Source organism: Rhizobium sp. NZLR10, assembly GCF_019685125.1.
Classification (GTDB): domain Bacteria; phylum Pseudomonadota; class Alphaproteobacteria; order Rhizobiales; family Rhizobiaceae; genus Rhizobium.
The window spans coordinates 1-196910 of sequence record NZ_JABDWE010000014.1; the positions used below are offsets into that span (position 1 = coordinate 1).

176 protein-coding genes, 8 pseudogenes and 1 riboswitch are annotated in these 196910 nt (G+C 60.8%); of the genes and pseudogenes, 81 read left to right on the forward strand and 103 right to left on the reverse strand.

Annotated features, from left to right (window positions below):
- From HJB82_RS20470 to HJB82_RS20480, 3 genes and pseudogenes are all read left to right on the forward strand, one after another.
- A pseudogene (locus HJB82_RS20470) lies at nt 1–224 on the forward strand (MFS transporter); the annotation flags it as partial.
- 25 nt (nt 225–249) lie between these two features.
- Nucleotides 250–675, forward strand: a pseudogene (locus HJB82_RS32035) (Lrp/AsnC family transcriptional regulator); the annotation flags it as partial.
- 417 nt (nt 676–1092) lie between these two features.
- Nucleotides 1093–1761, forward strand: coding sequence for a hypothetical protein (locus HJB82_RS20480; protein WP_221116258.1), 669 nt, complete (start codon nt 1093–1095; stop codon nt 1759–1761).
- 273 nt (nt 1762–2034) lie between these two features.
- On the opposite strand, the gene HJB82_RS20485 is transcribed toward HJB82_RS20480, so the two are convergent.
- The gene (locus tag HJB82_RS20485) at nt 2035–3816 is read right to left on the reverse strand and encodes a hypothetical protein (protein ID WP_221141236.1); all 1782 of its coding nucleotides are present in this window, start codon (nt 3814–3816) and stop codon (nt 2035–2037) included.
- A 255-nt stretch (nt 3817–4071) separates the two neighbouring features.
- Here HJB82_RS20485 and HJB82_RS20490 point away from each other — a divergent pair, with 255 nt between their 5' ends.
- Nucleotides 4072–4533 (forward strand): hypothetical protein, encoded by a 462-nt coding sequence (locus tag HJB82_RS20490; protein ID WP_207585932.1) that lies wholly within the window; start codon nt 4072–4074, stop codon nt 4531–4533.
- 36 nt (nt 4534–4569) lie between these two features.
- Nucleotides 4570–5073, forward strand: coding sequence for a CYTH domain-containing protein (locus tag HJB82_RS20495; RefSeq protein ID WP_221131123.1), 504 nt, complete (start codon nt 4570–4572; stop codon nt 5071–5073).
- A gap of 96 nt (nt 5074–5169) precedes the next feature.
- Here HJB82_RS20495 and HJB82_RS20500 read toward each other — a convergent pair whose 3' ends face one another.
- From HJB82_RS20500 to HJB82_RS20510, 3 genes are read right to left on the reverse strand one after another with little or no spacing between them, the layout of a single operon-like run.
- Complete coding sequence (locus HJB82_RS20500) at nt 5170–6102, reverse strand: DUF2950 domain-containing protein (protein ID WP_221116257.1); 933 nt, start codon at nt 6100–6102, stop codon at nt 5170–5172.
- A 33-nt stretch (nt 6103–6135) separates the two neighbouring features.
- Nucleotides 6136–7548 (reverse strand): DUF3300 domain-containing protein, encoded by a 1413-nt coding sequence (locus tag HJB82_RS20505; RefSeq protein ID WP_207585767.1) that lies wholly within the window; start codon nt 7546–7548, stop codon nt 6136–6138.
- Between the two features lie 41 nt (nt 7549–7589).
- Nucleotides 7590–7901, reverse strand: coding sequence for a hypothetical protein (locus tag HJB82_RS20510; protein ID WP_207585768.1), 312 nt, complete (start codon nt 7899–7901; stop codon nt 7590–7592).
- A gap of 320 nt (nt 7902–8221) precedes the next feature.
- Between HJB82_RS20510 and HJB82_RS20515 the strand changes: the two genes are divergently transcribed.
- From HJB82_RS20515 to HJB82_RS20535, 5 genes are all read left to right on the forward strand, one after another.
- Complete coding sequence (locus HJB82_RS20515) at nt 8222–8563, forward strand: DUF3302 domain-containing protein (protein WP_207585769.1); 342 nt, start codon at nt 8222–8224, stop codon at nt 8561–8563.
- Nucleotides 8563–9720 (forward strand): HlyD family secretion protein, encoded by a 1158-nt coding sequence (locus HJB82_RS20520; RefSeq protein WP_207585770.1) that lies wholly within the window; start codon nt 8563–8565, stop codon nt 9718–9720. Before HJB82_RS20515 ends, HJB82_RS20520 begins: the two co-directional genes overlap by 1 nt.
- Before the next feature lie 120 nt (nt 9721–9840).
- Nucleotides 9841–11541, forward strand: coding sequence for a SulP family inorganic anion transporter (locus HJB82_RS20525; RefSeq protein WP_259673981.1), 1701 nt, complete (start codon nt 9841–9843; stop codon nt 11539–11541).
- Between the two features lie 17 nt (nt 11542–11558).
- The gene (ppk2, locus tag HJB82_RS20530; protein ID WP_221141240.1) at nt 11559–12401 is read left to right on the forward strand and encodes a polyphosphate kinase 2; all 843 of its coding nucleotides are present in this window, start codon (nt 11559–11561) and stop codon (nt 12399–12401) included.
- Nucleotides 12402–12433: 32 nt separating this feature from the next.
- The gene (locus HJB82_RS20535; RefSeq protein ID WP_221116264.1) at nt 12434–13543 is read left to right on the forward strand and encodes an AI-2E family transporter; all 1110 of its coding nucleotides are present in this window, start codon (nt 12434–12436) and stop codon (nt 13541–13543) included.
- A 93-nt stretch (nt 13544–13636) separates the two neighbouring features.
- On the opposite strand, the gene HJB82_RS20540 is transcribed toward HJB82_RS20535, so the two are convergent.
- From HJB82_RS20540 to HJB82_RS20580, 9 genes are all read right to left on the reverse strand, one after another.
- Nucleotides 13637–13873, reverse strand: coding sequence for a hypothetical protein (locus HJB82_RS20540; RefSeq protein WP_221116256.1), 237 nt, complete (start codon nt 13871–13873; stop codon nt 13637–13639).
- A gap of 218 nt (nt 13874–14091) precedes the next feature.
- Nucleotides 14092–14427, reverse strand: coding sequence for a potassium channel family protein (locus HJB82_RS20545; RefSeq protein ID WP_207585774.1), 336 nt, complete (start codon nt 14425–14427; stop codon nt 14092–14094).
- A 257-nt stretch (nt 14428–14684) separates the two neighbouring features.
- On the reverse strand, nt 14685–15779 hold the full coding sequence (cax, locus tag HJB82_RS20550; protein ID WP_207585775.1) for a calcium/proton exchanger: 1095 nt from the start codon (nt 15777–15779) through the stop codon (nt 14685–14687).
- Between the two features lie 22 nt (nt 15780–15801).
- Complete coding sequence (locus HJB82_RS20555) at nt 15802–16728, reverse strand: amino acid ABC transporter substrate-binding protein (RefSeq protein ID WP_221116255.1); 927 nt, start codon at nt 16726–16728, stop codon at nt 15802–15804.
- Between the two features lie 16 nt (nt 16729–16744).
- Nucleotides 16745–18103: a putrescine-ornithine antiporter gene (gene potE, locus HJB82_RS20560; protein WP_221141253.1), complete on the reverse strand. Its 1359-nt coding sequence runs from the start codon at nt 18101–18103 to the stop codon at nt 16745–16747.
- Nucleotides 18100–20487 (reverse strand): ornithine decarboxylase, encoded by a 2388-nt coding sequence (speC, locus tag HJB82_RS20565; RefSeq protein WP_221141263.1) that lies wholly within the window; start codon nt 20485–20487, stop codon nt 18100–18102. The genes potE and speC overlap by 4 nt, the downstream gene beginning before the upstream one ends.
- Complete coding sequence (locus HJB82_RS20570; RefSeq protein ID WP_221141265.1) at nt 20484–22745, reverse strand: arginine/lysine/ornithine decarboxylase; 2262 nt, start codon at nt 22743–22745, stop codon at nt 20484–20486. Before HJB82_RS20570 ends, speC begins: the two co-directional genes overlap by 4 nt.
- 162 nt (nt 22746–22907) lie before the next feature.
- A complete protein-coding gene (locus HJB82_RS20575; protein ID WP_221141327.1) occupies nt 22908–23834 on the reverse strand; it encodes a cation diffusion facilitator family transporter in 927 nt (308 codons plus the stop codon).
- Between the two features lie 487 nt (nt 23835–24321).
- Nucleotides 24322–24681 (reverse strand): hypothetical protein, encoded by a 360-nt coding sequence (locus HJB82_RS20580; protein ID WP_221141267.1) that lies wholly within the window; start codon nt 24679–24681, stop codon nt 24322–24324.
- A gap of 280 nt (nt 24682–24961) precedes the next feature.
- Here HJB82_RS20580 and HJB82_RS20585 point away from each other — a divergent pair, with 280 nt between their 5' ends.
- Nucleotides 24962–26317, forward strand: a complete 1356-nt coding sequence (locus HJB82_RS20585) for an amino acid permease (protein ID WP_221141269.1) — start codon at nt 24962–24964, stop codon at nt 26315–26317.
- 116 nt (nt 26318–26433) lie between these two features.
- Here HJB82_RS20585 and arcC read toward each other — a convergent pair whose 3' ends face one another.
- From arcC to HJB82_RS20605, 4 genes are all read right to left on the reverse strand, one after another.
- Nucleotides 26434–27369: a carbamate kinase gene (gene arcC, locus HJB82_RS20590; protein WP_207585782.1), complete on the reverse strand. Its 936-nt coding sequence runs from the start codon at nt 27367–27369 to the stop codon at nt 26434–26436.
- 1 nt (nt 27370) lies between these two features.
- Nucleotides 27371–28375, reverse strand: a complete 1005-nt coding sequence (locus HJB82_RS20595; protein WP_207585783.1) for an ornithine carbamoyltransferase — start codon at nt 28373–28375, stop codon at nt 27371–27373.
- Between the two features lie 37 nt (nt 28376–28412).
- Nucleotides 28413–29642, reverse strand: a complete 1230-nt coding sequence (gene arcA / locus HJB82_RS20600; protein ID WP_207585784.1) for an arginine deiminase — start codon at nt 29640–29642, stop codon at nt 28413–28415.
- A gap of 146 nt (nt 29643–29788) precedes the next feature.
- Nucleotides 29789–29995, reverse strand: coding sequence for a hypothetical protein (locus HJB82_RS20605; RefSeq protein WP_207585785.1), 207 nt, complete (start codon nt 29993–29995; stop codon nt 29789–29791).
- 498 nt (nt 29996–30493) lie between these two features.
- Here HJB82_RS20605 and HJB82_RS20610 point away from each other — a divergent pair, with 498 nt between their 5' ends.
- From HJB82_RS20610 to HJB82_RS20620, 3 genes are all read left to right on the forward strand, one after another.
- A complete protein-coding gene (locus tag HJB82_RS20610) occupies nt 30494–31741 on the forward strand; it encodes a sensor histidine kinase (RefSeq protein ID WP_207585786.1) in 1248 nt (415 codons plus the stop codon).
- Nucleotides 31707–32369, forward strand: coding sequence for a response regulator transcription factor (locus tag HJB82_RS20615; RefSeq protein WP_207585787.1), 663 nt, complete (start codon nt 31707–31709; stop codon nt 32367–32369). Before HJB82_RS20610 ends, HJB82_RS20615 begins: the two co-directional genes overlap by 35 nt.
- 62 nt (nt 32370–32431) lie before the next feature.
- Complete coding sequence (locus HJB82_RS20620) at nt 32432–34237, forward strand: hypothetical protein (protein ID WP_221141271.1); 1806 nt, start codon at nt 32432–32434, stop codon at nt 34235–34237.
- 66 nt (nt 34238–34303) lie between these two features.
- Here the strand turns inward: HJB82_RS20620 and HJB82_RS20625 are convergent, their stop codons facing one another.
- Nucleotides 34304–35269 (reverse strand): hypothetical protein, encoded by a 966-nt coding sequence (locus HJB82_RS20625; RefSeq protein ID WP_221131127.1) that lies wholly within the window; start codon nt 35267–35269, stop codon nt 34304–34306.
- Nucleotides 35270–35419: 150 nt separating this feature from the next.
- Here HJB82_RS20625 and HJB82_RS20630 point away from each other — a divergent pair, with 150 nt between their 5' ends.
- On the forward strand, nt 35420–36064 hold the full coding sequence (locus tag HJB82_RS20630; protein WP_207585790.1) for a helix-turn-helix domain-containing protein: 645 nt from the start codon (nt 35420–35422) through the stop codon (nt 36062–36064).
- Nucleotides 36065–36211: 147 nt separating this feature from the next.
- Nucleotides 36212–36562 carry a hypothetical protein gene (locus HJB82_RS20635; RefSeq protein ID WP_207585791.1) on the forward strand — a complete coding sequence of 117 codons (351 nt, stop codon included), beginning with the start codon at nt 36212–36214 and terminating at the stop codon, nt 36560–36562.
- A gap of 134 nt (nt 36563–36696) precedes the next feature.
- On the opposite strand, the gene HJB82_RS20640 is transcribed toward HJB82_RS20635, so the two are convergent.
- Both HJB82_RS20640 and HJB82_RS20645 read right to left on the reverse strand, forming a co-directional pair.
- Nucleotides 36697–38622 (reverse strand): mechanosensitive ion channel family protein, encoded by a 1926-nt coding sequence (locus HJB82_RS20640; RefSeq protein ID WP_207585792.1) that lies wholly within the window; start codon nt 38620–38622, stop codon nt 36697–36699.
- A gap of 11 nt (nt 38623–38633) precedes the next feature.
- Nucleotides 38634–39845 (reverse strand): alpha/beta hydrolase, encoded by a 1212-nt coding sequence (locus HJB82_RS20645; RefSeq protein ID WP_207585793.1) that lies wholly within the window; start codon nt 39843–39845, stop codon nt 38634–38636.
- Nucleotides 39846–40178: 333 nt separating this feature from the next.
- Between HJB82_RS20645 and HJB82_RS20650 the strand changes: the two genes are divergently transcribed.
- The 4 genes and pseudogenes from HJB82_RS20650 (at nt 40179) to HJB82_RS20660 (ending at nt 41571) form a co-directional block, all read left to right on the forward strand.
- Nucleotides 40179–40418 carry a hypothetical protein gene (locus tag HJB82_RS20650; protein WP_246762910.1) on the forward strand — a complete coding sequence of 80 codons (240 nt, stop codon included), beginning with the start codon at nt 40179–40181 and terminating at the stop codon, nt 40416–40418.
- Nucleotides 40419–40608: 190 nt separating this feature from the next.
- Complete coding sequence (locus HJB82_RS20655; protein ID WP_207585794.1) at nt 40609–41136, forward strand: sigma-70 family RNA polymerase sigma factor; 528 nt, start codon at nt 40609–40611, stop codon at nt 41134–41136.
- 16 nt (nt 41137–41152) lie between these two features.
- Nucleotides 41153–41276: pseudogene (locus HJB82_RS32040) on the forward strand (cytochrome C); the annotation flags it as partial.
- Between the two features lie 73 nt (nt 41277–41349).
- Complete coding sequence (locus tag HJB82_RS20660) at nt 41350–41571, forward strand: hypothetical protein (protein ID WP_221116248.1); 222 nt, start codon at nt 41350–41352, stop codon at nt 41569–41571.
- 91 nt (nt 41572–41662) lie between these two features.
- Here HJB82_RS20660 and HJB82_RS20665 read toward each other — a convergent pair whose 3' ends face one another.
- From HJB82_RS20665 to HJB82_RS20685, 5 genes are all read right to left on the reverse strand, one after another.
- A complete protein-coding gene (locus HJB82_RS20665; protein WP_207585796.1) occupies nt 41663–42046 on the reverse strand; it encodes a response regulator in 384 nt (127 codons plus the stop codon).
- Entirely contained in the window at nt 42039–46013 is a 3975-nt protein-coding gene (locus HJB82_RS20670) for a CheR family methyltransferase (protein ID WP_221141273.1), read from the reverse strand. Before HJB82_RS20670 ends, HJB82_RS20665 begins: the two co-directional genes overlap by 8 nt.
- 64 nt (nt 46014–46077) lie before the next feature.
- Nucleotides 46078–47100 carry a chemotaxis protein CheB gene (locus HJB82_RS20675; RefSeq protein WP_221141275.1) on the reverse strand — a complete coding sequence of 341 codons (1023 nt, stop codon included), beginning with the start codon at nt 47098–47100 and terminating at the stop codon, nt 46078–46080.
- A gap of 191 nt (nt 47101–47291) precedes the next feature.
- Nucleotides 47292–47687 (reverse strand): response regulator, encoded by a 396-nt coding sequence (locus HJB82_RS20680; protein WP_207585799.1) that lies wholly within the window; start codon nt 47685–47687, stop codon nt 47292–47294.
- Between the two features lie 191 nt (nt 47688–47878).
- Complete coding sequence (locus tag HJB82_RS20685) at nt 47879–49030, reverse strand: helix-turn-helix domain-containing protein (RefSeq protein ID WP_207585800.1); 1152 nt, start codon at nt 49028–49030, stop codon at nt 47879–47881.
- A 229-nt stretch (nt 49031–49259) separates the two neighbouring features.
- On the opposite strand from HJB82_RS20685, the pseudogene HJB82_RS20690 reads away from it, so the two are divergent.
- Nucleotides 49260–49538: pseudogene (locus HJB82_RS20690) on the forward strand (SDR family NAD(P)-dependent oxidoreductase); the annotation flags it as partial.
- A 115-nt stretch (nt 49539–49653) separates the two neighbouring features.
- Here HJB82_RS20690 and HJB82_RS20695 read toward each other — a convergent pair.
- Both HJB82_RS20695 and HJB82_RS20700 read right to left on the reverse strand, forming a co-directional pair.
- Nucleotides 49654–49917 (reverse strand): hypothetical protein, encoded by a 264-nt coding sequence (locus HJB82_RS20695; RefSeq protein ID WP_221141277.1) that lies wholly within the window; start codon nt 49915–49917, stop codon nt 49654–49656.
- A gap of 48 nt (nt 49918–49965) precedes the next feature.
- A complete protein-coding gene (locus tag HJB82_RS20700; RefSeq protein ID WP_221116245.1) occupies nt 49966–50211 on the reverse strand; it encodes a hypothetical protein in 246 nt (81 codons plus the stop codon).
- A gap of 182 nt (nt 50212–50393) precedes the next feature.
- Between HJB82_RS20700 and HJB82_RS20705 the strand changes: the two are divergent.
- Nucleotides 50394–51280 (forward strand): annotated as a pseudogene (locus HJB82_RS20705) (protein-L-isoaspartate(D-aspartate) O-methyltransferase); the annotation flags it as partial.
- A 3-nt stretch (nt 51281–51283) separates the two neighbouring features.
- A pseudogene (locus tag HJB82_RS31925) lies at nt 51284–51358 on the forward strand (DUF305 domain-containing protein); the annotation flags it as partial.
- Nucleotides 51359–51547: 189 nt separating this feature from the next.
- Here HJB82_RS31925 and HJB82_RS20710 read toward each other — a convergent pair.
- The 7 genes from HJB82_RS20710 to HJB82_RS20740 all read right to left on the reverse strand — a co-directional run bounded on the left by HJB82_RS20710 (nt 51548) and on the right by HJB82_RS20740 (nt 59078).
- Nucleotides 51548–52312: a FadR/GntR family transcriptional regulator gene (locus tag HJB82_RS20710; RefSeq protein WP_221116244.1), complete on the reverse strand. Its 765-nt coding sequence runs from the start codon at nt 52310–52312 to the stop codon at nt 51548–51550.
- Nucleotides 52313–52333: 21 nt separating this feature from the next.
- Nucleotides 52334–53398, reverse strand: a complete 1065-nt coding sequence (locus HJB82_RS20715; protein WP_221141287.1) for a four-carbon acid sugar kinase family protein — start codon at nt 53396–53398, stop codon at nt 52334–52336.
- Nucleotides 53395–54387: an ABC transporter ATP-binding protein gene (locus tag HJB82_RS20720; protein ID WP_221131133.1), complete on the reverse strand. Its 993-nt coding sequence runs from the start codon at nt 54385–54387 to the stop codon at nt 53395–53397. The genes HJB82_RS20715 and HJB82_RS20720 overlap by 4 nt, the downstream gene beginning before the upstream one ends.
- The gene (locus HJB82_RS20725) at nt 54387–55394 is read right to left on the reverse strand and encodes an ABC transporter ATP-binding protein (RefSeq protein WP_207585806.1); all 1008 of its coding nucleotides are present in this window, start codon (nt 55392–55394) and stop codon (nt 54387–54389) included. Before HJB82_RS20725 ends, HJB82_RS20720 begins: the two co-directional genes overlap by 1 nt.
- Nucleotides 55391–56350: an ABC transporter permease gene (locus HJB82_RS20730; RefSeq protein WP_207585807.1), complete on the reverse strand. Its 960-nt coding sequence runs from the start codon at nt 56348–56350 to the stop codon at nt 55391–55393. The genes HJB82_RS20725 and HJB82_RS20730 overlap by 4 nt, the downstream gene beginning before the upstream one ends.
- 2 nt (nt 56351–56352) lie before the next feature.
- On the reverse strand, nt 56353–57309 hold the full coding sequence (locus tag HJB82_RS20735; RefSeq protein WP_207585808.1) for an ABC transporter permease: 957 nt from the start codon (nt 57307–57309) through the stop codon (nt 56353–56355).
- Between the two features lie 131 nt (nt 57310–57440).
- Nucleotides 57441–59078, reverse strand: a complete 1638-nt coding sequence (locus HJB82_RS20740; RefSeq protein WP_221141289.1) for an ABC transporter substrate-binding protein — start codon at nt 59076–59078, stop codon at nt 57441–57443.
- Between the two features lie 326 nt (nt 59079–59404).
- Here HJB82_RS20740 and HJB82_RS20745 point away from each other — a divergent pair, with 326 nt between their 5' ends.
- The 4 genes from HJB82_RS20745 to pdxA all read left to right on the forward strand — a co-directional run bounded on the left by HJB82_RS20745 (nt 59405) and on the right by pdxA (nt 64027).
- On the forward strand, nt 59405–60310 hold the full coding sequence (locus HJB82_RS20745; protein WP_221141291.1) for a dihydrodipicolinate synthase family protein: 906 nt from the start codon (nt 59405–59407) through the stop codon (nt 60308–60310).
- Nucleotides 60311–60321: 11 nt separating this feature from the next.
- Complete coding sequence (locus tag HJB82_RS20750) at nt 60322–61509, forward strand: exo-alpha-sialidase (protein WP_221141293.1); 1188 nt, start codon at nt 60322–60324, stop codon at nt 61507–61509.
- A 356-nt stretch (nt 61510–61865) separates the two neighbouring features.
- The gene (locus HJB82_RS20755) at nt 61866–62999 is read left to right on the forward strand and encodes an iron-containing alcohol dehydrogenase (protein ID WP_207585812.1); all 1134 of its coding nucleotides are present in this window, start codon (nt 61866–61868) and stop codon (nt 62997–62999) included.
- Between the two features lie 14 nt (nt 63000–63013).
- Nucleotides 63014–64027 (forward strand): 4-hydroxythreonine-4-phosphate dehydrogenase PdxA, encoded by a 1014-nt coding sequence (gene pdxA, locus HJB82_RS20760; protein ID WP_207585918.1) that lies wholly within the window; start codon nt 63014–63016, stop codon nt 64025–64027.
- On the opposite strand, the gene HJB82_RS20765 is transcribed toward pdxA, so the two are convergent.
- The 5 genes from HJB82_RS20765 to HJB82_RS20785 all read right to left on the reverse strand — a co-directional run bounded on the left by HJB82_RS20765 (nt 63996) and on the right by HJB82_RS20785 (nt 69036).
- Nucleotides 63996–65087 (reverse strand): acyltransferase, encoded by a 1092-nt coding sequence (locus HJB82_RS20765; RefSeq protein WP_221141294.1) that lies wholly within the window; start codon nt 65085–65087, stop codon nt 63996–63998. The genes pdxA and HJB82_RS20765 overlap by 32 nt on opposite strands.
- Nucleotides 65088–65175: 88 nt before the next feature.
- Complete coding sequence (locus HJB82_RS20770; protein ID WP_207585814.1) at nt 65176–66702, reverse strand: lipopolysaccharide biosynthesis protein; 1527 nt, start codon at nt 66700–66702, stop codon at nt 65176–65178.
- A 20-nt stretch (nt 66703–66722) separates the two neighbouring features.
- Nucleotides 66723–67808: a polysaccharide pyruvyl transferase family protein gene (locus HJB82_RS20775; protein ID WP_207585919.1), complete on the reverse strand. Its 1086-nt coding sequence runs from the start codon at nt 67806–67808 to the stop codon at nt 66723–66725.
- Nucleotides 67809–68125: 317 nt separating this feature from the next.
- Nucleotides 68126–68608 (reverse strand): RES family NAD+ phosphorylase, encoded by a 483-nt coding sequence (locus tag HJB82_RS20780; RefSeq protein WP_221141297.1) that lies wholly within the window; start codon nt 68606–68608, stop codon nt 68126–68128.
- Nucleotides 68605–69036 carry an antitoxin Xre-like helix-turn-helix domain-containing protein gene (locus HJB82_RS20785; protein WP_207585816.1) on the reverse strand — a complete coding sequence of 144 codons (432 nt, stop codon included), beginning with the start codon at nt 69034–69036 and terminating at the stop codon, nt 68605–68607. Before HJB82_RS20785 ends, HJB82_RS20780 begins: the two co-directional genes overlap by 4 nt.
- Nucleotides 69037–69290: 254 nt before the next feature.
- On the opposite strand from HJB82_RS20785, the gene HJB82_RS20790 reads away from it, so the two are divergent.
- The 4 genes from HJB82_RS20790 to HJB82_RS20805 all read left to right on the forward strand — a co-directional run bounded on the left by HJB82_RS20790 (nt 69291) and on the right by HJB82_RS20805 (nt 73933).
- Complete coding sequence (locus HJB82_RS20790) at nt 69291–70304, forward strand: sugar ABC transporter substrate-binding protein (protein WP_207585817.1); 1014 nt, start codon at nt 69291–69293, stop codon at nt 70302–70304.
- A gap of 65 nt (nt 70305–70369) precedes the next feature.
- Nucleotides 70370–71920, forward strand: a complete 1551-nt coding sequence (locus HJB82_RS20795; RefSeq protein ID WP_221131137.1) for a sugar ABC transporter ATP-binding protein — start codon at nt 70370–70372, stop codon at nt 71918–71920.
- Nucleotides 71910–72929 carry an ABC transporter permease gene (locus HJB82_RS20800; RefSeq protein ID WP_164024508.1) on the forward strand — a complete coding sequence of 340 codons (1020 nt, stop codon included), beginning with the start codon at nt 71910–71912 and terminating at the stop codon, nt 72927–72929. Before HJB82_RS20795 ends, HJB82_RS20800 begins: the two co-directional genes overlap by 11 nt.
- 2 nt (nt 72930–72931) lie before the next feature.
- Nucleotides 72932–73933 (forward strand): ABC transporter permease, encoded by a 1002-nt coding sequence (locus HJB82_RS20805; protein WP_221141299.1) that lies wholly within the window; start codon nt 72932–72934, stop codon nt 73931–73933.
- Between the two features lie 36 nt (nt 73934–73969).
- Here HJB82_RS20805 and glpK read toward each other — a convergent pair whose 3' ends face one another.
- The 10 genes from glpK to HJB82_RS20855 all read right to left on the reverse strand — a co-directional run bounded on the left by glpK (nt 73970) and on the right by HJB82_RS20855 (nt 85151).
- Nucleotides 73970–75472 (reverse strand): glycerol kinase GlpK, encoded by a 1503-nt coding sequence (gene glpK / locus HJB82_RS20810; RefSeq protein ID WP_221141301.1) that lies wholly within the window; start codon nt 75470–75472, stop codon nt 73970–73972.
- A gap of 151 nt (nt 75473–75623) precedes the next feature.
- Nucleotides 75624–77348: an ABC transporter substrate-binding protein gene (locus HJB82_RS20815; RefSeq protein WP_207585822.1), complete on the reverse strand. Its 1725-nt coding sequence runs from the start codon at nt 77346–77348 to the stop codon at nt 75624–75626.
- 78 nt (nt 77349–77426) lie between these two features.
- Nucleotides 77427–77723 carry a DUF2160 domain-containing protein gene (locus HJB82_RS20820; protein WP_164011166.1) on the reverse strand — a complete coding sequence of 99 codons (297 nt, stop codon included), beginning with the start codon at nt 77721–77723 and terminating at the stop codon, nt 77427–77429.
- Nucleotides 77723–78634 (reverse strand): carbohydrate ABC transporter permease, encoded by a 912-nt coding sequence (locus tag HJB82_RS20825; RefSeq protein ID WP_207585823.1) that lies wholly within the window; start codon nt 78632–78634, stop codon nt 77723–77725. The genes HJB82_RS20820 and HJB82_RS20825 overlap by 1 nt, the downstream gene beginning before the upstream one ends.
- Nucleotide 78635: 1 nt before the next feature.
- Nucleotides 78636–79502, reverse strand: a complete 867-nt coding sequence (locus tag HJB82_RS20830; protein ID WP_007637179.1) for a carbohydrate ABC transporter permease — start codon at nt 79500–79502, stop codon at nt 78636–78638.
- Nucleotides 79503–79504: 2 nt separating this feature from the next.
- Complete coding sequence (locus HJB82_RS20835) at nt 79505–80575, reverse strand: ABC transporter ATP-binding protein (RefSeq protein WP_207585824.1); 1071 nt, start codon at nt 80573–80575, stop codon at nt 79505–79507.
- Nucleotides 80576–80584: 9 nt separating this feature from the next.
- A complete protein-coding gene (locus HJB82_RS20840) occupies nt 80585–81664 on the reverse strand; it encodes an ABC transporter ATP-binding protein (RefSeq protein WP_207585825.1) in 1080 nt (359 codons plus the stop codon).
- Nucleotides 81665–81707: 43 nt separating this feature from the next.
- Nucleotides 81708–83222, reverse strand: a complete 1515-nt coding sequence (gene glpD / locus HJB82_RS20845; RefSeq protein WP_221116235.1) for a glycerol-3-phosphate dehydrogenase — start codon at nt 83220–83222, stop codon at nt 81708–81710.
- Nucleotides 83223–83363: 141 nt separating this feature from the next.
- Nucleotides 83364–84137, reverse strand: coding sequence for a DeoR/GlpR family DNA-binding transcription regulator (locus tag HJB82_RS20850; RefSeq protein WP_207585826.1), 774 nt, complete (start codon nt 84135–84137; stop codon nt 83364–83366).
- Nucleotides 84138–84233: 96 nt separating this feature from the next.
- Nucleotides 84234–85151, reverse strand: a complete 918-nt coding sequence (locus HJB82_RS20855) for a DMT family transporter (protein WP_221116234.1) — start codon at nt 85149–85151, stop codon at nt 84234–84236.
- A gap of 72 nt (nt 85152–85223) precedes the next feature.
- On the opposite strand from HJB82_RS20855, the gene HJB82_RS20860 reads away from it, so the two are divergent.
- Nucleotides 85224–86153, forward strand: a complete 930-nt coding sequence (locus HJB82_RS20860) for a LysR family transcriptional regulator (protein ID WP_207585828.1) — start codon at nt 85224–85226, stop codon at nt 86151–86153.
- A gap of 293 nt (nt 86154–86446) precedes the next feature.
- The gene (locus tag HJB82_RS32045) at nt 86447–86875 is read left to right on the forward strand and encodes a dienelactone hydrolase family protein (RefSeq protein ID WP_409201851.1); all 429 of its coding nucleotides are present in this window, start codon (nt 86447–86449) and stop codon (nt 86873–86875) included.
- On the opposite strand, the gene HJB82_RS20870 is transcribed toward HJB82_RS32045, so the two are convergent.
- The 6 genes and pseudogenes from HJB82_RS20870 to HJB82_RS20895 form a co-directional block, all read right to left on the reverse strand.
- On the reverse strand, nt 86784–87251 hold the full coding sequence (locus HJB82_RS20870) for a GNAT family N-acetyltransferase (RefSeq protein WP_207585920.1): 468 nt from the start codon (nt 87249–87251) through the stop codon (nt 86784–86786). The genes HJB82_RS32045 and HJB82_RS20870 overlap by 92 nt on opposite strands.
- Before the next feature lie 92 nt (nt 87252–87343).
- A complete protein-coding gene (locus tag HJB82_RS20875) occupies nt 87344–87865 on the reverse strand; it encodes a DUF992 domain-containing protein (protein WP_221131145.1) in 522 nt (173 codons plus the stop codon).
- Nucleotides 87866–88274: 409 nt separating this feature from the next.
- Nucleotides 88275–88439 (reverse strand): DUF1328 domain-containing protein, encoded by a 165-nt coding sequence (locus HJB82_RS20880; RefSeq protein ID WP_003571841.1) that lies wholly within the window; start codon nt 88437–88439, stop codon nt 88275–88277.
- A 100-nt stretch (nt 88440–88539) separates the two neighbouring features.
- Nucleotides 88540–89128, reverse strand: a pseudogene (locus HJB82_RS20885) (hypothetical protein).
- A gap of 69 nt (nt 89129–89197) precedes the next feature.
- The gene (locus HJB82_RS20890; protein ID WP_221131146.1) at nt 89198–89590 is read right to left on the reverse strand and encodes a VOC family protein; all 393 of its coding nucleotides are present in this window, start codon (nt 89588–89590) and stop codon (nt 89198–89200) included.
- Between the two features lie 98 nt (nt 89591–89688).
- The gene (locus HJB82_RS20895) at nt 89689–91311 is read right to left on the reverse strand and encodes an ABC-F family ATP-binding cassette domain-containing protein (RefSeq protein WP_221141303.1); all 1623 of its coding nucleotides are present in this window, start codon (nt 91309–91311) and stop codon (nt 89689–89691) included.
- Between the two features lie 200 nt (nt 91312–91511).
- Here HJB82_RS20895 and HJB82_RS20900 point away from each other — a divergent pair.
- Nucleotides 91512–91840, forward strand: a pseudogene (locus tag HJB82_RS20900) (DUF6665 family protein).
- Nucleotides 91841–91940: 100 nt separating this feature from the next.
- A complete protein-coding gene (locus HJB82_RS20905; protein WP_207585833.1) occupies nt 91941–92810 on the forward strand; it encodes an aldose 1-epimerase family protein in 870 nt (289 codons plus the stop codon).
- A 61-nt stretch (nt 92811–92871) separates the two neighbouring features.
- Here HJB82_RS20905 and HJB82_RS20910 read toward each other — a convergent pair whose 3' ends face one another.
- Nucleotides 92872–94455, reverse strand: coding sequence for a DHA2 family efflux MFS transporter permease subunit (locus HJB82_RS20910; protein ID WP_207585834.1), 1584 nt, complete (start codon nt 94453–94455; stop codon nt 92872–92874).
- A gap of 24 nt (nt 94456–94479) precedes the next feature.
- Nucleotides 94480–95664 carry an HlyD family secretion protein gene (locus HJB82_RS20915; RefSeq protein WP_207585835.1) on the reverse strand — a complete coding sequence of 395 codons (1185 nt, stop codon included), beginning with the start codon at nt 95662–95664 and terminating at the stop codon, nt 94480–94482.
- 134 nt (nt 95665–95798) lie between these two features.
- Between HJB82_RS20915 and HJB82_RS20920 the strand changes: the two genes are divergently transcribed.
- Nucleotides 95799–96446: a TetR/AcrR family transcriptional regulator gene (locus HJB82_RS20920; RefSeq protein WP_207585836.1), complete on the forward strand. Its 648-nt coding sequence runs from the start codon at nt 95799–95801 to the stop codon at nt 96444–96446.
- Nucleotides 96447–96516: 70 nt separating this feature from the next.
- Here HJB82_RS20920 and uxuA read toward each other — a convergent pair whose 3' ends face one another.
- On the reverse strand, nt 96517–97704 hold the full coding sequence (gene uxuA / locus HJB82_RS20925; RefSeq protein ID WP_221116229.1) for a mannonate dehydratase: 1188 nt from the start codon (nt 97702–97704) through the stop codon (nt 96517–96519).
- 45 nt (nt 97705–97749) lie between these two features.
- Nucleotides 97750–98466 carry a GntR family transcriptional regulator gene (locus HJB82_RS20930; RefSeq protein WP_221131152.1) on the reverse strand — a complete coding sequence of 239 codons (717 nt, stop codon included), beginning with the start codon at nt 98464–98466 and terminating at the stop codon, nt 97750–97752.
- 201 nt (nt 98467–98667) lie between these two features.
- Between HJB82_RS20930 and HJB82_RS20935 the strand changes: the two genes are divergently transcribed.
- The 3 genes from HJB82_RS20935 (at nt 98668) to HJB82_RS20945 (ending at nt 101112) form a co-directional block, all read left to right on the forward strand.
- The gene (locus HJB82_RS20935) at nt 98668–99066 is read left to right on the forward strand and encodes a DUF2934 domain-containing protein (protein ID WP_221116227.1); all 399 of its coding nucleotides are present in this window, start codon (nt 98668–98670) and stop codon (nt 99064–99066) included.
- A 36-nt stretch (nt 99067–99102) separates the two neighbouring features.
- Nucleotides 99103–99354, forward strand: a complete 252-nt coding sequence (locus tag HJB82_RS20940) for a hypothetical protein (RefSeq protein WP_207585839.1) — start codon at nt 99103–99105, stop codon at nt 99352–99354.
- Between the two features lie 483 nt (nt 99355–99837).
- Nucleotides 99838–101112: an O-antigen ligase gene (locus tag HJB82_RS20945; RefSeq protein WP_207585840.1), complete on the forward strand. Its 1275-nt coding sequence runs from the start codon at nt 99838–99840 to the stop codon at nt 101110–101112.
- A gap of 64 nt (nt 101113–101176) precedes the next feature.
- Here the strand turns inward: HJB82_RS20945 and HJB82_RS20950 are convergent, their stop codons facing one another.
- From HJB82_RS20950 to HJB82_RS20985, 8 genes are all read right to left on the reverse strand, one after another.
- Entirely contained in the window at nt 101177–103198 is a 2022-nt protein-coding gene (locus HJB82_RS20950; RefSeq protein ID WP_221141306.1) for a nucleoside-diphosphate sugar epimerase/dehydratase, read from the reverse strand.
- A 123-nt stretch (nt 103199–103321) separates the two neighbouring features.
- Nucleotides 103322–103888 carry a sugar transferase gene (locus tag HJB82_RS20955; RefSeq protein WP_207585842.1) on the reverse strand — a complete coding sequence of 189 codons (567 nt, stop codon included), beginning with the start codon at nt 103886–103888 and terminating at the stop codon, nt 103322–103324.
- Nucleotides 103889–104168: 280 nt separating this feature from the next.
- On the reverse strand, nt 104169–105458 hold the full coding sequence (gene repC / locus HJB82_RS20960) for a plasmid replication protein RepC (RefSeq protein WP_221141308.1): 1290 nt from the start codon (nt 105456–105458) through the stop codon (nt 104169–104171).
- 149 nt (nt 105459–105607) lie between these two features.
- Nucleotides 105608–106660 (reverse strand): plasmid partitioning protein RepB, encoded by a 1053-nt coding sequence (gene repB / locus HJB82_RS20965; RefSeq protein WP_221141310.1) that lies wholly within the window; start codon nt 106658–106660, stop codon nt 105608–105610.
- Between the two features lie 42 nt (nt 106661–106702).
- Nucleotides 106703–107917: a plasmid partitioning protein RepA gene (repA, locus tag HJB82_RS20970; RefSeq protein WP_221131159.1), complete on the reverse strand. Its 1215-nt coding sequence runs from the start codon at nt 107915–107917 to the stop codon at nt 106703–106705.
- Nucleotides 107918–108229: 312 nt separating this feature from the next.
- The gene (locus tag HJB82_RS20975) at nt 108230–108472 is read right to left on the reverse strand and encodes a hypothetical protein (RefSeq protein WP_207585846.1); all 243 of its coding nucleotides are present in this window, start codon (nt 108470–108472) and stop codon (nt 108230–108232) included.
- A 129-nt stretch (nt 108473–108601) separates the two neighbouring features.
- Nucleotides 108602–110548 (reverse strand): SARP family transcriptional regulator, encoded by a 1947-nt coding sequence (locus HJB82_RS20980; protein ID WP_221131160.1) that lies wholly within the window; start codon nt 110546–110548, stop codon nt 108602–108604.
- A gap of 14 nt (nt 110549–110562) precedes the next feature.
- Entirely contained in the window at nt 110563–111021 is a 459-nt protein-coding gene (locus HJB82_RS20985; protein WP_221131161.1) for a helix-turn-helix transcriptional regulator, read from the reverse strand.
- A gap of 355 nt (nt 111022–111376) precedes the next feature.
- On the opposite strand from HJB82_RS20985, the gene HJB82_RS20990 reads away from it, so the two are divergent.
- The 5 genes from HJB82_RS20990 (at nt 111377) to HJB82_RS21010 (ending at nt 116213) form a co-directional block, all read left to right on the forward strand.
- Entirely contained in the window at nt 111377–112579 is a 1203-nt protein-coding gene (locus HJB82_RS20990; protein WP_221131162.1) for an MFS transporter, read from the forward strand.
- Nucleotides 112580–112772: 193 nt separating this feature from the next.
- On the forward strand, nt 112773–113333 hold the full coding sequence (msuE, locus tag HJB82_RS20995) for an FMN reductase (RefSeq protein WP_221141312.1): 561 nt from the start codon (nt 112773–112775) through the stop codon (nt 113331–113333).
- A 241-nt stretch (nt 113334–113574) separates the two neighbouring features.
- Complete coding sequence (locus HJB82_RS21000; protein WP_221141314.1) at nt 113575–114405, forward strand: MetQ/NlpA family lipoprotein; 831 nt, start codon at nt 113575–113577, stop codon at nt 114403–114405.
- 88 nt (nt 114406–114493) lie between these two features.
- A complete protein-coding gene (locus tag HJB82_RS21005; protein ID WP_207585852.1) occupies nt 114494–115579 on the forward strand; it encodes a methionine ABC transporter ATP-binding protein in 1086 nt (361 codons plus the stop codon).
- Nucleotides 115560–116213 carry a methionine ABC transporter permease gene (locus tag HJB82_RS21010; protein ID WP_207585853.1) on the forward strand — a complete coding sequence of 218 codons (654 nt, stop codon included), beginning with the start codon at nt 115560–115562 and terminating at the stop codon, nt 116211–116213. Before HJB82_RS21005 ends, HJB82_RS21010 begins: the two co-directional genes overlap by 20 nt.
- Nucleotide 116214: 1 nt before the next feature.
- Here HJB82_RS21010 and HJB82_RS21015 read toward each other — a convergent pair whose 3' ends face one another.
- A complete protein-coding gene (locus HJB82_RS21015; protein WP_207585854.1) occupies nt 116215–117573 on the reverse strand; it encodes an LLM class flavin-dependent oxidoreductase in 1359 nt (452 codons plus the stop codon).
- 97 nt (nt 117574–117670) lie between these two features.
- On the opposite strand from HJB82_RS21015, the gene scpA reads away from it, so the two are divergent.
- On the forward strand, nt 117671–119809 hold the full coding sequence (scpA, locus tag HJB82_RS21020; RefSeq protein WP_207585855.1) for a methylmalonyl-CoA mutase: 2139 nt from the start codon (nt 117671–117673) through the stop codon (nt 119807–119809).
- 62 nt (nt 119810–119871) lie between these two features.
- On the opposite strand, the gene HJB82_RS21025 is transcribed toward scpA, so the two are convergent.
- Together HJB82_RS21025 and HJB82_RS21030 are read right to left on the reverse strand one after the other, a co-directional pair.
- Nucleotides 119872–120699 (reverse strand): hypothetical protein, encoded by an 828-nt coding sequence (locus HJB82_RS21025; protein WP_259673983.1) that lies wholly within the window; start codon nt 120697–120699, stop codon nt 119872–119874.
- Nucleotides 120700–120703: 4 nt separating this feature from the next.
- Nucleotides 120704–121864 (reverse strand): fumarylacetoacetate hydrolase family protein, encoded by a 1161-nt coding sequence (locus HJB82_RS21030; RefSeq protein WP_207585857.1) that lies wholly within the window; start codon nt 121862–121864, stop codon nt 120704–120706.
- 369 nt (nt 121865–122233) lie between these two features.
- Here HJB82_RS21030 and HJB82_RS21035 point away from each other — a divergent pair, with 369 nt between their 5' ends.
- The 3 genes from HJB82_RS21035 (at nt 122234) to HJB82_RS21045 (ending at nt 124876) form a co-directional block, all read left to right on the forward strand.
- Entirely contained in the window at nt 122234–123244 is a 1011-nt protein-coding gene (locus HJB82_RS21035; RefSeq protein WP_207585858.1) for a Gfo/Idh/MocA family protein, read from the forward strand.
- A gap of 10 nt (nt 123245–123254) precedes the next feature.
- The gene (locus HJB82_RS21040; protein WP_221141316.1) at nt 123255–124349 is read left to right on the forward strand and encodes a Gfo/Idh/MocA family protein; all 1095 of its coding nucleotides are present in this window, start codon (nt 123255–123257) and stop codon (nt 124347–124349) included.
- Nucleotides 124350–124480: 131 nt separating this feature from the next.
- Nucleotides 124481–124876 carry a VOC family protein gene (locus tag HJB82_RS21045; protein WP_207585860.1) on the forward strand — a complete coding sequence of 132 codons (396 nt, stop codon included), beginning with the start codon at nt 124481–124483 and terminating at the stop codon, nt 124874–124876.
- Nucleotides 124877–124987: 111 nt separating this feature from the next.
- On the opposite strand, the gene atzF is transcribed toward HJB82_RS21045, so the two are convergent.
- From atzF to HJB82_RS21085, 8 genes are all read right to left on the reverse strand, one after another.
- On the reverse strand, nt 124988–126793 hold the full coding sequence (atzF, locus tag HJB82_RS21050) for an allophanate hydrolase (RefSeq protein ID WP_207585861.1): 1806 nt from the start codon (nt 126791–126793) through the stop codon (nt 124988–124990).
- Nucleotide 126794: 1 nt separating this feature from the next.
- Nucleotides 126795–130334, reverse strand: a complete 3540-nt coding sequence (gene uca / locus HJB82_RS21055) for an urea carboxylase (protein WP_207585862.1) — start codon at nt 130332–130334, stop codon at nt 126795–126797.
- 3 nt (nt 130335–130337) lie between these two features.
- Nucleotides 130338–130988, reverse strand: a complete 651-nt coding sequence (locus tag HJB82_RS21060) for an urea amidolyase associated protein UAAP2 (RefSeq protein WP_207585863.1) — start codon at nt 130986–130988, stop codon at nt 130338–130340.
- Nucleotides 130989–131000: 12 nt separating this feature from the next.
- Nucleotides 131001–131822 carry an urea amidolyase associated protein UAAP1 gene (locus tag HJB82_RS21065; protein ID WP_221116214.1) on the reverse strand — a complete coding sequence of 274 codons (822 nt, stop codon included), beginning with the start codon at nt 131820–131822 and terminating at the stop codon, nt 131001–131003.
- Nucleotides 131819–132649, reverse strand: a complete 831-nt coding sequence (locus HJB82_RS21070) for an ABC transporter ATP-binding protein (protein ID WP_207585865.1) — start codon at nt 132647–132649, stop codon at nt 131819–131821. Before HJB82_RS21070 ends, HJB82_RS21065 begins: the two co-directional genes overlap by 4 nt.
- Nucleotides 132646–133464, reverse strand: coding sequence for an ABC transporter permease (locus HJB82_RS21075; protein ID WP_207585866.1), 819 nt, complete (start codon nt 133462–133464; stop codon nt 132646–132648). Before HJB82_RS21075 ends, HJB82_RS21070 begins: the two co-directional genes overlap by 4 nt.
- A gap of 66 nt (nt 133465–133530) precedes the next feature.
- Nucleotides 133531–134604, reverse strand: coding sequence for a putative urea ABC transporter substrate-binding protein (locus HJB82_RS21080; RefSeq protein ID WP_207585867.1), 1074 nt, complete (start codon nt 134602–134604; stop codon nt 133531–133533).
- A 73-nt stretch (nt 134605–134677) separates the two neighbouring features.
- A riboswitch (guanidine-I (ykkC/yxkD leader) is annotated at nt 134678–134786 on the reverse strand.
- Nucleotides 134787–134927: 141 nt separating this feature from the next.
- Nucleotides 134928–135842, reverse strand: a complete 915-nt coding sequence (locus HJB82_RS21085; RefSeq protein ID WP_207585868.1) for a helix-turn-helix domain-containing protein — start codon at nt 135840–135842, stop codon at nt 134928–134930.
- An 86-nt stretch (nt 135843–135928) separates the two neighbouring features.
- Between HJB82_RS21085 and HJB82_RS21090 the strand changes: the two genes are divergently transcribed.
- From HJB82_RS21090 to HJB82_RS21110, 5 genes are all read left to right on the forward strand, one after another.
- Nucleotides 135929–137203, forward strand: a complete 1275-nt coding sequence (locus HJB82_RS21090) for an extracellular solute-binding protein (protein ID WP_207585869.1) — start codon at nt 135929–135931, stop codon at nt 137201–137203.
- A 66-nt stretch (nt 137204–137269) separates the two neighbouring features.
- The gene (locus HJB82_RS21095; protein WP_007637285.1) at nt 137270–138130 is read left to right on the forward strand and encodes a carbohydrate ABC transporter permease; all 861 of its coding nucleotides are present in this window, start codon (nt 137270–137272) and stop codon (nt 138128–138130) included.
- Nucleotides 138127–138963: a carbohydrate ABC transporter permease gene (locus tag HJB82_RS21100; protein ID WP_207585870.1), complete on the forward strand. Its 837-nt coding sequence runs from the start codon at nt 138127–138129 to the stop codon at nt 138961–138963. The genes HJB82_RS21095 and HJB82_RS21100 overlap by 4 nt, the downstream gene beginning before the upstream one ends.
- A gap of 12 nt (nt 138964–138975) precedes the next feature.
- Nucleotides 138976–140058, forward strand: coding sequence for an ABC transporter ATP-binding protein (locus HJB82_RS21105; protein ID WP_221141319.1), 1083 nt, complete (start codon nt 138976–138978; stop codon nt 140056–140058).
- A 37-nt stretch (nt 140059–140095) separates the two neighbouring features.
- Complete coding sequence (locus tag HJB82_RS21110) at nt 140096–142099, forward strand: aldo/keto reductase (protein WP_221141320.1); 2004 nt, start codon at nt 140096–140098, stop codon at nt 142097–142099.
- 42 nt (nt 142100–142141) lie between these two features.
- Here HJB82_RS21110 and cydX read toward each other — a convergent pair whose 3' ends face one another.
- From cydX to HJB82_RS21145, 7 genes are all read right to left on the reverse strand, one after another.
- Entirely contained in the window at nt 142142–142264 is a 123-nt protein-coding gene (gene cydX / locus HJB82_RS21115; protein WP_207585873.1) for a cytochrome bd-I oxidase subunit CydX, read from the reverse strand.
- A gap of 13 nt (nt 142265–142277) precedes the next feature.
- Nucleotides 142278–143432, reverse strand: coding sequence for a cytochrome d ubiquinol oxidase subunit II (cydB, locus tag HJB82_RS21120; RefSeq protein ID WP_207585874.1), 1155 nt, complete (start codon nt 143430–143432; stop codon nt 142278–142280).
- A 5-nt stretch (nt 143433–143437) separates the two neighbouring features.
- Nucleotides 143438–145018 (reverse strand): cytochrome ubiquinol oxidase subunit I, encoded by a 1581-nt coding sequence (locus tag HJB82_RS21125; RefSeq protein WP_207585875.1) that lies wholly within the window; start codon nt 145016–145018, stop codon nt 143438–143440.
- 76 nt (nt 145019–145094) lie between these two features.
- A complete protein-coding gene (locus HJB82_RS21130; RefSeq protein WP_221116210.1) occupies nt 145095–146783 on the reverse strand; it encodes an amino acid ABC transporter ATP-binding/permease protein in 1689 nt (562 codons plus the stop codon).
- Entirely contained in the window at nt 146780–148525 is a 1746-nt protein-coding gene (gene cydD / locus HJB82_RS21135; protein WP_221116209.1) for a thiol reductant ABC exporter subunit CydD, read from the reverse strand. Before cydD ends, HJB82_RS21130 begins: the two co-directional genes overlap by 4 nt.
- Nucleotides 148526–148529: 4 nt before the next feature.
- The gene (locus HJB82_RS21140) at nt 148530–149108 is read right to left on the reverse strand and encodes a GbsR/MarR family transcriptional regulator (protein ID WP_207585878.1); all 579 of its coding nucleotides are present in this window, start codon (nt 149106–149108) and stop codon (nt 148530–148532) included.
- Between the two features lie 277 nt (nt 149109–149385).
- Entirely contained in the window at nt 149386–149985 is a 600-nt protein-coding gene (locus HJB82_RS21145; RefSeq protein ID WP_221131182.1) for a HupE/UreJ family protein, read from the reverse strand.
- A gap of 270 nt (nt 149986–150255) precedes the next feature.
- Here HJB82_RS21145 and HJB82_RS21150 point away from each other — a divergent pair, with 270 nt between their 5' ends.
- Nucleotides 150256–151287 (forward strand): hydroxyacid dehydrogenase, encoded by a 1032-nt coding sequence (locus HJB82_RS21150; RefSeq protein WP_221116207.1) that lies wholly within the window; start codon nt 150256–150258, stop codon nt 151285–151287.
- Between the two features lie 18 nt (nt 151288–151305).
- Here HJB82_RS21150 and HJB82_RS21155 read toward each other — a convergent pair whose 3' ends face one another.
- Together HJB82_RS21155 and HJB82_RS21160 are read right to left on the reverse strand one after the other, a co-directional pair.
- The gene (locus HJB82_RS21155) at nt 151306–152313 is read right to left on the reverse strand and encodes a Tim44 domain-containing protein (protein ID WP_207585881.1); all 1008 of its coding nucleotides are present in this window, start codon (nt 152311–152313) and stop codon (nt 151306–151308) included.
- Nucleotides 152314–152397: 84 nt separating this feature from the next.
- Complete coding sequence (locus HJB82_RS21160; protein ID WP_221131183.1) at nt 152398–152856, reverse strand: YbaK/EbsC family protein; 459 nt, start codon at nt 152854–152856, stop codon at nt 152398–152400.
- A 346-nt stretch (nt 152857–153202) separates the two neighbouring features.
- Between HJB82_RS21160 and HJB82_RS21165 the strand changes: the two genes are divergently transcribed.
- From HJB82_RS21165 to HJB82_RS21195, 7 genes are read left to right on the forward strand one after another with little or no spacing between them, the layout of a single operon-like run.
- Nucleotides 153203–154549: an extracellular solute-binding protein gene (locus tag HJB82_RS21165; protein WP_221116204.1), complete on the forward strand. Its 1347-nt coding sequence runs from the start codon at nt 153203–153205 to the stop codon at nt 154547–154549.
- A gap of 58 nt (nt 154550–154607) precedes the next feature.
- Complete coding sequence (locus tag HJB82_RS21170; RefSeq protein ID WP_221116203.1) at nt 154608–155909, forward strand: carbohydrate ABC transporter permease; 1302 nt, start codon at nt 154608–154610, stop codon at nt 155907–155909.
- 2 nt (nt 155910–155911) lie between these two features.
- Nucleotides 155912–156754 (forward strand): carbohydrate ABC transporter permease, encoded by an 843-nt coding sequence (locus tag HJB82_RS21175; RefSeq protein ID WP_221116202.1) that lies wholly within the window; start codon nt 155912–155914, stop codon nt 156752–156754.
- Nucleotides 156754–157809, forward strand: coding sequence for an ABC transporter ATP-binding protein (locus tag HJB82_RS21180; RefSeq protein WP_221116201.1), 1056 nt, complete (start codon nt 156754–156756; stop codon nt 157807–157809). Before HJB82_RS21175 ends, HJB82_RS21180 begins: the two co-directional genes overlap by 1 nt.
- The gene (locus tag HJB82_RS21185; protein WP_207585887.1) at nt 157809–158588 is read left to right on the forward strand and encodes a glycerophosphodiester phosphodiesterase; all 780 of its coding nucleotides are present in this window, start codon (nt 157809–157811) and stop codon (nt 158586–158588) included. The genes HJB82_RS21180 and HJB82_RS21185 overlap by 1 nt, the downstream gene beginning before the upstream one ends.
- Entirely contained in the window at nt 158572–159576 is a 1005-nt protein-coding gene (locus HJB82_RS21190) for a LacI family DNA-binding transcriptional regulator (RefSeq protein ID WP_221116199.1), read from the forward strand. The genes HJB82_RS21185 and HJB82_RS21190 overlap by 17 nt, the downstream gene beginning before the upstream one ends.
- Nucleotides 159576–160397, forward strand: a complete 822-nt coding sequence (locus tag HJB82_RS21195; protein ID WP_207585889.1) for an inositol monophosphatase family protein — start codon at nt 159576–159578, stop codon at nt 160395–160397. The genes HJB82_RS21190 and HJB82_RS21195 overlap by 1 nt, the downstream gene beginning before the upstream one ends.
- On the opposite strand, the gene HJB82_RS21200 is transcribed toward HJB82_RS21195, so the two are convergent.
- The 10 genes from HJB82_RS21200 to HJB82_RS21245 all read right to left on the reverse strand — a co-directional run bounded on the left by HJB82_RS21200 (nt 160394) and on the right by HJB82_RS21245 (nt 171598).
- Complete coding sequence (locus HJB82_RS21200; protein WP_207585890.1) at nt 160394–161257, reverse strand: glycerophosphodiester phosphodiesterase family protein; 864 nt, start codon at nt 161255–161257, stop codon at nt 160394–160396. The genes HJB82_RS21195 and HJB82_RS21200 overlap by 4 nt on opposite strands.
- 70 nt (nt 161258–161327) lie before the next feature.
- A complete protein-coding gene (locus tag HJB82_RS21205) occupies nt 161328–162422 on the reverse strand; it encodes an alanine--glyoxylate aminotransferase family protein (protein WP_221131189.1) in 1095 nt (364 codons plus the stop codon).
- An 11-nt stretch (nt 162423–162433) separates the two neighbouring features.
- The gene (locus HJB82_RS21210; protein ID WP_207585892.1) at nt 162434–163216 is read right to left on the reverse strand and encodes an ABC transporter ATP-binding protein; all 783 of its coding nucleotides are present in this window, start codon (nt 163214–163216) and stop codon (nt 162434–162436) included.
- Nucleotides 163213–164007 carry an ABC transporter ATP-binding protein gene (locus HJB82_RS21215; protein ID WP_207585893.1) on the reverse strand — a complete coding sequence of 265 codons (795 nt, stop codon included), beginning with the start codon at nt 164005–164007 and terminating at the stop codon, nt 163213–163215. The genes HJB82_RS21210 and HJB82_RS21215 overlap by 4 nt, the downstream gene beginning before the upstream one ends.
- Nucleotides 164004–164837, reverse strand: a complete 834-nt coding sequence (locus tag HJB82_RS21220; RefSeq protein ID WP_207585894.1) for an ABC transporter permease — start codon at nt 164835–164837, stop codon at nt 164004–164006. Before HJB82_RS21220 ends, HJB82_RS21215 begins: the two co-directional genes overlap by 4 nt.
- Nucleotides 164834–165823 (reverse strand): ABC transporter permease, encoded by a 990-nt coding sequence (locus tag HJB82_RS21225; protein WP_207585895.1) that lies wholly within the window; start codon nt 165821–165823, stop codon nt 164834–164836. The genes HJB82_RS21220 and HJB82_RS21225 overlap by 4 nt, the downstream gene beginning before the upstream one ends.
- Before the next feature lie 40 nt (nt 165824–165863).
- Nucleotides 165864–167474 (reverse strand): ABC transporter substrate-binding protein, encoded by a 1611-nt coding sequence (locus HJB82_RS21230; RefSeq protein ID WP_207585896.1) that lies wholly within the window; start codon nt 167472–167474, stop codon nt 165864–165866.
- Nucleotides 167475–167648: 174 nt separating this feature from the next.
- Nucleotides 167649–169046, reverse strand: a complete 1398-nt coding sequence (locus tag HJB82_RS21235) for an LLM class flavin-dependent oxidoreductase (RefSeq protein WP_207585897.1) — start codon at nt 169044–169046, stop codon at nt 167649–167651.
- Nucleotides 169047–169064: 18 nt separating this feature from the next.
- Nucleotides 169065–170117: an ABC transporter permease gene (locus HJB82_RS21240; RefSeq protein WP_207585898.1), complete on the reverse strand. Its 1053-nt coding sequence runs from the start codon at nt 170115–170117 to the stop codon at nt 169065–169067.
- On the reverse strand, nt 170114–171598 hold the full coding sequence (locus tag HJB82_RS21245; protein ID WP_207585899.1) for a sugar ABC transporter ATP-binding protein: 1485 nt from the start codon (nt 171596–171598) through the stop codon (nt 170114–170116). The genes HJB82_RS21240 and HJB82_RS21245 overlap by 4 nt, the downstream gene beginning before the upstream one ends.
- A gap of 230 nt (nt 171599–171828) precedes the next feature.
- Between HJB82_RS21245 and HJB82_RS21250 the strand changes: the two genes are divergently transcribed.
- Both HJB82_RS21250 and HJB82_RS21255 read left to right on the forward strand, forming a co-directional pair.
- The gene (locus HJB82_RS21250) at nt 171829–172875 is read left to right on the forward strand and encodes a substrate-binding domain-containing protein (RefSeq protein WP_221141321.1); all 1047 of its coding nucleotides are present in this window, start codon (nt 171829–171831) and stop codon (nt 172873–172875) included.
- 79 nt (nt 172876–172954) lie between these two features.
- Complete coding sequence (locus HJB82_RS21255) at nt 172955–174163, forward strand: acyl-CoA dehydrogenase family protein (protein WP_207585901.1); 1209 nt, start codon at nt 172955–172957, stop codon at nt 174161–174163.
- Nucleotides 174164–174242: 79 nt separating this feature from the next.
- On the opposite strand, the gene HJB82_RS21260 is transcribed toward HJB82_RS21255, so the two are convergent.
- Nucleotides 174243–175460, reverse strand: a complete 1218-nt coding sequence (locus HJB82_RS21260; protein ID WP_221141322.1) for an SfnB family sulfur acquisition oxidoreductase — start codon at nt 175458–175460, stop codon at nt 174243–174245.
- Nucleotides 175461–175629: 169 nt separating this feature from the next.
- Between HJB82_RS21260 and HJB82_RS21265 the strand changes: the two genes are divergently transcribed.
- Nucleotides 175630–175773, forward strand: coding sequence for a hypothetical protein (locus tag HJB82_RS21265; RefSeq protein ID WP_221116194.1), 144 nt, complete (start codon nt 175630–175632; stop codon nt 175771–175773).
- An 8-nt stretch (nt 175774–175781) separates the two neighbouring features.
- Nucleotides 175782–177119, forward strand: a complete 1338-nt coding sequence (locus HJB82_RS21270) for an LLM class flavin-dependent oxidoreductase (RefSeq protein WP_207585903.1) — start codon at nt 175782–175784, stop codon at nt 177117–177119.
- 18 nt (nt 177120–177137) lie between these two features.
- Here HJB82_RS21270 and HJB82_RS21275 read toward each other — a convergent pair whose 3' ends face one another.
- The 3 genes from HJB82_RS21275 to HJB82_RS21285 form a co-directional block, all read right to left on the reverse strand.
- Nucleotides 177138–177569, reverse strand: coding sequence for a type II toxin-antitoxin system VapC family toxin (locus tag HJB82_RS21275; RefSeq protein WP_207585904.1), 432 nt, complete (start codon nt 177567–177569; stop codon nt 177138–177140).
- The gene (locus tag HJB82_RS21280; RefSeq protein WP_207585905.1) at nt 177569–177844 is read right to left on the reverse strand and encodes a type II toxin-antitoxin system Phd/YefM family antitoxin; all 276 of its coding nucleotides are present in this window, start codon (nt 177842–177844) and stop codon (nt 177569–177571) included. Before HJB82_RS21280 ends, HJB82_RS21275 begins: the two co-directional genes overlap by 1 nt.
- Before the next feature lie 85 nt (nt 177845–177929).
- The gene (locus HJB82_RS21285) at nt 177930–178973 is read right to left on the reverse strand and encodes a LacI family DNA-binding transcriptional regulator (RefSeq protein WP_207585906.1); all 1044 of its coding nucleotides are present in this window, start codon (nt 178971–178973) and stop codon (nt 177930–177932) included.
- A gap of 214 nt (nt 178974–179187) precedes the next feature.
- Between HJB82_RS21285 and HJB82_RS21290 the strand changes: the two genes are divergently transcribed.
- The 16 genes from HJB82_RS21290 (at nt 179188) to HJB82_RS21365 (ending at nt 194856) form a co-directional block, all read left to right on the forward strand.
- Nucleotides 179188–180222 carry a Gfo/Idh/MocA family protein gene (locus HJB82_RS21290; RefSeq protein WP_207585907.1) on the forward strand — a complete coding sequence of 345 codons (1035 nt, stop codon included), beginning with the start codon at nt 179188–179190 and terminating at the stop codon, nt 180220–180222.
- 11 nt (nt 180223–180233) lie between these two features.
- Nucleotides 180234–181136, forward strand: coding sequence for a sugar phosphate isomerase/epimerase (locus HJB82_RS21295; protein ID WP_221141323.1), 903 nt, complete (start codon nt 180234–180236; stop codon nt 181134–181136).
- A gap of 61 nt (nt 181137–181197) precedes the next feature.
- Entirely contained in the window at nt 181198–182430 is a 1233-nt protein-coding gene (locus tag HJB82_RS21300) for a sugar ABC transporter substrate-binding protein (RefSeq protein ID WP_221116191.1), read from the forward strand.
- Nucleotides 182431–182621: 191 nt separating this feature from the next.
- Complete coding sequence (locus HJB82_RS21305) at nt 182622–183524, forward strand: carbohydrate ABC transporter permease (protein ID WP_221116190.1); 903 nt, start codon at nt 182622–182624, stop codon at nt 183522–183524.
- Entirely contained in the window at nt 183521–184348 is an 828-nt protein-coding gene (locus HJB82_RS21310) for a carbohydrate ABC transporter permease (RefSeq protein WP_221116189.1), read from the forward strand. The genes HJB82_RS21305 and HJB82_RS21310 overlap by 4 nt, the downstream gene beginning before the upstream one ends.
- Nucleotides 184345–185415, forward strand: coding sequence for an ABC transporter ATP-binding protein (locus HJB82_RS21315; protein ID WP_221116188.1), 1071 nt, complete (start codon nt 184345–184347; stop codon nt 185413–185415). Before HJB82_RS21310 ends, HJB82_RS21315 begins: the two co-directional genes overlap by 4 nt.
- Nucleotides 185416–185669: 254 nt before the next feature.
- A complete protein-coding gene (locus HJB82_RS21320) occupies nt 185670–186692 on the forward strand; it encodes a LacI family DNA-binding transcriptional regulator (protein ID WP_221116187.1) in 1023 nt (340 codons plus the stop codon).
- A gap of 38 nt (nt 186693–186730) precedes the next feature.
- The gene (locus tag HJB82_RS21325; protein WP_221116186.1) at nt 186731–187684 is read left to right on the forward strand and encodes a substrate-binding domain-containing protein; all 954 of its coding nucleotides are present in this window, start codon (nt 186731–186733) and stop codon (nt 187682–187684) included.
- Nucleotides 187681–188502 (forward strand): ATP-binding cassette domain-containing protein, encoded by an 822-nt coding sequence (locus tag HJB82_RS21330; protein ID WP_221116185.1) that lies wholly within the window; start codon nt 187681–187683, stop codon nt 188500–188502. The genes HJB82_RS21325 and HJB82_RS21330 overlap by 4 nt, the downstream gene beginning before the upstream one ends.
- Nucleotides 188499–189503, forward strand: a complete 1005-nt coding sequence (locus HJB82_RS21335) for an ABC transporter permease (RefSeq protein WP_221141325.1) — start codon at nt 188499–188501, stop codon at nt 189501–189503. Before HJB82_RS21330 ends, HJB82_RS21335 begins: the two co-directional genes overlap by 4 nt.
- Before the next feature lie 4 nt (nt 189504–189507).
- On the forward strand, nt 189508–190587 hold the full coding sequence (locus HJB82_RS21340) for a phosphotriesterase (protein WP_221116183.1): 1080 nt from the start codon (nt 189508–189510) through the stop codon (nt 190585–190587).
- Between the two features lie 38 nt (nt 190588–190625).
- Nucleotides 190626–191399: a glutamine amidotransferase gene (locus HJB82_RS21345; protein ID WP_221116182.1), complete on the forward strand. Its 774-nt coding sequence runs from the start codon at nt 190626–190628 to the stop codon at nt 191397–191399.
- A gap of 35 nt (nt 191400–191434) precedes the next feature.
- Entirely contained in the window at nt 191435–192277 is an 843-nt protein-coding gene (locus HJB82_RS21350) for a BtpA/SgcQ family protein (protein ID WP_221116181.1), read from the forward strand.
- Nucleotides 192278–192279: 2 nt separating this feature from the next.
- Nucleotides 192280–192927 (forward strand): TenA family protein, encoded by a 648-nt coding sequence (locus HJB82_RS21355; protein WP_221116180.1) that lies wholly within the window; start codon nt 192280–192282, stop codon nt 192925–192927.
- Between the two features lie 24 nt (nt 192928–192951).
- Nucleotides 192952–193845 carry a ribokinase gene (locus HJB82_RS21360; protein ID WP_221116179.1) on the forward strand — a complete coding sequence of 298 codons (894 nt, stop codon included), beginning with the start codon at nt 192952–192954 and terminating at the stop codon, nt 193843–193845.
- Between the two features lie 177 nt (nt 193846–194022).
- Entirely contained in the window at nt 194023–194856 is an 834-nt protein-coding gene (locus tag HJB82_RS21365; RefSeq protein ID WP_221116178.1) for an inositol monophosphatase family protein, read from the forward strand.
- Nucleotide 194857: 1 nt separating this feature from the next.
- Here HJB82_RS21365 and HJB82_RS21370 read toward each other — a convergent pair whose 3' ends face one another.
- Both HJB82_RS21370 and HJB82_RS21375 read right to left on the reverse strand, forming a co-directional pair.
- Nucleotides 194858–195937: an ABC transporter ATP-binding protein gene (locus HJB82_RS21370; RefSeq protein ID WP_221116177.1), complete on the reverse strand. Its 1080-nt coding sequence runs from the start codon at nt 195935–195937 to the stop codon at nt 194858–194860.
- Nucleotides 195938–195965: 28 nt separating this feature from the next.
- Nucleotides 195966–196745, reverse strand: coding sequence for an ABC transporter permease (locus tag HJB82_RS21375; protein WP_221141331.1), 780 nt, complete (start codon nt 196743–196745; stop codon nt 195966–195968).
- Nucleotides 196746–196910: the final 165 nt, after the last annotated feature.

Here is a 196910-nt window from a genome sequence, read left to right on the forward strand (position 1 = left end):
CCTATGTCTCACATCGCGCCACGCCCCGCGTCGCGGTGACTGTCTTAGGCATCTGCACCGTGTTCCAAGGCATCGGCGGCACTACAGGGAACTTCTTTGGCGGCGTGATCAAGACATCGACGGAGAGTTTCAGCGGCATCTATCTCGCGGTTGCAGTCACGGCCGCCGCCGCCGCGGCGATGACGATCTCGCTGCCGAAGGACCAGAATGTGCAGGCCGTGTAAGCTCGAAGGAAGCTAGCGGCAACAGGACCAGGTTGACGCACGTATTCTGGCCGCGCTCGATTCGGATGCCCGCTTATCGATGAGCGAGCTTGCCCGCCTCATCGGCATGGCCGCGCCATGCGTTTCGGAGCGTGTTCGCAGGCTGGAGGCAACCGGAGTTATCCGGGATTTCACGGTCGATGTGGACACGCGCGCGATCGGCTATCAGATCCGGGCGATGGTGAGGATCAGGCCTCTCCCCGGCAAGCTTCATCTTGCCGAAAGACTCATTCAGGAGCGGCCGGAATTTATCGAATGCGACAAGATCACCGGTGACGATCCTTTCCTCGCCCGCTTGGTCGTCCATTCGATCGAGCAGATGGAAGATGTTCTTGAAGCTCTCTCTGAATACGCCGTCACCAGCACGGCTGTCATCAAGGGCACCTCCGTCAAACGCCGCCTGCCGCTCCTGCAGCCAAGGCCTGGTTCATGTCCAAATCCACCTCTCGCAAGAGTCGCGGCCATCACCGGGATCTCGCTCGGACGAAGAATGTGGTTCGAGTTGCAGCCGAGACAGACGAGGGCGATCCCTCCGAGCGCGTCCGACTAGTCGATTTGCCATAACCGCTAAATCGTTCGAGGCCCGATTATCGGGAGGTCCTTGAAAGCGAAGCCGCTCGATCTCATTTGAGATGCTGATTGATCGTTGGACCAACAGCTCATTGCCAAGGCTTCAACGGAACTGAGGTCGTCACGCTCGATGGAGAGCATTCCGGCGAAACCGAGTTCCCTATCATTTCAGTTCAAGGCAAACTGGAACGGAAAGTGCGGATTCCGTCAGCGTCTGCTGCTTGACGCAATTCACATCTCCTATTCAACGAGGTGACTATTGACGCAGTTCTTCGAAACCACTCAAGGGATCATGGCAATGGGAGCGTTCATAGGCGCTGGCAGTTTAGCTGCTGGTTCCTTGCTTCCGAACGTCATTCGACTTGTGAAGACGGGAATCAACCGGCGCCCAAAGGCCGAAACGAGAAACCTCGCGATGATGACGGTGCTGGCGCTAGATGACTTTGTCGGAGCCAGCTATGCTGCCGTTCACGACATGCCCGAATTCAATCCTATTGATGAAGGCGAATTCGTGTTCCACGTTCCAGATCCGACCCTTGTGCTACCAGCGAACGCCAATTGGAACATTTTCGATGCCGAGCTTTCGGACGAAATTCTGTGGCTGTCGAACCGCGTGAAAAACCTCTCATACGCCTTGGATAGTCTCGACCTTTCCAAGCCGAGATACGGTGGCTTCTTCGAGCGACGCCAAGAAGGTTATGCTAATCTCGCGGCTGAAGCGATGGACATCATTGAGCGTATGCTAAAAGAGTTCGACCTGACTCTGCCTGCCAAGCCCGACTATTATCGCCAGCGCGAAGGGCTCGTTTCAGCTATTCAAAAGGCTGGACAAAGCGGTTCGCGACGCCGAAAGCCAGGCACTCCAGCGTCCTCGAACGGGTCAAATGTGCTTGAACTGTTTCCCAGGGCGAACGAGGACGCCGAGTAAACCAAGCGACCGCGTTAGTTGGTAAGAGCCGAGCTGTTTTTTGCGGGCTGCGGTCGAACGCCGTGTACGTCTCATTCATGCTTGCCCTGGAAAGTCAGTTGGGATGTCTTCGCTTTGCTCAGACAGCACCCTGACCAGTGTGCGCTCGTCGAATCTTTATCGTGGAGAAGGAGTTTCGACCGGTGACGCACAACGATTGACCTCAGCCGAGGAGGCAGGCGCTCATCGGGCAACTTGGGCCATCCGCTCAGGCACGGCGGCTGATTGAATCCGTCATTCCTTCGGCGTCTTGTCGTTTGGCATGGACAGGCCGGCGGCCTCTATTCCTGCGAGAAACCGCTCTTGATCTTCGGTCCGCGCCAGCCGTGTGACGACTTCGGGCCTGACGTTCGAGATCAATGCAGGTGATTTGCTCTTGATCCATTCCAGTTGCTCTTGGGCCTCCTGTTTCTTTCCAAGCGCCCCGAGAATCGAAAGCAATACGAGACGATGCATCGGATTGTAGTTGAGGTCCGACATGTGCGACCATAGTTCGGCAGCTTGCAAATCGCCCCGCATGAAAGCGCACAGCGCCATTCCAACCTCGTAATATCCGCGCGGACCGGCATTTTTCCCGACAGCCTCGGAAATCAATCCGCAGCCTCTATCCCACTCCCCCGACATTGAAAGGCGCAAGCCATATTCACCGACCACTTCGGTATCGTTCGGGTTGCTGGCATAGGCAGCGGCGCCGGCATCTAAAGCCCCAGCCTGATCATTGCCGAAAAAGTCGGCAAGCATCAGCGCTTGATGCGCACGCGCATTCTTCGGATCGAGCCGCACCGCCAGTTGGGCAAGCGCCTTCGCGACGCCAAGCGTCGCAGCGGTCGGTTTCGTGTGAAGCTGGTATGAAAAGCGGAACTCGTCGAGATTTATCAGCGAAAGCAGCGCCGCAACATTGGAATCGGCAGGCGCTTTTTCCACCGCCGCTTGCAGGCAATGTTTTGCCACCTCAAGGGCCTGCACCGTCATTTCGCTACGGTAGCTGTAATAGGACAGAATGCATGAAAAAGAATCTGCGCTTCCGGCGATGGTTGCGGTATCGCTCTGGAACATCACCCCGAATGGGCGCGCGACCGCCGTGGCTATGTCCCCAGCGAGGCTTGCTTGGGCTTCTGGAATGCCTTGCACTTTCGTGTCCACATCATAGTTACTTGCCCAGATGACCGCCGCGTCCGCCCGCCGCACGAGCCTTACGATTGACCGCAGCCGGTTGCCTTCGAGCTCCACACTTCCCTGGAGGGCGTAGAGCGGCTGTGACGAAGGGACGCCGTTATTTCGCGGCATGGCGGTGACCACAATGATTTCATTGAAGCGGACCATCTTCTCGATGATGTCGTCGGTCATGCCCCGAGCGATATCGGTCGCGGGCGCCCCCCCGGACGACGCGTCAAGACGCTCGACGATAATGCTGGGGCGGGTATCGGCTCCCTGTGCGGCCCCATGATCCGAGCGCGGCGACCCCACTTGCTGAAATATGCCCACTGCCGCGGCGAAGACAATCACCGCGCCTGCTACGAGAAGCCAATGCCGCCTCGATACGTGTCGGCGCACCTCGCCGATCTCGTCTGCCGCCGCTTTGGCCTGCTCGCCGTCGTCGCCTGAGAACGCCGAGCGAAGAGGCTGCTCGACCGGCAACATCTCGATCAGTTCAGCATCGGGGTTGACTTCGAAGACTGGCGCGTATCCGCCCTTGGGAATTGTGATGATAACCCGATCAGCGCCGCCATCGGTCAGGTAATAGTGTTCCAGCTCGCGTCTCAGCCGCCCTGCTTCGATCCGGACACATGGATCCTGTTGGGCATCGAATTTCGCATCCCTGCCAAAAACGGCTTGTGCAACGGTAAACGCTTTCAGGTATTCGCGGCGGCCTGCAAGCGTTTCGATCACCACGAATTCGAGGAATCTTCTCGCCCGTTCCGGGAGGCGAAACTCCCGGCTGGCAAGAATACGCTCGAGTTGCTGATGCACCTCGTCTTGCGAAGCGATGCTCCTGTTAATGCCTGCACTCGTCATCAGGCCCCCCGGATTCCGATTTCCAACAACCTGCAGTATGCTGCCCAACACTAATCTCAGCCTGGCGTAACGGCAATCCCGACCCAACCGAGCAGCCCAATAATGGCCAAAGGGATTCGCGCAATAGTCAGATGAGGTATGACGTCACAGAAATCCCAGCGTAAGATACCGTATTCTACCACAGCCGACATGTATTTTACTGCCTTAATGCCCCAGCTCCCCCTATCATCACCGGATATTCTGGAGGAAGCTGCCATGACTGAGCCCTCGACCCCGCATCCCATGACAAGCGCGGAGGAATTGCGCAAACGTGCTCTGGAGCTTCAGCTTCTCGAGATGGACCGTAGCGACAAGATCAAGGCGCGTGAAGCAAAAAAACATGCGGATTTCGTCGAGGATTTTTTTCGAAAAAGTATCGGCGAAGCAGAACGCACCGTTATCAAGCGGCTGGTGATGAAAGCCGCCGCAGACGGCAAATACGAGGCGCTGATCTACAGTTTCCCGTCGACATTCTGCTCGGACAGCGGCCGCGCCATCAATAACAACCTACCCGGATGGCAGAAGACCCTGCAGGGGAAGGCAAAGGAACTCCTCGAACTCTTCGAGCAGGTTGCGAGGCCGCAGGGCTACGGGCTGAAGGCCATGATCATCAGCTTCCCGGACGGCATGCCTGGAGATGTCGGCTTCTTCCTCACTTGGGAGCCGCCTGTCGACTGACCGCAGGAGCCGCTGGTCGGGGCGGAGGAACATCACTTGAAAGCGACCGAGATCGAACGCAAGTTCCTGATCCGCGATAATAGTTGGCGCGACAGCGCCGGCAATTCGCATGTCCTGCAGCAGGCTTACCTGTCCCGCGACGAGAGTTCGATACGCGTCCGCCTGATCGACGGGCATTGTGCGTGCCTGACGATCAAGTTCCGCATAGCTGAGCTCTCAAAGGAGGAATACGAGTACGAGATCCCCGTTGAAGAGGCACGCGACCTGCTCCTCCATGCCACCGGCCACGTCATTGAAAAGACGCGTTACCAAGTCCTCCACCACGGAAGAAGCTGGACCATAGACGTCTTCGCTGGGCTGTATGAGGGATTGACGCTCGCCGAGATAGAAATGGCAAGCGAAGATGATCGGCCAGACCTGCCGAGCTGGCTTGGGCAAGAAGTCACAGGCATTAAGCGCTACTCCAACCGCGCCATGGCCGCTGCCCTGGACCTTCCCTCCCGGGCGCAAGGCGTCACCGCTAGAACAGGATTATTGTAGGCCGGGTCGGCCAAGTCTGAATCCTGTTTCCAATGAGAGGGCAAGGATGAAGTCGCGCGAAAATACTCACAGTTTTCGGGCGACACGCTCTTGGATCTACTCGCTGACAACCGTCCAGTTGGCGTCCGGATTGAATTCCTTGATCGCCGCGGCGCGCTGTTCCGTTTGCGGACCGAGGTCGCGCTGATAGATGACACTCGCCCCGTTGATGATAAATGTCTCCACGCCGGTCACCCGATATGCGACGGGCCAGGCGAGCAACGCAAAGCCGGCGGTCATATAGCCGTTGACGACGTAACTTTGTTTACCGCCCAGCACATTGTCACCCTGGGCGGTCAGGATGCGATAGCGGTATCCGAAATAACCTTCGCCGCGTTTGGCGGCGCCGAAGGCAGCCGTCTCGACCAAGGCGCTTGCCGGGCTTTCTTCGCCAAAGACGCTCGGGTCCCAATACAGGCCGTCCAGCTTGCCCGGACTGCTGATCAATTTTTTCGCGAACTCGTAAATGCCATCGCCATCTCGGTCCTCGGACGCATATTGATACTGAGCCGCGACATATTCGTGCATGGTGTCGATCGTCGCGAGTTCGTTTTCGCCGATCCGGCGATTGATGATCTCCTGAAGGCCGCCCTGGGTGTCAAAGGACCATTTCCCGTCCTTTTCCGTCAGCGGGAAGGGCAAAGGCCAAAGCCGGTCGCCGATCGCGACGAACTTCCGTCCACCGAGATCCTCCAGGATGATCTGCCGTGCAGCGCCTTCGCGGATCAGCCCATAGGTGATCATCGCCTCGTTGCTGGACCGCAGCTTGTCCGCCTTCAGGCCGAGAAGACCTGCGAACCCGTCGACATCGTTGTTAGCCAGCGCTGCCTTCAGCCGATCGAGAACCTCGGCCGGCGTGCCAAACGACGGCGTCGGACCTTCCGCCGCAAACTCGGTGAGATCAGTCTGCATCCGCGACACTGACGGGGTCGCGGAAACGCAGAGCGCGGTAGAAAGCATAAGCAGGATCAAGGGTGATTGAGTTCTCATCATATAACTCCGGCAATTTTGGAAGGAAGACATTTATCGCCGGCCGCCGCCGCCACGGCCACCGCCGCCACCACCACCACGGCCACCGCCACCACGGCCACCACCGTGGGATACTGGAGGGCGGGAGCGCTGTGGCGCGGCGCGCGGCGCAGAGCGCTGTTGGCCGCCCATGCTCTGCGCACCCCGCTTCGAAGAAACCGCTTCCCGGCGGCCGGATTGGACATTGCCAAGCGCACTCGGCTGCCGGTTGCGATTGTCGGACCTGGCGGCCATTTGCGGTTTTTTGGCTTTCTGCGCAGGCCTTGCGGCCGGCTTGTTCGGGCGATTGGCCGACTTCGCGGGGCGCGCGTCGGGGCGTGACGCCCCCGGACGATTGGCCGCGTTCGGCGCTCCGGGTCGCGGCTTTTCCTTCAGCCCCTGCACCGTTCCCTTCCGGATATCGTCGGCGCGGGCGCCGACATCACGCGTGCCCGTCCTCTGGCTTGCATTTATTTCGGACGCTCTGTTGCGCAACTGATTGCGATTGTCGGCCTGCAATCCGGATTTGATCGACGAACGGTCCAGCTTGGCAAGTTGGTCCTTGCCGATGCTCATTTTGCTGCGGTCGACATTCGACCAATCGACATCGTTAAACTTCATCTTCCCGTTGAAATTTCGACCGTTCAGGCAATTGTTGCAGTCGATGTCGACGTCACCACCGCCCCAGCGACCTCCCCACACACCCCAGTCGTCCCAGTTCACGATGGCGGCAAAGGCGACCCCGGTTACCGCGCCGGCAAAGAAAGCGGCTCCGGGATAGTAATAATTGTCGTACGGCTCCGGATAGTAGGAGATCGGTTCAGAAGCATAGCCCGGCTCGTAAAGCATCTCCGGCGGATATTGCGGGATATAGATTTTTTCCGGATCGGTCGGACGGATGATGACATTGTCGTTTTCCGTAACGACCGTCACCTTGTCATCCGTCTTGATGATGTTTTTTGCCACCGCTTCGTCGCGAAGTTGCTGAATGGCAATCAGCACATCCTTCTGCTGATTGGTGAGCGCATCGGCAAGCGATTGGGTCCAATCGAGATCCTCGCTCATCATCTTGACGATATCGGGGTAGTTGAGCAACGAGACGACGCTGCCGTCCCAGTCGCTTTTGGGCTTGAGGTCGGCATTCTTCTTTTTCGTATCCAGAAAACGCTGGGCTTCGATGATCTGCAAGGGAAACAGCGAGGCGGCCGAAATCGCCGCGACCAGTTCGTCCGGATAGAGCGCGATCCGCGCCACGAGCACTTCAAGTTCATCGTCTGAAAGGAGTGTCGCCGTGGACTGTTCTGCATCCGCCTGGTTGGGCGCCGCAGCTGGTGCAGGAGCCTGCGCTCTGACAGGAAGTGCCGGCTGCAACGCGATGATCGCCAAGGTCGACAACCCAACCAGCAGCTTGCGGGAAACTCTATTCATCGCACAAGGACCTCCCTTTAATCGTTGAATGGCAGAAGCGTTCACCGCAGTTTCGGACTAACTGGCGTCCGCCTGAGCATCACAATTTTCGATTGTGCTATCGCTTCCCTCATCTCTTTCAGCAATGCGTCGACCAAGCCTGCATATTCCAGCCGCCGCGCCTCCCTTACGGCGTCAGACAGCTGTTCGACATGCGCCAATGCCTGCGCCGCCGCAGCGAGATCCTCGCACATGCTGTGAAAGGCCTCGTTTACGTAGAAAAGTCGCTGCACGAGCCTTGCCTGGTCGGGAAAATGAGCTTCTGCCGCTTCGAGGGCGGACAAATATGTCGAACCACTTTCTCCCGACACCATCTCCGCCCCCGCCACCGAACTGCGCCAGCAGGTATGGAACTATATATCAGGCGAACCGCCTCAAGACGTAAAATACGCGATCTTACGCTAGCCGGCGCTCGAATCGATTTGCGCATTCGACAAACAAGCCGTGGAACGGGATGCACCCGCCGATCCGGCGTTTTTCCTTTCAATTCAGGCAATCCACTCAGGCGGATCGCCTGCGGATGTGTCGATAGAGATTACGCGATGCTACGGGTCTTTGCGCCGAAACGGGCCTACTATCCAATCTTCGCTTGCGATCAAAATGGCTCGGGCAGACCAAGCCGGAAGGGGGATTCGTGTTTCTCGACTATTTTGCCTTGGGCGTCTTGGTCTTCGTCGTGGTCACGCTCTTCTACGCCGTGATTGCAATTCACGACATTCCCCACCTGATGGCCAAGGCACGAAACCACCCCCATCAGGACGCCATACATGTTGCCGGATGGGTCAGCCTCTTCACGCTCCACGTGATCTGGCCGTTTCTGTTCATTTGGGCAACGCTTTACCGCGAAGACAGGGGCTGGGGCATCCGGCAGGACGGGAAGTTATCGGCGGAAGCTGAGGCGAATGCGGAAATTGCTCGTCTCCATGCAAGAATCGCCGAGCTCGAGACAAAGACGCCGGAGAAGGAGAACGCCTGATGGATCTGCTCCTCATACTCACCTACGCCGCGATCTGCTGGGCAGTCTTTAAAATATTCAGGATCCCTGTGAACCAGTGGACGCTCGCAACCGCGGTCCTTGGAGGGATCTTCCTCATTTCTACCCTGCTGCTGCTGATGAGCTACAACCATCCCTATTCAGGCGACGGTCGCATCTACTTCACCTCGGCCCCGGTCATTCCCGTCGTCGGAGGCCAGGTCGTCGAGGTCCCGGTGACAGCGAATGCGCCGTTGAAAAAAGGCGACATTCTTTTTCGCATAGATCCGAGGCCCTACCAGTTCACCGTCGATCAGAAGAATGCCGCGCTCGCCGAAGCCAAGCAGTCCGTCCTGCAATTGAAAGCGGCCATGGATGCAGCCAATTCAGGGGTCACGGGCGCAGAGGCCTCGAGGGACAGGTCGCAGCAGGCCTTTGAGAAATTCCAGCAGTCGAACGAGAATGCGAAGTCGAGCGGCAAGGGCGCCGTCTTTTCCGAACTTGAGGTCGAGAACCGGCGCGGCATCTACCTGACTTCGCAGGCTGCGGTCGACACGGCCATCGCCCAAGCAGTGCAGGCGAGACTTGCCTATGAGTCAGAGATCAACGGAACCAACCCGACAGTTGCAAGGCTGCAAGCGGAATTGAACAACGCCGAATACGAACTCGACCAGACGGTCGTGCGGGCTCCGACCGATGGCTACGTCACGCAGGTTTTCCTCCGCCCCGGAATGATGGCCAACCCTCTGCCCTTGCGGCCGGTCATGGTCTTCATCGACAGCCAGGACCGCATGCTGGCGGCAGCTTTCATCCAGAACTCGCTGCAGCGAGTGCGCGTCGGCGATGAAGCGGAGGTCTCCTTCAGAGCCGTGCCCGGCAAGATATTCAAGGCCCGGGTGCAGGGGGTCATCGATGTGATGGCACAGGGCCAACTCCAGCCGAGCGGTGCGCTGATCGATCCGCAATCGCCCGAGCGCATATCGCCCGGGCAAACGCTGGCTCAGATCGAGTTGCTCGAAAACACAGACGATTATCAACTACCGGGCGGCGTCGTCGCCGATGTCGCGGTCTACACCCACCATTGGCACCACGTCGCAGTCCTTCGCAAGGTCCTGTTGCGGATGAGCAGCTGGATGAACTTCGTGTTCCTCGAACACTAACGGCATGTCCCGCAGAAACCCTGCGTCGGTTTGCGCCGCAATACCAAGATCCGACGCGCGCCGAGCGGGCAAGGGCCAACGGCAAGGGATAAGGAGCCAGTGGTGATAGGAAGTCTTCCCATGTTGCGGGGCCTTGCCGGCTTCAACAGAGCCTGGCTCCGCAGTGACATTCCGGCCGGCCTGTCGATCGCAGCCGTTGGTTTGCCGAGCGCCATCGCCTACCCCGCCATCGCCGGTTTGCCCCCTGAGACGGGCATCTATGCCAGCATCGTCGCGCCGATCGCCTATGCGATCTTTGGACCTTCCCGGCTCTTGGTCGTCGGGCCCGACGCCGCGACCATGACCGTGCTGGCGGCCGCCATGGGTGCGATCATCGCAACTGGACCGGCGGCGACCGATACCGACAGGATCGCCATCGCGTCGGCCCTTGCCCTCGGTGTCGGTGTCTGCTGCATTGCTGCAAGGTTGTTGAGGCTCGGTGTTCTCGCGAGCTTTCTGTCGCGTCCCATTCTGGTGGGGTTCTTCGCCGGCGTGTCGCTGTCGATCCTTGTCGGACAAATCGGCCGCTTCACAGGGCTCAAGATTGAATCGGATGGGTTGATCCCGCCACTCGTCGAGCTCCTCGCCAAGAGCAGTCTGATCCATTGGCCTTCGCTCCTTCTCGGCCTCATCATGTTCGCGTTGTTATGGGTCGTCCGGGCCTTCCATTTCAGAGTTCCGGGCCCTGTTCTGGTGGTCGTCCTCTCGGTTGTTCTCTCTGCGATCTTCGACTTCCAAGGCCGGGGTATCGCGGTTGTCGGTGACATCCCGAGCGGGCTGCCGAGCCTGTCCCTGCCCGCATTGCATCGGATGCCTCTCGATAAGATCGTGCTCGGTTCAGCCGCCATCTTTCTCGTCAGCTTCGGCGCCGGCATCGTCGCGGCAAGAAGCTTCGCTTCGCGAACCGGAGAGGAGGTCGACGCCAATCAGGAATTGATCGGACTTGGTGCTGCCAATATTGCACCCGCCCTCTTCGGCTCGTTTCCGGTCAGCGTTTCGGATTCGCGAACCGCGATAAACCTGTCGACGGGCGGCGTCTCGCAGGCCGCGGGACTGGTATCGGCAGCGACCCTGATTGCCGCTCTTGTTTTCCTTCACAGTGCCTTGCGGATACTTCCGATTCCAGCACTCGCGGCAATCCTTGCAACGGCAGCGATCAGCCTCATCGATGTTCACGAACTGAAGAAAATCTGGCGCGTCAGCCGGATGGAATTTATCTTTGCGCTGATTGCCATGTGGGGTGCAATCAGCTTCGGGGTCCTCAACGGCGTGGTCGTCGCTGTTGCTGCGACTTTCGCCTATCTGCTGCGTCAGACGATGTTCCCGCGCGACGGTCTTCTCGGCCGCATCGAGGGACGGCATGGCTTCTTTGATCTTCGCCGGTTTCCGGAAGCCCGCTCGGTCGAGGGCGCGGCCGTCTTTGCCATTCAGGGCAGCATTCTGTTTTACAACGCCGACTACCTGCGCATGCGGCTGACATCGGTGGCAAAGGAGCTCGCTGTCGGGACCAGATGCCTCGTGCTGGATGCGAGCGCGATCACGCATATCGACAGCACCGGCGCAACGGCACTGGAGGCCGTGGCCGAGCTCCTTGCGCAGCGGAACATCATCTTCGCGATTGCTGACCTCAGCGAAGAGAGCCGCGGCATTCTCGAACGCGCCGGCGTCATCAAAGCGATCGGAGCCGAAAATCTTTTCAACGGCAGGGAGGAAGCCCTGCGAACGCTGATCGGCGATTTCGATCAGACCGGGACGGCTGCTTCGGCAGCCAAAGCACCTTGAGCACAGGAGGCAAAGCCATGGACGAGAATTACGAACCGAGCGAGATCGCTGTAAGAACAGACAGTGGCGTCAAGGACAAAAAGAAAAAGAAGTCGTGGGATTATGAAAAAGAAATCGGCCGCATGCAGGTGGAGCTTGCGCATCTGCAAGCCTGGGTGAAGAAATCCGGTGCGAGGATTGTCATCATCTTCGAAGGACGCGACGCCGCCGGCAAGGGCGGCATGATCAAGCGGATAACGGAAAAGGTCAGTCCGCGCGTTTTCCGCGTCGTGGCGCTGCCCGCTCCGACCGATCGCGAGAAATCACAGATCTATATGCAGCGATACATCGCCCATCTGCCGGCAGCCGGCGAGATCGTGATTTTCGACCGCAGCTGGTATAACCGTGCCGGCGTCGACCGCGTCATGGGTTTCTGCAGCGAAAAGAAGGCAGAGCGCTTTCTTGAATTAGCGCCTCGCTTCGAGGCTTCGATCGTCGAAAGCGGCGTTGTTCTGCTGAAATATTTCCTCACGGTCGGCGAGGAGGAACAGGAGCGTCGTTTCAAGCGTCGGATCGACGACCCGCTGCGGCAATGGAAGCTGAGCCCGATGGATGTCGAATCCTATCAGCGCTGGTGGGATTATACGCGCGCCTATGACGCGATGCTGCGGATGACCGATACAAATCACGCACCGTGGTGGATTGTGCCGTCGGACGACAAGAAACGTGCGCGGATCAACTGCATCTCGCACATCCTGCAATCCATCCCTTATGAACGCGTCAAGTTTAATGCGCCGGATCTCAAAAAACGCCAGAAGCGGCCGGCCGACTTCGTGGACGATCACAGCATCCGACATGTCGTGCCCGACGTCACGCCATAAACAAAACGAGCCTGGAACTGGCGGGCGCGATGATGGACAGATCAGCCGAGACGACGACGCAACGCAGCGAGGCCGGACAGGTTTCGATAGAGGCGAAAGTTAGCGATCTGGTTCGATTGGGCATCATCGGGCTTTTTACCTACTGGACCATGGTTCTCATCGCGCCCTTCGCACTCATCGTCATCTGGTCGGCCATTCTTGCGGTCGCACTGTTCCCGATGTTCGAAGCGCTCACGCGGCTGATCGGAAACAGACCGAGAATTGCGGCGACGGTCATTGTCGTCGGCTGTCTTGTCCTGATCATCGCACCGCTGGGCCTCGTTGCCGTCAATTTTGCCGATGCCGCGCAGGCGTTGATCGGCAAGTTGTGGACAGGAAACGTCACGCTCCCCTCCGCCCCGGCGGCGGTGCGGGAATGGCCGATCGTCGGCGAGCGAATCCATGACACATGGAACCAGATTGCCGGTGACCTGGCCTCCACCATCGTCAAGTTTCAGGCGCCCATTCGTGAGGTCATGGGCGTTGTTGTTGCAAAGCTCGCCTCGGTTGGCGGCGGCCTGTTGAGCTTTGTCGTATCGATCATGCTTTCCGGCCTGCTTCTGACAAGGGCGGCGCGCTTGGCGACAGCAATTCAGGCGCTGGCGAGCCGGGTCGGCGGGGACAGAGGTGTCGGCTTTGCCCGGCTGGCCGGAACGACCGTGCGAAACGTATCGCGCGGTGTCATCGGCGTTGCCTTTCTGCAGACCTTGCTTTGCGGTTTGTGTTTCGCCGTCTTTGGCATGCCGGCGCGCGGGGCGCTGACTTTTCTGGTCTTCATGCTCTGCGTGATGCAGCTCGGGCCTGGCCTGGTGCTCCTGCCCGCCATCATCTGGGCCTGGTTCTCCTGGTCTCCCGTCACCGCCTTCGTCTTTACCTGCATTGCGGTCCCCATCACGCTCATCGACAACATCTTGAAGCCGATCCTGATGTCTAGGGGCCTCTCGACTCCCATGCCGATCATACTAATCGGCGTGATAGGAGGCACCCTATCATACGGTCTGCTGGGGCTATTTTTGGGACCGATCGTCCTGAGTGTCTTCTATGAACTTCTGAGAGCCTGGGCATGGCCATCAGATGCACCAGACGGATCGAACGCGGCTTGAAATCAGTCGGCCCAAACAGATTCTGACGTCGTGCGACGGCTTAGATGAAATATCTCCGTCTGTTCGATGAACGCTCTCGGGTGTTCTCCGTGTTCAGTCTTTGGTGCGATAGACGACGACCTCTTGCTCTATTTCGCGGCAGACTTGTTCGTACTCGTTGATCAGCGTCTGTTGCCTTGGATGCTGCCTTCGGAAGCGGTCCAGAGCATTGGCGGCAAGATCATAAGCCTCAAAAATCTCGCCCAGCGCCTCACTGGCCTGATCGGCCAAATCAGGACGGAACTCGGGGAGCCTCAGCATCAATTTCCTCCGTCCACACTCTTTGCCCATCGATTAGCTCCGCACTCACGTCCGCAAGGTACCCGAACTGCATGAACATCAGATCGTTCCCGCGCAGATCCATGCAATTTCAAAATGGAAGGTTCGGCCGGGCCGCTTTGGGATCGACGCGTCGGCCGTCGAAGGGATGTACGGTGAACGCCGAGATGCAAGCACGAAAAAACCGTCCCTTTATTTGGCCCAACAGATAGCAGCCGCAGCCGCATCGGTCAGGGCTCATCTGGTTGGTATCTCCCATTCCGGCTGTCTTGATCGGTTGCGCTCAAGGCCTTCACGGTGACAGCCGCAACGACGCCGGTCAGCACGATTCCGGCAAAACCGATCACCAGGGCAAACATCCGAGCCGACAGATGTTTGGGCGTAAAATCACCATATCCGATGGTAAGTCCGGTCACAAAGGTGAAGTAGAGGGCTTCGTCGATCCTCCAATTCTCGATGCGCCATATTGCCAGGCCAGAAACGATCATTACCGACACGATGCCGGACAGGATTGGCCAAATGATACGAAGCTGCTGGGCGAGCGCAATGAAGAACAGACGTCTCATTTGCCTGGCGCCGGGCTCATCGCCTTTTCCCACTGGCACGATTTCCACCTTTCTGCAGTTCAGCCGCGTGTGAGCGGTTTCCGGAGGACATGATGCTATAACTATTAACGTAGAACAGGATTCAGGCCGACCTGACCTACAACCATCCTGTTCTAGAGCGTCGTTTGCGCGTCGGGAAAGATCCAAGGCGCAGTCGAGCATCGCGGAACCCTTATCGCACCGCATCGGGCTCGGGCATCATTCCACTGCAGCCGACGTCACTGCATTTGCGGGGGCAGGACATACAGCGTTATGGCGAAGATCGAATAGACCATCAGCACCAACACGCCGACAAACCATGCCGACCGTCCGCTATTCGTCACGAACATCGCCGTGATGGTCGCAAGGAGGACCATCACCACGACTCCCGGCCAGAACTGCAGGTTCATCGGCGACGGACCGATCACGTAACTCAGCAAAACCAGGACGGGTGCAACGAACAACGCAATCTGGGAAGCGCTTCCGAGCGCGATGCCGACGCTGAGATCGAGCCGGTTCTTACGAGCGCCTGAGAACGCCGAAGCCATTTCGGCGGCCCCGCCAACCAGTGCGACGACGATGAAACCGACGAAGGCTGGCGTCATTCCGAACGCTTCAGCTGCCTTTTGCACCGATTCGACGAAGATCTCGCTCACCAGCGCGACGAGGACGGTGACGCCAGCAAGCGTGGCAAGGGCGAGGCCGATCGGCCACGGCATCTCGTCGCTCTCCGCATGCTCTGCTGCGGCGAAAATCTCGCGGTGTGTCCTGAGGCTGAACAACAGCCCCAGTCCGTACCCGACAATGAGAAGAACCGACAGGCCGAGACTGAGTTTTTGGGTGACGGCCGACGCCGAGGTGGAGTCCATTTCAGCAACCGCCGAGGGCATCAGAAGCCCAACGGTGGCGAGAAAGAGAAGGCCGGCTTGAAGACGCGCACTGGCTCGGTTGAACTCCTGGAAGTGGTATTTAAGCCCGCCCAGGAGAAAAGAGGCGCCCAGCATGAACAGCGTGTTGGTGACGATCGCGCCGGCAATCGACGATTTTACCAACGTATACTCGCCGGCGCGCAGGGCAGCCAGCGCAATGACCAGCTCGGTGAGATTTCCGAGCGTCGCGTTAAGCAGCCCGCCTGCGGCGTCACCCGTCTTGGCGGCTACGGATTCGGTTGCGTGACTGAGCAACCCGGCCAACGGTACGATGGCAAGCACCGACAGGACAAAGAGCGCCGTGTGGGCCTCAGGCATCACCGCCGCAGCAATAAACACCACCGGCACTGCGACCAGCAACCACAGCATGGGGCTGTCGCGGATCTCTTTCAAAAGGAGGCTCAACCGTTCGCTCCCTTGGGTGGTGTTATTCCGGCAAAGCCGTCTGTTGGAAGAAGGTGACTGTCGCCTCATCCGGCGGACCGAACCATGTTGCAAACAATGTGCGGAAATCCTTCGCCGCATAGGCTTGGCTCAATGCTCGATCGACCGTTAGCCGGAAGTCCTCGTCTGTTCGCGCCAGTTCAAGACCGAGCGGCTCATAGGTAAAATGTCGTTTTAAAACAATCAGATCGCCAGAATTATCACTGCGCGCCGCGGCGTCCATCAGAAGCGGCATGTCTCCGAAAAAGACAGCTGATTGGCTGTCCAGGACGCGCTCGATCCCTTTCTGGAAGTTGTCGACGGATGTCGCCGTCGCGGCGAGCTGGAAGGTCTTGATCCTGTCCGACAGCCAACGCTCACTTGTCGTGCCCGTTACAGACGAGAACGTCTTATGCTCGAGTATCGTGCGCGCGGGCGAGCCTCGCCATACAGGCCGGTTCGTCGGTTCGCCATACTCCAACACCTCCCGCAAAGCCAGCGGCGCGCTGGCGCTGACCACGGCCCCGGTTCCGCTCGGAAAGATCGGGATGGAGAACGAGACCTTTTGCCTGCGGCTGAGCGTGACCGGCTCTGCCCCACAGACGAGATCCACGACGCCATCCGGGACAGCATTTGCCCGCGCGTCGGCGGTCAGAGGTACCCACTCCACATCGAGCCGCGACAGGTTCAGTTCGGCTTTCAGGCTGTCAGCAACCTTGTTGCAAAGGGCGACCGCATACCCATCGGGCGCTCCATTGTCCGTCTTGAACGAAAACGGCCTTGCATCGGGCTCGTAGCCCAGTTTCAACGAACTGCTGGCGCGGACACGGTCCAGCGTCTGAGCGTCAGCGGGCGCTAAACCCACAGACGACAGCGCCACGATGAAGATGGAGGCGCCCGTTGCGATCCATCGACCTTTGCTGATAGGCATGGTTTCTCCTCCCCCGCTACTCGGCAGGCACACGGTTCGCGCCGACGGCGAAGCGCGGTGCGATCAGGCCGTAGATAATGAAGCTGATCCCTGTCACCAGCATTCCCCCCATCACCGCATCCGTGCCGGAAGCATAGATTGCGAAGACGCTGTAAAGCATGCCGATCATGCAGATGACGGCGTTCAGCCGGTATTTCGCAGGCGGCACACGCGCCGCCTTCATGATGACGAACAGCGCCGACAGTGAGATGATATAGGGCAGCACATTGGTCACGACGGCGAGGTTGACCAGAGCGGAGAACTGCTCGCTGAGCGTCGGCGAAATGGTCATCAGAGCAAGGCATGTCTGCACTATGCCGAGGATGATCATCCCCTTCACCGGCGCGCCCATCTCGTTGACGTGGGAGAATATGGCGGGGAACATTCTCCCCTCGGCGGCGGTGCGCGCGGTCTGCGCGATCGTGAATTGCCAGCCCAAGAGCGAACCAAGACAGGCAAGGACTGCAAGGCCCATAATGATCGAACCGATCATCGGGTTGAACATTTTGGCATAGGCCAGCGCGAACGGCCCGGTCGAGGCTGCAAGTTCTGAGTTCGGCACGATGCCCTGGATGACTGTGGTCGACAGGATATAGATGACGGCGGCACCAAGCGTGCCGAACATGCAGGCAAGTGGCACGTCACGCTTCGGGTTTTCGACGGCGTCCGAATTCTGCGCTGCCGATTCCATGCCGAGGAAAGCCCAGAGCGTCAGCGAAATGCTCGATCCCATTCCCTGGCCGAGCGTCAGTCCCTTCGGGTTCCAGGCCTCGGCGAAGGTGCTCGAACTGAACCAGAACCATCCGATGATCGAAAGCAGCCCGACCGGAATGATGACGCCCCAAACCGTGATAGAGCCGATACGCCCGGTGATGCGAGGTCCGCCGAAATTTGCCGCTGTCGTCAGCCAGAGCAGAACGATCAACGCCAGACAGGTCATGATCGGCGCCGAGGTCAATATGGGAAAGAAGCCCGCGAGGTAGCCGACTGCAGAGATGCCGATCGCGACATTGCCGATGGCAAGCGACAGAAAATACAGGAAGAATACCAGGAAATAGCCGTCCTTCCCGTAGGCGTCCTCCGCATAAGCCGACATGCCCCCCGGCCGCTGATTGAAGATCCCGGCCTGGGCGAACCCGTAGGCGATAGCCATCGAGCCGATAGCGGTCACGAGCCAGGAAAGCAGTGAGATTGCGCCGACCTGCGCCATATTGGCAGGCAGCATGATGATGCCGGATCCCATCATGTTGACGGCGACGATGAACGTAAGCTGCATCAAGTTCATCTTTTTCTTGGAGGCGGCCTCGGTCGCAAGATGCATTGTGTTCTCGGTCATGATGAAATCCTCTCGCCCCCCTGCTCGCGCACGACGTAGGTGTAGAACTTGATCCGCCCATCGATCCGTTCCTGGAACACGCCCTGGACTTCGTAGTTGAAGCCTGGGAAGCGGTTGAAGGACTCCTCGAAAGCCATGAAATAGTCTCGCATTGGCCGCGCCCTGTCGTCCCAGCGCTCGCCGGGCACGATCACGCCGATACCTGGCGGATAGATCAGCGCCAGGGTTGCCGAGATGCGATTGGCAGCCTCCGTCAGCGGCACATAGTCGACATTGTTGGCCACCAGCGCTTCATAAGCCTGCTTCGGAGCAATTGCCGGTTCGGGGAAGCTCTCCGAGCGGAAGCACAGGCGTTGCAGGTCCTTGACGCCGGCGTCACGATAGAAGCTGTGCATTTCGCGGCAAATCTGCCGAACCGTGTAGCCGGCATAGCGCTGGCGATTGGCCGCAAACACCGTGGGCAGCACTTCCTGCAGCGGCGCGTCACGATCCCACAGGTTCTTGAACTTGACCAACTTGGCAACAAGCGTGTTCAGCTTGCTCTCGTCCTCGGCCGGCGTCAGCAGGAAGAGAAGACTGTTCAGGTCGCATTTTTCAGGCACGACCCGCTGCTCGCGCAGAAAGTTGGCGACAACGGTCGCCGGAATGCCGAATTCGCGATACTCGCCGGTCTGCCGATCGATGCCGGGCGTCAGCAGCGTAAGCTTGTTGGGATCAACCATCGTATAGCCGGGCGCATATCCGGCATAACCGTGCCACTTTGCCTGCGGATCGAACCGCCAGCATTGCTGCTCGCGCTTGAGCACGTCCGTTCCGACATCTTCCCAGCGCACGTCTTCGAGATCGCTTGTATGTTTTGAACCCGAAACACTGACCTTGTCCGGCACGAAGGGATCGAAGAACCACTGTTCCTCAGTGCCGGCGGCGTTGGACTCGTAGTACTGAACGAAGCCGCGCAGCTTCTTGCGCACCTCTATCCCCAGCTCGATGCAGCGGTCCCACAGCATCTCGCCGGCTTTGCCTTCATGAACCTTGGCGTTGACGTCTAGCGAGGCGAAGAGCGGATAGAACGGAGAGGTCGAAACGTGCATCAGCAGCGATTCGTTGAAACGCTTGTGCTCGACGAACCGCCGCTGGCCGCTGATATGTTCGTCCCGCTTGTGGATTTGCGAGGCCTGAGAGAAGCCCGCCCCCTGCTTGTGCACGGATTGGGTGGAAAACAGGCCCGGCATGTCCGCGCGAAGATCCTCGAGCCGCATCGGGCTGTGTCCCTCGAAGAGCGGATGAAAGGCATTGTAGCCGATCCAGGCTTCGTCCCAGAGCACGTAGTCGCAGAGGTGGCCGATCTTCTTCATCACCTCCCGCACGTTGTAGATCGTGCCGTCATAGGTCGCGAGCTGGATGCAGGCTAGCCGGAAGGGCCTTTCTGCTTTCGCTCGGCTTTTGTCGCTGACGAGAGGATGCTCCTCGATCTTTCGCCGGAGCCATTTCTCGTCCCAGGCGGCCCAGTCGACCGCCCCGATCATGCCGAAAGCATTGCGGGCCGTCGGCAGATAGATCGGGATCGCACCCGCCTGCACAAGAGCGCCCTGGTGGAGGGACTTGTGATTGTTGCGGTCGAAGAGCACGAGATCGCCGCTGCGCAGCACCGCATTGGCGACGACCTTGTTGGAGGTGCTGGTTCCGTTCAAGATGAAGTAGGTGCGGTCGGCGCCGAAGATGCGCGCCGCCTGCTTCTGGGCTTCCGCGGCGGGCCCCTCGTGGATCAAAAGGTCGCCCAGATCGACGTCCGCATTGCAGAGATCGTTGCGGAAAATGCTTTCGCCCAGATATTTGAAGAAGAGTTGCCCGGCAGGTGACTTTCGATAGAACTGGCCGCCTTGATGACCTGGGCAGTCGAAAGCGATATTGGCCTCGCCGTCATAGGCCATCATGCCGCCAAAAAACGGCGGCAGCAGCGTCTTGCCGTAGTTGACCGCGCTGGAAATGATCTGTTTGGCATAGAATGTCGGCGTCTGCTGGCCGAGATAGACGAAGCCCTCCACCTCGCCGGCCATTTCGACCACATCCATGTCGGCAACGGTCAGCGTATCCGCCATGGCCCAGATCGGCGTAGCGAAGCCGATATCCCTGACGGAGCGGAGGAAGCTGCGCGCGGCCGGCAGCCAGCCGCCCTCGACCGAACCGATATAGGCGCCGACGGCTGCATCTTCAGACACGTCGGCGGAGTAGCTGTCACGCAGTTCCACTTCGAAACCCTCGGCGGCAATCTGCGCCAGCAGCTCCACCGCCTGCGGATTATCGCGATCGACGACGGCCACGATCTTCAGCATTTTGTGAAACGGTATTGCGACCGTCGGAGACTTCACATCGCGCGGGATCATCCTTGCGCCCTCTCTGCAATGCAATCGACAAGGTAGCGGCGTCCGCCATCGCCCGGAGCGAAGCGAAGACCGTGGATATCCGTCTCGAAACCTGGGAACTTGCTGTCGAAATCCCGGGCATACAGCAGATAATCCTGAATGGACTTCGTGGACGGGGTGATCCGCTCGCCCGGCATGATCAGCGGGATTCCCGGCGGATAGGGAACGATCATCACGGCGAGAATGCGGTCCATGAGATCGTCGATCTCGATGCTCTCGATCGTCCCCTTGACCAGCCGGTCATAGGCATCGGCAGGACGCAACGCCATTTCCGGCAGGACCGTGTACATGTCGCGCTGCGCCTTCGGCACATCGTCCTTGCGATAGATCGCGTGGATCTTTTCGCAGAGATCTCTCAACCCCATGCCCGCATAGGCCTCCGGATGGGCTGCGGCGAGTGCCGGCAGAGCGCGCGTCAGCGGCGCGTTGGCGTCGTAGAGGTCCTTGAAATTGATGAGCTCAGTGACAAGCGTGCTCCATTTGCCGCGCGTAATCCCCATCGAGAAGAGAATGAGGAAGGAATAGAGTCCGGTCTTCTCGATCTCGATGCGACGCGAGGAGAGGAATTTGGTGATGACGGCGGCGGGAATGCCGTGCTCTTGCATCAAGCCGTTTGCCGACAAGCCCGGCGAAAGGATGGTGACTTTAATCGGGTCGACCATCACATGATTTTCGGCAAGGTCCGCAAACCCATGCCACGCCTCACCCGGCTTGAGAACCCAGTCGGCATGGATGTCGCTCGGCGTCGCGTCGGCAACCGTCGGCTGCCATACATCGAACCACCAGCTTGCTTCCGTCTGTTTTCGGGCAGCGTTCATCGCCCGACGGAAGCTGATCGCTTCGTCGATCATCTCCTGAACGAGCGCACGCCCTGCCGGCTGCTCCATCATCGCAGCCGCCACATCGCAGGAGGCAATGATGCCGTATTGCGGCGAGGTCGAGGTGTGCATCATGAAGGCTTCGTTGAAGCGCGTGACGTCGAGACGCTTGGTCTCGGCATGCTGGATATGGATCATCGATGCCTGCGAGAAAGCAGCCAGGAGCTTGTGCGTCGAGTGCGTGGCAAAGGTGATCGCGGTTTTGGATCGCGCCGGCTTCGTCGACGAGATGGCGTGAAACCCATCGTAGAATTCATGGAAATTGGCATAGGCATACCAGGCCTCGTCAAAGTGCAGCACCTCGACGGCGTCGCCGAGCGATTCCTTGATGGCATCGACGTTGTAGCAAAGCCCGTCATAGGTCGAGTTGGTGATCACCATCAGCCTAACCTTGCCGCTGGTCTGCCCGGCAAAGGGGCTCGCGGCAATCTTGCGGGCGATCGATTCCGGCTCGAACTGGTCCTTCGAGATCGGGCCGATGATACCGAGCCCATTGCGCGACGGCGTCAGATAGATGGGCGTCGCGCCCGTCATGATCAGAGAGTGCAAAATGGACTTGTGACAGTTGCGATCGCACAGCACGAGATCGCCGCGTCCCACCATCCCGTGCCATACGATCTTGTTGGCTGTCGACGTACCGCCGACGACAAACAGGGTCTCGTCGGTGCCAAAGATGCGTGCAGCATTGCGCTCACCCTCGGCGATCGGTCCGACGTGATCCAGAAGCGAACCGACGCTGCCGACCGATACGGAGATGTCGGATCTGAGCGTGTTTTCGCCGAAAAAGGTATAGAAGAGCTGGCCGACCGGGCTCTTGCGGAAAGCGACACCGCCCCCGTGGCCGGGCGTGTGCCAGGAATAGGCGCCTTCCAGCGTATAATTCATCAACGCCTTGAACATCGGCGGCGGCAGGCGATCGAGATAGTTGCGCGCGGCCTGAGCTATGGCCCGCGCCATGAATTCCGCCGAATCTTCGAACAGACGAAAGAACGCATTGGTGTGGCGCAGCACCGCAGCCGGGACGTCTTCCGCAGTCGTGCTGTCACCGAAGAGGAAGATCGGCAGGCGGTCGTTCCTCCGCCGCTTTGCAGCCAGGACCTCTTCCAGCACCTGCCAGCGCGTGGCCTTGTCCTCCGCGCCGTCGACCGATACGAGCCAGCAGGATTCGGTGTTGAAGATATGCACGAGACGCCGCGCATCCTCATAGGAAAGACCGGAGACGATCCGGAAGCCTTGTTTTTCGATGGCTGCCGCCAGATCGCGCATGCCTCGCCCGGCAGCGCTCTTGCCGTCGAAATCCTCGTCGATAACGGCTATCGGAAATGCCATCTGGAATTCCATGCATTCCTCCAGAAACCGGGGGTCAAAGGCCGTGGCCGCCATGCAGCCGCGTGCATCTCAGGTTGGAAGATCGTACATGACGGGTGATGCAGCGTCGTTGATTGCAATCAACGTGAAGCGAAGCATTCGATATCAGCAGGGAACGCACATGCCTTATAACGGCTACTCGGCCCATTCCGCATCGGCGGTGAAGGCGATCGTCAGCCATCGGTTGGCGCTCTCGTCCCCGATCGCCTCCCCTATCTCGTCTCTGAGAGCGTCCCATTCCTCCACGGTCTTCGGAGGAAGCCCTTCGGGTACGATGAAATAGAGCTCGATCTGCGTTGCCCGACCGACCCGGGCCACATAGGCGCGGTGAGAAAGGAAGCCGAGGCGGCCAACCATTTCGGCGGCGACCCGGTCGACATGCTGCTGGAGTTCGACCGGGGCAATCAGCAGAATTTCGCTCAGCGCCTTCCAGACGGTGCCGATCGGAAGCGGGATCATGACCAGGCAGACCAACGTCAGGACAAGCGGATCCATATAGCTGGCAAGCCAAGCGGCTTGCGTCTCCTGCACGGCAATGCCGACGAGGAACGCGAGAAGCAAGGCAAACGCAATGCCGCCCGACATGATCCAGGCCTTGATGTCGAGCGAGACGAAATCGGAGTTGATCCGGCGGTTCAGCCGGATGCCGAGGACGGCCATGATCACGCAGACAAGCAGGGTCGCCGCGGAATAGGCGACCGCCATGCCGAAGCGCAGTTCATGGCCGCCGCTCAAGATGCTGATGATGGCGCTGATCAGCGCATAGACCCCGACCGTCATCAGCAGGCAGCCATTGAGCATGAGGACTATCGGCTCCAGATGCCAGAAGCCCATGGTAAAACGGTTTCGAATCCTGCCGGACCGGGCGTCGCTCTTAGTCGATCTTATGATCAGGCTCGAAACCCAGAGCGCAAGCCCGGTCATGGCTGCATCGGCGAGTGAATAGACGCCATCGAAAGCGATCGAGAACGAGCCCGAAAGGATGCCGAAAACGACACCGAGTACGGCAACCACGATGGTCGCAGCGATCGAGATCCGCAAAAATCCCTGTTCGTTCGACATCGCCACCTCCCGCGCGGTCACCGGTCCGCCCATTCTAACGTCTCCGCGCTAATCTTGAAGGCATTCAGCATGGAAGATTCGGAACGATCGGCGACTTTGCATCGACCGAATTGCAGCGCCTAAAGCGCGTCGCATCAAACTTGATTCATGCGACGCGCTTTAGTCCTCTGTTTTTATGCATGTCGTTATCCCGGAACCGCTGCACCCTTCCGGGCGACATGCTTTAGTTTGGATGGAAATCTCGCTTGTGATGGCTATTTGCGAAAGCCAGGGCAGCGGTTAGACAGCCTCATCGCCCAATGGCAGAAGCCTGGCAGTCTCGGCCTACTCCGCTACCGTGGTGGGAGCACGGTGGGCCAGGCTTGCGTCTTCCGCTCGGTCGAGGTGAGCCGCTATACAAACTCGCGATCATCGTCTGGGAGATCATGGGAGGCGGTGCGACCCGCCTTGACCTGACATTCGTGGGGCACGTCAGCGCCGATAATCGTCATTTAGTATAAAAAGTCATGTTGCCGTTGCGTGCCCGTGACACCCACTCGATATCGTTCGGCCCGAGCTTTTTGGTCTTGAGCTGCGCCACGAGCCATTTGTTCGACCGAATTGCGGCTCTGATAGCTGAAACGTGTTCTTCACTCCCTGGTTGTGGGTGTGAACCGGTCTCCGAAAAACCTGCGACCCTGTAGCTCACGATCGTGAATCTTTTGCCGTGATAAGCCCGCACCGCGTCAGGCAAACTCTCACTCCAGTTCATTCTTCGAAATTCGCGTCGATCCTGCTGGGCTTGTACCGGAAGGGTACCGGCGAAAGCAGTCAACGCGGCAACTCCAATGATCACGGCCATCTTCATCTCTTTAACTCCTGAGAACAAAATGATCCTCGGCGCGAAAGATAGCCCATGCGCAGGAGCCGGGCATTGAGTTCGATCAATGGTGTCCAGGCGAGAGCATGATGAATGGAAAGAGGCCATTCCCGCATGGCCACGCACACTGTTCTAGCGGCAAAGTGGACGGTTGCAGACTACGCATTGAACCGGATTGCGGCGCCTATTGTTTGGGTGGAAGATCATGCCGAGGAACCGCTGTCCGAAAGCGCATCGGCACGGAAAGGAAGATTCTCGGGAGGTCTTCATGACAACGTCGCCAAACGGCAAGAGCCTGGGGCTTGCCGCCTGCACCGCCATCGTGGTCGGAAATATGGTCGGGTCCGGGTTTTATCTTTCCCCGGCTGCCGTCGCGCCCTATGGCAATCTGGCGATCATCGTGTGGATCCTTATGGGTGCCGGTGCGATCTGCCTCGGTCTCACCTTCGCGCGTCTTGCAAGCCTTGTGCCCGCCGTCGGAGGACCCTACGCCTATACGAGAATCGCCTACGGCGATTTCGCAGGCTTTTTGATCGCCTGGGGTTACTGGATCTCCATCTGGACATCGCTGCCCGTCATCGCCATTGCCTTTACCGGAGTGATGGTCGATCTCTTCCCTGCCCTTGGCAATCGCTTCGCCGCGACCGTGCTGACCCTCGGTGTGATCTGGGCGATCGTGCTCGTCAATCTTCGCGGCGTTCATGTAGCCGGCCTCTTCGCGCAGGTTACCACCTATGCCAAGCTGCTCCCGTTCGGTGCGGTCGCCATTATCGGTCTTCTCTATATCGATCCGTCGCATTTCTCCGAATTCAATCCGAGCGGCCAGCCGCTGCTGCAATCGGTCGCGACGCTGGCGCCACTGACGATGTTTGCCTATCTCGGGCTGGAATCGGCGACCGTTCCTGCCGGTGATGTCGAGAACGCCGAGCGCACCATTCCCCGGTCGACGGTGATCGGGATCTCGATCGCCGCCACTCTTTACGTGCTTGGCACCATCGTGGTGATGGGCCTCGTCCCGCGCGAGCAGCTTGTTCATTCGGTAGCACCCTTCTCCCAGGCCGCCGGGATCATGTGGGGGCGCACCGGCGAACTGGCGATCTCTATCGCGGTCCTGATCTCCTCGATCGGAGCGCTCAACGGCTGGACCCTGCTGATGGGCCAGGTTCCGATGGCGGCTGCCCGCGACGGGCTTTTTCCGCCGCTTTTCGCGCGGCTCTCGCCGCGCGGCGTGCCGGCATGGGGCATGGTCATTTCAGCCTCGTTTGCAACGCTTCTGGTGCTGGTTCAAGCGATCGGCTCAGAAGGCTTTGCCGCCGTCTATCGGCTGATGGTCGGGCTGAGCACGATGACCGCCGTCGTTCCCTACGCCTTCTGTTCGCTGGCCAGAACCCTTGTGGCAGGCGTGACGCACGGGCACATGCCAAAGGTCAGCACGATCGAGCTCATCGCCTTTCTCTTTGCGATCTTCACTCTCTATGGCTCCGGCGCCGAGCCGGTGCTTTATGGCCTGGTCCTGCTGATGCTCGGCATCCCCGTCTATGTCTGGCAAAGGCGAAATGCAGCTGGTGCGAGAGACAAAGAGACGGCTCCGAGTGCAGCAACGCACCCGGCGCTCTCGCGATAAGTTGTCATGAAAGATCAATGCATGTCGCCCGGAAGTGTGCAGCGGTTTCGGGATAATGACCATGCATAAGAACAAAAAGCTAAAGCGCGTATCAATCAGATTTGATGCGACGCGCTTCAGTGCCAGCTCAGGCAATCAAAGCCGCTATTGATGATCGTCCCGCGCTCGCCGCGCACCATTCCGGCAATATCGGCAAGCGAGCCAATTGCCGCCGTCCCGCCCGCTGTGCGCGCAAAATGGCAGGCGGCTTCGACCTTGGGACCCATCGATCCAGCCGGGAAGGAGAATTGCTTGAAATCATCGGGGCGGGCGCAATGGATCGCCTTCTCTGACGGTTTGCCCCAGTCGGTGCAGACGGCCTGAGCATCGGTCGCCATGATCAGAAGATCGGCGGAGAGCTCGCGCGCCAGAAGCTCCGAGCATAGATCCTTGTCGATCACCGCCTCGACACCGATCAGCTTCCGGTCACTCCCTTTTTCGTACATCGTCGGGATGCCGCCGCCGCCGGCGCAGATAACGATCGTGCGCTGTTCCAGCAGCCAGCGGACTGGACGAATTTCGAAGATGCGCATGGGCGCCGGCGAGGCAACGACACGCCGCCACTTTTCCCCATCCTGCTTGAAGACCCAGGCCTTTTCGGCGTGCAGCCGGTCCGCTTCCGCCTTCTCATAAACAGGACCGACGAATTTGGTCGGGTTCTGGAAGCCCGGATCGGCGGCATCGACTTCTACCATGGTCAGCAGCGTTGCCAGAGGCTGCTCGAACGGCAGCAGGTTGCCGAGTTCCTGCTCCAGCATGTAACCGATCATGCCCTCGGTTTCAGCGCCGAGAACATCGAGCGGATAGGCTTCCTCCGGCTTATAGGCCGCGCCCTGAAGCGCAAGTAGCCCCACCTGCGGGCCATTTCCGTGCGTTATGACGATCTCATGCTCGCCCGCCAACGGCGCAATCGCATGAGCCGCGGTCCGCGCATTCCGTCTCTGGGCATCGGCAGTCATGGGTTCCCCACGCCGGAGAAGCGCATTGCCGCCTAGCGCTATAACGATCCGCATCCTAATCTCCCAAGGTAGCGACAAGCAGGGCCTTGATCGTGTGCAGGCGATTTTCCGCCTGCTCGAAGGCGACATTGGCCTCGGACTCGAAGACGTCGTCGGTGACCTCAAGGCCGTTGCTCATGCCGTAATCTTCCGCGATCTGCTTGCCCAATACCGTCTCGGTGTCGTGGAAAGCCGGCAGGCAATGCATGAATTTGGTCTGACGATTTCCGGTTGCCTTCATCAAGGCTTCGTTGACCTGATAGGGCGTTAGCAGCTTGATGCGTTCGCGCCACACATCCTTCGGCTCACCCATCGAGACCCAGACGTCGGTGTGAACGAAGTCGACCCCCCGGACCGCCTCATTGGGATCATCAGTGACCAGCAGGCGCGCACCGGACTTCTGCTGCAGGTCCTTGGCGATCGTCATGTACTCGTCGGAGGGCCAGAGCGACTTGGGGCCGCAAATGCGCACATCCATGCCCAGTAGGCAGCCGATGATAAGAAGCGAGTGCCCCATGTTCGAACGCGTGTCGCCCACATAGGCATATTTGATGTCGGCGATCGGCTTGTCGCTGTGCTCGCGCATCGTCATCACGTCGGCGATCATCTGCGTCGGATGATATTCGTCCGTCAGGCCGTTATAGACCGGCACGCCGGCGTAGCGCGCAAGCGTCTCCACGCCGTGCTGGGCGGATCCGCGATATTCGATCGCGTCATACATGCGGCCAAGGACACGCGCCGTGTCCTTGAAGGATTCCTTGTGGCCGATCTGCGAGCCGGATGGATCGAGATAGGTCACGTTGGCGCCCTGGTCCGAGCAGGCGACCTCGAAGGCGCATCTTGTCCGCGTCGAGGTCTTCTCGAAGATTAGGCAGATCTCCTTGCCCTTGAGGTGCTGCTGTTCGGTGCGGGCATATTTGGCACGCTTGAGATCGCGGGCGAGATCGAGGAGGTAGCGGAATTCGCGTGGCGTATAGTCCTGCACGGTCAAAAGCGAGCGATTGCGCAGATTGAAGCTCATTGTCTTGCTCCGTCGGTGTGTTTCATGGGTGAAAACGTCAGTATGCAGGCTCGCGCCAGATGGGGCATGTCATGCAATGCCCTCCACCACGACCACGGCCGAGTTCGGAGCCACGGATGGTAATGACCTCGATCCCTGCCTTACGCAGAAGTGTGTTCGTGTAGGTATTGCGGTCGTAGGCGACGACGACGCCGGGCTCGAGTGCGACGACATTGTTGCCGTCGTCCCATTGTTCGCGCTCCGCCTGGTAGGAATTGCCGCCGGTTTCCACGATGCGCAGTTTCGGCAACTCGAGCGCCTCGCTGACAACATCGAGCATCGACTGACTTTCGGGGTGAATCTCGAATGTTCCGTCGTCATCCCTGGGGTACATGCTGTAGCAGCGGATCTGGTCGACGACCTCGGCAAACAGCGTGACGACATCGCGATCGCAAAAGCTGAAAACGGTGTCGAGGTGCATTGCCGCGCGGCTCTTCGGCATCAGACAGCCGATCACCCTCTTGGCCGCCTTGCTCCTGAACAGGGCCTGCGCCACCTGGCCAACGGCCTGGTAAGTCGTGCGCTCACCCATGCCGATCAGGACCGTGCCGTTGCCGATCGGCATGACATCGCCGCCCTCCATCGAGGCATTGGCGAACTGATTGTCTGAATCGCCCCACCAGATCCGGAAATCGCCACCCAGAAAGATCGGATGAAACTTATAGATCGCCCGCTGGATCAGTGTCTCTGCGCGTCTCGCCGGCCAGAACATCGGGTTGCAGGTCACGCCGCCGTAAATCCAGCAGGAGGGGTCGCGCTGAAACAGCGTGTTCGGGATCGGCGGAATGACGAAATCCGTTTCCGGCAAGGCGCTGAGCATCAGCGACTTGGCCTTGACTTCCGGCAGATCGGAGATCGCGATGCCGCCGATCATGAACGCGGCGAGCTGTGTGGCCGGCATCTCGTCAAGCCATGGCCGCATCGCCTCGGCAATCTGCGAGCCGAGTACATTCGGAGTGATGCGTCGGTCCAATATGAAGTCACGTGCCTGCTTGTTGGTCAGCGCCTGGCCAAGCAAGTCGTGGAGTTCGAGAACTTCTACGCCTCTTTCCTGCATCTTCAGCACGAAATCGAAGTGATCTTTCTGAGCCTCATGCACCCATAGGACATCGTCAAAAAGCAGGTCATGGCAGTTGGCAGGCGTCAGGCGCTGATGCGCCAGAGACGGTTTGCAAACCATGACAGTTCTGAGCTTTCCAACCTCCGAGTGAACGCCGAAACCACGCATGTGGCCCTCCCTGCAGCTTTTTGGATCGCGGCGCCGCCGCTGGTTATTGGCCATCACACTATTTGGGCCGGCTCGGTCATGTCATTGATCGCAGACAATCGGTAACGCAGTATGTGGTGGGTGAAGCCAAGGGAATGCGGTCGCATTCACTGGAGGCCCGAAACGACACATCGATAGATTTGCCATACCCGCCAATGGGTGGGGTGAACGTCGAGCACTTCACCCGTCATGGCATTGATCCAGCCACCGGGGAGACGCTGGCAAGGAAAAACCAGCGCATGAACGCCGTCATCGTCGATGACAGCGAGCTCTATATCAAGTTCGAACGGAGCTTCGACAGGCAACCGCCACATCGCCGCGCCCTCCCCCAACGATTCATCGGGTTGACCGGATGCGAGGTGTCATTCAGGCACGCTATTCCACCGGCATGCCTTGCCTCGATCAGCTGCCTATGGCCATCGAATGAACCCGCTATGCGCTGGCATTGCGATAAGACAGCAATCACGCGCCTTGTGTGCGGAGATAGATCCGACCGGCTTTTGGCATCGCTCATTCGAGTAAAAGATCAGGTTGCCATCAGGACAAACGTTCTGATCATTCAACTCCCTCACATGGCCACGTAGCCTTTGCTTCTCACAATAATAGAACAATGAAGCGGACGCATTGAGCCGAATCAATAGGGTCATGGCGAGCGCTAACGACAGGATCGCGTCAAAAGCCCCAAGGAAGAACAATAGAGGCTACGCGATCCTACACCGGTTCCTCATCCAAAGATGGTAGTATTACGCCATCGGTCGAGAAGAACGACGGTCCCAAGGGCCAATGCGTCTCAAAGGGCGGAGGAGACCATCATGTCCATCAAGATGGAGGCACCGCATGTCGTTGCCGAAACCAGTGCCGCCGCCGCGATTGTGGTGGGTCAAGCATGGTCCTTGACGCCGCAACTGCCACACCCCGAGCCGGTGGGCGCTTTGACCGAAGAAGAAGACGGGCTGCGGATGGATTGGATCCGGCAACTCCACGAAGACATGCCGGATGCGGTGTTTTTCATCAGCCATCTCCACGAAATTTCAGCTTGCAACAGGGCTGCGGTCGCATTGTTCGGCTACGAAGAGCGCGAGTTGATTGGCCGCAAGATCGATTTTGTCTGGCGTGCGACACCGAATGTTCAACTCAAGGGACGATGGGGAGACCGCGGCGCAGTGCGTGCCGGCTTGGCGATCACCAAGAGCGGAGCCCAATTCCCGACTGCCTTGACCATCGTCAGAAAGCACGGCGAAAAAGGCTTCTTCACCGCGGCGATTTTCGAGGACTATCAAACCGAGAGCGAGACTTTGCTGCAAGTTCAGGAGCTTCAGCACGAGGTTGCCCGCCTTGCAAGAGTGATTGAATTGGGAGAGATGGCATCCACCCTTGCGCATGAACTTTCCCAGCCACTGTCGTCCATCGCAGCTTATTCCCAAGGCTGCGGCCGCCTCGCCACGGATGGCCCCCGGCGCGACGAAGAACTCCGTGAAGCACTGTTGGAAATCACACAGAATGCGCTCTGGGCAGGTAGTCTTGTCCAGAACATAAGAGAATTCGCCGTGCGCGGCACCTCCGAGCGGAAACCGCAGGAGATGCACGAACTGATCCATCGGGCGATAAGACTCGCGCTTATGGGGTCGCGGCGAAAAGACCTTCATACGAACTTCCAACTCAAGGCAGCGCGGGACGTCGTTCTCGCAGACAGCGTTCAGGTGGTGCAAGTGCTCACAAACCTCCTCCGCAACGCTTTGGAGGCGACGGAGTGTGCCGAGCAGCCCTCTATCGGGATCCGGACGACAGTAGAGAACTTCTCGTCTCTCGTCGTTGAAGTGTCCGACAACGGCTGTGGGATTGCAGCCGAGATGGAAGAGACGTTGTTTCGCCCCTTCGTGAGCGGCAAGCCACATGGCCTCGGTATGGGCCTGGCATTGTGCAAGCGCATTGTTGAAGCGCATGGGGGCCGCATAAGCGCACACAAAGGAAGAGAGAGCGGTTCGATCTTCTCGTTCTCAATTCCGCTGGTGGAGACCAAGACAGATGGCGAACGACCTTACGATCCATCTCGTCGATGACGAGGAGTCGTTGAGACGATCGTTGACATTTTTGCTGGTGTCGGCAGGTTTTGCCGTGCGGGCGCACAGCTGCGCAAACGCGTTTCTGGAGCTTCTGCCCCTTTCGGGTAGAAGCTGCCTGATCACGGACCTGCGCATGCCCGATGTCGACGGCATCGAATTGCTTCAGCGCCTGCATCGGCTGAGTGCGGACGTTCCGGCAATCGTCATTACCGGCCAGGGCGATGTCGGTGCAGCCGTTAACGCGATGAAGGCGGGGGCATCGGATTTCCTGGAAAAACCTCTCAGGGAGGAAGCGCTGATCGCGGCCATCAACCTGGCAATGGGTCAAAGGCGGCAAAGTCACACAATCGTCGATTCCGAGAGCGTCGCGGCGCGTGTTCGTCAGCTCACAGATCGCGAACATCAGGTTCTGACCGGCGTGCTCGACGGCTTGCAGAACAAGATGATCGCCTATCATCTGGGTATCAGCTCGCGTACGGTGGAAGTCCATCGCGCCAACGTGATGGCCAAGATGGGCGCCCGCAATCTGGCGGAACTCATGCGCATGGCCATGACCGTTGACGCGGTTGCGCAGTCGACTGAAACCGGACCGACCTCACCGGTCTGGCCAGCCTACGCTCGATAGGCCAAAACTAACCTTTGCAACTGCAATCTACTCAGCTATGGTGCTTTAGAAGACGCTTATAAATGCGTGATCAAGTCGTGGGGGCGATCATGAGAAACGCAGCAAAGGTCAATCTATTCAGCACGCTTACACCGACCGCTGAGGAAATCTGCAAGCAAGTTCAGCGAATTCTCGGAAGCGAAGAATTTCACGCGCCGAAACGTGGGCGAAATTTCCTGGAGTTTGTTGTCAACGAAACGCTCGCTGGACGAGCAAGCTTCCTGAAGGCATTTACTATTGCAAATGTGGTTTTTGGTCGGGAAGCCTCATTTGACCCGCAGAATGACCCGGTCGTACGCATAGAGGCTGGCCGGATACGAAAAGCCCTGGAACGCTATTATCTCGTCGCAGGCCACGCGGACGCGGTCGTCATAACGGTGCCTAAGGGCGGATACGTGCCGCATTTCGAATATACCCGGGACGCGTCGGTACCGGCGCCACCTCGGAGCGACCCGGAAAACGCGCCTGCCGCAGACCTGGCGGATCAACGACATCCGCTTCAGGAGGGGCAGCCTCCGGCGCTGCCGACCGCTCGCGGCGTCGCAACCGGACTTCTGGCCGTATTCGTGCTTCTTTTCCTCGCGCTTGCCTCGGGACTTTTGGTTGCGCGACATGCCCAGACCAGTTCTCCGCCGTCAGCTGCCTCCATGCCGACGGTCGCTGTCGAGTTTTTTGCAACGAGCAGCTCCGTTGACTCCAGTTTGGATATCGCCCGCGGCCTGAGGGACGACATTATTGGCCAGCTCGCCCAACGCGATGACATCGTCGTCGTCGCCGATCCGTCAAGAAATGATCATACCGCTGCTGCTGACTACGCGCTTCAAGGCAACATCCAGATGGACGGACGCAAGCTGCGCTCGGTTGCAAGGCTGGTGCGCCAAGCAGACGGGGCGGTCATTTGGGCCAGTAATTTCGATGCCGATCTTCGCGCTCAAAACAAGCTCGGCATTCAAACAAGTGTCGCCCGGCAAATCGTCGGCGCCATAGCGCAGCCCCATGGCGCCATCTTTCAGGCCGACACAAGTGTGCTCGCCACGCCAATGGAGAAGGGCAACCGGGATGCCTATGTCTGTACCTTGGCCTATCAGAGTTATGTCCAGACGATGACCGCTCAAAGTCATAGCGCTGCACGCGAATGCTTGTGGCAGGCAACCCGGCGAACGCCTGATAGCGCTACATCCTGGGCGCTCTTGTCCATGGTCTACCTTGACGAAATCAGATTTCGCTACAAGCTCGGGACATCGCCCTCTGTCGAATCTCTCGAACTTGCAACCGTTTCGGCCGAACGGGCCGCTTCGCTCGCGCCGCACGATCCCCAGGTGCTGCGGGCAAGTATGCTGGTGAACTTCTTCAGGGGGGATATCGACAAGGCACTGGCGGCCGGGACTGCAGCCTATGCTGCAAATCCGAACGATGTGGAGGTTGCGGGCGAATACGGCCTGCGACTGGCGATGTCCGGAAAATGGCAATCAGGCTGCGAGTTGATATCAGTCGCAATCGACAAAAATGTCGGCCCCCAAGGCTATTACCAAGGCGGCATGGCGCTCTGCGCATTTATGCGGGGCGATATGGAAGCCGCGGAACGGTGGTCTCGAAAATCCGATCTCGACTGCAGCCCGATGCGTCACCTCGTATTGCTATCCATTCTTGGAGCCGCTGGGAAGATGGATGAAGCCAAGCTGGAACAGGATTGGCTCCATGTCAATGCGCCCGCATTGATGACGAACATCCGCCAGGAGATTTCCCTACGCCTTAAGCGCCCGGAAGATCAGGAGCGGTTTTTTGACGGGCTGCGCGCCGCTGGCGTGGCCGTCAACCTCCCATCGTAAAAATAGCGCGTCGCCCCAAAATCCGATCACCCGAGAAGACGACGGTAAAGACTCAAAATGCGACGGCTATGGCTCGGAGCCCGAACGGCCCAGCTTGCGGCTGGTTGAAATCTCCTTCGTGATTTGAGCGGCAACCTCATCCTCGACATCGAGAATGGTTTGATCACTGAGGTCGCGATCATATTGATTTGCCCAGACGACCGTGCCATCGGCGCCGTTTATCAGGCGGACATGCAGACGTAGAGCCGCGCCGCCCTCGACAAGAGCACTTCCCTGCAAATTGAAGAGCGGGCCGATAGGCTCCATGCCGGATTGCCCGGGAGCGAGCACGACAAAGTCGTCCACCTTGACGAGCTTGGCGATGAGTTGATCGACCACTCCCTTCGCAAAGTCTGCTCCTTGCGCGGTAGCCCCGAGGGCTGCGAAGGGTTCGACGACAATCCTGGTCTTGCTGTTCAGCATTGACTGGGCAGGAGCTGGCAGCGTCCCCGCCGGCAAGAGGTAGGATGCGAGGGGACGGATGAGGGCGAGAACCGCCATAGCGCCCAACAGGGCCGGAATGCCGATCGGCAGGAGGAGATCTCGATAGGTCAGCGGTCGCTCGTGTCCGGGGGGATTTTCCTTTTTCTCGTAACTTGGCGCAGACACGTCGCCTGGCTTGGAGTCGTTTTCACCGCTCGAAAAGTGCGGAACATAGCCCCCCTTGGGAATGGTGATCCGAATCGGGTCGCTGCCTCCGGAAACGAGATAGTATCGTTCGATTGCGCGACGGATACGCCCCGCCTCGATACGGACAACAGGATCGTTCTGCGCGTCGAAGGAGGCATCGCGTCCGAATACCGCCTGCGCAATCGTAGAGGCCTTGAGCTGCTCGCCGTGCCCATCGAGCGTCTCTTCTACGATATATTGGAGAAAGCGGCGCCCGCGTTCGGGAGCGAGGAATTCCGAACTTGCGAGCATACGATCAAGCTGAGCACGAATGCTTGCGGATTCTTGTCGTGCCTGGCTGTCCCCTCCCTCTTCCGGTGCCATTTAGACCTCCCGCGATACGGCTCTCCAGGGGCAATAGCTTATACACCAGTCCGTGATCGCCTGCTTCCGTAGCAATACGTAAGGGGTATCTCGAATACCGGGACATGCAACGATTGCTTATGCTGCAGCGTCGGATGGGGGGCGATTCACATGTTTCAGGCTCAGGCGATCGGAAAATACACGACGGTTCCCGACCACCGCCACAGGGCGGGTTCAGGGGCGGCAAAAGATCAGTCAATAAAATTCAGCGCCGACGAGACGATCTATAGCGAAGGCGAACACGTTATTGCGATCTACCAGGTCGAAGCAGGCGCAGTCCGGATATACCGCCTGACATCGAACGGCCAGCGGCACATCTTATCGTTCTGCGGCAAGGGCGAATGGTTCGGGCTCGAGATCGGAAATGTGCGAACCGATTTTGCAGAAGCCATCTGCGAAACTCGCATAAGACCGTTTCGTACCAATCAGGACGCAGTCGTTCCCATCGATCTTTTGCAGATTGCCCTGACGGGCCTTGCGAAGGCACAGCAAAAACAACTCATCATCAGCGAGCAAAGCGCGCTGAAGCGCCTTGCGGCCTTTGTTCAGGAGATGGTTGACCGTCATCCCGAGGATCCGGAATTCGATATCATGATGTGTCGCAGCGACATTGCCGACTATCTTGGCCTGACGGTTGAAACGGTTGCCCGCTCTTTCACGAAGCTGCGGGAAAAACACATCCTTCGTCTCAACGGCAAATCGCAACGAATTGTCCGGCTTCTCGACCGCGATGCACTCATCGCCTTAACGATTTAGCGAAAGCGGCCATCGCCTAAAGCATGTCGCCCGGAAGTGTGCAGCGGTTCCGGGATAACGACATGCCCAAAAACAAAGGCCTAAGGCGCGTCGGATGAATAAAGTTTGATGCGACGCGCTTTGGACCGCAACAAAGGGGATTGAACCATGACAGATGCGTCCCGCAAAAGACCGACCAAGGGATTTGTTGCAGGCTTGATCGGCGCGGCAGCGTTGGGGGCGGTTTCTCAAGTGACCGTCGCCCGCGCCGAGGACGATCCCTTCTCCCAGTTTCCGTTGGTCATCCATTGCAAGTACAATGAGACGTACCATGCGTTTTACATATCGCGGGTCTCCCATGACGGTGTGGCGACTTATGTGGCATCTGATCGGATCGCCGGCACGATCACGCTTGATGGAAAGGCTAAGGCGATCGGTGGGGCGGGAGGCGGCAGCTGTGTCGGCAAGACATTGGTGGAGCTTCGCGCATCGCAACAAGCTTATGATTTGAAACCTTAGAGATGCCGAAAGTGTGAGCGGTTTTCGGACGAAATCATGCTTTAACCGATTAATTTAGAACAGGATTCAGACTATGGGCTGGCCGGCTTGAAGGCATCCTGCTCCAGCGCGTCTCATCTGCTTTGCCGGCAGGCTCACTTAGCCGGCGTCGCCGCGTTTGCCTGCTGCGCGCGGATTGCTTGAGCGGCTGCCGCGGCGCCCTTTTCGTCTCCTCCGACCTGCACCGTCGGCTGCGCGAATGCGATCCCGTTGGCCAGGAACACCTCGCGAATTTTGGCATAGGCCTTGCGACGGATATACGTCTGCATACCCGGAACCGTAGTCATGGCGAAGCTCAACACGATGCCGTAGTCGCCGAACTGCTCGACGCCCTTCATTTTCAGCGGCTCGAGGAAGTTCGGCCCGAGTTCCGGATCTTCCACCAGTTCTGCTCCGATCTTCTTGGTCAGCTTGCGCGCCTTGTCTATATCGGTATCGAACCCGACGGTGATCCTGAACTTGTCGATCACCCAGTCCCGGCTCATGTTTTCGACAGCACCCAGTTCGCTGAACGGCACCGTGAACACTGGGCCGCGATGATGGCGCAGACGAACCGAGCGGAGGCTGAAGCTCTCCACCGTTCCCTTGTAATCCTTGGCCTGGATGTATTCGCCCACACGGAAAGCGTCGTCGAGCATATAGAACACACCGTTAATGATGTCCTTCACCAAAGTCTGTGAGCCAAAACCGATGGCCACACCGAAGATGCCCGCTCCCGCGATCAACGGACCGATCTGTACACCCAATTGCGCCAGCACGATCAGTCCCGCCATGACCGCAACAGCGACGGCCAATGCGTTGCGAAAAATCGGAAGAAGCGTGCGGAACCGGGCACGTCGGGCCGCGTCCGCCGGCGCGAGCGATGTCGTGCCGGTCGATACGCGCAGCGTTCGGTCGATCCAGCCCCGTGCCATCTGCCAGAGAAGGTCGGCAACCACGAGGATGAGAACGCTTTTCAGGCCGCCGTAAAAAAACGCGGCGATCATCGGATCGCGCTGACCCAGCGTGTCCGGATTGAGATGCCAGACAAGCGCCAGCCATCCCACGGCGAGGACGAGAACCGCGGCGCGTGCCCCTCGCGCGACCAAGATACCGTGCAGGCTACCGGGATCGCTGGTGAAGGATAGCGCCAGGCGACCGACGGCGTTCAGGATACCCGGCAACACCAGCGCGTAGATGCCGATCCAGAAGAGGCCCCTCATATTGAGACACCAGACGAGCCACAGGACGACGAGGTAGGCCGTTATCGCCACTTTCCAGGCGCGGCTTCCCTCCCAGATCGACCATGCTGCCTCGATCGCAAGCAGCAGTCCAACCACCGAGAAGCAGTAGCTGATAGCATAGCTGATCTCAGGGGAAACGCCGAGTGGCTCGCCGACGGCCGCGGTGGCGAGCGCAAAACAAATGAGCCCGGACAGGACCAACAGCCTCCTGCGCAGGGCGGAACCCATTGCCGCCACGGACAGGAGCGCGGCAGCCAATCGAAACAGGATAAACGCCGAGAGATAAGCAAGAAGCGTCACACGTGCGAGTGGCGGCCAGTCGATCGCGAAAAATACGATACCCATCGCTCCGGCGAAGATGCCGATCGGGATAAGCCGGCCAAGCAATGCCTCGCGGCGCGCGGCAAACCTGCGATACACCGCCTCGGCGGCGAGACCGAAAGCGACCAAGCCGCCGAATATCACGAAGACCGGCGCATAGCCCCTGCTGGCGGCTTCGCGCCTTGCTCTCGTCGCCGCCGCCGTCACTTCCGCCGGTATCGCAGGTATCGCCGAAAGGATCTGGTTCACCCGCAGCCGCGCCCCAGCCTCCCACTTGGCCAAGGCCGAATTGCCCGCCGGTGAAACGGGTGTCGCAAGCTCGCTCTGCTTGCGGCTATCGAGCCAGGCCTTTACGTCCGGATCCTGCAGCAGGCGAACGAGTTCGTCGATTTTCTGCTGCGGTTCCGCCAGTGGAGTCTGCGCCCATGCATTTAACGCGAAGAGAAAAACGGCGATGAAGGAAAGAAGCCATCTCAACCTGGAACTCCTCACTGCGTCAGCGTTTGTTGCTTCAGGTCGCCGTCGAGTGTCTCCTTAGCGGATCGTGGGGGTCTCTTCTGTATGACGGGCTGCTCGATGATCTCAATCGGTGCCGCGACCGCGGTAGCGGCAACGGTGCCGATATTGGTCACCGTTCCGCCGACGACGGCCGTAATGCCTTGGCCCAATGTGACCTTGGAATCGGTAAGGGTCTGGCCGGTCATGAGGCGCTGACCGATGAGTTGGACAATCTCGGGACTTTCGGCGAATTTGCCATGGTTTAGACTGTCGTTGCTCTTCACCTTCGTCAGGTCGATGGCGGTGATGCCGGCTTTTTCCAGCTTCGAGCGGTAGGGCTCTTCGGCCGGATTGATCGCGCCGAGACGGGAGACGCGTCCCGTGATGAAGCTGGAGATCGCAAGCGCCTTGTCATCCTGAGAGACGAAGATCGTGAATTTTGGACGTGGCTCGCCCATCTCCACATATTGTTTGGCGAAGACCTGGATGTCGATGTCAGGCGAGGCCAGTATGACATTGTGGATCTTCGAATTGACGTGGCCGTCGCGTATCCCCATCTGCCGCAGAGATTCCATGGCAAGCCAAGTCCCCATCGAATGGGCCATGATGGTGATGTCCTTGACGTTGGGATCAGCTGCCAGCGTGCGCAGTGCCTGCTCCAGCGCCGTACGCGAATAGTTCGTACTTTCCTTGTCGTATTCGTAGGCGGTGATCTCCGCTCGCGACGGCCAGGTGAACAAGACCGGCGTCGCCTGCATCTTGCTATCGTGGACGATCTGCGCCAGCCGGAAAACCGAATCCTCATAGGTGTTGTTGAAGCCGTGAACGAAGACGAGCGCATGTCCGCCGTTCACATGCTGCCGGAACCAGACGCGGCCTTGTGCCACCGTGTCGATCTGCTGAACACTGGTCACGGCAAAGTCGGTGGCAGGATTCGGAGGAAGGCGCTTTGGCCACTGCACGGTGCCGACTTCGCGCTTTGCCGGGATAGAAATCGAGATCTGGGTCAGATGCGGTTTGGGACTGCGCTCGCCGTTGAAGAGCGTGGCGGGGCTTCCCGAAGGCTCGCGCGTGGTCGCGACCAGCATGTCGACCCTAGCTGTCGGGGGCATCGACGATGACGTTGAAACCGGTGTCATCACGCCGCCCGGATGCCCGCAACTCGTCAGAAGAAGAAAAAGAGCCACACCACATTTTGCCATGCACGCATCCACGCATCCTGCGATCGCTCAGGAGGAAGCTTTCCGAGCCCAAACACTAGCAGGCTGACCATGCCGACACCTGTAGCATCACGTAATATCTGTAGGTTTTCCGATGATCAGCCATGGTCTCAGCTTTCCGAATTGCCGGATCCCGACCGCAGATGCTTGCGCCTCTACCGAAGGGGACGGCGACCAATGAGAACTGCGCAATTGCCGGTCGCGATCGCTGGGATGGCCTTATCAGCGGGAACGAAATCCAGACGCCATGGTTAAGCCCTGGAGCGGCGCCTCGTCCCGGGAGCCGCGCGAGGAGATGTAGCCGAGGAGCATGTTGTGAATGTCCTGATGTTCAACAGAGTGAGAAACAGTCACGACGGTCCCGATGCCCCTTTCGTGACCACGGACGGTGATAATCGGAAGCTCTACAGGTTCGCTCTGCAATACGATATGGACGGCAAAAGCTGGGCGACTGAAATATGGGCCTATTCCTCTCAAGATGCCGAAGAGCGCGTGGCCGCGATGCGCCGATCGATGACGATGTGCGGCCAACTTTACGGCGAGGTGGAAGTTTAAAGCCCCGAGGTGCTTCGGCATCTCCGATCATGAGCAACGAAGATATTCGTCTGTCTCCAGCCCTTCGGCCGGCTGAAAGCGTCAATCTCGTGGAAAATCGGTCGATCGATCACAACGATGCGGTTTGTCCGGTATCGTACAGCAACGAAGAGCGCGCACACCGCTTTCCTTCTTATTACGGGAGGAAAAAATGAAGCGCTCGTTCCCAACAAGCTCAGCGTCGCATTGCAAAACAACGTCCGCCATTGAGTCGGAGATCGTCCAGTTGACGCCGGCGTTACGTGCATTTGCCCGGAGGTTCCTGCGCAGCGAGGACGACATCGATGATCTCGTGCAGGAAACGCTGCTGAAGGCATTGAACTCGCGACACCTCTATAAGCCCGACACCTCTCTCAAATCCTGGCTGTTCACAATCCTGCGAAACACATTTTGCACCAACTACCGCCGACAGAAACGCGAGCCGACCGCAATGGACGCGGCCATGGAACAAGTCGCGATTGCGCCCAGCCAGGAATGGGCGCTGCGGGAGCGGGAGCTGCAACGAGCACTCGTGCAACTTCCAGACGACAGGCGCCGGGCACTGATATTGGTGGCGACCGGAACGAGTTACGAGGACGCTGCAAGGCTGTGCGGTTGCCGGATCGGCACGTTGAAAAGCCGTGTAAGCCGGGCACGCGGGTCCTTGCTCTCGATGCTCGGAAACAACCTCATCGACTGATCGTCTTTGCGCCGGCAACAATTCCGCCGACAACATCGTCGGCTGGATCGTCGCGCCCCAGATCTATTCTCCCAAGACAGCGATGCCGGCCGCCGGAATATCCGAGAAGGAAGCGTGACCTCGCGGCCTATCTCGATGCCGCGAGCAGTGATTGGCCGTTTCCTAAGCTCGTTAATAAGCGCATGATCATCGCTGGGAGAGAAGGACATTGAGATGGACAGAGGTATGGTGGAGAAACATCTGCAGCAGGCACGAGAGCATGTGGCGCTAGGAGGACAGCACATCGCTCGGCAGCGCGAGATCGTGGCTGAGATGACCGACCGCGGCTCCGACGCGAAAGAAGCGCAACGACTCCTGGTGATTTTTGAAGAGTCGCAGGTCATGCATGTTGCTCACCTTGATAGGCTTAAGGCCGAGTTGCTTGCCCTGCGATGAAAAGCATGGGCCCCGGTATAAGCTGGGTCGAACCGTTGCGGTAATTGTCGACGGATCAGCAGAGGATTTCGGTCCATAGCGGACCACGCGGCTACGCCTGTCGTGAGGTATCGATAGCAATTTGCAACGCTTCCAACAGCCGCGTCATATCGATGGGTTTGGCACAGCAGCCAATTAATTTGAACCGCGCCGGCAAAACAGAGGCGTCGTAGCCGGTCGTGAACACGAAGGGAACATGGAGTTCCAGAAGCCTGTCGGCAACCGGGTATACCGGCTCACCATGCAGGTTGACGTCCAAGACCGCTGCGTCAAGAACATCCGATACGGCCAGCAGCTCAATCGCATGTTCCAGAGATTGCGCCGGGCCAATGACGATGGCCCCTGCGTCAGCCAGCTCCAGGGATAGGTCTTCCGCCAGCATGAATTCGTCCTCGACCACAAGCACGCGGTATCCGACGAGCATCCGTTCAGCCATGACCATCATCCTCGACCAGGTTGCTGAGGGAAACAGGGATTGCGATCGTGCAATGGACTCCATCCTTACCAAGAACATAGGACGTCTTCGCATCGAGCTGGTAGGGCAGCGCGCGTTCGATCAGTTCACGACCTTGGCCGCCCCCTTGCGGTCCGGAATCGGCGGGCGACATCTTCACCCGGCTCTCCCGCCAATCGACATGCAGCCATGGCTTGCCGCTTTCGCCTTGTTGCTCGACACGCCAAACGATCGCCAGATGCGCCTGCGGTTGGCTAAGCGCTCCGTATTTGGCGGCATTGGTGCCAAGCTCGTGCATCGCCAATGCCATCGTCTGGACAGTCGTCGAGCGAAGCCTGACACCTTCCGGACCTTGCAAGGTAACCCGGCTCGTCTCGCCTTCCGGCACACCGTGGGCTGCCAGTTCGGAGCGGATGAGCTGATCGAAGGTGATACGATCCCCCTCCTGTAGCCGCGACAAGAAGCCCTGCACCCGCGCCAGCACATCCAGCCGGTCGCGGAACTTCTTGTGGAAATCCGCCAGATCGGTGCTGGTACGCATGGTCTTGTCGGCTATCGACCGGACGACGGCCATGAGGTTGCGCGTGCGGTGCTGAAGCTCGGCGACGAGGACTTTCATACGGTCGGCAGAGGCCTTTTCATCGGTGATATCGCGGCCGATACCACCGATCTGCGTGAAATTTCCTTCCTCTCCGAAAAGCGGGAACTCGGCGTTACGCAACCATCGGATTTCGTGGTCAGAGGCGCGCCTGATGCGGTACTCGTATTCCGCACGCTCGCCGTTTCGCACGCGACGAATCTCGGAGAGCGCCTGTTCCCGGTCTTCAGGGATGATCAACTCCGCCCAGCTGCGGAAATTGTTGTCCGTCACGGCCTGCTGGCGCTCGACACCATAGATGGTCTCGAAAGCCGGCGCGAGGTAGTTCCATTGCAGCGTCTCCGCGTCGCGGATCCACAACACGTCGGAAGAGGCTTCGCCAAACAGGCGGAACTGCTCCTCCTCCTGCCACAAAGCTGCCTGTGCTTGTTTCCGTGCCGAGATGTCGATGCAGAACTCAGCGATCGTGCCGTCGCCAAGATCGCGCCCGGCAAACAACATCCAGCGACGCGCACCATCGGCTAAGAAATACTCCTTTTCATATGGCCCCATGCGGCCAGTCTCTTTCAAAGCTGCCATCTGGGCTTCGGTCTCGGCAATGTGCTCCTCCGGGGTCAGCCGGCGCCAGTGCAGCTCTGCGCGCTCCATTTGTGACCTACTGTACCCGGACATCTTCAAGAACACTTCATTCGCGTCGAAGATGACACCGTCCTCATTTAGAAAAACCACGCCGACCGCATCTGTCTCCAGAACGCGCTGCAGGCGTTCCTCGCTGCGTCGAAGCGCCATCTCCGCCTCGTAGGTCCCCGTCAGATCTGTGAAGGTGACGACAGCTCCGCTGATATAATTATCGACGCTGCGATACGGCAGCGCGCGCGCGGCGTAATGCCGGTTGTCCGTGGGGTCGCTGACCTTCCGGTCCACGGGCATCAGCGTTCTGAGGACAAGTCGAACATCGTCCAGCAGTTCCGGATAAGCCACGCGCGATACGACATGATCCAGCGGTCGCCCGACATCCGTGTCAAGCAGATGGAATATTTCGGTTGCCGCCGGCGTGAAGCTTCTGACGCGCAGATCGTTGTCGAGGAAAACAGTAGCGATCTGGGTCGCCTCGAGCAGGTTCTTCAAGTCCGAATTCGCGCGGTCAAGTTCGGTGACACGATGGGCCAGTTCGCCGTTGACGGTCTGCAGTTCCTCGTTGACAGATTGCAGTTCTTCCTTCGAGGTTTCCATCTCCTCGTTGGCAGACTGCAGCTCTTCGTTGATCGACTGATATTCTTCGTTGGACGATTTGAGCTCTTCGTTTGTGGATTCGAGTTCCTCGATGGTCGCCTGAAGCCGGTCGCGCGTAAGGCGCAAATCAGTCTCGAGACGCTGGACGTGCTCTTCGCTCGTCAGCCGTCCTCCGTCGGGCGCCGTCCCCTCAGCCACCTGCCCTGCGTCTTGAAACAGCACCATCAGCGAGGTGACGTCGCCGCTGCCGAGAGGTTCGACGATTATATTGACGGCGTAGGTGCGATCGTCCTGGCGCAACAGCACCCTCGGAACTTCGACCTTGACGGCTTCCGTCGTGGCACGCTGCAAGGCGGAGCGCATATCGAGCCGAAGATCGCGATGAGCAAGGCTCAGGAGGTTGAGTGTCGCCATTCCCGATGCCGGTTCGAGATAGCGGCCTGTGCGTCCTGAGAAGTGGAGAACATCATAGTGCGAATCGACGACCACATAGGCTGGGGCGAAGCGCTCTGCTACGACCTCTGCTTGCCGGCTGATGGTTACCGACAGCCGGCCGGTCTGCAGCATGGGAGCTGGTGCCGAGAACGGATGGTCGGGGCTGCGCGGACGTGGACTGAGCGGGAAGTCCGGAATGATCCGGGTTGCCGTTTCCAGCCTTCGAAACAGGCGGTTTTTGCGGTCGACGGGTGCAAAAAGCTTGGCGTGGCGTGTAACATTCTCCGAGGAACCCAAAAACAGAATGCCGCTCGGCCTAAGCGCAAAGTGGAATATCGGCATGACCCGGTTTTGTAATTCGTTGTCGAGATAGATCAGCAGGTTTCTACAAGACAGGATGTCGATGCGGGAAAATGGTGCATCCTTGACGATGTTGTGAGGAGAGAAGATGCACATCTCCCGCAATTCCTTGACGACACAATAGGTATCGCCTTCTCGCACGAACCAGCGAGCGAGCCGCTCTGGCTGGACCTGGGATGTTATCGCAGCGGAATAGCGCCCGGCGCGCGCAATTCCCAGTGCGCGGGCGTCGAGATCCGTCGCGAATATCTGCACTTCCGGGGGATAATCCATGGTGGCCACATGTTCGCGCAGCAGCATTGCGATTGAGTAGGCTTCTTCGCCGGTGGCGCAACCCAGCACCCAGACGCGCACCTGGTCGGTCGGCTCCTTGCCCTCGAACAGCCTCGGAATCTCGCGCTCAAGGGCATCGAACTCGCTCGGATCCCTAAAAAACTGCGTGACGCCGATCAGCAGGTCCTGAAAGAGGTTCTGTACCTCCTCACGGCTAGCGCGCAATCGCTCGATGTAGGTGTCGATGCTGACGATCTGCAGCACCTGCATGCGCCGTTGGACGCGCCGCGTGAATGTCCCGCGCTTGTATCCGTGGAAGTCATGGCTGGTGACATTGCGAAGAACGGTGGCAATCTGGGTAATCTGCGCCTCGATGGCGCCGGACGCTTCCTCGTCCAGACCAGCCTCTTCTTCCTCGATAACATTGCTCGCATAAAGCGCGATCTGCGTTGCGATGCTCTGGGCCGGCAGACGCAGGTCCGCGATCGCCACTGCTCCTCTGCCTTCCTCGAGAGATCCACTTTCTCCATCGCTTATCTCCACGATCGAGAGGCCGCCAAACTTCTTGGTTGCCGCGACCCCAGCCGTGCCGTCATTGTCAAGCCCGCTCAGGATCACAGCAATCGCGCGCTCGTGGGCATGTTCTGCCAGCGAGATCAGCATGGTATCGACCGTGCCACGATGTCCGACGGGTTCAGAGGCCGGCCGGACGCGGATATGACCGTCTTCGAGGGTCATCATGTCGTCGGAGCCACCGATATAGATATGGTCATGAAGGATCCGCTCTCCATCGGCTGCGACCGTCACCGCCAGTCGCTCCTGCCTCCCCAGCGTTTCGAGCACGGTCGCGGCGCTAAGACCCTCCTGCTGGTAAACTGCCACAAGGTAGGATGCGCCGAGGCCCACGCCAATCTCGGAGAATATCTGCTCGAGCGAGCGAAGCGACTGCGCTGAAACCGCGATACCGACGATCACGAGCGGTTGTTCGTGCTGAACCCGTTCAGGTGCGCTTGCCTGTTGCACCATATCTTCCTGTTCGTCGTACGCCATCATCGATCCATGTCTCTGTTCCACCGACTTAAAACGTTCGGCTCGGCACAAAGATACACCTTTATCAGAAGTCTTGAAAACGTGCCGCGCGGCCGAGGCGCGAAGACGTCAAGGCAGCGTCGCGCAGGGTCGCGGAATAGCGCCGATATTCTGCAGCTCTTGCCTCATAGAGTTCAGCGACGGTGGTCCGGCCGGTATCACGCGCGTCCCGAGCCATGCGCTCAACGAGGGTCACCCGCTCCTCCATGACCCGCATCGCAATCCTGATCGCCTCGTCCAGCTCATCGATGTGCCCCGCCAGCGCGTCAGCGGTATAGGCGTGGCCGATCTGACACCGAAACCGCAACGGCCGGGAACCGCGAACCTCCGAAAGCACGCCATGGCAATCCGGGCAAGTCATAGCAATTGGTGACGCGATCTTGCGAAGTTCGGCGCTGCCAGTTTGTCCACCCGCCGCGATTTCGACTTCGAGCCGCAACTCGTCGGACGGCAAATCAAGTCTCGGCCCCGCTTCGCTTCCCGCGAGGTCGGTAAGAAACCTGCCGAGATCAGCCGCCGCGGCCACATGATCGACCTCTACGGCTTCAAGCGCCGCAAGCGGCATCTGATCCGCCACCGCATCGAGCGGGTGCTGCACCACGGCCGTGCCGCCATTGGATTTGATCGCATGAAGCCCTGCCGCGCCGTCATTGAGCATCCCGGTCAGGACGAGCCCCACCACGCGTGGTCCGAATGACAGGGCAGCAGAGCGAAACATCGGATCAATCGAGGGCCGGGCCATGTTTTCCCGTGGGCCGGCTCCGAACATGATCGTTTCGCCCATGAGCAGCAGGTGGCGGTCGGGTGCAGCGAGATAGACGTGTCCGCGCTCGATCGGCTGGCCGTCAACCGCCTGCGTCACCGGAAGCTTGGATCTCGCCGCTAGCATCTCCGGCAAAAAACCGGGTGAGTTTGAAGGAATGTGGGTACTGACGAAGACAGTTGCCGGAAGGTCAGCAGGTAGATCAGCGACCAGGGTCTTGAGCACAGCTCCACTCCCCGTCGAACCGCCGATAGCAATGATATCCTTGGTCGCGCTTGATGACATGACCTTTGACCTTTCAAGATCATGCTCAACAGTCGGCGAGGCCTCATGGTTCCGCGTCGTACGCAGACAGGCCTAATTGTTCTTCCACATGGCAGCTCAATCGCGAAACCCTGCACCTGCGGCCGGGCTGTCGGTAGATGGGTCGACCGCGCGTCTCAGCAGATTCAAGACAGCTCCATACGGCGAGACGATCAGTTAAGCTTTTCGAACCCGCCGGGTGGACCAAAGAGTGCGACGGCGATCTGCTCGAGTTCAGTTGGTTTTTCGCAGAGCGCAAACCCCTTGTACTTTACTGGGATGTGGGAGGGGTCGTAGCCGGTAGCAAAGACGAAGTTGATGTCACGCGCCTCCAATTCATCGGCGACGGCAAATACAAGCTCGTCACCAAGGTAGACGTCGAGGATCGCTGCGTCGATGTGTTCCCGGTCGATAAGGTCGAGGGCGCGGCCAACGTTTGACGTCGGACCTACGACGATTGCCCCAAGATCCTCCAGCGTCCGGCGAGTCTCGTCAGCCAGAAAATATTCGTCTTCAACGATCAGGATGCGCTTTCCCGAAAAGAGTCTCGTTTGATTGCTATTTTCCACCGGGCACCTTTCCAACGAGGCGGGATTCGAAGAGCAGATAGATGCGTCCTGCGAACACAAGGAATTGGTTCATGATCTGGCTCCTTCGCCTGTCAAACTATAACTTGAGGCAAAAGTTGCGCCCCACGGCAGGTTTAAACGCTGCGACGAGGTGCTCACCGCTCATAGGAATATAGGCTTTATTTTCGTCCTTAAAGTTTTCGGGATTGAAAAGCGGGGATATGATTGGCCGAGTTCATCGAAATGTTCTCGGCGCCGCGCAATGAGAAACCCATCAGGCGCTCGTATTCCGCCTCGGGGATGCCGTAAGAACCATGGGCCTTCAGAACAAGCCCGTCCCGATCGACGACGATGACCTTTCCTCGTACGGATCTGATGAGCTTTTCGCCTTCCAGAACGTGGAGCGCGCCCGTCACTCCGGAACGCCGGACGCCGAGCATGAAAGACATATATTGATGGGTCAGATTCAGCACTTGGCTGTCGGCGCGATCATTGAGCATGAGCAGCCAGCGCGCCAGCCTCTGCTCTATGGAATATCGGCCATTAGCCAAGGCCGTATAGCTGATCTGGATTCCGAGCGACCGCGAAAATGACGATGAAAGAGATCGCAACTGCGGCGCCTTCTGCGTGAGACGAAGAAAGCTGTCGACATCGATGCGCTGGGCAGTTCCCTCGATCTGCACCATCATAGCGTAAGGCGTGCGCCAATCGCCTTCCAACAATCCGGTACCGGTAACGCCTTCACGCCCGATCAGACCGGCCTCTACTTGTGCGCCATCGAGGGACAAGGCGATCAGCGATACAATCCCGGCTTCGACGAAGGAGACTGCCGTTATCTCTCCAAACTGCCGTTCAAGGATCTCGCCTTGAACCAGCCGAATCGATTTCAGATGCGGCTGGATGACATCACTTTCACGGGACGAAAGCGCGGAAAGAATGAGATTTTTGTGGTCGCCCGATGCCTTCTCCGCCGGGCCTCGGCAGTTGGAAAGGGCTTCGAAAATCGCGCTCTTGTCCAGCGGCTTTTCCACGAAGATCCGATCCGCAAATCGCGGAGGAACGACGTCCCGGCTGTAGCCGGTTGCAAAGAAAAAGGGGATATTGCGCTTCGATAGCTCATCGGCGACAGGGAACACCATCGTTCCACTAAGATTGATGTCCAAGACCGCAACGTCAATTTGGGAACCGTCGTCAATATAATTCAGGGCTTGCTGGACGTTGGGTGCAGGCCCGATGATCTTCATTCCGGCTTCTGACAGCTTGGACGCGAGGTCGCTCGCAAGGACGTAGTCGTCCTCAACGACCAGGGCCACCCGCGCGGGCTTGTTGAAAGCCGTATTCATGCCGCTTGCCTCCTAACGTCATGTTCTGCTGCAGGCGAAAACGTTTGGGTTATCGACCTGTTCCAAATCGACCCCAAAGCGCCATTCCCAACATCGCGATCGACGGTGGCGCCACAGGACGCGAAGATCGTTCGGGTTGGAACTCCGGTTTCCAATAACCATTATCGCGAGGGATGGGTGTCGGGCCGCGCCGGCACCTCGTCGATCAACGCTGCGTTCGTCGCAGGGCCATGCGATCGGCAACCAGATGCGCAGCCGCGGCGAAGGCCGCATCTTGCCGACGGGCTCGATCGCCGGTCTCATGCCCGGCTCCGCCGTCTATAACGGCACCAAGGCCTTCATCAACAGTTTCTCTTTTGCCTTGCGCGAAGAACTGAAGGGATCCGGCGCGACCGTCAGCTGCCTCATGCCGGGCGCGACGGAGACCGAGTTCTTCAAGCCGGCCGATCTCATGGGTACTGCGATCGGCCAGGCGAAGAAGGATGACGCGGATGACGATGCGCGGATGCCAACGTCGCGCGGCAAGCATTCTGTCCCATCAGCATTCGGTTCGGGCACGAAATAAGAGCAAGTTTCTGGGGCGGCGCTGCGATCCGGTCCCGCGTCGCCATCCGTCCAGCAATTTAGTCGCGCTCGACGAATTTGTTGAATCGGCTGATCATCCCGTCCTTGGTCTTGTCCTGGTAGAGAAAAGCCAGCTTGTTCTGGTCGAAGATCTTGAAGAATTCATCCCAACCGATCCCGTCGAATTCCTCTTCTTTTTCTCCGAAATCGATGCGCAGCACGCCGCCTTTACCGCCGGCGCGGATAACCGCCGGCTTACCTTCCCTTTTCTCCGCCCATTTCTGGATCGCCTTGTGGTCCGTCGTCGTCTCGGAACTGCTCATTGCTGCCTCCATCTGTTGTTTTGTATTCGGCATATGATCGTCGGGTCGTCACAGCAGCGGTTGCCTTTGCTTCCAGTCGCGATATGGCGCGAGCAGTTCGCCGGGATAGCGCCGCTCGATCTCGCTTTCGGTCAAAACAATCCGGGGAAGGATCTCTTGCGCCGCATCGTCCCCGGCAGCTTCGCTGGCGCTTTCCAGCTCGCTCATGGTCATAAACACCTCGTCGTCGGTCATCACCTCAAGGCGGGAGGCAAGGTCGTCGACCGGTTCGTTGATGAGTGGGTTCGTGGACACTGACGCCTCATCGGAACGGAATTTCCTAGTTTGCATAGGCCTGTCGAACTTCGCTCTTCACACTAAGTTCCCCACATGGACCGAGCAGCGCATCGGAATGACGAGGCTCTCCCGTTGTTTCCATTCTTCTGCCCGGCCGAGAAGCTTGCCCCTAGCCACAACGCCGACAGTGGAGCTGATCCATGGATATGACGCAAATCCGAGACCGCATGGTGGAGCACCAGCTGACGCGTCGCGGCATTCGCGATCGAAGCGTCACCGAGGCGATGCGCACGGTGCCGCGCGAAAAATTCGTTGCTCCAGGTTTCGAGGAATTCGCCTATGAGGATGCGCCGCTGTCGATCGGCGAGGGCCAGACGATTTCGCAGCCCTTCATCGTGGCACTGATGCTCGAAAAGGCCAGTCTGGATGCCGGCGACAAGGTGCTCGAGGTCGGAACGGGCTCCGGCTACGCTTCAGCCCTCATGAGCCGAATAGCAAGGCAGGTCTATTCCATCGAGCGCCATGAAAGGCTGGCGCTTCTGGCCAGGGAACGGTTCGAACAGCTCGGATACCACAATATTGACGTTCGCGTCGGTGATGGCAGCAAGGGCTGGCCGGAAGCCGCCCCATTCGATGCCATTATCGTTTCTGCGGCAGCACCCGAGGTGCCGTCCGCCTTGAAGGAGCAGTTGGACCTCGGAGGGCGGCTTATCATCCCGGTCGGCCGCAGCGAAGAGCAGCGCTTGAGACGCATCATGCGCACCGGGGCCGCCCAGTTCGAGGAGGAAGATCTCGGCGGGGTGGTCTTCGTTCCCCTGATCGGCGAAGACGCCTGGACTGCTGCACATCCGAGGTACACGGCGACGGTCCCGGTATCGCCGGGAACTCTTGCGTCCGGCCCCGGTTCTCTGCGAAACGCACAGGGAGAGGGCATGGGAGAGATAAGCAAATCGCCGGCGCTACCCGAAGGCATGCTCGACCATACCGAGTTCCAGCAACGATTCTGGGCAGTTCAACGTATTTCGTGGATCGTGTTCACGCTTCTTCTGGTGATCTGCTTGCTGCTTTACTTGGAACAGGCGGCCCTCGGGACGATTTCAACAAGCAATATCACTCGGACAGGGAAGCCGCCGCCCACGAAGACGCCGCCGATCTCTTCAAGCGCTAATGCGACGAAGGGGACAATCCCAAGCTGAAGGCATGGGCCGCAAGCACACCTGGATGGGGAATGATCAAATGCCGTAGAAACGACGAGGCCGACGACGCACTGCCCCTCCCACCCTGGGGCATTGCTCGAGGAAATCATCCCGGCAACGGCAAAGACCAAGGTGGAAATCGCCCATCTGCTAGATCCTCAGAAGGACAGGTCGAGCGCCCTGCCCTCGAACAGACGGTCGCGGGAGCCTTCGAGATGCGCCTTCATCAGCCTTTGCGCATCGTCAGCCCGGCCATCGGCGATCGCTTTGTAGATGGCGTTATGCTCTTCATAGACCTGTTCCAGCCCTTGGCGAGGGCCAAGCAGGGAGAGGCCGTGGAGATGCATGCCGACGGCGATATGCGCCTTCAGCGCGTCGATCGAAGCGGTATAATAATGATTGTTGGCAGCCTCAGTTACCGCGCGATGGAAGATGAAATCGGCATCGGTGCGGTGCAACTGATGGCTGGTCGCCTCGCGCAGATCCGCAAGGGCGCCGGCGATTTTCTGGATCGCCGATTCATTGCGGCGCTTGGCGGCGAAGTAGGCGGCGGCCGGCTCGATGGTCAGGCGGAATTCGTAGCAGCGCTGAATATCGGCGATCGTCTTGACCGGCGAATAGGCAAGCTGAGTCGTCGGCGACCCATGGGCGCTGACGAAGGTGCCGGCGCCCTGCCGGGCATAGACCATGCCCTGATCGCGCAGGCGGGCCAGCGCATCGCGGACGATCGGCCTGGAAACACCGAGCATCGAGGCAAGCTCATGTTCGCCGGGAAGGCGTGAATCCGGTGGATAGTTTCCGCCGCGGATACGCTCGAGCAGCTGGTCGAAGACGCGATCGACCAGCTTGACGGCCTTGCCGCGTTCGGGCTTGCCCGGCGGGCCGGCTTCCGCGTTCAAAGATTCGCCATTCACTTCAGCCACGTCATTCTCCCCGGCGGTATCTTATGCCGCCTGATTCCAAAGAACCAGTTTTAACAAACTATCCGGATTGCCGAAGCCCCCCGACTTCACGGCGCACCGAAATTGCCGCCCGTCAGCGGCCGTGATATCAAACCAAGGGATCCCGGCCTCGATCTCGCCCTTTGGCGCCAAGACTCTCACCCCAAGTGCCTGGAAAACGGCAAGCGCCGTATCGCCGCCGCCGACCATCAGCATCTCAGGCCTGGTGTCGTCGATGGCCAATCTGACGCCTGCCGCAAAGCGGCGGGCGACGAGTGCTGCATCGGCCTCCATCTCGCCGGTGCAGCGCAGCAGCGCCGGCAGCGCCAGGCCCTCGCCGCATTCGATCTTGCCCATCGGCGCATCCGCCAGCACGCGCAAGGCGCCCGAAGCTTCGAGCCGGTTCACCTGGACTGAGGTGATCGGATCGCGCGAGCCAAAGGCAAACAGCGTGCGCGGGGTTGCCGTAAATTCCGTCATCGGCCGCCGCCCCGTTTCGCCGAGCCGGCGGGCAAATGCCGCACCGAGACCACGCGCACCGACGCCGAGCGTCGTCAGCCAGTCATGACCCTCGACGATCTGATCGAGATCGCTCTCATCCTCGGCATCGGCAACGACAACATCGTCCGGGTTGGCCTCGAACAGCATGGCGATCGGCAGCGGCGTGTTGACGCCGCGGCCGACGACACATCCGCGGTAAGTCACGCGCTCCTGATCGGGGATGGCGGGCGCCACGAGGATGGTCTTCAGGCCGAGCGCCTTTTTCAGCGCCAGGCTTTCCGCCGCGACATTGCCCTTCAGCCGGGAGTCGATCTTCTTCATAACAACGGAAGGTTTGATGTCACGAATGACCTCGGCGGCCGATCGGACCCTTTCGGCAGCTTCACGCTCGCTAAGAGCGCGAGAGGCGGTGTTGATGACCAGGACATCGCAGCCGGTGGCGATCGCAGCCTGTGCCGCCTCGACATCGATGGCGACCGCAACCGAAAGGCCGGCCGCGACGAAGGGCGTGCCGGTATCGAGCGCACCCGTCAGATCGTCGGCAATGATCGCAGCCTGCAGCGTCATGCGATTTGCTCGGTATTGACGGCGTGGCAGGCAACGAGATGGCCGGGCTTGGCCTCCTTCCAGGCGGGAATAACTTTGCTGCAGACATCCATCGCGATCGGGCAGCGCGTGTGGAAACGGCAGCCGGAAGGCGGGTTCAGCGGGCTCGGCACGTCGCCCTGCAGGATCTGGCGCTGGCGGGTGCGCTCATGCTCCGGATCGGTCTCCGGAACGGCCGACAGCAGCGCCCTGGTATAGGGATGCAGCGGATTGTCGAACAGTTCCTCGCGGCTGGCAAGCTCGGCGAGCCGCCCCAGATACATGACGCCGACGCGGGTGCTGATATGGCGCACCACCGCCAGATCGTGGGCAATGAACAGATAGGTCAGCCGGTATTTCTCCTGCAGATCGAGCAGCAGGTTGATGATCTGCGCCTGGATCGACACGTCGAGCGCCGAGATCGCCTCGTCGCAGACGATGAATTTCGGCTGGCAGGCAAGCGCGCGGGCAATGACGACACGCTGACGCTGGCCGCCGGAAAGCTCATGCGGGTAACGCTGGGCAAACCGCGTGGGCAGGCCGACATCGGTGAGCAGCGTCGCCACTTTCTCTTTCAGCTCGGCCTTGGTGCAGAGTTTGTGGAAGAGGATCGGCTCGCCGATCGCCTCGCCCACCGTCATACGCGGATTGAGCGTCGAATAGGGATCCTGGAAGACGATCTGCAGGTCGCGGCGGAAGGGCCGCATCTGCTTTTCATCGAGCGTCGCGAGGTCCTGGCCCTTGTAAACGACCTTGCCGCTGGTCGCCTTGTAGAGGTTGAGGATGGTGAATCCGGTCGTCGACTTGCCGCAGCCGGATTCGCCGACGAGGCTCAGCGTCTCGCCTTCCATGATATCGAGATTGACGTTGTCGAGCGCATAGACCGTCGCCGAGCGTTCGCCGAAGGCGCCGAGCTTGACGTGGAAATGCTTGACCAGGTTTTCGACCTTGAGCAGTGGTTGAGCATCCATTACGCGGCCTCCTGCATTCTCTGGACGACGAAACAGGCGGCGCGATGATTGCTGCTGCCGCTTAAGCGTTCAAGCTGCGGCACCTTTTCGTGGCAGATCGTCTCGGCGAGCGGACAGCGCGGCGCAAACGGGCAGCCCTTCGGCCGGCGGCCGGGCTCCGGCGGCGTGCCGCCGATCGAACTCAGCCGGCTTGCCGGCGGGTCGGACAGTTTCGGGATCGAGGAGAGCAGGCCGCGGGTATAGGGATGGCTCGGGCGGGCATAGAGCTCGTCGACCGGCGCATCCTCGACGACCGTGCCTGCATAGAGCACGGCGACGCGGTCGACCAAGCCGGCGATCAGCGCCAGATCATGGGTGATCCAGACGACCGACATGCCGAGCTTGGCGCGCAGGTCCTTCACCAGATCGACGATCTGAGCCTGGATGGTGACGTCGAGCGCCGTCGTCGGCTCATCGGCGATCAGAAGCTTGGGATTGCAGGCAAGGCCGATCGCGATCATCACGCGCTGGCGCATGCCACCGGAAAGCTCGTGCGGAAAGGCCTGCAGGCGCTCTTCCGGGCCGGGAATGCCGACGAGGCGCAGAAGCTCGACGGCGCGGGCGCGGGCCGCAGCCTTTTTCATCCCGCGGTGATACATCAGCGGCTCGCAAATCTGGTCGCCGACGCGCATGACGGGATTAAGCGACGTCATCGGATCCTGGAAGACAAAGCCGATATCGCCGCCGCGCACCTTGCGCAGCTCGCGATTCGACATCGTCTGCAGATCGCGGCCGTCGAAGGTGGCCGTTCCCTTGGTGACCTTGATCTTGTTCGGCAGGAGCCGCATCAGGCTCAGCATGGTGAGGCTCTTGCCGCAACCGGATTCGCCGACAACGCCGAGCGTCTCGCCCTTGTCGACATGGAGATCGATGCCGTCGACGACGACGGCCGGGCCATTGCGGCCGTCGATCTCGACGGTGAGGTTCCTGACATCGAGCAGGCGTTCGGTGTTTTTGGTGTCGATCATTTGCTGCCCCGCGGATTGAGCGCGTCGTTGAGACCGTCGCCGAGGAAGCTGAAAGCAACCGAGGCAAGGCCGAGCACGGCCGCCGGAGCGGCAAGGAGATGCGGATAATGCTGCCAGACGCGAAGGCCGTCCGAGATCATGTTGCCCCAGCTCGGCGTCGGCGGATTGACGCCGACACCGAGGAAGCTGAAGGCGCTTTCCAGCACCATCGCCGTGCCGAGGCCGGCGCTGACCGAGACGATCAGCGGTCCAAGCGCATTCGGCACGACGTAACGCTTGATGATGACCCAGTTCGAAAGGCCGAGTGCCTGGGCTGCGGTGATATAGGGTCGGCTGCGAATCGACAGAACCTGGGCGCGCACCAGACGGGCATAGGGCGGCCAGGAGATCAACGCCATCGAGCCGAAGACGAGGATGAAATCCACCCATATCGTCTGGCGATAGAAGGGATTGAAGGTCTCGAGGTAACGCGCCTCCATCCATCGGGTGATCGGCGATTTCAGCGATGCGTTGATGACGACGACGAGCAGCAGGTTGGGAACCGACATTGTCACGTCGGTCAGCCACATGATGGCGCGGTCGAAGGGATTGCCGAAGAAACCGGCCACCGCGCCGAGCGTGAGGCCGATCAGCACCGCAAAGAAGGTGACGATGACGGCAACGAGGAAAGCGGTCCGCGTGCCGAAGACCACCCGGCTGAAGACATCGCGGCCGAGATCGTCGGTTCCAAAAAGATGGCTCATCGACGGCAGCGCGTTACGTGCGTTGAGATCCTGGCTCAGATAGTCATAGGGCGTCAGGTAAGGCCCGAAGATCGCTGTGAAGGCGAGGATCAGGACGATAACCAGGCCGAAGACGGCGAGCTTGTTGCGCTTCAGCCGATACCAGGCGTCGCGCCACAGGCTGACCGGCTGTTCCTCGACGGTTTCGGTGGTGGATAGAGGGATTGCGGACATGGTCAGCGGCTCCTTCTTGCATCATTGGCGCGCGGGTCAAGCAGCGGATAGAGCACATCCACCAAGAGGTTCGACACCATCACCAGGAACGATCCGATCAGCGTGATCGCCAGGATCACCGGATAGTCGGAATTGATCAGCGCCTGCACCGTCAGGCGTCCGAGCCCCGGCAGGCCGAAGACCAGTTCGACGAAGATCGCGCCGTTGACGATGGTGATCATGATCAGGCCGAGCTGCGTCACCACAGGCGTCAGTACCGGCCGCAGGATATGGCGCAGCGCCACGATGATCTCGGGCACGCCCTTGGCCCGCGCGGTCCGGACGAAATCCTCCGACAGCACCTCGATGACGGCAGCCCGGGTCTGGCGCACGATGAGCGCGATCGGCTGGAAGGAAAGCACGAGCAGCGGCAGTAGGATACGGACATCGAAAATGCCGCCCCAGCCATAGGGCACGCTCGCGCCCGGCAGCAGCACGATGAGGCCGACCATCAGCAGCGGCCCGGCGACATAGGCCGGGATCGCCCAGAGGAAGAGCGCGGAGCCAAGAATGGTATAGTCGAGGCGCGAATTCTGGTTCAGCGCCGCGATCATGCCGAGCGGGATCGCAACGACGGTCGTCAGGATGACGGAACAGAGGGCGAGCTGGAAGGAGACGGGAGCGGCGGCTGAGACCATTGCCCAGACGGCGCGGCCCGACGTCAGCGAGTTGCCGAATTGGCCGTGCAGCAGGTTCCAGATGTAAAGGCCGAACTGCTCGATGAAGGGTCTGTTAAGGCCAGCACTTTCGCGGATGGCTTCGATGCGCTGCGGATTATAAGCGACGTCGCCCGGTGCGCGCAGGAAGATCAGCTTGATCGGATCGCCGGCGCCGTAGAAGGCCAGCGCGTAGACGGCCAGCATCACCACCAGAACGGAGGGAATCCAGATGGCAAACCGGGTTAGCACGTAGCGCAGCATGGCCACCTCCCGTCAGTTGTTCGATGCGTTCTTGTCCTTCGCAGAAGCCCGACAGATCGCATCTCTTCTTGAAATTTGCGCGAAGACCTTGCGGCCTTCGCGCGTTTATCGCCAGGAACGATTGTTCCGGATCAACCGATGGAAATGTTCCAGGGTTCGACGATCTGCCAGTCGAGGTTCTTGTCCAGGCCCTTGACCTCCGTGGTGGCCCAGCGCGACATCGCCTGAGAATACCACGGAATGAAGGCCCAATCGTCGCGGAACGCCTTCTGGGCTTCCTGGGCAAGAGCGATGCGCTGCGGATCGTCCGCAGCCTTGGTCGTCGCCTCAGTAAGGGCGCTGTCGACCTTGTCGTTCTTGTATCCGCCGAGCTTGTTCTGCGCATTCGACGAGGTCGAGGCGATGCAGCCTGCCAAATAGGAAACGGCATCGGGAACGCGGGTGCCGACATCGTCGCGGAAGATTTGGACCGAGTTCTGGTCCGGGCCGGCATAAGCATCCTGCTGCGGCTTCATGTCGACGGCGGTGATGCCGAGGTTCTGGCGCCATTGCTCGGCGATGAACTGGGCGGCGGCCTGAATGGCCGGCGCCGAGATGCCGACGAACATGATCTTCGGCAGGCGCTCAGGTCCGCCATAGCTCGATTCGGCGAGCAGCTTCTTTGCGGCTGCCGGATCAAAGGGAAAGGGCTCGAAGCCGGAATCTTCGGCGCCCGGAACCGAGTTGAGGATCTGGTCGGCCTTCTTGTGCGGCCCGTCCGGATAGGACGCCTTGAACAGGCCGTCGCGATCGATCGCCATGATCAGCGCCTGGCGGACCTTCGGATCGTCCATCGGCGCGCGGGAGATATTGAACCAGAAGTGCTGGCTGGTCGGGATCAGCGGGCCGGCGGAGAATTCGGGGCCGAGATCCTGGATGATCGTTGAAGTGACGAGTTCCGTATGTGCGTTGAACTCGCCGGATTTGATCAGCGATGTCGCCGTCACATTGTCCTCGATCGAGGTGACCTCGATGCGCGCGAGCTTCGGCTTCGGGCCGAAGAAGTTCTCGTTCGGCTCGAAGGTGAGCTTGCCGGCGTCGATATCGATGCTCGTCAGCTTGAAGGGGCCGGAGAAGGCCGGCTTGCTGTCAGGCTTGTACCAGTCGATGATCTCCTCGCCGTCGCTGCCGCGCGACTGCGAGGCCTTGGTGATCGGCGCGATGTGGTTTGCCAGGCGCATGAAGAAGATCGGATCGGCTGCCGTCAGCGTCACGACGACCGTCCCCTCGTCGGGTGTCGCGACACCCGTCAGCTCTTTGCCGGAGCCGGCAGCGATCTCGGCGTAACCCTTGACCTTGCTCAGCACCTGGTCGGCGCGCTGGCTCTTGGTGTTCGGCATCGAGGCGACTTCCCACGATCCCTTGACGTCGGCCGAGGTGATCTTGCTGCCGTCGGAGAAAACGGCCTTGGGGTCGATCTTGAAAGTCCAGACGGCGTTGTCGGCCGATTCCCAACTGGTGAAGACGTAAGGCTTGATTTTGCCTTGGCTGTCGAAATACATCGGCGAGGCCCACCAGATCGAATTCCAGCGGAACGTCCTGCCGCCGCCGCGCAGCGGCGACCAATCCTGATCGAAGGCCGGATGTGCGACCTTGAGGACCTGGCCCTCGTCGGCCGTTACGATGCGGGCATTCATCCCGAACACGGTGAGGCCGACGCCGGCCGCAAGACCGAGCTTCAGCGCGTTGCGACGCGATATATTGGTTTTATCCGATTGATCTAAAGACATGGCATTCCTCCCAGGTGAATTCGGCAGCGCTCTCCCTGCCCCTTGCCAGGCGCAGCACAATCCGTCCCGTATCGTTCTCTCGTTATTGTAAATATGTCAACAAAAAATCGCATTTTCCATTCCAACAAAATTTCCAATGACAAATACCTATGCAATAACAATTAGTTAAATTTTACGTCTCGAAGGAATGCATTTTGTCTGCTTGACAAAAGGGCCGCAATGGAAAAGTTTTCCGCAATCCATCGCGACAGACGAATGACAATGGAATGTGCAGCCGGCCGGTTCGAACACGCACCGGCAGGACGGGACGCACCGAGGAGGGCGAAATGAGCCATCACAGGATTACAGGCGTTTTCAGCGCCGCCGCAACGCCGCTGACTGCGGACAATACGCCGGACCTCGCGCTTTTCACCGACCATTGCCGGCAGCTGCTGGCCGAGGGATGTCATGGCGTGGCCCTGCTCGGCACGACAGGCGAGGCCAATTCCTTCTCCGCAGCCGAGCGCCGCGCCATTCTGGAAGCGGCGCTAAAGGCCGGCATTCCGGCCGACAGGCTTTTGCCGGGCACCGGCGTCGTCGCCATTCCGGAGACCGTCGAACTGACCCGGCACGCGCTTTCGCTCGGCGTCACCAAGGTGGTGATGCTGCCGCCCTTCTATTACAAGGGCGTCTCCGACGACGGCCTCTTCGCCGCCTATTCGCAGGTGCTGGAAAAGGTCGCCGATACGCGTCTGCGGGTGATCCTCTATCACATTCCGCAGGTTTCTGGCGTTCCGCTCTCCATTCCGCTGATCGGCCGGCTGATTGCGGCCTTCCCGGAAACGATTGTCGGCATCAAGGAATCTGCCGGTGATTTCAACAACATGCAGGCGATAATTGCCGCCCATCCCGGCTTTTCGGTGCTGGCCGGCGCCGATCCGCTGCTGCTGCCGCTGCTGAAGGCTGGCGGTGCGGGCTGCATCACCGCAACCTCCAATCTCGTGGCGGATTCGCTGCGCACCGTCTACGACCATGTTCATGACGCCGCACGCGCCGCCGATGTCGAGGCAGCGCAGGCGCGCATCAACGCCTATCGCACGCTTTCCAATTCCTACGTTCAGATCCCGACCATCAAGGCAATGGTGGGGTTAAAGACCGGCAATCCCGCTTGGAAGCGCACACGCGCGCCGTTGATGCCGCTGAGCGGGGCGGATTATGCCGCGCTCGCCGAAAGCTACGCCAAGCTGCCTTGAGGAGATCCGCTATGAGTTTTACCGGCCTGCCTTCGGAAGCCGTGCCCGCCCTGATGACTGGGCTTATCACCCCGCACCCCTCCATTCAGGGCCGGGCTGATGCCTATCTGCCCTCCCCTTGCATCCAGAACCATGCGGCCAATCTCGCCTTTCTGCCGGACGGCACGCTGACCTGCGTCTGGTTCGGCGGCACGATGGAGGGCATGGGTGATATTTCGATTTACATGTCGCGGCTGGCACCGGGCTCCCAGCGCTGGTCCAAGCCGGAGAAGATGAGCGACGACCCAGAGAAATCCGAGCAAAATCCGTTGATTTTCAACGCTCCGGACGGGAAAACATGGCTGCTCTACACCTCACAGACCTCCGGCAATCAGGATGGCTCTGTTGTCAAATGCCGGATATCGGGGGATGGCGGTAAAAGCTTCGGCCCGGTTCGCATCCTCTGCGACAGTCCCGGCACCTTCGTTCGCCAGCAGATCGTCGTCAACGACCGGGGCGACTGGCTGCTTCCGGTTTTCCGCTGCGTCGGCCTCAACGGCCAGCGCTGGAGTGGCGACGCCGATACGGCGGCGGTGCTGATCTCACGAGACGGCGGCGCCAGCTGGCAGATGCGCGATATTCCAGACAGTATCAGCGCCGTGCACATGAACATCCTGCCGCTCGGCGGCGACGAGATGGTCGCCTTCTACCGCAACCGCTTCGCCGAGAGCGTTCTTTCCAGCAGATCGACCGACGGCGGCGAAACCTGGAGCGTGCCCGAGCCCACCGAACTGCCGAACAACAACTCCTCGATCCAGGCTACCATGCTGAATGATGGAGCGATCGCAATGGTTTACAACCATTCGAATGCCGGCATGTCGGACGCGCGGCGTCAGTCCCTCTATGACGAAATCGAAGGCGACGAGCCCAAAGAGGCCACTATGGTCGCCGCCGATATCGGCCGCAAGGCGGTCTGGGGTGTTCCGCGTGCGCCGCTCAGCTTCGCGATATCGAGGGATGGCGGCAGAAGTTTTCCGCATCGCATCGATCTCGATACCGGCGACGGCTTCTGCCTCAGCAACAATTCGAAGGACTCGCTGAACCGCGAATTCTCCTACCCCTCGATCATCCAGGGCAGCGACGGCACGCTCCATGTGGCCTACACCTACTACCGGCGCGCCATCAAATATGTGCGGCTTGCCCCGCAATCCCTGCCGTAAGCGAGCCGGCGGCCGAAAATTGTAAATCTGTGTCCGGTCGAGCGCGAAAGCATGCAGCCTGGAACTGGCGTTGATCGGCATCGCGAGAGAATGTGACAACATCTCCGCGCTGTTCGGCACCGACGCAAATGGCGGCCCATCCTTCATGTTCGAATGCCAGTTCATCGAACAATTTACCGTAACAATCTGATATTCAATAAGATATTGACGCGCCGACGTCAGTTTGAACCGCATTTGACGCCATGTTCGGCGATAAAAATTTACTCACCTGGGAATGCTGGCTTGACATTAATCTTACAACTTTACATTAAAGACAGACGACATCGCCGCAAGGTCTTTGCAGGGAGGACTGGTTCATGGCCAGCTTGGATTCGCCAATCACGATCGTTCGGCCGCACCTGATCGAATTCGGCATCGGCACGGCGGGAAAGCTCGGCAAATGGGCTGCCGAAAAGGGCTATCGGCGCATGCTTGTCATCTCCGATGCCTTCAATGCCTCGCGCATCGACGTGCTGGAGCTGAAGGGCGAAGTGACGGTCTTTGCTGAAGTGACGCCCGAGCCGGACACGGCCAATCTCGAAAAAGTCCTGGCCGCGGCCAACGGCGCCAACGCCGAACTGATCGTCGGCTTCGGTGGCGGCAGCGCCATGGACCTGGCAAAACTTGCCGCCGTTCTTGCCGGCTCCGCGCAGACGCTGCATGACGTCGTCGGCCCCAACAAGGTGCATGGGCCGCGTAAGGCAGCACTCGCCCAGGTACCGACCACCTCGGGCACCGGCAGCGAGGCCGGCATCCGCGCGCTGGTCACCGATCCGGCCACTATGGCGAAGCTTGCCGTCGAAAGCCTGCATATGCTGGCCGACATCGCCGTCATCGATCCGGCCCTGACCTTCAGCGTGCCGGCCCGCACGACAGCCGCTACCGGCATCGACGCGATGGCCCATTGCGTCGAGGCTTTCACCAATCGCAAGGCCCATCCGATGGTCGATATCTATGCGATCGAGGGAACGCGGCTGGTCGGCAAATATCTCGCCCGTGCCGTCAAGGATGGTAACGACGGCGAGGCGCGCGCCGGCCTGTCGCTCGCCTCGCTGTACGGCGGTTTCTGCCTTGGCCCGGTCAACACTGCCGGCGGCCATGCGCTTGCCTATCCCCTCGGCACGCGCTGGCATGTTGCCCATGGCGCGGCGAACGCGCTGATCTTTCCGCATGTGCTTGCCTTCAACACGCTGGCCGCCCCGGAAAAGACCAAGACGGTGATGGCGGCTCTCGGACGTCAAACCTCGGAAACCATCGCATCCGTCTTCGATGCGGCTTACGCTTTCTGCGCCGAACTCGGTATCGAGATGAAGCTCTCCGGCCTCGGCGTGCCGGAAAGCGATCTCGACGCCATGGCCGACGATGCCTTTGCCATTCGCCGTCTGCTCGACAATAATCCGCGCGATCTCACACGTGCCGACATCCGCTCGATTTACGCAGCCGCGTTGTAGAAGGGACTTTTATGATGGACAGGAATGCGAAAGTCGCCGTGACGCTCGGCGATCCGGCCGGTGTCGGCCCTGAGGTGATCGTCAAGGCCTTGGCGGCCCTTCCGAGCGAAGAGCGCCGCGATTTCGTCATCGTCGGCAATGTCGAAGCGCTGGAGCGCGCCGACCGCGTCACCGGCACCGGTCTGCGGTTCGGGCCCGCCGATCGCCCCGGTGACGACAGGATCGCCGTAGATGAGGTTGCGCTCGGCGCGGCCCTGCCCGAGATCGGCAAGGTCAGCCCGGTCGCCGGCGATGCCTCGGTGCGCTATATCACCCGCGCGGTCGATCTTGCGATGTCTGGTGAAGCCGATGTCATCGTCACCGCGCCGATCAACAAGGAAGCGATGAACCTTGCCGGCCATCACCATGACGGCCATACCGGGCTTCTCGCCCACCTCACGGGCTCGAAGAGTTCCTTCATGCTGCTTGCCTCCGAGCGGCTGAACACCATCCACGTCTCCACCCACATCTCGCTGAAAGGCGCGATCGAACGCGCCAAGACCGAGCGGGTGCTCGCCACTATCGAAGCAGGCCATAAGCATTTCCTGAGGCTTGGCAAGAAGGCGCGCATCGCCGTTGCCGGCCTCAATCCGCATTGCGGCGAAAATGGCCTGTTCGGCACTGAGGACACGGAATTCCTGGCGCCCGCCGTCGAGCAGGCGCAGGCGAAGGGCATCGACGTCGTCGGCCCGATCTCCGCCGACACGGTGTTCGCCCGCGCCTATAACGGCGCCTTCGATCTGGTCATCGCCCAATATCACGACCAGGGCCACATCCCGATCAAGCTCGTCGCCTTCGAGACGGCGGTCAACGTCTCGCTCGGCCTGCCGATCGACCGCGTCTCGGTCGACCACGGCACCGCCTTCGACATTGCCGGCACCGGCAAGGCCAACCACGTCAACATGCTCTCGGCCATCGCCTATGCCCGGCTGATGGCGCGCTCGCCGCGGCGGGATGTTATTGAGCTCGGCGGGTCCGTACAGCCATAGTTTTGTCTAGGAAACGAGCGGTTACATAAGCAAAACATACGACTGCGCTGAGAAGCACGAAGAAGGCGAGAGGGCCATTCACCCCGATCGACCCGGCAACTGGCTTGAAAACACCGATCACACCTCGGTGCAAGATGTAGACGGGGTAGGAGATATACCCGATCCACGTCGCCAACGCCTCTAATTTTGCAGGCATCTCCAAAAAGAGGCCAAGCATCACGATGAGCGGCGCCAAAGCCATCGCGAACATCAAATCGTAATAAGGCCGCAGCACGGACGGAACCGGCGCTGCGATGCAGATCATCAGAAGCAGGCATGGCACTAAGGCGGTCCAACCCTTCCTCCAGGCGGGCATACCACCGAATAGACGGCTGATCACGACCCCTGCAGTAAATGAAAACATTACTCGTGGGAGTCCACCTATCGCGGAAGGCCACTCCCAGCCGATATTCAACATACCGTACTTAAGACCGACACAAACCAATAATGCAGCCGAGACCAAGGCAACGAGACAAAGGGCGCGGATAGAGAGCCGAAAAAGCCAACATGCAAAGAGTATGTTCACCAACAGTTCCCAGAACATCGACCATGCCGGGCCATTGATTGGAAACATCCCCTGCATTGGGTTGGCTTGAAGGAAATATGTCGGGCTGGGCAGAAAAGCCCCGTTAGCAACTGTCGACACCAGCAGGTCAACGACACTTTGGCCTCTCAGCCCCCAGCTTGTCAGCAGAATGATCTGTACGAGACCGACTAAAATTCCGATCAGATAGAGCGGATAAAGACGTTTGATTCGTGCCGTCATAAACGCCTGGAATGGCAGACCGCGCGAAAGCCTTTTTCCGTAAATGTCCGCGATAATAAATCCGCTGAGAACGAAGAAAAAGTCGACTGCCAGATAAGCGGAGGGGGCATATCTCTCTTGGAAATGTGTAGCCACAACGCAAATTGCGGCAAACCCGCGCATTGCATCGAGAGAATAGTAACGGCTGCGGTCGGTAATCGAGACTCCTCCGTTGTCAATCACCGGTGGCGCATAACCGCGGTCGAGACTGGTCATCTTATCGATATCCTATGACACTTTATCTGAGGGGCGTGCACAGCGGTCGGCTCCTCCGCAGTACGGTCGCTGCGGAGGAGCCGAGATATCACGATTGATGGGCGATAGGGTCGACAATTGCGTCCCTATTGGTCTTGCGCTGCCGTACCTGCTTTATACTGCCGATCAAGACATTCAAACGAGCCCTGCAAAGGGCAAATATCAGGCAGCAGTACGCAATCCCGCCTGCAACGATTTCCACGGCCAACCGTGGATAAGGCGACCAATGAATCAGCGATTCGTGCAGGAGCAAAACGACGGCAACCATTCCCGCACAAGCCAGGCTTGGCCGAAGGAATTGCATCAGATAGGCCCCGACGCTCAGCTCTATATGCCGCGAAACCTTCCAACTGGTGATCGGCCAAAACAACAGAACTTCGACCATAATGGCGAAAACAATTGTTGTGACGCCATAGGGATAAAGAATTGCGATGGTCAGGAGCGTGAGGAGATTTCGCGCCAGCTGGTAGTAAAACCACCAATCCATCTCCCCTTGGCTCTTTATCAAGGATGCCTGCACGTAGCCGATCCCAGCCATCAACCCGATGACGCAGTAGAACCGGACTGGCCAAACGGCCTCGATCCAATGTGCGCCGAAAATAGTGGTGATCGCATCACCGGCAACTGCGGCAAGGCCAATGAACACCGGGTACGACACCAGAGAGCAGCCGAAGGTTGCCATCAGGAATGCTTCTCGAACTTTCTTCGGATCGCTTCGCAATGAGGAAAGCAACACGTGCGTGACGGATGTTAAGCCCCCGGCGATAACGTTGTTGATCATATCAAACAAACGCTTCGAAAAGTTATAGATACCGAGTGCCGATGGGCTCAAGAGCACGCCGATGATCAAGTTGTCCAAGCTCATGGTCTGTAAGAACCGAGTGCCAGAAGCAAAAAAGCCATAGTGAAGAAGGTCGTTCAGGCTTGCTCTCTTCAAGTGCAGTCCAGGCGACCACCCCGCACCCCAGAAGGCAGCGCCGCATGATGCCGCCGTGGCCGCGATCTGTGCAATCGCCAGCGCCCACAAGCCGAAGCCCGCGAGAACCAATATAAGGCAAATGCAAGCAGACGTGATCGTGGCGATGACGGTACGGACGGCCACCAGATGGAATGACATCTTTCTATTGACAATCGCATTCGGAACGATGGCCGTGAAATCGAAGAAGACCTTCAGCCCTATGATGTAAATAAGGTACGTGACTTCCTTATGCCCCACGTATGCCGCGATTGGCGACGCGGCTAAACACAAAACTCCGTAGACCAAAAATGAAAAGACGAGGGAAAGTAGGAATATGGTATCGAGATGGCTACGCCTTATTTCGGCTCTCTGTATGATTGCTTCACCAAACGCAGTCGGTCCAAAACTGCCTGCAAACGACACGATACTGAATGCCAAGGCGACAAGACCGAAATCCTGCGGTTGGAGAACGCGAGACGTCACCACGAAAACCGCGAAGGTGAGGACTGTCGGAATAAGCGTACTCATCGCCGACCAGAAGGCACCCGTTACGGCTGCGGCGGATCGGTTCTTACTGACATGGCTGAATAGAATATCATCGTCTCGTGCAAGCGACAAAACTGAGCTCCTACGGGCAATCAAACTATAGAGGGTTGAGGGACGAGATCCGGGGCGGGAAGACCGGGACGCAGATCTATCGGTCGACTTGACTTGTACCAAGCACCGTTCATCTCATACGGAAGGCGGGACATTGCCGCCAAAAGCTCACTGGCATTTGCCGCCTTTTCCACCAGGAGAGTGTCGCCAGTCCAGCTACTGATGAAGTCGTGCAGTTTGCTTCCGTTTCTCGCAACCGCGACATGCGGCTTATTGATCAAAAGACAGAGAGCATGACCATGTAAACGGTTGGTGATTATCCGTTGCGCGCCGGACAGCATCTTCACGCCATAATCGACATACCGAGCAGCGACATCCTCATGATGTTGGGCCACCATCTCGGAACGGCTGAAGCCACGCCGCATTGCGGCCTTGACGACACTCGACTTGCGCAAGCGCGACAAACTATCCGGACCGCTGATCCAATTGGTAAGGGGTCCGTCAACGATCGCTCGGGCTTCAGCTAGATCAACGTCGTCCTCTCCAAAAGGCTGCATGACGTATAATACCCTGAGAGGATCAGCTTCGAATGGTTTAAGCAGCCCGATACCGAATGCCGTGTCCGGCCCAGCTTCGACATCGCAATCGAAGTTCGCCTTTGCCAGATCGAAACTTTGCTCATCGCGCGTCATAAAGAAAAAATTGCGATGCCTCCCAATCGTACGCTTCGCGTACTCCATCAGTGCCTCGTTAGCGAAATCGATTGTCTGAGGCATCTGAATGATGGTTCGATCCGGATATTTGCACGCCAGGCGATAGCGAATATCATCTCTGCCGGTCCGAGCATCTCCGAAGTCGGCCCACCCGCAAATGAATATTGGCGCGTCGCCGGGAGTGTCTTTTATTTCATTAATACTTTGAAGTGATCCGCCGGTAAGCACCGGCAGGCGCCCTGTCACATCCTGCAATACTTTTGCCAATCCCAACCAACTTGCGTGGTGGCCGGGATCTTTATTGGATGGAAAATCCATTATAATGTAAGGTTGTCCTCTACTAACAAATTTCCTTACCGATTTAATCAACTTTTCTTGCAGTCGCCGTATTGCAACTTCGCCGAGATGATACATATATTCTACTTGCATTTTCAAAATTCGACCAGCAATTACATGCCCAAGTTTAGAAGTCAATTGGACTATCGTGCGTCATAGCTACGCACCAAACTTGCCTTACTTTTAACGTAAATAATGATGACGAGGTTCGGACCTTGCGCGCTCCGGAAGCATGACAAGGTCGTTGTGCTTGGCAGCGAAGGCAGCAGGTCGCCGCTTTTGCTCACGCCTATAACGGCGCCTTCGATTGGCGCGTTCGACGGCGGCAGACGGCGTCACCCCGACATTGGAAAGGGTAACGGCGCGGAAGGACGCGATTGCGACCGACCGCCCCATCACATCCCGAACAGACGGCGATCCCAGAAGACGGGTTGGTGGAGGCTGACCGTGAGCGATGAGAATTCCGGGTGGGTCGGATTGATCAGCACGTTGCGGTCGACGCGGGCGACGACGCTCGGCACCAGCAGGATGGCGCTGCGCTTTTCCTGGCACCAGTTTTCGCCGAACGCCTTGCTGACAACAGCCGGCATGCTGTCCCAGCCCGGCAGCGCCGGTTCGGAGAAGACCTCGTAGCTGAGCCCGCGCGGCATGGTGATCGTGACATAGTGCTGGTTGGGCGGCAGCCTGCCGCTGCCATGGACGAGCTTTTCGAGCAGCGCGGTCGAATAGTGCTCGCTCGTATAGATGATCGGGCTGCCCGACGCGTTCCACCGCCCCGGCGCGATGGTCGAGCCTGTGGCATCGAAGATCGGGTAGGTTCCATTGGGATCGCCGATGCGGACGGATGTCAGCGTGCGGTCAAGAAGCTGTGCGCTCACGCAGCGCTGCCGTATTTCAGGCTTCCAAGGATATCGAGCACGAGTTCGCCGCCGATCTCGCTCTGGATGACGACGTCGATCGGCCGCCTGTCCTCCAACATCGCATGCGGGCGAAACAGGAAATCACGCGCCTCGGCCTCGGTCTGCCAGACATCGAGCGCCAGCCCCCAGACCCGCGCGAGGCGGGCGAGCCTTATGCCCTCGTCGGAGGAGAGCCGATGCTTGGACTTGCGCCGCTCATAGGTGGCTTTGGGAACGAGCCGGTATTTGAACTGGAGATCATCAGGCGCCAGAAGCAGCGCCATGCGGTCAAGCGCCTTGACCGGCAGTCCCGCCTCAATGCTGGAAAGCAAGCCGAAGGCCGAGCGCGACGCCGGCTCCCTGGAGGGTAGCCCGAGAACATCGGCAACGGCAGCAAATCCCATCATGATCGTGGATCCTTTTCACATGAGGTTATATTTAGTCTCATGTGAGACGATGTTCAATAGCGCCATTCCGCTTATCTTCGAGAACAGCGGATTGCCGCATTCCGTCGACGGACCGGTCGCGGGAAACCGCAGCCAGGGATGCGCTCTCGCTCCCTCCACTCTTTTCCCCGAAGATCGTTCTTTTGGAAATTCGTTCCTCCTCATTCGCATTAATCTAGTTAATCTATAGACATAATTAATTGGAGAGAGTGGTAATGAGCATCGAAAAGTCCGGAAGCCGCTTCGGAAGACGAGACCTGTTGAAACTGTCCGCAGCGGCCGGGGTCGCCGTCGCCGGCGCTTCGCTGGTCGGGCAGAAGACGGTTTTGGCAGCCGACGAAGAACCGTCGCTGAAAGGCAAGCGCATCGCCATCAGCGCGACCGGCACCGATCATTTCTTCGACCTGCAGGCCTATAATGCCCAGATCGAAGAGGTAAAACGCCTCGGCGGCGAGCCGATCGCCGTCGATGCCGGGCGCAACGACGGCAAACTGGTGTCGCAATTGCAGACGCTGATTGCCCAGAAGCCGGATGCGATCGTTCAAATCCTCGGCACGCTCAGCGTCATCGACCCGTGGCTGAAGAAGGCGCGCGACGCCGGGATTCCTGTTCTGACCGTCGACGTCGGCTCGACCAATTCGATCAACAACACTACCTCCGACAACTGGGGCATCGGCAAGGACCTGGCGCTGCAGCTCGTCTCCGATATCGGCGGCGAAGGCAATATCGTCGTTTTCAACGGCTTCTACGGCGTAACCCCCTGCGCGATCCGCTACGACCAGCTGGTCAATGTCGTCAAATATTTCCCGAAGGTCAAAATCCTCCAGCCGGAACTGCGCGACGTCATCCCGAATACCGTGCAGGACGCCTTCACGCAGATCACGGCGATCCTCAACAAATATCCGGAAAAGGGTTCGATCAAGGCGATCTGGTCGGCCTGGGACATTCCGCAGCTTGGCGCGACCCAGGCCCTAGCGGCCGCCGGGCGGACCGAGATCCGCACCTACGGCGTCGATGGCAGCCCGGAAGTGCTCCAGCTCATCGCCGATCCGAATTCGCCGGCCGGCGCCGATGTCGCCCAGCAGCCGGCGGAAATTGGCCGCACCGCCATCCACAACGTCGCCAAGCTGCTCGCCGGCCAGACCCTGCCGCGCGAGACCTATGTTCCGGCACTACTCGCCAACAAGACCAATGTCGGCGAAATCACCAAGAAGCTCGGCATCGGCTGACACTGAACACGAGCGGTCCGGTCATCGCCGGATCGCTCGCAATCTTCCCGCCCGGAGAGATCGACATGACGGCCATTTCGTTGAAACAGCCGGTGACGGCACGCGACGACATCATCCGCTTTGAAGGCATCGTCAAGCATTTCGGCGGTGCGCAGGCGCTTGCCGGTGCGTCGCTGATCGTCAGGCGCGGCACCATCCACGGTCTCGTCGGCCAGAACGGCGCCGGCAAGTCGACGCTGATTAAGCTGCTGGCCGGTCTTCACCAGCCCGATGGCGGCCGGATCGAGATCGAAGGGCAAACATTCGACAGGCTGACACCGCATCTTGCCGAAGAGCTCGGCATCCACTTCATTCACCAGGATCGACTGCTGGTGCCGACCTTCACCGTCGGCGAAGCACTGTTCCTCGGCCGGGAACCACGCATCGCGGGCACACCGTTCCTCGACCGGCGACTGATGCAGCGCCGTGCGTCTGACATTCTCAATGACTATTTCGGTATCCGGTTGCCGAACGCAGCCTTGATCGGCGAATTGTCGACGGCCGAAAAGCAGATCGTGCAAATCACCCGCGCGCTCCTCAATCAGCCGAAGGTGCTCGTCTTCGACGAGCCGACGGCAGCCTTGGTGCGCCGGGAGGCCGATATCCTCTTCCGGTTGATCCGCCGTCTGCGCGACGAAGGCGTCACCATCATCTATATCTCGCATTACCTGAACGAAATCGAAGAGCTCTGCGACCACGTCACCGTGTTGCGCAACGGGCTGGACGTCGCCTCCCTGCCGATTGGGGACACTTCGGCTGGCGCGATCGCGCGGCTGATGGTCGAACGCGACATCAAGGAGATGTTTCCGAAGCCGCAGGTGACGCCCGGCGAAGACATCCTCAAGGTCGAGCAGCTGTCGGCGCCGGGGAAATATAGCGACATCAGTTTCACGCTTCGCCGCGGCGAGGTGCTCGGCCTTACCGGCCTGCTCGGCTCCGGCGCAAAGGAGCTGGTCCGCGCTCTCTTCGGTCTGGAGACCCCGGCTTCCGGCCATATCGAGATCAGCGGCAAGGCTGCCCGTTTCACCAATCCGACGCAGGCGGCCGGTCGCGAGATCGCCCTGGTGCCGGAAGACCGGCGTCGCCACGGCGTCGCGCTCGACCTCAGCGTCGCGGAAAATATCAGCCTTTCGAGCCTTGGCCGCTTCACCCGTTTCGGCTTTCTCGATCGCAGACGCGAACAGCAAGAAGTGGACGCTCTGATTGCGCGTCTGCAGGTGAAGACCAATGGGCGCGATGCCCTGCTGCGTACGCTTTCGGGCGGCAACCAGCAGAAGATCGCCATCGCCAAGTGGCTGAGCCGCCGCTCCGAGGTCTATCTCCTCGACGAACCGACTGTTGGAGTCGATATCGGCTCCAAGGTCGAGATCTATACGCTGATCGGCGAACTCGCGTCGCGCGGCGCCGGCGTCATCGTGCTGTCTTCGGACCTGCCGGAACTGATCGGCATCACCGATCGCATCCTGGTGCTCTTCCGCGGCCGCGTGGCACGGGAATTCATCTCGTCGGAGACCAGCGCGGATGCGGTGCTCGCTCAATCGACAGGATCATCCGAGGGACATCGCCATGTCGGCTGAAGTGGAATTCGCGCCTTCCGGTTTTTCCGCTGCTGAACCGCCTCCCCGGCCGGCCGGCAATATTGCGGCGACCGCGTTGCGCTTCGGATCGCTGATCGCTTTCGCCGCCATCCTGATCATCTTCTCGCTGACTGCACCCTATTTCCTCAGCATCGGCAATATCGGCAATGTGCTTGGTCAATCGGCCATCTCCGGCGTGCTTGCCATTGGGTTGACGATCGTGCTGATTGCCGGCGGCTCCAATGTCGTCACCGGCGGCATCGACCTTTCGCTGGCTGCCAATATGGGTCTCAGCGCTGCCGTCTATGCGAGCCTGACACAGCTCGGCTACGGCGATGCGACAGCGATCGCCGCGGCAATCCTCACCGGCGCGCTGATCGGCACGGTTAATGCCATTGCCGTCGTCTATGCCGGCATCGTGCCGCTGCTGGCCACGCTGGCCGTCATGAACGTCGTCGCCGGCCTGGAATTGGTGCTGACCGGCAATACCGTCCTGCCGGCCTCGACGCCTTTCCTGTCGGCGCTCTCGGCCTCGGATGCTTTCGGCATCCCGGTTCTTGCCTATGTGCTCCTCGGCTTTGCGGCCATCACCACGGCGATTGTACAATATACGCCGCTCGGCCTGCGTCTCTATGCCGTCGGTGAGTTTCCGGATGCGGCGCGTGCCGCCGGTCTGCCGCTTCGCCGGCTGCTGGCCGGCGCCTTCGTCGCCAGCGGCGTCTCCGGCGGCATCGCTGGCATTCTGTCGGCTTCCTATCTGAGCGGCAGCACGACCGGCGCCGGCGAGATGCTGTTGCCCGTCGTCGTGACGGCCCTGCTCGGCTCGGTCTTTTCGCGCCGGCTGGTTCCGACGATCACCGGGACGCTGCTTTCGGCCCTTTTGGTCGGCTTCCTGGTCAACGGCTTCCAGCTGCTGAACATTTCGAGCACGCTGGTCAGCGGCGTCCAGGGCGTGCTCATTCTCATCGTCGTTTCCGCGACCACGTTGCTGCGCCGGCAGGAGGCCTGACCATGTCGCTCCAGACCCCTCCCCTCGCCACCATCGACTTACCGCGTCTCATCGCCGGCGGCCTGGTGCGCTATGGGCTGATCCTCGCCCTTGTTGCGGTGTTCGCCGCCTTTTCCGTGGCAACGCCGACATTCCTGACGCCTGCCAATCTGCAGAGCATCCTGGTCAATAATTTCACGCTGCTTGCCATCGTCTCCGTCGCCATGACCTTCGTCGTCGCGTCGGGCGGCATCGATCTTTCGGTGGGAACGGCGATGGATTTCGCCAGCTTTGCCTTCGTCTCGCTCGTCCTTGCCGGGCAGCCGGTGGCAGTCGCCGCAGTCGCGGGACTGGCCGCCGGAGCGTTTGTCGGTGCGTTCAACGCGCTGCTGATTTCAGGGATCGGCGTGTCGCCGTTCCTCGCCACGCTCGGCACGCTGTTCATCGGCCGCAGCGTGCAGCAGCTGCTGACCAATGGCGGCAATCCGGTCTATCTGCCGCCGAATGGCGTGCCGGAAGCCTTCCGTTTCCTCGGCCACGGCACGATTGCCGGCTTTCCGGTGCCGCTTGCCGCTGCCATCGTCGTCATCGCCGCTGCTGCCGTTGTTTTTGCCCGCACGCGTTTCGGTCGCGTCATCCTGTCGATCGGCATCCAGCCGGGCGTCGTGCGCTATTCCGGCATCGCCGCGCCGGCCCATGTCGCGGTGACTTTCATCCTGGTCGGGTTGATCGCGGCAATCGCCGGGCTGATCCTGACCGCAACCGTCACCACCTACATCCCCTCCTCGGGCAATGCCTTCCTGCTGAATGCGATCGGCGCGACCTTCATCGGCACGACGCTCAGCCCGCTTGGCCGGCCGAATGTCGGCGGCACCGTTCTCGGCGCGCTGCTGCTCAGCATCGTCGCCAACGGCCTGCTGCTGACCGATCTGAACTTCTATTGGCAGCAGGTCGGCACGGGAACGCTGATCTTCGCCGTACTCGCCCTGAGCTTTGTCAGCAGAAAGGCCGCAAGCGGCACGTGAGAAAAGCAGCCAGTGCCGTCAAGTTCGGGGAAGCTGTTACCCCGCCGAGACGTCCGAAATCATCCGCGAGACGGCATTCTTCCAGCCGATGATCTTGGCCTGCCGCTCGCTCTCCTCCATCGAGGGGTTGAAGCGGCGGTCGCAGGCCCACGACTGCGCAAAATCCCGCTTGCCGGGCCAGATGCCGGCTTTCGAGCCGGCAAGCCAGGCAGCGCCGAGCGCTGTGGTCTCGCGGATCGCCGACCGGTCGACCGGATTCCCCGTCATGTCAGCCAGGCACTGCATCGTCCAATCCGAAGCCGCCATGCCGCCATCGACGCGCAGCACGGTTTCCAGCTGGTTGACGCCCCAGTCCTTCTTCATCGCCACCAGCAGGTCGAGCGTCTGATAGGCGACGGATTCGAGCACGGCGCGGGCAAATTCCGCCGGCCCGCTATTTCGCGTCAGGCCGAAGATCGCGCCGCGCGCTGCCGGATCCCAATAGGGCGCACCGAGGCCGGTGAAGGCCGGAACGATATAGACCTGCTGTCCGGGATCGGCCTTGGCCGCCAGCACCCCTGCCTCCGAAGCCTGGTCGATGATGCCGAGGCCGTCGCGCAGCCATTGAACGGCGGCACCGGCGATGAAGATCGAACCCTCAAGCGCATAGGTCGTCTCGCCGTCGAGGCGGCAGGCGATGGTCGTCAGCATCCGGTTGGAAGAGGAAACACGATCCCTGCCGGTGTTCAGCAGCGCAAAGCAGCCGGTTCCGTAAGTGGATTTCATCATGCCGGGCTCGAAGCAGGCATTGCCCACGGCCGCCGCCTGCTGGTCGCCGGCGACGCCGAGGATCGGAAGCTGCGCACCGAACAGCGCCTCGTCGACACGGCCGAAATCATCGGCGCATTCCCTGACCTCGGGAAGCATGGCGACCGGAATGCCGAGAATACCGAGAAGCTCCTCGTCCCAAACGCCGTCATCGATGTTGTAGAGCAGCGTACGCGACGCATTGGTCGCATCGGTAGCATGAACACGGCCACCCGTCAGATTGTAGATCAGCCAGCTGTCGATCGTGCCGAAGCAGACGTCGCCCGCCTCGGCCTTCTCACGCAGGCCGTCGGCATTGTCGAGCAACCAGCGAAGCTTGGTTCCGGAGAAATAGGGGTCGAGCAGCAGGCCGGTCTTGGCGCTGAAGAGTTTCTCATATCCATCGGCCTTCAGGCTCTCGCACATTTCGGCCGTGCGCCTGTCTTGCCAGACGATCGCCCGGTGAAGCGGCTTGCCGGACTTGCGGTCCCAGACGACCACCGTCTCGCGCTGGTTGGTAATGCCGATCGCGGCAATGTCGGCGGCATCAAGACCGGCATCGGCGATCGCCTTGCGTACTGTGTCGACGACGGACTGCCAGATTTCGGCGGCATCGTGCTCCACCCATCCGGGCTGCGGATAATATTGGGTGATTTCCGCCTGCGCCGAGCCGGCCATTTTCATGTCGCCATCAAAGATAATCGCGCGCGAAGATGTCGTGCCCTGGTCGATTGAAAGAATATAGCCGCTCATCTCGTCTCCGGCTCGCACGAGATCGCTCCGCCTGCCAGAGATGGCAGGGCGCGGGCGGACGTCATGAGAGAAAGATTGTGGGTGCCACCAGCCGTAGCCGATGGCAGGAAGTGATGGCCGGAAGCCTCGTCGCCTCCGGCCGAGGTCTGCCTTACTTCGACTGCCAGCTCTTGACGAGTTCGTCGTAGTTGACGGTGACCGGCTTTTCCTTCTCGTTCTCGATCTTCAGCTGCGGCGCAAGGTTGCCCTTCTTCACCGCATCCGCGTTCCAATAAGCGAGATCATGCTCTTTGGCGAGCTTCGGGCCGATATCACCCTGGACGCCCGATTTCTCGATACGGCCCATGACCTTCTCCTGCTCGCCGCAAAGAGAATCCATGGCTTCCTGCGGCGTCTTGGCGCCGGCGGCGGCGTCACCGATAGCCTGCCACCAAAGCTGAGCCAGCTTCGGATAGTCGGGAACGTTGGTGCCGGTTGGCGACCACTGAACACGCGCAGGCGAACGATAGAACTCGATCAGACCGCCGAGCTTCGGAGCACGCTCCGTAAAGCTCTTGTCGCGAATGGTGGATTCGCGGATGAAGGTGAGACCGAGCTGGCTCTTCTTCACGTCAACCGTCTTCGAGGTCACGAACTGTGCATAGAGCCAGGCGGCTTTCGCACGGTCCGTAGGCGTCGATTTCATCAGCGTCCAAGAACCGACGTCCTGATAACCAAGCTTCATGCCGTCTTTCCAGTAAACGCCATGCGGGCTCGGTGCCATGCGCCATTTCGGCGTACCGTCCTCGTTCATAACAGGCAGGCCAGGCTTGACCATGTCTGCTGTAAAGGCCGTGTACCAGAAGATCTGCTGCGCGACGTTACCCTGTGCCGGAACCGGACCGGATTCCGAGAAGGTCATGCCCTGAGCTTCCGGCGGTGCGTAGGCCTTCAACCAATCGAGATACTTCTGGATCGAGTAGACGGAAGCCGGGCCATTGGTGTCACCGCCGCGCGCGACGCACGAGCCGACAGGACGCGACTTCTCGTCGACCTTGATACCCCATTCGTCGACCGGAAGACCGTTCGGCAGACCCTTGTCACCATTGCCGGCCATCGAAAGCCAGGCGTCGGTGAAGCGCCAGCCGAGCGACGGGTCCTTCTTGCCGTAGTCCATGTGGCCGAAGACCTTCTTGCCGTTCACGTCACGGCCGGTAAAGAATTCGGCAATGTCCTCATAGGCCGACCAGTTGACCGGAACGCCGAGATCGTAGCCATATTTCGCCTTGAAATCGGCCTTGTTCTTCTCGTCGTTGAACCAGTCGTAGCGGAACCAATAGAGGTTGGCGAATTGCTGGTCGGGAAGCTGGTAGAGCTTCTTGTCCGGTGCCGTCGTGAACTTGGTACCGATGAAGTCGTTGATATCGAGGCCGGGGTTTGTAACGTCCTTGCCTTCGCCGGCCATCCAGTCGGTCAGGTTGCGCACCTGCTGATAGCGCCAATGCGTACCGATCAAGTCGGAGTCGTTGACCCAGCCGTCATAAAGGTTCTGTCCGGTCTGCATCTGTGTCTGGATCTTCTCGACAACGTCGCCCTCTTGAATGACGTCGTGGGTGACCTTGATCCCGGTAATCGCAGTAAAGGCCGGAGCCAGAACCTGGGACTCATACTGGTGGGTGGTCAAGGTTTCCGAGACAACCTTGATGTCCATACCCTGCAAAGGCTTCGCAGCATCGATGAACCACTGCATTTCCTTTTCCTGGTCGGCGCGAGAGAGCGTCGACACGTCGCCGATCTCTTTGTCCAGAAAAGTCTTAGCCTCGTCCATGCCGGCATAGGCCGACGCGGTCATCGCCAGCAGCAAGCCTGCTGTCGTCGTCAATAAGTGCCGTCGCATAATATCCTCCCAGGGTTTGCGATTGCAGTCACGTCTCAGGCGGCCAAGGACCCCCGGCCATCTGTCTTCACTTTGCCGTCACACGTAGCGGAACACGCCGATGGCGTAGACCACGGAGATGGCAAGAGCCCACCACAGGTTGGGCCCACCGAGCCCAAGCCATGCAAGATGAATGAACGCTGCGCCGAGTAGCGAAAGGAAAAGCCGGTCACCGCGCGTCGTCTCGAAGCGCAGGATTCCGATCCGCGGATTGCCGCCCGGCACCGCATATTCCCATATCCCCATGCCGATCAGCAGCAATGCGATGACGATGAAGAAAGCGGCCGTCGGCCATGTCCACGCCATCCATGAAAAATCGGGAAGCGAAAAGCTCATCAAACTCTCCCCAGGGCGAAGCCCTTTGCGATGTAATTGCGCACAAACCAGATCACCAGCGCCCCCGGGATAAGGGTCAGAACGCCCGCGGCGGCCAGCAGGCCCCAATCCATGCCGGATGCAGAGACGGTGCGGGTCATGGTGGCGGCGATCGGCTTCGCGTCGGTTGTCGTCAGGGTTCGTGCGATCAGCAACTCGACCCAAGAGAACATGAAGCAGAAGAAACAGGCGACACCTATCCCGCTCGCAATCAGCGGCGTGAAGATCTTCAGGAAGAACCGCGGGAACGAGTAGCCATCGATATAGGCCGTCTCGTCGATTTCCTTCGGCACGCCGGACATGAAGCCTTCAAGGATCCAGACCGCCAGCGGTACGTTGAAGAGGCAATGCGCCAAGGCCACGGCGATGTGCGTATCGATGAGTCCAAAGGCCGAGTAGAGCTGGAAGAACGGCAGGGCAAAGACTGCCGGCGGCGCCATCCGGTTGGTCAGCAACCAGAAGAACAGATGCTTGTCGCCGAGGAACCGATATCGGGAGAAGGCATAGGCCGCCGGCAGCGCAGCTGCCACCGAGATCACCATGTTCATGACGACATAGCTGATTGAATTGATATAGCCGGAATACCACGCCTTCTCCGTGAAGATCGTCACGTAATTGGCGATCGTCGGGTTATGAGGATAAAGCGTCAGAGAATTGACGATTTCCGCATTGGTCTTGAAGCTCATGTTGACGAGCCAATAGATCGGCAGCAGGAGCACGATGATATAGATCGTCGGAACCAGCCACCACCAGCGCGATTCCTCGCCGCGCCGGCGCATCAGACGGCCGACTTCATCGGCGGAGAGCCCGCTTGCGACACTGGTAACGCCTGGGATGTTTCGGCTCGATGTCGTTTCGTTGGAGACGCTCATTTCAATTCTCCGCGTCGTGGCTGGTCATGACGGTGTAGAACACCCACGAAAGCAGCAGGATGATCAGGAAATAAACCAGCGACATGGCAGCTGCCGGACCGAGATCAAACTGTCCGAGGGCGGTCTTGACCAGATCGATCGACAGGAAAGTGGTCGAGTTGCCCGGACCGCCACCCGTGACGACAAAAGGCTCGGTGTAGATCATGAAACTATCCATGAAACGCAGCAGCACGGCGATCAGAAGAACGCGCTTCATCTTGGGCAGCTGGATATAGCGGAACACTGCCCAACGGGACGCACCGTCGATCTTGGCTGCCTGATAGAAAGCATCTGGAATGGAAACGAGGCCGGCATAGCAGAGCAAGACGACCAGGCTCGTCCAGTGCCAGACATCCATGATGATGATCGTCACCCAGGCGTCGAGCGGATCCTGCACATAGTTGTAATCGATGCCGATGGCGTTGACGTAATAACCGAACAAACCAATGTCGTTGCGGCCGAACACCTGCCAGATCGTGCCGACCACGTTCCATGGGATCAACAGCGGCAGTGCCATCAGAACCAGGCATACCGGCACGCCGATGCCTGATTTCGGCATGTTGAGCGCAATGAAGATACCGAGCGGAATCTCCAGCGCGAGAATGATCAACGAAAAAATCAGGTTTCGCTGCAGGGCGGCCCAGAATCGGTCGGAATGCAGGATTTCGGTAAACCAGTCCGTTCCGTTCCAGAAGAACTGGTTGTTTCCGAAAGTGTCCTGAACGGAATAGTTCACAACCGTCATCAAGGGAATGACAGCCGAGAAAGCCACCAGCACGAGGACCGGCAGAACCAGAAACCAGGCTTTGTTGTTCCAGGTTTTTTCCATGATCAAGCCTCCGGTCCGGCGCGCCAAGAGTCGGCATAGATACTGATAGCTGATGGCTCGAAGGTCACCCGGGGATCGGCCGGAATTTCCTCGTCCTCGGGAATGACGATCGCGATCGGCTGGCCGGCGAACTGCGCGCGGACGATCTTCTGCCGGCCGATATCTTCCACCTTGCTGACCGTCACAGGCATACCCTCACGGCCGACCCGGATAAACTCGGGCCGGATTCCAAGCTCTACCTTGGCCGCTGCCGAAGTCTTTGGCGCATAGCCGAGCGTTAGCGCGTGCTCGCCGACCCGAACCGTACTGCCCTCTACCTTGGCCGGCATGAAGTTCATGCCCGGCGAACCGATGAAGTAGCCGACGAAGGTATGGCTCGGACGCTCGAAGAGTTCGGCCGGCGTGCCGATCTGCACGATCTCGCCATCATACATCACCACGACTTTGTCGGCGAAGGTCAGCGCCTCCGTCTGGTCATGCGTGACATAGACCATGGTAAAACCGAACTGCTTGTGCAGCCGCTTCAGCTGCGATCGCAGCACCCATTTCATATGCGGATCGATAACAGTGAGCGGCTCGTCAAAGAGAATCGCGTTCACATCCGAGCGCACGAGGCCGCGGCCGAGCGAAATCTTCTGCTTTTGGTCCGCCGTCAAGCCGCGCGCGCGCCGCTTGGCCCAGCCGGCAAGATCGATCATCTCGAGGATTTCGCGGACGCGCCGGTCGACATCCGCCTCGGCCACGCCGCGGTTGCGCAGAGGAAAGGCGAGGTTGTCGTAGACCGTCATCGTGTCGTAGATGACCGGGAACTGGAATACTTGCGCGATATTTCGCTGCTGTGTCGGCAGGTTCGTAACATCCTGCCCGTCGAAGAGAATCCGCCCTTCGGACGGCTGAATGAGGCCCGAAATGATATTGAGCAGCGAGGTCTTTCCGCAGCCCGAAGGCCCGAGCAGTGCATAAGCGCCGCCATCGTTCCACTCATGGTGCACTTCCTTGAGAGCGTAGTCCTTCTCGCTCTTCGGGTTCGGCCCATAGGCATGGCGAATATGATCGAGGGTGATACGTGCCATGATCTTCTCCTAGCCCCCTTGCCTGGCGGTGGTGATCGCCCGGCCGTCCGCGCCGAACGCCATCAGGTGGCGCGTATCGATGAAAACGGAGATGTCCGTGTCCGGGTCGATATTGTGGATGCCGTGCGCAAGCATCACCCAGCGGGTGCCGGCAAATTGCAGATGAACAAAACTTTCCGAGCCGGTGATCTCCGAAACCTGTGTTCGCGCCGTCATCCGCGCCGAACCAGCCGTCTGGGCGGTTGGTGCAAGATGATGCGGGTGAAACGCTATGGTTGCCGGCCCGTCCGGCACGTTCTGAAGATGCGGCGGCACGGCAAAAATCACCGCGCCATCGCGCAGGAAATTGCCTTCCGATTTGACCAGATCAATAAAATTCAGCGGCGGATCGGCAAAGGTTTTCGCCGTCGTCAGATCGAGCGGATTGCGATAGACCTCGATCGTCGGGCCGAACTGCGTGATCCGGCCCTCGCTGAGCGCTGCCGTATTGCCGCCCAGCAACAAGGCTTCGGACGGTTCCGTCGTGGCATAGACGAAGATCGCGCCGGACTGCGCGAAGATGCGCGGCAATTCCTGCCGCAGCTCCTCACGCAGCTTGTAGTCGAGGTTGGCAAGCGGCTCGTCCATCAAAACAAGGCTCGCATTCTTCACGAGTGCCCGGGCAAGTGCGGTGCGCTGCTGCTGGCCGCCGGAGAGGTTGAGCGGCGTGCGATCGAGATAAGGCCCGAGTTTCAGAAGTTCGGCAGCCTTGCGCACCTCCAGATCGATGATCTTGGCATCCTTGCCGGCAATCCGCAGCGGCGAGGCAATATTCTCGTAGACCGTCAATGCCGGATAATTGATGAACTGCTGATAGACCATGGCGATGTTGCGCTTCTGGACAGGCATAGCTGTCACGTCAGCACCATCAAAATGGATCGTGCCGGTTGTCGGCCGATCAAGGCCGGCCATCAGACGCATCAACGAGGTCTTGCCCGACAATGTCGGCCCAAGCAGAACGTTTAGCGTTCCTCTTTCAAAAACAAGATCGGTCGGGTGGATATGATAGTCCCCTCCCACCATCTTTGCGGCCTTCCGCAGTTCCAGCATTCCGATTCCCGTGCCTCCACGCATCGGGGACCACATGTTGCCCTTATCCGGCCATCGCCGGCATGGCAGCCATGTACTCCTCCAGTGACTGAGCCTGCTCCCTCGAAAGGCGCAGACCATCCTTTGTTCTCCTCCACAGCACGTCTTCGGCGTGCCGGGCCCATTCCTGTTTGACGAGATAGGTGACCTCGGCCTCGTAGAGGTCGCCGCCGAACAGCCGTCCCAAATCGTCGACGCCGCGGGCTTCGCCGAGCAGCGCCTTGACCCTCGTCCCGTAACGGCGAACCAGCCGGCGGGCATGTTGATCGGCGAGGAACGGATAAAGCCGCTTCAGATCGGCGACCTGCCCCTCGTAACCCCGGACCGGGAAGTCGCCGCCTGGCAGATGGCTCTTGGCCGTCCACGGGGCACCCTTGACGCCGATCGCAGCGCCGATCTTCTCCAGCGCGTGTTCGGAAAGCCGGCGATAGGTGGTGAGCTTGCCGCCGAAGACGTTGAGTAGCGGTGCGCTACTCCCCTCGCCGTCCAGCTTCAACACATAGTCACGCGTCGCCTCCTGCGCCTTCGAGGCACCGTCGTCATAAAGCGGCCTGACTGCGGAATAGGCCCAGACGATATCCTCCGGCCTGACCGGCTCCTTGAAATATTCCGACGCCGCATTGCACAGATAGATGGTCTCTTCCTCGGAGATCCGAACATCCTTGGGATCGGCGGTGTAATCGCGGTCGGTGGTGCCGATCAGCGTAAAGTCGCCCTCGTAAGGAATGGCAAAGATGATGCGGTTGTCGGGATTCTGAAAGAAATAGGCGCGTGGACCGTCAAACTTTTTCTTCACCACGATATGGCTGCCCTGGACAAGGCGGACATGGTGAGCCTCGTTCTGGCCGAAGGCGGAACGGATGACATGGTCGACCCACGGACCGGCAGCATTGACCAGCATGCGGGCCTGATGGTTGTCATTGCGGCCGGTGACCGTATCGGTGGTCTCGATGTGCCAGAGGTCGTTCTCGCGCCTTGCCGACACCACTTTGGTGCGCGGCATGATGGTCGCCCCCTTGTCGGCGGCGTCGCGGGCGTTCAGCACCACCATGCGGGCATCATCGACCCAGCCGTCGGAATATTCGAAGGCCTTGGCAAATAGCGCCTTCAGCGGCTTGCCGGCCGGATCGCGGCGCATGTCGAGCACCGATGTCGCCGGCAACAGCTTACGGCCGCCGAGATGGTCGTAAAGGAAGAGGCCGAGCCGGATCAGCCAGGCCGGCCGGATGCCGCCCTTATGGTAGGGCAGCACGAAACGCAGCGGCCAGATGATGTGCGGCGCCATCGCCCAGAGGATCTCGCGCTCCATCAGCGATTCCCGCACTAGGCGGAACTCGTAATGCTCGAGATAACGCAGGCCGCCATGAATGAGCTTGGTGGCGCCAGACGAGGTGCCCGAGGCGAAGTCGTTCATCTCCGCCAGCGCCACGGAATAACCGCGCCCAACAGCATCGCGCGCAATGCCGCAGCCGTTGATGCCGCCCCCGATGACGAATATGTCGTGTATCTCCCGGCCCAATATCCCCTCCGAGCCTGCTGCGGATTTCGCATCGCACAAAACTCACGCAATTGCGAAAGTGAAGTCAGTTAAAACGAAAGAGATACGAATGTCAAACGAATGTTTCGCGGCGGAAATTCAGAACAGTGCCGGCATCATGCTTTAGCGAAACCTGCCGTTCGTTTCGATCAGCTTTACATTGTTTTCGAGGCAGAGATTGCGGATCGACGGCACCGGACAATGGTCGGTGATGAAGGTATGAACTTGGGAAAGTTGGCCGATCCTGACTGGAGCGGTGCGTTCGAACTTCGTCGAATCCGCAACCAGAATGACATGCCGGGCGTTGGCGATGATCGCCTGTGCGACCTTGACTTCGCGAAAATCATAGTCGAGAAGCGCGCCATCCACGTCGATCGCCGAAGCCCCGATCACGGCATAGTCGACCTTGAACTGGCGGATGAAATCGACTGCCGCCTCGCCGACGATCCCGCCATCCGAACCGCGCACCACACCGCCGGCGATCACCACCTCGATTGCGGGCAGCAGACGTAACCTATTGGCAACATTGATATTATTTGTAATCACCATCAGCTCGTGATGCTCGGCGAGCGCCTCGCCCACCGCCTCGGTCGTCGTTCCGATATTGATGAAGAGCGAGGCCCCGCTCGGGATCAGCTCGACCGCGGCCATGCCGATCGCCTGTTTCTCGGACGCGGCGATCTGCCGCCGCGCCTCGTATTTGACGTTCTCGGTCCCGCTCGGGAATGTCGCGCCGCCGTGGATACGCGTCAGCACCTGCGCATCGCAGAGATCGTTCAGGTCCTTGCGGATCGTCTGCGGTGTCACTGAAAAGCGGGAAGCGAGCTCCTCGACCAGGACCCTGCCGCTCGATTTCGCTATCGCCACGATTTCAGTTTGCCGGTCGGTCAAGAACATGAGCACGCACCTTTCGATCTACTTTCGTTTTAAAGAAAGCGAACGCCTGCGCAATGCCTATCTGTCACCTGATCACCTTCCGGGGCGAATTTGCTGCTATCGTTTCCGCATCACATTGACGACGAGCACACCGAGGATCGCCATGACGCCACCGACCGCGCCAAGCGCCGTCGGCGTCTCACCCAGCCAGAGGAAACCGATCAGCGTGGCGACGGGCGGAACGCCATAGAGAAAGTTCGAAGCGCGGGCGGCCGTCAGCCGCTTCAGCGCGATCGCCCAGGTGAGGTAGCCGATCGCAGTCGGGAAGATGACGAGATAGGCAACGCCCCAGTTCACCTCCGCCGGGGCGGCGGCCAGCGCCTGAATCGTCGCCGGTGCGGCCGGAAACAGCGGCACGGAACCGATCAGCAGGATCCAGGCGGTGACGGCAAGCGCCGGCATCCGGCCGAGCAGCGGCTTCTGCAGCACGCTGGCGATCGCCGAGCAAAGTGCTGCGCCGAGGATGAGGACGGCATTCGGATCAAGCTTGAAGCCGCCGTCGGAGGCAACCGCAATCAGCGCCACACCGCCGAAGGATATGGCAGTGCCGGCCCAGCCCCAGCGGCCGAAGCGCTCGCCGAGCGCGAACGTGGCGATGAGGGCGGTGAAGACGGGCATGGTGTTGATGATGAAGCTCGCCGGCCCTGCCGCAACCGTCTGCTCACCGGTGTTCAACAGAACCGCATAAGCGGCGATGAAGAGCACCGCAGCGATGGAAAGGCGGACGAAATCGCGTTTTTCCGGCAACGGCCGGTAGATCACGAGGTAGACCAGAGCGATGGCGCCGGCTGCCACATACCGCGCGGTCGCCAGTTCGATCGGCGTCAGTGGTCCGAGACAGATGCGGATCACCACGAAAGAGGACGCCCAGAAGAGGATTGTGACGAGGATCGCGCCGAAGGCGACCAGATCGAACCCGCCCTGCTGTTTCGTCGAAATCGGTGTGCTTGCCGCCATGCTCATTTTCGCCTCCATTTGTTCTTCGACAATGGATTAGGCCTTCGATGCGTGCTTGAAAAGCATCGCAATCGATGATCAAATGTGTCTATGGTTCACAGCTCGCCCGTGCTTCCGCCGCTCGATACGCTCGAGACCTTTGCCCGCGCCGCCCGGCTTGGATCGTTTTCGGCCGCGGCCGAGGAAAGCGGCATCACGCATGGCGCGGTGTCGCGGCAGGTCTCGCGCCTCGAGCGCTGGATGGGGGTGCGGCTGTTTGCCCGCGAAGCCAGAGGCGTGCGGCTGACGCCGGAGGGCATGCGGTTTTTCGCGCGGGCGGAGGAAGCGCTTGCACTGCTCGGCAATAGCGGCGAACGCTGGCTGCCTCGCCGCAATAGGGCGGTGGTGCGCCTTTCGGTGACGCCCTCGGTCGCCTCGTTGTGGCTGTTTCAGCGTCTGCCGAAGCTCGAAGGAAACGAGCTGCATGTCGAGTTGACGCTCGAACACCGGCTGGCGGATTTCGGCGAAGGCACGGACCTTGCCATCCGCTGCGGCAAAGGGCCGTGGGCCGGCGTGCGCGCCCTGTCGCTCTGGCAGGAGAAGTCGTATCCGATCGCCGCCCCGGCCCTGGCAGACCGGCTCGGCCAGCGCTCCGATGCTGTTTCGCTGCTCGACCTGCCGATCCTGCACGACTCCAATATCGAAGGCTGGCGTCGCTGGCTTGCGCGCGAGGGCGTCGACTACACGCCACGCGGCCACGACCGTCGCTTCGAGGATTACAATCTCGTCGTCGATGCCTGTGTACAAGGGCTCGGCATCGCTCTCGCCCGGCCGCCGCTGTCGGATGCCGCGCTTGCGGCCGGGCGCGTCGTCGCCGTGTCGGAGCGGACGCTCGACAATCATGTGGCCTTCCACCTTATTCGACCGGACGATGCGCTCAGAAGCCCCGCCATCGAATTCGCCAGTCGCTTCCTACGCGAGGCAGGCCATGACGAGGCGACGATCGCCGCTTTTATCGCACCCGGCCGGGCGAAAGCGTAGGCGGAAGGTCGGTGGCGACGTTCGCTGCACCGATTGAGGAGATTAGTAATGGCAACGGTGGTGCTGTTTCATTCGGTTTATGGACTCCGGTCACTCGAGCGCGATGCAGCAGAGCGTCTGCGGGCGGCTGGGCATCAGGTGTTTACGCCGGATCTCTCCATGCGGGCAAGGTCGCGCGATCGATCGATGAGGGCATTGAACTGAAGGAGGCGATCGGGTGGTCCACTCTTTGCCAACGCGCGGAAAAGGCGGTCGCCCCGCTGCCTGGCTCCGCCGTGCTCGGCGGATTTTCGATGGGTGCTGGCGTCTCCGCACATCTTTGGCCGAAGCGGCCGCAGATGGTAGGCTTGCTGCTGCTTCAAGGCCTCGCTGAAATTCCGGACAACGCGCGCCGGGGCCTTCCCGTCCAGATCCATCTTGCCGATCCGGATCGATTCGCGCCCAGGGAAGAGGTTGAAACCTGGCAAGCGGCAGCGGCCCGGTCGAGCATCGCCGCGGAGATCTTCAAATATTCCGGCGCCGGTCATCTCTACACCGATCCGACGCTGCCGGATCACGATGCAGCTACGGCCGAACTGACATGGAGCCGCGTCATCGCTTCCTCGCTGCACTGTAGTAGCCGCCAGGCCGTTACTCCGCCGGAAACTGCAGGCGCATTTCCTTCGCCAGTTCAAACCCGGCGGCCCGGTAAACCGGCTCACCGGCATCCGAGGCGTGGATGACGGCCGTCGTGCAGCCGATAGACTTCAGATAATCAATAGCCTTGTTGGTCAGCGCCAACGCGATGCCGCGCCGGCGGAAGGCGTCGGCGACATAGACAGACCAGATGTAGCCATGCAGTCGCTGTTCCGGCTGGATGATCTCCGGAAATGGTGATTGGTGCATCTGGCACGACGCGGAACCGGCGATTTCACCGTCGACGATAGCAAGGAACGAAGTCAGACGCCGCTCCTCGCGTCCGCTTCTGATGAAAGACAAGATCCGCGCCGCCGCATCGGGCCTGTAGTGTTCCGGCGGCGTGCCATAGCTGTCCCAGATCTTCAGATGGTGCCCCACCAGGATCTCATCCTCGTCGGGCGTTGCCGTTCGAATATCCATCATGTCGTGATCCGGCCGGGGGCATATCGGCGCGTAAAATCGCCCTTCAAAGGGGTGGCGCCCTGCCGCATCGTGGGGCGCCCAAAGGCATATCAGTTCGCGGCTGTCAGCGTCATCGACGCACTGCCGGCCGCAACGTTGAGGCCAAGCTGGCCGGTCAGGCTGACCGTCTGCAGATGGATCGAGCCAGAGGTTCCGCCAATCAGGAGATTGGCGCCGACACCGGCCCCGAGCGTCGCTTCGGCGGTAGCGCCGACATAGAGGCCGGCGAGCGATCCGCGGTGATAACCGGCGGTCGGCGCGAACACGGCCCAGATCAGGCGGCTGCGGGTGGTAAAGCCGAGGTCGATGCCGAGCTTTCTCATCTCGCCAGTATAACGATCCGACAGCTCGTTGCCGACGGTTGACTGGAAGATGCAATCGGCTTCCTTGGATGAACCGAGCACATAACCTGTACCGCCACCGATATCGCAGGTGAGGTAACCGATCTTGACACCATTGCGCAGGTCCGGCTCTTCATACGTCCTGGTTACGAGGTCGGCGGCATTGACCGCCCCAGCGCCGGCCAGCGTCAACGATACCGCGGCAAGTGCCTTCGCAAAAATTTTGTCCATAAGTCTCTCCTTCTCAAATCGTGACGAGCATACCCGGCTACTCGCCACCAGATTCGGCAATAGATAACGGACGGAACTGCAAAACGATCCCGATCCGGTACCATCTTCACGTCGCCTGTCAGAGCGCAGAAGATGCGCAAGCGACAAACACGCTTACGGTTCAGCTCCCATTGGGACATTTCGAAGGCACTAATTCGCGCCATCCGGTTATTTCATGATGTTGTCAGGAATGGTTGCCGGAAAGGCACGATCCTGATCGCCGTCGACTTTCTGCGGACGGTATCGATTCATTTTGGCCGACCCGAACCACGACGACCGGATCGGCCGAAGCGAAACGTCAAAGCGGATGGGTCGATACAGAAAAACCCGGCGATGTGTTCGCCGGGTTTTTATATTTGTTCTATTCGCGCTATACTCTTCGCATAAAGCGCATGACGAGCGACACGACGAACAACACCAGGAAAATGAAGAACAGAACCTGGGCAATGGAAGCTGAAGCTCCTGCTATACCGCCAAATCCGAGGACGCCGGCAATCAAGGCCACAACGAGAAACACCAGAGCGTAATAAAGCATCGCAATCTCCTTTTACGTTGCTGCGGAGATAACGGAGGCCGCCCCATTTGGTTCCCTGCCCGTCTCACGGCCGGCACATGCGACGTCGCATCGGATTTGTTCAGCCGAAATGAAAAGCGCCGCTGACCATCCGGTCGCCTTCATTCGGCTCGGGAGGCTCGGCCGCATCGAGATAGGCCTTGAGCGGCCCGGTCAGCACGAACCAGATGCTTGCTCCCAGCATGAAATAGGCTCCCACCGGATCGTCGATGCGGGCGATGAAGGGAAGGCAGGCGGAGGCGAACAGGACGATGATCCGCACCGACCACTCCGCCTCACGTTTGGCGATGGCGCGCGCTCGCAGCGACTTGTATTGCCGGGCGCCATAACCTCCTCCCGTCGCTTTCAGCGCCGAAAGCAGTTTTCGTGCTGATGGCAGCGCCAGCATGAGCAGCGCGGCGACACTGAGCGCGAAAGGTTTGCCAGTCATGACCTGCCCGCTGGCGATCAGGAGAAAGGAGAGCACGACGAGATTCCATGTCGGCTCCAACAGCTCCGGCGGTTGCCGCGTGCGGAGATGCCAAGTGCGCAGCAAGCCCGCCGCGCCGTGCAGTAGCGGCTGATCGATATAGCGATTGATCCAGTCCATGCCGATGCTCGTCCCCGATTGCATGAAGAGGGCTCCGAACACCACGGAATTTGGTCATCATCGTGGCAATACCTGCCGAATCACGCCCGTCGCGTGAAGGAAGCGGCCTGCCAAGGCTTTAGTTGCAACGTTAGCGCAGTTCCTGCGCGACCTCCCAGACATGGCCGGACGGATCGGCAAAGGCCGCCGTACGGCGGCCCCATGGACGATCGATCGGACCATTGAGCAGCATGATCCCGAGTTTGCGCAGGTCCGCGCAGACCCCGTCGACATCATCGACCTTGATCGTCAGCAAGACGCGACTGCCCGAACCGGATGCCGCCACCGGTGACGGATCGACCAGCTGCGGCGCTTCCGTACCCTTGAGAAGGTTGACCATCGTCCCCGAAAATTTCAGCACCGAGCAGACAGCGTCCTGATAGACGACATCGGCGGCAAAGACCTTTTGGTAGAATGCCCTCGCCGCGTCAATATCGTCGACGAACAGGGTGATGACCTCGATCCTATCCAACCTCATGGGCATTTCTCCTCCGTTGCTTCGATCGTCCACCGATATCGATGGCCGGCTTTCTGCTGGTCGCTTCGAGCCTGCCGGTTTCGACATGCCGGGAAAAATAATCGTCAGCTCCTGAGACCCGGCGCCTCGTGGCCGGTGCGCGCCACATATTCCGTGTAGCCGCCGCCATATTGATGCACGCCGTCCGGCGTCAGCTCCAGCACCCGGTTGGAGAGTGCCGCCAGGAAATGCCGGTCGTGCGAGACGAACAGCATGGTGCCCTCATATTGCGACAGCGCCTTGATCAGCATCTCCTTGGTGTCGAGGTCGAGATGGTTCGTCGGCTCGTCAAGCACGAGCAGATTCGGCGGGTCGAACAGCATAATGGCCATGACCAGCCGCGCCTTCTCGCCGCCGGACAATACACGGCAGCGCTTCTCGACATCGTCGCCGGAGAAGCCGAAACATCCGGCGAGCGCCCGCAAAGGCCCCTGCCCCGCCTGTGGGAACCGGTCTTCCAGCGACTGGAAGACGGTGTGCTCGCCGTCGAGAATATCCATGGCGTGCTGGGCGAAATATCCCATCTTGACGCTGGCGCCGAGAGCGACGCTGCCTTCATCGGGCTCGGCGGTCCCCGTCACCAGCTTCAGCAGTGTCGACTTGCCGGCGCCGTTGATGCCCATGATGCACCAGCGTTCCCGGCGCCGCACCATGAAATCCAGTCCTTCATAGATGCTTCGACTGCCGTATTTCTTGTGCACGTTCTTGAGGTTGATCACATCTTCGCCGGATCGCGGCGCCGGCTGAAACTCGAAGGAGACCACCTGACGGCGCTTGGGCGGCTCCACCCGGTCGATCTTTTCCAGCTTCTTGACGCGGCTCTGCACCTGCGAGGCATGCGAGGCGCGCGCCTTGAACCGCTCGATGAACTTGATTTCCTTGGCGAGCATCGCCTGCTGGCGTTCGAATTGGGCCTGCTGCTGCTTTTCGTTCTGCGCCCGCTGCTGCTCGTAGAATTCGTAATCACCCGAATAGGTCGTCAGCGTGCCGCCATCGATCTCGATGATCTTAGTGATGATCCGGTTCATGAACTCGCGGTCATGCGAGGTCATCAGCAGAGCGCCCTCGTAGCCTTTCAGGAACTCCTCCAGCCAGATCAGGCTTTCGAGATCCAGATGGTTGCTCGGCTCGTCGAGCAGCATGACATCGGGACGCATGAGCAGGATGCGAGCGAGCGCCACGCGCATCTTCCAACCGCCCGACAGGGCGCCGACATCGCCGTCCATCATCTCCTGGCTGAAGCTCAGGCCGGCGAGCACTTCGCGGGCGCGTCCTTCGAGCGCATAACCGTCCAGTTCCTCGTAGCGCGCCTGCACCTCGCCGTAGCGCTCGATGATCTTGTCCATGTCGTCGGCCTGCTCGGGATCGGCCATGGCCGCCTCAAGCTCACGCAATTCGCCGGCAACGAGGCTGACCGGGCCGGCGCCGTTCATCACCTCGGCGACGGCACTGTGGCCCGCCATCTCGCCGACGTCCTGGTTGAAGTAGCCGATGGTGACGCCCTTTTCACAGGAGACCTGCCCTTCGTCTGGCTGCTCCTCACCGTTGATCATCCGGAAGATCGTCGTCTTGCCGGCGCCGTTCGGGCCGACGAGACCAATCTTCTCGCCTTTGTTGAGAGCTGCAGACGCCTCGATGAAGAGAATCCGGTGGCTGAGTTGTTTGCTGATATTTTCGATACGAATCATGATTTGCGCGGGACCCGGGAAAAGATTTTGGCGCCCTTATGCCACGCATGGAAATGACAGGATAGGCCCGTTTCCAACCCTCTCGATCTCCTGAGGATGCCGAAACCTGTAAGCGGTTTTCGGACGACCTCGTGCTCGCTGCTTTAATTTAGAACCGGATTGGATAGTATCGAGGCTCGCGCCAAGGAGAGGCCGTGCCAATGAGCGTCCGCCCGCCGCAGTCCCTCAGACAATCGCAGCAGAATACAAACGGCTTCAACGTCCTCGAATACGAGCTGATGTCGGAACGCGCCGATGCGCTCGGGCGCCACGGGCAGAAGGTGGAGGCAGCACTCGCCGCGCTGAGGGCTTGGACTACCAACCACAGAGTGACGAGGAACGCGAGAGACTTCTCAATGCAGCGTCCGACGCCGTCTGGGCCTTCTTCATCCAGCGTGAGATCTGCGGGCTGCGGAACAACCGCGACGCCATTCAGCGTTATGGCATCCCGAACGAAGTGATCGCCAGATTGGGCGCCGTGCCAAAATAACACGTAGCGACGGTGGGAGCGGCTCCCTTACCTATTGAGTGGAAATCAGCGGCCCAGAAAGATATGGCTTGATGCCGAACCATGGCGAAAGGGAATTGCGATGCCAAGCTCGATCCGGATTGGAAACCAGCATCTCACCGTCGACGTCTCCTCCCTCGGCGCCGAGATGCAGGCGCTCACCACCAGAAACGGACGCTCATGGCTGTGGACGGGCGACCCAGCCTTCTGGACCGGGCGGTCGCCGATCCTTTTTCCGATCGTCGGCAAGGCGCCGGAGGACAAGATAGCAATCGACGGCACGATCTATCCGATGGCCCAGCATGGTTTTGCCCGCCGCAGCGAATTCGCGCTTGCGGCATCCACCGCGACGATGTGCCGATACGAACTGGTCGCCTCGGCGGCCACCCGGGCGGCTTATCCATTCGATTTTCAGCTGGCGGTGGAGCATGCGGTTGAGGGCCGCGCGCTGACGGTGGCGGCAGAAGTCACCAACCGCGATCAGAAGGCGATGCCGTTCGGGCTCGGATTCCATTCGGCCTTTGCCTGGCCGCTGCCGGGTGCCGCCGGGCACGCCCATGTCGTTACGCTCGACAATAAGGGCGAGCCGCCGCTTGTGCGGCTGCAGGGTGGCCTCATCAATCCTGCGACGCTGCCCTCGCCGTTCGATACCGGTCGGTTGGTGCTCGATCACGCCATGTTCGACCAGGATGCGATGATCTTTCCGCAAGGGGCAGGCGAAGGCTTAACTTATGGCGCCGAAAATGGGCCGACCATGCAATTCCGGTTCGAAAATCTGCCCAATCTTGCCCTGTGGACCAAACCGGGCGCTCCCTTCCTCTGCATCGAGCCCTGGCACGGAACGGCCGCGGAGGCTGGACGTTCGAGCGAGCTTTCGAAGCGGCCCTACACGACTATCCTGGCACCGGGCGCGGTCGCTCGCTTCGCCTTTACCGTCGAGATTTTACAATAGAAAGCCGCGCGCCCGACGGGGGCGCACGAAGGAGGCTTTTACAGCCGTCGCAGGGGCGTTGTCAGTGAGCGCCCGCGCCACCCCCAGCCCGCGGCTTTTGGGTGAGCAGCAGGGCGACGGCAGCAATTGCAAGAACCACGCCGATGACAGCGAAAGTGTCGGCGAAGCCCAGGATGAGGGCCTGACGCCTGACGATCTGCCCGAGAACGACAACGGCCTTCTGCCCGGCGATAGCTGGGTCGGAAATGCCGTGCTGCATGAAATAGCCGGTCGTTTGCGCAAGCCGGTCGCGTACTTCATCACGGGAGAGCGTGACCGACTGGCCGATGATATTCGAGTGGAACTGCTCGCGTTTGGTCAGCACCGTGCCGAGCGTTGCCGTGCCGACGGCGCCCCCGAGATTGCGCAGCATGTTGGTCAGGCCCGAAGCAGCGGCCGCGTCAGTGGCTGCGATGCCGGCGGTAGTAATGGCGGTGATCGGCGTCAGCACCAGCGCCTGGCCGATGGCGCGGACGATGTTCGGGATCCAGAACTGGTCGCCGGCGGTATTTGCCGAAAGCGTGATGTTCATGAAGCAGCTGATCGCGAAGATCGAGATGCCGAGGAAGCCGATGTAACGCGCATCGAAGCGCTTCATCATCATCGGAACAAGCGGGATCAGCAGCAGTTGCGGCAAACCGGTCCAAGCCAGCACCATGCCGATCTGCTCGGCATTGTAGTGCTGAACCTGGCCGAGATATTGCGGCAGGATATAGACGGTGCCGAAGAGGGCGACGCCAACCAGCACGTTGACGGCAACACCGATGCCGAAATTTCGCTGCGTCAGCAGGCTGAGCTTGACCAGCGGCTTCTTCACGGTGAGCTCGATCCAGATGAAGCCGGCGAGAAAGACGAAGGCGAGGATGCTGAGCTTGACGATGAAGGGCGAGGAAAACCAGTCCTCCTTGTTGCCTTCCTCGAGAACCGTCTGCAGCGCTGACAAACCGATCGCCATGGTGAAAATTCCCGCCCAGTCGCCTTCCCTGAGCAGGCGGAGCTGCATCGGCTGCTTGTCGAGCGTCAGAGCGAGCGCTACGGCCATGATGGCGCTCGGGATGGCGTTGATGAAGAAGATGGTCTGCCAGCCATAGTTTTCGGTGAGGTAACCGCCGATGGTCGGACCGATCGCCGGCGCGAAGGTGACCGAGAGCGCAAAGATCGCAAGGCCGAGCGGCTGCTGCGGTTTTGGCAGCTTGGTCAGCACCATGGTGAAGGCCATCGGGATCAGCACACCACCGGCAAAACCCTGCAGGCCGCGCAGCAGGATCATCGTCCCGAGATCATGGGCGAAGGCGCAGGCGATCGAAAACAGCGGAAACAGGATAGAATTAACGAGGATATAGCGGCGGAATGAAAAGACGCTGCTGAAATAGGCCGTCAGCGGAATGACGACGATTTCGCCGATCAGATATGAGGTTGAGATCCAGGCACCGTTGTCGACGCCCGTTCCGATACCGCCCTCGATATCGAGGAGGGAGGCGTTGGTGATCTGGATGTTGAGGATCGCCATGAAAGCGCCGATCATCCCGGCGAGAACGGCGATCCATTCCCGGGTGCTGGCCCGGGGCTGCGATGTGGCGACGGCTGTTGCTGCGATGGTGGACATGACACGATCTCCTGATCCCGGCGCCTATTTGCGGTCGGCATCGGCGATGGTGTCGATGCTCGGTTGAACCGACATGCCCGGACGCAGGTCGCCATCGGCGGCTTCGTCATCAAGCACGATCTTGACCGGAATGCGCTGAACGACCTTGGTGAAATTTCCCGTTGCATTGTCGGGAGGCAGCAGGGCAAATTCCTGGCCGCTTGCCGGAGCAAGGCTGTCGACGTGGCCGTGATAGATGCGGCCTGGAAAGGTATCGACCTCGATATTGACCGGCTGGCCAGCCCGAACATCGGTGAGCTGCGTCTCCTTATAGTTGGCAATCACATAGACCTCGCTCGTCGGCACGACCGACATCAGCTGGGTGCCGGCCTGGACATACTGGCCAACACGCAGTGTGCGGTTGCCGACGGTGCCGTCGACAGGTGCGGCAATGGTTGCATAGGAGAGGTTCAGCTCAGCCTGATGCTGGATTGCCCGGTCATGGGCAATCGTCGCCCTCGCCTGGGCGAGTTCGGCATTCAGGAGATCGACCTGCTTGACGGCGGCATCGAGCGTGGCGTTGTCGCGAACGTTGGTTGCCTGGGCTGCAGCGATGGCAGAGGCCGCCTGCTGCGCCGTCTGGACCGGAGCATAACCGTTGGTCGCGAGATTGGCATAGCGCTTGTTGTTTTGTTCGGCAAAGGTCTCATTGGCCTTGTCGACTTCGACCGTGGCGCGGGCGGCGGCAATCGTAGAGCGCTGAATATCAAGCGACGCCTGTTTGGCGTCGAGCACCGCCTCAGCCGCAGCGACATCGGCCTCGGCCTGGTCGAGGGCGGCGCGGAAATCGCGATCGTCGATGCGGGCAAGCGGCTGGCCGGCCTCGACCATCTGGTTATCGCTGACCAGCACTTCTGCGATATAGCCCGACACTTTCGGGGCGACGGTGGTATTGTCAGCCTTCACATAGGCATCGTCGGTCGAGACTTCGAAACGGCCGATGGTCCAGTAGTTGTGGCCGTAATAGCCGGCAGCGGCAATCAGCACGAGCGCCGTTGCACCGAGCAACAATCCGCGACCGCCGCGTTTGCGAACGGGAGGCTCCGAAACGAGGGCAGGTTCGACGATGCGCGGCGAATTGCCGGCATCAAGGGTTGCGGGTGCGGCTTCCGCAGTGGTTTCTGGCACAGGTGCGTTGTTGTTAAGGGCCTGCAGCGTTTTGATGGACATGTCTCTCTCCTGGGAGTGGTCGCTGTCGCTATAGGCCGCGGCCTTTGAATTCCGGTGGCATACGTTTTGGAAACTTGATGTTTTCCAAAATATGTATTAGAAAACGGATGTCAACGATAATTTGGAAAATTGTGATGGTCCAAAATCACGAAATCGAGAAGAGGTCGCGAGGCCGGCCGCAAGTGCGTTGTGACGACGATACGAGAAGCGTCATCATCGAGGCGGCCAACAGGCAGTTCCACGAGAGCGGCTATGCGGCCGCAAGCATCGCTGCGATCGCACAAGAGGCGGGGGTTTCGACCAAGACGCTCTATCGCCTGTTTCCGACGAAGGCAGACCTCTTTTCCGAGATGGTCACGGAGCGCACGGGGCGCTTTCTCATGTCGCTTGACCCGGGCACCCTCGCCGTGGCCGATCTCAGACAGGGACTTGAACGCATGCTGATGGCCTATGGCATGCTGACGCTCTCGCTGGATACGATCACCGTCACCCGGCTCGTCATCAGCGAGTCCGACCGTTTTCCCGAGATCGCCAATACCTTCTATGAGAAAGCCATCGTCAGGACCAATACGCTGATGGAGGACTGGCTGCGTAAGCAGATCGACCGCGGCCTGATTGCGCTTGACGAGCCGCACGCCGCCTGCGGCATGCTGCGCGGCATGATGATCATGGAGCCGCAGCGCGCCGCAATGCTGCGCCAGGAACCACCGCCGAAAATCGAGGCGATTGAGGCTCGGGCGAAGATGTGCTCCGATCTTTTTTTGAAGGGTTGCGCGCTCTGAAGCGTTGCTCAAGCTTCAGAGCGCGATGATTTCTGCTGAAAGGCGCAGCACTGCAAACCGCGGAACGCCCTCAGTTCGGCGGCGCGTCGAGCGCATGCAGGATGCCGCGAAGTTCTGCAAGGCCGCGCATGCGGCCGATGGCGGGGTAGCCAGGTGTGACGATCTTGTCGAGATCGTCGAGCATGCGGTGACCATGGTCTGAGCGAAAGACGATCGTGTCCTGCGCGCTGCGGCGCCGATCTTCCGCAACCAGTTCCCTGAGCACGGCGACCATGTCGACGTCGCCTTCCAAATGGGCGCTTTCATGGAAGGTCCGGCCGTCGCCTTCGCGGCTCGTGGCGCGCAGATGGGCAAAGTGAATGCGCGACGCGAAACGCCGGGCGATCGCAGGCAGGTCGTTTTCGGCGCGCACGCCGAGGCTGCCGGTGCAATAACACATGCCGTTGGCTGGCGACGGCACCGCATCAAAGAGCGCGGCATAGTCATCGGCCGTCGAGGCGATGCGCGGCAGGCCGAACAGCGAACGCGGCGGATCATCGGGGTGCAGCGTCAGCTTGACGCCGCGCGCCTCGGCCGCCGGCGTCACCGCCTCCAGGAATTCGATCAGATGCCGGCGCAGCCGAGCGGCATCGATACCGCTATAGGCGACCAGCTTTTCCCGGAATGCCGGAATGGTCAGAGGCTCGGTGGTCGAACCCGGCAGAGCCGAGGTGATGATGCGGGTGATGTCGGCGATCTCGTCCTCCGACATGGCTTCGAAGACGATACGCGCCCGTTCGCGGTCATCGCCGGAATAGTGCTGCGCCGCATCCGGCCGTTCGAGAATGAAGAGATCGAAGGCTGCGAAACGTTCGTGATCGAACCGCATGGCGGTGGCGCCCGTCGGCGTCACGAAATCGAGCTCGGTGCGGGTCCAGTCGACCACCGGCATGAAATTGTAGCAGACGATCGGAATGCCACAGGCGGCGACCGCTTCGAGGCTGGCGATCCACGCCTCGATTTCGGCCGTCGCCTCCCCGCCCTTGCGCTTGACGGCGTCGGGAATCGGAATGCTCTCGACCACCGACCAGGCGAGCGGCGAACGGTCGCCAGGCGTGGTCTCGATCAGAGACTGGCGCTCGCGCACTTCCTTTTCCGTCCACGCTCTGCCAATCGGCACCTGATGGAGCGAAGAGACGATGTTGGTCGCACCCGTCTGGCGGACATCATCCAGCGTCACCGGCGCTTCCGGCCCGAACCATCTCCAACCCTGCCGCATCCTTGTTCCTTCCCTTGCCTTTTCATTTCGTGTCTTAGTCTGCCATCAGCAGAAATAATCGGGGTAACGCGAGCGCAGCTCGTCGACGTCGGGAATGACGGCGCTCAGGTGATGGATCATCGCGTGCCGTGCAGCCGTCGCATCATGGGCGGCGAGCGCATCGCGAATGATCATATGTTCGTGCACCACAGTGTCCATCCGCCCGAGCACCGGCAGCGTCAGCCGCCGAGCCCGGTCGATCTGCACCTTGACCGTTTTCAGGATCGCCCAGATTCCGGGATAACCCGCTGTCTGTGCGATCGCCTCGTGAAAGGTCTCGTCTTCCTCATGGAAACTCGAGGCATTGCCTGTTGCGGCATGCGACCGCTGCCGGGCGATGATGGCATCGAGACGGCCAATGTCGGCAGCGGTGGCGAGGAGAGCAGCAGTCTCGACGGTCGTGCCTTCGAGCGCCTTGCGCACGACGACCGCCTCGGGAATCGCAGAAACCGGCACGCGCGACACGACGGTGCCCGACTGTGGGTAAATGTCGACCAGCCCGCCTTCGGAAAGCCTGAGTAGCGCCTCACGCACCGGCGTGCGGCTGACGCCGAAATCGTCGGCGATGCGCTTTTCCTGCAGCAACATGCCAGGCGCCATCCGCAGCGACACGATATTGGCATGCAGGCGCTCATAAATGGCGCCGGCGGTGGTGATCCGCCGCAGCCTGCCGACAATCTGCGGCGGGGCGACCAAAACTTCAATTGCTGATGCCTGCCGCATAACGATACCAAAACGGAGAGATTTTGGCATACTAGTATATCAATTATCTCACCTTGCCAACTCGTGTTGCCATGCGGGACGGCATGACGTCCATCCGGAGGATGGCCGGCAGCCGTGCAGGATGCCGGACCTCCGTACCAAGGTACCCATTGTTTGGAACTTAGATCGGGCGAGCTGGTTGAGATACTCAAGGAGACGCTCATGAAAAACCCGGCACGACGCAAGACAAGCGAAGCCCCGGCCGACGGCCGGCCGGAATTTCCATCCGCCGCGGACAGCCGCGGAAAGAAGACGGCTCGGCGAGCCGTAAACGACATCGGTAGGCAGACCGGCGGGTCGCCGGCAGCCAGCCGCGAAGAGGAGATCCGCAAAAGGGCATATTCGCTCTGGGAAAAGGACGGTAGGCCAGAAGGCCAGCACCGGCATCACTGGACCTTGGCTGAGCATGAACTCGACGCACCGGGCGAAATCAACAATCCTCCAAATCTCGCGGCACTGCGAGAGGCCTCGCGCCAACATACCGATACATTCCTCGTCAGAACCGATCTCGAAGATGCCGATCAGCGCGAAGCCTCCCCCGGCACGCGTGAGCAGAGTTGAACTTCAGCCTATAGCCAATCTTAGGAAGGTGCCGACATGGCCGACAAACAAAACTTGAACGCCGGATTCACCGGAATACCCGCCGAGCAACCGGAGGGATTGACCAAAGTTGCGAGGTCGGCGGCCAATGGGGTGACACGAGAGGTCTACGCCGTCGCCTCCGGCGTTAGGGATCACCCGCACACCGCAAGCGCATTATTGCTCGGCACCGGCATTCTGGCCTTCGGCCTCGGCTACCTCTTCGGTCGATCATCGACCGAAAGTATGACACGTCGATATTGGCGATAGCGGAGACGTTCAATGAAGCGGCTCGCGGGATGGAAGATCCGGAGCGCCCGGTCGCCCACCAGCCACATCTTTTGCCCGTCGGACATGATGCTAGAATAGGATGTCGCCCGAAGACCGCTGACTTTCGGCACCCTTGCACGATCGGCGGCGAAGTCCCGTCAGCTGGGTCGTTTCGAAGCGACCTGTCGCGTCATCTGCGTTAATGCTTCGCAGCCCGCCCGGGCGTGACGTCGCCCTCGGCGATCCCATTTGCGAAAAATACCGGTCGACGATCAAACTTCGAACCGAACCTGCACCTCACGTGTCTACTGCTGAAGCCGACCTTATGTCGCGTCCCGTCATTTCGTACGCCCACGTTCGTCCACAGATGCTGTTGCTGGAATACCACGAGGCTTAAAGCCTTAGATTGCATCTAATCGCCCCGCTTGACAGGCGTGATCACGATCCTTAGCGAAACGGCATCAGCATGGTCAGGATCGGCAAGTGAAATACCTCAGACAACTGAAGATAGCAGTGCTCTATCCAGAAAATGGGGCGGGAAGCGCACGTGATCGGAACAACCGCATTGCGGTCTTTTTCTTTGCAATCCTTCCCGGACTTTCGCCGAACTTTAACTTGTTCATCCTTCTCGCATCAATGGTGTGGGGCCTCTGCTGTCTGGCGACGGGCAGCCTGGCCTTGAACCTGTCGAAATCCGACCGGCTGGTTGCCATTGGCATGTCGATCTACCCGCTGGTGATGATCGCGAGCATATTCATCAATCCACCTTACTCCGAAGAACTGGACTGGATATTCCGGCTGCTGCCTTTCTTTTCGGTCTGGCTGTTATTGCCGCGAATGCGCCAGTCTCCCGATGGCCGCCTCGTGCCGCTGTTTATTCTCAGCGCAGGTATCGGCATGATCGTTACCTTTCTCTTCAGTCTGCTGCAGATCATGTTTCTGATGGAGAGGGCGGAGGCTGGGACATCGAATGCTGCACTGCTGGGCATCATAGGCGTTCTTTTCGGCGGCATAGCGCTTCTTAACGTTCAATCCCCGAAAAGCGTGGAGCAAAGAATTGCGATCTTGGGGTATGCCGCCGGTCTAGGCTGCGTACTGCTTTCGGGAACGCGCTCGGCCTGGCTCGTCATTCCCGTTCATATCGTCATTTTTCTCTGGTATTTCCGCAAACACAGTTTCCATCTGAGCTTGCGCAGTCTCGCCATCACCGGCTCTGTGCTGTTTGCAGGACTTATCGCTTTGGGCAGTGGCCAAATCCTCCATCGCATCGAGGCGCTGCAGGAGAATATGGCATCGCTCGACCGCAGCGACGGCGAGGTCACGTCGCTCAGTGCACGGTTCGCTCTTTATAAAGGGGCAGTATCAGCAATCAGTAAGGACCCGCTGACCGGCTATGGCCCGCAAAATCGGATGGCTTCGGTGTTGGCGGAGCTGCCCGACAGCTTAAGGCCGCAGCTGACCTATTCGCATGTTCACAACGGTTTTCTCACGGCGGGAATCGACGCCGGTATTTTCGGCATCGCAGCGCTTTCGCTGATGCTCGCGACGCCCGTGATTGGCGCGTGGAGAAAGGAAGCTGGGCCGGGCCGGGATCTGGCCATTGCGCTCGCTCTGCTGCTCGTCAGCAGCTACGTCATAACAGGCAGCTTTGGCATCATGTTCAATCAGAAGGCCTTGGATCCGATCTTCGCCTATCTGGTCGCTCTTATTTGCGTGGATCGCGGCAGCACCGGCTTTGCGCCCGTCGTTCGCAACTGACGTCTGGCACCTAGAGTATGATGCCGAAAAGTGTGACCGGTTTTCCGACGAGATCCCGCTCTATTTAATTTAGAGCAGGATGATTGACGGCTAAGGCGGCCGTATTGGTTTCGGCGCCGGTGAAAGCGAGATCCGAGACCTCGCCCGTTGACGAATAGCCGGAAACAAGCTCAGCCAATGTCGCTCGGGCAGCGATCATATCATTCCGATCCAATGCCGCATTGAGCGAGTTGAGCTTTTTCAAAAGCTCCGGCCAGGACAGGAAATCCTCACGCGCCTTCATAATCCGGGGATGCTGGGTTCTTTCCGGATTATCCCCGATCAGAAGTTCTTCATAGAGCTTCTCGCCGGGCCTGAGGCCGGTAACGGAAAGCTTGATATCCCCTTCGGGATTGATCTCGTCGCGAACGGTCAACCCGGACAACTCCACCATCTTGCGGGCGAGATCGGCAATGCGAACGGGCTCGCCCATATCGAGGAGGAAAACATCGCCACCCTCACCCATGGCGCCTGCCTGGATGACGAGCTGCGAGGCTTCCGAGATGGTCATGAAATAGCGGGTTATATCAGGATGTGTCAGCGTAACAGGTCCGCCTTCCTTGATCTGCTGCCTGAAAAGCGGCACGACGGATCCAGAGGAGCCAAGGACGTTTCCGAAGCGGACCATGCAAAAATTTGTTCGCATTCTGTCGGCCATCGATTCTGCTGAGAGCGCCTGCAGAACCATCTCCGCCAGCCTCTTGCTGGCGCCCATTACATTTGTCGGGCGCACGGCCTTGTCCGTACTGATCAGCACGAAATTAGCCACGCCGCATTTACGCGCTGCGCGTGCCGTGGCCAGCGTACCCAGGACGTTATTCTTGATGCCTTCCACGGCATTATGTTCGACAAGGGGCACATGCTTGTAAGCCGCGGCATGATAGAGCGTCTGAGGTCGCCAGCTCTGGATGATATGCTCCATGCGATCCTGATCGCGGACGGAACAGAGGATTGGAACGATCTGCAGATTTTTATGTTCGAAGAGCTCGGCCAGCTTCTGCAATTCGGCATGAATATTATATAGCGCGAATTCGTTCTGATCGATGAGGATCAGGCTGGACGGTCCGTTGCGGAGAATCTGACGGCATAACTCGCCGCCGATCGAGCCACCAGCGCCGGTGACCATCACCACCTTGTTGCGCATTGCCTTGTCGAGCAACTCTTGGCGCGGTGCGACCGCTTCCCTCCCCAGAAGATCTTCGATCTCCAGCTCACGGATATCCGAGACGGCGACACGTCCTTGAGCCAGCGCCGTGAGATCCGGCAACGTGCGGACATTTACCCTGGCTTTGCGAATATGCTCCAGGATTTCGTTGCGACGCTGCCGTGACGCGGAGGGAAGAGCAAGAAGCACATTGTGCACGCCAAGAGCTTCGGCGAGCATCGGAAGATCCGAAGGATCGTAGATCGGCAATCCGCCCATGATGCCGCCCTTGAGGCGCGGATCGTCATCGAGATAGCCGACGACATTGAGCTCGGCATTGTTGCTTAAGGCGGCGGCCAATTGCCGCCCGGCATTCCCCGCTCCGTAAATCAGCACCTTCGCGACCGTATTCTTGTTGAGGATACGCTGGTAGGCGTCCCCAAGCCAATAACGAATACCCAGCCTCGACAGGCCGATCGCGATTAGCAGCAGGAAAGGCTGAAGAATACCGACGGTTCTCGGAACGCCAGGCACGCTGAGCGCCGTAAATATCGTCATGAAGGCGAGGCCGTAGATCGCAATGGCCTTCAGCACGGCGATGAAAGCGGCCAAATTCGCATAGCGGAAGATCGCCCGATACATGCCCATGACGATGAAGATCGGCAGTGCCATGCACAAGGAAACTAAGACCGGCAGCCACTGTACGCCGGTCAAAACCGTCCACTCGTTCAGGCGGAAGCAATAGGCCAGCCAGATCGTCAGAACGCAAAAGCTGGAATCCACCAGCAAAGCCAGAGCGCGTTTGGCAACCCGCGGCATCGCCAGCAGAGGAGTGACGAGCGCTTGCATCGGCGCTAGGAACCATGCCGAGCGCGACGTCTCAGTGGGCGTATTGTCAGGCATTGCTAACCAGCGTCTCGTGGATCAATCGGACAAGCACCTTCTTGTCATTTTCTGCAACGAGCGCAACTGAAATAATCGGAAAGCACAGTCTTCCGCACCGTTCATCTATCAGAAGTAGGTGGTTTAATGCCGTATTCCCTTTCGGCGGATAACCTTCCCTGCGGTCATAAACAGGACGCGCATATCGAAGCCGAATGAACGTCGCTCGAGATATTCGACGTCGAATTTCACCTTCTCCGGAATCGGCAACTCGTCGCGGCCGTTGATCTGTGCCCAACCCGTCAATCCGGGCAGTAACTTGTCGACGCCGTGCGCCGTCCGCAATTCGATCAGATCATCCTGATTGTAGAGCGCCGGCCTGGGTCCGACGAAACTCATTTCACCCTTGAGAATGCACCAGAGTTGCGGCAGTTCGTCGAGGCTGGATTTGCGCAAAAAAGAGCCGATGGGTGTCAAAAACCGATCCGGATTTTCGAGCAGATGCGTGGCAACCGTTGGTGTGTCGACGCGCATGCTGCGGAACTTCGGCATCAGGAAGATCTGATTGAAGCGGCCGACACGTTTTGACCAATAGAGGATTGGTCCCGGCGAGGTGAGGCGAACACCAAGAGCGATGATAAGGATCGGAACGAGCAGGATGATCGAAGCAATCAAAGCCAGGAAAAAATCCACCGCCCTCTTCAAACCCATGTTCCCCAGCTCTCTTCCCTACCACCGGCGGTTCCCGCCATTTGCGCTATCGATTGCCGTATCGTCAAAAAGCATTTCGCGTCAACTGCGCGAAATCGTACTCTCTGTGGACCGGCGTGGTTGATCATCGGACTCATTCATTTCCCTGGTTCCGAAGAACCGAGCATCCCGTAACTCTTTGATCACAAACCTAGAAGCGTCCAATAAGAAGTTATCTCGCCCTTCATTTCCGTCACATTTCATTAACCATAATAGTCACCACACATAGGAAGAGCGAATTTCATCCCACTTTTCCTCTCACCGGCGAATTGATACGGGCGAGCGCCATCAACATCGGTCCGATGGCAAATTCCCCCTTTTCGGCGCGGCGTGTCAGATCGCGCAGATAACCGCCGGCGGAGGTGATATGCCCTGCCCTTTCGAGGACGCAGGCCATGACGGTGGCAGCGTTTTCAGCTCCCATGATCTCGCAGGCCTGCTCATAGGCCGACGGACTGACGCCGAGCATTGACCGGACGACCACGGCCGCGGCCATCAGATCGCGCCACGTGCCAATCGCGCCCTGGGGTCCGTATGCTGTGATTTCCGGACAGGCCTGCAGCACCAGTCCCAGCGGGAAGGATTTGAGCGCAGCGTTGGCGGAGGCGGCGTTTGCGCCCGAGACAGGTTCGCTTTTCCGCTCAACCTTCTGTATTTGTTCTGTCGGCCCGACCCGACCTTCCGATCGGTCATCCGCCGTCTCGCCCTGCTTCGTTTCGAAAGCTGGTTCAAGTTCAGTAATGGATTGTGGATTTGAATTCTGTATGTGCCGCTCAGTCTGTTGGGCATTGCCGCTTTGATTATGGGTTTTAACCTGCATTTCCAACTGATTGACGATCTCTTCGCGCAGCATCTCCATTTCGTCGAGCGTAGCGGCGATTTGTTCGGCGGACGGCGACCGTGGCAGTTGCTCGACGACATTGCGAAAATGCAGATGAATAGCGCTCCAATCGCCAGCAGCACCCTCCTCCAAGGCCATCTCGATCAGCTTGGCGACGTCGCGCCGGCAAAGCGTCAGACGTTCTCTCAGCCGCTGCAGGTGCAATCGCTCCGCCACCACCTCCGCCGCCAGCCGCTCGATCTCCTCAGCACGCACGAGCAGCGGCGCCAGCGAAAAGCCGAATGCTTCGCGCAGTTCTCCACCCTGCTCCTTGCGGGCGTAACGCTTACCGTTTGGGCTATCCTTGCGGATCAACAGCCCGGCCTCGATCAAGGTCGCCAGATGCCGACGGATCGTCTGTTCCGCCATTCCATGCGCGCGCAGCGAGAGCTGTGCATTGGAAGGAAACACGACGAGCCCGTTGTCTTCGGAGAGCTCTCCCTTGGGATAAAAGCTCAGCAAGGCGCTCAGAATGGCGAGCGCCCGGTCGGTGATGCCGAGCAACGGCCTGGCCTCGCACAGCGCGCGATAGAGTTTCCACTTATCAATTGATTGGCCGGGCTCGATTTTTCGAGCAGCCGCCTGGCTTGCTAACATGCCAAGCGTCATCGACCGCCGCCCGAAGGGCGTCGTCACACTTCCGCTTTCCATTTTCTTCGCCTTCTTCAAGGCAAAAGATCACAGCTCACCAAATTCGGTGCCAAAGACTCTTGACTATGATTCGCGGAAATGTGATTCTCTGGGTGTCTAGATCAGAGAGGGCTTCCGCGGCGGCAACGTTCGGGGGCCTTTTCTTTTGCTTATTGATCTCCGTTTTTCGTCAAATCCTGTGTCTTCTCGAACGCCTCGTAAAGACGATCCAGATTGCTGGCGATATAGGCTCCAAAGGCTGACGCCTTCTCCGCCTTCAGCGCGATGGTGAACTGCTTCCCGTCATCCTTGATCTTCGCCTTGACCGCGCCGTCCTTGCGCTGCCAAGCGCGAGCTGCAGGCTGAAGCGCCGCTATGGATGATATCGGCTGTTGCCTTCTGCTGACGAAGGCAACCAGCATATCGAAGCGGGCATCCGGCTCCGCCGTCTCGAATTCTGCCGACGTGCTGAACTCTATCGCCCGAGCAGAGATGTTATCGGTCTCGAATTTTACCGACAGATCGTGCCAGCGGTCACGGCCGATGGTCTTTGCCGCACCGATTGCGGTCAAGACTTCGGCTGGGATCCGTTTGGTGACAGACAGCATCTTAGAAACCGTCGTTTTTTCGGCGCTGAGCGCCGACATGATTGTATCCCTATCGAAACCCAACGTGTCGAGCTTGTCGGCGAACATCGTCCTCTCGATGAACGAAAGATCGGCGCGCGCCGAATTCTCCTGGCCCTGCGCGATGACATGATCGCGATCGTCAAGCTTTTTGACGACGGCGCGGACAGGTCTACCCAGCTCTTTGGCGGCCCGGGCGCGACGGTGGCCGAAGGCGATCTGATACCGGCCGTCCTTTTCCGGATGCGGGCGAACGAGGATCGGTGAATCCTGACCCCGCTGGCGGATCGCCTCGACCAATTCGCGAAACTGTTCGTCGGTATGCGCCAGCCGGTCCATGACGAACGAATCCTCGATCAGCGCAGGGTCGAGATCAATCACCGTCTCGCCGGTCGCCAGCTTCTCCTCGATGGCTTTGGCCGCATCCGCCTTAGCAGCCAGCGCATCGATGCTGCGCGTCACCGCACCAAGAGCGCCGATCCCCTTATAGGCGATATGCTGTTTCTCGTCCCTGTGGGGCGGCTCATCTTCATTGTTTACCGCAGTAAACTTCTTGGAATCGTCCATCAGGCCCGAGAGTAAGTTTTTACGCGCCATCAGCCAGCTCCCCGCCCCGGTTTACCGCAGTAAACTTCTCGGTCATTTCCGCCCCCAGGCCTTGTGAACGAGATCGACGATCTCATTATTGACGGCATCCATCGCCTCCATGGCGCGGTCGTAGGTCGCGCGGGTAAACTGGCTCCGCTCCACTTCATAAAGCGTCTGGTTGGTCATCGCCGCATCGGAGATCGCGACGCTGCGCAACATCGGATTGGTCAACACATGGTTCTTGAACATCGAACGCATGAAGGCGACCATCTGCGTCTGCGGCCCGTCCTGCGGGTCATAGCGGGTAACAAGATAACGCAGCCAATCGAGATTCATGTTGCCCCCAGCGCCCTTCAGCGTGTTCAGCACCTCGCCGAGCATCTGCAGAAACTGGCACATCGACATGACGTCGAGCATCTGAGGATGGACGGTGATCAGAACCGCTGTTGCGCCGCAAATCGCGCTCATCGTCAAAAAGCCGAGCTGCGGAGGGCAGTCGATGATGACGACATCGTAATCGTCGGCGACCGAGGACAGCGCCTCGTCAAGCCGTGCAAAGAAGACGCGTCCATAGTCGCCGGCCTTGCCCTGTGCAAGCACCCGCGGCGTATCATGCTCGAATTCCATCAATTCGAGATTGCCCGGCACCAGATGAAGGTTCGGAAAATTCGTCGGCCGGATGATCTCCTTCAGCGGTCGCCGCTGATCGTCATAGCGAATGGCGGCGTAGAGCGTCTCGTTTTCGTTAACATCGAACTCAGGCTGAAAACCATGAATGGCGGAGAGAGACGCCTGCGGATCGAGGTCGACGGCAAGCACCCGATGACCAGTCAGGGCAAGATGCTGGGCAAGATGCGCGGCACTCGTCGTCTTTCCACTGCCGCCCTTGAAGTTGACGACCGCTACGACCTGCAGATGTTCGTTGCCTCGACGATGACTTAGGTAATGGGTTCCGGCACGCGCATTGTGTTCGAGGAAGCTGCGCATCTCTTCCATCTGCGCCGCCGTATAAGAGCGACGGCCGGACGGCGTGACCTGCGGAAGAGGGCCCTTGCCCTCCAGCGACAGATTGCGAAGGTAGCCGCTGGTGACGCCGAGGAAGCGCGCCGTTTCAGCAAGCTGAAACTCGCGTAACCCCTTCAGCGCGCGCGGCGGAAACATTTCGAGCCGATGCTGCTTTAGCTTGTCGGATAGCTCCTGCGCCTGACCAATAATCAGCTGGTCGACATCGGAAATTGCTTTTTCTATCTGCGGTGCCATATTCATGGAAATCTCGGAAATGCGATTTAAAAGCCCTGCGAGCCTAGAAAGCGCATTTAGTCCCGATTCTAGCAGAGTGGCAAGGCAAATAGGGTTAACAAGACCCTACCGCTGGGTTGTCCAATCTTTTTCAGAGGCTTGGACATGCGGCCGGTGGCGCTGCCGGTGCAGCAAATCGCGTAGTTGCAGACCGAATCGCAAGAATAATGGCCACATCGGCATCATAGCCGATCAGAAAAACTGAGAATCGAAATATCGATACGTGCGGCTCCCCGAAGCAAGCCGTCAACGGCGAGGCATGTGGCAGGGGAAGGCCATTTAGTGCCGCGTACCGAGCAGGCCGCCGCCATCCTGGCCGCTTTCGTGGGAAAGGGACACGCCGCTTCTGTCGAGATCCTGCATGAGGGCGCCGAGCGCAAGGTCCAGGCAATAGGCGGAAAATTCGGCATTCAGGTCTCTGGCGTTCTCTCGGGCATAGGCAACGAGCCTGGCGAGCGATACCAGCTCCTTGAGTTCGTCGTCACTTTTCGGCGCCATCATTGCTTCGGTTGCATCATGCATTTGAGAATTCTCCGGCTTGCCTTGCCAGCGCCTGCCGACAAAGCAAAGGCAGCTTAATCCCCTTGAACGAAAGAGGCGCGTGACACGGGCGTGACAGGATTTTTCGGCACCGCTTTCCGGCGTCAGGCCTCAGAAGCCGGCCTTGCGTAGGGCCACGCGATACTGTTCCTTCTGCCATTGCTCTTTGAAAGGAACGACGGAAAGCCATTTGTCGACATCGAAATCCGGATAGATCTCCCGCACTTTGCGCATATAGATACGCGCGTTTTTCATATCGCCGAGCATCGCCCAGCAGGCAGCCGAAAGCCGGTCCGCCGGGGTGCGGTCGTCCATTGCCGAGATTTGCTCCAGCGCCTCGGCATAGTGGCCGAGGGCGAAGTTCGCGCCCGCCGCCGTCCATAGATAGTCGGTCGGGGTCAGCGGGTTGAGGGAGATGGCCCGCTCGATCTTGGCCAATGCATCGGCAGGGCGCGACGCGTGGACGAGCGTATCGGCATAACTTGCAATGCCGTCGGCATAGTGCGGGCTCAGCTCTTCCGCGAGCTTCAACGCCACGACGCTTTCGTCAAGATCCCCGAGATAAAGTTTGGCAACGCCGAGCTCACGAAAGCCCGCTGCAAGCGACGGATCAGCGACGATTGCCCGGTTCGCATAGTCCTCCGCAAGTCCGAGCAACTCGCTGTCGCCGCGTGCCGTCAGCAACCATTCGACGAGAAAGGTGCGCGACAATCCGCTGAGCGCAGGGGCGAAATGTGCGCTGTGCTGAAGCGCCTCGCGGAAAGCCTTTCGGGAGCGGCGAACATCGGGGAGGGCGAGCCGCTTGATATCCCGGAGACCGAGAAGGTAGCTGTGATAGGCAGCCGAGTTGCCCTCGAAGGAATCGCGCATGGTTTCATGCCGGCGGACCTGCCCGGCAAGCTCTCGAGCGATCTGCCGGGCGATGTCGCGCCGGTGACTTATCAATTCGTACTTCTCGAGGCTGAAACGTTCGGCCCAGATGACTTCATCGCTGCCGGCATGGATCAGCTGGACAAAGAGCGCACGATTGCCCGCACGATCGGTCAGCCTCGTGTCGAGAACATAAGTAATCGAATGACGCAGGATCAGCTCAGTTCTGTCGGCATTGCGTGCAATCCGAGCGGCCGTGTGGGGCGCCACCACCGAAACCGTGTTCAGCGCGCAAAGGCCGATGGTCACGTCCTCGATCAGCGCTTCGGAGAGCATCGGCAAGGCACCCACATCGGTCTCGCCCGGCGGCAGCAGCACCAGACGGGGCAGGGGACCAGGAACTCGAACGTCGCCGTCGCTGAGCGGCATCGCAACGCTCTGCGCAGGTTGACCACCTGCAAAGATTTTGCGGACCTCTGCCAGCGCCTGGACATCAAGGCCGATTTCGAATTTGCTTTCCAGCTGATGTTTGCTGGTCTCGAAAAGCCGGCGCGCTTTCTCCAACTGTCCTTCGGACTCGTAGGCATCGAGAAGGATACGACGAATGTTCTCGTCATCCGGGGCCTCGCGAAAAATCCTAAGCGCCGCCTCCTTGATCAGGCTCACATCCTCTCGCGACCGGGCCGCCGGCAGCGCCGTCTTCAGCGCATCCACCAAGATTGACATATGCCTGTCGCGCTGGCCGGCGATCCATTGCCGCGTACCGACGCTTTGGTCGGTGAGCCCCGCCAGGAAATCCTGGCGAAGGATGGTAACCAGTCGCCGCAGCTTGCCAAGGGCGTCGTCGCTGTCGGGGTTGACGAGTTCGGAGAGATCACCGGCAAATGCGTCCGGCCTGACCCGCACACCGGTCGCCGTGAAGATCAGAAGTTCGGTACCGAGCTGGGTCTGACGCGCCTGGACACGCGATATGGTCTTGCGCAGGTTGGCCATGATGTCAGAATTGTCATGGCTGTCCCACAAGAACCGCGCCAGCGCCGAGCGCGGAAATTCGCTCCCAGCCCCTTCGCGCAGATCACGGTCCAGCAAATAACAAATCGCCAACAGGCCCTTTTCCGGAAAAGCCGCTGGTTTCCCGGCCGGGTCGATCAACCGCAACTCACCAAATGACTCGAGCCGGAGTTTCATGCGAATATGCCTGACTATTCTCCAAGCGGAAGGGTGATATCCGCTGCGGAGGCGCCCAATGTTACACTGCGGCTTTCCGTCTGCGCCATTGCCTTCACCAGTGCAATGACTGATTCACGGATTTTCCGGTCGGCAATCTTCAGAAAAGCGCGATTGAGCACCAATCCCTCTTTCGTTCTGAGGAATTCGACGACGGGATCGGTGTTTGCGGGCAGTTCCAACCCTTGCAACGTCAACGGCTCGGAATTTTCCTGTTCAAAGAAGAAGCTCGGCGACGTATGAAGCACCTCGGCTATGCGCTGCAGACGGCTCGCGCCGATGCGGTTGATGCCCTTCTCGTATTTCTGAACCTGCTGGAAGGTCACGCCGATTTGGTCGGCAAGCCGTTCCTGGCTCATTCCGAGCAACTGCCGGCGCATTCTTATGCGCGCTCCGACATAGCCGTCTATCGCATTCGGTGTCTTGACATTCATCGTGTGTTTTCAGCCTCAATCGCATTTTCCATCACCGCAGCTGTAGTATCTCGCGCCCCAGTTTTCCATGGTTGTTTTTACATCGTAGGCTATATACGCCGCGATGGCGGTCGATTGTGGTATGAAAGCCCCTCAAGTCAGAGGTGAAGCGACGCAGCCTTAGGCGGCAAAAGGGCAAATCGAACAAAAGCCGTACCGATCCTGATGAAATGGGACTGTGATTACCCCCTGGCTTACGCTAAATGCACTTCATCGACCGTCGCTTGATCATCTGTCCCAGCCCCGATCGCCCGACATCCATCGAACAAAAGCGACGCGGCACGGCAACCAACCGGACCGTTCAGGAGGAATGTCCATGGCAACCGTTGCCGAGACCGCGCCCCGTTTCCAAAAAACAACGATGTCCATCCTGGTGGCGGTCAGCTTTTGCCATATGCTGAATGACATCATGCAGTCGCTGCTCGCCTCGCTCTACCCGCTGTTCAAGGCGAACTACGATCTCGATTTTGTTCAAATCGGCCTCCTGACGATGACCTTCCAGGTCACCGCTTCACTGCTGCAGCCACTGGTCGGCATCGTCACCGACCGCTGGCCGATGCCCTATTCCCTGCCGGTCGGCATGGCGAGCACCTTCTGCGGCCTCATCCTGCTTGGCAACGCCGGCAGCTTCGCATTGCTGCTCGTCGCCGCCAGCTTGATCGGCTTCGGTTCGGCGGTCTTCCATCCGGAATCCTCGCGCGTCGCCCGTCTTGCCTCCGGCGGTCGCCACGGTTTTGCGCAGTCGTTCTTCCAGGTCGGTGGTAATGCCGGCCAGGCGCTCGGCCCGCTGCTCGCTGCCTTTATAGTGCTGCCGCTCGGCCAGCACAGCGTCTCCTGGTTCGCCGCCATCGCCATGGTCGGCATGGTCGTGCTGAGCTGGGTCGGCAACTGGTACATCAGCCACAGGCGCCAGAACGCCAGCAAGCCGCCCGCAAGCCGGACCCTGCCGCTGCCGCAGAACAGGGTTGTCTGGGCGCTGCTGATTCTCGTCCTGCTGACGGCAACAAAGAATGTCTACATGGCGAGCGTGTCGAGCTATTTCACCTTTTATGTCATCGACAAGTTTGCGCTGAGCATACAGCAGGCACAGCTGATGCTCTTTCTATTCCTCGGCTCGGTCGCCGTCGGCACGTTCCTCGGTGGACCGATCGGCGATCGCTTCGGCGCCCGTTTCGTCATCTGGTTCTCAATCCTCGGCGTCATTCCTTTCGCGCTTCTCCTGCCCTATGCGAACCTTTTCTGGACCGGCATCCTCAGCGTCGTCATCGGCCTGATCTTCGCTTCGGCCTTCTCGGCGATCGTGGTCTTCGCCCAGGAACTGGTGCCTGGGCGCGTCGGTCTGATTGCCGGCGTCTTTTTCGGCTTTGCATTCGGGGCAGGGGGGCTTGGCGCAGCACTGCTCGGCAGTTTCGCCGATACTCACGGCATCGACTTCGTCTACCGCGTCTGCTCCTATCTGCCGCTGCTCGGCCTCCTGACGGTCTTCCTGCCGCGCATTCCCAAGCAGAAACCTGCCTGAGGCGATATCGCCCCGGACGGTATCGAGCCCGAAGCATCAGGCGATTTCAGACACTATGATCACTCACGGGATGAACGTATTTTTCTCTTCCCATAGGGCAGGAGGGATCACCATTCCTTTAATCCACTATTTTTATAGATAATATTCGTCCGATGATACCGCCGGTCTCGGCATGATATTGGAAGGAAACGGCATGTCTGCTTACAAACTGGTTGGCCTTGCGGGTAGTTTCAACCGCCCCTCGAAGACCTTCGCGCTTGTCGAAAACATTGCCGGCCTCGCCGGTGCTACATACGGCTTCGACAACACCCTCTACGACCTCACCGATGTCGGCCCCTCGCTTGGCCAGGCGCTGCGTCGTGACGATCTCGACAGTCGCGCAAAGGAAGTCATAGATGACATCGTCAATGCCGATCTGCTGGTCATCGGAGCGCCGACCTACAAGGGCAGCTATCCCGGCCTCTTCAAGCATCTGATCGACCTGATCGACCCGCATGAGTTGCGCGCCAAACCAATCATCATCACCGCGACCGGCGGCGGCGAGCGCCATGCGCTGATGGTCGAGCATCAGTTGCGCCCGCTCTTTGGCTTCTTCATGTCGCATACGCTGCCGACGGCCGTCTACGCGTCCGACCGCGACTTCACCGATTACCGTGTCGCATCCGAACCGCTTTCCAACCGCATCACCGAGGTTGTCGGTGAGCTCGCGGCCTTCTTTCCCAGCCGGGGTCACGCTCTTATCGCTGCCGAATGAAGAGTGTCGGAACTTTAAAACGGCGCCCGCTGAGGCGCCGTTTTCGTTTTTAGGACCCATTCGGAAGCCGTCATGGTTCACAAATTTGATGGAAATTTATCCTGCCGATATCGATGGCAGGGCAAGAGTTTTTCCGACCCTTCCTCCACATCAGACATTCGTGCTTCGCGCCCGATAGGCGCATTTGCCATGATCGGCCAGCTCGGGGCGCTTGGCCTCATTCAGTCAGACGGGATATAAAATGACCAAGAATAAAAATCACGGCCTCCACCTTTCGCGCCGCGCAACTCTTGCCGCCGTTTCCGGCGCCGCGCTCTTTGCCTTTGCAGTGCCCGCTCCCTCCTTTGCCGAGGATAAGTCGATCAAGGTCGGCATCATGGCCGGCGAAGAGGAAGACATCTGGCGCGTGGTCACGAGCGAGGCTGCCAAGAATGGCCTCAAGATCGAGACCATCACCTTCAACGACTATACGCAGCCGAATGAAGCGCTGGAGCGTGGCGAACTTGACGCCAACGCCTTCCAGCATCAGCCCTATCTCGACAACCAGATCAAACAACACGGTTATCATATCGTTCGCGTCGGATATACCGGGGTCTGGCCGATCGGCCTCTACACCAAGAAGTACAAATCCGTCGGCGAGATCCCCGAAGGCGCGGTCATCGGCGTGCCTAACGATCCCTCGAACGAAGGCCGGGCGCTGCGCGTTCTCCAGAGCGAAGGGTTGATTAAACTCAACGACGGCACAGGCATTCTGGCAACGGTCGCCGATGTCAGCGACAACCCGAAGAAGATCGAGATCAAGGAACTCGATGCCGGCATCGTTGGCCGTTCGATCGATGATCTGGACGCCGGGGTCGTCAACACCGACTGGGCGCTGAAGAGCGGTCTTTCGCCGGCCGAGCGCATTGCCCAGGAGCCGATCGCCGATAATCCCTACCGCAACTTCATTGCCGTCAAAGACGAGAATAAGGACGCCGAGTGGGTCAAGACGCTTGTCTCTTCCTATCAGAACGATACCGTCAAGGCCGAGTTCGACAAGGTCTACAAGGGAACGGGTCTCAGCGCCTATTGACCCGAAATTAGGCCGGGGTTAAGGCCTGCCGAGAGGCGGTCCGGGGGTTCTTGCCCGGGCCGCCTTCCGTGTTTGCAAGGAAAAACACATGAATTCCTTTGTTTCCACCACGGTGATCGAGGCACAGCCGCAAGCGGCGGTCGAAGAAGTGGTGAGGCTTAACGACGTCAAGCGGCGGTTCGGAGCCACGGCCGCCCTTGACGGTATTTCACTGACGGTCAGAAAAGGCGAGATCCTCGGTATCATCGGCCGTAGCGGTGCCGGCAAATCGACGCTGATCCGCTGCCTGAACGGCCTGGAGCGCGCCGATAGCGGCGAGATCCTGATCGAAGGCCGCGACATCACCGGACTTGCAGAACAGGAACTGCAGCCGCTGCGCCGCCGCATCGGCATGATCTTCCAGCACTTCAACCTGCTTTCGGCCAAGACCGTCGAGGAAAACGTCGCGTTGCCGCTGAAAATCGAGGGCATTGCAAAGAACGAGCGCTTAAAACGGGCGTACGAGTTGCTCGATTTGGTCGGTCTTGCCGACAAGGCGAAAGCCTATCCCTCATCGCTGTCCGGCGGTCAGAAACAACGCGTCGGTATTGCCCGGGCGCTTGCGGCACGCCCAGCACTGCTGCTGTCCGACGAGGCGACGTCGGCGCTCGATCCGGAAACGACCCGGTCGATCCTGGCGCTGCTGAAGGACATCAACCGTAAGCTTGAACTGACCATTCTGCTGATCACCCATGAGATGGAAGTGGTGCGCGGCATTGCCGATCGCGTGGCGGTCATCGATGCCGGGCGGATCGTCGAGGAAGGGCAGGTATGGTCGGTCTTTGCCAACCCTAACGCTGATATCACCGCAAGCCTGCTCGGCGGCATCCGTCCGCAGCTTCCGGATCACATCGCCAGCCGGCTGTCGGCAACAACAGGCAGCGACGCAATCCTCAGCGTCGATCTCGCCGGACCTGAAGCGCAGGGTGCGCTGTTTGCCGAACTCTCGGCGGCGCTGCCGCATTCCTTCCGGCTCGTGCATGGCGGCATCGATCATATTCAGAACCAGCCGGTGGCGCGGTTCTTCATCGCCATTCCCATGCGCGACCCTGCGCTTGCCGGAAAGGTCGAACAATTCCTGACGGCCCGGTCCGCCCGGGTGGAGGTGCTTGGTTATGACACCGATCATGCTTGAACTGCTTGTTCGCTCCCTATGGGAGACGATCCTGATGACTGTCGCCTCGGGCGTGATATCACTCGCCGCCGGCCTGCCGCTCGGCCTTGCGCTGGTGGCAACGGCACGCGGCGGCATCGCCGAAAACCTCTGGATCAATCGCGTGCTCGGCGGCATCATCAACGGCTTCCGCTCGGTGCCCTTCATCATCCTGCTGGTGGCGCTGATCCCGCTGACGCGGCTGATCGTCGGCACCGCACTCGGCACATGGGCAGCCATCGTGCCGCTCGCCATCGCCGCGACGCCCTATTACGCCCGTATCGCCGAAGTGTCGCTGCGCGAGGTCGACCGTGGGCTGATCGATGCCGTGCGCGCCATGGGCGGCGATCGCTGGACGATCATTCGAGAGGTGCTGGTGCCCGAAGCGCTGCCGGGCATCGTCGCCGGTTTCACCGTCACGCTGGTAACGCTGATCGGCGCCTCGGCGATGGCCGGCGCGATCGGCGCCGGCGGCCTCGGCGATCTCGCCATCCGCTATGGCTATCAACGTTTCGAAACCAATGTGATGATCGCGGTGGTGGTAGTACTCATCGTCCTCGTCTGCGGCATCCAGTGGCTCGGCGACCGGCTGGTCGCCAAGCTGGATCATCGATAGATCAGCGCCGGTATCCGGCAGCGGGATGAGCGGCGGGCAACCTGCCGTTCCCGCCGCCGAAGAGCTTCTGCCGCAATGGCCCTTCGGTATAATCGGCCTTGAAGACGCCGCGCTCCTGCAGCACCGGCACCACCAGATCAACGAAATCGCGCAGGCTCTCCGGCGCCACTGTCCGTGCCAGGTTGAAGCCGTCGATGCCGCCTTCCTCGATCCATGTCTCGAGGTGATCGGCGACCTGCTGCGGCGAGCCAACCATCGGCTTCATCCGGCTACCGAGGACCATCTGGTCGATGATGTCACGTGGTGTCACCGGCTTTGCCGCCTGTTTGGTGATTGAAGCAAGTGCCGATTGATTGGCGTTCGTCGACCTCTGATCGATGACCTCATCCAATCCATATTTCGACAAGTCGATGCCGATAGAGGCAGAGTAATGCGCAAGCGAGGCCTCGACGCTCGAATGCCGGCGATAATCCTCAAGCTTGTCGTGTGCTTCCTTCTCAGTCCGCCCAACGACGACGCTGATCAGGTTCAGGATCTTCAACGCGTCGGCGCCGCGGCCGAACGCCGCTGCCTTCGCCCGCAGCGCATCAACGGTCGATCTCGCAGCCCTGGGAATCGGACTGGCGATGAAGACACATTCGGCGTGTCGTGCGGCAAAATCCTGCCCGCGGGCCGAAGCGCCGGCCTGGAAGAGCAGGGGCGTGCGCTGCGGAGACGGCTCGCAGAGATGGATGCCCTCCATCCGGTAATATTTGCCGTTGTGACTGACAGCTCGCACTTTGGAGGGATCGGCATAGATGCCGCCCGCCTTGTCGCGCAGAACCGCATCGTCATCCCAGCTGCCCTCCCAGAGCTTGTAGACGATCTCGAGATATTCCTCGGCGGCGGCGTAGCGCGCATCATGTTCCGGGAGCTTGTCGAAACCCATGCTGCGGGCAGCGCTGTCGAGATATCCGGTGACGATATTCCAGCCGATCCGCCCCTTGGTCAGGTGATCGAGCGTCGACATGCGCCGCGCCAGCAAAAAAGGCGGCTCGTAGGTGGTGTTGACCGTTACGCCGAAACCCAGATGTTTGGTGACATAGGCCATCGCTGAAATCGGGATCAACGGGTCATTGACGGGGACCTGCGCCGCCGTCTCGATCACCGGCGCCGGACTGCCCTTGTAGACGTCATAAACGCCGACGATATCGGCGAGGAAGATGCCGTCCAGCTTGCCGCGTTCGGCGGTCCTGGCGAACTCCGTCCAGTAATCGAGATCGGTATAGTCCACCGACCGGTCCCGCGGATGTGTCCACAGGCCATGGTTGATATGCCCGACGCAATTCATGTCGAAGGCATAGATCTGCATTGTCTTCATGAGACGAGTCCTGACGAGGGAATAACAATCAAGGATTTGTATCGCACGGCGATCCTGTGGAATGGTAGGGTGCGGAAGAAAAAGCCGGAGAAAACGCATGACGAAGAAGACGCTGTCGGATTGGACGGAGCTCGCGCAGAAGGAATCGCGCGCCTCGCCAGAAACCCTGACCTGGCAGACGCCGGAGGGTATCGCCGTCAAGCCGCTCTATACGGCCGAGGATCTCGAGGGCGCCGATCACCTTGGCTCGCTTCCCGGCTTTTCGCCCTTCACCCGCGGCCCGCGCGCGACGATGTATGCCGGCCGGCCGTGGACGATCCGCCAATATGCCGGCTTCTCGACGGCAGAGGCATCGAACGCTTTTTACCGGAAGAATCTGGCCGCCGGTCAGAAGGGCCTCTCCGTCGCCTTCGATCTCGCCACCCACCGCGGTTATGACAGCGACCATCCGCGCGTCGAAGGCGATGTCGGCAAGGCGGGCGTCGCGATCGACAGTGTCGAGGACATGAAGATCCTGTTCGACGGCATTCCGCTTGCCGACATGTCCGTCTCGATGACCATGAACGGCGCCGTCATCCCGATCCTCGCCTCCTACATTGTCGCCAGCGAGGAGCAGGGCGTTTCGAAGGCCGATCTGTCGGGCACCATTCAGAACGACATCCTCAAGGAGTTCATGGTCCGCAACACCTATATCTACCCGCCGGAACCGTCGATGCGGATCGTTGCCGACATCATCGAATATACGGCAAGGGAGATGCCGAAATTCAACTCGATCTCGATCTCCGGCTATCACATGCAGGAGGCTGGCGCGACGCTCGTCCAGGAACTCGCCTTCACGCTTGCCGATGGTCGGGAATATGTCAGGGCGGCGATCGCCAAGGGGCTGAGTGTCGACGATTTCGCCGGAAGGCTCTCCTTCTTCTTCGCCATCGGCATGAACTTCTTCATGGAGGCGGCCAAGCTTCGTGCCGCCCGCCTGCTTTGGACCCGGATCATGGAGGAGTTCCAGCCAAAGAAGGCTTCCTCGCTGATGTTGCGCACCCATTGCCAGACCTCCGGCGTCTCGCTGCAGGAACAGGATCCCTATAACAACATCATTCGCACCGCCTTCGAGGCGATGTCGGCCGTGCTCGGCGGCACGCAGTCGTTGCATACCAATTCCTTCGACGAAGCGATCGCGCTGCCGACCGAATTTTCGGCCCGCATCGCCCGCAACACTCAGCTGATCCTGCAGCATGAAACCGGCGTCACTAGGGTGGTCGATCCGCTGGCTGGCTCTTATTACGTCGAGAGCCTGACGAAGGAGCTCGCGGAAAAAGCCTGGGCGCTGATCGAGGAGGTGGAGGCGCTCGGCGGCATGACGAAGGCCGTCAACGAGGGTCTGCCGAAACGGCTGATCGAGGAAGCAGCCGCGCGGCGCCAGGCGGCCGTCGACAAGGGCGAGGAGGTCATCGTCGGCGTCAACCGCTACAGGCTCGACAACGAACAGCCGATCGACATTCTGGAGATCGATAACAGTGCGGTGCGCACAGCCCAAATCAAACGCATCGAGGAAACGAAGCGGCGGCGTGATAGCAACGCCGTGCGCGAGACGCTGGCGAGGCTGATGAACACTGCACGCAGCGGCAACGGCAACCTGCTCGAAGCCGCGATCGAAGCGGCGCGAGCCCGCGCTACGGTCGGTGAGATATCGGATGCCATGCGCGAGGCCTTCGGCGATCATGCCGCCACGCCGGAGGTCATCACCGGCGTCTATGGCGAGGCCTATAGCGACGAGCCGGAACTCGCCGTGCTGAAGGCCCGCATGACGGAGGTGACGGAAGCGATGGGGCACCGGCCGAAGATCATGGTCGCCAAGCTCGGCCAGGACGGGCACGACCGGGGCGCCAAGGTGATCGCTTCAGCCTTCGGCGATATCGGTTTCGACGTGCTCGCCGGCCCGCTGTTCCAAACGCCTGACGAGGCCGTCGAGATGGCGCTCGGCGAAAAGGTCAATGTCGTCGGCGTCTCGTCGTTGGCGGCCGGTCACAGAACGTTGCTGCCGCAGTTGATCGACAGACTGAGAGCGCAGGGCGGTGACGATATCATCGTCGTTTGCGGCGGCGTCATCCCGCGGCAGGATTATGAATTCCTGCACGAACACGGCGTTGCGGCCGTGTTCGGTCCGGGCACCAACGTCCTCGAAGCGGCAAACTCCGTCCTCGACCTGCTGCAGGGCAGGCGGCGGAACCAGTAAGAGGGCGTAGCGTTGTTTTCCCGCTAAACGCTAGACTAATGGAGAACAAAGGGGGAAAGCGTTTATGCGCCCTCATCAGATAGCCAGATCCGCAATTGGCCGACGGGCTTGAAACCCAGCTTTTTCATTTCGTCTAGCACTTCACCGCGATCATATCCGACAAGGGGCAAATCGGCTGCAAAAGCGATAGTAGCCAATGAAATTGCATCATGGAAGGCCTGAGGCGTACCAGCCAAACTAAAAATATTGGAGATGCCTACAACCTGCGGCGATCGATTTGCGATGCATCCCGCATCAAAGCCGTCGCCGGCCAATCGACCGTAGATGTGCATGTCGGGATCGGAAAGCAGGGCAGGTGTGAAGACGTTGGCATCGGTCGGGCTACCAGACTCTTTCCAGGAACGTTCCCAGCGATCCAGCGCTGCCGCCTCGCGAACGCGTACCCAACCTTGAGGCGCACTCGATGAGCTTTTATGAGGTTCAACCCAAATCCATGATGCGGAAAACAACAACCGGAACCCGTTGTTGTTGAGATCTAGCTTGGAAAAGCCGTCTTTGATACCAGGTCGCCGTCCTAGCCGATCTGTCAGCCGATCGATTTCAATCAGCTGCTCCTGTGTTGCATCCCGGTCGAGTGTCGTCATGTTGGAATAGTATGGAGGTGCGATTGCATCACTTGACCAAAACGCACTGGTTCGCTGATCAGGCAATCCATGGGCACGGAATATTGCCCGGTACAAGTCGGCATTGTTAGCGGCACAAAACCGCACTTTTTCTTCATCTGAGCGTTTCGGGATACCGCTTTGTAAAGAGCTATCTGTCAAAGCAAACCTGTTGATCAGAGCGGCTGACACCAAGCCGATACATTTCGCGACAAGCTGTGCGCTCAATAACTTATAGCAATCCGCGCTTCGCCAGATTGCGCATCAGCGCCGAAATGCCGAAGGTCCAGGGTGGGCATTCGGTGGAGAGACGCACAGTGTTGACGAGGGCGCCGAGCCCTGCCGAGGAGATCTCGACGACATCGCCGATCTTGTGAGTGAAGCCCTGCTTCTGCGCGTCGCGGTCCTGCGTCGGCGCAAACAGTGTGCCGAGGAAAAGCATGAAACCATCCGGATATTGATGATGGGGGCCAAGCGTCTGCTTGACGAGATCGGTCGGGTCGCGGCTGATCTGCGACATCGAACTCTTGCCGTGCAGCACGAAACCGTCCTTGCCCGACACCTTCAGGTCGAGTTCGGCTTTGCGCACATCATCGAGGCCGTAACCGGCATCGAATAGCCGGATGAAAGGACCGATCGAGCAGGAGGCGTTGTTGTCCTTGGCCTTGCCGAGCAGCAGTGCCGAACGCCCCTCGACATCGCGCAGGTTGACGTCGTTGCCGAGCGTCGCCCCCTTGATTTCGCCGCGGCTGTTGACGGCGAGCACGATTTCCGGCTCGGGATTGTTCCAGGTCGAGATCGGATGCAGGCCGACATCAGCGCCCCAACCGACGGAAGACAGCACGGGCGCCTTGGTAAAGACTTCGGCATCGGGACCGATGCCGACCTCGAGATATTGCGACCACATGCCCTCGTCGATCAGGGCCTGCTTGACCTTGGCGGCTTCCTGTGAACCAGCCTTCAGATTGGTGAGGCTGCCGCCGATCAGCGTGCTGACGCGCTCACGGATCGAGGCGGCGCGTTCCGGATTGCCGGCGGCCTTTTCTTCGATGACGCGCTCGATCATCGACTGAGCGAAGGTGACGCCGCAGGCCTTGACTGCCTGCAGGTCAACAGGCGCAAGCAGATAGGGACGCGCTTCATCCGGTGCTCCGGAGCTGTTGGCGGCGATCTCCTCCACGGAGCCGACCGCCTTGCCGCCTGCAGCGCGGACAAAGGCGGCGGCATCCTGTCTCTCGAGCAGGGCGCTCAGCGTCGGCGCTTCGCGCGACGTGATGTCGACCAGCACTCCGTCGCGAAGTGTCACGACGCTCGGCCCGCCAACCTCGGGATTCCAGATGCGGCCGACAAAAAGACCGGCCGAAGCGGCAGCATCGAAAAGGGGATGAGACATGGCAATCTTCCATCACAGGCGAGCGGGGAGCGCTCTTTAAAATTTTTCGGAGTCGTTGCCGCTCTCCAGCCCAGCGGCGGCCGAAATCGATCACATTCATGGAGATCGAGCAAGATACGGCTAGGAAAAAGACTTTCACGTGAGCGGATCGAACGGCGACCTTCTGGCGGATTGCAATCGCCGAAAGCACGCAAAATAACTATTTAGATACAAAATAATCATTATACTTCATATACTTAATTCATGACATGGCCGTTTTCGCCTCTTGTCTTGTCTTGACAGACGCCAGCTTTCGTTATCTGTTTTGCCCGACATGGAGGAGGCTGGCCTCGGCGGGCCGGATGAACATCCCAGGAGGATATTGCAGCGATGTTGAGATTTGCCGTCGTCGGAATCGACCATGGGCACACGTTCGATCACGTGAAGGGATTGCTTGCCTCAGGCGGCGAGTTCGTCGGCTATTGCCCGCAGACTTCGGTGCCGGCATTGCGCGAGGCCTTCGAGAAGACCTATCCCGACGTGCCGCAGATCGACCGGGAAAAGCTGTTCGAGGATCCGTCGATCGATGTCATCTGCATTGCCGCGATCCCACGTGACCGCGCCGGGCTTGCCGTCCGCGCGATGAGGTCGGGCAAGGATGTGATGACCGACAAGCCCGGCGTGACGACCTTCGCCCAACTGGAAGAGGTCAGGCGGACCGTCGCCGAGACCGGCAAGATCTTCTCGATCTGCTTTTCCGAGCGTCATTGCGTGCGCTCCGCTGTCAAGGCCGGCAAGCTTGTCGCCGAAGGCGCGATCGGCAAGGTGATCCAGACGCTCGGCGTCGGCCCGCACCGGCTGCAGCTCCCGACCCGACCGGACTGGTTCTTCGATCCCGAAGCCTTCGGCGGCATCATCGTCGATATCGCCTCGCATCAGGTCGACCAGTTCCTGTTCTATACCGGCTCGATCACAGGCGAGGTCATCGCAAGCTCGATCGGCAATTTCGGCATGCCCGACAAGCCTGATTTCCAGGATTTCGGCGAGGTGCTGCTGCGCTCCGACCGAGCGGCGGGTTATGTTCGCGTCGACTGGTTCACCCCGGAGGCGTTGCCGACCTGGGGCGACGGCCGCCTCACCATCCTCGGCACCGAAGGCTATATCGAACTACGCAAATATATCGATATTGCCGGCCGGCCGGGCAAGGATCACCTGTTCCTGGTCAACGGCAAGGAGATGACCCACATCGATTGCAGCGATGAAAAGCTCGACTATTTCGATGCTTTCACCGCCGATGTCGGCAATCGCACGCAGACGGCGATGACGCAGGATCACGTTTTCGAAGTCTGCCGCCTTTCGCTTGAAGCCCAGACGAAAGCCGCGCGGATCGGCGCTCGCTGAGGAGGATATCATGACCAGGAAATTGCGCGTCGGTGTCATCGGCGCAGGCATCGCTGCGCGGCATCTGGCCGGCTTCGGCTGGAACGAGGAGCTTTTCGAGGTTCCCGTGCTCTGCTCGCTCGACGAGGAACGCGGCAGGGCTCTGTGCGAGGAGTACGGCATCGGCGAGTATACGCAGGACGCAGATTCGCTGTTTGCCCGTGATGATCTCGATATCATCGACATTTCGACGCCGCCGAGCTCGCATTTCGAACTCTGCCGCAAGGGCATCGAATCCGGCAAGCACGTCATCTGCGAGAAACCGCTGTTCGGCTCGATCGCCGAGGTCGACGAGATGGGCCGCATCCTCGCCCGTTTCCCCGGCAGGAAGCTGATGCCGATCTTCCAGTATCGTTATGGGTCTGGCCTGCAGAAGCTGAAGCTGCTGATCGAAAGCGGCCTCGCCGGCAAGCCGTTCCTGACGACGATCGAGACCCATTGGTGGCGCGGCCCGGATTATTACGCCGTGCCGTGGCGCGGCAAATGGGCGACTGAACTCGGCGGCGGCCTTCTCGGCCATGCGATCCACGCCCATGACATGCTGAACTATGTGCATGGTCCCTGCGCTGAAGTGTTTTCCTATGGCGCGACACTGGTCAACCCGATCCAGGTCGAAGATACGGCAGCGCTTTCGGTCAAGATGCAGAATGGCTCGCTGGCGACGCTGTCGATGACGCTCGGCTCGCGCAAGGAGATCTCGCGGTTGCGCTTCTGCTTCAGCGATCTCGTCGCCGATAGCATCCTCGAACCCTATACGATGGGCCGCGATCCCTGGGTCTTCACCGCAGGAACGGAGGACCATCAGGCGCGGATCGACGCGGCGCTCGCCGCATACGTGCCCGGCGAGGACGGCTATACCCGTCAGTTCGAGCTCTTCCATAAGGCGATCGTCGAGGATACTGCGCCGCCGGTGACGCTACAGGATGCCCGCAATTCGCTGGAGCTGGTGACGGCCGCCTATTTCTCGCAGCGCACCGGTCAGCCAACGCCGATGCCGATTGCCGCCGATCATCCGCTCTATCGATCCTGGCTTCCGGAAGCAGAGCGGCGCGCGGCTGCCGGCTAGAACAGGATGATTTCAGGCCGAATCGGCCTGAAATCTGAATCCTCTTCTAAATTAAATAGTTAGAGCATGATGTTGTCCGAAAACCGCTCACACTTTTCGGCATCATGCTCTGAGCAGGGAAGGGCGCTCTCATGCTGAAATCCTTCGAACATGTCGGCATGACGGTGAGCGACATGGACCGCACTGTGGTTTTTTACTGCGGCCTGCTCGGCCTGCGCCTGCATCTGCGCAAGGTCATGGCCGACGGCTCTGAGATCGCCTTCCTCGATGCCGGCGGCGGCATGCTCGAAATCTTCGCACCGGCGGGCGGTGCGGCAAGGGCAGTGGATGTGCCGGAGGCTACCGCCGGCCTGCGTCATCTGACCTTCCTGTTCGAAAATGTCGACCAGACCTTCGCCCGGCTGGAAATGGCCGGCGTCGAGATCAAGGAGCGGCCGCGCCTGGCAATCAATGCCGAGGTGCTTCACAAGGTTGCCTTCCTGCGCGATCCCGACGGCATTCAGATCGAACTTGCCGAGAAACGGTAAGCCGTCAGCGCAAGCCGGGTCTGCCGATCGCCCTGGTTCGCGCGGTCAGCCCCGTCAGGAGATGCGCAACCAGCCGCTTGAACATCCGTCGCCATTCTTCGCTCCTCACGCTCAGCTCGCCAACTTGACGCGAATATAGCTCCGCCAGCCGCCGAGCGAGGTGATGTCTTCGGCGCCGTTCACCGCATGTGCCTCGCAAAGAAAACCGGAAACGCTCGTGCCATCGTCGAGCGCCACCTTTCCGATGCCGAGCGGCGCCGGGATCTTCTGGACGAAGCGGCCGAAGGCATCGGCCGGCAGTGCCCAGATCTCAACCTCCAGACCGCGGCCCTTGTGGCCAGGTTCACGGATGAGGCCTGGCTTCGGCGGCACCGTGTCCGGCAGCACGAAGAGACGGTATTCGCCAGTCGTGTTGCAAGTCTTGATCAGCCGACCGCCGGCGCCGGTCAGCTCATGATTGAGCGGCATGCCGGTCAGATGCGCGCCGACCACGACGATCTCGACGAAGCCGTCATCGACAGCCGCAACACGGCTGGCTTCGGGGATGGCCGCCTGCCGGTCGATGCCCAGTCCGGAGCGTGCCGCGCGATGCAGCGCATCGGCGAGCGGCGCCAGCGCATCGTCGGTAAAAGCAGACGCGATCACGGTAACGCCGCCCGGCAAACCGTCTTTTCCGAAGCCAGCCGGAACGGCGATCGCCGCGCAATCGAGCAGGTTGACGAAATTGGTGTAACGACCGAGACGGCCGTTCAGCACCACAGGATTGGCGAGCATGTCAGCGACCGTGTAGGTGGTCGGTGCGGTCGGCAACAGAAGAACGTCCGCCTTTTCCCATTCGGCTTCGGTCTTGCGGCGCAGTTCTTCCAGCCGGTAGCGGCCATTGAAGGCCTCGACCGCGGTCTTGCCCCTGGCGCCCTCGATAATCCCCCGCACCGTCGGATCAAAATCGGCCGCATTCGTGGCGAGGAAGGTCTCGACCGCCGCAAGGCGCTCGGCGACCCACGGCCCGTCATAAAGGAGAGCGGCGGCCTCGCGGAACGGCGCGTAATCGAAAGGCACGATGGTCGCGCCGAGCACTCTGGCCCGCTCGATCGCCTGGTCGTAGAGCGCCTCCACCTCCTTGTCGCCGAAGAACTCACGCTCGGCGTCGGTGAGGACGCCGATGCGCAACCTCGACACCGGCAGGTTTGCCGGCTTGGCGCGACGGGAGAAAGGATCGGCGGCATCGAGGCCTTCGGCGACAGTGCGGATCGCAACGCCGTCACCGACGGTCGCGGCAAAGATCGTAATGCAGTCCATGCTCTTGCAGGCCGGAACGACGCCGGTGTTCGGCAGAAGGCCTGGGGTCGGCTTGATGCCGACCAGATTGTTGAAGGCGGCAGGCACGCGGCCGGAGCCCGCCGTATCCGTGCCGAGCGCGAAGGCGGCCAGGCCGGAGGCGACCGTGACCGCAGATCCGGAGCTCGAACCGCCTGAAATATAGGCCGCATCGAAGACCGAACGCGGTGCGCCATAGGGCGAGCGTGTCCCGTTGAGGCCGGTCGCGAACTGGTCGAGGTTGGTCTTGCCGATGATGATGGCGCCGGCCGCCTTCAGCCGCGCAACGACGGTGGAGTCCGCTTCCGGCCGATACTCATAAGCCGGGCAGGCGGCGGTCGTCGGCAGGCCGGCGGCATCGATATTGTCCTTCACCGCAAAGGGCACGCCCCAGAGCGGCAGGCTGTTTGCCTCAGGCGCGCGCGTCATCAAGGCTTTCGCGGCAGCGCGCAGCTCTTCGTCGGGCACCGGCGTGATGAAGATCGCCGCATCCTTCGAGGCGGCGCGGCGCGTTATCACCTCTTCGATGGCATCGAGCGGCGTCAGGCCGGATTGATAGGCGGCGCGAAGGCTTGAGAGATCGAGAATGGTCGGCAGCATGTCAGCATTCCTCCAGGACGACGATAATATCGCCGGCTTTGACGTTTCTTCCCGGCCCGGCGCGCAGATCGCGGACGCGGCCTGGCGCATGGGCGGTGACGTTGATTTCCATTTTCATCGATTCGATGATCGCAAGTGTATCGCCGGCCGCAACCGGGGTGCCCGGCTCGACCAGCAGTTTCCAGATATTGCCGGGCACTGCGCTGGCGACGCCGAAGCAGCCGTCCGGAATATCTCCATCCGGGCTTTCGCCGGCGCCTTCGTCGGTGACGAAGCTGTCGAGGCCTGCTTCCTTCCAGCGCTGGCGTTCGGCATCGAAGGCTGCCTGCTGCATCGTCTTGAAGCGGCCGATCGACACCGAATTCGCCTGCAATTCCTTCTCATAGGCGGCATAGGAGAATTCGGTCTCCTCGATCCTGATGGGATAGCCGCCATGCGGGAAGGCGGCGCGCGCCTCCGTCAGTTCCTGGTTACTGACCGGGAAGAAACGGATCTGGTCGAAGAAGTTCAGCAGCCAGGGCTTGCCCCTTGCAAAGGCCGGCGTCTCCCGCCAGGTGTTCCAGACCTGGATGGTGCGGCCGAAGAGCTGGTAGCCGCCCGGCCCCTCCATGCCGTAGATGCACATATAGGCGCCGCCGATGCCGACGGCGTTCTCAGGCGTCCAGGTACGGGCCGGATTGTACTTCGTTGTGACGAGGCGGTGGCGCGGATCGGTCGGGGTCGCAACCGGCGCCCCGAGATAGACATCGCCGAGACCGAGCACGAGGTAACTCGCATCGAAGACGATGTCGCGCACCGCCTGCTCGTCGGGAAGACCGTTGATACGGCGGATGAACTCGATATTCGACGGACACCACGGCGCGTTCGGGCGCACAAGCTCCTGATACTTCCGCATCGCAAGCTCCGCATCCGGATCGTTCCAAGAGAGCGGCAGATGCACGATGCGGCTCGGCACCTTGACATCCTGCGCCGCCGGCAGCGTCGCTTCGATCTCGGAGAGCAGCCCGAGCAGCCGCTTTCGCGTCAGTGTCGTGCCGTCATAATGGATCTGCAACGAACGGATGCCGGGCGTCAGATCGACGACGCCGGGAAGACGGGCCTCGACGATCGCCTGCATCAGCAGATGCACCCGCAGCCGGAGCGCAATATCGAGCGTCATCGGCCCATATTCGACGAGCAGATTGTCGTCGCCCTGGCGGCGATAGACGACGGAAACCGGGCCGTCCTCCCTGATACCGACGATCGGCGAACCCGTCTCTTCCGCGACCCGCCGCACTGCCGGGCCGGCCATCGGGTCTTCCGGCCGCGCCACGGCGTGGAAACGGATACGGTCGCCGGGCTTGAACTGGCCCATTTTCCACTGTTCGTCGCGAGCGATCACCGCCGGGCAGACGAAGCCGCCAAGGCTCGGGCCATCGGGGCCAAGAATGATCGGCATGTCGCCGGTGAAATCGATCGCCCCGATCGCATAGGCATTGTCATGCAGGTTGGACGGGTGCAGTCCGGCCTCGCCGCCATCGCGGCGCGCCCATCGCGGGGCGGGACCGATGAGGCGCACACCGGTGCGGGCGCTGTTGAAATGCACCTCGTAGGCTGTCGAGAACAGCGTCTCGATATCGCCATCCTCGAAGAAGTCAGGTGCGCCATGCGGGCCATAGACGACGCCGACATCCCATTCGCGTGTCAATGCGGCTGGCTCCGTCGCTGGCGTCGCCGGTTCGGCCGGCGCCTGCCGGTCGAAATGCAGCACATGGCCCGTCTTCAGCGTGCCGGTGGCGTTGCCGCCGAACTGACCGAGGCCGAAAGTCGCCCGGGAGCCGAGCACAACAGGCGCGGCAAAACCGCCGGCGACTGCGAGATAGGCGCGCTGCCCCGGCCCTTCGATCGTGCCGATCGACAGAACTTGGCCAGCCCGGATCGTCACCGGCTCGTCATGCGGTACTTTTACGCCATCGCATGCCATTGGCATCCGGGCACCGGCCAGCGCGATGGTCTGCTCGGCATAAAACCTGAGCGTCGGGCCGGAGACCGTCAACTCCAGTGCGGCCGTCACATCGGCATTGCCGACCAGGCGATTGGCATGACGGAAGGAGCGCTCGTCCATCGGACCGCTCGGCGGCACACCGACATGCCAGAGGCCGAGCCGGCCCGGCAGTTCCTGGATGCTCGATTGCGCGCCAGGCGTGAGAACCTCGACGACATCGGGAACGAAGGCGAAGTCGCGCAGCGCCGTCGTCGCCACCTTGGCGCCGGCAAGCAGTTCGGAAGCGGCGATGGTTCTGAGATAATCGAGATTGGTCTCGATGCCTGATATCGATGTCGCCGCAAGTGCTACCTTCAGCTTTTCGATCGCCGCAGGCCGGTCCTCCGCCGCCACGATCAGCTTGGCGAGCATCGGATCATAGAAGGGCGTCACCTCGGTTCCCGTCTCGATCCAGCCGTCGACGCGGGCACTTTCCGGGAAGATAACCTCAGTCAGCAGGCCGGCGCTCGGGCGGAAATCGGCATGCGGCATCTCGGCATAGATCCGCATCTCGATCGCCGCACCCTTCGGCGACAGCGCCTCGGCGCCCGAGAGCACGTCCTCGCCCGCCGCCTGCCGGATCATCCATTCGACGAGATCGATGCCGAAGACGGCTTCCGTCACCGGATGCTCGACCTGCAGGCGGGTATTGACCTCGAGAAAATAGAATTCCTCGCGCTGGGGATCGTAGATGAATTCGACCGTGCCGGCGGATTCATACGAGACCGAGCTTCCCAGATCGACCGCCGCCTTGTGCAGCCGCACTCTGGTTTCGGCGGAGAGGCCGGGGGCAGGGGTCTCCTCGACCACCTTCTGGTTCCGCCGTTGCAGCGAGCAGTCGCGTTCGCCGAGCGCGATCACCCTGCCCTTGCCGTCGCCGAAGATCTGCACCTCGACATGGCGCGCTTCGGCAACGAAACGCTCGATATAGACGCGGGCATCGCCGAAGCTGGCCCGCGCGGTCCTCTGCACGCTTTCGAAGGAGGCCTTCAGGGCCGCCGCATCGGCGCAGAGCTGCATGCCAATGCCGCCGCCGCCGGCCGTGCTCTTCAGCATGACGGGGTAACCGACAGTCTCGGCCGCCGAAAGCGCCGCCTCAACGCTCTGCAACAGATCGGTGCCGGGCAGCAGCGGTACGCCGCTCGCTTTCGCCAGTTGGCGCGCCGTATGCTTCAGGCCGAAGGCCGACAGCTGCTCCGGCCGCGGGCCGATGAAGGCGATACCTTCGGCGGCGAGCCGCTCGGCAAAGCCGATATTCTCCGAGAGGAAACCGTAACCCGGATGCACGGCTTGCGCTCCCGTCGCCTTGCAGGCCGCGATGACGGCATCGACGTTCAAATAGCTTTCGGCAGCTGGCGCTGGACCCAGGCGTACGGCTTCGTCGGCAGTCAGCGCCGGCTTCGAGAAGCGATCGGCATCGGAATAGACGGCGACCGAGGCAATGCCCATCCTCTTCAATGTGCGGATGACCCGGACAGCGATTTCGCCGCGATTGGCGATAAGGACCTTGGTGAACATCGATCAGTCCTCGCCATCCCAGATCAGCACCCGGATCGGCGTCGGATCGAAGCCGTTGCAGGGATTGTTGATCTGCGGGCAGTTGGAGATGACGCAGAGCACATCCATCTCCGCCACCAGTTCCACATAGTCACCCGGTGCGGAAATGCCGTCGACGATGGTCATCTCGCCGTTCGGCTTGATAGGCACATTCATGAAGAAGTTGATGTTCGGCACGATGTCGCGCTTGCTCATGCCGTGCCTGGTCACTTCGAGCACGAAATTGTCGCGGCAGGCATGCAGGTATTTCGTGCCGTGGCCGAAACGCACGGTGTTGCTCTCGCAGGAGCAGGCGCCGGCTGATGTGTCGTGCCGGCCGCAGCTGTCGGCCGTCATGACAAGCATGACGTTGCCTTCATTCGATATGATCTTCGTGCCGGTGCCGATATAGGCGCCACCCTGCGCCCGCATCGTATCCTGGTTGGAGTAACGCTCGGCAAAGTCATTGGCGCGATAAAACAACGTGTCGATCGCCTGCTGGCCGTAGCTGTCCTCGATGCGGATCGTCTGACCTTTGCGCACGATGCCGGACCATGGCGCTTCGGCCGGAATGAAATGATCCTGCACGGCATTTTCGAGGCGGCGCGATGCGGCGGTCTTGATGAAATCGGTCATCGGCATCCCTCCTCAGGCCAGCATCGATGCGTTGTTCTCGAAGCCGCGAAAGGCTTCGGCGGTCGCCGTGCGCGAGAGGTCGTCGGCTGCGGGCACAGGTGACCGAAAGCGCGTGACGATCACCGGCTTCGGCTGATAGACCGGGTCGGGATCGAGCGGATGCGGGCAATTGGAGAAGCCGACGATCATGTCCATCTCGGCGCGCAGCTCGGCATAATCGCCGCTGTTGGAAAGCTTGCCGCGCCAGTGGAAGCCGCCGTCATCGTCGACGCGGACGGGGGCGAAGAGATTGAGAATCGCCGGAATGTCGCGCCTGGCAAGGCCGAGTTTTCCGGTGATGAGCACGAGATTGTCGCGGGTATTGCGGGTCTTGACGCCGGGGTATCTGGCGGCGTTGGAGGCAGCCGTCGATCCGCCCATCAGGCAGTCATGGGCGCCGGAACTGTCCTCGATCAGCGAAAACATCACCCGGCCCATATCCGAGAAGATGACGCGACCCTTGCCGAGCGCCGTCGTCCACTGCACCTTGACCGTATCGACGAGGTTGAGTCTTTCGCTGGTGTCGGCGGCATTCCAGGCAACGAGCGCCACGGTCGAGCCGCCTTCGCCCTGATCGATGCGGATGGCCTCGCCGCGCTTCAGCGCTGTCGACCAGTACCAGCCGCCGGGGATGGTTTCCTGGTGGATGATCGCGGCCGCATCGATTGTGGACACGGGCAGGGGGCTCGGCGCCGGCAGGGCCTTCGGCGCAAATTCCAGCCCCTTCTTCTGATGTTCCTCGTAACGCTGCCGGTTGGCGGCGATCTCTTCGGGCGAACGCCTTACATGCATCATGGTTTTTCTCCTGACGGACTGGAAGCCGGGTCGTCCCGGCGAAGGCCCAGAGAAATGACCGGGCCGTCCCGGTCGGGGCTGAAGATGGAGGGCGTGCCGGCAAGCCTCGGCGGCCAGATCGAAATGTCCTTGGTGATCGTCGCGCCGTAGCGCTCCTTCTCCTCCGGGCGGTCACGCCGGCGCTCGAAGGCGACGACGCGCGTCGCCAGCGTGAAGGCCTCGCGCATATCGTGCGTCACCATGACGACGGTCATCTGCGTTTCGTGCCAGAGGCGCTTCATCAATGTGTGAATCTCGGCGCGGATGCCGGGATCGAGTGCGCCGAAGGGCTCATCGAGCAGCAGCACTTTCGGCTTCATGATCAGCGCCTGCGCCAGCGCCAGGCGCTGCTGCATGCCGCCGGAAAGCTGCGCCGGATATTTGTCCTCGGCGCCGGAAAGGCCGACTTCGGCAATCAGCCGCCGCGCCTCGTCGACGGCGCTGCGCCGGGCGGCGCCGAAAACCTTGGCCTTGTAACGGGAAGCGGAGAATTCCCGCCCGAGCAGGACATTGCCGAGCACGGTCAGATGCGGGAAGACGGAATAGCGCTGGAAGACGACGCCGCGGTCCGGCCCCGGCTCCTGCGGCAGCGCTTCACCGTCGAGCCGGATTGTGCCCCGTGTCGGCCGCTCCTGGCCGAGCAGCATGCGCAGAAACGTCGTCTTGCCGCAGCCGGACGGACCGACAAGGGCGACGAAGGAACGCGAGGCGACGGTCAGCGACACGTCTTCGAGCACGATCTGGTCGCCATACTCCTTCCAGACCTTTTCGATCACCAGTTCGCTCATGCCTGCTTCTCCAGCTCAGACCAGGGGAAGACGGCGATGCGGATGCGATCGAGGACATAATTTATGATCACGGCGAGCAGCGTGATCCAGACGACATAGGGAAAGATAATGTCCATCGAGAGATAACGGCGCACGAGGAAGATGCGGTAACCGAGGCCGGAATCCGACGAGATCGCCTCGGCCGCGATCAGGAACAGCCAGGCGGGACCGAGCTGAAGCCTGAGACAGGTGATCAGCCGGGGCAGGATCTGCGGCAGCACGACGCGAAGGCCGATCTGCCAGGAGGAGCCGCCGAGCGTTTCCGCCTTGACGATCTGTTCGCGCGGCAGTTCCAGCGCCTTCAGCGCAAGGTCGCGGATCATCGTTGGCGCGACGCCGATCACGATCAGCGCGATCTTGGAGGCTTCGCCGAGCCCCATGGCGATAAAGAGGATCGGCAGCAGCGCCAGCGGCGGCACCATCGAGATGACGGCGACAAAAGGGGAGAGCAGCGCCCTGAGATAAGGCAGCATGCCAATCAGCATGCCGATGACAAGGGCAGTGATCGTGGAGATGCCGAGGCCGGCAAACAGCCGGATCAGGCTCGCGCCGGTATCGGACCACAGCAAGTATTGGCCGGTGCGCGGATCGGCGATGAAGGCCAGGCGGTCGATCGCGTCGGCAAAACCGGCAAGACCGGGCAGCAGCTTGTCGTTGGTGTTTTCCGCCAGCCGTGCCGCCGAGCCGAAAGTGTAGGCAACGATCAGCAGCACGAAGGGCAGCAGCGTCAAGGCAAGCTGTGCGCCCCGGCTCGGCCTCGTGTTGATCCAGCGCATGGGGAAAGCTCCGCTGATGAAAGGTTGGGCGGCGCGGGCAGGGCCGCGCCGCTGCTTGGACATCGCTCAGAGCGAACTGTCGGCGGCCGCCTTCATGTAGGTCTCGGTGAAGCGCAGCTTGACGTTGCCGCTGTCGCCGAGAACCTTGCCGTCAGGCATCTCGATGCCGATGACGTCTGCCGACGGCGCGCCATTGCCGAGCAGGCCCTTCTCGAACAGGAAGTTGCGGACGAGATCCATGGTCTTCGGCAGGCTGCCCGAGGCGGTGAAAGCAACGGCATCGGTCGGCTTGGCAAACAGCTTGGTGGCTGCAAGCTGGGATTCGAAGCCCTTGAGATCGGTGCCCGATGCCTGGCCCATCGCCTCGCGCGCAGCCTTGCCGTCGGCACTGTCGGCGGTCAGGAGCGCTGCGGTCTCATACCAGATGCCGGCGAGCGCCTTGCCGAAATTCGGATTGTCCTTCAGCACGCCGGTGTTGGCGACCATCAGATCGATGATCTCGCCTGGCACCTGCGAGCTGTCGAAGACTTTCTTGGCCGTGGGGTCCTCGAGTATGGTCGAGACCAGCGGGTTCCAGGTGACGACCGCGGTTACGTCAGCCGTCTTGTAGGCAGCGACCATATCGGCATCGGAGGTGTTGACCACCTTGACGTCGCGCTCGGTCATCTTGATGCTTTCGAGCGCGCGGGCCAGCAGATAGTGCGAGACGGAGAATTCTACGAGATTGACGTTCTGGCCTTTGATGTCGGCAAGGCTCGCCTTGTCCTTGAGGATGACGGCATCATTGCCGTTCGAGAAGTCGCCGACGATCACGGCTGTCGTATCGACGCCACCGGCAGCCGGGATCGACAGGCCGTCCATATTGGTGAGGGTCACGGCATCGAAGGCGCCGGCGGTGTACTGGTTCATCGATTCGACGTAGTCGTTGAACTGGGTGACCTCGATCTTGATGCCGTATTTGTCGGCCCATTTCTTGACGATGCCGTGATCGGCCGCGTAACCCCACGGCATCCAGCCTACATAGATCGACCAGGCGACCTTGAAATCGGTCTTCTGTTCGGCCTTCGCGATGGAGCTGAGCCCGAGCGTCAGGGAGGCCGTCAGCGCGGCCATCGATAGGATCTTCGAAAAGGTCTGCATTGAAATTCCCCTTTGCTTTTCTTCAAAAGGGATCGGCAATGACCATCGTGCCGCCAATCCCTTGGCTTACGAGGTCTCCCGGGCTTTTATCCCGCCGTGCACCCGACGGGATGTCTCCCCCGCCGGTGGCAGCTCTCGGACCAGCCGCGCCTTGCGACGCCGGAACCCTAGCCACCAACTCTGCAACTATCGAAGCAAAGTGCGTGCCAAACCATAAATCATTGATTTTATTGAGAGGGCGCTGGCATCATCTCTCACAGAAAATGCATAGTGCATGCACTTGCACAGAAAATGTGCGCATTCTGCCGCCGCCTTAGGCGCTGCTAGTTTCGGAAGGCGCCGGCGGGAACCGTCGTCACCAGTCGGATATCGCGGCGGAAGTCCGATGGCGACATGCCGGCGATGTGGCGGAAGGATTTATTGAAGGCGCTGATCGAGCCGAAGCCGCTGTCCATTGCCACCTGCAGCACGTTGGCGCCCTCGCTCATCAGCATCGCCTGGGCGCGCGACAGCCGCAGCAGCGTCACATATTTGCTGAGCGTCATACCCGTCGATCGCTTGAACAGGTTCATCGCATATTTCGGATGCAGGTCGGCAGCGCGGGCGATATCGACCGAATCGATGTCGTGCAGGAAATTGGCGGCGATGAAATCGCACATGCGGGCGACGCTGCGCGAAGAATGCGAATGCGGATGATCACCGTCGAGATTGATGGCTTGCGACGTCATCGAATAGGGTTCGAGCGCGATACGCTCGATGCGCAGCAGCAGTTCGTCGACGGCATGCTGGGCCTTGGCGGGATTGCCTGAGTTGGCATAACGGAACCAGCGGGCGAAATTGTCGACGTCGGCGGCATCCGTTGCCGAAGTCAGCAGTGTCTCGCCCTTCATCAGCCGACTGGAAATGCTGATCGGCAGGCGCAGCCGGAAGAAATAGACGAGCGGCAGATGCGCGCCGGCATAGAGCGAATCATCGGAGGATTCGTCCATCTGATGCGGCTGCCCACCCCAGAAGAGACACATTTCACCGGCGTTCAGCCGGAATTCGTGGTCGCTCATGCGATAGTGGACGCTTCCGCGAATCACGTAGTTGACCTCGACCTGCGCGTGCCAGTGCGGCATCGCCATCACCGGCGGGTGGGCATGAAACATTTGCAGCGCCGTCGGCGACCCCTCGATGCTGCTCGCTCCGGGCTGATAGATTGCCCGCACGCCAACCTTACTTTCCGCCAAATTCATATTCCCTTTTTAGGAGACAGCCGCTCCCTGACAGTTAGTTTAACCGGGTTCGTGAAAGGACGGCAATTGAAAAGGGAGGATTTTCAATGCGCTTCAAACTTCTGGCTGCCACCGCAGCTGTCGCACTGCTTGCTTCCGGCTCCGCATTCGCGCAGTCGGCCAATCTGACCATCTGGAGCTGGAATGTCGCTGCGTCGGCATTGAAGTCCACGCTTCCAGGCTTCAACAAACAGTTCCCCGATATCAAGATCACCGTCGAGGACCTTGGAAACAGCCAGGTTTTCGACAAGACGCTCGCTGCCTGTGCAGCCGGCGGCGACGGCCTGCCTGACATCGTCAGCATCGAAAATTTCGAGGCTGAAATCTTCTGGAGCCGTTTCCCGGATTGCTTCGCCAATCTGAAGGAACTCGGCTACACGCCCGAGATCCAGGCGAAATTCCCCGATTTCAAGCGTACCGAGCTTGAGGTCGGCGACGTCGCCTATGCCATGCCCTGGGATTCCGGTCCTGTCGCCGTCTTCTACCGCCGCGATCTCTACGAAAAGGCGGGCGTCGATCCGAGCACGATCAACACCTGGGACGATTTCATCGCCGCCGGCAAGAAGATTTCCGCCGCCAATCCCGGCGTCGTCATGGCGCAGGCGGATTTCAACGGCGACAGCGAATGGTTCCGCATGCTCGCCAACGAACAGGGCTGCGGCTATTATTCGACCGATGGCCAGAATATCACCATCAACCAGCCAGCCTGCGTCGCCTCGCTTCAGAAGGTGAAGGAAATGAAGGACGCCGGCACGCTGACGGCGGCCAACTGGGACGAAAAGATCCAGGCCAATACCGCCGGCAAGGCCGCAAGCCAGTTGTATGGCGGCTGGTATGAGGGCACAGTGCGCTCGACCTCTCCCGATCTCAAGGGCAAGTGGGGCGTCTACAAGATGCCGAGCCTGACGGCCGACGGCCCGCATGCGGCCAATCTCGGCGGTTCGTCGCTCGCCATTTCGGCAACCTCGGCAAACAAGGAAGCAGCCTGGAAATTCGTCAACTACGCCCTCGGCACGAATGAGGGCCAGATCACCATGCTGAAGGAATTCGGCCTGGTGCCATCGCTGCTTTCGGCTGAAAAGGACCCCTTTATCAGCGAACCGCAGCCCTATTGGGGCGGTCAGAAAGTCTGGGCCGATATCCTGGCGACGCTGCCGAAGATCGTGCCGAGCCGCGGCACCGCTTTCCAGAGCGACGCCGAAGCCATCTTCAAGGCAACGCAGACGAAATTCTTCGCCGGCGGTTATCCCGATGCGAAGGCAGCCCTCGACGATGCCGCCAAGCAGATCGCTTCGGCGACCGGGCTTCCAGTGGCACAATGAATGACGATGCCGGGCGTTTCAGGCGCCCGGCGTTTCCCGGTCATTCGTTCGTGAGGAGGAGGCTTGATGCCGTTCAGAACCCGGAGCGCCTATGCGTTCCTTGCACCCTATCTGCTGGTCTTTGCCACCTTCTGGGTCTGGCCGATCATCAATTCGTTCCTGATTTCTTTTCAGAACACCCGCATCAACCCGTGGAAATACAGTTTCCAGGCCAATTGGGGGCGGCTGTTCTACGACCCGGCCTTTTACAATGCCCTTTATAACACGCTGATCATCCTGGTGATCCAGGTGCCGGTCATGATCGGCCTTGCGACCGTCATGGCCGTGATGCTCAATTCGCCGCTCTTGAAAGCGCGCCCGCTCTTCCGCTTTGCTTTCTTTGCTCCCGTCGTCGTCGGCGAGGTCGCCTATGCAGCGGTATTCCGGCTGATGTTCAGCCTCGATTTCGGCATCATCAACAAGCTGATCTCCGCCGTCGGCCTCAGCCCGGTGTCCTGGTTCGACAATGCCAATGCCGCCATGGCGCTGATCATCCTCGCCGTCACATGGCGCTGGGCCGGCTATAACGCCATCATCATCCTTGCCGGCCTGCAGTCGATTCCGGACGATGTCTACGAGGCAGCGACGCTCGACCGGGTGAGCAAGGTACAGCAGTTCTTTCATATCACCCTGCCGCTTCTGAAACCGATCATCCTCTTCTGTGTGGTGCTCTCGGTGATCGGCACCATGCAGCTCTTTACCGAGCCTTTCCTGATTACCAATCGCGGTGGTCCGGGCGGCGGCACGGAGACCCTTGGCCTGTTGCTCTACCGCCAGGGCTTTACCTCGTTGAACTTCGGCTATGCCTCGGCGATCGCCTATACGATGGCGGCCCTGGCCGTGGTCATCTCGCTTCTCAATCTCTGGGTCGGGAGGGATCCGAAATGAAATCCAGGTCGCAATCCCTTCTCATGCGCCGGATCGCGCTGCACGCCGCACTGGCGCCGCTTGCGGTAATCTGGCTGTTTCCACTTTGGATGATGTTCGTCTTCTCGACCATGCCCGACAACGGCATCTTCAGTCCCGACATCGTGCTCTGGCCATCCACCAACTTCATCGAGAATTTCAAGAACCTGCAGGCCGATACCGATTTCGTCGGCGCCATGGTGATTTCCGTCGGCGTCGCGATCATCTATACTTTCCTGTCGGTGATGCTGACCTCGATGGCAGGTTGGGCGTTGGCGCGATACCGTTTCGTCGGCCGCTCCATCGTCATCGCCATCATCATCGGTACGATCACGCTGCCTTTCTCCGTGGTGGTCATCCCGCAATTCATCATGGTGGCGCGCGAATTCCGCCTCGCCAACACCTGGGTGGCGCTGATCGTGCCGCCACTGTTCAACTCGCTCGGCGTGCTGTTCATGCGCCAATCCTTCTCGATGATGCCGGGTGAGCTTTTCGATGCGGCCCGCGTCGAGGGCGTCAAGGAATGGCAGATCTTCCTGCGCATCGCCCTGCCGCTGGCGCGCCCGACCATGGCGGCCTTGGCGATCATCCTCTTCCTCGCCTCGTGGAACAACTACCTCTGGCCGCTCCTCATCAATTCCAGACCGGGAATGATGACGGCGCCGGTGGCATTGGGAACGCTGATCGGCCTCACCAAGGTCTCCTGGGGCGGCATCATGGCTGGAGCAGTGCTGCTAACGGCGCCGATCCTCGTCATCTTCGTGGCTCTCCAGCGCCATTTCATCGCCGGCATCGCGGCCGGCGCAATCAAGTAAACGGGGAGCTGCATGGCAGAGCTTTCACTCAGCAATATCGTCAAGCGCTTCGGCGGCTTTGAGATCATCCATGGCGCCAATCTGGAGGTGAAGGACGGCGAATTCGTCGTCTTCGTCGGCCCGTCCGGCTGCGGCAAATCCACGCTGCTGCGGATGATCGCCGGTCTCGAGGACATCACCTCCGGCGAGCTTCAGATCGGTGGCAGGATCGTTAATGACGTCGAGCCCGCCGATCGCGGCATCGCCATGGTTTTTCAGTCCTATGCGCTCTATCCGCACCTGACCGTCGAAGAAAACCTGAGCTTCGGCCTGCGGATGAACGGCAATCCGAAGGCCGATACCGAGCGGCGCGTGAGCCATGTCGCCGAGATCCTGCAAATCACCGAGCTGATGAAGCGGCGGCCGAAGCAGCTTTCCGGCGGTCAGCGCCAGCGAGTTGCGATCGGCCGCGCCATCGTCCGCGAACCGGAGGTGTTCCTGTTCGACGAGCCCTTGTCAAACCTCGATGCCGAACTGCGCGTGCAAATGCGTGTCGAGATTTCCAGGCTGCACAAGAAACTCGGCACGACGATGATCTACGTCACCCACGACCAGACGGAGGCGATGACACTCGCCGACCGGATCGTCGTGTTGCGCGCGGGCAATATCGAGCAGATCGGCGCACCGCTCGATCTCTACGACGATCCCGCCAACCAGTTCGTCGCCGGCTTCGTCGGATCGCCGAAGATGAATTTCCTGAAGGCCGTGGTGGTCGAGACGCAGCCGGGCAGGGCGGTGATCGCGCTGGAAAGCGACACCAACATGCGCCTGCCGCTGCCCGTCGCCGATCCGATCGACGCCGGTGCGAAGGTGACGCTTGGCATCCGTCCCGAACATTTCGTCGATGCGGGTATGGGCGATGCCGATCTCACCGTCGCGATCGACGTCGCCGAACATCTCGGTAACACCAGCTATATCTATGCCGCGATCGGGTCCGAGCAGTTGATCATCGAGCGGCCGGAATCGCGCGTCGCCGGCAATCGCGAGACGCTGATGGTCGGCCTTCCCGCCAGCCGCACGTTCCTTTTCGACAGGGCCGGCAAACGGCTTCGCTAAACCACAATCCCAAGGCAGAAAGACGAAAGAGGTTTCTATGACTTCCGATCAACCGATCCGCTGGGGCATCATCGGCCCCGGCACCATCGCCCGCACCTTTGCTGACGGCGTCGCCCATTCGCGTACCGGCAAACTGGTGGCAATCGCCACCCGTAATCCGTCCAAGCCGGGACTTGCAGAAAACTTCCCCGGCGCCCGCATCGTCAATGGTTATGAGGCGCTGCTTTCCGACCCGGAGGTCGATGCGGTCTATATCTCCGTGCCCCATACCGGCCATGCCGAATGGGCGATCAAGGCCGCGCGCGCCGGCAAACATATCCTCGTCGAGAAGCCGATCGCACTTTCGGCCTATGATGCCGAAGCCGTCTATTACGAAGCCAAGAAGGCCGGCGTCTTTGCCGGCGAGGCCTTCATGTACCGCGTGCATCCGCAGACGGAAAAGCTGATCGAACTCATCAAGAGCGGCGTCATCGGCACTGTCCGCATCATCCGCTCGAGCTTCGGCTTCAACATGGGCAGCTATAAGCCGGAACACCGGCTTTTCGCCAACGATACTGCCGGCGGCGGCATTCTCGATGTCGGCGGTTATCCAGTCTCGATGGCGCGGCTGATCGCCGGCGCCGCAGAGGGCAGGGCCTTCCTCGAACCGGAGAAGGTTTCGGGCGTTGCCCATCTGGGACAGAGCGGCGTCGATGAATGGGCGTCCGCCGTGCTCAAATTCCCGAACGAGATCATTGCCGAAGTCTCCTGCTCGATCATGGCGCAGCAGGATAACGTCTTGCGCATCATCGGCTCCGAGGGCCGGATCGAAGTCGCCGACTTCTGGTTCGCCTCCGGCCACAAGGGTGGCGTCGGCAAGATCGAGATCTTCAAAGGCGGCAAGCAGGAGACAATTGAGGTCAGGGAAGACCATTGGCTCTATTCCTTCGAGGCGGATGCGGCGGGTGATGCCATCCGGGCCGGCAGAACCGAATTCAGTTCACCCGGCATGAGCTGGGCGGATTCGATCGGAAACCTGCGCGTGCTCGACCAGTGGCGCGCCTCTGTCGGCCTCGAATATGGCGTCGAAAAAGCGGAGACACGCACGGCCAACATTGCCGGCGGCGCGGTGACGCGGGGCAACAGCATTCCGCAGCGCCAGATACCCGGCATTTCCAAGCCGGCCTCGGTCGTGACCCTCGGCTTCGAGTTCTTCCCGAACTTCGCCGCCGCCTCGCTGACGCTCGACGCCTTCTATGAGGCCGGCGGCAATGTCTTCGATACCGCCTATGTCTACGGGGCCGGCAAGACGGAAGCGATCTTCGGCGACTGGCATACCAGCCGCAAGGTGCCGCGCGAAGAGATGGTGCTGATTGGCAAAGGCGCGCATTCGCCGCTCTGCTATCCCGATATGATCGCAAAACAGCTCGACCAGTCGCTCGCCCGACTGAAGACCAACTATGTCGATATCTACTTCATGCATCGCGACAATACCGACGTGCCGGTCGGCGAATTCGTCGATGCCATGGATGCCGAGGTCAAGCGTGGCCGCATTCGTGGTATTTTCGGCGGTTCGAACTGGACGCGGGCGCGTTTCGATGAAGCGATCGCCTATGCCGAAAAGACCGGCAAGGCGGCGCCGGCGTCGCTTTCCAACAACTTCTCGCTCGCCGAGATGCTCGATCCGATCTGGGCCGGCTGCGTCGCCGCGTCCGATGACGATTGGAAGAAATGGCTGAACGAGAAGCAGATCCCGAACTTTGCCTGGTCGAGCCAGGGCCGCGGCTTCTTTACCGATCGTGCCGGCCGCGACAAGCGAGACGATGAAGAGATCGTGCGGGTCTGGTATTCCGAGCGGAATTTCGGTCGCCGCGACCGTGCCATCGAACTGGCCAACAAGCTCGGCCGCAATCCGATCCACGTCGCGCTTGCCTATGTGATCGCCCAGCCCTTCCCCGTCATACCGCTGATCGGGCCGCGCACCGTCGCCGAATTGGAAGACAGTCTTTCCGCGCTCGACATCCGGCTGACGCCCGAAGAGGTGAAGTGGCTGGAAGGCTGATGAAGAGAAAAGGGCGCGGTTCAAGCCGCGCCCTTTCCATATCTACTTCAGCGTCTCGGACGCCCTCTTTCTGGCTGCGTCGTCCATCAGCTCATACCACATGGCGTTGAGGACGGCGAAAGCGGCTGCCAGCGGCAGGCCGAGGATCCATGCAAAATACCACATCGTTTCGTCTCCCTTAGTAAGCGTGGCTGTTTTTGTCGGTGACGGATTTCTCGTCGACCTTGCCCCATAGAACTTTGTAGACCCAGGCCGTGTAGGCAAAAATGATCGGCAGGAAGATCGCCGACACCACCAGCATTATGAACAGCGTCATATGGCTGGAGGATGCATCCCAGACCGTCAGGCTCGATCGCGGATCGAGCGAGGAGGGCAGGATGAACGGGAACATCGAGAGGCCAACCGTCGAGATGATGCCGAAGATCGCCACCTTGCTGAAGAGCAGCGTCATTACCTCGCGCCTTGCCCGCATGGCAATGAAGGCCAGAGCCGCGCCCGCAAAGCCGAGGACGGGTGCCGCGATCATCCACGAATGGGCGCTGTAATTGGCAAGCCACGCGCCTTTCTCCAGCGACACGGTCTTCAAGAGCGGATTGGAAGGCCCGATGGTGCTGATATCGCTGGTGATGCGGTAACCGCCAACGCCGATCCACAGGAAGAGGCCGCCAAGCGCGAAAAGCACGATGGCGGCAAGGGCGGCGATGCTGCCATAACCTCTGGCACGCTCGGCAACCGGGCCACTTGCCTTCAGTACCAGCCAAGCTGCGCCATGCATCGTCAGCATGGCTAGGGAAAGCAGGCCGCAGAGCAGCGCATAGGGGTTGAGCAGAGCAAAGAACGAGCCTTCGTAGAAGATCCGCATGTCGTCGGCAAAGCGGAAGGGCACGCCCTGCAGCACATTGCCGACAGCAACGCCGAAGATCAGCGACGGCACGAAGCCTCCGATGAAGAGCGCCCAGTCCCAGCCGGTGCGCCAATTGGCGCTTTCGCGCTTCGACCGGTATTTGAATCCGACGGGGCGTAGGATGAGCGCGAAGAGGATCGCGAACATCGCCAGATAAAAGCCCGAGAAGGAAACCGCATAAAGCGGCGGCCAGGCGGCGAAGATGGCGCCGCCGGCGAGGATCAGCCAGACCTGATTGCCTTCCCAAGTGGCGCCGATGGTGTTGATCGCCACGCGCCGTTCCGTATCGGTCCGGGCGACGAAAGGCAGAAGCGTGCCGACGCCGAGATCGAAGCCGCCCGTCGTCGCAAAGGCGATCAGCAGCACGCCGAGCAGCACCCACCAGATGAGACGCAGGGTGTCGTAATCGAGGAGTTCGTGAAGGATCATGGCGGTCACTCCGCGGCCGGGACGAGGGTTTCGGAAATCAGCACGGCTTCCGGCTCGTCGTCCGGCTCCGGCCCTTGCTTGATCGCCTTGATCATCAGGCTCATCTCGATGACGATCAGCACAGTATAAAGTGCGCCAAAACCGATAATAGTCAGAAGCACGGTGCCGGCACCAAGGCTGGAGACGGCGGCAGCCGTCGGCAGCACGCCTTCGATCACCCATGGCTGACGGCCGAATTCGGCGACGACCCAGCCGAGTTCGATAGCGACAAAGGGCAGGGGGATCGCCAGCACGGCAATCCGCAGAAGCAGTGGATATTTGTCGAGATGGCGGCGCGCCGACAGCCAGAAGAAGGTGGCGGTCAAGAGGATGAAGAACATGCCGAGGCCGACCATGATACGGAAGGACCAGAAGAGCGTCGGCACGTGCGGGATCGTGTCCCGCGCGGCCTGAGCGATCTGCTCGTCGGTCGCCTGGCGCGGATCGTCGACATAGCGCTTCAAAAGAAGCCCGTAACCGAGATCATGGCCGAGATCCTCGAAGGAACTACGCACCTCCTGCGCCACCTGATCCTGCGCTGGCGCGGCACGGATCTGCGTCAGTGCATCGTAAGCTTTGATGCCATCGCGGATGCGAGTTTCGGCCTGCTGTTCGAGCTTGTCGATGCCCGGGATCTCTGTTGTCAACGACCGTGTGCCGATCAGCCCCATGACCCAGGGGATGTGCACGGCGAAATGCGTCTCGCGCGCTTCCTGATCCGGGAAGCCGAAGGCGGTGAAGGCAGCCGGAGCGGGCTCCGTCTTCCACATGCCCTCGATCGCGGCAAGCTTCATCTTCTGGTTTTCGGTGGCAAGATAACCGCTCTCGTCGCCGAGCACGACGACGGAGAGCGCCGAGGCGAGGCCGAAGGAGGCGGCGACCGTCATCGAGCGCTTGGCAAGTTCGATATGCCGGCCCTTGAGCACATACCAGGCCGAGACGCCGAGTACGAAGATCGAGGCGCAGACATAACCTGCCGATACCGTATGGACGAATTTCGCCTGGGCGACCGGATTGAAGACCACGTCGAAGAAGCTTGTGATTTCCATGCGCATCGTCTGCGGATTGAGCGCCGATCCCACTGGATTCTGCATCCAGCCATTGGCAATGAGGATCCAGAGGGCCGAGAAGTTCGAGCCGAGCGCCACCGCCCAGGTGGCGACGAGATGGCCGACCTTCGACAGCTTGTCCCAGCCGAAGAAGAACAGGCCGACGAAAGTCGCCTCGAGAAAGAAGGCCATCAGGCCTTCGATTGCCAGCGGCGCGCCAAAGATGTCGCCGACATAATAGCTGTAATAGCTCCAGTTCATGCCGAACTGGAATTCCATGACGATGCCGGTGGCGACGCCGATCACGAAATTGATGCCAAACAGCGTGCCCCAGAATTTCGTCATCTGCCGCCAGATCTGGCGGCCGGTCATGACATAGACGGTTTCCATGATCGCCAAGAGTACGGACAGGCCGAGCGTCAGCGGCACGAACAGGAAGTGGTAAAGCGCCGTCAGTGCGAATTGAAAGCGCGATAGCGCAACGATATCTAGTTCCATTTGTCTTTCTCCCACGGTCCCACGGGGTACGGAGCGTTCCTCAGCGCCGGTCGGCGCCTGAGGGCATGCGATTTGCTCAGTCCGGCCGAAGCCGGTCGAGCGCCTTTTCGAACGCCGCCTCTCCACGGCGCGAAACCTCTAGGATGCGGCCGCCTTCGATGACGGCGATGCGGTCCGCGATAACAGCCTCACGGCGGATATGCGTGGCGATCACTAGCGAGCGGCCTGCCGCCATTGCCGAGAGACGTTGGAGGACATCTCGGGCGGTGGCGCCGTCGAGGCCTTCAGTCGGCTCGTCGAGCAGCCACAGCGGCGTGTCGCGCAGGAAGAGCCGGGCAAGCGCCAAGCGACGCGACTGGCCGCCGGAAAGGCCGAGACCGCCTTCGCCAAGTGACGTATCGATCCCTCGCGGCATGGCCTCAACATCGGCAAGCAGACCGGCCGCGGCGAGCACATCCAGAAGACGGGCCTCGCCTGCTTCCGGGTTCGCAAGGGTGAGATTGCCGCGCAGGCTGTCCTCGAAGAGTTCCGTCCGTTGGGTCAGCAGCGTCGTCGTCATCGCGGCGACGCTTCCCGTCTTCGCCGGCAATTCACCGGAGAGCAGAGCGAGCAGGCTCGACTTGCCGGCGCCGCTGCTGCCGACGACGGCAAGGTGTTCGCCCTGTCGAAGCACAAGTCCTATACCCTCGAGAACCGGTACGGCGGAGTTTTCATGGAAGGCGGACACGTCAGCCAGCGAAAAGGCGTATCCCGGCAGTGGCGGCGCCAATGGTTCGGGAGCCGCCGTGGCGGTCAGCCGCGGCACAATGCGCCTTGCCGCCAGCAACGTCCGCCCAAGTTCCAGAGCACCGCGGCGCAACGCCGTAAAGGGTTCGACTGCCGCGAAGGCGACGAGCAGCCCAAGTGCGGCGACAGGCGCGGTAATCACCTTCGTTTCCGCAAGTGCGGCGACGGCGAGCAGCGATCCCGTCAACAGAAGGGTGGAGACAAGGCCGAAGCCAAATGTCAGGCCGGTCTCGATGCGGTTCAGTCGGTCGTCGGCGCAGGCGGAGTGATGGTCGGCGGCAGCGATTGCCTCTCTCTGCGCGCCAAGCCGGCCGGCCATCAGGATATCGGTCTGACCGGCGACGAGATCGATTGTCCGCGACCGCAGCGCCTCGATGCCATGGGCACGCCGGCGGGCATGTTTGCGCGCCGCGCGGCCGGCGATCAAAGGCAGGCCGAGGCCGGCACCGGCGAGAAAAAGGCCGAAGCACAGGCCGAACAATGGATGCATCAGCCCCAGCACGAGGCTTGCCGCAAGGGTAGCGCCGATCGCCACCGCGGCCGGCACGAGAATGCGGAGATACAGGGAGTCGAGCGCATCGATATCGGCCGTCAGCCGGAAGAGCAGCCTTGCAGGACGATGCAAAAGAGAGCGCGCCGCACCCGGTTCGGCGAAGCCACGAAACAGCCTTTCGCGAAGAGCGGCGAGCACGCCGAGCGTCGCGTCATGGGTCGCAAGCCTTTCACCGTAACGTGCTGCCGTGCGGACAATGGCAAGAAGCCGGATTCCCGCCGACGGCGCAAAGACGTCGAAGGTGATGGCGGCGGCGGAAAGGCCGGCAAGCGACGTGGCGGTGATGAACCAGCCGGATAGGCCGAGCAGGCCGATGCCGGCTGTGACCGTCGTCGCCGAAAGTGCGGCGCCGAGCAGGAGCGCGCGCCGGCGCTCGGCAAAAAACAGACGCAGGACCGGTTTGAGGTCTGCAGCAGATGTGCTCATTCGGCGGCCTCCCTCATCATGATATCGGCGTCGATGCGCATGATGCGATGCATGCGTGCCGCAAGCAGCGGATCATGGGTGGCAACGATCAAAGTGCGACCGTTAGCGAGCGAAAGCAGGCTCTCGGTGATCTCCGCGGCGGTCGCGGCATCGAGATGCGCGGTCGGCTCGTCGGCAAGGATGATCCTCAGATGCGGATTGCAGGCCGCACGCGCGATCGCAAGCCGCAGTGCCTCGCCGCCGGAAAGCCCGATCCCGCCCTCGCCGAGCGGCCGGCTGCCATAGGCTTCGGCCACTTTCCCGAGTCTCGCGGCGTCAAGTGCATCGGCAACATCGCCGCGCAGCACGCCGGGTCTGCCAAGCGCGATATTCCCCGCAATGGTGCCGGCAAAGATATGCGGCTTCTGGCCGATCCACGCCATGCCGCCGCGCAAGAGCGCGGCGGTATCATCCGCAAGCTCGAGGCGGCCGATGACGATGCGGCCGCCGGTGCAGGGCGCCAGCCCCGCCATCAGCGAAAGCAGCGTCGATTTGCCGGAACCGCTGGCCCCGAGAAGCGCCAGATGTTCGCCGGCGGCGATATCGAGGTTGAAATCGCCGAGGATCAACGGTTCGTCGGCGCCATAGCGAAAGGCGAGATTTTCAAGTCGAATGGCCGATGCTTCGGCGACGACAGGTACCGCTGACGCGATTTCGGCTGCTCCTCGAATAGACGGGCCGCCGGCAGTCAGACCGTCCAGCGCCTTCAGCGCTGCTTCGCCGGCCGCCCGATCGTGCCAGACTGCCGAGAGTTCACGCAGCGGCTCGAAGAAGGCCGGCGCCAACAGCAGGATGAACAGGCCCTCGGTCAGGTCGAGCCGGCCGACCCAAGTGCCGAAGCGGATTTCGCCGAGCAGGCTGAAGCCGACATAGACGGCAATCATCGCCACGCCGAGCGCGGCGAAAAGTTCGAGCACGGCCGAGGAGAGGAAGGCGATCTTCAGCACCGCCATGGTGCGCACGCGCAGCGATTGCGCCTCCCGGCGCAGCCGCAGCGCCGTTGCCTCAACCGCATCGAGCCCACGGATCGTCGCCAATCCACGCAGCCGATCGAGCAGGAAACCGTTGAGGCCACCGGTCGCAACGAGTTGTCTTTCGCTGGCCGCCTGGGCGCGCCAGCCGATCAATGCCATGAAGATCGGGATCAGCGGCGCGGCAAACAGCAAAACCAGCGCGGCGATCCAGGAGACCGGAAAGAGGACGGCAAGAATTATGAGCGGCACAAGGCTCGCCTTTATACGCGCCGGCTGGAACCGGGCGAGATAGGGCACGATGAGTTCGGCCTGCTCGCCAAGCACGCTTGCGGCTTTGCCGGACGCCGGCCTGCCGCGATCGATCGGCGATGATATCGAGAGTGCCGCAGCGGCGGCCCGCCGCCTGCGGCTGAGCTCAGCGCGCGCGACATGAAAGGCTAGGCGGCCGCCAGCCGCGTCGAGGCAGCTCCTTGCAAATCCGAGCAAGAGGATACCCAAGGCTGGCCAGAGGACGTCCTGCAATGCGCCGCCATCGGCGATGCGCCCGACCGAGACTGCCAGCAGCCCGGCCTGAGGAATCCAGATCGCGGCCGCCAATGCCTGCAGCATCGCTGCTCTGCGCAGCCCGTTTTTCGCGTCATTCGGGCCGGTGATGGACGAGACGGTATCGCCGTTCGGCACCGGTTCGGTCTCTCCCCTGTCCGTCGCGTCGAAGAAAGCGGTGCTCATGGCGCTAACTCTTGTTCGCAGGATTCGGCCGGCGGCTGCGGCCGAGCGAAACGACCCGGTCCTTGGCCTCCAGAAACTTTGTCACTTTCGCGCCCAGCGAGAGTAGCGTTGCGAGCCTTTCGGTTTCAAGTTGTTTTACATCTTCATACCAATGCGTCAGCTGCTCGATCAGCGTGTGCATCTCGCTCATCCGCGACTGCGCATGCCGTTCGGCCTCGCTGGCCGGCCGCTGCATCAGGATCTCCCGCAGAACCGACAGCGTCGGATCGACTTCGCGTTTCTTTCGCTCCTCGGCGAGCGTCCGCAATATGAGCCAGACATCGTCGGGCGTGGTGAAGAAATCGCGGCGATCGTCTGGCTTGTGTTTGAGGATAACGAGGTTCCAGGCCTGCAGTTCGCGGAGGCTCATCGACACGTTGGAGCGCGAAATGCCGAGTGAGTCGGCGATCTCCTCGGCGCAGAGCGATGCGGGGGAAACGAAGAGCAGCGCGTAGATCTGGCCGACTGTGCGGTTGATTCCCCAGCGGGAGCCCATTTCGCCGAAGTGGAGAACGAAGGACTGGACAAGAGGCGGCAGGTTCATCGTTGTTTCCGTTGCGTCTGTGATTTCAGAAATTTCTGAAATCACTATACTGACTTTCGCACCTCGCCGACAACCGGCAAGGCGGCCCTGCGTCAATTTGGACGTCCGTTCGTTGATCGTGCGTCAGATATAGCCTGACGCGGCGTGGCTGGATTTGATTTGGGTCAAGTCCGCCGCACTTTGCAGCAATAATGCAGAAACGCCCGGCATTGCGTTGCGCATGCCGGGCGTTCTCATTGGACGGTGACGTGTGGAGGCGGCTGGAGTGCCGTCAGGCTCAGATCAAGCCGGCCAGAATGCCGACGCCGGATATCGCTGCAATACCACCAGCCGCACGCGTGACGAAGACGCCCTGACGTTCGCCGGCGCGGCCGATGACGTAACCAAGGGCGAGGCCGCCGACATGCAGCAATGCGGTCGCCATCATGAAACCGGCGGCATAAGCGGCACCGGCGGCATTCTCCGGCATTTCCGCGCCGTGGGCGTGGCCGTGGAAGATCGCGAAGAGACCGACGACACCCATCGCAACCGCAGTCGGAGCCTTGACGTTGAGGGCAACGATGGCGCCGAGGACGACGACGGAAAGCGCGATGCCGGTCTCAACGAAGGGAACATTGACGCCGGCAACGCCGAGGGCACCGCCGAACGCCATCACCAGAACGAAGGTCGTCAGCACCAGCCAGATGGCGCGACCACCGAGCTGAAATGCGAAAACGCCGACCATCACCATGGCAAGGATATGATCGAGACCGGAAACCGGATGACTGAAGCCATGGATAAAACCGGACGTCTGACCAACACCGGTATGTGCATAGGCGACGGCTGGAAGCGCGGCGGCAGCCAAGGCAAGCAGGCCGCTCTTGAGTGCTGATTTCATGGCTCATTCCCTCGTGAGTTTTCGAATATCCTGCCACCGCCAAACACAGGCACGGCTCCATGTCGCGCGCATCACGCTAGTTCAAAGAATTCGTGCCGTCAACGAAAATGCCATGAAATAGCAAGGCAATTCAATTGCTTATCTGATAGGCAAATGCCGTTTTCGATAGCTTCTCCCGTTAACCCAAGATCCACCTGGAAACCGCCCCGCACAGGGGCTATCAATCATCGGCGGAGACGGCGCAAATGGCCCGCAACGGAGGAGACGCCCATGACGAATATCGAACGGCCGCTGGCGATCAGCGCGCCCGAGCCACGCACGCTCGATCTGATCTTCAACGACAAGGCGCGCGCCGAACTGCATGCGAAATACGAAATCGTCGAGGCCGATCCCGAGAATATCGCCGGGCTCGGTGACGAGATCCTCGCCAGGACACGTTATATCATCGGCCAGCCGCCGCTTTCGGCGGAAACGCTGGCCAGAATGCCGGCCCTGCGCTCGATCCTCAACGTCGAAAGCAATCTTCTCAACAACATGCCCTATGAGGTGCTTTTTGAGCGCGGCATTCATGTCGTGACGACAGGCCAGGTTTTTGCCGAGCCGGTCGCCGAAATCGGTCTCGGCTTCGCGCTGGCCTTAGCGCGCGGCATCGTCGATGCGGATGTCGCTTTCCGCCAGGGCTTCGAACTCTGGGGAGGGGAGGGCAATGCGAGCGCCCGGCTGATCGCCGGTTCCGAGATCGGCATCGTCGGCTTCGGCGATCTCGGCAAGGCGCTGCGCCGGCTGCTGTCCGGCTTCAGGACGCGCGTCAGGGTGTTCGATCCCTGGCTGCCCCGCTCGATCCTCGAGGAAAACGGAGTCGAGCCGGCAAGCCTGGACGATGTTCTGACAAAGAGCGATTTCGTCTTCGTCGTCGCCGCCGTCACCAGCGAAAACAAGGGATTTCTCGGCACCGAGGCCTTCGCCAGCATGCGCAGGGGCGCGGCCTTCATCCTGCTCAGCCGCGCCGACGTCGTCGATTTCGAAGCGTTGATGGCGGCCGTCTCGTCAGGCCAAATCGTCGCGGCAAGCGACGTCTATCCGCAAGAGCCGCTGCCGCCCGATCATCCGGTGCGGAGCCTGAAAGGCTTCATCCGCTCGGCGCACCGGGCCGGAGCGCTCGACAGCGCCTTCAAGAAGATGGGCGACATGGTACTCGAAGACATGGACCTGATGGATCGCGGCCTACCGCCGATGCGCTGCAAGCGGGCGGAACGCGAAACGGTTTCGCGCATGCGTTCTAAACCGGTCGCGGTGAATTAAGCCAGGAGAGGCGCCACCTCAGGCGGCGCGCTGCTCACTTCCCTGGATCGCGGCGAGCTTCCAGTCTGCGCCGGGCTTGCGCACGAAGGTCCAGACCTCAGTGCTTTCGCTCGGGCGGCGATCGTCGCCGGAAACGACGCGGCCGCTGTCGCGTTCGACCATGGCATCGATCGAGGAGTAACGCATGGCGAGAGTCGCATATTCCCCGCCATCTTCGCGCCAGGCCTCGGCGATATCACCCTGCAGCAGCTTGACGTCGGAGACCCGGTTACGCACGCCGTTGGTGGCGTTTTCGCCGAGCTCCTCGGCAAGATAGGACATTGCCTCAGGCGTCGTCAGCTTGCGCAACGTACCGTAGTCTTCGGCACCGTAAGCGGTCTGAACGTCGGTCAGCAATTCCTCGAACTGGTCGAGATCGGCCTGCGCGAGCCCGATCTCGTCGCTCGGGCGGTTGCCGCGCGAGGACGAACCTGAACCGGCAGCCGAGCCAATCGTCGGGACCTGGAAGGACGAGTTGCGTGCTGGCGACATGCCATAGGACTGGCTAAAGGAGCCGCTTTGGCCACCGGCACCGTAGGAAGGCTGGCGGCGGTTAGCGAAATAACGCATGGCGAGCACGATGGCGCCGCCGATCAGCGCGATCTGCAGAAGCATGCCGAGGAAGCCGAAGCCGCCGCCGAAACCGTGACCGAGCAGCATGCCGAGGAGGCCGCCGGCAATCAGGCCGCCGATCATCGAACGGCCAAAGCCGCCGAAGAGACCGGGGCGTTGGGCGCCGAAGGGCTGCTGCGCGGTCGCAGGTGCCGTCGTCTGCGGACGCGGCGTCATCGATCGTTCGATCGGCGCGACGGGGGCGGGCGCGGTTTGGGTGACAGGTGGAGCCTGGAAGGTGCGGGTACCGCGGCTTCCGAAACCGCCGCTGCCGGCCCGGCGCGCTTCTGCATCGTCAAGGGAAGCAAAAACGGTTGCGCTCGTCAGAGCGGCAATTGCCGCGAACTTGGCAAAACGCGAAATGGCACTCGGCATTCCTGATCTCCTGTCATGCGCAGTCACGGCATGTCAGGATAGAATATAGGTACTCTTTCGCAGGTTTGAAGTTTTTTCACCGCCTTACTGGCAGACATCGACCCAGCTGGCGCCGGTCAGCTCGGCCAGCCGCCCGGTCTCGATGCGCACGGCCGAATTCGTCGAGCCGGCCGCGGGCACCACTTCATCGAAGCGTTTCAGCGAGATATCGCAATAGATGGGCAGCGGCGAGGGCAGGCCGAAGGGGCAGACGCCGCCGACCGGATGGCTGGTGACCGCCACCACCTCTTCGGCGTCGAGCATGCGTCCCTTGGCTCCGAACGTGTCCTTGAATTTGCGATTGTCGAGCCTTGCCGTGCCGCCGGCAACGACCAGCATCATCTGCTCGCCGACGCGCAGGCAGATCGTCTTGGCGATCTGGGCGGGCTCGACGCCATGGGCTTCAGCGGCAAGCGCTACCGTCGAGGAGCTCTCGGCGGTTTCGATGATGTCGATATCGGGTGCATGCGCACGCAGGAAAGCGCGGACGGATTCAATGCTCATGGCCGGATGCTAGCGCATCGGCCCGGAAATCGGAACCGATTTTCGGAAAGCACGATGCGCGGATCGAAAGTGCTGCAGCGTCCCTTGCGCGTCTCGAAGAGCGCGGCGCTGCAGGAGGAAAAGCGCAATTTGCAGCGCAAAAGGCACAGGCCGAAAACCGCCGCTTGCAAGTCGCCCAGACATCGTCATAATAATTTTGCACACGTGCTCAATTTTGTCATTCGGCCGTTACATCGAAGCCTTAGAGCGGACATCGTCACGTTTTCGTGGGGTTTCGGAGCGGCCATCATCAGCAGTGCTGACCCGCCAAGAGGCTTCACACTGCTCTTCTAGGGAGACGAAGAAAATGACCATCTTGCCGACACTGAAATCCCTTGCCGTCGCGGCCGCCATCCTGGCCTCGAGCTCTGCAATTGCGCTCGCCAAGGACGTTCACATTAGCGTCTGGGCTGGCGGCACCGGCCCTAACGACGTCTATCGCCTGGACGCCATCGAGATCGCAGCCCAGCAGCTGCAGCGCGAAGCCGCCCTCAAGGGCGAAGACCTGAAGATCACCGTCGAGAAGAAGCCCTATTCCGCCTGGGAGGACTTCAAGCAGGCGCTGACCCTTGCCGCGGAAGCCAAGACCGCGCCGAACATCGTCGTCAGCGGCCATGAAGACATCGCGCCCTGGTCGCAGGCAGGCCTCATCGTTCCAATCGAGGATTACGTCGATCTCGACTCCTGGCCGCTCAGCGACATCTATGAAAACCTGTTGAAGATCGCCTCTTACAACGGCACCGTCTACGGCATTCCGCAGGATGCCGAGTCCCGTCCGATGTTCTTCTGGAAGCCCTACATGAAGGCGATCGGCTACAGCGACGCCGATCTGGATGCGTTGCCGCAGAGTGTGCAGGACGGCAAGTATACCATGAAGAACCTGCTCGAAGACGCCAAGAAGATGCAGGACAAGGGCCTCGTCCAGCCCGGCTACGGTTTCTATCCCCGCACCAGCAACGGACCTGACTACTGGCAGTTCTACACCAGCTTCGGCGGCACGATGGAAGAAGGCGGCAAGCTCGTTTTCGACAAGGCCGCGATGACCCGCACCTATCAGTTCTTCGCCGATGCTGTGAAATCAGGTGTCACCAAGAAGAACCATATCGGCATGCCGGGCGACCAGTGGTGGAAGGAAGTCGCCACCGGCAAGGCTGGCATCTGGGACGGCGGCACCTGGCACTATGCCCGCCTCGTCAACCAGGAAGGCCTCAAGGACTTCTTCGGCAATGTGATCTTCACGCTGATCCCCGCCGGCGAAGGCGGCAAGGCCAACACGCTGACCCACCCACTGGTCTACCTGCTGACCGCAGGTCACGACCAGGAAGACACCGAGATCGCCGCCCAGCTGGTCAAGATCGCCTCCGAGCCACGCACCAACGCGCTTCATGCGGTCAAATCGGCCCATCTCGGCATCTCAAAGTCGGAATCCACCGTCGACTTCTACTCGGCCGACCGCTGGACCCGCGAAGCCACCGAGCGCCTGCTCCCGCATGCCAATGCGATGCCGAACAATTCCGATTTCGGCAAATACTGGAACATCATGTGGAAGAACCTCGAAGCGTCCTGGACCGGCGCCAAGACCGTCGACGCCGCCGTCGGCGATGCCGAGAGCGAGCTGAAAAGCACGCTCGGCGACAAGATCGTCATTCGCTGAAACAGCCTCCGGGTGACGGCAACCCCGCCGCCCGGTCGGTTCCGCGAGGAGGCCTTCCATGAAATCGTCCAGAACGCTCGGACTGGTGATGATCGCGCCTGCGGCGGTCATGATCATCCTGTTCTTCCTGATGCCGGTGGTTCTGACGGCAGTCTTCTCGATGACCAACATGACGACGGCGACCGGCATTTCCGGCGGCGTCTACCAGATCGCGCCCAACTCCCTGATCGCGCTGAAATCGGCGATGCCCGAGATCGCTGCCGAGATGGCCGAACCGCGCTACACGATCGACGAGGCGGGCCTCGCGGCCGTCGAGGGCCTCGGGATGGCGCCGGGAATTGTCGCGGAACTGCGCGCCAAACATATCGGCGAGGTCTTCCCGGCACGCCGCGATGTCGAGCGCATGATCAAGGATCTCGCCGAGCGACCTTCGACACGTGAGGTCAAGCAGACCTCCGAACAGTTCAACCGTTCCGTCCTCAACACCCGCTTCGACAGCAAGGAGCAGCTCTTTTCAGCGCTGGACAATCTGGGTTTCAAGCTGACGCCGGAGCAGAAGGAAATCGTCGCCAAGACCACCTATACCGGCTGGACTTGGACGACCGAGAATTTCTCACGCATGGCCAGTTCGCCCGACATGGCGCGTGTGCTTTTCAATACCGTGCTCTATGTCGCGCTGGTGCTGACGCTCTTCAATGTCGGTTATGCCCTGCTGCTTGCCATCTGGACACATTATATGCCGCCGACGCCTGCCTCGATCTTTCGCGGCATCTGGCTCCTGCCGCGCATCACGCCCGTCGTCATCTACGTGCTGCTGTGGAAGTGGCTCGCCTGGGACAGCGGCTTCATCTCTATTTTGATGGGCAAGTTCGGCTACCTCCCGAAGAACTACCTGCTCGACACCGCCTATAATGCCTGGTTCTTCGTCGTGCTGATCAACGGCTTCATCGGCGCTTCGATGGGAATGCTGGTGTTTTCCTCGGCAATGAAAGCCATTCCGAAGAGCCAGTTCCACGCGAGCGAGGTCGACGGCGCCTCGCGCTGGCAGCAGATCCGCTACATCATCCTGCCGCAGATGCGCTGGCCGATCCTCTTCGTCACCTGCTACCAGACGCTGTCGCTGCTCGCGTCGTTCAATGAAATCCTGCTTGCCACCAATGGCGGGCCGGGCAACGCCACCGAGGTATGGGCGCTTGCGGCCTATCACACCGCGCTCCGGAATTATGCCGGCAATCTCGAATACGGGCTGGGCGCAGCCATGGCGCTGGTGCTCGTCGTCATCGGCGTGACGCTGTCGCTCCTCTATCTGCGCGTCTTCAACTACGGCACGCTTGTCGCCAAGCCCCTGATCGAGGATTGACCATGGCCGAACGCTCGCAGCCCTCGGCAAACTATCGCAGTTGGCCTGTCATAACGGCGCTGACCATCGTCAGCCTGCCGCTGCTGCTGATGTATGTCTATCTGTTTCTCGACACCGTGACGGTGAAACAGCCGGATGCCTTGCTGCCCTCCGGTTTGACACTTAATCACTGGCGCTTCCTGTGGCAGACGACGGCGGGCAAGGCGAACATCTGGCAGGTGACGCTGAATACGCTGCTGTTTTCAGCCTGCACCACCAGCCTGGTGCTCATCATCTCGTCGATGGCCGGTTATGTGCTGTCACGGCTGAATGTGCCGGCGCGCGGCTTCTTCCTCGCCGGTGTCATGGTGCTGCACGCCTTCCCGTCGGTGACGCTGATCATCGCCATCTTCATCGTGCTGCAGATGATCGGCCTCTACAACTCACTGATCGGCGTCATCCTGGTGAAGGCGGCGATCGACCTGCCACTCGGCATCTGGCTGATGAAGGGCTTTTACGACACCGTGCCGTGGGAAATCGAAATGGCCGGCGTCGTCGACGGCGCTTCGCGTTTTCGGGTCTGGCGCAGCCTCGTCCTGCCGCAGGTCAAACCCGGCATCATGGCGCTCGGCCTGTTCTCTTTCCTCTCCGGCTGGGGCGAGTTCATCCTGCCGCAGGTGCTGGCGCCGGGCAATCAGGTGCAGGTGCTGTCGGTCTATCTCGCGGGCTTCCTCGCCGACGACAACAATTACGATTTCAATATGTTCAAGGCGGTCGGCCTCTTCTATCTCATTCCGGTGCTGATCGCTTACGCACTCTTCAACAAATATCTCATGAACATCTATGGCGGCGGGAGCAAAGGCTGATGCGCATCCTTCTCGACAATTTTTCGAAGAGCTTCGGCTCCACCAAGGTCATCGAGAACATGCAGCTCGAAGTCGGCAACGGCGAGATGCTGGCGCTGCTTGGCCCTTCCGGCTGCGGCAAATCGACGACGCTTTTTTCGGTCTGCGGCATTCACCGGCCGACCAGCGGACGCATTCTCTTCGGCGACCGCGACGTTACGGACCTGCCGAGCCAGGCCCGCAATGTCGGCGTCGTCTTCCAGTCCTATGCACTCTATCCGCACATGACGGTTGCCGAGAACATCGGCTTTCCGCTGAAGGTGAAGGGCGTCAACGCCGCCGAAATCCGCAGGGAGGTCGAGCGCATTTCCGAGCTTGTTCATATCAGCAATCTCATGGAACGCCGTCCAGCGCAGCTTTCCGGCGGCCAGCAGCAGCGCGTGGCACTGGCGCGGGCGCTGATCCGCAAGCCCGACGTGCTGCTGCTCGACGAGCCACTTGCCAATCTCGACGCCAAGCTGCGTCTCGAAATGCGCTCGGAGATCCGCCGGCTGCAGCGCGAGACCGGCATTACCGCCATTCTGGTCACCCACGATCAGGTTGAGGCGATGAGTATGTGCGACCGCATCGCCATCATGCGGGAAGGCGAGATCGTTCAGATCGCCACGCCGGCCGAGATGTACAATGATCCGAAAACCGCCTTCGTCGCCGGCTTCCTCGGCAATCCGCCGATCACCTTCCTGCGCGGCGTCGTGGACAAGGGCGTCTTCGCTATCCCGGAAAGCGAGATCCGGGTGCCATTGCCCGGCTCCGTCGGTGCCGCCGAGGGCACGAAGCTGATGCTCGGCGTCCGGCCGGAGCACTTCACCCCGGCGGGCGACGTCCCCGTCTCCGGCAAGGTCACCTTCGCCGAAACGCAGGGTCGCGAGAACCTCTACGACGTGGCGCTTGCCGGCGGGCCGCTGCTGCGCTCGATCCAGCCGGTGCGCAGCGACATCCATGTCGGCGACGATGTCCGCTGGGCGATCGACAGCCGCGGCGTCTTCGTCTTCGACGAACATGGCAGGAGGCTCTGATGACCCGCGATTTCCAGGCATTTTTCACCCGTCACGGCTGGCCGACGGCCAAGGGCCATCTTCCCTTCTGCATTGGCCATCGCGGCGCCAGCGGCCATGAACGCGAGAACACGATCACTGCCTTCCGCCGCGCCGCCGAACTCGGCGCTGAGATGTGGGAGCTGGACACGCAGCTGACCCGGGACGGCGTCGTCGTCGTCTCGCATGACGACCATCTGGAGCGTGTCTTCGGCATCGACCGCCGCATTTCCGAAATGACGGCGGCCGAACTCGCAGCCCTCGACGGCGTCGACGTGCCGAGTTTTTCGGAGGTGGCTGCACTCGGCCGCGAGACTGGAACCGGTCTCTATGTCGAGCTTAAGGCGCCCAGGACCGGCATGCTCTGCTGGCGGCATCTTGCCGAGATGAACCAGCGTTTTGCCTGCCTCGGCTCCTTCGATACGGCGCAGGTGCGCGAACTCCGCGACGCGGCCTGCGACTTCCCGCTTTCGGTACTGATCCGCGTCGGCCACGATCCACATGGGCTCGGCGACGAGGCCGGCGCCGATATCCTGCATCTCTGCTGGGAGAGGGCAGGTGAGCGGCCGCAGGATCTGGTGACCGAAGAGCTGATGCACCGCGCTTTCGAGGCGGGCCGCGAGATCGTGCTCTGGCACGAGGAGCGGCGGACCATTCTTAATGACATCATGAAACTTCCGGTTCTCGGCATCTGCACGGATCTGCCCGATCTGATGCGGCCGTCGGCGGTTGAGGAAAAAACAGTTGGCAGACAGGGATAAGGGACCGCGCAAGGTAACCTCCTTCGACGTGGCGCGTGTGGCCGGTGTCTCGCGCGCCGCGGTGTCGCGCGCCTTCACGCCCGATGCCAGCGTCTCGCCAAAGACACGCGAGAAGGTGTTTGAAGCCGCCAAGGAACTCGGCTATCGGGTGAACTATCTTGCTCGGAGCCTGACCAACAAACGCTCCGATCTCGTCGGCCTCGTCGCCGCCGGCCTCGACAATCCGTTCCGCACGCTGCAGATCGAGAACCTGGCAAGGGTGCTGATCGCCCGCAATTTCCGCCCCATCCTGCTGCCGACCTCGCAGGAGGCGGATACGTCGACGGTCATTGGCCAACTGCTGCACTACGCCGTCTCAGGCGTCATCGTCACCTCGGATGCCCCGCCAACCGAAATCTGCGAGCAATGTGCGGCCGAAGGCGTGCCGATCGTGCTCATCAACAAGGGCAACGACATCCCGTTCGTCGACCGCATCATCTCCGACGATCGCATGGCCGGCCATCTCGCCGCCAGCCATCTGATCGGCTGCGGTGTGCAGAGGCCCGCCGTCATGGCGGCTCCTGCCATATCCTATACGGCGCGGCGGCGCAGCGAGGCGTTCCTTGCGCGCTGCAAGCAGCTCGGCACCGAGGCGCAGTTCCTGCAGCTCAGGGTCAACGACTACAAGAGCGGCTATGATGCCGCAGCCGAACTCGCCGCATCCGGCATCGACGGTTTGTTCTGCGCCAATGACTACATGGCCTGCGGCGTGCTCGACCGTGTCATGCAGGGCCGCGGCCGCGATGATGCACCGCCGCTCTCCATCATCGGTCACGACGACATTCCACAGGCAAGCTGGGCCGCCTACGACCTCACGACCATCCGCCAACCCTGCGACATTCAGGCCGCACAGACGGTCGACCTGCTGATCAGCCGGATGGCCGAGCCGGATTTGACGGCGCGTGTCGAATTCACGCCGGTGACACTGATAAAAAGAAGGACCGCCTGATGAATTCCGCATTCGACGCCGCTGCCATCCACGCCCGTGCTGAGGTCGCGATCGCCATCGCCCTCGAGGTCGGACGGGAAGCGGCCCGGTTTCGGCGCGACTCGAACTCCGGCACGCTGGCCGTCGAGAACAAGGGATTGCAGGACTTCGTCACCATCGCCGACAGGAAGGCCGAACAGGCGATCCGCGATGGGCTGCTCTTACGCTTTCCGGGCGATACGTTCATGGGCGAAGAGAGTGGCGGGCGATCGAGCGAGGCCGGCACCTGGGTCGTCGATCCGATCGACGGCACGACCAACTATATCAGGGGCTTCCGGCATTGGGGCGTCTCGATCGCCTTCGTCGTCGCCGGCAAGGTCGAAATCGGCGTGGTCTACGATGCCACCGAGGACAAGGTCTTTCACGCCGTCCGCGGCGGCGGCGCCTTCAAGGACGGAATTCCTGTCCATGCAGCGGCGACCGCCGATCCCGCCAATGCGCTCGTCATTCTCGGCCATTCCCGCAAGACGAGTTTTGACGACCATCTTGCGCTCTCCAAGCGGCTCCACGAACGCGGCATGGACTATCGCCGCACAGGCGCGGCCGCCATCGATCTCGTTCGCGTCGCCGAGGGTGCTGCCGATCTCTATTACGAACGCCATCTCAATGCCTGGGACATGCTCGCCGGCGCGCTGATCGCCGAAGAGGCCGGCGCCACGGTGGCGATGCCGCCGGTCGACAGGCTGCTTGCGGATGGCGGACCGGTCATCGCCCACTCACCGGGGCTGGCCGGCGAATTCGCCTTCATCCTCGACATCGAGGGGCTCACGCCCAACGGTTAATCCGCCATGCGTCGGCGCCAGGCGCGTTCGGTCGCCGGTGCCTCGTCGGTGGTGATCTGGTCCGGCTTCAGGGCCATCAGCGCCTGGAAGTTCCGCCATTCCTCTTCGCTGAAACCGGCCGCCGGATCCTTCAAGGTAAAGGTCCAGGCATCGACCCGTTTGCCTTCGTCCTGGCAGAGCGCGATCATATCGAGACCTCCATTGGCGGCGGCAAGGATCAGCGGCCAGTGGAGATAGACCGTGTCCGGTTCGGTCGGGCCGCGCAGATCGGCGCGCAATGCCGTCTCGACAGCCTTCCAGCCGCTGGCGTTCCCGATATCGTAGAGCTTGTCGGTCGGATCGATGCCGCGCAAGAGATGCGGAAGCTTCTCCTTGACCGCGACGATCAGGTCGAGACTGCCGCCGCTGACGATCACCGAGGCGGCGATATCCCGGAAATGCTCGGCAAGATGCTCGATGCCGCCGGCGCCGATCGCTTCGAAATCGTCCTTCATGTCGAATTGCAGCAGTGCGGCCGGATGCGTCGATTGCATCATGGCGGCGAGATCCTCGCTCAGGATGAGCGGCCGGCCGCCCTCCTGCATCCTGATATCCCGGAGGTCGGCGAGGCTCTTCTCAACGATCGGCCCATATCCTGTCGTTTCGCCTTCGAGATCTTCGTCGTGCAGCACGACGAAACCGCCATCGGCGCGCACCCGCAAATCGAGTTCCATCGAGGCACCTGCTGCAAATCCCTCCGCCATGACCTCGGCGGAAAACAGCGGATCGGCAAAGCGTTTGCGCAGCCGGTGCCATTTCAGACGGGTGCGATGTCCCTCATGTGAAATCTCCAGGCCCTGGGCATCCAGCAATCTCGTCATCTGCACAAATCTCCGCGATGCTACTCTCCTGCCTTGACGCGCCGTGATTATCAAGGGCCGGATACGGCTTTCAGCGGCAGTAGGCCTCGCATATCGCCTCCGCAGCGGCGGCGACATCCGTGGGATAACCGGCCTGCCTGAGGGCGGCGCCATAGGCCACGACGTTCGACAGCACCGCCTGGAATGCGGCGCGCGGACCTGTATGGTTCAGCCGGACGAGGCGGGCCGGCGCGGTTCCCACACCTTCGGTCAGCTCCACTCCCAGCCGCCCCGCGGCGGCGATCAGCGCATCAGGCGCCAGTGCCTTCGGCATCGGCACCGCCGTCACCAGGTTCGAAGCTTTGGCTGCCGGCACCCAGACCCCCACGCCGAGCGCTGCAAGCCCCGCCCGTGTTGCCGATGCTGCCAGTGCATGGCGGGCGACGACATTCTCCAGGCCTTCGGCCTCGATGCGGTCGAGTGCGGTTTCGAGCGCGAAGAATTCCAACGGCGCCGGCGTTCCCGGCAGGCCGCGCCGTCCGCCGTCGACCCAGGTCTTCAGATCGGCCAACGACAGGATCGAATCGCGCGGCGCGCCATCGCTCAGAATGAGGCCCCAGGCGCGCCGGCTGATCGAGAGCGCCGAGACGCCCGCTGGACCGCCAAGCGCCTTCTGCGCACCGATCACCGCGATGTCGATGCCGAGATCGTCGACGTCGAGCCGATGGCCGCCGATCGAGGCGACCGCATCGACGACGGTGACGATGCCGCGGGCACGCGCAAGCGCCAGTATCTCAGGGAGGGGGTTGAGAATGCCGCTTGCCGATTCCGCATGAACCAGGGCGAGCACATCGATAGACGGGCCGGCGTCCAGCGCCTCGGCGATCGCCTCGATCTCCGTCGGCCGCCCTGGTTCGGCGATGATATCCTTGACCGCAGCACCACCTCGCCGCAGCCATTGCCCGAACCAGCCGCCATAGGGGCTGGTGACGATGTTGAGCGCCGTAAGGCCCGGACGGGCAAGGCTGACCGCCGCCGCCTCCAGCGCCACCATCGCCTCTGCCTGCACCAGCAATATGTCGTTGCCGCTGCTCAAGATGCTGCCAATTCTGTCGGCAAGAACGGCATAGCGCTCTGGTGGATAGGAGGGCGCGCCATGCAGGGGATTCCAACCAAGATCGGACATGGATACTTCCTTCAAGATGGATCCGTGACGAGACGGGGGACAGCGGCAACAAGCGCGCGGGCGGCATCGGATTGCGGCGCGGCAACGACCGCCGCTGCCGGGCCGATCTCGACGATCCGCCCGCCTTCCATGACGGCGATGCGGTGAGAGACGGCGCGGACCACGGCAAGATCGTGCGAAATGAACAAACAGGCAATGCCCTGTTCCTTCTGCAGATCGACCAGAAGTTCGAGGATCCTGCCGCGCACGGTGACGTCGAGTGCCGAGACCGCTTCGTCGAGCACAAGCAACGAGGGCCGTGTCGCAATCGCCCGCGCGATCGCCACACGCTGTCGCTGGCCGCCGGAGAGCGCACGAACGGGACGAGTGGCATAATCTGCAGCCAGACCGACACGCTCGAGAAGCATGGCGATCTCGCCGGGGCGCTGGTCTTTCGGGACGACGCCATGGATGCGCAACGGATCATCGAGGACAGTGCCGACAGTCGCCAGCGGATTGAAGGCCGCCAGCGGATCCTGGAACACTATCTGCATGCGCGCCCGCTTGCGGCGCAAAGTCGCGCCATTCAGCGTTAGCCAATCCTCTCCCTCGAAGCGGATCGAGCCGGCATCGGCCGCAAGAAGCCGCAGCAGGATGCGCGACAGCGTCGATTTCCCGCTGCCGGAAGCGCCGACGAGCCCGAGTGTTTCGCCGGCCGCAATCGTCAGCGACACGTTGTCGAGGGCGGCAACCCGACGCCCTGCGGAAGAAAACCCTTTCGCCAGGTTTTCGACGGACAGCAGGGTATCATTCATGACGGCACCTCCGCGATCAGCGGCGGTGTCGCGAGGTCGCGGTGGCTGGCGATGAGCGCGGCGGTATAAACGCTTTTCGGCGCCGAAAGCACTGAACGGACCGGTCCCGCCTCGACCAGCCTCGCGTCGCAGAAAACCGCGATGCGATCGACGAAGCCGGAGGCAAGGGCGATGTCGTGCGTGATGAAAAGCAGCGTCATGCCGTCCTCGCGAACCAGCCCGTCGAGCAGGCGGACGATCTCGGCCTGGACGACGACATCGAGCGCGCTGGTCGCTTCGTCGGCGATCAGCAGCGCTGGTTTCGCGGCAATGGCTGCGGCGATCGCCACGCGCTGGCGCTGACCGCCGGAAAGCTGATGCGGAAAAGCCCGCATCACCTTGTCAGGCTGCGGTATCCGCACCCGCCCAAGCAGCTCTTCGGCCCTGATATAGGCCTGTTTCCAGCTGACGCCGAGATGGCGCCTCGCGCCTTCGGCGACCTGTTCGCCGACCGTCAGCACGGGATTGAGGCTCGCGCCCGGATCCTGGAAGACGAAGCCGAAATCGCGACCAGGGCGGGGCGGATGGCCAAGCCCAGGCCAAAACACCTCGCCGCCAACTCTCGTTCCCTCCGGCAGCAGGCCGGCGAGCGCGCGGGCGACGGTGCTCTTGCCGGAGCCGCTTTCGCCGATGATCGCAAGCCTTTCGCCTGTAGCGATATCGAGATCGATATGGTCGAGCGCGGCAGCACTGTTCCTGCCGCGCCCGTAGGTGACCGAAAGCTGCCGCAGGCTGCAGAAAACGCCGTTCATGCCGCCCTCACGCCGTCATCGCCAAGCGCCTTGCTAATACCTTCGCTGAAGAGATGGACGCCGAGCACGGTGACGGCGAGTGCCGCCCCCGGTAGGACCGAGAGATAGGAGGCCGAACGCAGCACACTGCGGCCCTCGGCGATCATCGAGCCCCAAGTGGCGATATTGGGATTGCCAAGACCAAGAAAGGAAAGTGCTGCCTCGGTGAGAATTGCGCCGGCGACAATGGTGGCCGACAGCGCCAGCACCGGCGGCAAAGCGTTCGGCAGGATCTCCCGGAAGGCGATCTCGGCCGGATGCATGCCGATCACCCTTGCAGAGGCGACGTAATCCTGCTCGCGGATCGCCAGCACCTGCGCTCTCGTCAGCCGCGCCGGATCGGCCCATGTGCCAAGCGCGATGGCAAGGACGACGACAGGCATCGAGACCCCGATGGTGCTGACGAAGGCAAGGGCGAGCAGAAAGCCCGGCACGATCTGGAAAGCGTCGACCACGCGCATCAGCGCCTCGTCGACGATCCCGCCGGCAAAACCGGCCGCCATGCCGACGCAGAGGCCAAGCAGCATGGCCGAAAACGCTGCCGCAAGGCCGACGGCAAGCGAGGTTCGCGCACCATAGAGTAAGCCCGCCACCACGTCGCGGCCAAGCCGGTCGGTGCCAAGCGGAAAACCTGGATCGGTGAATGGCTGAAGCAGCGCCCGGCCGGCAATTCTCAGCGGATCGCCCGGCGAAATGATCGGAGCAAGCAGCCCAACCGCAAGCAGGACGAGAAGGATCACAAGCCCGACCGCGCCTTCCGGCGTGCTGAGGAGGCGGCGGAGACGGCTCATGCATTGCCCTCCGAAGCGCCGATGCGCGGATCGAGCGCGGCATAGACGAGATCGACGAGAAAGTTGACCGAAATAACGAGGACGGCACTGGTAACGATAATACCCATCAACAGCGGCGCGTCGCGGCCGTTGACCGCCTCCTGCGCCAGCCGCCCGAACCCGGGAATAGCAAAGACGCTCTCGATCACCACGCTGCCGCCGAGCATGGCCGCCGATTGTAGCCCGAGCATGGTGACGAGCGGCAGCAGCGCATTGCGCGCCACGTGGCGTAGCACGATGCGACTGCGCGACAGACCTTTGGCGCGGGCAAAGAGCACGAAATCCAGCTTCCAGGCCTCCGCCATGCCGGCGCGCATCACCCGCAGGAACAGGGCGAGATAGATCAAGGCGAGCGCGCCGACCGGCAGGACCAGATGATCGGCAATGTCGAGCGCGCGCGACAATCCTGTCTTGCCGGAAGCGATCGTCTCGATGCCGGCGATCGGAAACCAGCGCAGCGTCACCGAAAAGGCGATGCTCAGAACCAGGCCGAGCCAGAAGCTCGGAATGGCGTAGACAATCAGCGAACCGATCGACAGCAATCGGTCGCGAAGGGTGCCCGGCCGGGCGCCGGCAAGGATACCGAGCGCCGAGCCCAAGCCGAAAGACAGCGCGGTGGCGCTGCCCATCAACAGCAGCGTGTTGGGCAGGCGTTCGGCAATTAGTGCGCCGACCGGCCGCCCGAAGGCCACCGACCAGCCGAGATCGAGCCGGGCAAGCGAGGAAAGATAGAGCCACAGGCGCGCGAGCACGGACCGGTCGAGGCCATAGCTTTCGCGCAGCGACTGCCTGAGTGCCGCATCGCCGCCCCCGATCGAGCCAAGATAGGCGTCGACGGCATCGCCCGAAGCGGATTCGAGCAGCAAAAAGGTGAAGATCACCACGATCAGCAGCACCGGAATACTGCTGATCGCCCTGCGCCTCAGGAGGATGATTGCACGTTTCACGCCGGACTGGGCCCTCGGAAGAGAATTGCCGCCAATCTTATCATGATTGCAGCGCGGTATCGCCCCAGTTCGAAACGGCCCAGCGCGGATTGTCCGAGACGTTGAGCACGGTATCGCGCGCAACGGTTATGAAGCCCCATTCCGCGACGTTGATCAGCGGCAGATCGGCGACGACGAGCTGCTGGAACTTGCGGTAGAGATCGGTGCGCGCCGTCGTGTCGACGGTTTCGGAGGCCTGATGGATGATCTTGTCGAGCTCCGGATTGACGTAGCCGCCCTGGTTGGAAAAGGGCACACCATCAGGTGTGCCGGACTGGACGAGAATGGTGGTGGAGATCGCCGGATCGCCGCGGAACACCGGCGGACCGACGGCAAGATCGAAATCGTGGTCGGTATAAACAGCTTTCTGGTGGGCGGCCGCATCGGCATTGACGATCTCGGCATCGATGCCGATCACGGCGAGCGCCTGGCGAAGGTAATCGCCGAACTGGCGGGTCTCGTTGAAATAGGGCGCCGGGCGAAGCTTCAGCTTGAAGCGGTTACCGTCCGCCCCTTTGGCGTAACCCGCCTTGTCAAGAATATCGTTGGCGGCGGCGGGGTCGAATGCATAGGCCGCGACATCTGATGTGTAGAACTCCGGCGCATTCCTCGGCACCGGGCCTGTGGAGGCAGCGGCGTAACCGAGGAAGATCGTGTCGACCACAAATTTCTTGTCGATCGCCTGGGCGATCGCCTGGCGGACCCGGAGGTCGGCCAACTCCTTGCGGCGGTGATTGATCTCGACGACCAGCTGATAGGTCAAAGCCTCATAGCCCTTCGAAATCACCTTGATACCGTCCACCTTGGAGATGCGGCCGAGATCGGCAAGCGGCACTGCCGAAAAGGCGGCAAGCTGGATTTCGTCGGCTTCGAGCGCCGCCCCCGCCGACGCGCGATCCGGCAGCACGCGGAAGACGATCTCATCGAGTTTCGGCTGGTCCTTGCCCCAGTAATTCTCATTGCGCGTCAGCCGGTAATATTCGCCGGGCTTGTATTCGGCGAACTTGAACGGACCAGTGCCGACGAGCGCGTTGTTGGCCGGATTGGTGGCGATATCGCTGCCGTCGAAGATGTGCTTGGCAACGACGCTGGTGACGACGGGCAGGGCATTGCGGATCAGCTGGAACGGCGTCGGCTTGGAGAAGCGGAAGACGGCGGTGTAATCATCAGGGGTATCGACGGCTTCGAGATCGGCGAAGACCAGGCGGCCGAGATTCTGCAGCGGCTTCCAGATATTGAGCGCGGAAAAGGCGACATCGAGCGAGGTGAACGGCTTGCCGTCGTGCCAGGTGACGCCGTCGCGCAGCTTGAAGGTGACGGAGAGGCCGTCGGCCGAGCCCTCCCAGGACGTGGCGAGGCGCGGCGAAAGCCCGTCCTTGCCGTCGAACGAGGCTTCGGCCAGTGGTTCGATCACCTTGCTTGCGACGAAAAAGACGCCGTTCGAGGCAACGATGGCAGGATTGAGGTTCTTCGGCTCGGAATCCGCAGCAACGATCAGCCGGCCACCGGCGGGCGCCGTCTGCGCCAGCGCGTGGCGGCTAAGCGCCGTCGAAGCGAGGAGCAGGGCGGCGCCCTTCATCAGCGTGCGCCGCGAGATAGATGGTACGGTCATGACCCCTCCTGATCGATAAAATTTCAAGTGCCCATATTCAGGGCGAAATGCCAACTATCATAGATAATTAAATTCGAATGGTCGGGCCGGGCGAGACATTTTTTGTCACCCAGCCATTATTTGCTTGGAGCAGGATATTCCTCGAAAACCGCTCACACTTTTCGGCATCATGCTCTAGCCGCTGGCGGCGAGGCGTGTTGGCTCGCTAAAGAGATCGCGGTAGGCGGCACCCGGATGCGGCGCGACAAGTCGCGGTCCTGCTCCCCCAAGCTTTTCCCGCAGCGTGCCCTTGGCATATTCGGTCTTGTAGACGCCGCGCTTCTGCAATTCCGGCACCAGCAAATCCACAGCATCCTCGAAACTCTCGGGCGTCACGGCATAGGCGAGGTTGAAACCGTCGACATCGGTGTCCTCGATCCATTCCTGCATCAGATCGGCAACCGTCTGCGGCGAGCCGACGAAAACAGGACCAAAACCGCCGACGCCGACCCAGTCGGCCATTTCGCGCACCGTCCATTCCTTGGTGGGATCGATGGTGGTGAAGGTCTCGACGGCCGATTGCACCGCATTGGTATGACGGTGGCGCAGCACTTCGTCCGGCCCGAATTGGCCGAAATCGATGCCGGTCCAGCCGGAGATCAGCGTCAGCGCGCCTTCGAAGGAGGCATATTTGCGGTATTCGTTGAATTTGCGCTGCGCCTCGGCATCGGTCTCGCCGAGGACTACTGTCTGGAGGTTGAAGGCGAGAATGTCGCGCGGGTTGCGGCCGATACGCTCGGCCGCCTCGCGGACATTGGCGACATAGCGTTTCAGCACCGCCTTCGATGGCGACGCCACGAAGATGCATTCGGCATGGGCGCCGGCGAAATCCTTGCCGCGGCTGGAGGCGCCGGCCTGGTAGAGCACCGGCGTGCGCTGCGGCGAGGGTTCGCTCAAATGAATGCCGGGCACGTTGAAATGCCGGCCGGAATGGCGGATCGGGTGGACTTTTTCTGGATGGGTGAAGATGCCGGTTTCGCGGTCTCGGACCACGGCGCCGTCCTCCCAGCTTCCCTCCCAGAGCTTGTAGCAGACTTCGAGATATTCTTCGGCGAGGTCGTAGCGATCGTCGTGTCCCGTCTGCGCCGGCTGACCGATGTTGAGCGCGCCGCTGTTGAGATAGGAGGTGACGATATTCCAACCGACGCGGCCTTTCGTCAGATGATCGAGCGTCGAGATGCGGCGGGCGAAGGTGTAGGGATGCTCGAAAGAGAGCGAGGCCGTCAGGCCGAAGCCGAGGTGCTCGGTGGCGTAGGCCATGGTCGGGATGAGCTGCAGCGGATCGTTGACCGGCACCTGCGCCGAATGTCGAAGGGCGGCATCGACATTGCCGTTCAGCACATCGTAGACGCCGAGCACGTCGGCGATGAACAGGCCGTCGAACCCGCCGCGCTCCAGCGTCTTTGCCAGATGCACCCAGTAGTCGAGATCCTTATAGGTCCACGACTTGTCGCGTGGATGGCGCCAGAGCCCCGGCGACTGGTGTCCGACGCAATTCATGTCGAAGGCGTTCAGCCTGATTTGGCGGGTCATGTCTTTCTTCCTTGGAATTTAGGAATTGCTGCGGCCGAGGCCGTAGGTCAGCGCCAGCGCGCCGACGAGCACGGCGCCCTTGACAAAATCCTGGGTGTAATAGGGGGCGTTCAGCATGGTCAGACCGTTCAGCAGCACGCCGACGAAGACGGCGCCGGCGATGGTGCCGAGCACGTTTGGGCGCCGCAGGTTGAAAACGGCAAAACCGATCAGCGCGGCGGCAACCGAATCCATCAGCAGCGAGCCGCCGGAAGAGATGTCGCCACGCCCAACGCGGGCGGCAATGATGATGCCGCCGAGCGAGGCCAGCGTGCCCGACAGGACATAGGCGAGCGTCTTCAGCCTGACGGTCGAAGCCCCAGCGAGCCGGGTGGCGACCTCGTTGCCGCCGGTCGCAAACAGCAGCCGGCCGATGCGGGTGCGTTCGGTGAGGATGAAGAGTACGACGGCGACCGCCGCCATTAACACCACTGAGACGGGGAGGGTGCCGAAGATGCTGTAGCGGCCGATCAGCAGGAAGGCCGGGTCGTAGGCGCCGGTCGCCTTCGAACCGTCGGGCAAGGTGAGGCCTGATGAAATCGACCGGCCGGCAGTGGGTATCAGCTGCAGGCCGGAGAGCAGGAACATCATCGCCAGTGTCGCCAGCAGATCCGGCACCTTCAGGCGCACGATCAGCAAGGCGTTGACGAGGCCGACCAGGGCGCCGAAGGCGAGCACCAGCGGCACCGTCGCGTAGGCGTCGAGACCCCAGACGATCATTGCATAACTCGCCGCCATCACGCTCGATGCGGCGACCGCGCCGATCGACAGGTCGAAACCGCCGACAGCAAGCGTGACAGTGACGCCGGCACCGAGGATGGCGACGACCGACACCGCCTGCAGGATGCTCATGAGATTGGCGATGTTGATGAAAGCGGGCTCGGCGATCGAAAAACCGACGATCAGCAGCGCAAGCAGGATAAACACCGCGCCTGCGCGGAGAAACGCCCCTAAGGCTGCAAGGCGGCCGCTTTCGGCGTGCGATACCGTTTGCAGAGTGCCTGCCCGAGTGTCGTCGTCGAACGTCGTCATGCCGATATTTCCTGAATGGCAAAAGGAGCGGCATTTCCGTCCGCGGCGGGTTCCAACACGTGGCGGTCGATGACCAGGATGCGGTCGGCCACTTCATAGGCCTCCTCGGGATCGGAGGTCGCGATCAGCGTCGCCCGGTCGGTGCGGGCACGGATTGCCTGTATGATATCGCGGCGGGCGCCGACGTCGACGCCCTGAAAGGGCTCGTCGAGCAACAGGAGGCGGCTTGGCTCCGCTTCCCAGCGGGCGATCACCGCCTTCTGCTGGTTGCCGCCGGACAGCGACCAGACGGAGGCGAGCGGACCGGCTGCCTTGATGCCGAAATGGGCGATCGCCTGCTCGGCCTCATGTCGTTCGCGCCTGCCGAGGAGGAACCCGCGCGGATACCATTTGGAAAGATGCGGCAGGCTGATCGTCGCCGAGAGCGAATGGCCCGGCCATGCCGGCGGCATCAGCGAGGAACGATGACGGTCTTCGGCCGCCATCGCAACGCCTGACGCAATCGCTTCGGCCGGGCTTTTCGGTCGGTAAGGCCGGCCCTCGAGAAACATCGTGCCACCCTCAAGCGCCGTCGCGCCGAAGATCGCCTGGAGCAGCCGGCTCTTGCCGGCGCCGAGCACGCCGGTCACCGCCACCACTTCGCCCTCATGGAGCGACAGATCGAAGGACGCGCCTGTGGGCAGCAGGCAGGCATCGCGCATCTCGAAAATCACCGGGCCGGTCGCGGGCCGCGCATCCGGCCGGGCCGCATCCAATCTGCGGCCGATCATCGTCTCGATGGCGCTCGAAAAATCGATCGGCCGCGAGAAGGTGCCGACGACGCGGCCGCCGCGCATGACGAGCGCGCGGTCGGCAATCGCTTCGAGATCGGCTGTGCGATGCGATATATAAAGGATTGCCAGTCCCCTCTGGCGAAGCCTCAGCAGAATGTCAAAGAGACGGCGGCTTTCCTCTCCGGAAAGGCTCGCCGTCGGCTCATCGAGAATGAGGAGATCGGCGCGGTTGGCTAGCGCCCGTGCAATCGCCACCAGTTGCCGGTCGGCGCTGGCGAGTTCGCCGAAATCACGGTCGAGCGGCAAGGTGAGGCCGGCAGCATCGAGCATCGCCTGCGCCGCTCGGCGAATGCCGGCGCGCGTGACGAAGAAGGGCGTGCTGCGATCGGCGAAACGGTTGAGAAGCAGGGCGTCGGCGACGGTCAGGCCGGCTGCACCGACCAGATCCGTCGACTGATGCACGGTGACGATACCGGCCCTTGCCGCTTCCGCCGGGCTGCGCGGCGCGAAGGGACGGCCATCGAAACGGATCGTACCGCCGTCGGCCGGAAGCACGCCGGAAAGGATTTTGACCAGCGTCGATTTTCCCGCGCCGTTTGCGCCCATGAGCGCTACGATCTCGCCGCGCTCGATCGAAAGATCGGCGCCGGCAAGCGCCCGCGTCGACCCGAAGCTGCGGCTGATATTTTCTATGTGAAGAAGCGGCATCGACAAGATCCGGGACTGCATTTGTATCAGGAGTGTGCCTCTTTTGGGCGGTCGAATTCCAGGCACGCATTTCCCCGGCGGACAGTGCCGGGGGAACAAAGAATCTCCCGCAGCCCGCAAAATCGGATCATTTAATCTACTAAAAACATAGAGATTATATCTAATAACTTGACGCGTCGCGGGGTGCTGCCTGTCAGACGACGCCTCTTTTTGCCAAAAGGAACGCGACGATGAAATCCCTCGCACGGCTCGCACTGTCTGCCGCCGTCATTCCGTTCATTTTCATTCAAGGCGCAAAGGCCGACGGCCTGTCCGGTGCTCCGGCTCCCTTCGACAAGGGTGGCGTCAAGGTGGCGTTGATCAGCTACATCTCGGCCGGCGATTTCTTCCAGGCCTACCAGGCGGGCGCCGAGGCCCAGGCCAAGGCACTGGATATCGACCTGCGCATCTTCCCCGGGCGGCAGGATGCCGCCGAGCAGCGCGAGCAGATCCTGCAGGCGATCAACCTCGGCGTCTCCGGCATCGTCATCGACCACGGCCTGCCGGAATCGCTCGGCGACGTCGTGCAGCAGGCGCTCGACAAGGGCATCAAAGTCGTGGCTTTCGACGTCAACCTCAACAACCCCAAAATCCCACAGGTGGAGCAGAGCGACCACGAGCTTGCCTCGCTGGCGCTCGCGCAGGTGGTGAAGGATAACGGCAACAGCTTCAACGCCGGTTATGTCTATGTCGCGGGCTTTGCGCCGCTCGACCGCCGCAACGGAGTCTGGGACAAGTTCAAGTCGGACAACAAAGGCGTGGTCGAAAAGGCCCGCTTCGGCAATGTCAGCGACACGACGGCAACCTCGACCGCCGACCAGGCCAAGGCCGTACTCACAGCCAATCCCGATATATCGGTGGTCTTCGCCCCCTATGACGAATTCGCCCGCGGCGTAAAACTCGCTGCCAACGATCTCGGCATTGCAAACAAGCTCAAGATCTATTCTGCCGATGTCTCCACGGCCGATATCCAGGAAATTACCGAGGAAGGCAGTCCCTGGGTCGCGACCGTCGCCACCAATCCGGCCGTGGTCGGCGCCGTCTCGATCCGCGCCGCCGCTCTCGAAATCGCCGGCCAGACGGTACCCCATCAGATTACCGTGAAGCCGACGCTTCTGACGCAAGAGAGCCTGCGCGCCGCCGGCGTCAAGACGATCGAAGAGCTGGCCGAAAAGGTCCCCGCCTTCAGCATCAGCGATGCGGCGACCGCCAGCTGGATCCCGGACAAACTGTTCTGAGGCTTTTGGCTTGATCCTTTCCGGCGGGGAGCGTGCGGCTCCCGCCGGAACATCCCCTTGGAGAATTGGAGTTCCGCCCATGAGCCAGTCCAATGTCGTCTTCGCGGCCCCCCGCAACCCGACGCGAGAAGACCTCTTTGCCCGTGCCGAGGCTATCTCGGCCGACCTTTCCCAGCGCGCGGCCGAACTCGACCGCGACGGCCGTCCGCCACTTGCCGAGATCGTCAAGCTGAAGAATGCCGGCCTGCTCAACGCGCTGCATCCGTCAGAGATCGGCGGCGGCGGCCTCGATTGGGTCGACGGGCTGAGGCTGGTACGCATTCTCGCCCGTGGCGAGAGCTCGATCGGCCAGTTGCTCGGCTACCATTATGTCAATAGCCAGTACATCTACTGGGCGCTCGATGCGGCGCGCGCCCAAGCGCTCGGCGGCGAGACGGTGGCGAAGAACCTCTATTGGGGCGCGGCCGTCAACCCGCGCGACCCCGGGCTGGTGCTGACCCGCCGCGGCAACGGCTATGTGCTGAACGGCCGCAAGTCCTTCTCCACGGCAGCGCGGGTCTCCGACTATATCAACGCCAACGCCACGCTCGATGACAAGATCGCCGGTTTCGCCGTGCCGACCAATCGCCCAGGCTACGTCGCCAGCGACGACTGGGACAATATCGGCCAGCGCCTCTCCGACAGCGGCAGTGTCGAATTCCACGATTTCCCCGTCTACGAGGAGGATTTCGTCGGTGCGCCCGCTGCAGCCGATGTGGCGCCGCCCGTGCTCTCGACCTTCAATACGCCGTTCATCCAGCTGGTCTTCGTCAACTTTTATCTCGGCACCGCCGAAGGCGCGTTGCAGGCGGCCGTCGACTACGTCAGAACCACGACCCGGCCGTGGATCACATCAGGCGTCGAGCGGGCAGCGGACGATCCCTATATCCTCGAACGTGTCGGCGAATTCACCGCCGCGCTGAAGGCCTCGGCAGCCCTTGCCGACAGCGCGGCAACCGCCGTGCAGGCGGGTCTAGCCCACGGCCGAGATGTGACGGCACGCGAGCGCGGCGAGGCGGCGGCGGAAGCCTATGCCGCCAAGGTCCATGCCACCCATGTCTCGCTCGACATCACCTCACGCGTCTTCGAACTGACGGGCGCGCGCTCGACAGCGAACAAATATCGCTTCGACCGGTTCTGGCGCAATGTCCGCACCCACACGCTGCACGACCCGGTCTTCTACAAGGCCAAGGAAGTTGGTGAATTCGTGCTGAACGACAAGATACCGGAGGTCAGCCTCTATAGCTGAGGCGGCCGTCTTCCCTCGAACGCAAAAGCCCCACCGCCAACGCTGGCGGTGGGGCTTTCGTTTGCAAGCGACGGAAATTTCAGAGCGCGCCGTTTTTCGGCGGCGTCACGCCGTTCAGATGGTAGTTGCCGACAACGTGATATTTCCAGCGCACCGGATCGTGCAGCGTATGAGTGCGGGCATTGCGCCAGTGGCGGTCGAGATTGAGGCCTGCCTGTACCGACGAGGTTCCGGCAAGTTCGAAGAGCGTATTCGCCGCCTCGATCGCCACCTCGGTCGTCAGCACCTTGGCGGCGGCAACCGCAAGCGTCGCCTCGACAACGTTTTTCTCCGTCGTCTCGATCTGCGCGGCATCGACCTTGTGGCCGGCACGCTCGACGAGCGCCGTTGCGGCTTCCAGCCGGATGGCGATCTGGCCGACCTTGACGATCGTCAGCGGATCGTCGGAGGCACGGTCGAGGCCGCTATCCATCCAGGGGCGCGATTTCGTCCTGACGAACTCCAGCGTTTCGGCAAAGGCCGCCCGCGCGATACCGAGATCGATACCGGCATGGATGATCTGGCCGACCGAGCCGATCGTCGTCGGCCGCTCGAAGCCCTTGTGATGGAAGACGACGGAATCGGCGCTGACATAGACATTGTCGAGGATCGTCGTGCCGCTGCCGGTGGTGCGCTGGCCAAAACCGTCCCAGTCGTCGACGATCTCGATGCCTTCGGTGCCTTTCGGCACGAAGGCCATGGTCAGCCGCTCCTCCGCATCGAGCGCAAAGACGGTGATCCAGTCGGCAAAGAGGACGCCGGTCGAATAGAATTTGCGGCCGTTGATCCGGTAACCCGGACCGTCGCGGGTGATGCGCGTGTTATAGTGGCCGACCGTCTTCGTGCCGCGCTCGGAAAGTGCATTGCCGAAACGGTCGCCGGCCAGCACCCGGCCGAAGAAATAACGCTGCTGCTCCTCGCCGCCGTCGGTTCTGAGCGCCTCGAGAATATAGAAATGGTTCTGCGGGATCTGGCCGATCGAACTGTCCGCCTCCGACAGGATCGCGGTGATCTCGGCAAGCACGGCGTTCGAGACGTCGAGCCCGCCATATTGCGCGGGCACGGTGATCGCCAGAAGGCCGGATTGGGCGAGAAGATCGAGTTCGGCGAACGGCAGGAGCCGGTCGCTATCGCGCTCGGCGGCGCGTGCGGCAAATTGCGCCGCCAGCCTGCGGGCGGTTGCGATCACTTCCTCGTCGCTGCCGATACGGGCGGCCACCGGCCGGATCTGGTCTGCTTGCCTCAGGACGGTATTCATCGATGTCTCCAATTCTACCGATCCTATCGGTGAAAGAAATCGAGCATCGAGATAAGAGCACAAATTCTATAGATGTCATGTAAAATGGAAAGTGTTTGCTTATCGGCCTCCGGCCGCCGGGATTAGTGTCTCGGTTCGGCGTTTCCGTGAAAACGCGGCCGGAGAAGGAATGAAATTCCTGGCGGAAATTACTGCAGCCGGCCTCGATTTGAATTCGTCGACCTCCTACGTAACCGATATCCGATGCGTCGCCGCAGCGGCTCCGGAAAGAACGCCCAATGCGGGGCAGGCGGCCGCCTTGCCCGATCCATGAGGAAAATCATGACCCGTTCACGGCAGTTGCGCCTCGGCGCCTTCATGCGTCCCGTCAGCTTGCATACCGGCGCGTGGCGTTATCCCGGTTCCTATCCTGACGCAAACTTCAATTTCGCGCATCTAAAGTTCTTTGCACAGGCGCTGGAACGGGCGAAATTCGACGCCTTCTTCATGGCCGATCATCTTGCCGTGCTCAACATGCCGGTCGAGGCACTCAGGCGCAGCCACACCGTGACCTCTTTCGAGCCCTTCACGCTGCTCTCAGCGCTGGCGGCAGTGACGGAGCGTATCGGTCTCGTCGCTACCGCTTCCACCACATTCGACGAGCCCTATCACATAGCCCGACGTTTCGCCTCGCTCGACCATATCAGCGGTGGCCGCGCCGGCTGGAACATCGTCACGACGTCGAACCCCGACGCCGCTCTCAATTTTGGCCTCGACGAACATATGGAGCATGGCGAGCGTTATCATCGCGCTCGGGAGTTTTATGATGTCGTCACCGGGCTCTGGGACAGCTTCGCCGACGACGCCTTCATTCGCGACCGGGAGAGCGGCCTGTTCTTCGATCCGGAAAAAATGCATGCGCTGAACCATAAGGGCGAGGAACTCAGCGTCCGCGGGCCGCTCAATATCGCCCGCCCGCCGCAGGGATGGCCTGTCATCGTCCAGGCCGGCCAGTCGGATCCCGGCCGCCAGCTTGCCGCGGAGACCGCCGAAATGGTCTTCTGTTCGCCGCGCGATCTTGCCGCCGGCAAGGTGCTTTTTGCCGATATCAAGGGTCGCATGGAAGCCATCGGCCGCAACCGCGACCATCTGAAGATCCTGCCCGCCGCCTTCGTCATCGTCGGCGACAGCATCGAGGAGGCCCGCGCCAAACGTGCCACCCTCGACGGCCTGGTGCATTACGACAGCGCAATCGCCTCGCTTTCGATCGCGCTCGGCCATGACGCTTCCGGCTTCGATCCCGACGCGCCGCTACCGGCCGATATTCCCGACACCAATGCCAGCAAGACCGGCCGCGCCCAGGTCCTGAAGCTTGCGGCGGAAGAAAACCTGACCGTGCGGCAGCTGGCGCAACGCTATGGTGGCTATGCCGGCCTTGCCTTCGTCGGTACACCGGCAAGCATTGCCGACGAAATGGAATGCTGGCTGGAGGAGGAAGGCTCGGACGGCTTCAATATCGTCTTCCCCTATCTGCCGCAGGGTCTCCTTGACGTCACTGAACGACTGGTTCCGGAGCTTCAGCGCCGCGGCCTGTTCCGCAGCGAATATGAAGGCGCAACGCTGCGCGAGCATCTCGGCTTGCCGCGGCCGGAGAACCGGTTCTTCGTATCGGGCGCATGAGGCGCTGCTGCCAGCCGCTCAGCTCCGTGTGCCAGCAAAACGCCAGGGGTCGATGCATTCGATGCCTAGCGGGATGAAATGCGCGACATTGCGGGTCACGAGGTTCAGCCCGTGTTCCAACGCAGTGGCGGCGATCATTGCATCGGCGGATGGACGCTTGTCCGCGGTTGGAAGCAGTCCGGCCCGGCTTGCCGTCGCTGCATCGAATGGCAGGATGCGCTCGGCGAATTCCGTCAGCACGCTCTCATCCATCCAGCGGCGCAGATCCTCGGCGAAGCCGGGGTCCCTTCCGCGCTCGCGCTGGATGCCGAACTGGATTTCCATGATCGTAACCGCTGAGAGATAGGCTTCGGCAACGGAAAACTCCTTCATGAAGTCTTGGAATTCCCGCGACTGCCGCTCGGCTCTTCGCGCAGCAGAGACGACATTCGTGTCAAGCAGGAACACCATCAGAACTCGACGGTCCTGTCGTCAAAGCCGAGCCGCTCGGGCTCGAACTCCCTTTCATCGGCTGTCGGATCGCGCAAGGCCGCAAAGAGTGTCTTCGGCGCCTTCCAGTTCGCCTGAAATTCCGCATAACTGACAAGCACATAAGCCGCCTTGCCGCGATCGGTGATCACGAGCGGCCGTTCATTCGCCTCCTTCTTTGCCTTACTCGGATTCTGGTTGAAGGAAGCGCTGGTCATGAAGGACATTTTCATCGACATCGTCCATACTACATTCATCAGAAAGTATGCTACATTTAACTCACTTTTACAAGATCGGCGGGGAGGGAGCCCCCGCTTTCCTGGAGGAGTCATCCAGCGGCGCTCAGACCATGGCCACCGCCTGAAACGCATCGCTTTCTCCCGGCACCAATTCGAGCGGCCAGACGACGTTGCGGCCGGCATCGGGATAGAACTTGCGATAGGCCGGCATGTTGGCGAGAAGCATCTGGCCCAGCGCGATGCCGAGATCGTAGAGTGACATGCGGAAGCAGCTGAGCGAGGGCTGCAGGAACCGCGCTCGAGGCGCGTCACGGAAGCCGATCACGGCAATGTCGCGGCCGGGCATGACGCCTGCCTCCGTCAGGCGGCGGTAAAGGCCGATCGCCATCAGCTCGTAGATCAGGATCACCGCCGTCGGCCGCTCTTCAAGAAGCAGCAGCTCGTGGGCCGCCTGATAGCCGCCTTGTTCGCTCGACTTGACGCGGATGACGAGCGACCGGTCGAACGCTATATCGTGGCGTTCGAGCGCGCGGCGATAGCTCTCGAGAAAGACGTAGCCGAGGTTGACCTCGCTCGACGGCGCGGTGATCGCGATCCGACGGTGGCCGCGTGCGACCAGCCGCTGGACCGCATGTTCGGCCACGCCTTCGAAATCGAGATCGATCCAGGGCGAATTGCTGGCCGAAAGGCTGCGGCCGACCGAAACGAAGGGGATCTTTGCCCGCGACAGAAGATCGATGCGCCGGTCGATACGCTGCATATTCGAGATGATCATCGCATCGACGATGCCCCGCGCCACCATGCGCTTCAGATATTCGTGCGGATCCTCATCGCTCGGGCTGGGCAGCATGATGAGGTCGAGGCTGTGGCGGGCAAAGACGCTTTGCAGGCCGCTGGTGACGCCGAGGAAGAAGTTGTCGGCATTCTCGACCGCCTCCGTGCTGGATTCGATCATCAACCCGATGACCTTCGTCTCTCCCTGTCTCAGGCTCCGCCCCGACTGGTTGGCGACGTAGCCGAGTTCCTCCGCGGCTGCCAGCACGCGGCGGCGCGTTTCCTCGTTGACATCAGGCTTGCCATTCAGCGCCCGGGAGACCGTGCCGATCGAAATATCCAAGTGTTCGGCAAGCTGGCGAATGCCCTTCATCGTTGTTGATTTTCCCTGGAGCATGATGCCGAAAACTGCGCGCGGTTTCCAGATGACATCCTGCTTTCCTTCTCTGATTTAGATCCATTCGGATCTCGGTCCGAAATTTCGCATTTGGCGTCTATTGACATCGCAAAGTGTTTCCGCCAACATTCGTAAACGTTTACGGAGTGCGTGTCACGAGGAGAGTTGGCGCCATTCCCTGGAGGAAATCGTGAAATTCAGTGCCATTCTGTGCGGGTGCGGAGCTATGTCCAAAGGTTGGTTGCGCGCCATCGCTTCCAACCCTCAACTGGCCGAATCCATCACCATCGTCGGTCTCGTCGACCTCAACCGGGAGACGGCGGAAAAGCTCGCTGCCGAGTTCGGTCTTAAGGGCGCTGTGATCGGTTCGGACCTGTCCGAAGTTATCGCTGCGACCAAGGCCGATCTGGTCTTCGACATCGTCATTCCGTCCGCCCGGTACGATGTCGTTTCGGCGGCGCTCAAGGCCGGCTGCCACGTGCTCAGCGAAAAGCCGATGGCCGCCTCGCTTGCCGAGGGCGCTGCGCTGATCGATCTCGCCGCAGAAACCGGCCGCATCCATGCGGTCATCCAAAACCGCCGTTTCATCTCGGGCATCAGGCGCCTGCGCCGCTTCGTCGACAGCGGCGTGATCGGCGAGCTCACCGGCATCCATTGCGACTTCTTCCTCGCACCGCATTTCGGCGGCTTCCGCGAAGAGATGGATAATGTCCTGCTTCTCGACATGGCGATCCACACCTTCGATGCCGCCCGTTACGTCGCCGACAGGAAGCCGCTCGCCGTCTATTGCGTCGAGCGCAATCCGAAGGGGTCGTGGTACCGGCACGGCGCCTCGGCCAATGCCATCTTCGAATTTTCAGACGATATCGTCTTTACCTATCGTGGCTCCTGGTGCGCCGAGGGTGAGCGCACCAGCTGGGAAAGCCAGTGGCGTCTCGTCGGCTCGAAGGGCATGCTCACCTGGGACGGCGAGGAGAGCTTCAAGGCGACGGTTGCGGGCGAGGAGCCCGGCCTGTTGCGTGGTTCTACTTCCGTAAACGTTCCCGGTCCGGAGCATGACGAAGAAACCCACGGCCACGCCAGCGTCATCGCCGACTTCATCGCGGCGATCCGCACCGGCAAACAGCCCGAAACGGTCAACTCCGACAATATCAGAAGCCTCGCCATGGTCTTCGGTGCGATCGAAAGCGCCAAGACCGGCAAGCGCATCGAAATTTCAGCATAGGATCAAGTGACGTGAGCAACCCTGCAAAATCAATTCGCATCGGCACCATGGTCAGCGGTAACAAGGGCGATACCGCCCAGCGCATCGGCGAAATCGCCGACATGGGCTTCGAAAGCTTCGAACCCTTCTTCTGGCAGACGACCAAGGGTCAGGACCTTTCCGAGCTCGGCAAGCGCTGCCTCGACGCCATCGGCGACCGCGACATCACCATCTCGACGCTCGGCATGTTCGGCAATCCGCTGGAAGAGACCGCAATCGACCTGGAGACGCTGCAGGGCTGGAAAGACTGCATCGACAATGCCCATCATTTCGGCGCCACTTGCGTTGCCGGCTTCACCGGCCGCATCCGCGGCAAACCGCTGACCGACAGCCTGGCTCGCTACAAGCAGATCTGGAGCGAGCTCGCCAAACGGGCGGCCGACAAGGGCATCAAGATCGCCTTCGAGAATTGCGCCATGGACGGCAACTGGGCAAGCGGCGACTGGAACATCGCCCACAACCCCGACGCCTGGGAATTGATGTTCAACGAGACGCCGGACGACAATATCGGATTGGAATGGGAGCCGTGCCATCAGATGGTCTATCTGATCGATCCGTTGCCGCAGATCCGCAAATGGGCGCACAAGTTCTTCCACGTCCACGGCAAGGACGCGACCATCCGCTGGGAGGTCATCAAGGAACACGGGATCTTCGGCAAGGAGAAGTTCGTCTTTATGCGCACGCCGGGCTTCGGCGACAGCAACTGGACCGACATCATTTCCGAGCTGCGCCTTGCCGGCTGGTCCGGCTCGATCGATATCGAAGGCTGGCACGACCCGGTCTATCGCGACGCGCTTGAAATGACCGGTCAGGTCTATGCGCTGAACCACCTCAAGCATGCCCGGGGCGGCGAATTCGTCGTCGACCCGGTCTGATGATATCGTTTCCGGCAAGGAGGAATTGCCGGAAACGGGGTAACCACAAAGGAGGAGAACCATGGCTATCCGTAAATATGCAATTCTCGGCGCTCTGGCGCTTGCAGGCGTCTCGCTGTTTGGCCTTTCGGCCAAGGCCGAGGACGTCACGCTGACACTCTGGTCGCTGGATAAGGACACCCAGCCGGCGCCGAACCTCGTCAAGGAGTTCAACGCCCAGAACAACGGCATCAAGATCGAGTATCGGCTGATCCAGTTCGACGACGTCGTCACCGAGGCGATGCGCGCCTACGCCACCGGCCAGGCGCCCGATATCATCGCCGTCGACAATCCGGAGCATGCGCTGTTCTCATCGCGCGGCGCCTTCCTCGACCTGACCGATATGATCGCCAAGTCGACCGTCATCAAGCCGGATAATTATTTCCCCGGACCGCTGAAGTCAGTGGAATGGGACGGCAAGTATTTTGGCGTGCCGAAGGCGACCAATACGATCGCGCTCTACTACAACAAGGATATGTTCAAGGCCAAGGGCCTCGATCCGAACAAGCCGCCGCAGACCTGGGACGAACTGGTCGAGGATGCGCGCAAGCTGACCGACCCCGCCAAGAACGTTTACGGTCTGGCTTTTTCGGCCAAGGCCAACGAGGAGGGCACCTTTCAGTTCCTTCCCTGGGCCCAGATGGGCGGCGGCAGCTATCAGCACATCAATGCCGACGGCGCGGTGAAGGCGCTCGGGATCTGGAAGACGATCATGGACGAGAAGCTCGCGTCTCCCGATACGCTGACACGCGGCCAGTGGGATTCGACCGGCACCTTCAACTCCGGCAATGCGGCAATGGCGATCTCGGGTCCCTGGGAACTCGACCGCATGACGCAGGAAGCGAAATTCGACTGGGGCGTCACCCTGCTTCCGGTTCCAAAGGAAGGGGCTGAACGTTCGTCGGCCATGGGCGACTTCAACTGGGCGATCTTTGCTACCAGCAAACATCCGGCCGAAGCCTTCAAGGCGCTCGAATATTTCGCCTCGCAGGACGACAAGATGTTCAAGAATTTCGGCCAGCTTCCGGCCCGTTCCGACATCTCCATCCCCGAGACCGGTCAGCCGCTGAAGGATGCCGCCCTCAAGGTGTTCCTCGAACAGCTGAAATATGCCAAGCCGCGCGGTCCGCATCCGCAATGGCCGAAGATCTCCAAGGCGATCCAGGACGCCATCCAGGCGGCGTTGACCGGCCAGATGAGCCCGAAGGACGCACTCGACCAGGCAGCGGACAAGATCAAGGCTGTGCTGGGCTAAGGAGCGGTTCGGCGTAGCCGAAGCGAAAGCGAAGAGCTGGATTGGCTCCTTGCTCCCTCTTCTCTCCGCTGGGGAGAAGAGGAAACCAAAATCATCCACCGATGGCATATGCCATCCAACTCTTTCCTCCCGGCAGGGGCCGTCTTCCGCATCATGCGCCAGGCGGCCCCGTTCGGAACATCGGAGGACGCATGAAGAGGATCCTGATGAGCGTCAGGGACGGCCGCGGTTTCGATATCGTGCTGGTCGCTTTCCCGCTCGGCTTTCTGTTCCTGATGGCGGGCCTGCCGCTGATCTACAATGTGGTGATGAGCTTCCAGGAGGTCGACATGTTCAGCCTCGGGACCTTCTCGCGTCCTTTCGTCGGCTTCAAGAATTATACCGAGCTCTTCGCGCAGCCGGAAACGCTGCCGATCCTCTATAACACCGTCATCTTCGTCACCGGCTCGATCGCCGGCCAGTTCCTGATCGGCTTTGGCCTGGCGCTGTTCTTCTGGGTCAACTTCCCCGGCGCCTCATGGATGCGCGGCCTATTCCTCGTCTCCTGGGTGATGCCCGGCCTCGTCGTCGGCGCCATCTGGAACTGGATTCTCTCTGGTGATTTCGGCGTGCTGAATTTCATCCTCAGGGAAAGCGGCATCATCTCCGGCAACATCTTCTGGCGCTCGGACCCGCATTATTCGCTCTATGCGGTGATCATCGCCAATATCTGGCTCGGCACCTCGTTCAACATGATCCTTCTGTCCGTCGGTCTTGCCGGCATTCCCGCCGATCTCTTCGAAGCGGCCGAACTCGACGGCGCCAATGTCTGGCAGCGCTTCTGGACGATCACGCTGCCGATGATGCGCTCGACCATCGGCGCCATCGTCTCGCTCGGTCTGATCTTCACTCTGCAGCAGTTCGATCTCTTCGCCGCGATCACCTCCGGCGGGCCGAACAATTCGTCGAACGTCACGCAATACTGGGCCTGGGATCTCTCCTTCCGGCAATACGACTTCGCCAAGGGCGCGACGATCTCCGTCATCATGATCGTCTTCGTCATGTTCGCGTCCGTCGTTTATGTCCGGTCCACACGCCACGAGGTGCGCGGATGATGACGACAAACCGTGGCCGCCTGATGCTGGCGATATCGATCGTCATGGCGGCAATCTATCTCTTCCCGCTTTACTGGATGTACATCACTGCGCTGAAAAGCGGCTCGGAGATGTTTGCGACGCCGCCCAGCTTCTGGCCGGCAGCACCCCAATGGGGGACCTACGCCACAGTCTGGGAAAGCCGCGACATGGGCCGCTATCTCTGGAACTCGCTGGTCATCGCTCTCGGCTCCATGGCGCTCATCGCGCTGCTTGGCGTCGGTTGCGCCTATGTGCTCGCCAGGTACCGCAATGTCTGGGTGGATATCGGCCTGTTTCTGATCCTGATGCTGCAGGTCCTGCCAGCATCGCTGATGATCACGCCGATCTTCGTCGGTTTCTCGCAGATCGGCATGCTGTCCTATCCGCGGCTCGCCGTCATTATTGCCGTCGCCGCAAAGAGCATGCCCTTCTTCGTCATCCTGGTTCGCGCCACCTTCATGAGCGTTCCCCAGGAACTGGAAGAGGCAGCCCTCGTCGATGGCAATTCGCGCGTCGGCGCCTTCTTCAACATCGTGCTGCCGCTCGCCCGCAACGGCATTCTCGTCAGCGCCATCCTGATCTTCATGCAGGCCTTCGGCGAATTCGTCTACTCGAAGTCGATGATCCAGGCGGCCGAACTTCAGCCGGCCAGCGTCGGCCTCAATTCCTTCATGGGGCCGAATACCAACGAATGGAACAACATCATGGCCTACGCCACGATGTATGTGACGCCGATCCTTGCCATCTTCGTTCTCTTGCAGCGCCGCATCGTATCCGGCCTCACCTCTGGAGCCCTCAAATGACCACGCAGATCGAGCTCAGAGGCGTCAATAAATATTACGGCGCCTTCCACGCCCTGAAGAACATCGACCTGTCGATTGCCAAGGGAACTTTCGTCGCGCTCGTCGGCCCTTCGGGCTGCGGCAAGTCCACGCTGCTGCGCTCGCTCGCCGGCCTCGAAAGCATCTCGACCGGCGATTTGAGGATCGCCGGCGAGCTGATGAACGGCGTGCCGCCGCGCAAGCGAGACGTCGCCATGGTGTTCCAGTCCTATGCGCTCTATCCGCATATGACGGTTGAAGAGAACCTGACCTATAGCCTGCGCATCCGCGGCATTGCCAAGGCCGAGGCCAAGAAGGCCGCCGAGGACGTGGCGGCGACGACAGGTCTGTCGCATCTGCTGAAGCGCTATCCCCGCGAACTTTCCGGCGGCCAGCGCCAGCGCGTCGCCATGAGCCGCGCCATCATCCGCCATCCGAAGGCCTTCCTGTTCGACGAGCCGCTGTCCAATCTCGATGCGGCGCTGCGCGTCCACATGCGCAAGGAAATCCGGGCGCTGCACGACCGGCTGAACGCAACCTTCGTCTACGTCACGCACGATCAGGTCGAAGCGATGACGATGGCCGATCATGTGGTGGTGATGCGCGACGGCATCATCGAACAGCAGGGCGCGCCGCTGGACCTCTACGACCGGCCTGTGAACCGGTTCGTCGCCGGTTTCATCGGTTCGCCGGCGATGAATTTCATTCCGGCGATCGGCGCGGAAGACGGCAAGAACCTGATCCTGGATTTCGGCGCAGCAAAGCAGACGCTTGCGCTAAGCCGCGCCATCGAGCCGGGGCGCAAACTCGTCGCCGGCATCCGGCCCGAACATATCGGCGTCGTCGAGCCCGGGAATGGCAGTTTCGATGTGCCGATCGCCTTCGTCGAATCGACCGGCTCGTCGACCTTCATCGTTGCGGAGACCCAGCCGGAACTGACGATCGTCGAGACGCGGCGCGACAGGGTGAAACCGGGAGACACGATCGGACTTTCGATCGATCCGACCCAGATCCATCTCTTCGATGCATCGACGGACCACGTCATATAAGGCAGCCAAGCAGCCTGCCGGTTCGGATTTGTCATAAATCGAACCTGGGCGACGGCGTCGAGCCAAGTCTCGGACACACCACCCGAGGCTGGCTGCGCCAAAAGTGCGTCCCGACGAGCGCCCGAGCCGTCCGATCGAGCTTCGATCGCCTATAGAAAAATACATCCCGCAGATTCATCGCTGTTGACAATGACGACCAATCGATATTGTCTTGTAAAGCGCTTTACTAAACCGCTTTACAATAGGTCCAATCAATGGCCAAGGGAACGACCCCGAGCTTGAAGGATGTTGCGGCCGCAGCCGGCGTCTCGGTCACCACCGTGTCCCGTTTCGTCAACGGCAGCCTCGACCTACCGTTTCAGACCAAGAAGCGCATTGAGGACGCGATCAAGACGCTGAACTACCGGCCGAACCCGCATGCGCGCCGCCTGAGCAGGGGTCGCTCTGACACGATCGGCCTCGTCGTGCCCGATATCGCCAACCCCTTCTTCGCGACCCTCGTCGCCGCCGTCGAGCAGGCGGCCGACGAAAAGAAGCTCGCCGTCTCGCTGCATGCCACGCTCAACCGGCCGGGCCGCGAGATTGAATATCTGCAGCTGATCGAGCGCAATCACGTCGACGGCCTGATCTTCGTCACCAACCACCCCGACGACGGCGCGCTTGCCGCCCTCATCAACGGCACCGGCAAGGTCATCATCGTCGATGAGGACGTTCCCGATTCGAAAGCGCCGAAGCTGTTCTGCGACAATGAGCAAGGCGGTTATCTCGCTGGTCAGCACTTGGCCGCACAGGGTCACCGCCATGTCCTGTTCATCGGCGGTGACGAGCGCATGATCAGCGCCCGCAGACGTTATGACGGTCTGTTGAAGGCGCTCAGGGAGCGGCATGGCAGCGAGGCCCAGGCCGATCGCTATGCCGGCGAATATACGATCGAATACGGCCGTGCAGCTGCGCTTGAATATCTCTCGGGTGACCGAAAGGCGACGGCGATCTTCGCCAGCTCCGACGAGATCGCCATCGGGCTGGTCGAGGTCTTCGGAAGCCGGGGCGTCTCGATCCCGGCTGACATCTCGATCATCGGCTTCGACGATGTCGGCCCACTTCATCTTTTTGCACCGCCGCTGACAGCGATCCGCCAGCCGGTCCGCCAGATCGGCCGACGGTCACTGGAGCTGCTTCTGGAAACCAATTGGCACGAGTGGAAACCATCCGCTTCCGAGGAACTGGTGCCTGTCGAAATCGTGGTGCGGAACTCCGTTGCGCCGCCCGCGAAATAAAAAACAGCAACGTCAAAAAACCAAAAGAGGATGAGAACATGACACTGAATTTGACTAGACGAACGATGATCGCAGCCGCCGGCTTCACCGCATTGACCTTCATCGGCCTGTCCGGCGCCCAGGCCCAGGAAAAGAAGACCGTCGCACTCGTACAGATCAACCAGCAGGCGCTTTTCTTCAATCAGATGAATGAGGGTGCCCAGAAGGCAGCCGACGCCGCCGGCGTCAAGCTGGTGATCTTCAACGCCAACAATGAGACGACCGCGCAAAACAGCGCGATCGAAACCTACGTCCAGGAAAAGGTCTCCGGTCTTGCCGTCGTGGCGATCGACGTCAACGGCATCATGCCGGCGGTCAAGCAGGCGGCCGACGCCGGCATTCCTGTCGTTGCCATCGACGCCATCCTGCCTGATGGTCCGCAGAAGGCGCAGATCGGCGTCGACAACGCCGCAGCCGGCGCCGACATGGGCAAGTACTTTCTCGACTACGTCAAGGCGAACATGGGCGGCAAGGCCAAGCTCGGCGTCGTCGGCGCACTGAACTCGTTCATCCAGAACATCCGCCAGGACGGCTTCGAGAAGACCTTGAAAGGCGTCGACGGCATCGAAATGGCCGGCGTCGTCGACGGCCAGAACATCCAGGACAACGCCCTCGCGGCGGCCGAGAACCTGATCACCGCCAATCCCGACCTGACGGCGATCTACGCCACCGGCGAGCCGGCGCTGATGGGGGCGATCGCCGCTGTCCAGAGCCAGGGAAAGCAGGATAAGATCAAGGTATTCGGCTGGGATCTGACTGCCGAAGCCATTGCCGGCATCGATGCCGGCTTCGTCGTCGCCGTCGTCCAGCAGGATCCGGCCGCGATGGGCGGTGCCGCCGTCGACGCGCTCTTAAAGGCCTCGGCCGGCGAGGCCGTCACCAAGACGATTTCGGTACCGATCACCATCGTGACCAAGGAGAATGTCGAGCCGTACCGGGCCGTCTTCAAATGATCGAAAGCGGACAGCATCATCTCGCTGCCGCCGGTTCCGGAGGGTTCGCACCCTCCGGAACCGGAACATCCGGCGGCACCCGATCCGATCCGCGCATCTCGCTGCGCGGTATCCGCAAGTCCTTCGGCTCGCACCAGGCGCTGCGCGGCGTCGATCTCGACATCTTCCCCGGCGAATGCCTGGGCCTCGTCGGCGATAACGCTGCCGGCAAGTCGACACTGACGAAAATCATCTCGGGGACCTACATTCCCGATGCCGGCACGATCACCATGGAAGGCGAGGAGGTCCGCTTCTCCGGCCCCGCGGATGCGCGCGGCAGAAACATCGAAATGGTGTTCCAGGATCTCAGCCTCTGCGACCACATCGATGTCGTCGGCAATCTCTTCCTCGGCCGCGAACTCAGCCGCGGCCCGTTTCTCGATACCAGGACGATGCTGTCCGAAGCTCGCAAGATGCTGGATTCGCTGGAAATCCGCATCCCGAGACTGACCGGCAAAGTCGCCCAGCTATCCGGCGGACAGCGTCAGGCGATCGCCATTGCGCGAGCGGCCTCCTTCAAGCCGAAGGTGCTGATCATGGACGAGCCGACATCGGCACTTGCCGTTGCCGAAGTCGAAGCGGTTCTCGCATTGATCAACCGCGTCAAGGCGAACGGGGTCTCGGTGATCCTTATCACCCACCGGCTGCAGGATCTCTTCCGGGTCTGCGACCGCATTGCGGTGATGTATGAGGGCACGAAGGTGGCCGAGCGGCAGATCGGCCGCACCAACCTCGAGGATCTCGTCCATTTGATCGTCGGTGAAGGAGCCAGGCAATGACGGCTTACACGGAACGCGGCCACGGATCTCGGGCCGCCGATTTCTTCGGCGAACATGCGCAGGTGCTGTCGATCGCCATCTTCTTCCTGGCCTGCATGATCTTCTTCTCGATCGGCAGCGAGACCTTCTTCACGCTCGGCAACATCCTGAACATCGTCCGGCAGGCCGCCCCCATCCTGATCGTCGCCATCGCCATGACCTTCGTCATCATTACTGGCGGTATTGATCTGTCGGTCGGCTCGCAGGTCGCCCTTGTCAATGCGGTTGCGGCAATCGTCATGGCGATGGAAATTCCCTGGCCGTCCGTGGTCATCGGCATGCTGGTGCTCGGCGCGTTTATGGGTCTGGTTCAGGGCTGGTTTGTCGCCTATCAGGGCATTCCGGCCTTCATCGTCACGCTCGCCGGCCTCTCGATCCTGCGCGGCCTGGCGCTCTATCTGACCCAGGGCTATTCCATCCCGATCAAGGATGCGCCGGGCTTCTTCGCGCTCGGCCGGGGCGAAATCCTGAGCTTCCCGATCCCCGCAGTCATCGCCCTCATTATCGCCATCCTCGGCTATGTGATCATCACAGCGACGAAATACGGCCGGCAGGTCGTGGCGGTTGGCTCCAACATGGAAGCGGCGCGGCGTGTCGGCATGCCCGCCAAATGGATCATCGCCTCGGTCTATATCATCTCCGGCATCGCCTGCGCGGTCGCCGGCCTGCTGATTGCCGCCCGGCTCGGCTCCGGCTCGTCCAATGCCGCCGTCGGTTTCGAGTTGCAGGTGATTGCGGCCGTCGTTCTCGGCGGAACGTCGCTGATGGGCGGGCGCGGCACCATCCTCGGCACGGTGCTCGGCACGCTGACCATCGCCGTCATTGGTAACGGCCTGATCCTGATGCACATATCGCCGTTCTTCACCCAGATCGTCACCGGCGCCATCATTCTCGTCGCCATCTGGCTGAACACCCGCATCTTCACCGCCAATTTCCGTTTCGGAATGGGCAGGAAAGGATGAGGCGATGAGTGAACAGGCAGCAGATAGCTTGTCCGAAGCGCATGTCCGCTCCGGCAAAGTGATGACCGTCACCGGTCCGATTTCGGCGGATGCGCTCGGCGTGACGCTGATGCACGAACACATCCTCAACGACTGCCGCTGCTGGTGGCACGCGCCGAAGACGCCGGACCGGCAACATCTGGCCGAAAGCTTCGTCTGCATGGAGATCCTCGGCGAACTCCGGCAGGATCCCTTCGTCAACAAGCACAACATCACCCTCGACGACGAACATCTGGCGGTGGCCGAACTCAAGGATTTCGCCGGCGCCGGCGGCCGCACGGTGGTGGAACCGACCTGCAAGGGCATCGGCCGCGATCCACTGGCGCTCCAGCGTATTTCGAAAGCATCCGGCCTCAACATCGTGATGGGGGCAGGTTATTATCTCGGCTCCTCGCATCCGGAGAGCGTCGCGGCAATGAGCGTCGAGGACATCGCGCGCGAAATCGTCCGTGAGGCGAGGGAAGGCGTCGACGGCACCGGCGTCAGGATCGGCCTGATCGGCGAGATCGGCGTCTCCTCGGATTTCACCGCCGAGGAAGAGAAATCGCTGCGCGGTGCTGCCCAGGCGCAGGTGCTGACCGGACTTCCCATGATGGTGCATCTGCCGGGCTGGTTCCGTCTCGGCCATCGCGTGCTCGACGTGGTGGCAGAAGAGGGTGCGAATCTCAGCCACACCGTCCTTTGCCACATGAACCCGTCGCATGACGATATTGCCTATCAGAGCGAACTGGCGGAGCGCGGCGCCTTCATCGAATACGACATGATCGGAATGGATTTCTTCTATGCCGACCAGCAGGTGCAGTGCCCGAGCGACGAAGAGGCTGCGCGCGCGGTCGTGCGTCTCGTCGAGGCCGGTTATCTCGACCGGATTCTTCTGTCGCACGACGTCTTTCTGAAGATGATGCTGACGCACTACGGCGGCAACGGCTACGCCTACATCCTTCGCCACTTCCTTCCGCGTCTTCAGCGGCACGGCCTCGACGGGACGGTCCTAAACGAGATGATGCGCGGCAATCCGCGCCGCGTCTTTCATGCCGGAGCCTAGCTCCATCAATGCAATCGATCACAGGTAACCGGAAGACCATGACAAAGAAAATCCTCCTTGTCGGCGAGAGCTGGGTTAGCTCCGCCACGCATTACAAAGGCTTCGACCAGTTCGGCAGCGTCACCTTCCATCTCGGCGCCGAACCGCTGGTCAAGGCGCTCGCCGGCAGCGCCTTCGAACTCACCTATATGCCGGCGCATGAGGCGGTGGAGAAGTTCCCCTTCGATATATCCGGGCTCGACGCTTACGATGCCATCATCCTCTCCGATATCGGCGCCAATTCGCTGCTGCTGCCGCCAGATGTGTGGCTGCATTCGCGCACGGTGCCGAACCGGCTGAAGCTGCTGAAGGCGTGGGTGGGGAAAGGAGGCGGCCTGCTGATGGTCGGCGGCTATTTCTCCTTCCAGGGCATCGACGGCAAGGCGCGCTGGCGGCGCACCCCCGTCGAAGACACGCTGCCCGTCACCTGCTTGCCCTATGACGACCGCGTCGAGATCCCCGAGGGAACAGTTGCCGAGGTGGTGAAGCCTGAACACCCCACGATGCAGGGCCTCGAAGGCGCCTGGCCGGTGCTGCTCGGCGTCAACGAGGTCGAAGTGCGCGACCGTGCGGACGTCGAAGTCATCGCGCGCCTGCCCGAAGATCAGGGTGGTCATCCGCTGCTTGTCGTCGGGACGCACGGCACTGGGCGGACGGCGGCCTGGACGTCGGATATCGGCCCGCACTGGCTCTCGCCTGCCTTCTGCGAATGGGACGGCTACGGCCGGCTGTGGAAGAATATCCTTGGCTGGCTCACCGAGAACCAGGCGTGATTTCAGCACGCGGCAGGAATTGGAAAGGGAATGACATGCAGGAAATTTCGGACAGATCATCCAACGCCGTCAGGGACATCTTCGGCAGGGACAAGGTTCTGATCGGCATGATCCACTGCCCGGCCTTTCCGGGTGCACCCCGCTACAGGGCTGCTGCGATGGACGCGATCTACGACGCGTGCATGCGCGACGCCGAAGCCTGCATGGAAGGCGGCCTGCATGGGTTGATCATCGAAAATCACGGCGACGTGCCATTCTCGAAGCCCGAGGATATCGGCCCCGAGACGACGGGTTTCATGTCCGTCGTCACCGACCGGATCGCGCGCGCGGCCGGCATTCCGCTCGGCGTCAACGTCCTTGCCAATGCGCCGATTCCAGCCTTCGCCATCGCCATGGCCGGCGGCGCCAAATTCATCCGCGTCAATCAATGGGCCAATGCCTATGTTGCCAATGAAGGTTTCATCGAGGGCAGGGCCGCCGAAGCCATGCGCTACCGCTCGCTGCTCAGGGCCGAGCACATCAAGGTTTTTGCCGACAGCCACGTCAAACACGGCAGCCACGCCATCGTCGCCGACCGCTCGATCCAGGAACTGACGCGTGACCTCGCCTTCTTCGATGCCGACGGCGTCATCGCCACCGGCCAGCGAACCGGCAATTCGGCGACGATGGAGGAAATCGAGGAGATCGGCGCAGCGACGCATCTGCCACTGCTCGTCGGCTCCGGCGTCAACAAGGACAATATCGTCGATATTCTGAGCCGCACCAACGGCGTCATCGTCGCCTCATCGCTAAAACATGGCGGTGTCTGGTGGAATCCTGTCGATATCGAGCGGGTGCGCGCCTTCCGGGCGGTTGCCGAACCGGGACTGGAGGGCTGAGCATGGCCGAGGAGAGCCTTTCAGACCGCATTCTACGTGAGAACGACGCCGTCTTCCGGACGATGCTTGGCCACCGCTTCGTCGAGGACGTGAAGAACGACACCTTGAGCAAGGAGGCTTTCGAGCGTTATCTCGTCTACGAAGGCGCCTTCGTCGACAGCGCCATCTCGATCTTTGCTTATGCGGCGGCGACCGCCAAGACGATGACGCAGAAGCGCTGGCTGATCGCGGTTCTCGACGCGCTGGCAACCGAGCAGATCAGCTATTTCGAACGCACCTTCGCCAGCCGCGGCATTGATCCTTCTTCCTTCGACACCGGCATCGCCGAGGTCGAGGCCTTTCGTGCCGGCATGTTGGAGATCGCTCGCCAGGGCGGCTTCCTCGATACGGTCGCGGCGATGTTTGCGGCCGAGTGGATGTATTGGACATGGTCGAAGGAAGCGGCTACCCGCTCGATCAGCGATCCGCTGCTGAAGGAATGGGTCGACCTGCATGTCGATCCTAATTTCGCCGCCCAGGCGCAATGGCTGAAAAATGAACTCGACATGACAGGAGAAACCCTGGAAGAGGATGAAATGGCGCGATTGAGCGCGATCTTCGGCCAGGCGATGCAGCTCGAGATCGATTTTCACAATGCGCCTTATCTTTAGCTTCAGCCTTGCGAAAGCGGATGCATGCGCGCCTACATAGTCGGCAATGTCGCCATCGACGAAACCATCGCCGTTTCCGAACTTCCGGTCATTGGTGCCTCCATCCTCGGCACTGCCGGTGGCAGCGATCTCGGCGGCAAGGGCACCAACCAGGCGGTCGTCATGGCTCGCTGCGGCGTTCCGACAACGTTGGTGGCGCCTGTCGGTTGGGATGCGAGGGCCGAGACGATCCGCCACTACCTCGCGGAGGAACCGCTTCAGAGCGACCTGATCGAAATGCAAGGTACATCGAGCGACGTCTCGATCATCTTCCGGCTGCCGGGCGGTGAAAATGCCATCGTCACGACGACGGAATCAGCGCAGAGCCTGTCCCTGTCCCATGTCGCACGAAGCCTGTCGACCGCCGGTCAAGGCGATCTGATGATGCTGCAGGGAAATCTGTCCGATCAGGCGACCCGCGACATCCTGGAGCAGGCAAGAGCGATCGGCATGATCACCGCCTTCAATCCCTCGCCGGTGCGTTCCTATTTCTCCGATCTTTGGGGGTTGATCGATATAGCGTTCCTCAACAAGGGTGAGGCCCAGGCCCTGACAGGAACGACAGGCCGCGATGCTGCCGAATATCTTTTGAGCCGGGGCCTGCGCGAAATCGTTCTGACCCTCGGCAGCGACGGCGCGACGCTTGTCAATCGGCGCGATAGCATTGAAGTGCCCGCCCGAGCCTGCGATGTGGTCGATACGACGGGTGCGGGCGATACGTTTATGGCCGTGGCGCTGGCATCCTGTGGGCTGCGAGGGGGACGGCTGGACAGGCAGGCCATCGAGCATGCCGCCGCCGCCGCCGCTATCACCGTCTCTCGGCACGGGACCAGAAAGGCGTTTCCTACGGTTTCCGAGCTTGAAACGATCTTGAAATAACCGGCTTGACGCCATTATGTTGACGCTGACAAACAAACTCTGCGTTCTCGTCGACTGTTGGATGGCGTTTGACGGCAATGGCAGCGGACAGCTTCATCAAACCATCATCAGCCTCTGCGAAGGGATGGGCGCCTCGTAGCTCACCCCGTCATATCAGCAGCAATCCGGACTCTTCTCATGGCATCCTCTCCGATTTCCGCGCGTCTTTCCCCGACCGCATCGTCCCGCCTCGCCGTGCTTGCCGAAACGGTCATAAAGGCGGGCGAAACCGCCCGCGGCTCGCTGCGGCGACGAACATCGGCCGAAATGCTGGCCAAGGCGCCGCGCGACTATCAGACCGAGATCGATGTCGCCGTCGAGCGGATCATCGTCGACGAGATGACGAAGGCTTTTCCGGATTATGCCATTCAAGGCGAGGAAGCCGTCGGCAACCGCACGGCCGGGCCGGAAACACCCATCATCTATATCGATCCGATCGACGGCACCACCAATTATGCCTGGGGCCTTCCGCATTTCGGCATGACGATCGCAATCGCCGAAGGCGGAAGGCTCGTCGCCGGCGTCGTTTATGACGCGATGCAGGACGAGCTGTTCAGCGCCGAGCTCGGCGGCGGTGCCTATCTCGACGGCGAGCGCATCCGCTGCGCCGAGGTCGGCGACATCGAAAACGTGCTTGTCGGTGCAGGCCTGCCAATCCCGGGCCAGGTCAAGGCGGTCGCCGAAGCGGCCTATTTCGACGCCATCAAACGGCTGATGGCCAACACGGCAGGCGTACGCCGCCTTGGCTCGGCGGCGCTGTCGATCGCCTATGTCGCCTGCGGCCGGCTGGACGGATTCTTCGAGGACGGGCTCTCGATCCATGATTTCGGCGCCTCGGCGCTGATGGTCGAGGAGGCAGGCGGCATTGTTACGCGTTTTTCCGGTGCCGCCGTCGACGGGCCGGGCGATATCCTCGCCGCCAGCAAGGCATTGTATCCCTGGCTCAAGGAAGGCTTCGCGACGAAGGCGTAATTTAGACCGGCAACAGCCGCCCAAGCTCCGCATCGCCCCTTGCCGTCATCGATTGATGGACGAGTTCATTGTTGCGGTAGACGAAAAAACTGGTGCAGCTCGGCTCGACCTTCATTCCGGTCCGAATCCGATCGTCCGGCGCCACCATTGCCTTCAAGCGACTGCCGTCGGCCAGATCGACATCGACCATCTTATGCGTGCCGAAATCGACGACGCGATGGACCGTCGCGGCATCCGGCCGGTCCGAGGACCGGATCATCAGCGCTTCAGGACGGGTGGCCAGCGTCACGGGTCCGTCCTCGATGGGGATCGCAAGCGGGAAGAGCGGATGCTCGCAGGCGCCGTTTCTGGTGTGGCTCTCGACGAAATTCATCGAGCCGATGAAGCCGGCGACGAAGGCTGTCTGCGGCTGCCGGTAGATAGTGCTCGGCGGCGCGATCTGCTCTGTGCGTCCGTCGCGCATGACCACGATGCGGTCGGCGAGCGCCAAGGCTTCGTCCTGGCCGTGGGTAACGAAGAGCGTGGTGATGCCGAGGCGCTGCTGGATATCGCGCACTTCTTCCCGCAGCCTTTCGCGCAGGTGCTGGTCAAGGCTGGCGAAGGGTTCGTCGAGCAGCAGGATCTTCGGCTCAAGCACCAGCGAGCGGGCAAGGGCGACGCGCTGCTGTTGTCCGCCCGACAGTTGCGTCGTCATCCGCCGCCCGTAATCGCCAAGGCCGACCAGATCGAGCGCATCCTCGACACGCTGACGAATTTCGGATTTCGGCAGCCGGCGAACCTTCAGACCGAAGGCGATGTTGTTGAAGACATCCATATGCGTCCAGAGCGCGTGGCTCTGGAACACCATGCCGGTCGGGCGCCGCTCGGGCGGCAGGCTCGTCACATCCCTGCCGTCGATGCGGATCGTTCCGCCGCTCGGACGCTCGAAGCCACCGATCATTCTGAGAAGCGTCGACTTGCCGGAGCCTGAGGGGCCAAGCAGGCAGACGAGTTCGCCGTCGCCGACTTCGAGCGAAAACTCGCGAACGGCAAAGGTGCTTCCGAACAGCTTCGAAACGCCCTCGATCATTAGATGTGCCATTCTCAAACCTTTCCTCAATTGGCGCCTCTCACGCACCAAAACCTCTCGCGAACGCGCCAGTGCCGATGACGCGGCGCGCAAACATCAGCGCGATGAAGGACGGCAGCCACAGCATGACGGAGAGCACGGCGCCATATTGCACGACGATCTGATTGTTGATGAAGCCGATCATCAGCACCGGCATGGTGCGGATCCCAGGCGCGCCAATCAGCCAGGCGCCTTCGGTTTCGTAGAAGGTGCCGACGAAGGTCAGAAGCAGGGCGGCGGTGATCGTCGGTGCGGCCTGCGGCAGCGTGATCGACCAGAAGACGCGCAGCGGCGTGGCGCCGGCATCGCGTGCTGCCTCTTCCATGCGTCGGTCGACATTCTGGAAGGCTGCGACCGGAATCCAGATCATCAGCATCAGCGTGCCGACAAGCTGGATCAGCACAACGCCCCAGAAGGTGCTGATCAGGCCGAGCTGCAGGAAGATGCCGGCAATGGCGACGAGCAGGCCGAATTTCGGGAAGGCATGCGATGCGAGAAACGACAGGAACAGGATATTTCTGCCGGGAAAGCGCATGCGCGCGAAAGCATAGGCGGCGGGAAGGCAGATGACGGCGGAAAGGGCGGTCACCGTCGCGGTCAGCCGCAGACTGAGCAAGAGAGCATCCCAGACATCCGAGCGCGCCAGCGTCTGGCCCCAGAAGCGCAGGCCGAATTGCTGCGGGATCACCGACGGGTAACGCCAGACCTGGGTGAAGGCCCATGTGCCGACGACGATCAGCGGCAGCGCGATGAACAGCGTCAGCAGGCATGCGAAGAGCATGCCGATCCAGTCGAAGCGAAGGCCGATGCCCGGTCTAGCAGGCTGCTGAAAAACCCACTGGCTTTTGGGCTGGACACATGATTCCATCTTGCAAGTGATTTCGAGGGAATTTGGATGCGCGGCGGGGATGATCGGACGGGGTCGCTGTTTTCGTATGTCGACCTT

Excerpts from the sequence above, each read along its gene's own strand:
- HJB82_RS20485 (WP_221141236.1), bottom strand. The coding sequence starts at position 3,816 with ATGACGAGTGCAGGCATTAACAGGAGCATCGCTTCGCAAGACGAGGTG.
- HJB82_RS20490 (WP_207585932.1), top strand. The coding sequence starts at position 4,072 with ATGACTGAGCCCTCGACCCCGCATCCCATGACAAGCGCGGAGGAATTG.
- HJB82_RS20500 (WP_221116257.1), bottom strand. The coding sequence starts at position 6,102 with ATGAGAACTCAATCACCCTTGATCCTGCTTATGCTTTCTACCGCGCTC.
- HJB82_RS20505 (WP_207585767.1), bottom strand. The coding sequence starts at position 7,548 with ATGAATAGAGTTTCCCGCAAGCTGCTGGTTGGGTTGTCGACCTTGGCG.
- HJB82_RS20510 (WP_207585768.1), bottom strand. The coding sequence starts at position 7,901 with ATGGTGTCGGGAGAAAGTGGTTCGACATATTTGTCCGCCCTCGAAGCG.
- HJB82_RS20520 (WP_207585770.1), top strand. The coding sequence starts at position 8,563 with ATGGATCTGCTCCTCATACTCACCTACGCCGCGATCTGCTGGGCAGTC.
- HJB82_RS20525 (WP_259673981.1), top strand. The coding sequence starts at position 9,841 with ATGTTGCGGGGCCTTGCCGGCTTCAACAGAGCCTGGCTCCGCAGTGAC.
- ppk2 (WP_221141240.1), top strand. The coding sequence starts at position 11,559 with ATGGACGAGAATTACGAACCGAGCGAGATCGCTGTAAGAACAGACAGT.
- HJB82_RS20535 (WP_221116264.1), top strand. The coding sequence starts at position 12,434 with ATGGACAGATCAGCCGAGACGACGACGCAACGCAGCGAGGCCGGACAG.
- HJB82_RS20540 (WP_221116256.1), bottom strand. The coding sequence starts at position 13,873 with ATGGGCAAAGAGTGTGGACGGAGGAAATTGATGCTGAGGCTCCCCGAG.
- HJB82_RS20545 (WP_207585774.1), bottom strand. The coding sequence starts at position 14,427 with ATGAGACGTCTGTTCTTCATTGCGCTCGCCCAGCAGCTTCGTATCATT.
- HJB82_RS20555 (WP_221116255.1), bottom strand. The coding sequence starts at position 16,728 with ATGCCTATCAGCAAAGGTCGATGGATCGCAACGGGCGCCTCCATCTTC.
- potE (WP_221141253.1), bottom strand. The coding sequence starts at position 18,103 with ATGACCGAGAACACAATGCATCTTGCGACCGAGGCCGCCTCCAAGAAA.
- speC (WP_221141263.1), bottom strand. The coding sequence starts at position 20,487 with ATGATCCCGCGCGATGTGAAGTCTCCGACGGTCGCAATACCGTTTCAC.
- HJB82_RS20570 (WP_221141265.1), bottom strand. The coding sequence starts at position 22,745 with ATGGAATTCCAGATGGCATTTCCGATAGCCGTTATCGACGAGGATTTC.
- HJB82_RS20575 (WP_221141327.1), bottom strand. The coding sequence starts at position 23,834 with ATGTCGAACGAACAGGGATTTTTGCGGATCTCGATCGCTGCGACCATC.
- HJB82_RS20580 (WP_221141267.1), bottom strand. The coding sequence starts at position 24,681 with ATGAAGATGGCCGTGATCATTGGAGTTGCCGCGTTGACTGCTTTCGCC.
- HJB82_RS20585 (WP_221141269.1), top strand. The coding sequence starts at position 24,962 with ATGACAACGTCGCCAAACGGCAAGAGCCTGGGGCTTGCCGCCTGCACC.
- arcC (WP_207585782.1), bottom strand. The coding sequence starts at position 27,369 with ATGCGGATCGTTATAGCGCTAGGCGGCAATGCGCTTCTCCGGCGTGGG.
- HJB82_RS20595 (WP_207585783.1), bottom strand. The coding sequence starts at position 28,375 with ATGAGCTTCAATCTGCGCAATCGCTCGCTTTTGACCGTGCAGGACTAT.
- arcA (WP_207585784.1), bottom strand. The coding sequence starts at position 29,642 with ATGCGTGGTTTCGGCGTTCACTCGGAGGTTGGAAAGCTCAGAACTGTC.
- HJB82_RS20605 (WP_207585785.1), bottom strand. The coding sequence starts at position 29,995 with ATGTGGCGGTTGCCTGTCGAAGCTCCGTTCGAACTTGATATAGAGCTC.
- HJB82_RS20610 (WP_207585786.1), top strand. The coding sequence starts at position 30,494 with ATGTCCATCAAGATGGAGGCACCGCATGTCGTTGCCGAAACCAGTGCC.
- HJB82_RS20615 (WP_207585787.1), top strand. The coding sequence starts at position 31,707 with ATGGCGAACGACCTTACGATCCATCTCGTCGATGACGAGGAGTCGTTG.
- HJB82_RS20620 (WP_221141271.1), top strand. The coding sequence starts at position 32,432 with ATGCGTGATCAAGTCGTGGGGGCGATCATGAGAAACGCAGCAAAGGTC.
- HJB82_RS20625 (WP_221131127.1), bottom strand. The coding sequence starts at position 35,269 with ATGGCACCGGAAGAGGGAGGGGACAGCCAGGCACGACAAGAATCCGCA.
- HJB82_RS20630 (WP_207585790.1), top strand. The coding sequence starts at position 35,420 with ATGTTTCAGGCTCAGGCGATCGGAAAATACACGACGGTTCCCGACCAC.
- HJB82_RS20635 (WP_207585791.1), top strand. The coding sequence starts at position 36,212 with ATGACAGATGCGTCCCGCAAAAGACCGACCAAGGGATTTGTTGCAGGC.
- HJB82_RS20645 (WP_207585793.1), bottom strand. The coding sequence starts at position 39,845 with ATGGCAAAATGTGGTGTGGCTCTTTTTCTTCTTCTGACGAGTTGCGGG.
- HJB82_RS20655 (WP_207585794.1), top strand. The coding sequence starts at position 40,609 with ATGAAGCGCTCGTTCCCAACAAGCTCAGCGTCGCATTGCAAAACAACG.
- HJB82_RS20660 (WP_221116248.1), top strand. The coding sequence starts at position 41,350 with ATGGACAGAGGTATGGTGGAGAAACATCTGCAGCAGGCACGAGAGCAT.
- HJB82_RS20665 (WP_207585796.1), bottom strand. The coding sequence starts at position 42,046 with ATGGCTGAACGGATGCTCGTCGGATACCGCGTGCTTGTGGTCGAGGAC.
- HJB82_RS20670 (WP_221141273.1), bottom strand. The coding sequence starts at position 46,013 with ATGGCGTACGACGAACAGGAAGATATGGTGCAACAGGCAAGCGCACCT.
- HJB82_RS20675 (WP_221141275.1), bottom strand. The coding sequence starts at position 47,100 with ATGTCATCAAGCGCGACCAAGGATATCATTGCTATCGGCGGTTCGACG.
- HJB82_RS20685 (WP_207585800.1), bottom strand. The coding sequence starts at position 49,030 with ATGAATACGGCTTTCAACAAGCCCGCGCGGGTGGCCCTGGTCGTTGAG.
- HJB82_RS20695 (WP_221141277.1), bottom strand. The coding sequence starts at position 49,917 with ATGAGCAGTTCCGAGACGACGACGGACCACAAGGCGATCCAGAAATGG.
- HJB82_RS20715 (WP_221141287.1), bottom strand. The coding sequence starts at position 53,398 with ATGACGCTGCAGGCTGCGATCATTGCCGACGATCTGACGGGTGCGCTC.
- HJB82_RS20720 (WP_221131133.1), bottom strand. The coding sequence starts at position 54,387 with ATGGATGCTCAACCACTGCTCAAGGTCGAAAACCTGGTCAAGCATTTC.
- HJB82_RS20725 (WP_207585806.1), bottom strand. The coding sequence starts at position 55,394 with ATGATCGACACCAAAAACACCGAACGCCTGCTCGATGTCAGGAACCTC.
- HJB82_RS20730 (WP_207585807.1), bottom strand. The coding sequence starts at position 56,350 with ATGTCCGCAATCCCTCTATCCACCACCGAAACCGTCGAGGAACAGCCG.
- HJB82_RS20735 (WP_207585808.1), bottom strand. The coding sequence starts at position 57,309 with ATGCTGCGCTACGTGCTAACCCGGTTTGCCATCTGGATTCCCTCCGTT.
- HJB82_RS20740 (WP_221141289.1), bottom strand. The coding sequence starts at position 59,078 with ATGTCTTTAGATCAATCGGATAAAACCAATATATCGCGTCGCAACGCG.
- HJB82_RS20745 (WP_221141291.1), top strand. The coding sequence starts at position 59,405 with ATGAGCCATCACAGGATTACAGGCGTTTTCAGCGCCGCCGCAACGCCG.
- HJB82_RS20750 (WP_221141293.1), top strand. The coding sequence starts at position 60,322 with ATGAGTTTTACCGGCCTGCCTTCGGAAGCCGTGCCCGCCCTGATGACT.
- HJB82_RS20755 (WP_207585812.1), top strand. The coding sequence starts at position 61,866 with ATGGCCAGCTTGGATTCGCCAATCACGATCGTTCGGCCGCACCTGATC.
- pdxA (WP_207585918.1), top strand. The coding sequence starts at position 63,014 with ATGGACAGGAATGCGAAAGTCGCCGTGACGCTCGGCGATCCGGCCGGT.
- HJB82_RS20765 (WP_221141294.1), bottom strand. The coding sequence starts at position 65,087 with ATGACCAGTCTCGACCGCGGTTATGCGCCACCGGTGATTGACAACGGA.
- HJB82_RS20775 (WP_207585919.1), bottom strand. The coding sequence starts at position 67,808 with ATGTATCATCTCGGCGAAGTTGCAATACGGCGACTGCAAGAAAAGTTG.
- HJB82_RS20785 (WP_207585816.1), bottom strand. The coding sequence starts at position 69,036 with ATGATGGGATTTGCTGCCGTTGCCGATGTTCTCGGGCTACCCTCCAGG.
- HJB82_RS20790 (WP_207585817.1), top strand. The coding sequence starts at position 69,291 with ATGAGCATCGAAAAGTCCGGAAGCCGCTTCGGAAGACGAGACCTGTTG.
- HJB82_RS20795 (WP_221131137.1), top strand. The coding sequence starts at position 70,370 with ATGACGGCCATTTCGTTGAAACAGCCGGTGACGGCACGCGACGACATC.
- HJB82_RS20800 (WP_164024508.1), top strand. The coding sequence starts at position 71,910 with ATGTCGGCTGAAGTGGAATTCGCGCCTTCCGGTTTTTCCGCTGCTGAA.
- HJB82_RS20805 (WP_221141299.1), top strand. The coding sequence starts at position 72,932 with ATGTCGCTCCAGACCCCTCCCCTCGCCACCATCGACTTACCGCGTCTC.
- glpK (WP_221141301.1), bottom strand. The coding sequence starts at position 75,472 with ATGAGCGGCTATATTCTTTCAATCGACCAGGGCACGACATCTTCGCGC.
- HJB82_RS20815 (WP_207585822.1), bottom strand. The coding sequence starts at position 77,348 with ATGCGACGGCACTTATTGACGACGACAGCAGGCTTGCTGCTGGCGATG.
- HJB82_RS20820 (WP_164011166.1), bottom strand. The coding sequence starts at position 77,723 with ATGAGCTTTTCGCTTCCCGATTTTTCATGGATGGCGTGGACATGGCCG.
- HJB82_RS20825 (WP_207585823.1), bottom strand. The coding sequence starts at position 78,634 with ATGAGCGTCTCCAACGAAACGACATCGAGCCGAAACATCCCAGGCGTT.
- HJB82_RS20830 (WP_007637179.1), bottom strand. The coding sequence starts at position 79,502 with ATGGAAAAAACCTGGAACAACAAAGCCTGGTTTCTGGTTCTGCCGGTC.
- HJB82_RS20835 (WP_207585824.1), bottom strand. The coding sequence starts at position 80,575 with ATGGCACGTATCACCCTCGATCATATTCGCCATGCCTATGGGCCGAAC.
- HJB82_RS20840 (WP_207585825.1), bottom strand. The coding sequence starts at position 81,664 with ATGCTGGAACTGCGGAAGGCCGCAAAGATGGTGGGAGGGGACTATCAT.
- HJB82_RS20850 (WP_207585826.1), bottom strand. The coding sequence starts at position 84,137 with ATGTTCTTGACCGACCGGCAAACTGAAATCGTGGCGATAGCGAAATCG.
- HJB82_RS20855 (WP_221116234.1), bottom strand. The coding sequence starts at position 85,151 with ATGGAGGCGAAAATGAGCATGGCGGCAAGCACACCGATTTCGACGAAA.
- HJB82_RS20860 (WP_207585828.1), top strand. The coding sequence starts at position 85,224 with ATGGTTCACAGCTCGCCCGTGCTTCCGCCGCTCGATACGCTCGAGACC.
- HJB82_RS32045 (WP_409201851.1), top strand. The coding sequence starts at position 86,447 with ATGGGTGCTGGCGTCTCCGCACATCTTTGGCCGAAGCGGCCGCAGATG.
- HJB82_RS20870 (WP_207585920.1), bottom strand. The coding sequence starts at position 87,251 with ATGGATATTCGAACGGCAACGCCCGACGAGGATGAGATCCTGGTGGGG.
- HJB82_RS20875 (WP_221131145.1), bottom strand. The coding sequence starts at position 87,865 with ATGGACAAAATTTTTGCGAAGGCACTTGCCGCGGTATCGTTGACGCTG.
- HJB82_RS20880 (WP_003571841.1), bottom strand. The coding sequence starts at position 88,439 with ATGCTTTATTACGCTCTGGTGTTTCTCGTTGTGGCCTTGATTGCCGGC.
- HJB82_RS20890 (WP_221131146.1), bottom strand. The coding sequence starts at position 89,590 with ATGCCCATGAGGTTGGATAGGATCGAGGTCATCACCCTGTTCGTCGAC.
- HJB82_RS20895 (WP_221141303.1), bottom strand. The coding sequence starts at position 91,311 with ATGATTCGTATCGAAAATATCAGCAAACAACTCAGCCACCGGATTCTC.
- HJB82_RS20905 (WP_207585833.1), top strand. The coding sequence starts at position 91,941 with ATGCCAAGCTCGATCCGGATTGGAAACCAGCATCTCACCGTCGACGTC.
- HJB82_RS20910 (WP_207585834.1), bottom strand. The coding sequence starts at position 94,455 with ATGTCCACCATCGCAGCAACAGCCGTCGCCACATCGCAGCCCCGGGCC.
- HJB82_RS20915 (WP_207585835.1), bottom strand. The coding sequence starts at position 95,664 with ATGTCCATCAAAACGCTGCAGGCCCTTAACAACAACGCACCTGTGCCA.
- HJB82_RS20920 (WP_207585836.1), top strand. The coding sequence starts at position 95,799 with ATGGTCCAAAATCACGAAATCGAGAAGAGGTCGCGAGGCCGGCCGCAA.
- uxuA (WP_221116229.1), bottom strand. The coding sequence starts at position 97,704 with ATGCGGCAGGGTTGGAGATGGTTCGGGCCGGAAGCGCCGGTGACGCTG.
- HJB82_RS20930 (WP_221131152.1), bottom strand. The coding sequence starts at position 98,466 with ATGCGGCAGGCATCAGCAATTGAAGTTTTGGTCGCCCCGCCGCAGATT.
- HJB82_RS20935 (WP_221116227.1), top strand. The coding sequence starts at position 98,668 with ATGAAAAACCCGGCACGACGCAAGACAAGCGAAGCCCCGGCCGACGGC.
- HJB82_RS20940 (WP_207585839.1), top strand. The coding sequence starts at position 99,103 with ATGGCCGACAAACAAAACTTGAACGCCGGATTCACCGGAATACCCGCC.
- HJB82_RS20950 (WP_221141306.1), bottom strand. The coding sequence starts at position 103,198 with ATGCCTGACAATACGCCCACTGAGACGTCGCGCTCGGCATGGTTCCTA.
- HJB82_RS20955 (WP_207585842.1), bottom strand. The coding sequence starts at position 103,888 with ATGGGTTTGAAGAGGGCGGTGGATTTTTTCCTGGCTTTGATTGCTTCG.
- repC (WP_221141308.1), bottom strand. The coding sequence starts at position 105,458 with ATGGAAAGCGGAAGTGTGACGACGCCCTTCGGGCGGCGGTCGATGACG.
- repB (WP_221141310.1), bottom strand. The coding sequence starts at position 106,660 with ATGGCGCGTAAAAACTTACTCTCGGGCCTGATGGACGATTCCAAGAAG.
- repA (WP_221131159.1), bottom strand. The coding sequence starts at position 107,917 with ATGAATATGGCACCGCAGATAGAAAAAGCAATTTCCGATGTCGACCAG.
- HJB82_RS20975 (WP_207585846.1), bottom strand. The coding sequence starts at position 108,472 with ATGCATGATGCAACCGAAGCAATGATGGCGCCGAAAAGTGACGACGAA.
- HJB82_RS20980 (WP_221131160.1), bottom strand. The coding sequence starts at position 110,548 with ATGAAACTCCGGCTCGAGTCATTTGGTGAGTTGCGGTTGATCGACCCG.
- HJB82_RS20985 (WP_221131161.1), bottom strand. The coding sequence starts at position 111,021 with ATGAATGTCAAGACACCGAATGCGATAGACGGCTATGTCGGAGCGCGC.
- HJB82_RS20990 (WP_221131162.1), top strand. The coding sequence starts at position 111,377 with ATGGCAACCGTTGCCGAGACCGCGCCCCGTTTCCAAAAAACAACGATG.
- msuE (WP_221141312.1), top strand. The coding sequence starts at position 112,773 with ATGTCTGCTTACAAACTGGTTGGCCTTGCGGGTAGTTTCAACCGCCCC.
- HJB82_RS21000 (WP_221141314.1), top strand. The coding sequence starts at position 113,575 with ATGACCAAGAATAAAAATCACGGCCTCCACCTTTCGCGCCGCGCAACT.
- HJB82_RS21005 (WP_207585852.1), top strand. The coding sequence starts at position 114,494 with ATGAATTCCTTTGTTTCCACCACGGTGATCGAGGCACAGCCGCAAGCG.
- HJB82_RS21010 (WP_207585853.1), top strand. The coding sequence starts at position 115,560 with ATGACACCGATCATGCTTGAACTGCTTGTTCGCTCCCTATGGGAGACG.
- HJB82_RS21015 (WP_207585854.1), bottom strand. The coding sequence starts at position 117,573 with ATGAAGACAATGCAGATCTATGCCTTCGACATGAATTGCGTCGGGCAT.
- scpA (WP_207585855.1), top strand. The coding sequence starts at position 117,671 with ATGACGAAGAAGACGCTGTCGGATTGGACGGAGCTCGCGCAGAAGGAA.
- HJB82_RS21030 (WP_207585857.1), bottom strand. The coding sequence starts at position 121,864 with ATGTCTCATCCCCTTTTCGATGCTGCCGCTTCGGCCGGTCTTTTTGTC.
- HJB82_RS21035 (WP_207585858.1), top strand. The coding sequence starts at position 122,234 with ATGTTGAGATTTGCCGTCGTCGGAATCGACCATGGGCACACGTTCGAT.
- HJB82_RS21040 (WP_221141316.1), top strand. The coding sequence starts at position 123,255 with ATGACCAGGAAATTGCGCGTCGGTGTCATCGGCGCAGGCATCGCTGCG.
- HJB82_RS21045 (WP_207585860.1), top strand. The coding sequence starts at position 124,481 with ATGCTGAAATCCTTCGAACATGTCGGCATGACGGTGAGCGACATGGAC.
- atzF (WP_207585861.1), bottom strand. The coding sequence starts at position 126,793 with ATGCTGCCGACCATTCTCGATCTCTCAAGCCTTCGCGCCGCCTATCAA.
- uca (WP_207585862.1), bottom strand. The coding sequence starts at position 130,334 with ATGTTCACCAAGGTCCTTATCGCCAATCGCGGCGAAATCGCTGTCCGG.
- HJB82_RS21060 (WP_207585863.1), bottom strand. The coding sequence starts at position 130,988 with ATGACCGATTTCATCAAGACCGCCGCATCGCGCCGCCTCGAAAATGCC.
- HJB82_RS21065 (WP_221116214.1), bottom strand. The coding sequence starts at position 131,822 with ATGATGCATGTAAGGCGTTCGCCCGAAGAGATCGCCGCCAACCGGCAG.
- HJB82_RS21070 (WP_207585865.1), bottom strand. The coding sequence starts at position 132,649 with ATGAGCGAACTGGTGATCGAAAAGGTCTGGAAGGAGTATGGCGACCAG.
- HJB82_RS21075 (WP_207585866.1), bottom strand. The coding sequence starts at position 133,464 with ATGCGCTGGATCAACACGAGGCCGAGCCGGGGCGCACAGCTTGCCTTG.
- HJB82_RS21080 (WP_207585867.1), bottom strand. The coding sequence starts at position 134,604 with ATGCAGACCTTTTCGAAGATCCTATCGATGGCCGCGCTGACGGCCTCC.
- HJB82_RS21085 (WP_207585868.1), bottom strand. The coding sequence starts at position 135,842 with ATGAATTTGGCGGAAAGTAAGGTTGGCGTGCGGGCAATCTATCAGCCC.
- HJB82_RS21090 (WP_207585869.1), top strand. The coding sequence starts at position 135,929 with ATGCGCTTCAAACTTCTGGCTGCCACCGCAGCTGTCGCACTGCTTGCT.
- HJB82_RS21095 (WP_007637285.1), top strand. The coding sequence starts at position 137,270 with ATGCCGTTCAGAACCCGGAGCGCCTATGCGTTCCTTGCACCCTATCTG.
- HJB82_RS21100 (WP_207585870.1), top strand. The coding sequence starts at position 138,127 with ATGAAATCCAGGTCGCAATCCCTTCTCATGCGCCGGATCGCGCTGCAC.
- HJB82_RS21105 (WP_221141319.1), top strand. The coding sequence starts at position 138,976 with ATGGCAGAGCTTTCACTCAGCAATATCGTCAAGCGCTTCGGCGGCTTT.
- HJB82_RS21110 (WP_221141320.1), top strand. The coding sequence starts at position 140,096 with ATGACTTCCGATCAACCGATCCGCTGGGGCATCATCGGCCCCGGCACC.
- cydX (WP_207585873.1), bottom strand. The coding sequence starts at position 142,264 with ATGTGGTATTTTGCATGGATCCTCGGCCTGCCGCTGGCAGCCGCTTTC.
- cydB (WP_207585874.1), bottom strand. The coding sequence starts at position 143,432 with ATGATCCTTCACGAACTCCTCGATTACGACACCCTGCGTCTCATCTGG.
- HJB82_RS21125 (WP_207585875.1), bottom strand. The coding sequence starts at position 145,018 with ATGGAACTAGATATCGTTGCGCTATCGCGCTTTCAATTCGCACTGACG.
- HJB82_RS21130 (WP_221116210.1), bottom strand. The coding sequence starts at position 146,783 with ATGAGCACATCTGCTGCAGACCTCAAACCGGTCCTGCGTCTGTTTTTT.
- cydD (WP_221116209.1), bottom strand. The coding sequence starts at position 148,525 with ATGAGCACCGCTTTCTTCGACGCGACGGACAGGGGAGAGACCGAACCG.
- HJB82_RS21140 (WP_207585878.1), bottom strand. The coding sequence starts at position 149,108 with ATGAACCTGCCGCCTCTTGTCCAGTCCTTCGTTCTCCACTTCGGCGAA.
- HJB82_RS21145 (WP_221131182.1), bottom strand. The coding sequence starts at position 149,985 with ATGAAATCAGCACTCAAGAGCGGCCTGCTTGCCTTGGCTGCCGCCGCG.
- HJB82_RS21150 (WP_221116207.1), top strand. The coding sequence starts at position 150,256 with ATGACGAATATCGAACGGCCGCTGGCGATCAGCGCGCCCGAGCCACGC.
- HJB82_RS21155 (WP_207585881.1), bottom strand. The coding sequence starts at position 152,313 with ATGCCGAGTGCCATTTCGCGTTTTGCCAAGTTCGCGGCAATTGCCGCT.
- HJB82_RS21160 (WP_221131183.1), bottom strand. The coding sequence starts at position 152,856 with ATGAGCATTGAATCCGTCCGCGCTTTCCTGCGTGCGCATGCACCCGAT.
- HJB82_RS21165 (WP_221116204.1), top strand. The coding sequence starts at position 153,203 with ATGACCATCTTGCCGACACTGAAATCCCTTGCCGTCGCGGCCGCCATC.
- HJB82_RS21170 (WP_221116203.1), top strand. The coding sequence starts at position 154,608 with ATGAAATCGTCCAGAACGCTCGGACTGGTGATGATCGCGCCTGCGGCG.
- HJB82_RS21175 (WP_221116202.1), top strand. The coding sequence starts at position 155,912 with ATGGCCGAACGCTCGCAGCCCTCGGCAAACTATCGCAGTTGGCCTGTC.
- HJB82_RS21180 (WP_221116201.1), top strand. The coding sequence starts at position 156,754 with ATGCGCATCCTTCTCGACAATTTTTCGAAGAGCTTCGGCTCCACCAAG.
- HJB82_RS21185 (WP_207585887.1), top strand. The coding sequence starts at position 157,809 with ATGACCCGCGATTTCCAGGCATTTTTCACCCGTCACGGCTGGCCGACG.
- HJB82_RS21195 (WP_207585889.1), top strand. The coding sequence starts at position 159,576 with ATGAATTCCGCATTCGACGCCGCTGCCATCCACGCCCGTGCTGAGGTC.
- HJB82_RS21200 (WP_207585890.1), bottom strand. The coding sequence starts at position 161,257 with ATGACGAGATTGCTGGATGCCCAGGGCCTGGAGATTTCACATGAGGGA.
- HJB82_RS21205 (WP_221131189.1), bottom strand. The coding sequence starts at position 162,422 with ATGTCCGATCTTGGTTGGAATCCCCTGCATGGCGCGCCCTCCTATCCA.
- HJB82_RS21210 (WP_207585892.1), bottom strand. The coding sequence starts at position 163,216 with ATGAATGATACCCTGCTGTCCGTCGAAAACCTGGCGAAAGGGTTTTCT.
- HJB82_RS21215 (WP_207585893.1), bottom strand. The coding sequence starts at position 164,007 with ATGAACGGCGTTTTCTGCAGCCTGCGGCAGCTTTCGGTCACCTACGGG.
- HJB82_RS21220 (WP_207585894.1), bottom strand. The coding sequence starts at position 164,837 with ATGAGCCGTCTCCGCCGCCTCCTCAGCACGCCGGAAGGCGCGGTCGGG.
- HJB82_RS21230 (WP_207585896.1), bottom strand. The coding sequence starts at position 167,474 with ATGACCGTACCATCTATCTCGCGGCGCACGCTGATGAAGGGCGCCGCC.
- HJB82_RS21235 (WP_207585897.1), bottom strand. The coding sequence starts at position 169,046 with ATGACCCGCCAAATCAGGCTGAACGCCTTCGACATGAATTGCGTCGGA.
- HJB82_RS21240 (WP_207585898.1), bottom strand. The coding sequence starts at position 170,117 with ATGACGACGTTCGACGACGACACTCGGGCAGGCACTCTGCAAACGGTA.
- HJB82_RS21245 (WP_207585899.1), bottom strand. The coding sequence starts at position 171,598 with ATGCCGCTTCTTCACATAGAAAATATCAGCCGCAGCTTCGGGTCGACG.
- HJB82_RS21250 (WP_221141321.1), top strand. The coding sequence starts at position 171,829 with ATGAAATCCCTCGCACGGCTCGCACTGTCTGCCGCCGTCATTCCGTTC.
- HJB82_RS21255 (WP_207585901.1), top strand. The coding sequence starts at position 172,955 with ATGAGCCAGTCCAATGTCGTCTTCGCGGCCCCCCGCAACCCGACGCGA.
- HJB82_RS21260 (WP_221141322.1), bottom strand. The coding sequence starts at position 175,460 with ATGAATACCGTCCTGAGGCAAGCAGACCAGATCCGGCCGGTGGCCGCC.
- HJB82_RS21265 (WP_221116194.1), top strand. The coding sequence starts at position 175,630 with ATGAAATTCCTGGCGGAAATTACTGCAGCCGGCCTCGATTTGAATTCG.
- HJB82_RS21270 (WP_207585903.1), top strand. The coding sequence starts at position 175,782 with ATGACCCGTTCACGGCAGTTGCGCCTCGGCGCCTTCATGCGTCCCGTC.
- HJB82_RS21275 (WP_207585904.1), bottom strand. The coding sequence starts at position 177,569 with ATGGTGTTCCTGCTTGACACGAATGTCGTCTCTGCTGCGCGAAGAGCC.
- HJB82_RS21280 (WP_207585905.1), bottom strand. The coding sequence starts at position 177,844 with ATGAATGTAGTATGGACGATGTCGATGAAAATGTCCTTCATGACCAGC.
- HJB82_RS21285 (WP_207585906.1), bottom strand. The coding sequence starts at position 178,973 with ATGAAGGGCATTCGCCAGCTTGCCGAACACTTGGATATTTCGATCGGC.
- HJB82_RS21300 (WP_221116191.1), top strand. The coding sequence starts at position 181,198 with ATGGCTATCCGTAAATATGCAATTCTCGGCGCTCTGGCGCTTGCAGGC.
- HJB82_RS21305 (WP_221116190.1), top strand. The coding sequence starts at position 182,622 with ATGAAGAGGATCCTGATGAGCGTCAGGGACGGCCGCGGTTTCGATATC.
- HJB82_RS21310 (WP_221116189.1), top strand. The coding sequence starts at position 183,521 with ATGATGACGACAAACCGTGGCCGCCTGATGCTGGCGATATCGATCGTC.
- HJB82_RS21315 (WP_221116188.1), top strand. The coding sequence starts at position 184,345 with ATGACCACGCAGATCGAGCTCAGAGGCGTCAATAAATATTACGGCGCC.
- HJB82_RS21320 (WP_221116187.1), top strand. The coding sequence starts at position 185,670 with ATGGCCAAGGGAACGACCCCGAGCTTGAAGGATGTTGCGGCCGCAGCC.
- HJB82_RS21325 (WP_221116186.1), top strand. The coding sequence starts at position 186,731 with ATGACACTGAATTTGACTAGACGAACGATGATCGCAGCCGCCGGCTTC.
- HJB82_RS21330 (WP_221116185.1), top strand. The coding sequence starts at position 187,681 with ATGATCGAAAGCGGACAGCATCATCTCGCTGCCGCCGGTTCCGGAGGG.
- HJB82_RS21335 (WP_221141325.1), top strand. The coding sequence starts at position 188,499 with ATGACGGCTTACACGGAACGCGGCCACGGATCTCGGGCCGCCGATTTC.
- HJB82_RS21340 (WP_221116183.1), top strand. The coding sequence starts at position 189,508 with ATGAGTGAACAGGCAGCAGATAGCTTGTCCGAAGCGCATGTCCGCTCC.
- HJB82_RS21345 (WP_221116182.1), top strand. The coding sequence starts at position 190,626 with ATGACAAAGAAAATCCTCCTTGTCGGCGAGAGCTGGGTTAGCTCCGCC.
- HJB82_RS21350 (WP_221116181.1), top strand. The coding sequence starts at position 191,435 with ATGCAGGAAATTTCGGACAGATCATCCAACGCCGTCAGGGACATCTTC.
- HJB82_RS21355 (WP_221116180.1), top strand. The coding sequence starts at position 192,280 with ATGGCCGAGGAGAGCCTTTCAGACCGCATTCTACGTGAGAACGACGCC.
- HJB82_RS21360 (WP_221116179.1), top strand. The coding sequence starts at position 192,952 with ATGCGCGCCTACATAGTCGGCAATGTCGCCATCGACGAAACCATCGCC.
- HJB82_RS21365 (WP_221116178.1), top strand. The coding sequence starts at position 194,023 with ATGGCATCCTCTCCGATTTCCGCGCGTCTTTCCCCGACCGCATCGTCC.
- HJB82_RS21370 (WP_221116177.1), bottom strand. The coding sequence starts at position 195,937 with ATGGCACATCTAATGATCGAGGGCGTTTCGAAGCTGTTCGGAAGCACC.
- HJB82_RS21375 (WP_221141331.1), bottom strand. The coding sequence starts at position 196,745 with ATGCTCTTCGCATGCCTGCTGACGCTGTTCATCGCGCTGCCGCTGATC.